The sequence below is a fragment of the Arthrobacter sp. SPT-J7 genome (genome assembly GCF_059089965.1).
In genome coordinates this window covers 168,465-367,200 of sequence record NZ_JBNHFF010000005.1, presented here as the reverse complement: position 1 = coordinate 367,200, position 198,736 = coordinate 168,465, and the positions used below count along the sequence as shown (strand labels likewise).

Sequence of the window (198,736 nt, the reverse complement as noted above, 5' to 3'; positions counted from 1 at the left end):
GGCATTGGGAAGGCGACCTGATCATCGGCGCCGGCGGCAAGTCCGCGATAGGCACGCTGGTCGAACGGGCCACCCGCTACGTCATGCTGGTCCACCTCCCCGGCGACCACTCCGCGGCAACGGTCCGCGACGGCCTGGTCCAGACCATGTCAACGCTCCCGGCCCACCTGCGCGGTTCGCTGACCTGGGACCAGGGCTCGGAAATGGCCGCCCACAAATCCTTCAGCCTCGCCACGGACATGGACGTCTACTTCTGCGACCCCGCCAGCCCGTGGCAGCGCGGCTCCAACGAGAACACCAACGGGCTGCTGCGCCAATACTTCCCCAAAGGCACCGACCTCTCCGTCCACGGACCCGAAGACCTCGAACACGTCGCCCAGGAACTCAACGCACGCCCACGCAAAACGCTCGACTGGGACTCCCCAGCCGAGCGCCTGCGTAACCTACTATTGACCACGTAACCACCAGCAGTGTTGCAACGACCCCTTGAAACCGCCCTTCACGCGAAAGGTGCCCGGCCGCCGTCGTCAGTCAGGGCCTGAAGCCGGGCGAAGCCGCCCGGTGCGCGCTAGGCCGCTTCGGCCAGCTTGGCCACAATGCTGTTCAGCGTGGCGGACGGGCGCATGACCTCTGCGGCCTTGGCCGCGTCCGGCCGGTAGTAACCGGACAGGTCCACCGGCGAACCCTGCACGGCATTGAGTTCACCGACAATGGCTTCTTCGTTCTGGGCCATCTCGGAGGCAATGCCGGCGAAGGCAGCCGCCAGCTCGGCGTCAGCGGTCTGCTTGGCCAGCTCCTGCGCCCAGTACAGGGCCAGGTAGAAGTGGCTGCCGCGGTTGTCCAGTTCGCCGGCCTTGCGCTTGGGCGACTTGTTCTGCAGCAGGAACGTCCCGGTGGCTGCGTCCAGCGTGTCCGCCAGGATCTGCGCACGGGCATTGTCGGTGCTGGTGGCCAGGTGCTCGAAGGACACCGCCAGGGCCAGGAACTCGCCCAGCGAATCCCAGCGCAGGTGGTTCTCGGCCAGCAGCTGCTGGACGTGCTTCGGGGCGGAGCCGCCGGCACCGGTCTCGAAGAGTCCACCGCCGTTGATCAGCGGCACGATGGAGAGCATCTTGGCGCTGGTGCCCAGTTCCAGGATCGGGAAGAGGTCGGTCAGGTAGTCACGGAGCACGTTGCCGGAGACCGAGATGGTGTCCTGGCCCTTGCGGATGCGCTCCACGGTGAAGGCGGTGGCCTCCACCGGAGACATGATCTCGATCTGCAGGCCCTCGGTGTCGTGGTCCTTCAGGTACTCGGTCACCTTGGCGATCAGGTTGGCGTCGTGCGCGCGGGTCTCGTCCAGCCAGAACACGGCAGGCGTCTGGCTGGCGCGGGCGCGGGTCACCGCCAGCTTCACCCAGTCGCGGATGGGCAGGTCCTTGGTCTGGCAGGCGCGCCAAATATCGCCCGGGAACACCTGGTGTTCGATCAGCACGGTTCCGGCCTCATCCACAATCTGCACGGTGCCGGCGGTCTGGATCTCGAAGGTCTTGTCATGGCTGCCGTATTCCTCGGCGGCCTGGGCCATCAGTCCGACGTTGGGGACGGTGCCCATGGTGGTCGGGTCGTAGGCGCCGTTGGCGCGGCAGTCGTCGATCACCACTTGGTAGATGCCGGCGTAGGAGCTGTCCGGCAGCACGGCCAGCGTGTCCGCTTCCTGGCCGTCCGGTCCCCACATGTGGCCGGAGGTGCGGATCATGGCCGGCATCGAAGCGTCCACGATCACATCGGAGGGGACGTGCAGGTTGGTGATGCCCTTGTCCGAGTCCACCATGGCGATGGCCGGCCCCTGGTCCAGGCCCTTGTTGATCAGCTCCTGGACGCCCTTGCGGTCCTCCGGATCCAGCGCGTCCAGCCCGTTCAGGATGGAGGCCAGCCCGTTGTTCGGGCTCAGCCCGGCGGCGGCCAGCTTGTCGCCGTAGGTCTCGAACAGCTCCGAGAAGTAGGCCTTGACCACGTGGCCGAAGATGATCGGGTCGGAAACCTTCATCATGGTGGCCTTCAGGTGCGCGGAGAACAGCACGCCTTCTTCCTTGGCGCGGGCAACCTGGGCGGCCAGGAACTCGTCCAGGGCGGCGGCGCGCATCACGGTGCCGTCGATGACCTCGCCGGCCAGCACCGGGAAGGAGTCCTTCAGCACCGTGACGGTGCCGTCCTCGGCCACCAGCTGGATCTTGATCTTGCCGTCGGCCGGCATCACCACAGACTTCTCGTTGGAGCGGAAGTCATCGGCGTCCATGGTGGCCACGTTGGTCTTGGAATCGGCGGTCCAGGCACCCATGCTGTGCGGGTTCTGGCGCGCGTAGTTCTTGACCGAGAGCGGCGCGCGGCGGTCGGAGTTGCCCTCGCGCAGCACCGGGTTGACCGCGGAGCCCTTGATCTTGTCGTAGCGGGCGCGGATGTCCTTCTCCTCGTCGGAGGACGGGTCGTCCGGGTAGTCCGGCAGGGCGTAGCCGTGCTCCTGCAGCTCCTTTATGGCCGCCTTTAGCTGCGGCACGGAAGCGCTGATGTTCGGCAGCTTGATGATGTTGGCTTCCGGCTGCTTGGCCAGTTCGCCCAGTTCGGCCAAGGCGTCACCGATCCGCTGCTCCGCGGTGAGGTAGTCGCCGAAAACGGCGATGATCCGGCCGGCGAGCGAGATGTCGCGGGTCTCCACTTCCACACCCGCCGTGGAGGCGTAGGCCTCAACGATCGGCAAGAACGAATACGTTGCCAGCATCGGCGCTTCGTCGGTGTGGGTATAGATAATCTTGGCCATGGGTGAGGCGTCTCCCTGCAAAAGTGGGTCTTCAGTGTTTACTCAACTCCTCCAATTTACCCGAGGAGGCTAAATCGGTCCCGGTCGAAGACGCGCACCCTTCATCCAGAACAGCCGCGGGCGGGCGCAGCGCGGCCCACCTCACCTGCCTGAGGCCGTGCCCCACGCCAAGCACGACGGCGGTGCCCCGCCTGCCGGAGCCGGTCTGGCTGAGGGCGGCTTCTCAGGGCGCTTTGCCTCAGGACGCTTTCTCTCCAGGGCGCGTCCCCCTCAGGGGCTGCCGGGACCGAAGACCTGCGAGCGGTGTAGGGCGCTGCCTTGATCCAGGTGGGTATCCTTCATGCCGCCGCCGGGCCGGGCGGCCTCGGCCTCCCGCGCTGCCGCGTGCCGGCTGGCTGACTCATAGGAGCGAGTACGGCGCAGCCGCGATGCCACGAAGTACGCCACCGCACCGGCCACGATGATCCCCCCAATCACCACGCCCAGCCAGATATCGCCCGTTCCAGCCGCCGCCGTGGTCTGCATCGCCAGCACAGTGTGCCTCCCTTAACGGCCGGTGCCGGACACACCGGTTTCCTTGAACCTATGTGCCCGGCACGGTGCTGACAAGCATTCTGGCTAGCTGGCGCGGATCAGCTGTTGCGGCCGGAGCCGCCGCAGACCTTCTCAGTGGAAGAAGTGGCGCGCGCCCGTGAAGTACATGGTGATGCCGGCCGCCTGGGCCGCCGCCACTACTTCCTCGTCGCGGACCGATCCGCCCGGTTGCACCACGGCGCGGACGCCGGCGTCGATCAGGATCTGCAATCCATCGGCGAACGGGAAGAACGCGTCGGAGGCAGCCACGGCGCCGCGGGCCCGCTCGGGTGCCCCGGCGTCCTGCACATTGGCCGCTCCCCCGGCAGCGTCGGCTCCGCCGCCGACCGCCACGCCCAGGGTGTTGGCCCGCTCCACGGCCAGCCGGCAGGAATCCAGCCGGTTGACTTGGCCCATGCCGATGCCCACGGCAGCACCATTGGCTGCGATCAGGATGGCGTTGGACTTCGCGGAGCGCACCGCGTGCCAGGCGAAGGCCAGATCGGCCAGCGTCGCCTCGTCGGCAGCCTCGCCGGCGGCCAGCGTCCAGGTGGCGGGATCGTCGCCGTCGGCATCGATCCGGTCCGAGGCCTGCAGCAGCATGCCGCCGGAGACCTGCTTGTACTCGACCGTGTCCCGGGCGAAGCCCTCGGGCAGGACGAGCAGCCGGATGTTCTTCTTCTGCGACAGGATCTCCACGGCTTCCGGATCGAAGCCGGGGGCCACGACAACCTCGGTGAAGATGTCCTTGACGGTGTTGGCCATTCCGGCGGTCACGGTCCGGTTTGCGGCGATGACGCCGCCGAACGCGGACACCGGGTCGGTCGCGTGCGCCTTGGCATGCGCATCGGCGATCGGGTCTGCGGCGTCCGGCGAGGCGACGGCGATGCCGCAGGGGTTGGCGTGCTTGACCACGGCAACCGCGGGCTGGGCGAAATCGAAGGCCGCCCGCACGGCGGCATCGGCGTCGACGTAGTTATTAAAGCTCATGGCCTTGCCGTGCAACTGCTCCGCCTGCGCGAGGCCGGGCTCCGCGCCTGCCTCCACATACAGCGCCGCGGCCTGGTGCGGGTTCTCGCCGTAGCGCAGCGACTCGGAACGCTCCAGCGCCAGCCCCGCGTACGGCGGGAACTTCGGCGCCTCGGCCGAGCCGGATTCGGCGGCCTCGTCATCGCCGAACTGCTCGGCGGTCCACTTGGCCACGGCGGTGTCATAGGCGGCGGTGTGCGCAAACGCCAGGGACGCCAGCCGGCGTCGGGTCTTCAGGTCGAAGCCACCGGACGCGGCAGCCTCCACCACATCGCCGTAGCCGGCGGGATCGACGACCACCGCCACACTCGGATGGTTCTTCGCCGCGGCCCGCACCATTGAGGGTCCGCCAATGTCGATCTGTTCGACGACGTCGTCCTGGCTGGCGCCGGACTTCACGGTCTGCACGAACGGGTAGAGGTTGACCACGACAAGGTCGAACGGCTCCACGTCGAGCTCCTGAAGCTGCCGGACGTGGTCGTCCAGCCGGCGGTCGGCCAGGATGCCGGCGTGAACGCGCGGGTGCAGGGTCTTAACCCGGCCGTCCAGGCATTCCGGGAAGCCGGTGATCTCGGAGACCTCGGTGACCGGCACGCCCGCGGCGGCGATTTTCTTTGCCGTCGAGCCGGTGGACACTATGCTGACCCCGGCGGAGTGCAGGCCCTGCGCCAGCTCCTCCAGCCCGGTCTTGTCGTACACCGAGATCAACGCACGGCGGATGGGAACACGGTCAAGCTGCTTCAAGCTCACGCAAATCTCCAAGTATGGATGGCTTCGGGGATGCTTTCAGTCTAGCGCCGGGCCCCTCTCCGGCCCCGAGTGTGAAGCCGGTCCCCGGTGTGGGTAACCTCATCAAGGCAGCAGAAGGAGAACAGCAGAACATGTCAGCACCGGCGGCGGAAGACGCGGCACTGCGGATCGGCCGCTTTTCAGTGGCGGTGTGGCTGGTCGGGCTTCTAATCTTTGGCGGAACGATGGCCTTTGCCGCGCCACGGCTGCTGCCGCACCTGTTCAGCGCCGCCGGCGACGCAGCTGCGCCAGCGGATGCAACGGCAGAACCGGCAGCAGAGTCCGACGCCGGTGGCGCGCCTGCCCCCGGAGCCGACGGGCGCGGCGGGGCCGACGGGACTGACGGCAGCACAGCGCTAGCGCAGGAGGACAAGACCCCGGTGCGATCCGACCGGGCCGGCAGCTATTCGGGCTCCCGAGATGCCACCATCGACTACCAGCGGCCGGCCGGCTACGACGGCCCGTTCGAGGTCGCCGTCACAAGCGGCGTCGATGTCAGCGTGGCGGTGGACGACCCGGAAAACCCGAAGTGGCCGGTCCACTTCCTTTACAACTCCGCCGACCGGAACGAACCAGCCACCGCGCTGCTGGCCCCGGCCCGGGACAAGTTCACCCTCACCATCGACGCTGAAGGCGACTGGCAGCTAGAGGTCCGGCCGGTCCCCTACGCCGAGCTGGAAGGCGGCACGGTCTCCGGCTACGGCCCGGCGCTGGTGCGCTATGAGGGCGAGGAAGTGCTGGCCGAATTCACCTACAAGGGGGAATCCAACATCGCGGTCTATACCTGGCAGGAATCGCGCCGGAACCTGGTGGTCAACAAGATCGGCAGTAGCTCCACCAGGTTCTCCTGGCAGCCGTACCCGGTGACGTATTTCCTGGTGGACACCACGGACGGCCAATGGAGCTTCCGCGTGGGACGCTGAGGGCCGCGCCTGAACTGTGCCTAAAGTAGAGCCAGATCGCTCGTCAGTTCCTTCAAAGGGAGACTCCCATGTCGTTTGCCGAAACGCTTGACCAGGCGTTCAAGGCCCGCATCCCTGTGCTGTACGTGGAGAGCCACGAAGAAGCACGCGTGCACGCCGAAGTGCTCAAGTGCGCCGCCGCCTTGCGCACGCCGCGGCCGGTGTGGACCTGGAATGCCAGCAGCGGGCTGATCTCTCCCGGCGACGGCCAGCAGTCCAACACCACCGCCCCGGCGCGGGCCCTCGACCGGGTGCTCGGCACGCACGACCCCGGCGTTTTCATCTTCTTCGACCTGCATGCCTATTTCGGCACCGAGCAGCGCCCGGCGGACCCTGAAGTGGTGCGGAAAGTCCGGGAGATCTCCGCCGCCTTCCGGCAGGGCACCGCCGGACGGGTGCTGATCATTGTCGCTCCGCTACTGCGGATTCCGCCCGAGCTGGACAAAGCCGTCACGCTGGTGGACTTTCCGCTGCCCAGCCATGGCGAGATCCAGGCCATGCTCGCCCACATGATCAACCAGAATTCCGACGGCGGACGGATCAAGGTCGCGCTCAGCGAAGCCGACCAGGAGAACATGGTGCAGGCGGCGCTGGGCCTGACTATGGCGGAAGCAGAGAACGCCTTCGCCCGCGCCATGGTCGACGACGGCGAGTTGACCGCCGATGACGTGAAGGTGGTGCTGGACGAAAAGCGCCAGACCATCCGCAAGTCCGGGCTGCTGGACTATGTGGACGTCAAGATCAGCCTCGACGAGGTGGGCGGACTGAACAACCTCAAGCGCTGGCTGGCCAAACGGCAGGGCTCCTGGCTGGATGCGGCCGCCGACTTCGGACTCCCCTCCCCCAAGGGCGTGCTGATCACAGGCGTCCCCGGCTGCGGAAAGTCCCTGACAGCCAAGGCGATGGCTTCGGGCTGGGGGCTGCCGCTGCTGCGCATGGACATCGGCCGGGTCTTCTCCGGGCTGGTCGGCTCCAGCGAGCAGAACATGCGCAACGCCATCGCCACTGCCGAAGCCATTTCCCCCGCCATCCTGTGGATTGACGAGATCGAGAAGGGCTTCGCTGGCACCAACGGCGAAGGAGACTCGGGCACCTCCGCCCGAGTCTTCGCATCCTTCCTGACCTGGATGCAAGAGAAACGCCACCCGGTGTTCGTCGTCGCCACCGCCAACAACATCGACCGGCTCCCGCCGGAGTTCATGCGCAAGGGCCGGTTCGACGAAATCTTCTTCGTCGACCTGCCCAGCGACGCCGAACGCCGGGTGATCTGGCAGATCCAGATGGCCGGCCAGAGCACCCCGGCCAACCAGCTGGGCGCCATTGCCAACGATCCAGCCGCCGTCGAGCAGCTTGCCGCCGCGTCGGAGAACTACTCTGGGGCGGAGATCGAGCAGGCCGTGATCGCCGCGCTCTTCGACGCCTACGCCGAACACCGCCACGTAGTCCTGGCCGACCTGCAGCGCGCCGTGTCCAACATGATTCCGTTGGCCATCACCCAGGCGGAGGAAGTCAGCGCCATCCGGCAATGGGCCGCCTTGCGGGCGGTCGGTGCCACCGGCAGCGAGGACCTGGACGCCGGTTCCGGGCATCCGGCTGATCCGCAGCACCCCGCAGATCCCCGGCCCGCCATAGCGTCGGGCCAGCCGGTCCGCGGCGGCCGCACCGTGGACTTCTAGACAGCACCCGACTCCGAAGGAGAATCGATGGACCAGCAACAACTCATTGTCACGGTCGGCCCCGACGGTGCGGTGGCGGCCGAAACCCGCAACATCTACGGCAGCGACTGCCTGGATTACATCACGCTGCTCGAAGACCTGCTGGAAGCGGAAACCGTCTCCAGCTCCTACACGGAGGACTACACCCGCACCGCGGTCACCGCCAGCGACTACGTACACAATGAGTCGGCAGACTAGCCCCGGTGCAGAGCAGCTAACCGGACCGGCACCGGACTCCCGAATTAACAACGGCGCCGTCCCGGCGCAGACCGACGCCGGAACCATCCGGTATGCGCGGTTCCTTCCGGCCACCGATGCCGAAGGACCCGGCCGGCGGGCTGCGCTCTGGCTGCAAGGATGCTCCATCCGCTGCCCCGGCTGCTTCAACCCCCACCTCTGGGCCGCCCGCGGCGCAGCCCTTGTCCCGACCGGCGAATTCGCCGCCGGGCTCGTTGACCAAGCGCTCGCCGCCGGATCCCAAGGGCTGACCCTGCTGGGCGGCGAACCCTTCGAACAGGCGGCGGCCAGCGCCGTCGTCGCACGGTCCTTTCGGGAGGCCGGGTTGTCGGTAATGACCTTCACCGGCTACCTGCGCCAGGACCTGCAGCGCTGGTCGGCCAACCGGGAGGACATCGCCGGCCTGCTCGCTGCCACCGACCTGCTGGCGGACGGGCCCTACCTCCAGGACCGGCCCGACCTGCAACGGCCCTGGATCGGATCCACCAACCAGGGCCTGACCGCGCTGACCGGCCGCTACCGGGCCCTGCTGAAGGACATCGGCGCCCAGCCGGACCGGATCGAAATCCGTGTTGCCCGCGACGGCACCATCGGGTTGAACGGCTGGGCCTCCGACGACCAATTGGATGCCCTGCTGGCCGACCTTGGCGCCCGCGCCGACAGACCCGGCTCGAGCCGGCCCGGCGTCGAGGAAACGGGTGCTCCCCGCGCGGCCGCCTCCCGGCCCACGGCATCCCGCCGCACTTTTGCCCCCACCACCACGCCCCGCCCGGTCCCGGCCGGCGCCCGATCAGGAGAAACCCCATGAGTGTTTCCGTGCTGCTCATCCCGGCCGCCATCGCCGCAGTTGCCGCCGTCAATGCCGCCATCGACAACAAGGCCAAGAACCACGAAACGAATAAGGCCGATGACGTTGAATCGGTGCCGCAGGTGCAGGTGCGAACACGCATGAAGGACCTGGATCTGCTGCAGGCTGCTCTGGCGGACACGCAGGCACAGGTCACCCATGCCGCGGAGAACTCGATCGAGGCCGCCTGGACGGACGCGACGGCCGAGTTCGATCGCGACGCCGAAGGCATCTGGCAGGTCCACTTCAGCGGTGAGGACGTTGACCGGCAACGCGCCGCGGAAATCGTCCAGGCCATCGACGATGCCTACGCCCGGAGGGTCCAGCAAGCGGTGGTCCGGAAGCTGCGCGAACGGGCGCACACCGCCGGCCTGGAACTCGCATCGGAAACCGTTGAAGAAGACCAAAGCGTCACCATGGTCCTGAATGTCCGCCGCTGACCACTACCCCGCCATCACCGGCCGGACAGGCAGGCCGCAGGTCCTCTGGCTGGTGGCCGGCAGCCTGTGGCTGCTGCTGCCGCTGCTCGGCGCCGGGTTCGTGGGCTGGGCTGGCTTCCTGATCATCGGCCTGCTGGCCCGCCGCGCAGCCTGGCTCTCCGCCGCCGGTCTCTATCTGGTGGTGCTCGTGGTCTCCCTGACCATGAACCCGGAAGCCGGCGGCACCGCCCGCATCCTGCTGTGGACCATCAGCTCCCTGCATGCCCTCGGCATCAATCCGGCGTGGCTGCGCAACCGCTGGGAGCTGGCCTCCCGATCCTCCGGTACTGCATGGGCCGCCCTCGTCCGCCGCGCACCAGCGGACGTTGGGACAGAAACAACGACGACGCGTCCCACCGCCCGGGCGATCTTCGGGCGTGGTTCCCGAACCGTGGCCGCGCGGCCTGCCGGCACAGCCCCGGCGCCGCGCCTCCCAGGCAAGGCGGCCGAATTCCTCAATGATCCCGGCTTCGATGCCACCAGCTACTACGCCGGCGCTACTCATTCCCCCGCCGCCCGGACTGCCCGGTCCTCGGCCGATCCCGTGGACATCAACAGCGCCCCGGCGGCAGCTCTGCAGAAGCTGAACGGAATCAGCCGGCACAAGGCACGCAAGGCCGTCCGGCTGCGCAACGAACGCGGACCGTTCCGCTCGGTAGAAGACTTCGGCGCCGCACTGGGGATCTCCCAACCCGACCTGGTGGTGTTGCGTCCGCACCTGGTCTGCAAGCTCCCGCCGGCCCAGCCGGTGTCCTTCGGAAGGTCGGTGGATTACTGATGGCAGCCCCGCAGCCGAGGCTGGGATGGAAGGTCCGCCAGAGCCTCTGGCTGCTGGTGCCGGTGGGAACCTTTGGGTTCCTTGGCTTCACTGCCTTGCTAGTGGTTGGTACCCGGGCGAAGCGCCCTTTGTGGTGGATCCTCGGCCTGGTCCACCTCCTACTCAGCGGTGTGGCCATGGCCATGCTCGAGGGTGACGGCTTTCAGGAGGAGATCGCTACCTGGCTGCTCATGACCTGCTGGCTGGCCGGCAGCAGTTTTGCCGTGGCCATCAACCCCGAGTACTTGCGCTTCAAGTGGGACAGCGACCGCGCTGTTGCCCAGCCGTCCCGCACCACCGGGCGCACCGTCCGGTCGCGCTCCGGCAGCCAACTCAACAGCCGGCGCCAGCCGCGTGACCGGGCCCGCGGAGCCAACGCCAAGCCCGCGCCACACAGCCGTGCCGGTTCCCGCAACAGTGCCAAGGCACCAAGAGCGGGGTCCTCCGGAACATCCAGCGCGGCGCAACGCCGCCCAACCACCCCTGCCGGCGCCGGGGCCGCTGTCAGCAGCCCACCCGGGCCGCAATCCGATCCGACGGGTATTGCCTCTTCGGCGCCGGCCACAGCAGCCGAAGCCATCGACGTTAATACGGCATCCGCCACCGAGCTTGAAGCCCTGCCGGGATTCTCCCGGGCGCTCGCCAAGAAAGCGGTCGAGGCCAGGGAGAAGCGCGGCGCCTTCACCTCGGAACAGGATTTCGCCGCGGCCATGGATTTGGCGCCGCACATCTTCCAGCGACTGCGCGGCCGCATCGTCTGCGGACGAGCGCCGCACGCGCCGCCGTCGTTCGGGCGGATCGTGGACTACTGATGCCTGCGGTCGCGGTCACGGTGCCGGATAGAGTGGGAATAGTTGCTCCGTTGGAAGGCCATGAATGACGCAGACCGCTTCCCTGCCCACCGGTGACCAGGTCGTCCAGGAACTGCCTTGGCGCTGGAGGGTCCAAGGCAAGATTTTCCTGCTCGGCGGACTCGGCTTCATGTTCGATGCCTGGGACGTGACGCTCAACGGCGTCCTGATCCCGCTGCTGTCCGACCACTGGGACCTCGTTCCGGCCCAGGCAGCCTGGATCGGCACAGCCAATCTGATCGGCATGGCCCTTGGCGCCTTCATCTGGGGGTCGATCGCCGACCTAATCGGCCGCAAGACGGCATTCACCGCCACGCTGCTGGTCTTCTCGGTCTTCACGGTCCTCGGCGCCTTCTCACCCGACATTGTCTGGTTCTGCGTCTTCCGATTCATCGCGGGCTTCGGCTTGGGCGGCTGCGTACCGGTGGACTACGCGCTGGTCGGGGAATTCACGCCGCGCCGCCATCGCGGCCGCGTCCTCACCGCGATGGACGGCTGGTGGCCTGTTGGCGCCGCGCTGTGCGGTTTTGTCTCGGCCATCATCATGGCCACCGTGGCCGACTGGCGCTTCACCATGCTGATCATGGTCCTGCCCGCCCTGCTGGTCTTCTGGGTCCGCAGGTCGGTGCCCGAATCCCCGCTCTACCTGGTCAGCCGCGGCCGCACGGCGGAAGCCAAACAGGTCATCAACAGCATGATCGAGCGAACCGGCGGAACCGTTGGCGAATGGCGGCTGCCCGAAGCCAGCGAAGCACCGCGCTTGTCCGCCGTCAGCGTGCTGGAGCAGTTCAGAGCCGTCTGGAAATTCAACTGGAAAATTACGACGGCGGCCTGGGCCCTGTTCTTCAGCATCCTGCTGGTCTACTACCTGGCCCTGACCTGGATGCCGATCATCCTCATCGACGCCGGATTCGCCGCAGCGCGAGCCTTCCTCACCACGGCCGGCATGGCCGCCGTCGGGCTGGTGGGCGTCATCATCGCCGCGTACTTCGTCGAGAAAACCGGGCGGAAGTGGATCCTCGCCGTTACCGGCCCGCTGTCGGCGCTGGCGCTCGTCCTCGTCGCACTCCTCATCGACGTTCCCCCGGCGGTGGTGGCCCTGCTGTTGGTCTACGGGATGGTGGTGCAGATCGCTATTCCCGTGCTGTATACCTATGTCTCTGAGCTCTACCCCACCGAGCTGCGCGGGTCGGGCTTCGGCTGGGCCTCTACGTTCTCCCGGGTTGGAGCCGGCTTCGGCCCGCTCATCTTCGCATCGGTCATGTGGCCGTATATTGGACTGGCTTGGTCGTTCTCCATCGCCGGCGTCCTGGTGGTGTTCGCCGTGCTGTGGATGGCGCGCTTCTCCCCCGAAACCAGGGGCGCCGAACTGCTCTAAATTTGATGGCCGCCTACATGGCGCCCTAACAAAACGCGCCCTTCCGCCATCAGGCGGAAGGGCGCACGTGCAGCGGAATAGTCTCTACTCCGGAAGCCCAGCGTCCGGAGTCTCCTCAACAGACATCATCGACCACGCGCCGTCGGCGTAATTGGCAGCTACCGTCAGGGTGGTTCCGTCTGAATCCCATTTCTTGGTCTCCACGGTCTTGCCGTCCTTGTCCAGGATCGTGCTGCCGTCTTCCATGTACGGAACTACGGCGCTCAGATTGCCCTTGTCGTCCTTGGCTTCTTCCAGCGCCACCACGTTCTGAGCCTTCGGCTGTCCGCCGACAATCCAGCCTCCGTCTGCGTACACGGCCTCGATGGCGTCTGCCTCGGCCATGCAGCTGTCGCAGTCGGCGGCAACTTCACGCATCAGGGCTGCATCGCCGGTCTGGATCGCGTAGTTCTTGGCATCGAAGTAGTAGTACGTGAAGGACGCCAAACCCTGTGCCGTGTCCTCGGCCATCCGGTCGTTCTTCTCCGGCGTCCGAACATTCTGCGCCGGTGCGTCAGTGGTAGCCGCTACCGGCTTGTTGCTTACTGCGGCCTTGTCCGACCCGGCCTCGCTGCCGCAGCCGACCAGCGCAACGGCTGCCATAGTCACCACGGCGCCGGACATCATCAACTTCTTCATGGTCTCCCCTGGGATAACGGAATGAGTGGGAGCCGACCTCTTCGCATCTAGCGGCGTCAGCTCCGTCACATACCCTATCGCCGGGATGCGGTCCAAAATCTGAAAAATGTGCTTCAAGTGTGGCAGATCACACCTCTTTAATTCCGCTTCAGCAACCCCTGCCCTCCGGATTCTCCAAGCAATTGTCTGCGTAGTTATTCACCACTGACCGCCAGACGCTTAGACCCACTGCAGCGCTATCTATCTGCGCTTCACCCGAGATCGCGATCCAATCCGAACCATCGATCGAGTACTCGCCTCTGTAGCTGGTCGTCAATGTAACCTGAACGTCGCCGGTCTCCGTATATCGATGACTGGTGGCCGTCTTTTCACCCAGTCGATCAGCCGGGAGCGGCCCTCCAGGTAGGTTTGTCGGTCCCAGCGAGGAGCCATCACCGTAACTCCAGGTGTAGGAGGTGGGGATCGCGCGAACAGTTACATCAAAACCATCGATTTCCTCGTTGAACGTCTGCTCGTTCGGACTTGCATAGACATTCGTTTCAGCCCCGATCAAAGTGTGGGGAACAGGCTGCACGGACAGCCCAGACGGTGCAATCGGCAACCGCCGAAAGAATTCGATCGTCACTGTGGGTAGCTCGTCGCCGGCATCTGCGGTGGGTTCCAGAGGCCTATCCGAGTACTGGCAAACCGTTCTAGTCGTATCTACCCACTGCGGCGGGCTCTGGCCGGCCGGCGCTTCAAGAATGCGCATCAGCGTACCGTCGGCGCCTACAGAACAGCTCGCATTGACTAGAATGCATTCGACCGAGATATCGGCAAGGTTGGGGATGCACACCGGTTCAAACTTCCGCTGTGGCGGCTCTGTGACCGAACCCGAACCGATAGGGAGTATATTCGGATCGTTTATTTCAGGCAGTGCTCCCGGAAGTGTTCTTTCCGACTCCAAAACGATGTCCGTCTCCTCGAAGTCACCTCCGATAGGCGGCAGGTTAGAATCCGCGGACCAAGAAGCTTGGGTTCCGCCTGTGATTAGCAGCAGGAGTGTCAAAGTAGACGTTGCACCAGACAGAAGTCGACGCCGTCCCTGCAGTCTCATTCCCTAGCGCCTTCGGGACGCGAAAGGTTGATCATCTTCCAGCCGCCGTTATTGTACTGAATTTCTGCAATCCACAAGACGGGCTCTGCAATACCGTCCGATTCACCCTTGAGAGCACCGCTGGAATAGTAAAGAAGCGGTTCTTGACTAAAGAAAACGTAAGGGGCGTATCCCCCGCGCGTTGTCTTCATATAGCGGTCTTCAATCTTGGTCACCTGGAGACCACCGCCGACGATCCATCGCCCATCGACCGTCCAGGATTTAATGTCGTCAAACACCGCATCACACAGCGCGCAGTCGGGACCTGTTATCGACCTGACCTCTTCCAAGTCACCGGTCTCGTACGCGTATGAAACCAACTCAAACCAGTACGGGATAAAAGCTTTCAGTCCTTGCTGGGATTTCAGCGATGCTTCACTTGGCATCTCGGGAACCGGAACGTTTTCTGCCGGGCCGTCTTCGGACGCTGGCTTGTATGTAGAAGTTGGCTCGGGACTTTGAGTGGCTGATGCCGAAGCTGCGGGCGCGGGGCTTACTGACGGCTCGGCGCCGGCTGGTCCGGTGCAGGCAGAGAGGGCGAGGGCTGCCGCAGTGATGAAAAGAATGGTGGTTCTGGCGCGCGTTGTAGCTATGAGTGTTGGCTGCTGGCTCACTCAGACCCCCAGGTGCTGGACGGGCTGGACGCTTAGTGCGAGTCAGTCTAGCCAGACGCATCGAAGGATGCGGAGGTTTTCCACAGGTTTGCACTAAATAGCGGGTGCCTAGGAGCAGGAAAGCCGGACCGGCGCCCCTAGGCAAGCACCGGCGTCGTTGTTCAACGGAGCCTAGGCGAAAGTGGCCAGTGTCTCCACGAGCAGCCGGCGTTCCTCCACCTTGATCCGTTCGTGCAGCGATTCCTCGGTGTCGTCGTCGAGCACGGGCACCGCCGCCTGGGCAAGGATGGGACCGGTGTCGACGCCCGAGTCCACCAGATGCACGGTTACACCAGTGATCTTGACGCCGTGGGCCATGGCATCGCGGACGCCGTGGGCGCCAGGGAAAGACGGCAGCAGGGCCGGGTGGGTGTTGACCAGGCGCCCCTCGAAGCGGGCGACGAAGTTGGCGTCGAGGATGCGCATGAAGCCGGCTAGCAGCACAACGTCCGGGTTGTAGGCCGCAACGGCTTTTTCCAGAGCACGGTTCCATTCGGGACGTGTGGCGAAGCCGGCGGGAGCCACGGTGAAGGTCTGGATCCCCGCCTCGACGGCGCGTTCCAGCCCGCGGCAGCCGGGAACGTCGCTGCCCACCGCGGCGATCTCGGCATCAAGCCGGCCGTCGCTGACGGCGTCGATGACGGCCTGAAGGTTGGTGCCGGAGCCTGAAACGAGGACCACTAAACGCATGGAATCAACTTTATGCGCCCCTCTCGCCTAGGCTTAATCCATGCAGCAAACCACGCGCCCGGAGCCGACCGAGGAACAGATCAAGTCGGCGGGGCTCTTCGTCCGCGTGCTGCTGCTGTTGCTGGCCTCCACCTTCTTAGCAACGGCCCTTCCGCTCCCTTGGAAGGCGGTGGCTCCGGCACTGGCCGCGGCAAGCATCGTGGTGGCCGTGATCGGCCTGGTCAAAGCGGTGCGCTCGGGGCTGCCCGGCTCGCTGCGGATCACCTATGTACTGGGCATCGCTGCCGGCGCGTTCTTCCTGCTGACCACACTGGCGCAGGTGCTGTTCTGGCCTTTGACCGCGGCCTTCGAAGACTGCAACCAGTTGGCGGTGACGCAGTCGGCCCGCGAGGCTTGCCTGGGCACTTATGAGGACAAGCTGCTGAACCTGACCGGCATGTTCAACCCGTAGCTCACTTCCGGCTGCGGGCCTTGGCCGGTTCGCGTTCCAGCCAAGGGGCAACGGCGTGGCCGATCATGGTGCCGAACGCGACTTCACCGGCAACCCACAGCGCGGTCCACAGCGGATCCGGCCCGATCTCGGTCAGCCGGCCGATACCCAGCGAACCATTGGACAGCCACACCAGCGCGGCGGCCGCTGCTCCGGCGACGGCCCCGATGAACAGTCCCAGAAGCAGAGTGGACGCGGAGGCTGTGAACCAGCGGGCCCGGATCTTGATGGAGAGCCACTCGTCGAAGTGGTTCTCGCCCTCGCGCAGGAACCACCAGCCGGCCAGCACGCCGGCTACCACCGGCACGGCCAGGGCGGCCAGCCCGTAGGTCAGCTCGCCGGACGGCAGCGCACCCAACACCGGCAACGCGGGCACCGGACCCACCGTGGTGGCCAGCGGCCCAATGGAACTGCCGGAGCCGATGGCAAAGCCGGCCCCGGAGGACCATGACAGCGCCCACACGACGAAGTTGGGCACGAGTCCCAGCTGCGCCACCGTCAGCACGACGCCGCCGATGATGCCGGGGCTGAGCTGTTCGTAGATTTCCACGACTTCGGCCCAGTGCAGGCCCAGGTCCACTGCCAGCAGCAGGGCGGAGAGCGCCACGGCAGCGGTCACCGCCAGCAGCCCGGCGCGGACGCCGGCCCACACGTAGGATCCGGCCCAGCGGGAATGCTGGCTGGTGCGGGCCACCCACGCGGCCGCATCGACGCCGATCAACCGCGCCCAGGACCCGGCTTCCCGGTAGGCGCCCACGATCAGCCCCGCCCCCGCCGGCAGCAGCGGAATCAGGGCCCCGGCCAGCACGGAAATTTCCACTTCGTCGGTCCGCACCAGATAGGCGGTCGCTGCGCCCACGGCAGCGTAGGTTCCGAGGGCGCCGGCCAGCGCCTGCCACAGCTGGTCCGTGTAGGAGGCCCGGGCCAGCCGCCGTCCGGCTCGCCAGGACAGGAAGAACGGGATGAGCGCGAGGCCCAGCGGCACCAGCGACAACGTTCCGCGCAGCGTTTCGGCCGAGCTGGCTCCGGTTTGGATGGTTAGTTCCAGCGGGACGCCGTGGATGAGCAGCCAGGCCTGGCCGCCGAGCCGAGCCAGCGAATCGAAAGTGCGGTCGTCGAATCCGTCGGCAAACCACACGCCCACCAGCGGCAGCAGCACCAGGATGGCCGAGAGCAGGGCGCACTGGAAGAACTCGAAGGCACCCTGCAGCCACAGGGGCATCGGCAGTCCGGCCTGACCGCCCGGTCGCGACGTGAGTTTCATTGCTTCTATGGTGCCAGCCAGGTTGCCCCTGCCGGCTGAGCGACTCGGCGCCGTGGCCATCGGCACACGGCGGTGGCGCGCCGCCGTCGTACTCTCTCAGCGCATAACGGCGGGACCGGGCTCACGCTCCCGGGTCCCCTCTGGGGTTCTCAGGCTGCCGGTTCTATGTTCTGGTTGCCGCGGAAAACATTGAACGGATCGTACTCGCGCTTGATCTTGGCCAGCCTGTTGTAGTTCTCCTCGCCGAAGGCCGCCTTGATCCGGTCTTGGCCCTCGTGGCCCATGAAGTTCAGGTACGCCCCGCCGGTGGCATAGTCGGAAATGTCCCGGCGGAATCCCCTGGCCCAATCGATGGCTGCCTCCGTTTGCGCCGGGTCCTGCCAGAGCGCGAACGGGTGGCTGACCCAGGCTGCGTCCCGCCGGACCATAGGGGTGCTCGTGTCGTCCACTGTGGCCACGGCACCTCCCCACGGCAGCAGCAACAACTGCGACGACGGGTGCGGCAAGTTGGCACCGTATTGCAGGAAAACATCAAGCGCCGGGTCCGGAAACTCGTCATGGTAGTCGGCGGTCCAATAATTGAACTGGTCCGGCTGGTCGTCGAGCATTGATTGGAACTCCGCGTAGGGCCGCGGCGCCACGACGTCAGCTGCTGGCCCCCAGCGGCGCACGGTCGAGAGCGCTGCCTCGCCGGTTTCCGGCTCCCCTGCGTGGACAAAGACGACGCCGATCGCGGGCGTGTTCTGCAAGTCGGCCGGGACGAACTCCTCCGGAGGGGCGATCACGGATGCCAGAGCAATTCCCACGCCCATGGGCGCATCCGGTGCGAAGTCGCGATAGGCACGGGCCACGTCGGGTGCGGCTTCGGCGGGCCACAGCATCAGGCCGGACAGGCTCTGCTCGCCGACCTGAAACATCCGGAAAGTCATCGAGACCGCCACGCCAAAGTTTCCGCCGCCGCCATGCAGTGCCCAGAACAAGTCCGGGTTTTCCCGCTCGCTCGCGGTGACCAGTTCTCCGGCAGCGCTTACCAGGTCCACCGAGACGAGGTTGTCGCAAGCCAGGCCCCAGCTCCGTTCCATCCACCCGGATCCGCCGCCGAGCGTGAAGCCGGCAACGCCTGTAGTAGAGACCCGACCGCCGGTGACCGCCAGTCCGTAGGGTTGGGCCGCACGATCAAATTCGCCCCAGGTCACGCCGCCGCCCACGGTGGCGGTCCGGGCCTCCGCGTCCACTGACACCGCCTTCATCGGACGGACATCGATGACCAATCCGCCATCATTCGTCGACATGCCCGCCACAGAATGCCCGCCGGACCGCACGGCCACCTGCAGGCCGTGTGTACTGGCGTATCGCAGGGCCTCCCCCACGTCGTCCGGGTTGCTGCACCGGGCAATGACGGCCGGCCGCCGGTCAATCATCGCGTTGAAAAGTTTCCGGGTCTCGTCGTAGCCAGAGTCCTCCGGCCGGATCCATTCCATGGCACTGTCCTCTCCACGTTTGGACCCCCAGCAAGAAAAACCGTACGCCGCTCACCGGCGACACGCCAGACCTCCGGGCCGCCAAGCCGAAACACCTGTTCGTCGCGTTCCGGAAACCGGAATACGTTCGTGTGCGCCGGCAGGAAAGCAACGCATCAAAAAATGGAATGGGCGGCCGGATGACCTTGAAATCATCCGGCCGCCCCGCAGGCGGATATTCGCTCAACGGAAATTCAACGCAGGAAGACTAATTCCGCGGACTCTTTCCGTGGCTCCGCCAGTCAGCAAGAACCGTGTGGCCACGGTTCCACCGGCATCATCGGTCCGTACCCCTCAAAACATCAACCCCCGCAACTGGGCCGCTGTTTCCACGGACGGCAATTGGTCCGGCGTGCTAACGCTTCCGGCGCTTGGGAATGGCTTCGCTCTCCAAGTTCGCCTTTTCGCGCTTTTCGGCACGCTTTTCTTTAATGCTTCGGCCTTGCTTTTTGGCGCTTTCGCGCGCAGGTGTTTTTCCGGACATTCTTGCTCCTCTTTCTCAAGCGGGATGTCTTGCCTACAGACCATACCTGCTTTAGGAAATAAAGCCAGCCCTTGTTAGTGGAGTGAAAATATGAGAAAGGCAGGGCACTCAGGCCAGTAGATCCGCCAGTCCCTTGGCCAACGCGCCGGCCGCTCCCAGAAAGGCAAGCACCACCACCGCGGCCCTGGCATGTTCGTCCCGCAACCGCCGGCCGATCCGCTCGCCGGCGAAGATGCCCAGGATGATCGCCAACGCAAGGACCGCCCACATCCACCAAGCCAAGTGCGGCACGCTGCCGGGGTCCACCGCCAACTTCACGCCTACAGTGATGAGGCACAGCTGCAAGAAGAACGGCTGCAGCGTTGCCGCGAACGGTCGCGGCGGCCAATGGGACAGGATGGCGTAGGCGCTCACGGTCGGACCGCCCACTCCGGCGAGCGCGTTGGTCAGTCCCGACCCCAGCCCGGCGAGCGCCTTCGGCGCCTGCCCGGATACGCTGACCTGCGCACGGCCCAGCACCACCGCGACGGCCAGCCCGGCCATCACGACTGCGCCCACCACGGTGGACAGCACGGCGGGCGGGACCTGGACCGCAAGCCAAGAGCCGAAGACCGTACCGGCGGCGGCGGGAACGGACAGCCACAGCAGCAGGTTCCAGTCAATCTGCCGCCACACCCGAGGCACAATCAGCCCGCAGGAAATCACCGCGCAGATGTTGATCATCATGATGCCCTCGTGCGGCCCCAGCAAGATGGCCAGGATCGGCGCCACCAGCAGGGCGAACCCGATGCCGGCGATGCGCTGGGCCACCGAGCCGAAAAAGATCGCGCCGGTGATCAGCGCCAGGAGTCCCATGGTCACCCGACCACCCTGCCAGAGTGGAGTTTGGCCGCCGTTCACCGACACGATCACACCTGCTCGCCTGCGCGTTGCCGGGCGCAGGCAGGGTGGACGGCGTGAGGATTGCTATCGTCGCCGAATCGTTCCTGCCGCATATGAACGGTGTCACCCATTCACTGCTGCAAGTCATCGCCCACCTGCGGCGCCGCGGCGACGACGTCCTGGTGGTGGCACCGACGTCGTCGTGGCTGGAGGACACCGCACCGGCAACGGTGGAGGGCTACCCCGTCTACCGGCTGCCGTCCATTCCGCTGCGCGGGTACCCGAATGTGCGCGTGGCGGCCGGAACCGTGGCACGCATCCGCCGGGTGCTGGCCAACTTCCAGCCGGACGTGGTCCATGTGGCCTCCCCCTTCATCTTGGGCTGGCGCGCGGTGCAGGCAGCCCAGCAGCTCGGCCTGCCCACCGTGTCCGTTTACCAGACAGAAGTCCCCGCCTACGCGGCCCGCTACGGTGCGCCTTGGCTGCAGGAACTGCTCTGGCAGCGCGTGGAGAGCATCCACAACGCGTCCACATTGACGTTGGCGCCGTCGTCGTTCGCGATGGAGCAGTTGCGCAGCCGCGGCGTCCGGGTCCACCTGTGGCGGCGCGGGGTGGACACCTCTCGGTTCCACCCGGATAAGTACGACGCCGATTGGCGGGCTTCCGTAGCGCCCAACGGCGAACGGATCATCGGTTACGTGGGCCGCCTGGCGGCGGAAAAGCAGGTGGCAGACCTGGCCGTGCTGGCCGACCTGCCCGGGACCCGGCTGGTGGTGGTCGGCTCCGGCCCGCTGAAAGAGGAACTGCAGGCGACATTGCCCGGCGCGCACTTTGCCGGTTTCCAGACCGGCGAAGAATTGGCTCGCCGTGTCGCTTCGTTCGACCTCTTTGTGCACCCGGGCGAATCGGAGACCTTCTGCCAGACCATCCAGGAGGCCATGGCCAGCGGCGTGCCCGTGGTGGCCGTGGGGCGCGGCGGCCCGCTGGACCTGGTTGACCCCTCGCGGACCGGCTGGATATACCGGCCCGGGAACCTGGACGAACTGCGCGAGTACGTCCGGGATCTAACTGGCGACGACACCAAACGCCGGGCACTGGGCGAGGCGGCTCATCGCTCCGTGCAAGGCCGCACCTGGCCGGTGCTCTGCGAGCAACTGGTGGACTATTACCGGCTTGCCGTCAGGGTCAAGCGCCGGGAGCTGAACCTGGAAGCCCGGGGCGTGCTGGGTTTCCTGGCCGGCTGAACGCTTCAGCCGGAGGCCCGGCTATTCAGCGGCCCGGCCGGTTCCACTAGGATGTGGCCATGCCCACAGAAACCGGATCCGCCTCGCCCGACTCTGCCCCGTCATCCCGTAAGGAGCAGCGGCCGCCGGGCGGCCCCTCCGTACCGGAACGGCTGGCCGAACAGCTCAAATCGCTGGGCGTTGCCCGGACCTTTGGCGAACCGCTGCAGGTGGGCGGCGAGACTGTGGTGCCGGTGGCCTGGGTCCAGTACGGTTTTGGCGGCGGCGGCGATGCCGATGGAGCCGCCGGCGGTGGCGGTGGCGGCATAGCCATGCCGCTCGGCGTCTACGCCGGGCGCGGTGACGGGCCGGCGACATTCCGGCCCAACACCGTGGCGCTGCTGGCTGTACTCATTCCCTTGGTCTGGACCGCCGGCCGGGCCGTGGCCCGGGTGGTCCGCGCCGCCAAGAAATAGGCGGCGCTCCGCAGCGGGGTCTCCACGGGACCACCGGGGGCGCTGTCGGTGGTCGAAGGAGGCGCGCCAGCGCCGAGTAGAGACCGGCCAACCACCGGGGGCACTCGATCACTAGCGGACGTTGTGGCGGAACCGTAGGCTCGGATTTACCAGCGGACAACACAGATTCGAGGACTTCCGATGAAACTGAGCCATATTCCGTTGCGCCTCTCCACCGGCGCGTTCATCCTCAACTCCGGACTGGGGAAGCAAAAGCTGGACAGGGACACCGCCGCCGCCCTGCAGGAAATGGGCAGCCACGCGTACCCGCAGTTGAAGCAGATGGACCCAGAGAAGTTCGGCAAACTGCTCGCCTACGGCGAGACCGCCTTGGGCGCGGCGCTGCTGCTGCCGTTCGTTCCCAGCAGGCTGGCGGGCTTGGGTCTTGCAGTGTTCTCCGGTTCGCTGCTAACCATGTACCTCAAGACGCCGCAGATGACGGGCGAGGACAACATCCGCCCCAGCGCCGAGGGCGTCGTCTACGCGAAGGACGTCTGGATGTTCGGCATTGCCTTGGCACTGATCCTGGATACCAAGAACAAGAAACCGAGGATGCTGCGGGCCACCTAGCCTTAACAAGCGGAGCACGACGGCGGTACCCGACGGCGCCTGCGCTACCGGCTGTCCTCCCCTGTCCCCAGCCTCCGCCGCACGTGCCGGCCGCCGCTTCCACCGTGAGATGATGGAGGTCATGGCCGCACACACTTTTCCGCTGGTTGACGTCAGCGAAATCATCAAGTTGGTGGGCGGCGCCGCCTTTGCCCGCGGCAAGATCTATGCCTCCGACGGTTCCGTGGCCGAGCTCAACTGGGACCCCTCCGTTCGGCTCCTCACCGCCAAAGTCATCGGTACCGCTGCGCTGCCGTACCGCTGTCGGATCTATCTGGAGACCGGCAAGAGCGGTCAGTTCCGTCCCGCCTCGGCCTCCTGCAGCTGCCCGGTAGGTTCCGACTGCAAGCACGTGGCCGCTGTGCTCCTTAACAGCAACAGCAAGCACCTGATCACCAACCAGGCCTTCGCCCGCGAGCCGGAACCGGAACAGGCCGGCTGGCAGGATTCGCTGGCGGGATTGATCGGCAGGACGCCGGACGGCGCCAACGCCGGCACAGGCAAACCGGCGAAGGCCAAACCGAAAAGCACGTCCGCACTGGGGCTGCAGTTCGAGCTGATGGAGCCGGGGCGCCGGAACGACCGCCAGTACAGGCCTTCGGGCCTCTCCCTGCCGGAGGTTTCAGCAACGGGGCCGAGCTGGACCCGCAAGGCGGGAAACCGGCTGCGGGTCGGGGTCCGCCCGGTGCTGCAAAACGAGACCGGCCGGTGGATCCGCAGCAAACTGCGCTGGAACACCATCAGCTACAAAACCTACGGCCTGCCGCTGGACACCGAACAGCACCGCTGGTTCAGCCAGTTCGCGCCGCTGCACCGGGCCACAGGTCTGACTTACTTCGGCGAAGACAACGACTGGCTCTTCCTCGACGAATTCAGCAGCCCGCTGCTCTGGGAGCTCTTCGCCGAAGCCAAGCGGCTGGGCATCGCGCTGGTCGGCGCCAAGGCGGACACCGTCGTCGAAATCCGGGACCGGGCCGTGATCGGCTTGGACGCACACCTCAACGGCGCAGCTCCGTCCGCCGCCGAGGCCAGCGACGACGCAGCCAGCGATCACCCGGGTAGCGCCGACTTGGTCCTCACTCCGTCACTGCGGATCGACGGCCAGGAACTTCCCGTCGAGACCGCCGGCATCGTCGGCACGCACGGCGTCTACCACTACGCCGTCGCCGGCCAGACCGTCATCACGCTGGCTCCCACCGCGCACACCGTCACCGATCAGGAAGCGAACCTGCTGCTCTCCGGCACACCGCTGACGGTGCCAGCCGCCGACGTCGAGCAGTTCATGGAGCGCTACTATCCGGCGCTCAGCCAGCGCATTGCTGTGGTTAGCAGCGACGAATCGGTAAGCTTCCCGGAGATCGTTCCCCCGGCGCTGGTGCTGACCGCTTCCTACCGCAAGGGCAACGTGCTGCAGCTCGGCTGGCACATCGAGTACGGGCACGGGGACAAGCCGCTGCGGTTTCCGGTTGACCAGGAACCGGACACCAACCACTACCGTGACCTGCCCGCCGAGCAGGACCTGCTGGAGGCCGCCGCGGCAGTGCCGGGCGTGGGCACGACAGCGGCGCGCACCCTCCGGGACATGGCCACGGTGGATTTCACCCGCTATGCGCTGCCCGCGCTGGAGCAGCTCGACGGCGTGCGCGTGGACATTGTGGGCGAAAAGCCCGACTACCAGGAGCTGACAGAAGCACCTGAGCTGACCATCAGCACCGTGGAGACGGCGGAGAGCGACTGGTTCGACCTCGGCGTCATGGTCCGCGTTGCCGGCCGCACCGTGCCGTTCGGAAACATCTTCAAGGCGCTGGCACGCGGCCAGACCCGGCTGCTGCTGGTGGACAAGTCCTACCTGTCGCTGGAGCAGCCGGTGTTCGACCGTCTCCGCCAACTGGTGGACGAGGCCCGGCAGATGCAGGACCGGGACTCCGGGGAACTGCAGATAAGCCGCTACCAGGCCTCGCTCTGGGAGGACCTGGAGGAAGTCGCCACCGAAACCGTACAGGCCCGCACCTGGCGCGAATCGGTCCAGGGCCTGCTGGCGCTGGAGACGGTGGAACAGACTCCGCTGCCGGCCAATTTAAAGGCCGAGCTCCGCCCCTACCAGGCCGAAGGTTTCAACTGGCTCGCCTTCCTCTGGCAGCACCGGCTCGGCGGCGTGCTGGCGGACGACATGGGGCTGGGCAAGACGCTGCAGGCGCTGGCCCTGCTGCTGCATGCCAAGCAGCACGGCGAGCCCGCTGTCGCCCGCCCGTTCCTGGTCGTGGCGCCCACCTCCGTGGTGTCGAACTGGGTCCACGAGAGCCAGCGCTTCGCGCCCGATCTCCGGATCGAGGGCATCACCGACACGCAGGTGCGCGGCCGCCGCCCGCTGTCCGAAATCACTGCGGAAGCCGACGTCGTGGTCACGTCCTACACGCTGTTCCGGCTGGATTTCGAGGCCTACCAGGAGACGGACTGGGCCGGGCTGATTTTGGACGAGGCACAGTTCGTGAAGAACCGTGCCACCAAGGTCCACCAGTGTGCCCGCGATCTGCGCGCGCCGTTTAAGATGGCGATCACCGGCACGCCGATGGAGAACAACCTGATGGAGCTGTGGTCCATCTTCTCCATTGTTGCGCCCGGACTGTTCCCGTCCGCCGTGCGGTTCGTTGACCAGTATCAGCGGCCGATCGAACGCAACCAGGACTCCGAGCTGCTGCAGAAACTGCGCCGCCGGATCAAGCCGCTGATGATGCGCCGCAGCAAGGAAGCGGTGGCCCGGGACCTGCCGGAGAAACAGGAGCAGGTCCTGGAGGTGGAACTCACGCCCAAGCACCGGCGGATCTACGACACGCACCTGCAGCGCGAGCGGCAGAAGGTCCTGCGGCTGGTCGAGGACATGGACAAGAACCGGTTCACCATCTTCCAGTCGCTGACCCTGCTGCGGCTGCTGAGCCTGGATCCGTCATTGGTGGATCCGAAGTACGCCTCCGTCCCGTCCAGCAAGCTCGGCGTGCTCTTCGAGCAACTCGAAGACGTCATCGGCGAAGGTCACCGGGCGCTGATTTTCAGCCAGTTCACCAGCTACCTGAAGAAGGCCGCCCAGGAGCTGGACGCCGCCGGCATCGAGTACTGCTACCTGGACGGTTCCACCCGGCGCCGCGCCGAGGTGATCGAGAAGTTCAAGAACGGCAACGCGCCGGTGTTCCTGATCAGCCTCAAGGCCGGCGGTTTCGGCCTCAACCTGACCGAGGCCGACTACTGCTTCCTGCTGGACCCGTGGTGGAACCCGGCGACCGAGGCCCAGGCCGTGGACCGCACCCACCGGATCGGCCAGACCAAGAACGTCATGGTCTACCGCATGGTGGCCCGCGGGACGATCGAGGAGAAGGTGATGGCCCTGAAGGAGCGCAAGGCCAAGCTGATCTCCTCGGTGCTCGAAGACGATGCCATGTTCTCGTCCAAGCTCACCGCCACCGACATCCGCGGCCTGTTCGGCGACTAAATCCGGCGCCGGACCGGCATGTGCGACCGAGGGCTATTGAGTCATGATTTGCAGCAAGCGCCAGCCCTCCGGCACTTGCGCTTCGAGGGCGGCTCTGGCGTCGGCGTAGGACTCGCCTTCGGCCGACAATTCTTTGGTTTCCACCGGCTGAATGATTCCCACAACTTTGACCACGGACTAAAGATATCCCTGTCCGCTCTGGGGCCGCGGCATCCTTGACCATGGTTCCGGTCACGTCCGCCGCGGTCAGCTCTGCGGACCGGCGTCGGGCTATGGTGGTAGCCGGGATTGTCCGTCGCAACGGGCCGTCTCGTCCGCGGGAGAGAGGGGGCATAGTGCTGGCACTGGTACGCCACGGGCAAACCGATTGGAATGCAGCCGGCCGGCTGCAGGGACACACCGACGTGCCGCTCAACAGCATGGGCAGGCAGCAGGCGCACGACGCCGGCACCTCGCTATCCGCGGGCGGCTGGGACGTCTTGGTGTCCTCACCTTTGGAGCGCGCCGTGGAAACCGCGCAGATCATCGGCAGCCGACTGGGCTTGCAACTGGCGGAAACGGTCCCGGAACTCGTCGAGCGCGATTACCGCGGGATCGAAGGCACCGTGCTGCGCGGCATGGACCGGCCGCAGATCGACGAACTGATGCGGCAGGCCGAACCGGAGGCAGCCGTGGCCGTCCGCGGTGTCGCCGGACTGCAGGCGCTACTCCGCACCTACCCGGAACAAAACATCATCGCGGTGGCGCACGGGACCCTCCTGCGGCTCACGTTGAACGTGCTGCACGGAACACCCCGGGACCACATCCTCAACGGTGAAATTGTTGAACTGGACCCGGACGTAGTGCTCGGCTACCGCGCGGATCCGGACCAACTGGCCGCCGCCCGCTCCTGACGACGGCGGGGCGGGCGTTCCCGGGACGGTCCGGCCCCGGCCCGGCCCCCCGGCCCGCGCCGGCCTATTCGCCGTCCAACCGCTGATGCAGAGCTGCCACAGCGTGCTGGGAGAGCCCTTCGCGCGGGGCGCACCAGTCCACCCAGCGGTGCAGGAACGCAGTGAGTTCGGCGGGGTCAACCTGCTCCAGGCCGCCTTCCGCCATCAGCGTCTCGCTGATCAAATCCAACTTGACCGGGCTCACCCGGGTGAACCGTCCGCCGTCGTAATCCCAGCTGTAGCCGAGGATCAGGTTCACCATGCCGAGTTCCGACGCTGATTCGCGTCCGGTCTCCCGCATATAGCGGCCGGCCATCTCGTCGATTTCCTCCTGCCGGAGCGCCTCGATCTCCTCTTCCAGGCTGCCGGTTTCCGGTTCAGTGCCACCGGGCTGCAGCGCGGCGCCGGGGGTGGTCCCGGCCTCGGCGTCGTCGAGCTCTGCGTAGTCCTCGTCGGAGAGCCAGTCTTCGCTCTCGTCCTCCGTCTCGTCCGCCAGCTCGATGATGGTGCGCAGCCAGGCCTGGGCCACCCAGCGGCGGGCGCCGAAGTCTTCGTCCACCATGTGTTCGGGCAGGTCCAGCGAGGCGTCCAGCCCTTCCCACGCGTCCAGCGCGGTGCCGGTCAGGTCGGCGTCGGCGTCAAGCACCAGCCCTTCTTCCTGGGCGTCCTCATTCAGGTCCCTGAGCGCCGCCGCCGGGTCGTCCACCAGCCCGGTTTCCATCACCGTCCCGCCGAAAATGTTGCCGTCCAGCAGCACCAGCAGGCCCACTTTTTCGTTGCCGGCCGTGAATTCGAACAGCATGTTGGCTTCGTCGCCGTAGGCGTCCGCGTAGCGGTGCAGCGCCGTCACCGTCACCGGGTGCTTGGCCCACTCCGGTTCGGTGAAGCCGTCCGCCACCAGCCGGTCGGCCAGCGTTTCGGCGTCGCGGCGCATCTCCGGACGGTCGATCAGGAACGCCAGCGCACGCAACATCGGCACCGCCGCGGGGCCATTGCGGTCCTCGGCCAGGTCCAGCCACGCGTAGAACAGCTCGTTGCGGCGCTGCCGGCCCGTGTCGTCCTGGGTGTCCCACAGATCCAGCAGGTAGCCGCCCAACGAGTGGGCTTCGATCGGGCTGGCCGTCTCCAGGGTGTCGGCGAAGGGCCGTTCCAGCTCTACGTACAGCTCCAGCAGCGGATCGCCGCCCGGCCCGGATTGCTTGCCGGAGCCGGGCTGCCGGTTCTTCAGCTTTTTCGGCTTGCGCTTGCGACTCACAGGACTCATGCCACGAGTCTGTCATGCCCTCGACGCGATGGTAACTGCCGGGTCTGCCGGGTGGTTAGAGCAGGGACTGGATCACCAGCCGCCATTTCTCCAGCCAGGCGGCGCTGCTTTCCGGGTCCTGCCATGACTCCTGGTTCAGGTACAGACCCTGGACCGGGACGGTGGCGCCCAGTTCCACCAGCACCGGTTTGAGCAGCAGCTCGGGCGCCAGCGCGTGGGCCGGGCCGGCGCCGAGCATCAGCGGCACAGCCACCACACCGGCAAGCCCGTCACCGGTGGCGAACTGGTCGAGGAACAGCTTCAGCACACCGGAGTAGGTGGCCTTGAAGGTGGGCGATGCCACGACGACCAGCTCGCTGCCCTGCACCGTCTTGACGGCACTGGCCACGCCCTCATCGCCCCAGCCCAGCAGGCCCGGGCCCAAGGTGACGACATCCACAACGTGGTCCGCGGGCGCACCGGTGATCTGTTCGGCCAGCTGCCCGGCGGCGGCCAGCGTCCGGGAGCCGGGTTTGGGGTTTCCTGCCACAACTGTCACGGTCATGGTCCGGACGCTACCGCGCCGGAGGGCTTGTTCGCCAGCGCCGGCCGCGGTGATTGCGGCTCGTGGCGCGCTGTACCCCACGCTGCCCTTAGGAAACGTCTGCCCCGGATGCCACACTGGCCGCATGCCGTTTTACCAGGACGCCGCTGCCACCGAGCCCCTGACGGCCATCCATCTGGTCCAGCGCACCAAGCGCCTCTTCCAGTTGGCGCAGCCGATCTACTACCAGGCGGATGCAGCTTCCGGCATCGTGCGGATTGAAGCACACGATCTCTCCGCCGGGCTCAAAAACAACTCCACGGACTTGGCTTCGGTGCCCACCTGGATGTGGGGGCTCATCGCCAGCTACGGTCGGCAGACAGCCCCGGCCCTGCTGCACGACCAGCGGATGGCAGAGTGCGCCAAGCTGCCGCCCGGGGAAGCGCTGCAGCGGTGCCGCGTCTATGACGAGGAGTTCCGCCGCGCCCTGCTGGATACCGGAGTCGCCGCGTTGCGTGCACGGCTGATGTGGGCGGCGGTGTCGATCCAGACCTACCTCGAACATGCCAGAAGCCGCGGGCTGCTGTTGGCAGCGTCCGTCGCGGCCGGTGCGCTCGCGTTCATCGCCGCCACTTGGCTCGCAGCAGTCGGTGCCGGCCCAGCGCCCTTGGCCGGAGCCGTGCTGCTGACCCTCGTGCTGTGCCTGGCGTGGACCCGGGACTGGCCGGTGCTTGCCGTGATGGTTCCGGCCTTCGCCCTGTTCTCCCCCGTGCTCGCGGCAGCCGCCGGCGGATCACTGCTGCTGTGGCTCTGCGAATCCGCTTGGTGGGCCGTTACCAAACCCTTCGCCAAGCACCCCACCCCACCACCCGTCGTCGGACCCCTGGCAAGGACACCCCCGCCATGATCCAGCTCACTTTTTTGTGGCCAGATTATGCCGAAACCGACCCTCCAAAACCTGCCCCAAAACGGCGAGATGGTTTGATTGGCACAACCAAACGGAATCGACTATGCTTGACACATGCCCCCCAACTCCCGCAAACAGCCCGATCCGGGTGTCATGATCCGTGACGCCGTGGCTCAGGTGGTGCGTTGGGCCTCCCATGCCGACACGCGCAAACAGCTGTTCGATCCGCGCGAAGCCGGGCTGACACCCACCGACGTCGCCTTGCTGGAGTACATCGACGACAAGGGCCCGGTCCGCGTTTCGGAGCTGGCCACGCAGCAAGGCGTGGACAAGTCCACCATGACTCCGCAGGTCCGCCGCCTTGAGGACAAGGGGCTGGTGGACAAGCAGGCAGATCCGGACGACGGCCGGGCCACCCTGCTGACGGCCTCAACGGCGGGTCGGCGGATGCACCGGAACATCGGCAAGGCCGGTGCCGCCGTCGTCGATGAAATCCTGGCGGATTGGACCGACGACGACCGCGAAGCTTTTGCCCGACTCTTTACCCGTTTTGCCGAGCAGCTCATGCGCGGTGAACCCTCACAACGAAATGACTCTGAAAGGAACACGACAGGCGATGTCATCAAAAGCTCTTGAGCAGGGTGGCAAATACGATCTGCTTTCGCTTTCCGCCCGGCTGTCCGCCGCCCGGCAGAGGCTGGTCAAGAAAGTACGTACCGCCGGTCTACGGTTCCCCTTGCTGACCTTGGCCGGAACCGCTACGTTCTGGTCCATCGTCTGGCTGCTGGACACTACACCGGTCCATGCCCTCTCCCCGGTCAACGCGCTGCTGCGGATCTACGGCACGGGCGTCCTGGTGGTGGCCACCATGGTCATTGTCGGCGCTTCACTCTGGCTGATTGCCAAGCGGCTGGGCTACGCGGACAGGTTCACCGGTGCACTGTTCGAGCGCGCCGACGACATTGGCCCCGTTCCGTCCGCCGCCGTCGGCCAGATTCAGGGTCTCGCTGCCCCGGCACCGGTGGCCGACTACATCTTTGCGGCGTTGCCCGCAGCTCCGGCCCGGCTCCAGCTTGAGGCAGCAGCGACCGACGACGGCGCACGGCCGGCTTCCGCACCCGCGGCACCCGCCGTACAGGTAGCGGAAGCGACGGCAGTCGCCGCCATGGTAGTGGAACCTTCCGTGGCTTCCGCCCCGGGAGACGGCATCCAGGGCGCTCCCGGCCGGCCGCTCGCCAAGGCCAATCCACTGAAAAAGGGCAAGGGCCGCAAGAAGTAGCCAGCCCCACTAGACCAATGACCGGCGCCAGCGAACGGGCGCCGGTCATTTTCTTTCTCCGCCCAGGTCACGCGCTGGACGGATCCAGCAGGGCAGCAGCCGTGATCTGGTGATCGGGATGGCCCGTTTGCAGGGCGTAGACGGCGTGGACCACGGGGCCGGCAGCCACCAGTTCCGCGCAGTGTTCTCCGAGCCGGTCCGGGATGCGTCCGCCGGCGTCCCGCGCCGCCCTGACCGTCAGGTCGAAGGCTTCGGGTGTGGACATCATGTGGTGGAGGCTGAAATCCGCGGCCGGATCGCCAACCCTCGCCGTCGTCCAATCCAGCACGGACCGGATTTCATATTCCTCGTCCAGCAGCAGATGCGCGGGGTAGAGCTCTCCATGGGTGAACACCGTGAAGTCGGGCCAGTAGCTGTCGTCGTCAAGCCAGGCCTTCCACCGGTCCATCAGCTCGTCCGCAATGTGGAACTCCGCACTGACCGCGGCCACATTGGTGCGCCATTCTTCGCGCACCTCGGCGGGAGTCAGCACCGGAATGCCCCTGGCCGCCGCTTCAGCCGCGCTGATCCGCTGTAGCTGGGCGATCAGCCGCCCCAGCGAGGCGCAGTAGGCCGGCGACTCGCGGTCGAAATGCCAGACCGCTTCGCCGCCTTCCACCGTGAGGCCCAGTTCGCCGGGAAGTTCGGGGTACGCAATCAACGAGCGGTTCCGGATCCGCCAGTCGGGCACCGCGGCGGAGATCTTGTTCTTGACCAGGTCCAGGATCTTGGCTTCGTCCGAAACCTTTGCGGACACGTCGGGCCGCCGCGGAATCCGCAGCACCCACTTCTTGCCGTCCTTGGCCGTGGCAAAGGCCACCAGATAATCCAGCCCGGCTTCATTGAACCGCACGGATTTCGGCTGGATCATCATCCCGTTCTGGGAAGCAAGATCGGCCACGTAGTCCGGCGTGAATTCGTCCGCAGTGATCATGGGCACCTTCCTTGAGCCTTGGTGCCACTGTAACCACCAAGGCATCTTGGGGCCATGGATAGCGGAACCAGGCGAAAGTACGACGGCGGCGCCCCACCCCTTCAGGGATGCGGCACCGCCGTCGGCAGTCCTTGGGTCAGTGTCAGTAACGGTCCGCGAGGTCGTCCGCTGCGACTCCCCTGCGCAGGGTGGCGCCGCGGAAGAACTCCGGCCTGCGCCTGTACGTCAGCACCATCAGCACAGCCCCGAGCAGGATCACGCCGCAGCCGAGCACGAACACCAGGCCCACTCCGCCGATGGAGGAGCCGGAGCCGTAGTCGGGATCTAGCGAGTCGACGGCTGTCTGCACAAACATCACCAGCAGAATGATCCCGCCCAGCAGCGGAGCCAGGAACTTTAGCCCAAAGTTCCGCAGCGAGGCGAAGGCGTCGGCGCGGAAGTACCAGACGCAGGCCAGCGCGGTGACGCCGTAGTAGAAGCAGATCATCATGCCCAGCGCGGTGATCGTGTCCCACAACGCGTTTTCGGACAGCACTCGGGTCACGGTGTAGAACCCGCCGGCGGCAATCGCGGCGGCGACGGTCGCGTAGCTGGGCGACTTGAAGCGCGGGCTGATCTTCCCGTAGCCCGCCGGCAGCGCCTTGTAGTGTCCCATGGCCAGCATGGTCCGGGCCGGCGAGACGAACGTGGACTGCAGCGAGGCCGCCGAACTGCTCAGCACGGCCAGCGACATCAGGATGGCGAACGGCCCCATCACCGGCCCGGCCAGTGCGGCGAAGATGCTTTCCTGATTGTCCGGGTTGCCTGCGCCGAGTCCTTCGGTGCCGACGCCGGCATAGGCCAGCACGGCCAGTGCCACGGTCATGTAGATGACGACGATCACCAGGATAGTCGCCGTTGCTGCCCTGCCCGGGGTCTTCTCCGGGTTCTTCGTCTCCTCGTTCATGGTCAGGGTGACGTCCCAGCCCCAGAAGATGAAGATGGACAGCGAAATGCCCGCGGCGAAGGCGGAGAAGGACTCCACGCCGAACGGGTTGAACCAGTCGGGCGTGATTTCCAGCGCGTCGAAGGCCGTACCACCGGACACATGGCCGAAGGCGGCTACCGCGAACCAGATCAACACCACTACTTGGAACGCCACCAGCACATACTGGAAGGTCTTGGTGGTCTCCATGCCGCGGTACGAGATCCAGCAGGCCAGGCCGATGAACACCCAGGTGGTGGCGATGTTCAGCGGGAGGTTGTTGGTCAGGTCGGCGAGCGCCTCGTTGCCGGTCAGCTGGGCGAGCATCAGGTAGAAGAAATCCACCGCTACCGCCGCCAGGTTGGACAGCACAATCACCGTGGCGGCGATCAGCCCCCAGCCTCCCATCCAGCCCACCCAGGGGCCGAAGGCGCGGGTGGCCCAGGTGAACGAGGTGCCGGAGTCCGGCATGGCGTTATTCAGTTCCCGGTAGCCCAGCGCAACCAGGAGCATCGGGATGAAGCCCACCAGGAAGATGGCCGGCAGGTGCACGCCCACTTCGGCGATGGTGGGGCCGAGCGCCCCGGTCAGCGTGTAGGCCGGGGCGATGCAGGAGACACCGATGACGACGGCGCCGAGCAAGCCTACCGACCCCGATTTCAATCCCTTGCGGCTCAATCCGCCCGTGGTTTTTCCGGCCCGTTCGATGGTGCTGGTCATGGTCATGCCTCCTTGTGGCCGTCGCCGAGAACCGGAGCATTGGACAGCCCGGGGTTGTCAGTGGGTGCTGGCGCGCTCCGGTAGCCGCGGGGCACCACCACCATCGGCACCGGCAGGGCGCGCAGTACCTTACTGGCGGTAGCACCGAGGAACAGGCGGCTCTGGGGTGCCAGCCGGCTGGAGCCGATCAGCATGACCTCCCCTTCGTCCCAGTCCAGCGCATCGATGGCGTCTTCGATCGAGCGGCCCTGCGCAACGTGGGCCGTGACGTGGCCGGCCAGCAGGGGCTCGGCATGGGCCAGCCGCTCCTTCACGTGGGTTTCGGCACGTGCCGCGGCATCCGGGTCGGACGAATCGAGGGCCACCAGTGAGAGCAGGCGCAGCTCCAGTCCGCGCCGCTGGGCCGCGTCCAGGGCAACGTGCAGCACGTCGTCGGCGCCGGCCCGGTTGCCCACCCCTACCGTGATCCGGCTGATCGGTTCGGTGCGGCGGTAGCCGCGGGGTGCCAGGGCCACCGGCACGGTCGAGGCATGCAGCAGTCCGCTGGCTACGGTTCCCACGCTGAAGCGGCGGAACACGCTGTTGCGTCCGGCGCCGATCACGATCAGCGCGGCGCCGAATTCCTCGGCCGCGGCAATCAGGCCTTCCGCGTTCGATTCGGCCGGGCGCACATGGGCGCGGGCCGTCACGTCGTCGGGAACCAGGCTCAGCCCCTCGGCCAGCCATTCCTGGATCTGGTCGGAGAGAATCGCGTCGTATCCGGATTCCGGCCTCGGGTAGGCGCCGGAGTACGGCGAGGACTCCGGCAGCACCATGACCAGGTCCAGGCTGCCGCCCTGCCGGCGCGCCAACGCCGTCGCCAGGTTGACCGCTTCGCGTCCGCTGTCGGTGGCCGTGTAGGCAACAACGTACCTGCGCACGGCCTAGCCCTTCCGTCCGGTGGTAGCGGCCAGCTCGCCGCGGGAAGCTGCTGCTTCCGCCAGGATGCGGGCCGCGGTCGCGTGCCCCATCCGCACGGCCCCGTCCACATGCTGGTAGCCCGCACCGGCCAGGTCGGAGCAGGACCAGTAAATCGGTCCCACCGGCGCCAGCTGGTCCTTGCCGTAGCGGGACAGGCCGCCCAGATCATAGCTGGCGGCGTAGGCGCCGCGGGTCCACTCTTCGGAGCCCCAGTCCGACTCGTAGTAGACCACAGGATCCAGTGCCGCCGGGCCCAGGTACTCGGCAATGGCGGAGAGGATTGCGGCCTTGCGCTCTTCCGCGCTGAGCTCGAACATGGCGTCGGCTTTTTCATCGCTGACGAAGCCGACCAGGGTGCCGCGGGAATCCCCGTGGTTGGTGTTGTCGTAGACCTCCTGCACCACAGACCCGGCGCCGAAGCAGGTGCCGGAGAGGCCATCGGCCCGCCAGAACGGGGTCTCATAGACGGCGTGGACCTTGATCACCAGGCCTAGCGACTGGTGCTGGTGCATCTGGTGCTGCCGGCGCGGCAGCGGCGGCTCGAAGGAGACCCGGGAATACAGATTCGGCGGCACGGCCATCACGGCATAGCGCGCCTCCACGGTGACCCCGTCCGCGACGGCGGTCACGCCGCCGTCGTGCCAGCGCAGCGTGCGCACCGGAGCGTCCAGCCGCACATCCTCGCCCAGCTCGGCGGCCATCCGGATGGACACCTCCTGCATGCCGCCGACCACGCGCTTGTCCAGGATGAACTCGTCGTCCACCAGGTTGCTGAACGAGCCGGCCGACGCGGCCATCAGCAGCGCCTGCAGCACGGAGAATGAATGTGCGGGCTTGGTCAGCATGCCGCCGGCCACGAACAGCCCGATGTTGTTGCACGCTTCCTCATCCGCGGACTGCTGGCGCAGCCAGTGGTGGAAGGAGATGGTGTCCAGCTCACGTGCTCGCGGATGCGCCCACGGCTGCTCGGCCCCGACCTCGCCTGCCAGTTCGTCCAGCAGGCCGATCAGCCGGTTCATTTCCGCCTCGGTGGAGGAACTGACCGGGAACATGGCGCCGGTGTAGCGCTTGGGCTCGCCGGCGGGATCCAGATAAATGCTCTGGCCCTCGCGGTAGCGGCTGTAGGTCTCCAGACCCAGCTCCCCCAGCAGCTCCAGCAAGGCCGACTGGTCCGGTGACACCCACTGGCCGCCGATCTCGAGCATCGCGCCGTCCACCACATCGGTCCAGGTGCGGCCGCCCACGCGGTCCCGTGCCTCCAGCACCGCGACGGACAGGCCTGCCCGCTTCAGATCGCGCGCCGCGGTCAGTCCGGAAGGTCCGGCACCGATCACCACGACGTCCCGCTTCAACTTGCTCACTGTCGTTCAACTCCCATTCGTACTGCTGCGGGCCGCGGCATCTTGCCGGCCTCCGCCTAAATGAACTGCATTCATTTAGCGACAACTGTAACCGGCGCCACATGATTTTGAAAAGCGATGCGTAGGATGGTTACACGGGTTGTACCGCCGCAGCCCCGAGCGGACAAGGAAGAAGGAGTTTGTCGTGACAACACGCTCGGCGCGCGACGATGCCCCTGCCCCTCCCCCGAACGGACACAGGCCGGCTGGCCGTCCCACAGAGAAGCTGCTCTCCAAGGAACTCATGACGACGGCGGCGCTCGGCTTGATCGAAGCGCGCGGCTACGAAGGACTCACCATGTCCGGCCTGGCCCGGAGCCTTGGCGTGGCACCGTCAGCGCTGTACAACCATGTGGCCTCCAAGCACGACGTCCTGCTGCTGCTCCAGGACCACCTGATGGCCCGCGTTGATGTAGCCGGCTTCGCCGAACTGGAGTGGGCGGACGCCGTGCGCCGCTGGGCCTGGTCCTACCGGGACGTGTTCACCCACCATGCCCCGCTGATTCCGGTCATCGCGGTGTTGCCGGTGACGGGTGCTCCGCACACCCTGGCCATGTATGAGGCCGTCGCCGCCGGCTTCCTGCAGGCCGGCTGGCCGGAGCCGCAGGTGGTGCCCGCGATCGTGGCCCTGGAGTCCTTTATTTTCGGTGCGGCCTTCGACGTGACGGCGCCCGCGGACATCTTCGAATCCGGCGAACTGGCCGAGGCCAACCCGGTGTTCACCTCGGCCGTGCGGTCGCAGGATCTCGGCGACAATGGCTCAGCCGCCGACGCCGCCTTCCAGTTGGGACTTGAGGCTCTGATCGCCGGCCTCCAGGCGCAACTCAAAGCCGCCCAGTCCGCCTAGTCTCGGGGTCGCGTCTCCCCGACGCCTGCGCAGTGAGGCCACGGCCGTACCCGCCCTGCCTGACATCGCCATGGGCCACTATCGCTCGCGGTCTTGGACGCTCTTCCACTTTTGCCCCCTTCTTCTCATCGACTACTCAGATAACGCCCTTTTCAGGCCCGAAAAGGGCGTTATCTGCGTAGTCGATGCGTGAGGAGCAGTGACCTAGAGCTTCGATGGTCCGCGGGCAGCATGGTGAACGGCTTCGGCTCGCTGGAGCAGTCCCACTTTTCCGCAGCAAAAAGCATTAATCCGCAGCGAAAGTGCATCGTTTATCCAAACTCTGAAGCATTCAGCTTCAACAGGCACAGGATTGCCAAAAGCCAAGCTGAAAGAGCGAATCCGGTTGCTAATTTTCTTGAGGAGCTGGCGAGGTGCCAGCCGGGCGCTGGCAAGAATGCCAGCGAATCATTCGCACAGGAGTTCTCATGCTTTCCATCATCGCCACCCTTCAGACCCTCGGCTTCACCGTCAAGAACCGCCTTCAGCGCGAGGAGACCGGCGCCACCGCCGTCGAATACGCCCTCATGGTGGGCCTCATCGCCGTTGTCCTCATCGGAGGGCTGACCGCCTTCGGCCCGCAGCTGAGCTCATTCTTCGGTGGACTCGCTGGCCAGCTGAACATCACCGGCGGCACCGCTCCGGTAACTAAGTAACTTCGGATCGACAGTATCCACTTCCTTGGTGGCTGGGACGGCGGCACTGGTCGCCACCGTCCCTGCCACCGCCCTATGAAAGAGCAACACATGAAGCGGATGAAATCGGAGCGCGGAGCGGCAGCAGTCGAATTCGCGCTCGTGCTTCCGCTCCTGCTGCTCCTGCTGTTGGGGATCGTCGAATTCGGACGGGTTTACAACGCCCAGATGCAACTGACCGCGGCCGCCAGGGACAGCGCCCGGGTGATGACGATCGGCACCCCGTCTGCTTCAGTAGCCGAGGCCCGGGCGGCGGCAATCGCTTCTGCTCCCGCACTCAGTCCGCGGATAGCCCCGGAACAGGTCACCATCAGCGTCTCCCCCAGCGCGACAGGCGTCTGCGCTCCGGGGTCGGTCGCCACGGTCACCATCCGCTACCCCCTCGTTTTTCTGTCCGGCATCTTCGGCGCCGGCATCACTTTGACCGGTAAGGGAGCCATGCAGTGCAGCGTCTAAAAGACGAACGCGGCGCTACCGCCGTCACCACCGCGATCTTCATGGTGGTCCTGCTCGGCATGGTTGCCGTGGTGGTCGACATCGGTGCCCTCTATTTTGAGCGCGCACAGCTGAAAAACGGCGCCGACGCAGGTTCCCTGGCCATTGCGCAAAACTGCGCGGCTGGGAACTGCAGTACGGATTTCACGGCACTTGCCACGTCGCTTGCCAACCAAAACGCCAATGATGGTCTGGCTGACGCAAGAGTTCAAGTTAATCCGACTGCTGGGACCGCTGCCGTCACCACCACCACCCGTTCCTCGGACGGGCACTTCCTGGCCCAACACTTCGCACCCATCCTCGGTCTGGACAGCTCCGTCTCCATTACTACCGAATCCCGTGCCCGCTGGGGCGCTCCCGTAGCCGGGAAATCAATTCTCCCCATTGCCATTTCCTACTGCCAGTTCGCCGGCATGCTCGATAAGGGCCTGCAACGGGTGGACTTCAACCCGAGCGCTGAAACATCCCGGGGGTGCTCCAGTTCATCGGTGCCCGGCAGCACCGGTGCCGCTTACACAATTCCTGGCGGCTTCGGCTGGCTCAAGCAGGATCCGGCCCGTCCGTGCCAGGCCAAGATCAACATCGGCGCAACCGGGCTTCCAGGCTTCCCTGTCGATCCGGAAATCGCCAGCGACACGGGAAACGATGTGCCCTCGTCGTGCAAGTCGAGCAACATGCTCAACAACATCGCCGGCACAGAGGTCCTGTTGCCTCTCTACGACAAGGCCGGCGGCACGGGCACGAATGCCTGGTATCGCATCATCGGTTTCGCGGCCTTCAAGGTCACCGGCTGGAACTTCAGCAGCACGTCCTACAACAATTTCAGCCCGGCGTCGGTTGCCTGCACCGGTAATTGCCGTGCCCTGATCGGCGAGTTCGTCACCTTCGTGACGCTCGACGCCGGTGAGCAAGACTTCATCTTCGGCGGTGCCCCGAATGTTTTCGGCGCCTCCCTCGTAACGCTTGTGCACTAGGAGCACCCTTCGTGAAAAGAAGAATCATTGGAGCCATCGCTGCCCTCTTGATGGCCGCCGTCGGAACCGTGATCGTGCTGTCCTACATCGGCGGTGCCGATCAGCGAGCACTGGCAGGCACGGAAAGCGTAGAGGTCCTAGTCGTGACCGAGCCGGTTCCCGCGGGCACTCCGGCTGAGCAACTCGACGCCTACGTATCGGCCGAGCTTGTCCCGGCCAAGGTAGCGGCCGCCGGGGTGGTGACTGACCTGGAGAACCTAGCCGGACAAGTAGCGACTGTGGACCTGCTGGCTGGCGAACAACTGTTGGGAGAGCGCTTTGCTCTTCCTGCTGACCTGCAGGAGCCAGGGACCGTTGCGGTGCCCAAGGGCATGCAGGAGGTGACCATCTCACTGGAACCCACGCGCGTGGTGGGCGGGCAGCTGGAAGCCGGAGATACGGTGGGCGTCTTCATCTCCATGGAAGAAGGACCCGGCAACGTTGGAGCGGTTACGCATTTGGAGCTGCACAAGGTGCTGGTCACCAGGGTCCAAGGGGTTGCGGTGGCGCCGGAAGCGTCCGATGCATCGGCAACAGTTCCGGCCAACAATGTGCTGGTCACCCTGGCGGTCATGGCCTCCGATGCCGAAAAGATCGTCTACGCCCAGGAATTCGCCCGTACCTGGCTCTCGAAGGAACCGTCCGACGCGAGCGAAAAGGGAACGCGTTTGGTGGACAAGGATGAGGTGTACAAATGAGCCGCTACATATTGGTCGGCACTGACCAGGACTTCGAGCAGCGGTTCGCTGCGGCGGCCGTCGGTTCTTTGGCCGGCCAGACCCACCTCTGGGACGGGGCCGGTCTTCCTACCGAGCCGAATGATGTCTTTTCCGTGCTGCCCAACCCACAGCTCCTGGACGCCGTGGTCCTCGGGCCGGGGCTGCCCATCGCACAGGCACTGGACCTGGCAGCCGAGTTTGAATCGCAGCGGCCCGAGGTGTCGGTGCTGCTCGTCGCAGGGGCGAGCACCGACGTCGTCCTGGCCGCAATGCGCGCCGGGGTGCGGGACGTTGTCGCTCCCGTTGCGAGTGTCCGCGACATTGCCGCGCTGCTCCACCGGGCAGTCCGCAGCGCGACCCACCGTAGGCGCAATGTACCGTCCGCCGAGGGCCAGTCCACCGACGGACGCGTCATCGCCGTCGTCTCTCCCAAAGGCGGCGCCGGCAAGACAACAGTTGCCACCAACCTCGCAGTCGGATTGGCCGCGGCCGAGCAGCAGACGGTCATCGTTGACCTTGACCTGCAATTCGGCGACGTGGCCAGCGCGCTCTGCCTTGACCCGGAGCATTCCCTGGTGGACGCGGTGCAGCCCGGCGCGCAAAAAGACAGCATGGTGCTCAAGTCCTACCTGGCCCGGCACTCAAGCGGCGTGTATGCGTTGTGCGCTCCCATGTCGCCGGCGGATGGCGATGAGATCACCGCCGAACAAGTGTCGCGGCTGCTGGACCAGCTGGCCGCCCAGTACGGGCATGTCATCATCGACACATCCCCGGGCTTGTCCGAGCACACCCTCGCTGCCTTGGACCGTGCCACCGATTACGTCTTCGTTGGCGGCATGGACGTTCCCAGCGTGCGCGGGCTCCGCAAAGAGCTGGAAATCCTGCGCCAGCTGGGCATGGAACCGCTGACCCGGCACATCGTCCTGAACGCGGCAGACCCACGCGACGGTTTGACCCAACGCGATGTGGAGTCGGCGCTCGGCTGCAAAGTCGACGACGTCATCCCCAATACACGGGCCGTCCGGATTTCGACCAACCAGGGCGTGCCGGTGCTGGCGAGCACCCCGCGTGACGCTGCCGCCCGGACGCTGCAGAAGGTCGTCAACCGCTTTGCCCCCGCCCAACCCCGCGCCCTCCAACGCAACGCCCGCCACCGCAGAGGAAAGTCATGAACTTGGCCGAACGCCTCCACGCCGTCCACGGCACTGCCCCCGCCCCCGTTCCGGCAGCCCGTGCGGCAACTGCGGACGCACCGGCCCCGGTCAAGGCTCCCGCTCCGGCGCAGGTTGAATCCGCAGTCCCGGTCGTCCTCGATGCCACCGCTGCCAAGCCTGCCGCGCCTACTAGAAACCCCCAGCCAGCGCAGCAACCGCCGGCGCAAGACGCCCTGGGCAAGATGAAGGAACGTGCCAGCGCGGTCCTGTTTGAGCGCATAGGCTCGCGGTTGCTCGATTCTTCGCTGGATGAGGACAAGCTCCACCAGATGGTGCAGCAGGAGCTGGCCAAGGTCGTTGAGGAAGAGGAAATCCCGCTCAGCCACCAGGAACGCCAGCGCCTGATCCGTGAAGTCAGCGACGATGTGCTTGGCTACGGTCCGTTGCAGCCGCTGCTGGAAAACCCGGAAATCTCCGAAATCATGGTCAACGGGCCGGACATGGTGTACGTGGAGCACGCCGGCAAACTGGCCCTGAGCGCCACCCGGTTCCAGTCTGAAGAGCAGCTGCGCCGGGTCATCGAACGCATTGTCTCCAGGGTCGGACGGCGGATCGACGAGTCCTCCCCGCTGGTCGACGCCCGGTTGGCGGACGGGTCCCGTGTCAATGCTGTTATCCCTCCGCTGGCCGTCAACGGCTCGTCCCTGACCATCCGGAAGTTCGCCGCCGACCCGTTCCAAGTCCAGGACCTCATTGGCTTCGGGACCCTGTCACCGGAGATGGCTAAGCTGCTGGACGCCTGCGTGCGGGCAAGGCTGAACATCATCGTCTCCGGCGGTACCGGTACCGGCAAGACGACCTTGCTCAATGTGCTTTCCTCCTTCATCCCAGCCGGCGAGCGCATCGTCACCATTGAAGACGCTGTGGAACTGCAGTTGCAGCAGGACCACGTGGTCAGGCTGGAAAGCCGTCCGGCCAACATCGAAGGTAAGGGCGCGATCACCATCCGCGATTTGGTCCGCAACTCTCTGCGTATGCGACCGGACCGGATCGTGATCGGTGAGGTCCGCGGCGGAGAGACCTTGGACATGCTCCAGGCGATGAACACCGGTCATGACGGCTCGCTGTCTACCGTCCACTCGAATTCTCCCCGGGATGCCATTGCCCGGCTGGAAACCTTGGTGCTGATGGCCGGCATGGATTTGCCGCTGCGGGCCATCCGGGAACAGGTTTCCTCGGCGGTGGACGTCATTGTCCAGTTGACGCGCCTGCGCGACGGCACCCGCCGGGTCACCCACGTGACCGAGGTCCAAGGCATGGAGGGCGAGATCGTCACCTTGCAGGACGCCTTCGTGTTCGACTACAGCGCCGGCGTTGATGCCAACGGCCGTTTCCTGGGCAAACCGGTTCCCACCGGGGTACGGCCGCGGTTCACCGACCGCTTCCGCGAACTGGGTATTGAACTGCCAGCCCAGATCTTCGAACCGGCGAACCAGTCGCGGACCAAGGCAGCAACCCGATGAGCCCGGTCCTGCTGGTTGCCGGCATCCTGCTCTGCTACGGAGCTTTGGCTCTGCTGGCCATGACCGTGCTCGGCACCCGCAAGGTACGGTTGGATCCCTCCCGCCGTGGTGCGGCCAAACCGGCGAGTTCGGGCCTGAGCACCTTGGCCGCGCGCATCACCGCCCTCGTGGAAGGAGTACTGGCACGTCGCCGGGAAGCCTCGGGCTTGGCTGCGGCCATCGAAGCAGCCGGACTAACGCTGGCTCCGGCCGAGCTAGTGGTCATGGTCTTGGCCGGTTCCGCGGCCGGGGCAGCGCTGGGACTGCTGCTGGCCGGACCGGTGGCGGCCCTGCTGCTGGCCGCTGCCTCCCCCGCTGGCGCCAAAGCCTTGCTGGTAGTCCGGGCCGGCCGGCGTCGGGCGGCGTTCGCCGACCAACTCGACGACTCGCTGCAGTTGCTGGCCAGCGGCTTGCGCGCCGGACACAGTCTGCTGCGCGCCGTGGACGCGGTATCCACTGAATCTCCGGCACCGACGTCCCAAGAGCTCCGCCGCGTGATTAACGAAACCCGGTTGGGTCGCGACCTTGGCGATTCCCTCCGGGACACCGCCGACCGTATGGGCAGCCAAGACTTCCACTGGGTCGCCCAAGCGATCGATATCCACCGCGAGGTCGGCGGTAACCTGGCCGAGGTTTTGGACCAGGTCAGCGGCACCATCCGGGAACGCTCCCAGATTCGGGGCCAAGTGAAGGCGCTTAGCGCCGAAGGCCGGATTTCTGCGTTGGTGCTCATGGTTTTGCCGTTCGGTTTGAGTGGCTTCCTGCTGGTGGCCAGCCCGGGTTACCTCGACAGGTTCACGCAGAGTCCGCTGGGCTTCATGCTTTTGGCGGTCGGCGCAGGCTTGCTGGTCGCGGGTGGCCTCTGGCTGCGCAAAGTCGTCAGCTTCAAGTTCTAGTGCACCCCCAGTTGAAAGAAGTCGGCCCATGCCCTTGACCATGTTGATTGCCGCAGCAGTCCTATCGTTGTCGCTCCCGCTGCTCGCCTGGTCCATTGTCGGCGGGAAAAATCCGCAACAGACCGCCATCCGGGCCAACCTCACCCGCGGCCTCTCCGGCGTCCGAGCCGGCAAACGCCAAAGCCAGAACCGTTTTGAAGCCTTGGCCCGCAGGTTCACGCCCGGCAACTTCGCCGCGCGCTTGGAACGCCAACTGGCGCTGGCCGGCCGGCCTGAAGCCTGGCCGCTGAAGCGGCTCATGATGGCCAAGATCGTTTTGGCTGGAGCCGGAATGGCAGTAGGGGTCATTTACGTGGCCGCCGCACCCACGGCGGCTGGCTTCCTGCTCGCGGCGACCATCGCCGTCGTCGCGTATTTCCTGCCGGATCTGCTGCTGCACAGCGCCGGGCAGAAGCGCCAACAGGTCATCAGCGAAGAACTGCCCGACACGTTGGACCAAATGACCATCGCGGTCGAGGCCGGGCTGGGTTTCGACGCTGCGGTGGCCAGGGTAGGCCACAATGGCTCGGGGCCGCTGGCTTCCGAACTGGTCCGCGCGCTGCAGGACATGCAGGTGGGCCGGTCGCGCCGGGAGGCCTACGAGTCCTTGGCGGGCAGGACCACATCGAAAGATCTGCAGCAGTTCGTTCGTGCCGTCATCCAGGCAGATGCCTACGGGGTATCTGTTTCTGCCGTACTCCGGACCCAGGCGGCCGAGATGCGCGTCAAGCGCCGCCAGCGTGCGGAAGAAAAAGCCATGCAGATCCCGGTCAAGGTGGTCTTTCCGCTGATGTTCTGCATTCTCCCGGTGCTTTTCATTGCGCTCCTCGGCCCTGCAGCGCTAAACATCATCGCCACGCTTGGCGGATGACCTATCCATTGCCCAGTCGTGCCGGCTCAGCAAACCCGCAGCATTAGCCAAAGAATCCGGAAGAACCGGAGTACCCGTAACAGCCAGAAAGTAGTCTCGAAAGATGCTCACCCCGCCCCAGCCACCACCGCACACTGCCTTGGGAGCTCTGGAACCGGCTGGATCTCGCCACGAGGACGCCTTGTTGTCCTCTGGCCAGCACCAGATGGCCCCATTGGTTGACCGAACGGTGATTGAGGAACTGGGCCAGGGGCTCGCAGACCACGACATTGCCCAGGCGTTGGTCCAGGACTTCGCCGAGGCCTGGCCCACACGCTTCCGGTGTCTCGAGACCGCCTTGGAAAGCCAGGACCGGGCCGATTCGCTCGACGCTGTCCTTAGTGTGAAGACCTCATCGATGATGGTGGGAGCCAGCCAGTTGGCGGGGCTGGCCAGCCAACTGGAATCCCTTGTCCGCGCCGATGACTACACGGCCGCTGTGAGGGCCCTGCCTCTGATCGAGCGCTGCGGCACCGCGACCGTGGCCGAACTCCGCAAAGCGCTCGACCACGAGGAATCGGTTACGCCCGACGCTCCGGAGCCAAACGGTACCCAATCCCCCGTACCGTAACCAACCAGCGAGGACGGTGCGGGTCTTCCTTCAGTTTTCGGCGCAGGTTGCCGACGTGGACTTCGATCGCCCGCTCGTCGGCTTCGCTGATGTAGGAATCTTCCGGGTAATAGTCGCCGCGCACCACCTTGACGAGCTCGGCCTTGGACCGGACGGTGCCGGCGCTGCGCAGCATCTCCTGGAGAACGTTAAACTCGCTTCGGGTCAGGCGCAACTCCTTCCCGTCAACTGAGGCGGTGCGCCTGTCAGAATCAAGGGCCAGCCCGTTGTGCTCAAGCAGGTTCTGGTTAGTAATCGCTATCGGAGCCACCGGAGCAGTTCCGGCGGACATCTCCAACGGATGCGGGATGCGGGGACGGCGAAGCATCGCTTGAATTCTGGCACGCAGTTCGCGCGGCCGGAATGGCTTGGTGACGTAGTCGTCGGCGCCCAGTTGCAGGGCCGTGAGGATGTCCAGCTCATCGCTCCTGCTGGTGACCATCACGACGTAGCAGTTGCTGAATTGGCGGATGCGCCGGAGCACTTCAAAACCGTCAATGTCCGGCAGCCCAATGTCCAGCGTGACCACGCTGGTAACCCGTCGTCGAACCGCTTCAATGCCTTCCCGGCCGCTGGATGCAGCGTGGACATCGAAGCCAGACTGCAGGAGGACCGCACACACCAGATTGCGGATGTCCACATCGTCTTCGATGACAACCGCCGCACCGGGATCACTCATCTGCATCTCCTCCCTCACTATCCACACGAGGCCGACGCCTTGAGGGCTCTTCGGTCTCTGCAGAAGGCCAGGTTTCTGATACTCCTAGAGGTTAATCGATTCCATTTGCATCGAGCCTATGCCGAGTAACGGTGCGAGGAAAGGGTGGCCCGCGATCCGCAGAGCTGAATTACCCCTGGCGCTAGGCCTCCCGACAGGCTGGAGGAACCGGTGATGGTTGTGTTGCCGCTGCTGCTGGCCGCCGCGGGAACGGCGGCCGGCTGGGCGGCTTTTCCGTTGGCGCAGCAAGAGGAAAGGAGCGGTCTTCCGGCCGGATGGCGATGGCCCCTGGCCGCTGCCACTGGCACCGTCTGCGCGCTGCTGGCCTTACTCCGTGAGCCAGCAGAGATACCGGCTTTCGCTCTATTAGCCGTCCTCGGGACGTTGCTGGCCGCCGTCGACCTACGGCACAAGTTGCTGCCAAACCGGATGGTCCTGCCGTTCTTCGGACTGGCTGTGGCCCTGCTGGTCATCGCAGCCATAGCTGCCCGAGAAACGCAGCCGATGCTGGGCGCCTTGTTGGGCTCGCTGGCGCTGTTCGCCTTCTACCTACTGGCAGCCCTGGTGAAGCCGGGCGGGATCGGAATGGGAGACGTCAAGCTTGCCGCAGTCGTCGGTCTCTATGCAGGCTACGACGGCCTCGCCGCGTGGGTTGCCGTCCTGTTGGGAGCTTTCCTGCTGAACGCCGCAGCCATCATTGTGCTCATGCTGGCCCGGAGGCTTAAACGGGATTCAGACATCCCCTTCGGCCCCTCGATGATCGCCACCACGCTCTTGGTGTCGCTGGCCGGTCCGCTGACCGTGTAACCGGGACCTAGAGCAGCCGGCGGGCTCCGTCGGCCGGGTGCACGGTGAACATCTCCGGTTGCCGGAAACCATCGGAAGCGAAAGCACGCAGGACCGCGTCCCGGACCGCGCCGACATCACCCTCCGGGACCAGGGCGATGGCTGAGCCGCCGAATCCTCCGCCGGTCATCCGGGCGCCCAACGCGCCGTTGTCGCGGGCGGTGTCCACGGCCAGGTCCAGTTCGGGACTGGAAATCTCGAAGTCGTCGCGCATGGAAACGTGGCTGGCGTCGAGCAGCGGGCCGATGGCGGCGGGCCCGTCCGTGCGCAGCGTCTGAACGGTCTCCACCACCCGCTGGTTCTCGGTTACGATATGCCGGGCGCGGCGGAAGGTCTCCTCGTCGAGCAACCGCCGTGCTTCGGGCAGCCGGTCGAGCGGCACGCCGCGCAGCAGCGGCACTCCCAAGGCGTCCGCTGCCCGGGTGCAGGAGGCGCGGCGGCTGGCATAGTCGCCGGTGGCATGGGCGTGCGACACCTTGGTGTCCATGACCAGGCAGACCAGACCGGCGGCGTCCAAATCCAGCGGTACCAGTTGCACTTCTTCGCTGCGGCAGTCCAAAAAGACGGCAGACCCGGCGGAACCGAACAGGGAGGCGTACTGGTCCATGATGCCGGTGGGAGCGCCGACCATCTCGTTCTCGGCCCGGCGGCCGACGCCGGCCAGCGCCCGCCTGTCCTGTCCCGCTCCGGCCTGTCCCACGCCAGCCAGCCCCGCGCCAGCCAACCCCACGGCGGCCAGTTCAGCCAGACCCACCGCCACGGCGCACTCCAGCGCGGCCGACGACGACAACCCGGCGCCGACCGGCACGTTGGAGTCCACCAGCAAATCGAATCCGGGCAGCCGCACGCCGGCCTGCTCCAGCGCCCACGCCACGCCCAGCGGATAGGCTGCCCAGCCGGTCACGCTGCCCGGACGCAGGTTATCCAGGTCGACTTCCACGGCCTCGGCCCCGGCCAGCGCGGAGGCCACCCGGACGGTGCGGTCGCCGCGCACGGCGAGCGCCGCCGTCGTTATCTTGTCGATGGCAAACGGCAGCACAAAGCCGCCGTTGTAGTCGGTGTGCTCGCCGATCAGGTTCACCCGTCCGGGCCCGGCCCACACTCCCGCGGGCGCGCGGTCGAACCGTGCGGCGAAGGCCTCGGCGGTGCGGGCGGCCAGGGCGTCGGAGCTCACTGCGGCGTCGGCCCTCACTGTCCGCTCCCGGCGGCCGCACCATTCCCGGCGTTCGCACCATTCCCGGCGTCCGCACGCTTCCCGCTGCCCGCCCCACGCAGCGCCGCAGCCACTTGCTCGGGCAGCGTGTCGTTGATGAAAGCGCCCATCGCGGCCTCGGATCCGGCCAGATACTTGAGCTTATCGGCCGCCCGGCGCGGCGAGGTCAGCTGCAGGTGCAGGTAGCCCGACTCGCGCAGCGCGGGGTCCACCGGCGCCTGGTGCCACGCGGCGATGTAGGGAGTGGGGCTGTCGTAGAGCGCGTCGAAGCGGGCCACCAGTTGCGGGTACAGCTCCGCCAACTCGTCCCGCTCCGCGCCGGTGAGCCCGGCCAGGTCCGCCACCTGCCGGTGCGGCACCAGATGCACCTCCAGCGGCCAACGCGCGGCGAACGGCACGTAGGCGCTAAAGTGCTCGCCCTCCAGCACCATCCGCGAGCCGTCGGAACGCTCCTTCGCCAGCACCGACCCGGTCAGGGTCTCCCGGCCGCCGGACGCCGCGTAGTGCTGCTGCGCGGCCGCCGCCATCACCGCCCCGCGCGGCGGCAAGTAGGAATAGGCATAGATCTGTCCGTGCGGGTGGTGCAGCGTCACGCCGATCTGCTCACCGCGGTTTTCGAAGCAGAACACCTGCGCAATCCCGTCCAGCGCGCTCAGTTCCGCGGTCCGGTGCGCCCACGCGTCAATCACCGTCCGCACGCGGCGGGGGTCCAGCCCGGCGAACGAGCCGGTGTGCGCCGAGGTGAAGGAGACCACCTCGCAGCGCCCGCCGGCCGGGTAGGTCCGGCCCCATTCCGGCTGCTCCGGCACCGCCAGCGGGTCCGGACCGAGCGAGGGAAACCTGTTCTCGAACACCGCCACGTGGTAGTCCGCGGCCGGAATCTCGGAGGCGTACTCGGGCGTGCTCGGGCACAGCGGGCAGGCGTCGGCCGGCGGCAGGTAGGTGCGGGTCTGCCGGTGCGCGGCCAGCGCCACCCACTCCCCCGTCAGCACGTCGTAGCGCAGTTCCCCGGCGGGCGGCCGCTCGGGAAGATCCCGGGTGTCCGGCGCCGCCCGCGGAACCGGCTGCGCACCGTCGTCGAAATACAGCAGCTCCCTGCCGTCCGCCAGCCGGCTACTGGTCACCGCCGTGACCGTTTCGCCTCCCGGAACGACGACGGCGCTGCCCGCCGCGGGCGCGTCTTGTTCCGTCACGCTGTCTCCCCCGTTCCGGCGGCCACCAACAGGTTGACGCCGCGTTCGGCATAGCTTGAGCGGACCTCGTCCGGGATGCCTGCATCGGTAATCAGCGTGTCCACCGCGGCCAGCGGGACGATCGGGGCGAGCGCGCGGATGCCGAACTTGGTGTGGTCGGCCAGCACCACCAGACGGTCCGCCGACTCCGCCAGCGCCGCGTTCGTATCCGCCTCGGCCAGGTTGGGTGTGCTTAGTCCGCCGTCGGGGTGGATGCCGTGCACGCCCAGGAAGCAGATGTCCACGTGCAGCGACCGGATCGCCGCGGTGGCAACGGGACCCACCAGTGCTTCCGACGGCGTGCGCTCGCCGCCGGTCAGGATCACCGTCGCCTCGCCGCAGGTGGAGCGCCGGGCCACGTCCGCCCCGGTCAGGGAATTCGTGACCACGGTCAGCCCCTCCAGCCCGGCCAGCAGGCCGGCCAGGCAATAGGTGGTGGTGCCGGCCGAGATGGCAATCGTGGCGCCCGGCCGCAGCAGGTCCCGGGCGGCCCGGCCGATTGCCAGCTTTGCCTGCCGCTGCCTGCCCAGATTGACGCTGAAGCCCGGCTCCGCCTGCTGCGTGCCGCGCAGCCTGGTGGCGCCGCCGTGCACCTTGCGCAGCACGCCTTCGCCGTCGAGCGCGTCGATGTCCCGGCGCACGGTCATCTCGGAGACCTTCAGCGCGTGGGCCACTTCGGAAACGCGCACGGTTTCGCGGACGCTGAGTTCCTGCAGCAAATAGCGCCGGCGTTCCGGTGCCAGCATGGACGGGCCTCCCACAGATCGATCAAATCCGCACTTTGTCCCTCAAAGTAGCACAGCAAGGCACAACGACGCCGGTGCCCCGCCCCCGGAAGGCGGCGCACCGGCGTCGTACTCAGCGAAAAGCCCGGCGCCTCTAGCCCGCCGCACCAAGCAGCGGGACCAGCAACGACGTCAGGAACAGCACCAGCGCTCCGCCCAGGCGGTTGGTCAGCGCCGCGAACGGCATCAGATGCATCCGGTTCGCGGCACTGAGCACCGAAACGTCGCCGCTGCCGCCGGTGTCCGCCATCACCAGGCCCGGGGTGATCGAGGCTTCGACGAAGTTGAACTTCACCAACCAGCCCAAGATCCCCGACGTCAGCCCGGCGATGACCACCGTGCAAACAGTCAGCACGATGAACATCGGATTGGACAGCGACTCCAGCACTTCGGCGATATTGATGTAGGTGATGCTGACGCCCACCAGCAGCGCCGGCACGAAGATCGCATTGAGCATGTCGCCCCATTGTGCCCCCGCTTCCTCCAGTTCAGTGGGAAACAGGCCGAACAGTTTGATGGCTGCAGCAGCCAGGATCGTCCAAGCGTAAGGGTGCAGGGCCGGCATGAACGCGGCTAGCAGGTTGCCGAGGACAAACAGCGTACCGGCGATGGCCAGGCCCTTGCCGAGGCAAACAAAAGCGGCGAAGTCCTTCTTCGGCGGGATGGACAGCTCGTCATTGCGACCCTTAATCCGCAGGAGTTGGCCGTGGCCGTTGAAGCCCACAAAGAGCTGGACGCCGCGCTTGCCGATCCCGTTGTACATGCCGGCGATGAGGATGCACACGATGTTGGCCATCACGACGGCGGACATGAGGTCGCCCATGAAGTCTCCGGCGTCGCCACCGGTGCTGGCGGCGTACATCTCGGACATCGGCAAGGCGCCGACGCCCAAGCCTCCGGCCATGATCGGCGCGGCGATCATGAGGATGCCCTCAATAAATCCGAACCCAGTCACCATGCCCAGCAGCCCCACCAGTACGAACGTGGCAACCAGGCAGCCCACCAGCGGTACGGCAAACCTCGGCCCCGCCTTCAGGAGCAGCGCCCGCGGCATGCCCAAGATGCTGCCGGCAATGATGGCGACGACGAAGAAGTCCAGAAACCCGCAACCACCGACGAAGTTTTGCACCACGGTGATCACATTTTCAGGCATGACGCCGGCGAAAATCAGGATGGCCGGGCCGAAGGTACACAAGATGGTGGGCAACCCGAAGTCCCGAACCACCGGGAACTGGTTTCCCATCCAGATGAAGAGTCCGCCGAGGATCACGGTGACGGCAAACCCGGTGATCATCGAATCGGGCAGGTTGCCGGTCAGGGCCGCGATGAGCAAAACAAGGAAGAGCGCTGCATAGTAGATCACCGGCATATCCGCGATGCGCATCCGGCGGCCGCCCGGTTGGTCAGCGGGAGGCTGGCCCAACGGGTTCGACGTATTGCGCGGCTGCTCTGCCGCGTTTTCATCAATGGTGCGGGGTGTTACTGACATCTTTGTCTCCCGGTATCTGGCATGGCTCCGCCGTGGCAGGGCCTTCTGATGATGTGAGTGGGGGGCGGTTTTCCGGCCGGTGTGCCGGTGAGCGCGCTTCAGCGGGTGGCGGCGGCGTCCAGCGCCGGCGACCGGTTGACCACTTCGCGGGCCAAGGCCACGGCGTCGGCCAGCAGCGCTTCGTCGATTCCTGTGTCATGGCCTGCCGCATGCAGATGGCGCACAAGTTCCAGGGTGTCGATGTTCCCGTGGGCGCCGGGGGCGAACGGACATCCGCCGAAGCCGCCCAGTGCGCTGTCGAAATTCGTGATTCCGACCTCTACGGCAGCCGTCGCGGTGGCGAGGGCCTGACCGTGCGCGTTGTGTAGGTGAAGGTAGTACTCAAGCTCGGGCTCATGCTCGCGGACATATCCCAGACTGGCCATCAGCCTGTCCGTCGGCGTGGTGCCCAGGGTGTCGGCCAGGCCGATGGTTGTCACTCCCATCGACTTGAAGGCACGGACCACGCGCAGCAGGTGCGCAGGATCAATTTCGCCCTCGAAGGGACAGGTGAAGGCGGTCGAAATACCGGCGATGAAGTTCACCGTTGGGTGCGCGGCGACTTCTTCACCGAGACTTGCCAATGCTTCCTCGATGCTTTGGCCCGCGTTGGCGCTGCTGTGCGCTTGGCTCGCCGAGGTCACCACCTCGACGTTTGTCACTCCGGCCGCCACGGCTCGGGCAATACCCCTGCCGTTCAGTGCCAGCGCCATGTACTGCACGCCCGGCACAGCGGGCAGTCCCGCGAAGACCTCGGCGGCGTCGGCCATCTGCGGCACCTTCTTGGGATTAACAAAGGAACCTGCCTCGATGCGGTCTATGCCGGTCGCCATCAGAGCGTCAGCGACTGCCAACTTGTCCTCGGTGGTCACGATGACGTCCTCATCCTGCAGTCCGTCACGCAGGAACACGTCGGTGATGCGGACCTTCATGCCTTCACCTCCGGGCGGGTGAAGTCCGCAATCTGCTCCGGATCAAGCCCGGCCAGGTCGCGCAAAACTTCCTCGGTGTGTTCGCCCAGCTCCGGGCCCACCCACTTGACACGTCCATCATGGCCGGGGATCTTAGGTACGACGCCGGGGAAGCGCACCTTTTCGGGTTTGTCCTCAATGACCACCTCATGCGTCTGGATCATCCCGCGGGCCAGATAATGTTTATCCTCCGCGATGCTGGGAGCATCGTAGACCGGCCCGGCGGGGACACCGGCGTCGTCCAGCAGGTCCAGCACCGCGGAGAGCGGACGAGCTCCGGTCCACGCCGAGATGGCTCCGTTGAGTTCTTCCTCGCGGGCGCCGCGGGCCTCGGTGGTCAGCAGCGATGCGTCGGCGGCCAAATCCTCGCGCCCGATGGCCTTCATGAGGCGCACGAACACGGAGTTGGAGTTTCCGCCGATCACTACTTCGAGCCCGTCTCCGCACAGGTAGGACCCGGTGGGCACCACTCCGGGCAGCGCACCGCCGGTGCGCCGGCGCACCATGCCGTAGGCGTCGTAGTCAGGCACCAGGGACTCCAGCAGGCTGAAGACGCCTTCGTAAAGTGCGACGTCCACCGTCTGCGGTCCAGTGTGTTTGATGCCCTTGGCCTTCTGCAGCATCAGCATCAGCGCGCCGATCACCCCATAGAGCCCCGCCACGGTATCGCCCATGCTGGCAGCGGCACGACCGGCCGGGCGGTCGGGTTCGCCGGTGATGTAGCGCAGGCCGGCGAAAGATTCGGCCGAACTGCCGAAACCTGCGCGGTCCTTGTACGGTCCGGTTTGCCCGTAGCCGGAGATCCGCACGACGACGATTTCCGGGTTCAGTTCGGTGAGCACGTCCGGTCCCAGCCCCCAGCGCTCGAGCGTGCCGGGCCGGAAGTTCTCGATGACTACGTCGCACTGCGCGGCGATCTTCTTCACCGCCGCTTGGCCGGCCTCAGAGCGGAGGTCGATTGTCACCGACTTCTTGTTCCGGCCCAAGGTGCGGAACAACATGGAGGTCTTTCCCCGGGTCTTGCGCCAGTCACGCAGTTCATCGCCGCCGTTGGGGCGTTCGATCTTGATCACCTCAGCGCCGAAATCGCCGAACAGCCGGGCCGCGAACGGAGCGGCAATAAAGTTCCCCAACTCCAGTACCCGGATACCCTCCAGCGGCATGGTTCCGCCGCCGATGTGCAGGTTCTCAGTCACGAATGGCCCACTTTCTCAGTCTCATGCCTTCCCATCAGATGGGAAACATCTATCACTTGGCGGGATGAGGATAGCAAGTGACCCACAGCACATCAACTCTTGGGCGAAGGCGTTTTGGTGCCGTCCGACATAGGACTCGCCGCGTCAGGGGCGAGGGCGCGGACGAGCCACCTGGCGACCGACGGCGCACCGCTCGTCCAGTCGTAGGGGCGGCGCTGAAACGGCCTTAGTCGCTTCGCGCCGCATCCAGATCGGCGGAGATGCGCGCAGCCGCCTCCGCGACTTGGCGTCCAAAGTCCTCGCCAGGCGAGCTGGACACCCGGGCGAGCGGCATAGCGAGGCAGATGCTGGCGATGGTCTGGCCGCGCAGCACCACCGGAGCGCTGACGGAACCAAGTCCCGGCGTACGTCGGCCCACCGAGTCCACCCAACCATGGGCAGCCACCGCGTCCAGGGCCTCCGGATCATTGGACAGCAAGCGACCGCTGGAGCCCGCCGGCAGGTCGAGCCGCGCACCCACGGGCAGCGTGGCCTTCAGTTCATGCTGGCTGTCAATCGAGAGCTGGCAGATACGTTGTTCGCCCCGCCTGATCCACAACTGCGCGGTCTCCCCCGTGGCATCGCGCAGTTCTGTGAGCACCGGCAGCGCGGCGCTTTCCAAGGCCGTCCGCGCAAACCGGTGACCTAGTTTGAAGTCCCCGCTCTCTGAACGCCGCAAGAACCCGAATTCCACCATCGACACCGCCAGCCTGTGGGCGGTGGACACGGACAGCCCGGTCCGGCGCGCCAGTTCGCTGGCGGACGCCGATGCCCCGTCAACGGCATCGAGGATTGAAGCTACTCGTTCCAGCATCCGGTTGTTGGAAGACTCTGCGGCGGGCATGCCAAAAGCCTAACCGGCGGATCCTCCACATTGTTTGACGCCACCGGTCCGAGTGCGAGGCACTTCCGCGGGCGGGGCGTGGTTCAGCGGCGGTGTTTCGCTGCGCAGCTGACGCAGAACTGCGCTTCCGGCCTGATCTCCAGCCGTTCACGCGGAATCGGGTTGCCGCACGATGTACACCGCCCATAGGTTCCGGCCTCCAGCCGGGCGCGGGCATCGGCAATGTTGGACAGCGCCTTTTCCGTGCTGACCAGCAGGGCCACTTCGCGGGCCCGTTCCAGCGTGGCCGTCGAACCTTCGGGGTCGTGTTCGTCGTCGGCCGGGATGTCGCGGGTCGCCGCGGTGACTTCGGCGATGTCTACGGTGAGACGTTCAACTTGCGCCCGGTCGGACGCCTCCCGCGCATCCAGCAAGGCCGCGAAATGCGCCACCTCGTCCTGGGTTAGCTGGTCGCTCATGCTGCCTCCCGTCGTCGCGCCCTCCGGCAGTAATCCGAACCGGAGTGCCCCTAGAATACGCCGTTGCCGCCGACGCGGGGCGATCCCCTGTCAAAACTCCGCGGCGGCTGCCGGGTCAGCCGTTCAGTTTGCCGGCCATCCGCTCGCGCATGGCCACGCTGGCGGTGTTCAGCCCGATGAACTGCACATCCTTTCCGTGGTGGCGGTACTTCTCGGTGATTGCGTCCAGCGCCGCAACGGTGGAGGCATCCCAAAGATGGGAAGCGTGCATGTCGATGACCACGCGGTCCGGGTCCAGCGCATAGTCGAACTGGGTGTAGAGGTCGTTGGACGACGCGAAGAACAACTCGCCGTCGACCACGTAGGTAGCCGTTTCTTCGCCGTTCAGGTCCAACACCGTCCGCTCCACCGTCACCAAATGCGACACCCGGTTGGCGAAGAGCACCATGGCGGTCAGCACACCGAGGCCCACGCCAACGGCGAGGTTGTTGGTTGCCACCGTGGCGACGACGGTGACCAGCATGACGGCGGTCTCGCTCTTCGGCATCATCTTCAAGGTCGAGGGCTTGATGCTGTGCCAATCGAAGGTTGCCCAGGACACGAAGATCATCACGGCCACCAGCGCGGCCATCGGGATCAGCGCCACAACGTCGCCCAGGACCACTACCAGGATCAGCAGGAACATGCCGGCCAGGAACGTGGAGATGCGCGTCCGGCTGCCGGAGGCTTTGACGTTGATCATGGTCTGGCCGATCATCGCGCAGCCGCCCATCCCGCCGAAGAAGCCGGTGATGATGTTGGCCGCCCCCTGCCCCCAGGACTCGCGGGTCTTGGACGAACGGGTGTCGGTGATGTCGTCTACCAGCTTGGCCGTCATCAGCGATTCGAGCAGGCCCACGAAGGCCATGGCCAAGGCATACGGGAAGATGACCTGGAGCGTTTCCAGATTCAGCGGAACGTCCGGGAGGAACAGTACAGGCAGGCTGTCCGGCAGTTCGCCCTTGTCCCCCACCGTGGGCACGGGGACGGACGCGAACACCGTGATCAGCGTCAGCACCACAATCGCCACCAGCGGCGCCGGAACCGCGGTCGTCAGGCGAGGCAGCCCGAAGACGATCACCAAGCCGAACGCGGTCAACGGATACACCAGCCACGGTACGCCCAGCAGTTCAGGTACCTGCGAGATGAAGATCAAAATCGCCAGCGCGTTGACGAAGCCGACCATCACCTGCCGCGGAATGAACCGCATCAGCTTGGCCACCCCTAGCAGCGCCAGCAGCACCTGGAACACCCCGGCCAGGATCACGGCGGCCACCAGATAGTCCAGCCCGTGGCTGTCCACCAGAGGTGCGATCACCAAGGCCACCGCACCGGTGGCCGCGGAGATCATCGCCGGGCGCCCGCCGAGGAACGCGATCGAAACCGCCATGGTGAACGACGCAAACAGTCCCACCCGAGGATCGACACCGGCAATGATGGAGAAGGCAATGGCTTCCGGGATCAAGGCCAGGGCAACTACCAGGCCGCCGAGCACTTCCGTCTTCAGCAGCCGTGGCGACTTCAGCGTCCGCAGCACGGACTGACGTTGCTCAGGAGTCAGTTCTGGTCGGGCACCGGCGGTGGTCGTGGCCATGGTGGTCTCCGTTCACGGTTCGGAAGGCAGAATGCCTCGGCATCCAGCGAAAAAATTGGGGGCGCAGCGTCGCGCGGAAGAAATCGTCGACGGCGACAATTCGCGTCGGGACGTGGACAACTCTAACCTGACGTTAGGGTAGGGTTGCAATTGGCCTCAGGAGGGGTTGACGGAATGGACAACGAACGCACTGCGGCGGGACCACGCACCATGCACATCGGTGAACTTGCCGATGCAACCGGCCTGTCGTTGCGGACCATCCGCCACTATGACGAGGTCGGCCTACTGCCGGCCAGCACACGGACCGAGGGCGGATTCCGCGTCTACCTCAGGTCCGATCTCGACCGGTTGTTAATCATTCGCTCCATGAAACCGCTGGGTTTCACGCTGGAGGAGATGGCCGAACTCCTCAAGATCGTCGATGTGTTGTCCGACGGCGCCGACCATCCCGCTGAACGCGAACTTCTGCAGGACTACATCCGCCGCGCGGATGAAAAGCGTGACAAGTTGGCCCTGAACCTCGCGCGGGCGGACGATTTCATCAGCGACCTACGCCGCCGGTAGCCACCAGCGGTACCCTCGGTTTCAGGAGGTAACGCCATGGCAGCCGAACTTCAGACCGACGTCCTGGTCATCGGGGCCGGTCCCACCGGCCTCATGCTCGCCAACTGGCTGGCCAAGCTGGGCATCGAGCACATCATCGCCGACGGCAAGTCGGGCCCCACCCGGGAATCGCGGGCGTTGGGCGTCCAAGCGCGGAGCATGGAAATTTATGACCAGCTGGATCTCGCCGAGACGGTTGTGGCCGAAGGAAGCTTGGCGGAGTCCATCATCATTGGCTTCGGTCCGCGGCCGCGCGGCCGGATCCCGCTGGGCCGAATGGGCCGTGGCATCACGCCGTTCCCGGGTGTCATGTTCTACGAACAAAGCAAGAATGAAGAGTTGCTGCTGCGGAATCTGCAGGCGCTGGGCGGCGAGGTGCTCTGGGCGCACCGTCTGGGCGAGCTGGACATCGCGGACGGCACCCCGAGTCCTGACCACCCCGTCCGGGCCAAGCTGACGGGCCCGGACGGCGAGGCCGTGGTCCGCGCCCGCTACTGTGTCGGAGCGGACGGCGCCTCGTCCACCGTACGCACCAGCCGGGGCATCGCCTTCGAGGGATCCACCAGTCCGCACACGTTCTTCGTCTGCGACGCCACCGACGTGCACGGCCTGTCCCCTGGCTCGGTCAACATCCGCGCCGGCGTCGACGACTTCCTTCTGGGTTTCCCGATGGCAGGCCCCGGCCACGAGCGGCTCATCGGGGTGGTCCCCGATCCCTCCGTTAATTCCCTGAAACCCACCAACGACGGCGGTGCGGAGGTTTCGGAGGAGGCCATCCGGGAGCGTCTGGCCCACCATTTCGACGTCGGATACGGCGGCTCGAACTGGTTCTCCACCTACCGCGTGCATCACCGGATTGCCGGGCAGTTCCGGGACGGTCCAGTGTTCCTCGCCGGCGACGCCGCGCACGTCCACTCCCCCGTGGGCGCGCAAGGCATGAACACCGGACTGCAGGACGCGCATAATCTGGCGTTCAAGTTCGCCGATGTGCTGAGCGGCCGGGCCGCGGACTCCTACCTGGACCGCTACCAGGCGGAGCGGCGGCCGGTGGCGGTGCGGCTGCTGCAAACTACGGACCGGGTGTTCGGGTTCATCACGTCGACCTCGCCCTGGGCGATCGCCGCCCGGAAGTGGGCGCTGCAGTTCCTGATCCCGGTGGTCACCCGGGTGGTGCCGCGGTCCCGGGGCGCTTCCCGCATGTTCGGCTACTTGTCGCAGACCCGGATCCACTACTGGATGAGCCCCGACGCGAAGGAAGCGGCCGGCGGCCGGCGCGGCAAGGTGGTGGGACGGCGGCTGCCCTACACCGGCAGCAACTTCGACACGCTGCGCAGCTTGCAGTGGCAGGTGCACTCATACGGTGAGCCAGGCCCCGCCGTCGTCAATCATGTGCAGTCAGCACTGGGGCTGACCGTGCACGTGCTGCCGCGCAACGGGAACACGAGGCTGGATCCGGAGCAACTGTACTTGGTGCGGCCGGATGGGTTTGTTGCGGCTCAGGCTGCGCCCAGCTACGCCGTGTCAACGTTCAGCCAGGCGCTGCGGCGCGGACGCCGCTCGGTCAAGGTCTGACCCGAATGCCGACTCCGGCGGAACAGTCGGCTAGACCTGCACGCCTTTGGGCACCACCATCATCGGGCACATTCCGTGGTGCAGCACGGCCTGGCTCACCGAGCCGAGCAACAGGCCGGGAAAGCCGCCGTGGCCGCGGGTGCCCAGCACCAGCAGTCCGGCAGTGCGGGTGGCATGGATCAGCACCTCGGCGGGTTTGGTGAGGTAAAAGTTCCAGCTGGCATCCAGCTTCGGATAGCGGCCCTGAACTTCGCCCAGCACGGCGTCCAGTTCGGCGGCGACTTCCTCGCGGAACCGCTGCGCCCCTGCCGCATTGTCCAGCCAGAGCGAGTCGCGGTAGAAGGGTGCACGAGCGGACAGTATCCGCAGCGGGCTGGCACGCCGGACGGCTAGTTCGGCGGCTGCCCACAAGGCCGGATTGGAGCTGCCCGCAGCATCAACACCAACCACCACCTGCCCGGCGTAGCTGAACTTCTCGTTGGGGTCCGGCGGATGCAACCCCTGGTCTGTTCCGCCCTGCGGCGACGGGACCAGCCACGGCACCGGCCCCACCGGCAGCGCCGCAGCCGCGTCGTCGGAGACTTCAGCTGCTGTTTTCCCTGGTGTCCACCGCTCCGGCACCACCACTGTGGGACATTCTCCGTGGGCCGCCAGGGCGGAGGAGACACTGCCCAACAGCCGGCTGGCGAAGCCGCCGCGGCCGCGTTTGCCCACCACAGCCAGCCCCGCGGATGCCGACTCGTCCACCAGCACCTCGCTCGGATCCCCGGAGACCACGTGCCCTTCGGCCCGCAGCCCCAGAGCTCCCGCGCGGTCCAGCGCCGTCTGCAGCACGCTTTCCCCGCCGCGCCGGGCGGTCGCTAGGTACTGGTGGTCCACTTGGGGATCATCAACGCCGGCGGTCGAAACCACGATGACCAGCCGCACCGGCCAGCCCCGGGACTGAGCCTCGGACAGCGCCCAGTCCAGTGCCCGGCCGCTGGTTTCCGAGCCGTCGAATCCCACCAGGACGAACTCTTCCATGCCCCCACCCTAGGGGAAGCCGGCGGCGCTGAGTAGGTGTGGCAACCCATAGGGGCGGCGGGCGTCCCGCAGGCAGCGGGGTCGGCCGATTACTCGTTGCCGTCTCTCTGATAAACGTCCGGGATGCCGTCGTGGTCGGCGTCGACCTGCTCCTCTGCCTCGATCTGCCGGTAGTGCCGGTTGCGGGCACGGAGCACCACCGAAGCGAGCAAGGCTGCCAACAGCGACGCCGCAAGAATCGCGACCTTGGCATGGTCATTCGCCGGCGTGCCCAGGCCGAAGCTGAGCTCGGCCACCAGCAGCGAGACGGTGAAGCCAATGCCCGCCAGCAGGGAGATTCCCAGCAAGTCAACCCACTTGAATGATTTGTCCAGTTCGGCCTTGGTCAGCTTGCTCATCAGCCACGTGGTCCCGACAATACCGATCGGCTTGCCCAGCACCAGACCGGCAATAATGCCGATCGCCACCGAATCGCCCAGCGCAGAGACGAAGCCTTCGACACCGCCGATAGCCACGCCGGCGGAGAAGAAAGCGAACACGGGAACCGCGCACCCGGCCGAGACCGGGCGGATCCGGTGTTCGAATGTTTCGGCGAGTCCGGGCCCCGCCTCCGGCCCTCCACTGGCGCGGCTGCGCAGCACCGGTACCGTGAAGCCGAGCACCACGCCGGCGACGGTGGCGTGGATGCCGGAGGCGTGGACCAGCGCCCACGCCACCACGCCGATCGGCAACAGGATGACCCACATGGCGATGCGGTGCTTGCCGAAGACGGCGCGGAACTTCTGCACCAGGAAGGCGTAGAGGGCAATCGGAATCAGCGACAGCAGCAGGGCGGTGGTGTTGATTTCCTCGGTGTAGACGAAGGCGATGATGGCAATCGCGATCAAATCGTCCACCACTGCCAACGTAAGCAGGAAGATCCGCAGCGCGCTGGGCAGATGCGAGCCGATGACTGCCAAGACCGCCACCGCAAAGGCGATGTCCGTCGCGGTCGGGATAGCCCAGCCACGCAAGGTCTCGGGACTGCCCCAGTTAATGGCTGCATAGATGAGCGCGGGGACAACCACTCCGCCCAGAGCGGCTGCCACCGGCACCATGGCCTTGCGCGGGCTGCGAAGATCCCCGGCAACGAACTCGCGTTTCAGCTCCAGCCCGACCAGGAAGAAGAACACCGCCAGCAAACCGTCCGCAGCCCAGGCGCCCAGACTCAACTCCAAGTGCCAGGGCTTATAGCCGACGGTGAAGTCGCGCAGGGCGAAATACCCGTCGGCCGCCGGTGAGTTTGCCCAGATCAGGGCGACGACCGCGGCGAACACCAACAGGGCGCCGCCGACCGTTTCCTTCCGCAGAATTTCGCCGATTCGCAGCGCTTCAGCATAGCTTCCGCGCCCCAAGACTTTGGGTTTGGCGGACGATTCAGGGGATTTAGCAGCCATCACGGCTCCTCATAGGGTCGACAACAGAAATTGCCGACCAGACTTCCCGGCGCACCTCTTCCACCCTATCCACCGCTTCGACGCGCATCAAACGAGGTTGTGGCGCAAGCGGTGCTAATCTGGCCGCTATGCAAGCCGGGGTCGGTTGGTTGCAGCGGGTGACATCGTCCATCCGGCACACCGTCAAACGCGTGCCGGCAACGGGCGCCTCCGCTCTCAGGCGGCTGCGGTGGGCGCCGAAGCACCCGGCGCAGTTGATCGTGCTGGGCTTCGTCGGCGCCATCGCGGCTGGCACCGGCATCTTGATGCTTCCGATAGCCAAGCGGGGAGCAGGCGGGGCCGGCTTCCTGGAGGCCCTGTTCACGGCCACGTCCTCCGTCTGCGTGACCGGGTTGGCGGTGGTCGACACTGCGGTGTTCTGGACCCCGTTCGGCCAAGTAGTCATCATGGTCCTGATCCAGTTGGGCGGCTTCGGCGTCATGTCCTTCGGCGCGCTGCTCGGCGTCCTACTGGCTGGCAGGCTGGGACTCCGAGCCCGCATTTCCGCCGCAGCGGAAACCAAAAGCGCCGGATTCGGCGATGTGCGCGCCGTGCTGCTCGGGGTCCTGCGTATTTCCCTGCTGACCGAGGCCGTGTTGGCCATCATCCTGATGTTCCGCTTCATCATCGGTTACGGCTACTCCCCCGGACGCGCCCTCTGGGAAGGCGTGTTCCATGCGGTGTCGTCTTTTAACAACGCAGGCTTCGCCTTGTACACGGACAACCTGATGGGGTTCGCCGGTGACCCGTGGGTCTGCCTGCCGATCGCTGCGGCGGTCATCATTGGCGGCATGGGTTTTCCCGTGCTGGTGGAGCTGTACCGTCACTACCGCCGCCCCATCCACTGGAGCATGAACACCAAACTGGTACTCAGCGGCACCGCCGTGCTGCTGGTGCTCGGCACGGTTTTCATCACCGCGGTGGAGTGGGGCAACCGGGCAACCCTAGGCTCCATGCCTCCCGGCGAGCGCATCATGGCAGGTTTTTTCCAGTCGGTCATCACCCGCACCGCCGGATTCAACAGCGTGGATATCGGCCAGCTCCATCCGGTGAGCTGGATGGGCATGGACATCCTGATGTTCATCGGCGGCGGCCCGGCCGGGACCGCGGGCGGGCTGAAAATCACCACCTTCGCCGTGCTGTTCTTTATTCTGTACACCGAGATCCGCGGCGGCGCCGCGGTCAATATCTTCGGCAAGCGCCTCTCCCGCTCCGTGCACCGCCAGGCCATCACGGTGGTGCTGCTGGCGATCGCCGTGGTGGTTGCCGCCACCATGGCCCTGATGTTCCTGGCCCCCTTTGGCCAGGAACGGCTGCTGTTCGAGGTGGTGTCGGCTTTCGGCACCGTCGGGCTCTCCACCGGCATCACGGCCGCCCTGCCGCCGGCCGGCCAAGGCATCCTGATCACGCTGATGTTCATCGGCCGGCTTGGTCCGGTGACACTGGCATCCGCCCTCGCCCTGCGGCAACGCCCCATCCTGTACGAATACCCTAAGGAAAGGCCGCTCATTGGCTAAGACCCATTCCCACTTCCCACGCACCAGCGAGCGCAGCCGAGAAGTGCAGACAATGGCCGTCATCGGGCTCGGCCGCTTCGGCGGAGCCGTGGCCCGTGAACTCGAAAGCCAAGGCACCCAGGTCCTGGGCATCGACAGCGACGAGGACAAGGTGCAGGCGTTCAACGGCCTGCTCACGCACGTGGTCCGTGCCGATTCGACTAAAGAAGAAGTCCTGCGCCAACTCTCGGTGCATGAATTCGACCGGGTGGTAGTGGGAATCGGCACGGACATCGAGGCCAGCATCCTGACCGCCTCCAGACTGCTGAAGTTCGAGACACCGGTCATTTGGGCCAAAGCGATCAGCGAGCCGCACGCGGAGATCCTCGAGCAGCTCGGCGTCCAGCACGTGGTCCGTCCGGAAAATGACATGGGCAGGCGTATCGCCCACCTGGTCCGCGGCGCAATGCTGGATTACGTGGAATTCGAAGACAACTTCGTGATGATACGCACCTCGCCGCCGTCCATCGCCCAGGACCGCCCGCTCGAGGTGCTGCAGCTGCGCTCGAAGTTCAACATCACCGTTGTTGCGGTCAAGCGTCGGGGCGGGGTGTGGGAGCACACAACCGGGCAGACCGTGCTGTACGACGACGACCAGATCATCGTTCAGGGCAGCAAAGACAAGGCCGAAGCCTTCAGCGCCTTGGTCTAGCCGGCCAGCAGCATGGCGAGCAGTCCGACCAGGGCAGACAACACGCCAACCGCCGTGAGGATCTTGCCCAGCAGCAGCACAATCCGGCCCGGCGGCTCCGGTTCGGACACCTGCCACCGGTCGGGCCGGCGAGCGTCGTAGTAGACCAGCACGTCCGAGCCGGCCGCCACGTCGGAGCTGGATCCAGCGGGGAATACGCCTTCCAAGAACCCGTGCCGGGTGTCGAACCAGCGCACGCCCCGGCGGCGTCCGTCGTCGAACGCCACGCCGTCTGCACTGTGCCAGCGGATCCCCGCCAGCCGCAGCACCGCGGCTACCAACAGCAACAGCACGCCCGGTACCAGCGCAGCCCACGTCAGCACTTCGGTCACCAAGCCGATGGACGTGGCAAGATCTGGCATGGACAGATCGTATGCCACCCGACGGATTCTCCGGGGAAAATTTTGCTGAACATTGCACGGTGACAGCCCGCAGTGACGACGGAGGCGCTGTCGCGGATCTCCACCGGTATCCACGGGTCTCCACGCGCTCGCTGGCGCTCGCTTGGTCGACCACCGCGCTCGCTTGGTCGACCACCGTGCGCGTTTGGCCGACCACCGTGCGGTTAGGGCAGGCCGAGGATGCCGGCGAACACGTCCAGATGGTGTTCAAAGAGGGATCCGGGTTCGGTAAAGGTGTCCCGCCCGTATTGGCCGAATACCTCGAAGCTCACGGCGCCGAAAAGCGCCGTCCAGACCAGTGCGCCGCGGGCGACCAGCTCGTCGGGAGCTGTCAGGCCCATCTCCTGTCGGATGGCCGCAAGGTCACGCTGCAGGGCTGCTTCATGCTGCACGGCTTCCTGCCGCGCCGGCTGAGGTGCGGCCCCCTCCGCTTCGGACTGCGCCGTGATCGCACCTTCCCGGTAGGCGTCGTCGATAATCCGCACCAGCGCGGTGACCACCCGGATGCCGGGACCGGTAGTGCGCTCGGCGGGAGCCTGGTACCCCGGCACCGGCGACCCGAACAACAGGGCGTAGCGGGCCGGTTCCCGCACGCCCCATTCCCGTACTGCCCTGCACAGCGCCCGGAACCTGGCCCCGGCGTCGCGCTCCCCGGCAGCCGCGACCGCCTGCTCCACGGCTTCGCCCAGTTCGTTGTAGGCCTCCACCACCAGCAAGGTGAGCAGCTCATCCCGGCTGGCCACGTAGCGATAGACCGCAGAAGACACCACGCCAAGTTCGCGGGCCACGGCGCGCAGCGATAACGCCGCGGCGCCGACCTGGCTCAACTGTTCACGCCCGATCCGGATGATGTCGTTGATGGTTTGTTCGCGGGCGCGTTCGCGCGGGGTGCCTGCCATGCCCCGATCCTGCCGGATTGGCGAGAGCACTGTCAACTTTCGAGAGCACCGCTCTTGACAAGCACAACACTCGGGTCCAAAGTAGTTACCGAGAGCACTGCTCTCGAATGGCCGAGACGCCCGTCGACGCCACCACGAACCCGACTTTCGACCAAGGACAGGAACATCACCATGAGCAACCTCTACGTCGTTACCGGAGCCGGCCCGGTTGGCACCACCGTCGCCGAGCAACTGGCCGGGCAGGGCCACCGCGTGCGGATCCTGACCCGCTCCGGCAGCGGGCCGGTCCACCCGCTGGTGGAGCGCCGGTCCGCGGACGTCTCCCGCCCCGGCGAGCTGGACGAACTTTTCGCCGGCGCTGCCGCGGTCTTCCACTGCATCCACGCCAGCGCCTACAGTGCAGCTGCGTGGCAGGCCGAACTGCCGGCGGCCGAGCAGAATGTCCTGGCCGCGGCCGGACGGGCGGGAGCGGTGGTGGTCTTTCCGGAGAGCCTCTACTCCTACAACCGGCCGGACCAGGTGATGACTGAAAACAGCCCGCGGCGGGCCAGCGGCGGCAAACGCGGCGTGCGCACGGCCCTGCTGGCCGGCCGGGCTGCGTCGGCCACGCCCACCGTGAGCGTGGTGGCCTCGGACTTCTTCGGCCCGCATGTGCTGAACGCGCACGCCGGCGAGCGCATGGTGCCGCTGGTGCTGTCCGGCAAGACCATCCGGGTGCTGGGCAAGCCGGACCAGCCGCACTCCTTCACCTACGTTCCGGATCTGGCCGCGGCGATGATTGCCGCCGCCGGCAACCGCAAGGTTTGGAACACGGTGCTGCATGCCCCGACCGTTCCGGCCGTCACGCAGCGCGGCATCGTCGAGGCTTATGCCCGGGCCGCCGGCACCCCGGCGCCCAAAGTCGGTTCTATTCCGGGCTGGCTGCTGCGCGGCATGGGCGCCTTCGCCGCCGGGATGCGCGAACTGGTGGAGATGAGCTACCAGTTCGAGCGGCCGTTTGTGATGTCCTCGGCGCAGAGCGAAGAACTGCTGGGGCTCCGGCCAACTCCACTGGACCAGGCCGCGGCGGAGACCGTGAGCTGGTGGCGCGGCCGCTTGGCGTCCCGGCAGGAAGCCGTCTCTGCCGCCTGAACCGGCCCTCTCGCCGTCGTGGTTTTAGCGGATGGAGATGGTTCGCAGGTCCAGTTGCCGCAGCACGCGGTCAACAACCTCCGGGTCCATGTCCGGTTCGCTGCGCGCCGCCACGACCTCCTGCCGGGCGGCATTCAGCGCAATCGTCTGGGCGGTGACCAGCACCTCGCGGCCGGCCTTGCGTGACTTCGGCTGCTTGTTTCCGGCAGCGTGCAGCAAATCGGTGCCCAGCCGGTGCATCCGCTGCTTGACCGCCTCGACTTTTTCCGCCGGCAGATCCTTCATCAGCTCGGAGTCGTGCAGGGCGGCAATGGCAGCCTCCTGCGCCCGGCCAGCCAAGACGCGCGCCGCTTCGTGTTCTTCGGTGCCGCCGTCCTGGGCCTTCAACACGCGCATCAGCCACGGCAGGGTCAGGCCGGGCAGCACCAACGTTGCCAGCAGCACGGCGCAGGCAACCACCAGGATCTCGTGCCGGCCCGCGAAGGCCGTGCCGTCGGGCAACGTCACCGGGATGGCCAGTGCCAGCGCCAAGGTGGCGAGCCCGCGCATGCCGCACCAGGTCAGGATCAGCACGTCCTTGGTTGAGGTCGGCGGCAGTGCGTCCTCCTTGGCGCGGGACAGCCACGCCAACCCGGCCATCCACAGGAACCGCACGGCGATCACCAGGACGCACACGGTGACGGCCAGGCCGAGCATGCCGAAGACGGCGGTGCCCTCCTCCACGACCACCTGCCGGATCTCCAGCCCCATCAGGCCAAAGGCCAAGCCGGTGGCCAGCAGTTCCACCACGTCCCAGAACGCGCGGCGGGTGACCCGCTCGGCGGCATCCTGCGGCCGGGACCGCCGTTGGATCTCCAGCGCGGTCACCACCACCGCCACCACGCCGGATGCGTGGAGTTCTTCAGCCAGGATGTAGGCGGCAAAGGGCACCACCAGCGTAATGGCACTGCGGGCCACCAGCGCAGTGACGAAATGGGTAATCATCATGGTGATCCAGCCCATCAAAATGCCGAGCGCGACGGCGATGGCGGCCCCCAGCAGGAAGTGGAGCAACAGTCCCACGCCGACGTCGCTGCCGGACAGCGACGCTCCCACAGCGGTCTGGAAGATCACGATGGCCGCGGCATCGTTGAACAGGCCCTCGCTCTGCAGCACCGTGATCAGCCGCCGCGGCATGTGGACGCGCCCGGCAACGGATTCCACCGCCACCGGGTCGGGCGGTGCCATCACGGCGCCCAGCGCAATGGCCGCCGGGATGCCGATGCTGCCGATCATCAGCCAGGCCGCACCGGCCACCACCGCCGTGGTCACCGCCACCAGGGCCACCGCCAGCAGGACGATGGTGCGCCAGCGGATCCGGAAAACCGCCCACGAGCTGCGCTGCGCGGTGGCATAGAGCAGCGGCGGCAGGAAAAGCGGGAGAATCAGCTCCGGGGTAATGTCGATTTTCGGAAACCCCGGAATGAAGGTCAACGCAACCGCCAGCAGCAGCATCAGCACCGGGTAAGGCAGCCGCAGCCTTTCGCCGAGGCCGACGGCCACCACCGTGGCAAAGAGCAGTCCGATAATGAGTGCCAGTTGGTCCACTGTCCCGCTTCCGTCGAGGTGGTGCTGAGGATGAGCCGGGTCTGTGGACGCGGTTCCGGGTGCTCCAAATCTACAGCGCCGCACCTGACGCCCGCAGGCCCCCAACCTCGGTCGGGATGGGCCCTTGTGGGCCAACCGGTGCCGGTGAGAAAGTGATTCCATGCCCGCAGATTTCGCCCCAGTGAGCCGTGAGTTCAGCCGAAACGTGCTGCTGCCCGGCGGGGATCGGTCCCGTCAGTCGAGAGCGGGCCGGTCCGCGACCGCGGGCAGGTCTAACTCGATGTACCGTCGCAGTATGGTCCCCCACTGACACATGCGCCACCGCCGTCCTCGCGGCAGCGCCTGCAATTCCCGCCCGCCCACGTTCTACCACGGCTGGCACCAGCCCGGCTGTCGGCTGGCGCCGCCCACTTCCGGAGGTTCAATGACAACCATGCCTGCACCACAGGACGCGTTCTACGCCGAGCCCGAACCCGCCCTCGCACCCGAGGCGGCGGTCGAGATTACCTCGCCCGCCGCCGTCGTGCGCCTCACCGAGCGCCCCGATGTGGTCAAGGTCAAGGGCGTTTACGCGCTGGTCAACACGTCCCTGACCCCGCACCAGGCGATGGTGGAGGACCTGCTGTTTGTCCGGCGGGTCCTTGACCAGGCGCAGATTCCCTACCTGTTGGTCCGCGGCAACGACGCCCGGCCGGTGGTGGCGGTGAACTGGGAACAGCGCGACGGGCTGCGCGCAGCCCTGCTGGCGGCCTGCGCGGACGAGCCGTTCTATTCCCTGACCATGGACGCGAAGAAGAAGACCGCCCGGCTGGTGGCGGACTGCGAGCTCGCCGAGGGCGACCAGGCGCGGGCCATCCGGCTGTACCGCCCGCGGATCGAGCCGACCGGCGGGCTGCGCTACGGCCAGGGCACCGGCGTGCAGGTGGAGCTGTGGCGCTGGGACAACGGGCTGATCCACCTGCCGATTGAAAACTCACTGACCCGGCGCACGCTGCCGGCCGCGGAGGCGGTCCGCGGCGAGGTGGAACGCTACGGGCACCGCTGGCCGACCATCGAGAACATGTTCGCCGACCATGCCACGGACATCGACTTCGAGATCGACATCGTGTTTTCCTGGGTGGACGGGAACAACCGCGAGTACCAGCGCTACCGCAACAGCTTCATGGAAAACGCGGTGGTGGGCGAAGGCGACGACGCCGAGGCGCGCTTCCGCCAGATCGACGAACTGCGGTACGCGCTGCGCTCGGTGTACATGTTCGCGCCCTGGATCCGGCGCATCTTCATCTGCACCGACTCGCCCCTGCCGGACTGGCTGGACGCGGAGCACCCGGACATACAGGTGGTGCGCAGCGCGGAGCACTTCCGCGACCCGGCCGTGCTCCCGGTCTTCAATTCGCAGGCGATCGAGGCGCAGCTGCAGCACATCGAGGGCCTGGGCGAGCACTTCCTCTATTCCAACGACGACATGTTCTTTGGCCGGCCGGTGGGCCCGGACATGTTCTTCTCCCCCGGCGGGATCACCAAGTTCGTGGAGGCCGACACCCGGATCGGGCTCGGCGACAACCATCTGGACCGCTCCGGTTTCGAGAACGCGGCCAGGGTGAATCGCAAGCTGCTGTACGACCGCTTCGGCCGGATCACCACCCGGCATCTGGAGCACTGCGCGGCGCCGCTGCGCAAATCCGTGCTGCTGGAGATGGAGGAAGAATTCGCCGACGAGTTCAAGTCCACCGCGGCCAGCCGGTTCCGAGCCAAGGACAACATCTCGGTGACCAACTCGCTGTACCACTACTACGCGTTGCTGACCGGCCGGGCAGTGACCAATCCGGGCGCCAAGGTCACCTACGTGGACACCACCATGTATTCCGGCCTGGCGAAACTGGAGAGGCTGCTGCAGAAGCGCAACCGGGACTTCTTCTGCCTCAACGACGGCAGCTTCCCGGAGGTCCCTGCCGAGGAACGCCAGCGCGTGGTCACCGACTTCTTGGCCCGCTATTTCCCGCTCCGCGCACCGTGGGAGAAGCAGCCGACTGCCTAGCAAGCCTCCCGGCTCCCGACGTCAAGCCGGCCTGATCCGGCCGGGGGGGCGTCGGTCAGTGGTGGGCCGGAATCCGGCCCGGCCGCACGGCGTCGGGAATGACGACGGCGGCGTCCTCCAGCCGCTGCCGGGTCTCCGCCGCGGTGACCTGCCGTCCGACCGGCAGCCCTCCGCGGGCCGGAACCACGGAATGGACCACCGTGTCCTCGTAGACGTGGACCATGTTGTAGGCCTGCGCGGCATCCCGGCCGCGGGTGCTGCCGGCGTCGGCGGCCAGGTCCTGGGTGTAACAGGTCGCCGAGGCGACGGACACCGGAATGCCGGCGAACGTGGCGGTGGTGGAATAGTGCAGGTGGCCGGCGACGATCCCGGTCACGTCGCTGCCGCGCAACACCTCGGCCAGTTCGGCCTGGCCGCGCAGCTCCACCAGCACCGCCAGGTCCTGCACGCTGGGCACCGGCGGGTGGTGCATGGCGAGGATGGTTCCGTGCGGTGCGGGTTCGGCCAGCTCGTCGGCCAGCCACTGCAGTTGCTCGTCCTCCAGCTGGCCGTAATGTGCGCCCGGAACGGTTGAATCCAACGTCATCACCCGCAGGCCGTTGACGTCGTACACCCGGTCCAACGGTTCGGCGCTGGCGGGCTCGTCCAGCAGCATGGTCTTCAGCCCGGAGCGGTCGTCGTGGTTGCCCATTGCCCAGATCACCTGGGCCCCGAGGTTCACCGCCGCTGGTTCTACGATTCTTCGCAGTCTGGCGTAGGCCTCCGGCTCACCCTTGTCCGCCAAGTCGCCGGTAAAGATCAGGGCTTCGGGCCGGGAACCGGAGTCTTGCAGATCCTCAAAGATCTGCGCCAGTCTGGCTTCGCTGTCCACCGCTCCGTAGAGCCGGCCGTCGCCTGCCACTAAATGCGTGTCACTGATGTGAAGTAGGAAGTGGTTGGGCCGTGGATGCTCGGCCTGACGGAGGTCCATCATCTACCTTCTGTTGCTCGCCTGACGTGTGCTGTCCGGTTCACTACAAACCATACAAACAGAAAAATGCTGAACTGTGGGTGAATTTGACGCGGCAGTTACACATATTCCGGTTATGTTTTTTCCACAATGCCGAAGTGCGCGGCGAACAAGGGAGCGAGTTTACTGATCTGGACCGGCGTCATGGCCGCCCCGCGCAGGCCTTCCAGCCCGGCCAGTTCTTGCATTTCCAAGCCCCGCAGATCAGCATGCTTCAGTTTCGCCCCGGTCAGGTCCAGCCGCCGCACCCGGCTGTCGGCAAAGGCCAACCGGTGGGCAGCAGCACCGCCGAGATCCAGTTCATCCAGAATGCAGCCGGTGAACAGCACGTCGCGCAGTTCCGCTCCACGCAGGTTCACATAGCCGAGTTTGCAATTGCGGAACTCTACCGACTCCCACTCGGACTCGTACACCTCGGCCGAACCGAACCGAGAACCGTCAACCAACACCCTCCGGAACAGCGAGCGGGGGGCACTAAACACCGGAGCGTTTAGCCGTTCGATCGCTACGTCCACGAAGCCCGCGGCCCGCAGGTCGGCACCATCCACCGAAACATCGTGAAGCGTGCATTCGGTGAACGAGACACCGGCCAGGCGCCGGCCGTCCAGCTCTGAGCCGGCGAACCGCTGGCCGGTCACGTGCCGCTCCGGTGCCAAGGCCGACGCATCGCCGTCGGTCAATTGCCCCAGGTCCGGGGCATCGATACGCGGGGTGAAATCGTCCGGTCTAGCCATCTTTGGAGCATACCCAGACCATGCAGGCAATGGACCGGCTCGAAGACCTGTGAGACGGCTGGCCCGGGCTTCCCGCGCTTCTGGCCACCATTTGCTCTGCGCCGGGCGTAGAACGGGTGCGCTCAAGGCCAAACACGTGTTCGATGGCAGCATGCAGATTCTCCTTCTGGGCGGCACCGCCTGGCTAGGACATGAAATCGCCGCCGAAGCGCTGCGCCGCGGCCACCAGGTCACCTGCCTGGCCCGCGGCACCTCCGGATCGGTTCCCGCCGGGGCACGGCTGGTCCGTGCCGACCGAGACGCCCCGGACGGTCTGCACGCCGTCGCGGAACAGCGCTGGGATGCCGTGTTCGATGTTTCCCGTCAGCCCGGCCAGGTCCGCCGGGCTGTGGCTGCACTGGCCGACACGGCCGGGCATTTCACTTTCGTGTCCTCCTGCAGTGTCTACGCCGACCATGGCAGCCCGGGTGCCGACGAAACCGCCGGGTTACTGCCGCCCCTAGAGTCGGACGTGATGACCTCGCCGGACGTCTACGGCGAGGCGAAGGTCGCCTGCGAGGACGCAACCCGGAACGCGTTCGGTTCCGACCGGTGCCTGATCGTTCGGCCGGGCCTGATCGCCGGACCCGGCGACATCACCGACCGCACCGGCTATTGGCCGCTGCGTTTCGCCCGGCCCGTGGCCGACGACGGCTCCGTCCTGGTCCCCGGTGCACCGAGGTTGGACGCCCAGGTCATCGACGCCCGGGACCTCGCCGCTTGGCTCGTCGCCGCAGCGGAACAGCAGCTGACCGGGGAGTTCAACGCCGTGGGCGACGTCCTGCCGCTGGCCGAGCATCTGGAGATTGCCCGAGGCGTCGCGGGCCATGCCGGTCCGGTCCTCGTGCTGGACCAGGAGGAGCTGGCCGCAGCCGACGTCAACCCGTGGGCTGGCCAGCGGTCCCTGCCGCTCTGGCTGCCGCTGCCCGACTTTGCCGGTTTCATGTCCCGCAGCAACGCGGCAGCCAAAGCAGCAGGCCTGGCCTTGCGTCCGCTGGCAGAGACCCTGGCTGACACCCTTGACTGGGAACTGGCCACCGGCCCCGACCGCCCACGCAACGCCGGGCTGACGCCGGACGAGGAGCGCCGGCTGCTGACCATCGCGCACGCCCGGGTGTGAGGAGAGGACGACCCTTGAGACGTCCTCGTGGCAGTTGTAGCGTGACAGGACAGCAGGCCAACGGGCCCGCCGCTTCCCTAGGAGGCTACCGTGACGATTCCCCCGCCGCCGGAACCCAGGCCAGATCCGAACGAGCCCCGGCCCAACCCGCCGTTCCCGCCGGAGCCGAACCCGGATCCCATGGCGCCGCCCGAGCCAAATCCGGATCCGTTGGGGCCGCCGGATCCCGGGCCTGGCCCGTTCCCCGATCCCGGGCCGATGGTTCCGCCGCGCGGTCCCTAGCTCACGGCAACATGCGGCAACGAGCGGGGACGCGGACGGCGGACCACCATACAATGAGCGGGTGACCGCTACCTTTCGGCCCGCATGAGTTCGCGCCTGCACAGCCTCGTCATCGAGACGCTCGGCAAGCGCATTGTCTCCGGTGAATTGACCGCCGGTGCCACCACGCATTCCGAACAGTTCGAGGCCGAGCTCGGAGTCTCGCGCTCCGTGATGCGCGAGGGCGTGCGTGTGCTGCAATCGCTGGGCCTGGTGGAGTCGGTCAAGCGGATTGGCATCCGCGTGCTGCCGCCCGAGCGCTGGAACAAGTTCGACCCGTCCGTCATCCGCTGGCGGCTGGCGGCAGAAGGCAAGGGCGTCCAGCTGCGCTCGCTCACGGAGCTGCGCTCCGCCGTCGAACCTGCTGCCGCTGAACTGGCGGCACAGCACTCCCCGGAGGAGATGTCCGCAGAGCTCATGGCCATCGCCGCCAAGATGCGCGCGGTGGGCCGGGCCGGCGATCTGCAGCAATTCCTGGAGCTGGACATCCAGTACCACGCGCTGGTCTTGGCGGCCTCCGGCAACGAGATGTTCGCGCAGATGCACTCGATGATCGCCGAAGTGCTCCGCGGCCGGACCGATTACGGGCTGATGCCCGCCCACCCGCACGAAGAAGCGCTGCAACTGCACGTGGACGTCGCCAACGCCATCCAATCCGGCCGGCCCGAAGCCGCCCGGCAAGCGATGGACCAGATCATGCGCCGGACCATCGAGGAAGTCCGCAGCGTCTGGGAAGACGAGCCCCGGCTGTTCGAAGACGCCGGGGCCTAGACCTGCCGGCCGCCCCGCCTGCTACTCCGCGTCGTTGAAGCGCAGCAGCACCTTGCCGCTCTGCGACGAGTCCCGCGCCATCCCGAACGCCTCCAACGCATCGGCCGCGGCGTATTCATGGGTCATCACCGGATCCGCATAAAGCGATCCGTCGGCCAGCGCCGCAATGACCTCGTCGATCTCGTCGTTGAAGCGGAAGGAACCCACCAGCTCCAGCTCACGGGTAATGGCCAGCGAAATCAGCGCCGGCTGCTCCCCCGACGGGAGCAGCCCCACCATCACCACGCGGCCGCCGCGGGCAGCACCGCGCACAGCCGATGCCAGGCCGTAGTGGTTGCCCGAGGACTCCAGGCACACGTCCGCCTCGACCCCAGCGATCGCCTCGGCATCGGTAGCCAGCAGCGTCCGGCTCGCGCCGACCTCGCGCGCGATCTCCAGCGGCTTCTCGTGCATATCGACGGCGACGATCTCTGCCGCGCCGGCCCGCTTCAGCACGGCAATGATCAGCGCGCCGATCGGCCCGCAGCCGATCACCAGTACCCGCTTGCCGGCTACGTCTCCGGCGCGCGAGACCGCATGCCAGGCCACGCTGGCCGGCTCCACCAGGGCGGCCCGTCGCAGCGGCAGGTTGTCCGGCAGCTCGCGCAGCATCCGGGTGGGCAAGTTGATGTAGCGCGCGAACGCTCCCTCGGTGTGCGGGAAACGGGCCGCGCTGCCCAGGTAGGTGCAGCCCGGGGACAGGTTGGGACGGTCCGAGGGGTACTTGGAGCCGTCTCCCGGACCGGGCGTTGCCGGGTGCACGGCCACCGCGGTGCCCGCTGCCGGGCCGCTGCCGTCGGCTGCAGCCGCCGCCACCGTGCCCACCACTTCATGCCCCAGAAGCATCGGCGCTTTCAGGATGGACTCGCCGGCCGCGCCGTGCTGCCAGTAGTGCAGGTCGGAGCCGCAGATCCCGCCGTACGCAATTTCCACCACTGCTTCGTCCGGCTGAGCGGGCGCCAGCGCCACCGGTTCAACCCGCAGGTCTCCGGCCGCGTGGGCCACAACGCCAAGGGACTGTGCTGGAAGGGTTGTCATCGGAACTGCCTTTCACTCTGAAAAAGTACGACGGCGGTGCGCCGCCTTGGGTGCTTCGCTTGCCGGTTAGACGACGGTGGTCATCCCGCCGTCGATGAAGACCACCTGGCCGTTGACAAAGTTGGACGCGTCGGACGCCAGCCAGATGGCCGGGCCCACGATGTCCTCCACGGTGCCCCAGCGGTGTGCGGGGGTCCGGCCCAGGATCCAGCTGTTGAACGCCTCGTCGTCGACCAGTTTCTGGGTCATTTCGGTGTGGATGTAGCCCGGGGCGATCGCGTTGATCTGCAGCCCCTCGGCCGCCCACTCGGCGGTCATCGCCCGGGTCAGGTTGCGGATGCCGCCCTTGGAAGCGGTGTAAGGGGCGATCGTCGGGCGGGCCAGGTCGGTCTGTACCGAAGCGATGTTGATGATTTTCCCCGCGCCGCGTGCAATCATGTGCCGGGCGGCCTCGCGGCCAACCAGGAACGCACTGGTCAGGTTGGTCCGCAGCACGCGTTCCCAGTCCTCCACTTCCAGGTCCAGCATCGGGACCCGGTGCTGGACGCCGGCATTGTTGACCAGCACCCACAGAGGTCCCACTTCGCGCTCGACCCAAGCTACGCCGTCGGCCGCTGCCTGCGCATCGGTGACATCAAAGGCGCGCGCAAAAATCTTGTCCTCGCCGAACTCCGCTGCCAGTTCGGCCCGGGAGCCTTCCAGCCGTTCCTCGTCCAGCCCGTTGAGCACCACGACGGCGCCGGCGGCGGCCAGCCCGCGGGCAATGGCCTTGCCGATCCCGCGGCTGGAGCCGGTCACCAGGGCCACCCGGGAGGAAATGTCGAACAGGTTCACAGTCATTGATCTCTCCAAATGCGGACGGGACGGCCGCAGCCGCCCCGTCCATGATGCTCAAGGTAGTACTAGAAATTTGTGGCGATCAGGAAGATGGCCAGCGCCAACACGAAGCCGACGACGCCCACCAGAGCCTGGCCAACGGTCCAGGTCTTCAGCGTGGTCTTAGTGTCCATCTGGAAGAACCGGCTGACCAGCCAGAAGCCCGAATCGTTCACGTGGCCGGCGAAGACCGAGCCTGCGGCCAGCGCCAGCACAATGGCGGCCAGTTCCACCGGGTTGAAATCCGGATTGCCCATCACGACCGGCTGGACCAGCGCGGCGGCGGTGGTCAGCGCCACCGTCGCGGAGCCCTGTGCAACGCGGACCACGGCCGCAATGACGAAACCAGCCACAATGATCGGCAAGCCGATCGCGTCCAAGGAGTCGGCGATCGCGTTGCCGATGCCGCTGGAGCGCAGCACACCGCCAAACATGCCACCGGCGCCGGTAATCAGGATGATCGAGCAGACCGGGCCCAGTGCGCTGTCCACCACGGTTTCAATCAGGCTGCGTTCCTTGCCCTGACGGCTGCCCAGCAGCCACATGGCCAGGAGCACGGTGATCAGCAGCGCAACCGGGGTTTCGCCCAGCATCCGCAGCACCTGCACCCAAGTGTCGTCCAGCGAGACAACCTTTGCGGTGGCCAGCATGTTCAGGCCGGTGTTCAGGAAGATCAGCACCAGCGGCAGCAGCAGCAGGAAGAAGATGGTGCCGAGCTTCGGCGCGGAGCGGAACTCGGACTCTACCGAACCCTTCGGGGCATCCAGGATGTCCGGCACGGGGATATCGAACCGGCGGCCAAGGAAGCGGCCGAACAGGTAGCCCACCACGTACCACGTGGGAATTGCCACGATGAGGCCCAGAACCAGGACCAGTCCGACGTCGGCGCCCAGCAGGCCGGTGGCGGCCACGGGACCCGGGTGCGGCGGCACGAAGATGTGCATTACGGAGAACGCCGTGGCAGCGGGGAAGGCGTAGAACAGCAGCGAGCCGCCCAGGCGGCGTGCCACGGTGAAGATGATCGGCAGCATGACTACCAGGCCGGCGTCGAAGAAGATCGGGAAGCCGAACAGCAGCGACGCCACGGACAGCGCCAGCGGCGCGCGCTTCTCACCGAAACCTTTAATCAGTGCCTGCGTCATCACCTCCGCGCCGCCGGAAACCTCCAGCATGCGGCCCAGCATGGCGCCCAAGCCAACCAGCAGGGCAACACTGGCCAGCGTCCCGCCGAAGCCGCCCAGGAGGGTCGGCATAATCTCCCCGGCGGGGATGCCGGTGGCCACGGCGGTGAGCAGGCTGACAATAATCAGCGACAGGAATGCGTGTACCCGGAACCGCATGATCAGCACCAGCAGCAGCGCGATGGCTGCCACGGCGACAAGCAAGAGGCCGGGCGTGCCCAACGTCCAGTTGAGCTCGAGTTCGGTCATCATCGTCCTTCGTTATGTCGGATGGTTATCCGTTTAGTTGTGGGTTGAGCTTTAGGCGCCGGTGGGGCCGATTGTGTCCCGCAGATAGTTCTCCACCCGCACGGCAATGTCCTCCGGCGCATCGGTGACGGACACTTCCAGCCCCGCCTCGTCGTCGGCGAGCGGCTCCAGGGTCTGGAACTGCGAATCCAGCAAGGTTGGCGGCATGTATTCGTGGTCGCGGCCGCTAATCCGTGCGGCGATCAACTCGCGGCTTCCGGTGAGGTGGATGAACCTGGTTTCGGGCGCGAAAGAGCGGATGAGGTCGCGGTAGCTGCGCTTCAACGCGGAGCAGGCAACCACTGCGGTGGTTCCCTCCGCCAGCTTGTCTGCCATGACCTGGCCAATGGCGGACAGCCACGGGTGCCGGTCCACGTCGGTGAGGGGATGCCCGGAGGCCATCTTTTCCTTGTTGGCGGCGCTGTGCAGGTCGTCGCCGTCGATGAATTCCAGACCCAGATGCTTGGCGACGGCGGCGCCCACCGTGGATTTTCCGCATCCTTGGACACCCATCACCACCAACGGGGGATACTGCAGAGACATGGTCAGAACTCCTCAGACGCATCATTACATCTGATTTGGTGACCAATCTCTCGCCAATAAATCAGATTTATCGGAAACAAAGTACCACTGGCTGGCAGGCTCCAGCAAAAGAGGAAACATCGAGGAGAGCGGTCTGCCCCCCGGATCGTAACGAATCGACCCTCGCTTGCTCCGACCCGTATCGCACACTGCATCCCGCAGCTAAATTGGTCTAGTACACGGTGTCCGGCGCGGCACCACCTGCGGCGCCGCGAAGCCCGAGGAGGCCGGAATGTCCTTATCGGATGAGGAAAAGCAGCGCCTGGACAAGCTGGGGCATGAACTCGAGAATGACGATCCCCGCCTCGCCCGCTCCCTGTCTGGTCGCAACGTCATGGTCTTCGGTCATGCCATCAGCGCCGGAACCCTGTGGGCCGTTGCCGGCGCCCTCCTGTTGTTCATCGGCATCGCGGGAAATTCATTGGTTCTGGCCATGCTGGGATTGATCGCCCTAGCGGCGGGCGCCATCCGCGGCAGCGTCGGGTTCATGTCCCGCCACCGCCGCCTCTGAGCACTCGCCTTTAAGCATCTGGGCACCCCTGATCCGCTCTGACCGCACCAGCTTGCCCGCCTGCCCGGCCGGGGGCCGGTGCCTGCCGGGCTCCGCAGATCCGCTCTAACCGCGCCAGCCATGCGCGGGACGCTGCTGAGCCGCTGGACTCGGGTCTTTTCGCCCCTTTCCCGGGATTTCCAATCCCCGGCGCAGCACGAGGGCTCAGCTGGTCCCCCGGAGAACCTCAATCCGCTAATGCGAACCACGTCACGTTCGTTACCTCGCCGTGTCACAGGAACGCTGTCATAACACACGCCATCATGTACTTTTGCTCAAGCGCATTCATCGTGGACCGTGCATCCGCACGAGAAGAATGCCGCGGTTGAGTTCGATTCAAAGGTGAAAGAGGTCTCCTGTGACACAGGTTCAAAAGGAAGCGGTCGCAGCCGAGCAGCAGCCCGGCCGCAAATCGGCAGGACATGTCATTGTCGATTCGCTGATTGCGCACGGCGTCGAACGAACCTATGTCATTCCCGGCGAGAGCTACCTGGAAGTGTTGGACGGACTCCACAACTCCACCATCGACACCATCGTCTGCCGGCACGAAGGCGGCGCAGCTTACATGGCCGAGGCTGACGGAAAAATGAACCAGCGGCCAGGCATCGCCATGGTCACCCGCGGGCCGGGCGCCGCCAATGCTCACGTCGGCCTGCACACCGCTTGGCAGGACTCCACACCCATGGTGCTGTTCGTGGGCCTGATCCCCTTCGCACATCGCGACCGCGAAGCCTTCCAGGAATTCGACATCAAGTCCTGGTTCGACACAGGAGCCAAGCGCGTCATGGTTCTGGACCACCCCGAACGCGCGTCCGAGATCGTCGCCGAAGCGATGTTTGCCGCCACCAGCGGCCGCCCGGGCCCGGTCGTCGTCGGCCTCCCGGAAGATGTCATCCGCGAAGAAATCGACGCCACGCTGCACCCGGTCATTCCCGTTGCCCAAGGCGGCATGACGGTCACCGATTGGAAGGCGCTGCAGGCTGCCCTGAAGGAAGCCGAAAAGCCGCTGTTCGTCGTCGGAGGCAATGACTGGACGCAGGAAGGCACCAGCACGCTGACCACGTGGCTCGAAGAGCACAACATTGCCGCTGCCGTTGAGTGGCGCTGCGAGGGCACTATCCCCTTCGACTCCCCCTCTTACGTCGGTCCGATCGGCTACGGCCGGCCGAAGCCCACCTACGACCTGCTCGAAGAAACGGACCTGCTGATCTTCGTCGGCACCGTTCCGGGCGACGTCATTACCGATGGCTTCCTGGTCCGCCAAGACTGGTCCAAGAAGAACTTCCTGGTCACCATCGACCCGTCGCTGCGCGGACGCTCCGGCCCGGTCTCCTACCAGATCGTGGCCAAGCCGGACGTATTTGTCCGCGACCTGGTCATGATGGACCTGCCGCTGAAGGAAGAGTGGAAAGACTTCACCCAGCGCATGCGCGGCGAGCAGGAAAAGTTCGCTGCCCTTCCGCCTGCTGAGCCCACCGACGGGCCGGCACGGATGGACACCATGATGGCCAATCTGGTCAGCGGTTTGCCGCGCGACGCCATGATCACGTTGGGCGCCGGCGAGCACACCAACTGGGCGCACCGCTACTTCCCCACCCATGACTACCCCTCCATGCTCTCGGCACGAAACGGCTCCATGGGCTACTCCGTTCCTTCGGCCATCGCGGCATCGCTGGCCTACCCCGGACGCCGCGTCGTGACCATCGCCGGCGACGGCGAGTTCCTCATGAACGGCCAGGAACTGGCGACCGCCGCCCAGTACGGCGCCACCCCCTTGGTCATCGTCATGGACAACCAGGAATACGGCACCATCCGCACCCACCAGGAACGCTGGTACCCCGAGCGCATCTCCGGCACCCAACTGAAGAACCCCGACTTCGCCCTGATGGCTCAGGCCTTCGGTGGGTTCGGCGTGAAGGTTGAACGCGATGCCGATGTGCCCGCCGCCCTTGAAGCTGCCCTGAAAGCCATTGATGAGGACAAGACCTTCGCACTGATCCACTTGGTGGTTGAGCAGCGGGTCAAGGCTTACTGATACTGAGCCCACTGATCTGAACGACTAGGCCGGTGGCCGGGACGCCATCTCCCGGCCACCGGCTTTTCTAACCGCAGGGCAACTGCGTTCAACCTCCTTGGCCGGCCCGCACCGTGCGAGGGCGCCGCATCAGTCGTAGCCGTCGGCGACTTCGTTCCGTGCGATTTTCCTTTTTGGCAATGACTCCCGCTTTCCGTCGGGCTGCAACAGCTACAGCATCTGTCGTCTTCTCGCCCTCGGCCGGTTCCCAGATCGCTCTCTCGGCGGTTTCGGAATATAGCGTTGTCCCGGGTAAGGGTGGGGAGGTGGAATTGTAGACGTGGCCAGTCGGAGTGGTGGTTTCCGTGCAGGGAAACGGCCCGTTAACGGTTCGGGCAGACCAGCCTTCCGCTTCTCTGGCGTAGTTGCAGGCCTCACAAAGACCTCGCCCATTGCTCAGCGTTGTTTTTCCGCCTTCGGACCAGGCAACAATGTGGTCGATATGTCGGATCGGCGCATCGCACCACGGTCCGGTGCACGTAGCGTCGCGGGCCATGATCATCCGGCGCATCCCGTCCGGAAACTTTCGAGCAGTCGAATCCATCCCCAGCAGTTGCCCCGTCCCCGGCGCGGTGTAGAGCCGCCGGACCCAGACGTCCTCCACCCCGCCGACCCTGAGAGCTCTCAACCTCGCGCGGCGGGTTTCCTCACGTGCTGTCTTCCATCCCGGCTCGGTTCCTGCCGGCGGCGCCTTCTGTCGGAACCTGCTGTCCGGCGGCCCTGCCGCTGTCTGTCCATCTGGCGGCCGGGCTGCGCTATGGGAGGGCGCTGCGGCAGACCCGGTATTCTCCGGCGCGTCTTGTGGAAGGCGGAGGAGGTCACGGGCGTACTGTGCGGGGACAATGCCGTAGCCGGTCAGCCAAGCTGGCTCGCTGTCGCCTTGCAGCAGCGCCCGGTCGGTCATCACCACCTGCACTTCCAGTCGCACCGGGTCTGCAGTGGACTGGCCGGTGAGGCGCTCGAACACCGTATCCGCCATCGCCTGGCCTCGGGACCTAGGGTCCCCGGCATTGCGCAGCCGATCCGCCTCCCGGCTCAGCGCAGCCATCACTGCCACGCCTTGGACCACCTGCAGCAGCGTCCTAACCGAGACCATGGTGTCCGGTTCCGGCCGTGAGGAAACGTGCCGGTCGGCTTCCGCCTTCGCCGCCCGGTTCACCACTGCATGTGGGTCCAACCGGTAGGCGATCCTCTGCGCTTCCGCCGTCAACGCCTTGTCCCCCAGACCCTGCAGGCGTTCCGGGGTTCCGGCAAGTTCCTCATCCACCTGTGCTCGGTCCTGACGGGTCAAGCACGCCGTTTCGCTGACTAGTATGAGGGCCCGCCGCTCATTCAACACCCCCGCCTTTAGCGCGTGTAGGGTGTGCGGCATCTCCTTGACCAAAACCTTGGCCATGCCCAACAGGATTCCGCCGCGGTGCGGTGACTGCCGGCGCGCCAACCCGACCTGCTTCGCAATCCCCCGCCCGCGCCGCTCCTCCGGCACCCCGGCCGCTGCTCGCTTGGCACGGATGGACTCATCCAGCCCGACCTGAACAGTTGCCTGCGCGGCCGCAGCGGCGTCTTTAAGGTTCTCCAACGCGGTGAGCTGCTCGATCCGTTCTGCATCGGAGACGTCACGGTCAAGATGCGCCAGGCAGCCGGCAAACGCGTTGACTGCAGCCGCTCCAACCGGCTCACTCCCGGCCGCCGACACGCCGCCTGCTGGGGCCGGCCGGTCCGCGGCCTGCCATTCCGGGTTGTGTTGTGCGGCCGATTCCATCACGTCAGCGTCTCCATCTTTTGCGTGCCACAGGGCACGACCTAGGAACACGAGTGCTCATGGACACGAGTCCACGGACGCCACCGAAATACGCACTTCAACATGCACTTCGGTGGCCAACGTTTGGTGCTGAACTCCAACTGATAACAGCCTATGCGCCGGGTAGGACAGTTGGCGGTGTGATCGGACGGTTGTGGACCGGGCGCTCGCCAAACCGGTCTGTGGAGGACAAAAGGGGTGGATGGCACCGGCCTGGTCGGCGAATTCTTGCTCGGTCTGCCGGGCAGAACGCTTGGGGCTACCCCGCCAAGAAAATAATCAAGAAAGCGTAACCTTTCACCTCCCCGGCGCGATTAGACAGGTGTACGGGCGCGCTGCGGGCTTCCGCCAGCCGTGCGCCAAGCAACAAATCGAGGAGAACCATGACGAATCGTTTCCGTACCCTGAGCCTGCCCGCCAAGGGAGCCGCTCTGGCTGCCGTCATCGCCGCTGGCGGAGCCGGCGCTGCCGTTGCCGCTCCCGCGCTGACAGCCGGGGAAACCGCGAGCGCCATCACCACTCCCGCCGTTCCGGCCACCCCCGGCATTCCGGCCGCTGACGGTGAGCAGGCCGTTCCGGCTGTCCCGGCCACCCCCGCCGTGCCGGGCGTCAAAGCAGGTGCCAATGTTGAGGCTGACGTGGACGCCAAGGCCGGCGTGAGCGCGGACGGCACCGACGTTGACGCGATGGCCGGTGCCGACGCCACCGCCGAGGCAGGAACCGACGAGGCTGGCGCTGCCGCCGAACTCCGCTCGGGCGCCGTGGTGACCCCGGCTGTCCCGGCAACCCCGGCTGTTCCGGGCGTCGACGGCGAGCCCACCATTCCGGCAGTCCCCGCCATCCCGGCCGTTCCGGAGCTGCCGGTGACCGCCAACCCCGACGCGCAGGCCAAGATCGACGCCCGCACCGAGGCGGCAGAAGACCGCGCCGAACTCCGCGGTGCAGCTTCGGTCAAGGTTGAGACCGGACAGTAATTTCGCTCGGTGTCGGGTGGGGTGGCTACACTGAAGCCGCTTCACCCGACGCCCGCAGTTGAAGGACCTTTAGTTTGCTTGGCATGCTCTCCGACGACGTTGTGTCTGCAGCGCAGTCAGGAAAGGCCGAGGCTTTCAGCGAGATCTACGCGGCGCTGGCTCCCGGGATCACCGGCTACCTGAAAATGCGCGGTCTGGATGACCACGAAGGCGCGGTGCAGGAGGTCTTCCTGGCCCTCTTCTCGCGGATCGGATCTGTGCGCGGCGGCTTCCAAGGACTGCGCACGCTGGCTTTCTCCATAGCGCACGCCCGCTATGTGGACGATGTCCGGCGTCGTGCCCGCCAACCGCAACTCTGGCCCTATGATCCCGACGCCGATCGGCGGGCGGTTGAATCGGCCGAAACGGTGCTACTGGAGACGCTCGGCGAGAGCGACGTGGGCCGCCAGCTCAAGGAGCTGAAGCCCGACCAGCAGGAAGTGCTGCTGCTGCGCGTGGTGGCGGATCTGTCGCTGGAACAGGTCGCCGAAATCATGGGCAGGAGCACCGGCTCTATCAAGCAATTGCAACGGCGTGCCCTGTTGAAACTGAAATCCATTGTGGAAAGGAAGGAGGCCCTACTGTGAAACACCTTAAGGTTCCCGGTGACGATGCGGTCCGCCGGTTGCTGGAGGAAGCCGAAGTGGCCCCTTCCGAGCAGCTCGAATCCTCCTTGCTGGCCCTCCGCGCTGCCGGCGAAGCTTATTCGGCGCCTGAGCCGTCTCCGGAACTGATGGTTTTCATGACGACGACGGCGACTGCCCCGGTCGTCCCGCTGCGGCGGCGGCGCAACGTCCGGGGTGCCCTGATGGTCGCGGCCGCACTGGCCGGGACCGGCCTGGGAGTCTCCGGAGTGGCCGCGGCCAACCCAGATTTTCGGGCTGCCACTGACCAGGCCGTTCAAAACGTCATTGGTTTCTTCGCGCCGTCCGGTGGCAAGGCCCAGACCCCCGACGGCTCCGAGCTAGGCCGTCCCGCCGGCGTCCCTGCCGCGCCCAGCCAGGACGAGTCGAAAAACAACAGGCCCGAGGACCGCTCCGGCTCGGCCGACGATGCGCCGGCCAACCAGGCTGCGGATTCCGCCACCGACGCAACCGAACAGCCAGCCCCGGGACGCTCTCTGGCGCCCGGGCAGCAAACCGAAACCCCGGGCGAGCACAACCACCGGTCGGCCACGGGCGGGCACAAAGGCGTGGAGCACCCTCCGGCCTCGCCACTCCGCGGTGTCCTGCCGGGAGTTCCACCGTTTGACGGCGAGCTGCCTGCTCCGACCACGCCGGACCGGTCAAACGAACACCCCGGCAAGAACTTTCCGCTGGAGGACGGCAGCCTGCCCTCGCCCGATCCGGCCCGGATCCCCGACCTGCCGGTAGCACCCGAACCGCAACGCTAACCTGCCGGCCTGACCGTATTCTGCTCTTCCGGCGCACTACGGATAATGGCAGAGTGTCGCCCAGTGGTACACCGTTCTGTCAGTTCAGGCAGGAGGATTTATGTCTTCATCGCCGCTGGTACTTGGCCCGATGCTTCGCTACGTGGATCAGACGACCGCCAGCATCTGGGTGGAAACCGGAGAAGCGGCCCGCATCGCCGTCGTTGTTGGAGATCGGTCCTGGCAAGCACGCACGTTTGCTGTGCACGGCCACCACTATGCGCTGGTCGAGGTCGACGGGCTGGAGCCCGGGAGCGCGATGCCGTACCGGCTGGAGGTCGACGGCGTTCCCGCCTGGCCGGAACCGGACTCGCTGTACCCGCCGCCGGTGATCCGCACCCTCGCGCCGGGGCGCCCAGTCAGCCTGGCGTTCGGGTCCTGCCGCACCAGCACCGAGCATGACGCCGCGGGCAACCGGAAACATGGCGTGGACGCGCTGCGGGCGTATGCGCTGCACCGAGCAACGACCGGCCAAGCCGGGGACACCGCGGGAAACAACTCCGGGTGGCCGGCCCTGATCCTCTTCCTCGGCGACCAGGTCTATGCGGATTCCACCACCGAGGCCATGCGGGATTTCATCCGGTCCCGGCGCGACATCAAGGAACCGCCGGGCGCGGAGCTCAAGGACTTTCAGGAGTACGCGCACCTGTACATGCTCGCGTGGTCGGACGGTGCCAACCGCTGGCTGCTGTCCACGGTGCCCAGCGCCATGATCTTCGACGATCATGACATTCGTGACGACTGGAACGCGTCGCTGGCCTGGAAGCGGCAAATGGAGGAAACATCCTGGTGGCACGGCCGGATCGTTTCCGGTCTGGCGTCCTACTGGGTCTACCAACACCTGGGCAACCTGTCGCCAGAACAGCGCGCCAAGGACGAACTGTGGCAGAAGGTAACCAACCACACCGGCGACGGCGGGGGCGGGGGCGACGGCGACGTTGACGGCGATTTGGAGGTGGCCGAGCAGAACGGGGCCGAACTGGACCTGACCGACGCGCTGGAGGCTTTCATGGAGCGGGCGGACCAGCATCCGGAAACCTACCGGTGGAGCTTCACACGCGATATCGGCGGAAGCAGGCTGGTAGTACTGGACTCGCGCGCGGCCCGGGAACTGGAGCCGGAGCGGCGCGCGCTGCTGGACCCGGAGGAGATGGCCTGGCTGGACGGCCAACTGCAGGGCGGGTTCAAGCACCTGCTGATCGGCACCTCGCTGCCGTTCCTGCTCCCCCAAGGCCTGCACCACATCGAGTCCTGGAACGAGGCGCTGAGCGAAGGAGCCTGGGGCCGGCTTCCGGCAGCCATCGGCGAGCAGCTTCGGCAGGCGGTGGATTTGGAGCATTGGGCGGCCTTCCAGCGCAGCTTCCGGAAGGTGGCAGAGATCGTGCAGGAGGTGGCCGACGGCGCACGCGGGCCTGCGCCGGAGACCGTCACCTTCCTCTCGGGCGACGTCCACTTCTCCTACGTGTCCGAGGTCCAGCGGTCCTCGGGCAGCCGGATCATCCAGGCCGTCTGCTCCCCCGTCCGCAACCCGCTGCCTCGGTTCCTGCGTTACTTCACGGCGGTCATGTCCTACGGCGTGGCCGCCCCGGTCGGTGCACTGGTGGCCAAGGCGGCCAATGTGCCGAAACCGCCGATGTCCTGGAAGGGTCTCAAACGGCCCTGGTTCGACAACAACCTCGCCAGCCTCGAGGACTATGGCGACGGCCTGAGGATCCGGTGGGAAACAGGGGTGGTGGACGACGGCGACCACCTGCACCCGCGGCTGAAAGAGGTGGCTGCAACGACCATCGCAGCGAGGAGCAGCGTGGACGATGAGCTGTGAGGCCGGACCAGGCAGCCGCCCCGGACACCCTGCACACCCAATTACGCTGGTGGTATGGAATCGCCGATCGACAGCTACTTGCGCACCCTGCACGCCGAGGTCTCAGAGCTCCGGGACGGCACCCCGTATCTGGTTGGTCCTGCCTCCGCGGTAGTCGATCCGGACGACTTCGGGATCTGCCTGGCCACGGTGGACGGCTACGTCTACGAAGTGGGAACCACGCGCAAGGAGTTTACGCTGCAGTCGATCTCCAAGCCGTTCAGTTATGCGCTGGCGCTGGCCGAGCTGGGGTTCGACGCCGTGGACCAGAAAGTGGATGTGGAGCCATCCGGGGATCCGTTCAACGAGATCTCCCTGGCCGAAGGCACCGGCCGGCCCGCCAACGCGATGATCAATGCCGGTGCGCTGGCCGTCACCGGCATGATTAAAGGTTCCGGCGGTCGGTCGGCGATCAAACGGATCGTCAACACCTACTCCGATTTCGCCGGTCGGAAGCTGAAGAGCAGTCCGCGGGTGTTTGAAGCCGAGCTGCGCAACAGCGACCGCAACCACGCACTCGCCTACCTGCTGAGTTCGTTCGGCATCATCGAAGACAGCCCAACCACCGCGTTGGAGAACTACCTGCGCCAGTGCTCGGTACAGGTGACCTGCCGGGACCTCTCCATCATGGCGGCGACCCTGGCCAACGGCGGCACCAACCCGGTCACCGGCAACCACGTCATGGACATCGGGCCGGTGGAGCGGGTGCTGTCCGTCATGATGACCTCGGGCATGTACGACGACGCCGGTGACTGGGTCAGCCACGTCGGGATGCCGGCAAAGTCCGGCGTCGGTGGCGGCACCTTGGCCGTGCTGCCCGGCCAGGTAGGAGTGGCTGTGTTCTCCCCGCCGCTCGACGCGCACGGCGGGTCGGTCCGGGGCATTGCCGTGAGCCGGCGGCTGTCGGAGGACATGGAGATGCACTTTGTCCGTTCGGCCCGTGCCGGACGTTCTGCGATCCGCGCAAGCTACGACATCACGACCGTTCCTTCCGGCATTCGCCGCACGGAAGAGTCAGCCGAGGTGCTGCGGGAGAACGGTCATCGGGCGCAAGTGATCGAGCTCAGCGGTGACCTGCTGTTTGCCGGTACGGAATCGATGGTCCGGGAGATCAGTTCACTTCCGGACGATGTTGAACTGGTGCTCTTGGACCTGCGCCGCGTCGATGAAATCGGCGGCGTGGCACTGCGCATGTTCGCCCGCCTGGAGGAGAACTTGGCCGCGGACAACCGTGAACTGCTGCTGATCGATCCCGAAGACACTCTCGCCGACGTCTTCACCGACACGGGTCGGCCCGTGCCGGTCTTCGATACCCGCACCGGCGCGGTTGAGTTCTCCGAAAACCGGCTCATTTCCCGCTACGGTGATCCGCTGGGCGTGCCAACGTCGGTGCCGGTGGAGCATTCGCTGGCCCTGGGCACGCTGGAGCCGGATGAGATTGTGGCGCTGGTGGAACACATGGAGCCCGCCAAGTACGACGACGGCGAGATCGTTCGGCGGGTCGGCCAACGGTTTGGCGGGGTGTACTTCATTGTCTCCGGGCGGATCAGCACCATCGTCACCGATTCCGAGGGGCGGCGGGTCAAGCTGAGCACGCTGAGCGCCGGCATGACGTTCGGCGAACTGGCGCTGGGCAGTGAAGACCGGCAAGAAACCACCGAGAAAGCGGACGGCCCGGTTGAGCTCATGGTGCTTTCCTCCGAGGCGATTGAGGAACTGGAGGAACGGGACCCACGGCTGGCAATGCGTCTGTGGAAAGCACTTACCCGGGATGCCTACACACGGGTGGACCAGTTCCTCCGGGAGACGGCTGTCCGGATTCGCGACTGACTGCCCGGCCCCAACGCCGCGGCCGGAAACCGGCGCCGGGCGGGCGGCAGCCCAGATCAACTAGAGTTGAGGGCAGTCGTATCATCCGCCACTTTTGCATCAGAACCCACACCCGCCGTGGTCTCGCCGCGCCTAGCTCCCGGCCGAGACCGCAGAAAGGAATGTGTGAACTTCTTCGAATTCCTCGTTAACCGTGCCGACGACATGCTGGAACTGGGCATCGAGCACGCGGTGCTCGTGGGCGTGTCTGTTGTGCTCGCCACCGTCATCGGCGTCAGCCTGGGCATCTTCACCTATCGGCGTGAACGGCCGCGTGAAATAGTCCTCGCGGTCACCGGTGCCTTCCTGACCGTTCCCTCGTTTGCCTTGTTCATCCTCCTCATCGGGCCGCTGGGCCTGGGCGCCCTGCCCGTGGTCGTAGCGCTGACGATGTACGGCCTGCTGCCCATTGTCCGCAATACCATCACCGGGCTGCGCGAAGTGGATCCTGCCATTGTCGAATCCGCCATGGGCATGGGCATGAGCCGTACCCAGCGGCTGCTGAGGATCGAACTGCCCTTGGCGTGGCCGGTGATCATTACCGGAATCCGCGTCACCACCTTGGTCCTGCTGGGCATCGCCGCCATCGGCGCGATCGTGCTGGGGCCAGGGTACGGAGAGCTGATCTTCACCGGCCTGGCGCGGGTCGGCACGCCCGTGGCCGTCAATTTGGTGCTGGCTGGCGCGCTTGGCGTCGTTGTCCTCGCCATCTTGTTCGATCTGCTGTTCTACGCCGTCCGCAAGCTGACTACCTCCAAAGGAATCCGATGACGATACTTGACCATCAGACCCCGCAGCCCGGCCCGGTGAAGATCCGCTTGCAGAACCTGTCCAAGAGGTTTCCCGGGCAAAAGGACAATGCGGTCGACAACCTGAGCCTGGACATTCACGAGGGCGAGATCGTGGTGCTGGTCGGCCCGTCGGGGTGCGGCAAGACCACCACCATGAAAATGATCAATCGGATCATCGAGCCCACCTCGGGCCAGATCATCCTGGACGGTGAGGACGTCACCTCCACCGACCCCGACCAGCTGCGCCGCCGCATCGGTTACGTCATCCAGCAGATCGGGCTGTTCCCGCACATGACCATCGGCGAAAACGTGGCTACGGTGCCCAAGCTCTTGGGCTGGGACAACAAACGGATTTCCGCCCGGGTGGACGAGTTGCTGGAGATGGTCAACATGCCGCCGGCGACGTACCGCAACCGCTACCCCAAGGAGCTATCCGGCGGACAGCGGCAGCGTGTCGGGGTGGCCCGTGCTTTGGGCGCAGACCCGGAAGTGCTGCTGATGGATGAACCGTTCGGGGCCATCGACCCGATCACCCGGGACCGGCTGCAAAACGAATTCCTGCGCCTGCAGTCGGAGGTTCGAAAGACGATCGTGTTCGTCACGCATGACATCGATGAGGCCATCAAAATGGGCGACCGGATCGTGATCCTGCAGGAGCGCTCACGGATCGCCCAATATGACACTCCGGAGCAAATCCTGACCGCCCCTGCCAATGATTTCGTCTCCGACTTCATCGGCAGCGGCGCCTCCTTGAAGCGGCTGAGCCTGAGCCACGTGGCCGACATCGAGCTGACCCCGTGGCCGACGGTCCGGGTGGACACGCCGGCCGAGGAGGCGCTGGAGCAACTGCGGCGCAGCGACCGCTCTGCCCTCCTGGTGCTCGACGCCGGCGGACGGCCCCGCCGCTGGGTGGGTGCGGATGACCTGCACCGGGCGGGCACGAAGGCGCTGGACGAGGTCGGTCTGGCACCGGAAGCGATGCTGGAGCCGAGGGCGACGCTGTCCGATGCGCTGAACCAATTGATCACCGCCCGCTACAGCGTGACCATCGTGGTGGATTCCCACGGGGTCTACCAGGGCGTGGTGGATATCGACCAAATCAACGAGGCCGTCCGGGCCATGCGGGGCATTGCTGTTGCTCGAGCCCGGGCCGGGCTGGACGAGGTGGCCGTAGCCGGACAGGCGGGTGACTGACGTGCCCGCAGGCGCACTACAGAACGCCGTGCCCGACCAAGACCTTGTGGTACAGACACCGGCCAGGACGCGGCACCGAAGCCTGACCGGATATCTGCTGGTGCCGGTAATCCTGGCTATGGCCTGCCTTGCCCTGTATCTGTATGTGGGTGCGCAGGAACTGGACACCATCGAGGCCCGTGCCCTGGCCCCGGCCAACTTGGCGTCCGCCGTCTGGAGGCATCTGCAGCTGACCGCTGTCTCGACGTTGTTGACGCTGGTGATAGCCGTGCCGCTGGGCATTCTCTTCACCCGTCCGGCCGCCCGGAGGATCCGCCCCTACCTGATCACCTTGCTGACCCTGGGCCAGGCGGTTCCGACCATCGCCGTGCTGGTCCTGCTGGCGGTCGCTTTTCTGTTCCTGGGCTTCCAGGCAGCGATCGTGGGGTTGGTGCTTTACGCCATCATCCCGGTGCTGCTCAACACCATGGTGGGCCTGGAGCAGGTGGACGAATCCGTCCTGGAGGCCGGCCGAGGCATGGGCATCTCCAAGTTCGGCGTCCTGCGCAGGCTTGAACTGCCTCTCGCGGTGCCCGTCATCCTGGCCGGTGTGCGCACCGCGCTGGTGATCAACGTGGGAACGGCCACCCTGGTGACCTACATCAACGCGGGCGGACTGGGCGACATCATCGTGGCCGGACTGTCCACCAACCGCGTGTTGGTCCAGATTGTCGGCGCCGCGCTCACCGCGGTGCTGGCGCTGCTGATCGACTATCTGGCGAGCCTCGCCGAAGACTTCCTGCGCCCGAAAGGGCTCTAAACCATCCCCTGCATGACGAAAGAGGAATGATGAAAGCGAAAACTCCACGGATGGCGGCGGTTGCCGCGTTGGGCGCCGGCCTGGCCTTGCTGCTCACCGCGTGCGGCGGCGGCGACACCGGCGGATCGACCAGTGACGGCGAGCTCGCGGGCGCGAAATTCGCTGCGGGCTCCAAGGAATTCACCGAATCCATCCTGTTGGCCCAGATCGCGGCCGTCGCGCTGGAGGATGCCGGCGCCACGGTAGAGGACAAGACGGGCATCTCCGGAAGTGCCACCGTGCGCGAAGCTCTGGAGTCGAGCCAAGTGGACTTCTATTGGGACTACACCGGAACCGGCTGGGTCAACGTCCTGGGCCACACCACCGAGGATGTGCCGGAAGACCTCTACGGCGCCGTCGCCAAGGAAGACGCCGAGAACGGCATCGCCTGGCTGGAACCGGCGCCGTTCGAAAACACCTACCGGATCGCCGTGAAGACGGAGTTTGCGCAGGCCGAAGGCATCACCAACATGAGCGAAGCCGCCGCCTTCATCCAGAAGAACCCGGACCAAGGTGCTGTCTGCGCCGCCAGTGAATTCATCAACCGCGACGACGGGCTCCCTGGTTTGGAGGAGGCCTACGGCTTTGAGTTCAGCAAGACGGTGGAGTTGGACCTGAACCTCATTTACACCCAGGTCGGCGAATCCTGTGCCTTTGGGGAAGTCTTCTCGACCGATGCACGGATCGTCTCGAACGAACTTACGGTGTTGGAGGATGACAAGGAGTTCTTCGTCCCTTACCAGGGCGCCATGACCCTCCGTCAGGAAACCCTGGACGAGCACCCGGCCATTGCCGAGATCATGGCACCGATCAGCGCCGCGTTGACCAATGAAGTCATCACCGAGCTCAACGGCCGCGTGGACAACGACGGCGAAGATCCCCGCGATGTCGCCGCAGACTGGCTGAAGGAGCAAGGCTTGGTGGGCTAGCTAGCCTAACCGCCGCACCCAATTAACAGCCGGCGGCCGCCAGTCTCCTGGACTGGCGGCCGCCGGCTGTCTTCATGCTCGCGTTAAGCGGCTCGGCTCTCAGGCTTCCGCGAAACGCCCCACCGTCTTCTGTGCATCGATCCCCGGCAGGGCAGCGGCAAAGATGCGGTAGTAAGCCAGTTCCTCACGGGTCCGCAGCGGCGGGTCCAGGACGCCGGCGTCGCGCTGCAGATCCGCTTCGCTGACCGAAGCTTCAAAATGTTCACGGAGCACATCGTTCATACCGGTGCCTTCGCCGAACTGCTCCTTCCGCCGCCAAAGCACCTCCTGCGGAACCATCCCGTCGAAGGCTTGACGCAACAGCCATTTGGCTGGCCGTTCCGGTCCCGTCAACTTCCATGCCGGTGGCAACGCCAAGGCCAGTTCCACCACATCCAGATCCAAGAAGGGCAGCCGCGGTTCCAGCCCATGGGCACCGGCCACCCGATCCACGCGCTGCAATCCGCCAATGGGCATGCCTTCGATCGTGTCCAGCAGCTCCTCGTGAAGCGCCTCGCCGCTGTCGTGGCGGCCGTAATGCGAGTAACCGGCGAACAATTCGTCGGCTCCCTCGCCCACCAGCACCACCTTCACGTGTTCAGCCGCCAGCCGGGACACCAGGTAGTTCGGCACCGCGCTGTGCACCAGCGTCGGGTCAAAGGATTCCAGCTTGGCAATCACCTTCGGTACCAGCCCGATAGCGTCCTCGGCGGTGTAGACCAACTCATGGTGTTCGGTCCCGGCCGCGGCCGCCATCACCCGAGCGGCCAGCAGGTCGGCGCTTCCTTCCAGCCCGACGGCGAACGTCTGCAATTTCTCCCCGCGCTCTGCGAGCTTTTGGGCCGCCACTGCGGTGACAATGCTTGAATCGACCCCGCCGGACAACAGCACGCCCACTGGCACATCGGCCGGCAGGCTCCGCTCCACCGCCCGGACCAAGGTGTCGCGCAGGGCATCGAAGACCCACTGCGGAGGATTCTCCTCCGGACGCCGGCTCTTGAGCAGCACCGGGGCGCCTGCCGGGAAAGCGGGTCCGGCAACCAGCCCCTCAACCGGCGTCCACGCGTGGCCCGGCGGGAAAGGTTCCACGAAAGGCCGCCACTCGTCGTCGAACGCCTTCATCTCGGAGGCGAACAGCACTGTCCCGTTACGGTGCGCCCAGTACAGCGGGGACAATCCGAGCATGTCCCTGGCGGCGACAAATCGCCCGTCATCACCGGCCATCACCAAGGCGAAATGGCCCCAGAGCTTTTCGAAGGCGCCGATGCCAAGTTCCTCGTACAGCTGCAGCGCAGCCTCCAGATCCGAGCTGGTCCTGAAGCGCTCGTCCCCCAGCCAATCCCGGATGCGGCGGTAGTTATAGATCTCGCCATCGCCGACCAGCCAGGTCCCGCCGTCGCGGCCGGCCAGGGGTTGCTGCCCGTGTTCCGGATCCACGATCGCCAACTGCCGGCTGCCGAGCCAGGCCTTGCCCACCCGGCGTGACCCCGACCCGTCGGGTCCGCGGTGAGCCAACCGGTCCAGCATCCGTTCACCCGCTGTCCCATCGAACTCCCCGTAGGCAGCCACTATCCCTGACATCTGCATCCCGCCTTCGCGCTTGTCCACACAATCCTGGCGCCGCACGCTGCCGGGCTCTGACCGCCCCCGGCGCTGCGACGCGGCCTTTTCCAGCATAGCCAGCCGGTCCCGCGCCCTCCCCCGCCGGTCATGTCGAGGCCACAGCCCGCCGGGCCGCGTCACAGCACGACCCGGCACACCGCCGTCGCTCCTTAGACTGGTAGGCATGACTTCAACGCTGGTGGCCAAAGACCTCTCGGGCGGCCACGGCCACCGCGCCCTGTTCGCCAATCTGAACCTGACCGTCGCTCCCGGCGATGTGGTGGGCGTGGTCGGTGCCAACGGCGCAGGCAAAACCACGCTGCTGCGCATCCTGGCCGGCGTGGATGCGCCGCTGGCAGGCTCGGTAAGCACCGCGCCGTCGGATGCGTTCATCGGCTGGCTGCCGCAGGAACACGAGCGGATTCCCGGCGAGACCATCGCCGCGTACATCGGCCGGCGCACCGGCGCGGCCGAAGCCACCGAAGCGATGGAGTCGGCCGCCGAAGCGCTAGGTTCCGGCTCCAGGCAGGCCGACGACGCCTACGCCGCCGCGCTGGACCACTGGATGGCCAGCGGCGCCGCGGATCTGGAGGACCGGATTCCGCCCGTGCTCGCCGAACTCGGGCTGGATGTTGGTCCGGACGCCGCCATGACCAGCCTGTCCGGCGGGCAAGCCGCGCGGGCGGCGCTGGCCGCCTTGCTGCTGAGCCGGTTCGATGTGGTGCTGCTGGACGAGCCCACCAATGACTTGGACCTGGCCGGGCTGGCCCGGCTGGAATCCTTCGTACAGGGCCTGCGCGGCGGCGTGGTGCTGGTGTCCCACGACCGCGAGTTCCTGGCCCGCTGCGTCACCACCGTGGTGGAGCTGGACCTGGCGCAGAACAAGGTGGCGGTGTACGACGGCGGCTACGATGCCTTCCTGGAGGAGCGTGCCGTGGCCCGCCGCCACGCCCGGGAGGCCTACGACGAGTTCGCGGAGAAGAAGGCCGATCTGGTGTCCCGTGCGCGCACCCAGCGCGAGTGGAGCTCGCAGGGCGTCCGGAACGCCATGAAGAAGAACCCGGACAATGACAAGATCCGCCGCCGGGCCAGCATGGAATCGTCCGAAAAGCAGGCGCAGAAGGTCCGCCAGATGGAGTCCCGGATCGCCCGGCTGGACGAGGTGGAGGAGCCGCGCAAGGAGTGGCAGTTGCAGTTCAGCATCGGTGCCGCCCCGCGCTCCAGCTCCGTGGTCGCCACGCTGAACCAGGCGACAGTGCGTCGGGAAGGCTTCACGCTCGGCCCGGTTTCGCTGCAGGTCAATGCCGGCGAGCGCATCGGCATCACCGGCCCCAACGGCGCGGGCAAGTCCACCCTGCTGCGCCTCTTGTTGGAACACCAGGAGCCCGACGACGGCGCTGCCGCCTTGGGTGCCAGCGTCGCCATCGGCGAGATCGACCAGGCGCGCGGCCAGCTCGCGGAGGACCGGCCGCTCGGCGCCGCCTTCGAGGAGCTGGTGCCCGACTACAGCCAGGCAGAGGTCCGCACGCTGCTGGCAAAGTTCGGGCTCAAGGCGGATCAGGTGGCCAGTACGGTTGGTGCCCTTTCCCCGGGCGAGCGCACCCGTGCCGCCCTTGCCCTGCTGCAGGCCCGTGGCGTGAACCTGCTGGTGCTCGACGAACCCACCAACCATCTGGACCTGCCCGCCATCGAGCAGCTGGAGCAAGCGCTGGACAGTTACGACGGGACCCTCCTGCTGGTCTCCCACGACCGCCGCCTGCTGGAAAACGTCCGGCTGGACACCCGTTGGGACGTCGACGCCGGCCACGTCACCGTCCGCTGACCGCACCGCCCCCATTGCGGCGCTGGGGCAGCCAAGGAAAATTCCGCCGTCGCACCCCTCGATCAGTCCGACTGACGGCACTCCTTCGATGGCTTAGCGCCCCTGAAAATTCCCCCATTGTGCACCGACAAATCGGCGCCTACCCTTTTGCCAAGGGCAGGAGCTCGCCATGGAAATCACCCTCTTTGTTATCGACGTCGTCCTCGCCTTTGCCCCTTTTGTGGTGCTGGTGTTCGGCCCCGAACGGCGGGCAGAGAGACACGTTTCACCGCGGCGCCGCTCCGCTTCCGGCCTGGCAGCTTACCGGCGCGCCAGAAGGACGGTAGCCCCGGAAGTGGTCGGGCTTTCACTCGACCCGCCCACGGCGGAGGTGGGCGGAGGAACCAAAGCGCCAGTGCGGCTGCGGCCAGCCCGGCGGCCCGTGCGACCGAGGTTCCACCGGCCTCCGAAAGGTCACTCCCGAGGAACCCATCGAACGGGAGCATAACGCCGGTCGGCACGTGGGCAGCGTTCAGGCCCATTGACCGCATCCGCACCATCGGAGTAGCTTTCCGGCACCCTTGACCGCACCCGTCCATCGGAGTATTTTATTATTCAACCGAAAGGTTGATCAAAGGAAGAGTTGAATACCGTGACTGATGGCAGCGACGAGGCACTCCTGGACCGGGCCTTCATGGCCTTGGCCGATCCGGCCCGCCGCCGCATCATTGCCCGGCTCAGCCGCGGACCGGCAACGGTCAACGAACTGGCCGAGCCCTTCGAGATGACCAAGCAGGCAGTCTCGAAGCACATCCAGGTCCTCGAGCAGGCGGAACTGGTCACCCGCACCCGGGATGCCCAGCGCCGGCCCGTCCACCTGAACGCCGCACGGCTCGAGACGCTCACGGCGTGGATCGACCAATACCGGCTGGTCCGCGAGGCGCAGTACCGCGGGCTGGATGCCGTGCTCAGCCAACTATCCAAGGACAAACCATGAGCAACGCACTCACAGTGACCGTCCCGGACGGCGTCCCGTTCATCGAAACGGAACGAGAATTCGACTATCCAGTCGCCGAGGTCTTCCGGGCCCACAAGGACCCCGAGTTGATCAAGCAGTGGCTGGGGCCGCGCCGCATGAAGATGGACATCGACCACTACGACTTCCGCTCCGGCGGCAGCTACCGCTACCTCCACACTGGCCCCGACGGCGTTCAATACGCCTTCACCGGAGTCTTCCACACGGTCCGCGAGAACGAGTTTGCTGTCCAGACATTCGAGTTCGGCGGCTATCCGGATGTTGTCAGCATCGAATTCATGACCTTCGAGGACCTCGGCAATGGACGCTGCAAGTTGACCGGCCACTCGGTCTACCCCTCGCTCGAGGCACGCGACGGCATGGCCCAGTCCGGCATGGAAGCCGGCATGACCGAGGGCTACGAGCGGCTGGACGAACTGCTCGCCGGCGTCCGGACCGGGTAAACCCGCAGGAAATTCACTGCGGCGAAGGGGTTGGAGCCTGCTGGCTCCGGCCCCTTCGCTGCGCCTTTCGCCCGGTCAGTTAACCGCACCCTTCGCCGGGCAGTCTTCCGCCACCACCATTGGCGTCGTCGAGATTAGAAAGTATGCTGAGGAATCCCTGCACCCGATACGAAAGGTGGTTACATGGCCAACGATGATGAAGGACGCAAGGAAGTCGCCAAGATCCTGAAGGACGCGGACGTTGCCGTCCTTACTACGGTCAATGCCAGCGGCCAGCTGTTCAGCCGCCCGTTGGCACTGCAGGAAGCCGAGTTCGACGGCGACCTGTGGTTCGTGACGCAGGATCCCTCGCCCAAAGCCGATGAAATCCGCGGCAACCCCCACGTCAACGTTTCCGTCAGCGGGTCAGACGGTTATTTGTCCATCTCGGGCACGGCCAGGATCGTCCGCGACCAGGCGAAAATTGACGACCTGTGGGGCCCCACGATGGAGCCGTGGTTTGAGAACGGCAAGGACGACCCGACGGTTGCGTTGATTCACGTCGAGGCGCACACAGCCGAATACTGGACGCCGGACTCCCCCAAGGTGGCCACGCTGTTCAAGCTGGCCAAGGGGATGGTCACCGGTAACAAAGCTGACGACATCGGCAAGAACGACGTCGTCGACCTTTAGTGCGGTTCCTGCCGCACGGCACCCACCACACAACTAAGGAGTCAGCAATGTCCGGAAATCTCTTGGCCCGTTCTGTGCACGACCTTACTGCCGCCGCTTGGTTCGGCGGTTCGCTGATGGGCGCAGTGGGCCTGAATGGAGCGGCCGCCACCGCCCAGGATCCGCGCGAACGCACCCGATTGTCCAGTGCCGGATGGATGAAATGGGCGCCGGTCCAGACTGCTGCCTTTGCAGCACACCTGGCTTCCGGCGTCTCCCTGCTTATGGGCAATAAAGGCCGGATGCTCAAGCAGGAAGGGGTCATGCGGGACACCGTCATCAAGTCCGCTGTCACCTTAGCCGGCGCGGCCGTCACCCTCTACGCCGGCATGCTGGGCAAGAAGGTGGAACGGCTGGCCGATGAGGGAGCCGAGGGTGCCACCGAGCCCTCCCCCGAGGCGTCGCCAGAGCTGAAGGCCGCGCAGACGCAACTCAAGGCGCTGCAGTGGACCATCCCGGCCTTCGCCGGCACGGTCATTGCACTGGGCGCCAAGCACGGTGAGATGCAGCGGCCCACCTCCTTCCTCGGGGGCCTGCTGAAGCACTGACCAAACCGGCAACACTCCGGAAGGGCCGGCCGGATCCTCCGGCCGGCCCTTCCGGCGCTAGAGGCCGGATCTCCACGCAGCCACAAGCGGCCTTGGTCCGGCGCCAAACGCAAGCGGCCCTGGTCGATCACCGGAGCGCAGCGCGGTGAGTCAACGCCGATAGGTTGCGCCTCACAGCTACGATTGGTGAAACGAAAGCATCAGACGGCAGAAGTGGGGAACGGGCATGCCGGCAGCATCATGACGGCCACCAAAGCGGCGGCTGCTTTGTCGTGGGCCGCCATCGCCGGTGTTTCGGCCGCGGGCCTCCTGGTGCTAGTGCAGGTTGTTGCTGCCTCAGTCGCCGCGCCGCCCCGTCTCAGCCTGGTGGCGGTCATTTCCGTGGCGGTACTGGTCCTGGCCTGGCACCTGCGCGTGGATACACCGCTGATGCGGCGCCAGACCACGGCCGCGATGACCGCCGTCGTGATTGTCTGTAACGATCTCACCGCGCCGCTACACCAGACCGTGGCGGTGGTGGGAGTCGGGCTGCTGGCCACCCGGGTGGTGTTCCGACGCTTCCGCTGGGCCGATCTGTATTGGTTCATCAGCCGCCTGCTCGCCGCCGCCATCCTGGTGGCGGTGTTCCAAGCTGCCCAGGCTGCCGGCTTGATCTGGCAGGCCGCCTTGCTGGCCGGCTGGCTGGCCTTCTTCCTCACGGCGATTGCGGTTGAGGGCGCCTTCACCACGTCGACGCAGCGGCGCAGCACGTTCCGCAACGGGATCGGCTGGCCGCCGGCGCTCGGCACGCTGGCCATCAACCTCCTCCTGTGCCTGGCAGGGCAGCACGCGGCCCAGCAGTTCCACCGCGACGGCGTTCAGTCGTTCTTCCTGGTCTTCGCCTCGGTCTTGGCGCTGGCCGTGACCGGCTGGCTGCGCAACGCCGACCTGCGCCGCCGCCTCTCCGGCTTGGTGCACGCCTCGCTGGAGCTGCCCTGGAGCCCCGACGGGATCGACAAGACCCTGCTCGCTGCCGCCAGTTCTTCCGTGCGGGCAGACAAGGTTGCACTCCAGGCCGAGGCTCCTAGGGACAAGGAAATCGGCGTCCGGATGCGCCGCTGGGACGACGGCGACAAGTATTTGGTGGCGTCCCGCAACGGTGGGGCTCAGTTCACCGAAGAAGACGAGCAGGTGCTGGACGCGCTGGCCCACGTGGGCAGCATCATGGTCCGGCACGACGAGCTGGTGCACGAGCTGCGACTGCAGGCGGACACCGATGCGCTAACCGGGCTGGGCAACCGCCGCACGCTGTGGCACCGGCTGACCGAGATCAACACCGGCCGCCGCCCCGGCGAGGCGATCGCCGTCGTCTATCTGGACCTGGACGAGTTCAAGTCCGTCAATGACCAGCATGGCCACGACGTGGGCGACCTGCTGCTGAGGGCCACCGCCCAGCGCATCCGCTCGGAGATCCGTCAGGCAGATGTGGCCGCGCGCATCGGCGGCGACGAGTTCGTCGTCGTGCTCCGCGACGTCGGCAGCGAGGCCGACGCGCGCTCCGCCGCCGAGCGCATCGCCGATGCGATCGCCCGCCCGCTTCCCATCCGTGGCGGTACCCTGCGGGCCCAGGCCAGCATCGGCTTGGCTTACTCCGACCGTCCGGCCAAGGACACTGAGGAGTTGCTGCGCAACGCGGACGCCTGCATGTACGGCAACAAACGGATGCAGCAGCGGCTGCGTGAGTCCGAGCGAGCCGGCTCCGGTTCCGAGACCAGCCTGACTGTGGCCGTGGAGCGCGGCATCCGCAGGCGCCGGCTGCGCGTGGCACTGCAGCCCATCGTCGCACTGGACCTGGATGCGATCGTCGGTTTCGAGACGCTGGCCCGCTACGAGGACGAGGACCTGGGCATCATCGCCCCGGACCAACTGGTAGCCGAGGCGAACCGACTGGGCCTGCTGAACGAGCTGACTCTCCAGGTGATCGACGGCGCGGCCGCGGCGATGATCCGCGTCTGCGAGATCACCAGCCTCCGCTCCGTCTCCGTCAACGTGGAGCTAGGCCAGCTCACGCCGGGCTCCCCTGTGGTGGACCGGTTGCGCCGCATGCGTGCCGAAGGACCGGAACTCAACATCATCATTGAGTTGACCGAGAACTCGCTGGGGACAATGACCGAGGAGTGCCGGACCATGCTGGCACAGCTGCGCAGCGAGGGCTTCAAGATCGCCGTGGACGACTTCGGCTCCGGCTACTCCTCGATGAATTCGCTGACCGAGTTCGCCTTCGACATCGTCAAGCTCGACCGCTCGCTGGTCAGCGGGCACGACGACAGCGCCCGGAACATCGTGGTCAGCCACCTGATCGCCATGTTCATTGCGTTGAAGGCGGATGTGGTGATCGAGGGCATCGAGACCGCCGAGGCCGTGGAATGGCTGGCCGGCTGCCCTAATCTGAACGTGCAGGGCTTCTACTTCGGCCGCCCGATGTGGCCGGACGAGCTCATTGCCCGGCTGGAAACCTCCGGCACGGCGGCCCGCCCGGCCTCGGTCATAACATCCAGCCCCGTCATGGCTGAATAACGACGGCGGAGCCCACCTCAGGAATTTGGCCTACGCCAGCTGCTCCAAAGCTTGGAGCTGCAGCACGATCCACGGACTGAAGGCCCAGGGAGCCGCTGTGGCGGCGGTCTGCAGGTCAGACGGGCGCACCCAGCGGTACTCGGCCACTTCGTCCTCCCTTGGATCGGGCTCCCCCACCGCGAGCGCGGTGTAGACCGGGCAGAACTCGTTCTCCACGATTCCCGAGGCGTCCACCGCGCGGTAGCGAAAGTCCGGCAGCACCAACTGCAGGTCTTTGAGTTCCAGCCCCAGCTCGTAGCGCACGCGGCGCCGCACGGCGTCGGCCATCTCCTCCCCGGGCGCAGGATGTCCACAGGCGGAATTGGTCCACACGCCCGGCCAGGTCAGTTTGTTCAACGCGCGCCGGGTCACCAGCACTCGGCCGTCGGCGTCGGAAATGTGGCAGGAGAATGCCAGATGCAGCGGCGTCTCCCCTGTGTGGATTGCGGCCTTGTCGGCCACACCGGACGGCTTCAACTTCTCGTCCAGCAGGACTACCTGTTCGGTTTCCTGTGTCGTCATGGTCGCCCGCCGGATCCGGGCCGCTGCAAAGAGCGCGCACAGCGGTCAATGGTCTTCATGTCCGCCATCTTACGGGCGCTGAGGAGGGACCCGAAGTCGAGCTCTCCGGCGGAGGTGAGAATACTGCGCCTAACCGATATCATCGCCGTATGACGATGCAACGGGAGCGCGCCTCGGACCGAACCGGGGACTTGGCGCCGGCCGCCGCTTTGTTCCACAGCCTTTCGGATCCCACCCGGCTGACCATCCTGCAGCACCTGACCACCGGCGAGCACAAGGTCCGCGACCTGACCGAGCATCTGGGGCTGGCCCAGTCCACCGTCAGCGCGCATCTTGCCTGCCTGAACGACTGCGGCCTGGTCACCTCGCGCCCGGTGGGACGGGCGTCGTTGTATTCGCTGACCACCGAGCCCGAACTGCTGGCGGCCTTGGCTGCCGCCGAACGTTTGCTTGAAGCGACAGGCTACGCCGTCGAACTGTGCCCCACTGCCACCGGAAGCCGGGCCGGGACGGAGGCATCTGCATGAGCGGCCATCACCATCATGCCGGACCGACCCACCGCGGCCGGTTGGCCATAGCCTTCGCCATCACGACGGCCATCCTCGCTGCCGCATTAATCGGCGCCTTCCTCACCGGAAGCCTCGCGCTGTTGGTGGACGCCGGACATATGCTGACCGACGCCGGCGGCCTCCTGATTGCCCTGATGGCCGCGTCGCTCATGGTCCGGCCGCACACGCCGCGCCGGACCTGGGGCTACCTCCGGATGGAAGTGCTGGCCGCGGGGGCGCAGGCGGCGATCTTGCTGGCCGTGGGAATCTATGCGCTGATCGAGGGTGTCCAGCGGCTGATTGTCCCGCCGGAGGTCAACGCGGACGGACTGCTGGTCTTCGGCATTATCGGCCTGCTGGGAAACATCGCGTCCATGCTGGTGCTCAGTGCCGGCCGCAATGCCAACCTCAACCTGCGGGCCGCATTCCTCGAAGTAGTCAATGATGCCCTCGGCTCGGTGGCCGTGATCGTCAGCGCCGTCGTTATCGCCACGACCGGATGGACCCAGGCCGATGCGCTGGCCGCCATGCTGATCGCGCTGCTGATAGTGCCGCGGACCCTCAAGATCCTGCGGGAAGCCGGCAGCATCCTGCTGGAAACGGTACCGAAGGGGCTCGACCTGGAGGACGTCCGCCAGCACATCCTGGAAGTGCCGCACGTGCTGGCCGTGCACGACCTGCACGCGTCGCGGATCTCCTCCAACATCCCGGTGCTTAGCGCACACGTGGTGATTGAGGATTCCTGTTTCGTGGACGGCCATGCCCCGCAGGTATTGGACCAGCTCCAGCAGTGCGTGGCCGAGCATTTCGTAGTCAGCGTGGAACACTCCACCTTCCAACTGGAGCCTGCCGGACACCTGGACCACGAGCACCCCGCCCACGACTGACAACCTGCGACTGCCGGCGACTACGGAATGGGCACTGTGCCGATCGGGCCGAACCGCTTCATCACCATGGTCGAACTGAGCCGCTGGACGCCGGGCAGGCCGCCGAGCGCGGTGTCATACAACTCTTGGTAGCCGGCCAGGTCGCGGGTCAGGACCCGCAGCATGTAGTCCGGCTCTCCGAACAGCCGCTGGGCATCCACGATGTTGGGCACCGCGGTGACCGCTTCCTCGAAGGCGGCGATGGTCTCCAGATCGGTCCGGCCCAGGGTAACAAAGAGAATCGCCTCAAAGTGGAGTCCTACCGCCTCCGGTGAAACGACGGCGCGGTAGCGCTCGATCGCTCCGGACTGTTCAAGATCCTTCAGCCGCCGGTGGCACGAGGACAGGCTGAGGCCCACCCGGCTGGCGAGGTCGGTAGCACTCATCCGACCGTCCTCTTGGAGCAGTGAAAGAATCTCCCGGCTTAATGCGTCCACGCCGGTTATTGTTCCACATCGCTTGCCAATTCGGCAGGAGAACCGCAGAACATTCCACGTGTTTCCGCGTAGCATTTACGGCTGTTGGGAAAGATTTAGGAAAGAAGAAGCTCCATGGATGTGTCACTGCTGATCCAGTTCTGGGTGGTGGCACTGTTGCTAGCTCTCACCCCGGGAGCGGACTGGGCGTATGCGATTGGCGCTGGCCTGCGGGCGCCCTCAGTGGCCCCGTCGGTTCTGGGCATGGCATTCGGCTACGCGGTGGTGGTCTGCATCATCGCCGTTGGAGCGGGCGCTTTAGTCACCCAATACCCGATGATGCTCACCGTGCTGACCATCGCGGGCTCGGCCTACTTGATCTATCTGGGCGTGAGCACACTCGCCAGCAAAGCCGGGCCAGTCACCGCCAGCAACGCCCCGCTGGGGAATGCTCCGGCCGCCCAGTTCTTCCGCGGTGCCGGCGTCAGCGGAATCAACCCCAAGGGACTGCTCCTGCTGCTGGCACTTCTGCCGCAGTTCACGTCGCCCACCGGGTGGCCGTCGGCGGCGCAAATGCTCGTCCTGGGCGGACTTCACGTGGTCAACTGCCTCTACATCTACTTCGCCGTCGCGCTGCTGGCCCGCCGGCTGCTGCGCTCCCAGCCCCGCGCCAGCAACATCGTCGCCCGGATCTCCGGCGCGATCATGGTGCTGATCGGGCTGGGCATCTTGGTGGAAAAGGCAGCCGAACTGCTCTAAAGGCGCCCGTCCGGGCGTCGCCACGACACCCACGACTAAGGCTTGTCGATCCTGCCGTACACTCGACGTCACATCGTGCTTGTCGGAAGGACCGATCGTGCCTGACCCATCCAGCCTCTCGGCGCCAACTCCAGCCCAAAGGCCCCTCGAGGGCCTGCTGGTGGCTGACTTTTCGAGGGTGCTGGCGGGTCCGCTGGCCACGATGACCCTGGCCGATCTCGGCGCGCGGGTCATTAAAGTGGAGCGGCCGGGCGCCGGGGACGACACCCGCAGTTGGAGGCCGCCGAACTCCCCCACCGGAGCCACCTACTTCGAAAGCGTGAACCGCAACAAGGAATCGATCCGCCTTGACCTGTCGCAGCCCGGGGACCGGCAGCTGGCCCGAAGACTGGCGGCGGCAGCGGACGTCGTCGTCGAAAATTTCAAGCCCGGCGGGATGGACAAGCTCGGGCTGGGCTATGAGCAGCTCTCAGCCGAGAATCCGGGACTGGTATATGCCTCAATCTCCGGCTTCGGCTCGGCCGAGGGAGCGTCGCTGCCCGGATATGACTTCATTGTCCAGGCGGTGGGCGGGCTGATGAGCATTACCGGGGACGCCGACGGCCCACCGTACAAGGCCGGAGTCGCCCTGGTGGACGTGCTCACCGCCAAGGACGCCACGATCGGCATCCTGGCCGCGCTGCAGGCCCGCTCCGCCAGCGGCCTCGGCCGCCGGCTGGAGGTCAATCTGCTCTCCAGCCTGCAGGGCGCCCTGGCCAACCAGGCCCAGGCCTACTTGGGCGCCGGCGAGATTCCCCAGCGGATGGGCAACAAGCACGCGTCTATTGTTCCGTACCAGTTGCTGGAATGCGCCGACGGTCCCCTGGCCGTGGCCTGCGGCAACGACCGGCAGTTCCGCCAACTGGCCAACATCCTGGGCGTGCCACGGCTCGCGGATCACGAGCGTTTCGCCACCAACAGCGCGCGGGTGCAACATCGCGGCGAACTCATTCCACTGCTGGAGCAAGCCCTGTCCTCGGCTCCCGCCGCGGTGTGGCAGGACAAGCTGACCGCGGCCGGAGTCCCGGCCGGACCGGTCGCCACCATCGACGAGGGGATCGCCTACGCGGAGTCGCTCGGGCTGGCTCCCACGATCGAAGTCCATGATGCCGCCGGCCGGCCGGCGGGCCGCCAAGTCCGGCATCCAATCACCTGGACGCCGGCGTTCGAGCCGCGCACGGCCGCCCCGCCCGCGCTGGGCGAGCACACCGCGTCGGTGCTGGAGTGGCTGCGTTCCCTGGACCAGTCCAGCACTGTTGAGGAGCGCTAAATCCCGGTGGCATTTTGACTTAATCCCCCTTACGTGTTGGCATGGACAGCAGGCCAACCGGTGTTATTGGATCTTCGGTGGGCCGCTCCGAATCGCTCGCGCAGGCCCCTCGCCTGCCCGCGGACACGGTGCCCGTCTCCCTCTCGGGATTGATTGTTCAGGGCCCGGCGCGCTCTCGCGCCGCCAGTGTTAGACCGCTGCGCACCATGCGCTTTTCCACCGCTACCGGTGCGCCAATACGGCCGTTCTGTGGATTCGGAGCGTCGAACCTGACGGACAGATCCACTGGATGAGGAGATGCATTTATATGCGAGTCGGAATCATTGGTGCAGGGCCCAGCGGCATGGCACAGCTGCGGGCGTTCGAATCGGCAAGGAAACTGGGAGCCGAAATCCCGGAGATTGTGTGCTTTGAGAAGCAGTCCGATTGGGGCGGACAGTGGAACAGCAGCTGGCGCACCGGCCTCGATGCCGCCGGCGAGCCCGTGCACAGCAGCATGTACCGGCACCTGTGGTCCAACGGCCCCAAGGAAGTCCTCGAGTTCTCCGACTACACCTTCGACGAGCACTTCGGCCGTCCGATTTCCTCTTTCCCGCCGCGCGAAGTCCTGTTCGACTACATTGCCGGCCGGGTCCAGAAGTCCGACGTGCGCAAGTACGTCCGGTTCAACACCGTGGCCCGCTGGGTTGACTACAACGAAGACAGCCAGGAATTCACCGTGACGGTCGAGGACCTCGCAGCGCAGCGCACCGAAACCCACGTCTTCGACAAGCTCGTGGTCTCCACCGGCCACTTCTCCTACCCCAACGTGCCCGCCTTCGACGGCATCAACAGCTTCCCCGGCGAGGTGCTCCACGCCCACGACTTCCGCGGCGCCGAGCGGTTCGCCGGCAAGGACCTGCTGCTGATCGGCAGCAGCTACTCCGCCGAGGACATCGGCATGCAGGCCCACAAGATGGGCGCCAAGTCCGTCACCTTCAGCTACCGCACTTCGCCGATGGGCTTCGACTGGCCGGAGACCGCCACCGAACGCCCGCTGGTGACCCGCTTCGAGGGCCGCACCGCGCACTTCAGCGACGGCACCACCGGCGAGTTCGACGCCGTGCTGCTTTGCACCGGCTACCTGCACAAGTACCCGTTCCTGCCCACCGAACTGTCGCTGCAGTCGCCGAACCTGCTCTACCCGGGCAACCTCTACAAGGGCGTGGTCTGGCAGCAGAACACCAACCTGTTCTATCTGGGCGCGCAGGACCAGTACTACACCTTCAACATGTTCGACGCGCAGGCATGGTTCGCCCGCGACGTGATGCTGGGCCGGATCGAACTGCCATCGCTCGAGGAACGCGACGCTGACATCCAGGCCTGGCTCGACCGCCAGTCCACGCTTGCCGACCACGACGCCGAAGCCGAGTTCCAGACCGATTACCTGCGCGAGCTGATCGCCCTGACGGACTATCCGGAGTTCGATCTGGACACCGTCTGCGCCCTGCTCAAGCAGTGGATGAAGGACAAGGAAGAGAACATCCTCGGCTACCGGGACAGCATCCACCGTTCCGTCATGACCGGCACCATGGCCACCCGGCACCACACCCGCTGGATCAACGCCATGGATGACAGCCTGCACCGCTACCTCCACGGCCCGTCAGAGGACATGGACACCGGAGCACTGGCGGCCCTGACCGGAGACGCCGAAGAAGCTGCCGCCCGGCGGTAGAGCCAACCTCGCACCGCGTACGACGGCGGGTGGCACGGGAGCGCTGTCTCCCGGCCACCCGCCGTCGTCACCATGGGAGCGCTGTCTCCCGGCCACCCGCCGCCGTCGTCACCGGTGCCCGGACAACCCGCACCCGGCCATCCGAGAGCTGCCGGTGACCGTCCGCAGGGCTACAGTGGAGCCAGCAGTCAGAATCGAGTGGCAGCCATGGCTTCCAACACGATCGCCCTGTTCTTGGCCGGCGACGTCATGACCGGCCGAGGCGTGGACCAAATCCTGCCGCACCCCGGCGCACCCAACCTCCGCGAAGGCTACATCCGCGACGCGAGGGACTATGTAGCACTGGCCGAAGCAGCCAACGGGCCCATCCCCCGCCCCGTGGACCCGGCCTGGCTTTGGGGCGATGCGCTGACAGTGATCGGCGAGTCCGGACCGGACGTGCGCGTGGTCAACTTGGAAACCAGCGTCACCGGCGACGGCACCTTCGCGCCAGGCAAGGGAATCCACTACCGGATGCTCCCGGACAACATCGGCTGCCTCATCGCCGCCGACCTGAACGTTTGCGTCCTGGCGAACAACCATGTGCTGGACTTCGGTGCCGACGGCCTGACGGAAACTCTGGACACACTGCATGCTGCCGGCCTGCGAACGGCTGGCGCCGGCCGCGACGCCGATCAGGCGTGGCAGCCCGCACAGGTGGACACCGGCCATGGCCGCGTGCTGGTGTTCTCCGCCGGGCTGGAATCCAGCGGCGTCTCCCGCGCGAATGCCGCCAGGCCCGACCGGCCCGGGCTGGCCTTTCTGCCGGATCTCTCCCGGGACACCGCCAACCGGTTCATCCACCTCGTCCACTCCGCCCAGCGTCACGGCGACCTCACGGTGGCCTCGCTGCACTGGGGCTCCAACTGGGGCTATGAGGTTCCCCGCGCGCACGTCCGCTTTGCCCACTGGTTGGTCGACGGCGGGATCGACGTAGTGCACGGCCATTCCTCCCACCATCCGCGTCCGCTCGAGATCTACCGAGGCCGCCCGATCTTCTACGGCTGCGGCGACCTGATCAACGACTACGAGGGAATAGGCGGCCACCAGGAGTTCCGCGACGACTTGCGGCTTCTCTACTTCGTTACGCTGGAGGCGCGTACCGGGGAATTGCGCGGCCTGCGCCTGCTGCCGGTACGGGCCCGGCGGATGCGTCTGGAGCGGACCACCAGGGACGACGGCGAGTGGCTCCGTCGCGTACTGGGCGACGCCAGCAGCGGTTTCGGCACCCGGATCAGCATGCTCGGCGACGGCAGCCTGTCCGTGGTGCAATAAGACGGCACAGTCCTTCCCGACGACGATAGGACCACGCCCATGGGACTGAGAAGCGCACTGTTCGCGGCGCAGTACGACTCCGCCATGCGCCGCGCCGAGGATGAAGAACTCACCACTCGCCGTGCGGCGCTGCTGAACGGACTGAGCGGAATTGTGTACGACGTCGGTGCCGGCACCGGCGCGAATCTGCCCCATCTGCCGCCGTCCTGCCAGGTGACCGCGGTGGAACCCGATCCGAACATGCGCAAGCGGCTGCAGGCCAAGGCCGGGTCAGCCGCCGGCAACATCTGCGTGGTGGCCGCCGCCGCAGAAGCGCTGCCGGCTGAAGACGCCAGCGTGGACGCCGTCGTTTTCACCCTCGTGCTCTGCAGCGTCCCCGACCAGGCCGCCGCCCTCGCCGAGGCCAAGCGGGTGCTCAGGCCGGACGGACAGCTGCTGTTTCTGGAACATGTCCGCGGCGCCGGCGCGCACGGCACGTTCCAGGACATGCTGCGGCCGGTGTGGTCTTTCGCGGCGCAGGGCTGCCAGCTCAACCGGAACACCGTCGCCGCCATCTCTGGGGCAGGGTTCGCCGTGACCGTGCAGGACGAGTTCACGGTGGGGCCGGGATGGCTTCCCGTGAACCCGATGGTGACGGGCACGGCGACGCCCGGAGGCAACAGCTAAGCAGCCTCCGGGCGCTTGATGGTGGATTACAGGCCGTCAGTACCCATAGCCGCCGGTTTTCTTGGCGTTCTCGGCCTCGGCCTCGCCGTCGACATTTTCGGAATCCGGTCCCGGCTCAGAATCCACCGGATCCGTCCGCTGTTTGTCATTGTCCGCCGACTCCGGCACACGCGGGTCTTCCAAACGGTCTTCCGCTTGGTCTTCCGACGGGCTGGCGCCGTCGTTGTTCTCCGTGGTCATTATCCGAATCCGCCCAGTTTGTCTTTGAGCCCGCCGAGCTTCTCCCCCAGGCCTCCGGGGAGCTTGCTCAGCAGGGCGTCGACGTCGATCCCCAGGCTGGAGAGCAGGCCCGAGTCCTTCTCCGTGTCCACTTTCTCCGGCAGTTCGGAATCGGCCTTGGCGGCCTGATCGTGGTTGCCCTGCTGTTTGAGGATGTCGATGATCTGCTGCTTGTCGATCTGCATGGTGTTCTCCGATCCACCTGGATTATCAGCGCACTGTCCACTTTCCTCACTCGGTCATAGTGTGGCAACCCCCAGACGTCTGCAGGCTGCCGGTGGCATACTGTTTGGACGCCACGGAGCCGTGGCGTCTCCCAGGGACAGGAGCGCAAGTTGTGGCCGGCCATTTCGAAGTGATTGATGCGCCCGACGGCGGATTCCGCGTCAGGATGCTGGACGCGGACGGGGAACTCATGGCCGAGTCCGTGACCTTTCCGTCCATCCGGGCCGCAAGGAAAGGGATCGAACTCGCCCGCGAAATCGCGGGAACCGGACGCGTGATCGACCGGTCGGGCGCCGACGAGTCATCCGAGACTTAGCCGCATGAACCCGGCTTCCACGAACTCGCACGATCAGCGGACCGCGCCGGCAAGGGCGGTCTGCGGGCTTAGGGTCGGCGGGCTAGGGCCGGGGGCTTTCCGGGCCGAAGAGGAATTCTTCCGCGTGGGCCACGGCCTTCTTAAACGAGTCGTTGCGCAGGGCCAACTGTTCGGGTCCGTCGTGCAGGCTCTCCGTGTACTCGGTGAACCCGGGGCGCAGCACCCAGATTCCGCCGGCCGGCGGAAGGTAGAAAACGGCGAAGGACCGGTGCTCGGAGTCGTCTTCCCAGACCGGAACCACTGCTGCGGCAGCGCCGGTGTCCACGTTGATCCACTGGGCCCGAGGCCGCGGCTGGCCCTCGTCAAAAACGCTGGGGTCAAGGAACGGAGCGGTTCCCGGCCCCCACCGCTCCTCGAACCGTTCATGGAACACCGGAAACAGGTGATGGTCGTAGCGGCGCCAACTGGTAGCAGGCATTAATCCTCCTTCAACGATCAAAAACTATCCATCGGCGGTAGTCCCTTGAGGATGACGGCGGCTGCTCACCCAGTCGGACTGCGTCCGGCGAGATGGGGTCGTCGAACCCCAGGTACACCGGGCGGCCGGAGGGAACCGAGGGACCGCGGTTCGGACGCCGCTGTGTCTCAGCTGGTGCGCGCTCGGCGGCCCCTGCTTCCTTCGGCTCGGCGGCGCCGGCCTCGCTGCGCTCTCCAGACTCGTGGTTATGCCGTGCCGTGATGCGCCGGGAGCTGTTCCGGTCGTAGTCCGCGCGCCGTTCGGCGTCACCCAGCACCATGTAGGCGTGGAGGATCGCCGCCGTCGTCGGTTCCTCCGCCTGGGTCTCCGTGTCACGCGGAGCCGATCCCCCGCCGTCGGGATTGAGGTCCGGATGATGGCTGCGGAGCAAAGCCCGGTAGGCGCGCCGAATGTCCCCGCTGCTGGCGTCCGGGGCAACCTGCAGAACGGCATAGAGATCGGTCTCGTTCATGATTCCCCTCCCCTCCGACCTTTCCGGCCCGAACCGGCGCGTGAAAGCGGTGCGGACAGCGGCGCGGCCGGCGGCACCGCCCTGGAGGGACGGCGCCACCGGCCCGGACCAGCATGGACTAGGCGTCGATCATCTGCTGCTTGTCTCCGCTGCTGATTTCGATCTTGCGCGGCTTGGCCTGCTCGCGGATAGGAATCCGCAGCGCCAGCACGCCAGCCTCATAGTTCGCCGTGACCTTCTCGGTGTCCAGCGTGTCGCCCAGGATCAGCTGGCGGCTGAAGGTACCGCTCGGCCGTTCGGCGGCCACCACTTCCTTGCCGTCGTCGATCTTGGACTTACGTTCCGCGGCAACCGTCAGGACGTTCCGTTCCACATCCAGGTCAATGGTGGACGGATCGACGCCGGGCAGGTCGAGTTCGACGACGAACTCCTCGCCCTCGCGCCACGCATCCATCGGCATTGCTACCGGGCGGGCCTGGTTTCCGAAGACCTGCTGGGTCAGGCGGTCCAGCTCACGGAATGGATCAGTTCTCATCAACATGACTGCCTCCTTCAGTTCTTCTAGCTCCAGCGCTCACTTAATCTATGTCTGAGCGCATAGATATTATGACTCTGCGGTATGATGTTCGCAAGTCCATTTTGGGAGGAATTTTGGTGGCCGAGAAGAACCGTCCGCAGGCGGACAAGGGGGTGTATGGCATCTCCGTGGTCAGCGATCTGGTGGGCGTGGGCGAACAAACCCTGCGGCTCTATGAGCGGCGCGGACTGGTGGAACCGGAGCGGACCGAAGGCGGCACGCGCCGATACAGCCAGGATGATGTGGACCGCCTCCGCCGGATCGGTGAGCTGGTGGAGGACGGAGTGAACCTGGCCGGCGTCGGCAAGGTGCTGGCGCTGGAAGAGGACAACGCCGCGCTGCAGCAGAAACTCGATTCCGTCGAAAAGCGGGCCGCCGACCGCTGAGGCGTTGGCGGACGCCAGCCGAGGCTGCGGCAGCTCCTGGAGCCGGCCGGTGGCGCGGGCCCATCCGGCCCATGGGGCGCCTGGCTAGAGCACCGGCCACGCATTGCCAGCTTCTTTCGTGCAGGCCTATACTCGCGCCCACAGCCCCATTCGGGGAAACCTCCGGGACCTCTGCCCTAGGGCGTCCGACCTGTCCGGACGGGGGCCGCGTTCTGGAAGAGCAGAACAGGAAGCTGCCATGACCAAGTACTTGTTCCAGGGAAAGTATGTGGGCGCGGGAATCAAAGGGCTGATGCAGGAAGGCGGGTCCAAGCGACGGGAGGCTGTGGTCCAGGCCTTGGAGTCGGTGGGAGGCTCGCTGGAATGCATCTACTACGCCTTCGGGGAGACCGACGTCGTTGGTGTCTTTGACATACCGGACCAGCCCAGCGCCGCCGCACTGTCCATGATGATCAATGCCAGCGGTGCGGTGGACTTGCGCCTCACCCCGTTGATGACACCCGAAGATTTCGACGCGGCGGTGGAAAAGACACCGTCCTACCGCGCGCCCGGACAGCAATAGCGCGGTTTTCCGAAAACTTACATCCGCCGATAAACGGGCCGTCCGGTGACACGTGCCAGCCAGCGCTGCCCGGCGGACTGCACCGCCCAGTTCAACCTCAGCGTGGCGAAGGCCCAGCGGAAGCACCGGGCAAAGGCGCCGGGGACGGTGAAGATGCGGCCCGCCGCGCCGACGCGCAGCCGCCGGTCAAACCGGACCGTCGCCCACGGTGCCAGCTGGAAGCTCAGGTCCAGGTCATCGTGTATTCCCGCCCGGTGCCGGTGGACTGCGTCCGCGCACTGCTGCCAGGCGGTGCGGCGCATGGCGAAGTTGGACCCCCACACCGGAATGCCCGCGAGGGCGGCACCGGCACCGTAGCGGTAGCCGGACGAATACGCCGCGGACGCCAGCCAAGCGACCGGGCGCGGCAGGTCGTAGAACCGGCCCGGGCCGGTGAGCGCATCCAGGCCGGGGTCTTCGCCGAACGCGGCGCTGATCCGGGCCAGCCAGTCTTCCGGCGGACGGGTATCGGCGTCGCAGCGGACAATCACGTCGCCGGCGGCCGCATCGTAGCCCGCGGCGGCAGCGGCCGGGATGCCGCGCCGCGGTTCGGTGATCACGCGGGCCCCGGCGTCGCGGGCCACTTGGGCCGAGGCATCCGAGCAGCCGTTGTCCACCACGATGATTTCGTCCGCGGGACGTGTCTGCCGTGCCAGCAGCGCCAGGCAGTCGGCGAGCGCAGCGGCGTCGTCCAGCACCGGAATCACCACGGACAGCGACGGCCCGCCGTGCGGCTGGACCCCGCCGAGCAGCCGGCCGGCGTCGGCCGGATACCACCGGTCCTGCGCCGGACCGGTCCGCTTGCCCGGCGTTGTCACCGGATCCCCGCGTACCAGATCAGCAGCATGGTGACCAGGAATCCCACCACGTAGTTCAGCCAGAGGAAGCGCTTCCAGCCAGCGTTTGCGGCGGCCGATCCGGCGTCGTCAATCCGGGCGAACCGCAGCACGTTGACCAGATACGGCAGCACCAGCAGGGCCGCCAGCGGGCCGGGCCAGTCGGTGGCCAGCATCAGCGCACCCGCGGCCGCATAGGCAGCAGCGGAGGCCAGCACCGTGCGGCGTGCGCCCAGGACGGTAGCGATCGAGCCCAGCCCGGCCTCGCGGTCCGGGACCACGTCCTGCACCGCACCGAACGCATGGCTGGCCATGCCCCAGAGGAAGTAGGCGGCCAGCAGCGCCCACAGCCCGGGCGTGAACTGGGCCCCGGCCAGCACCAGCCCGAAGACCGCGGGCGAGACGAAGTGCGTGCTGGAGGTCATCGAGTCCAGGAAGGGCCGTTCCTTGAAGCGCAGCCCCGGCGCACTGTAGGCGTACACCGCTGCCAGCGAGACCAGCAGCACCAGGTTCGACGCCAAGCTCCCGGCCAGCGCCAGCACCACCACGAACGGGACGGTGGCGATGGCGCAGGCCTGCAGGATGGCACGATGCCGCGCGCGATCTACCACGGCGCCCTCGGCCCCGCCCTTGCGCGGGTTGAGCAGGTCGGATTCGTAGTCGAACACGTCGTTGATGCCGTACATGGCCAGGTTGTACGGGACCAGGAAGAAGACGGTGCCCACCACCAGCAGCCAGTCGATCCGGCCAGCGGCCAGCAGGTACGCGGCGGCGAACGGGTAGGCGGTGTTCACCCAGGACACCGGCCGGGAGGTGATGACCAGTTCGCGGATCACCGGTGCTCCTCTCCCCCGCTGGCTTTGTCAGAACGACGACGGCGGGGCCCGCCGATGAGCAGCAGCCAGACCGCGGGCAGCAACAGGGCGGCGCCCAGCGGGTACGCGAAGTCCTCGATCGGGGCCAGCCCGATCCGCAGCCCGGCCAGCGCATGTCCGCCGTAGTCGAACAGGCCGGAGGCAATCATCACGTTGTCGAACACCGCGGTCAGCACCCACAACGCGGCAATGGTCAGGCCGGCGGCCGCTGCAGCTCCGCGGGGCACCCGCCGGGCCAGCACCGCCGCCACCACGGCGGCGAGCGCCAGGCCGAGGAAAATCCAGTTCAGCTCCACAAAGCTCATGCCGCACCTCCTGCCCGCGGGCCGCCGTCGTGCTCCACCAGATGCCTGTTGGCGTAGCGGGATGTGCGGCGGTGCCTGCCCCAGGCCAGCAGCCCGGTGAACAAGATCATGGTCTGGTAGCAGAGGAAGGCCAGGAAGAAGGCCTCCTCCAGCGGCAGCTGCGGACCGAGCATGATGCCGGTCATCAGCGGCGAGTCCCGGTGCAGGAAGATGCCCAGTGCAATCGCCCAGACGTCCCAGGCCAGGAAGTAGGTCAGCCCGACGGCCATGGTGATCGCGGCGGCCAGCGGACGGGCGAAGAAGAACAGCTTGTAGCGGGCGTCCAGCAGGGCCATGCAGCCCAGCAACGCCACCAAGACGGCAAGGTAGATCATGCGCTGCTCCCCGCGGCATCGGCGGACGGGAGCGTGCTGGGCGCCGGGCCGCCTGACCTTCCAGTGTCGGCGGACGCGAGCTTGCTGGGCGTCGCATTAGCCTCCACCGCACCGTCGGGCTCCGGCAACGCTCCCGGCCTCTTGATCCCCTGCACCGCCTTGAGCACCAGTTCGGCGCTGATCAGGCACATCGGCACGCCGATCCCCGGCCGCACCGAACTGCCCACGTAGTGCAGCCCCTCGACCTTGCGGCTCCGGTTGCCCGGCCGCAGGAACGCGCTCTGCCGCAGCGTGTGCGCGGCCCCGAGCGCGCTGCCGCGCCAGGCGTTGAAACCGTCCACGAAGTCCGCGGGTCCGTAGGTGCGGCGGACCGCAATCCGGCCGCGCAGGTTCTCGATTCCGGCCCAGGCGGCCAGCTGGTCGATGGCCGCGTCGGCCACGGACTCAACGATGGCCGAGCCTTCGCCGTCGTCGCCGCCGGATCCCCAGTCCGGGGCCGCGGGGGCGGGCACCAGGATGAACAGGTTCGCGTCCCCCGCCGGTGCCACGCCGCCGTCGGTAGCACTGGGCTTGCACACATAAATGGAGGTCTCCTGCGCCAGCGCGCGGCCGGCCTGGATCCGGCCGAAGTTGTCCTTCCAGTCCCGGGTGAACAGCAGGTTGTGGTGCGCCAGCTCCGGCAGCTTGCCGCGCACACCCAGGCAGACCAGCACCGCGCTGGGCCCCGGGTCGCGGCGCCGCCACACCGGCTCCGGGTGGCTGCGCAGCTGCGCCGGCAGCAGTTCGGTCTCCACGTGGTGCAGGTCCGCGGCGGCGACGACGGTGCGCGCCGGCGTCCGCTGCTGGGTCCCTTCGGCGTCGGTCCACACCACCGCCTCGCAGCGGGCCTTTTCGCCGGCGGGCCCGGTGATGATCCGGCGGACGGTGGCCCGGGTTTCGATCCGCACGCCGGCCTCGCGGGCCAGCCGTTCCATCGCATCCACCAGCGCGGCGAATCCGCCCAGCGGGTAGTACACGCCGTCGTCCAGGTCCAGGTGGCTCATCAGGTGGTACATCGCCGGGGCGCGGAACGGGCTGGTGCCCAGGAACACCGCCGGATAGCCGAGCACCTGCTGTTGCCGCGGCTCGGCGAACCGCTCGCGGACGTAGCGGTCCAGGCTCCAGCCCAGCAGCTTGGCCAGACGCGGCGCCCGCCGCAGCACCTGCGGGTGAGCCAGCCCGCGGAAGTCGGCGAAGTCGTCGTACAGAAAGTGGTCCTTGGCCAGCCGGTAAGTCTCCGCGGCCTCGTCCAGGTAATGCCGCAGCGGCTGCCCGGATCCCGGCTGCAGCTGTTCGAAGAGCCCTACGGCGTGCTCCCGGCCGGAGCGGACTTCGGCCACCTCCGGATGCCCCTCGAACCAGGTCCGGTAGGCCGGGTCCAGCCTCACCAGGTCCAGCTGGTCGGCGGCGCTGGTGCCCATCAGCCGGTACCAGTGGTCGACCACCTCCGGCATCAGATACCAGGACGGGCCGGTGTCGAAGCGGAAGCCGTCGCGCTCGTACCGCCCGGAGCGGCCGCCCAGCCCGGTGCGCTGCTCCAGCAGGGTGACCCGGTGCCCGGCCTTGGCCAGCAGCCCGGCCGTTGCCAACCCGGAGATGCCGCCGCCGATCACCACCACCGGTTTGTCGGCGGAGCCGCGGGACTGCGCGGCCGGCCCCATCTTCACCCGGCGCGCGGCCAGCCGGTGCTTGAAAGACGTCAGGCTCATCAGGCGGCGCTCCGTCCGCGCAGCCGCTGCCGGGCCAAAACCCGCAGCGCGATCGCGGCCTTCTGCGGTGTCCCTACCCGGACGCGGCGGGACAGCATCTCGTCTGCCGGCACCCGCTCCAACCGGTTCACCAGCGCGCTGAACAGGGCATGGGCCAGTTCCACGGCGCTGCAGGCGCCGGGCGGGAGCAACGGAATGCCCTGCCGGGCTGCTTCCAAGTCTTCGCGGATCTCAGCCACCAGCTTCAGCTTGAGCGCCTCGTCGAAGTTGCCGGCATCCGCCCGCGGGAAGTAGCTGCGGCCCAGCTGCAGGTTGTCCGCCGCGACGTCGCGCAGGAAATTCACCTTTTGGAACGCCGCCCCCAGCCGACGTGCGGCAGCGTTGAGCTCTTCGTCGCGGCCGGCCACCGCGCCGGGCATCGCCTGGAACACCCGCAGGCACATCAGGCCCACCACCTCGGCCGAGCCGTAGATGTATTCCTCCAGCGAATCGTCTGTATGCTCAGCCACGGTGATGTCCGCCCGCATGGAGGCGAAGAACGGGCGAGTCAGGTCGGTGCCGATGCCGCTGCGGCGAGTGGTCCCGGCGAACGCGTGCACCACCATGTTGGTGCTGTAGCCGGTGAGCATCGCCGTCTCGGTTTCCCGTTCAAGCCGGTCTAGCTGGTCCCGCACAGCCGCCGAGTCCAGGCCGGCCGCGGCGGCAGCACCGTCCACCGCCTCATCGGCCACGCGGACCAGGGCGTAGATGTTGGCGATATCCCGCCGCCCTTCCGGACCCAGCAGCCGGCAGGCCAGGCCAAAGGAGGTGGAATAGGCGGAGAGCACGACGCCGGCGCTGCGGCCGGCTGCGTCGGTATAGCGGAGCAGCGGGTTCAGTTCCATGGCCCCTACTTCCCTCTGGTCAGCACGTGCATGCAGACCCCTTCGAGCTCGGCCCGGGCGGCGGCGTGCAACGGCAGTCCTTTGGATTCCTGCAGCGCCTCGTCCACCAGATTGCGGGCGAGCTCTTTGGCCCGGAGGTCGGCGCCGCAGTCCTTGAGCGCGGACCGCACCCGGTCCGATTCCACCTCTCCCCTGCGGAAAGCGGCCAGCAAGTCATCGAACCCGTCGGCCTCGGCGGCAAAGGCGGTCAGCACGGTGCGCTTGCCTTCGCGCAGATCGGATTCAGCCGATTTGCCCGTGGTGTCGGGTTCGCCGAAGGTCCCCAGCACGTCGTCCACGATTTGGTAGGCGACGCCGATGCGCCGTCCGATCGCAGCCAGCGCCTCGGCCTGGTCCGGCCCGGCGCCCGCGAGCAACGCGCCCGCCTTCAGCGGCGCTTCGAAGGAGTAGCCGGCGGTCTTCAGGCTCTCCATGTCCAGTACGTCCTGCAAATCGGGCGGGCCCGTGGAGGCGGACAACAGCACGTCCTCCAGCTCGCCGGCGGCGGACGCGAAGACTGCGTCGTGCACGGTCTCGACCAACTCCTCGGCTTCGGGCAGACCGGCTGCAACGTGGCCGGTCAGCCGCAGCGCACCGGTAAGCAGCAAGTCGCCGGCGATGATCGACGCCGAGTGGCCGAAGTGCTCGGCGTCCTGCTGGGACAGTCCCTGGGCCAGAGCTTGGTCGCGGTAGTGGGCGCCGATGGTGGACTGGCCGCGGCGGACAAAGTCGCGGTCAATCACGTCGTCGTGGACCACCAACGCGGTGTGCAGCAGCTCGAACGCGGCTGCCATTTTCGCGCAGCGGCCGGCATCCTCGCCATCGAAGGCGGCGTAGGCCAGGTGCACCATTCTGGGGCGCAACCGCTTCCCGCCCTGCAGGGCAGATTCGATGTGATTCCACATCAGCGGGAAGGATCGCGAGACCTTGCCGGCCTGGGTACGGTTTCTGTGCACGAAGTCTTGCAGTTCCGCTTCGACCAGTGAGCCGAACCGTTTCCAACTGCCGTTGTTGGAAAATGGCGGGGCGGGCTTCCAGCTGGTGGCGTTGACGGTCATGTGGGCCCCTTCCCGGTGAGTTGGGGGGTTTCATGCTGCTCGCCCTCCAGCTCCGCAATGCGTTGCTCCATAGCCTGCACCACGCCGGCCAGATACGTCACCACCGCCTCCTGCTGAGCAGGTTCCATGCCCCGAACCAGCTGATCCGTCTGCCGGATCATCGGCATCAGCTTGGACATCACCTGCCCGGCGGCGTGGGGCTTCGGCTCGATCATCATGCTCCGCCGGTCCTGCGGATGCGGTACCCGCTGCGCATGATCGGCCCGCACCAAGCGGTCCACCACCGTGGTGACTGCGGCCGTGGTGATGTGCAGGGCGCCCGCCAACTGCGACGGCGTCATCGGCCCCTTCGTCATCAGGTGCTGCATGGCCTGGAAGTCCGTCTCGTTCGTCCCCATCGCACGGCGCATCTGGTACTCCACCACGTCGTTGAGCACCAGCACCTTCCGCATCAACACTGACGCGGCATGCATCTCCGGCCTTCTCGGCCCTTCACCCTCGCGCAAATCCTAACCCAACTGATCATCAGAAAGTTTAGCTACATGATGGTCTAAGGAAGTACGTTTTGTCGAGGGCATGAATCACCTGCAACCGCTTTAGGACGAGGACATCCTCAGTGATGACCGAACGCCGTGAGGCTTTGGCAGCGGTTGCTTTATCGAGCTACCGCACTCCCTGCTGCATAGACATCGGCCGGCATTGGTCGGTGCAGCTTCCACGTAATCCCAATCGGCTTGTCCCCCGAGTGCTGCACATAGTCGACTTGACCAAGACATGTGTATGGCAGGGTCATTCCGAAGTCATCCTTCGCTCGATCCCGAGTGAACAGAACGACTTGCGAACCGTGCGCTTTGCGGTCAAGGTACCGTCGGCCGACAGGACTCGTGGTGGACGTCGCGTTCTGAGACTCCCAGTGGAAGAGGTCCTCGCTCAGTGCATAATCCCGGTACATGGTTGTCGCGGAGTGCATCTTTTCGTCCTTGTTTAGCGTTACGAATAAGGCATCCGTGGCCGTGTCCGCGCTCCAAGCCACCCCCTCGCGGTGCTCCGCGTTCCTGGCTCCGAGCCTGGCAAAGCCCAACGCCGCCAACACTTCTTCGCGTCGGTAGGTGGCGTGTGAATACATTGGAATGTGCTGCAGACCCATCCCCAGCCCCTTGGGCATGCGGCGGGCAGCCTGGACCCCGAGCTTCATCAATTGGCTGATCTCGGAACAGGCATAGGTATGGGACCGCAACTGCTCGAAGGCGTCGTCGTACTTTTCGAAGCCCCCGCCGTCGCGCCAAAGAGTGAAGAACAACATGCGGGCCAGCACCTTCTCCCGCTCCCCGAGGTCCTCGTATAGCGGGGCATCCGCGGACACCAGTGATGTGTAGGTCTCGGCCCGTTCCGGGTCATCCACGTGCAGCAGAGCGGTCATCTTCTTTAGCACCAAGTGCTCCTCAAAGACGGACCGGCCCTCGCGATGGAGGACAGGCGGCACACCGCCGTCGATCAGCCCTGCCTCGCGGATTAGTGAGGTCCAGGAGTCTCCGCTCTTCCGATACACCTCGGCGAGGTCGCGGCCGGACTCGCGCAGGTAATCCTCGAGCAAAACCTCCGCATGCGAGCGGACGTCAGCTACGAGCTGCTTGCGGTTGAACCTTAGCTGGGACTTGATGTTTTCCAGCACGGTCTGCTGGGCCACCCGGTCCAGAATGATCTGACAGCCGGAGGGCAGCAGCGGGAACTCGTCCTCGATCTGTTTGACCAGGCCGGCCCTGCTGGTTCCCGTGAGTGCCCGGAGCTTGGGGTCGAAACGGAATTCGCGGCGCTGCTGGCCGATGAAGTCGAGGACTGACAGCACGGCCTTGTCCTCCGCACGCCGCAGGCCGCGGCCGAGCTGCTGGAGGAAGATTGTGGAGCTCTGCGTCGGGCGCAGCAGAAGGATGGTGTCGATTTCCGGAACGTCCAGGCCTTCGTTGAAAAGGTCGACGGCGAAAACGCAGTTGATCTCCTTGCTGCGAAGTTTGGCCAGGGCGGTGGCACGCTCATCGCTGTCGGTGGCACCTGAAACGGCTACGGAGGCTATGCCGGCCTGATTGAAGACCCTCGCCATGTAGTGCGCATGTTGAACCGAAACGCAGAAGCCGATGGCTCGCATTTCCCGTGTGCTGAGCACCTTGTCGCGTAGTTCCTTGATTACCTTGGCTGCACGGGCGTCGTTGCCCGTGTACAAGACGCTTAATGCCGCGGCATCGTAGTTGCCGCGCTTCCATTCCACTTTGCTTAGGTCGACATCGTCGGCCAGCCCAAAGTAGTGAAACGGCACGAGAAGGTCTGCGTCCAGCGCGTCCCAGAGCCGCAGTTCGCTGGCGATCCGGCCGCCGAAAAACTCGTCGGCTACGTTGACCCCGTCTCCTCGCTCAGGCGTCGCCGTCAGGCCAAGCAGTTCCAGCGGGCGAAGGTGGTCGATGATGCTCCGGTACGTTGGCGCTTCCGCGTGGTGGAACTCGTCGATGACCACGACGTCGAAATGGCCGGCTTCGAATCGATCCATCCCCTTGGCGGCGAGGGACTGGACGCTGGCGAACACATGTTTCCATCGGGTTGGCTTATGGTCACCCACGTAGAGTTCGCCAAACGAGCCGCTCTGCATGACGGCGCGGTATGTGCGTAGGGATTGCTCCAGAATTTCCTTACGGTGGGCTACGAATAGAAGCGTCAGCGGGCGGTCGGCGTCGTCGCAGAGTCTTTTGTAGTCCAATGCTGCGACGACGGTTTTGCCGGTACCGGTGGCGGCCACTATCAGGTTTCGATGGTGGCCGAGGAGTCCGCGGGACGTTTCCAACTCCTCCAACATCTCGACCTGGTGCAGATGAGGCTGGACTTCCAACCCCGTAGCACCCATCGGTTGCATGGCCGTGGTGCCCCCGTTCCGCAGCAGGGCAGCGTCCAGCCTTTCGGCGTCCTTATCCGGATCGTAGGGGACGAAGGCTCGCTGTTCCCAATAACTATTGAACGTGACCTCGAACTTATTTAGCAGCGCAGGCGTTGTCACGGCGGATAGGCGGACGTTCCATTCCAGCCCGTCTAGGAGGGCGGGCCTACTCAAATTTGAACTACCCACATAAGCCGTACCGAACCCGGTGTTGCGGTGGAAAAGCCATGCCTTGGCGTGGAGCCGAGTAGCTTGTGTTTCATAGCTGATTCGCACCTCGGCTCCGTACCGGCGGACGAGTTCGTCGACCGCGCGGCGTTCGGTGGCGCCCATGTAAGTGGTGGTGATGACGCGGATGCGAACGCCGCGTTCTGCGAGCTCATCGAGCGCCGTCTCGAGTAGACGCAGACCACTCCACTTGATGAAGGCACTGAGCAGATCGACGCTATTGGCCGATGTCATTTCAGCACGGAGCTCAGCTGCCAGGTTCGGATCGTCCTTGCCGTTGGTTAGAAGGGCAGAATCCGACAGTGGGGTGAGTGGACGACGAAGGTTACGGAGCCTCAATTTTTCCGGTGCATGAAGCGAGAAAAGCTGCTGCGGGCCATCCTTGATCGAGTCTTCTGCCTGGATGCCCTCCAGCAGCTTGTTGGCGAGTGCCAGCCGGTCCTCGGGCTTCGCTGCCGCTAGGGCATTTCTCGCGGCCTCGGCAATATGTCTTGTAAGGATCTCTGTGGCGTCGACTGCGCGGATTTGTTCGAAGTTCGCCTGATAGTGCGGCAAGTGTTCCAGCCGGCGCGCCAGAGATTCTGTGTGCAAAGCCTCATACAGACCTTCGGGCAGGGTTTCCGCCGGCTGTCCCCCAATAAATGCATTCACCAAGCCAGGGTAGATGAAGGCCCAGACAATTACTGCCCGGCCATGGCATATCGAGTCATTTGGGTCCCATCGACGACCAGTTTCGCAGGTCCGAGAGAGCCGCCTCTAGAACCGCGCTCGGAACGAAGCAGGAGGGCCGCCAGTGGAAGAATTTCTTGTCGCTTCGCCCCCCGAAGTGTCCAATCGCGGCGGCTGGCAGTGACCTGTGCTACCTCAGAAGAGCCCTGCATTCCCGCCACCCCCATCAGCCGTTACTGCGTTGTTATCCGTATCGCATCCACGCAGGTGCCCGGTTTACGAGTTAGCACTTCCAGGTGCAATAAAGTGCCCCCGGCCGACAAAGACGAGGGCACTCCGTTGCATGAGGCTTCCGCTAGCCTTCGCTAGCTACTAGAGCCGACTGATCCGCTCAACTTTGAACATCGGCACAGTGGTATTGCCGCCGATCTGCGTGTCGTAACTGAAGGATCCCAGGCTCGTCACCGTCATGCGCACAAGGTCATCGGCCACAATGTCATCCAGTTTGGGGCAGTTGCTCTCGCCATCGCCGGACGTGAGTATCGAGTTGTATTCGTAGTCCCAGTCGTAGGCCATGATCGTATGGCTGATGTCGGCACGGAAGATGCACTCCCCTGTGGCCGCATCGAACTGAGTGATCTTCCCGTAAACCACCAAGGTGTCTCCGGTGTAGTTGTCAGGCTTCTTGTTGATCTTGCTCAACTGACGGGCGGAGACTTCTGTAGCGTTGTCGATCTTCGCCTTCGCCTTGGCTTTCTTCTCGGCCGCAGCTTTCTTCTCTTCAGCCTTACGCTTCTTTTCTTCAGCCTTGCGCTTCTTTTCTTCGGCTGCCCGCTCTTTTTCAGCCTTCTCCGCGAAGGCTTGGCGTTCAGCCTCAAGTTTCTTCTCAGCCTCAGCCTGCTCGGCAGCGGCGGCAGCGGACGCGGAAGCCTCGGCAGCAGCGGCGGCAGTATCGACCGGCGCGCTGGCTGTGGTGGTATCCGCGCCACACCCGGACAGTGTCAATGCCAATGCAATGGCAGTAATGGTGAGCGCTTGGCGCACAGTGATTTCCCCCTAAAAATTGCAAGTGATGGTGAAAATCGTATTTCATTCACGAGCTTTTGCTTGCTGTTGCGACGAAATGGTTATCGTGTCCCTGGGCCAAACGAGATCTCGGCACATCACAAACGGACTCGCCGGTCACCTGATGGCAACTCCGACCAACGCCGTCGGCAGCTACACCACCATCTGATAGTGATCTTTGAGGGCTGGCTTGTCCGTAGCAGCAGGTCCGATTAGCAAGACAACACTGCCAGTCTTGCGTCCGGTGTCGGCGAAGCGGTGGGCTTGGACGATGTCGTCGAGGTTGTAGGTTCTGTCGATGACAGCTCGGAAGTGGCCGGTTTCTGCGAGGTAGACGAGGTGTTTGAGGTCGCCGGCGGAGTACTTGCTGGTGACGACGACTTGCTTGCCGCCTTTCCGGGTGCGGCTCGGTGCTCGCAGTATTGCTTTGAGGTCGGCGATGACCAGCAATAGCGATCCGCCTGGTTTGAGGGACTCATCGACTCGCTCAAAGGGAGCGTTGCCGACGCAGTCCATGATGACGTCGTAAGTCTTGCCCTCTCCGGTGAAGTCGGTCTGGGCGTAGTCGATGACCCGGTCAGCGCCGAGTAAAGCGACAAGTTCGGCGTTGGCTGCGCTGCTGACGCCGGTGACGTGTGCGCCCAGTTGTTTTGCGAGCTGTACAGCGGCTGTTCCGACGGCGCCGGACGCGCCGTTGATGAGGACGGTATCCCTCGATTTGGTGTCGGCCCGGTTGAGGAAGCTGCGTGCGGTGAGTCCACCGAAAACGAGGGTCGCTGCTTCCTCAAGGCCCATATTGCGGGGTTTGACTGTGATGTTTCCGTCTTGGCGCAGGCACGCATATTCGGCGTGGCCGCCGAAGTCGGCGCCGAGCATTCCGATGACCTCATCGCCGGGGTGGAATTTGGTGACCTCCGGGCCCACTGCCGCAACGACGCCTGCAAAGTCCATGCCCAGGACTCGATTGCGCGGCCGGAAGAGACCGAGGCCTTTCGCCGCCAGCAGCCCCAGGCCTTTGGGGACGTTGCGGCTCCTGGAACGGTAGTCGGCAGCGCTCAGGGTGCTCGCGTGGACTTTGACCAGAACATCGCGGGGACCGGGCGAGGGCTGAGGCACCTCGACCACGCTGACGACCTCCGGAGGGCCGAACTTCCGGTAGACCGCGGCCCTCATCGTGGTGCTCCGACGGGGAGTGCGGTCACCCTGCCGGACTTGCGGCTTGAGCGCCCGGAACTCTGGGCCCACCGGCGGATGAAGTACTCGGCGACCGCGAGGTTGAGCAGCCAGGCAGCACCGAGGAGCACAGCCCGGCTCAGTTCGTTGGTCGGGCCGACCAGCACGAACCACGGGATGCTCACCAGGGCCTGGGTTCCCGCAGCGATTCCGATGGCGTAGCCGCGGGCCATCCAGGCGCCGTGGGCAACAAAGTCCCGGCGCCGGATGGCGAGGACGCCCAGGAGAATGCTCGCGGCCATGGCCGTGCCGAAGACCAGCCGCAGGATGAGCAGGATGACGCCGTCGTCGGGCGGCAGATCGTAGAAGACGGCCATCCAGAGGCCGGAAAGGGCGGAGAGCAGTCCCGCCGGGATCAGGATGACCCCGGCGATCCGGTGCCAGTTGCGCCTGCCGCGTTTGCCGTGCCGCAGCGAGGGAACGAACTGGAAGGCCCCCAGCAGGCTGTAGACGATGGCGGTGGGGATGTGGATCAGCACCGGGACCGGCGAGTCGAAGAACCGTTGGTTGGCCGGCGTGACCGCAGCGCCGCCGGTCAGTTCAGCCACACGCAGCGACCCGAAGATCACCGGAATGATGCTGATGAAGATCAGCGCGGCGGGCACCAGCCAGACCGGTTTGGAGCGTCGCTTGACGATGGCGGAGGCGCCTGTGGTTTCCGTGATCATGCCAGATCCTCGAGTCATGGGTGTACGGCGTACACCTCGTAATCGATACGGTAGGTGTACGACGTACACTTGTCAAGAGAAGTTTTTAGCTCGGCAAAGGTGGTTCGGATGGTCAAGCAGGCAGAAGAGCTGCGCCGTGTGCCGCTGAACAGAGAACGGGTGCTGAGCGCCGCCGTCGTACTTGCCGATGAAGCCGGCGTGGAGCAGCTCAGCATGCGCAAACTGGCCCAGGAGCTGGGCGTGGTGCCGATGGCCCTCTACAAGCACGTTGCGAACAAGGAAGAGCTGCTGGACGGGATGGTCGACGTGATCGTCGGCGAGATCGATACAAGGACCAGCGGGTCGGGCTGGCGGAGTGACGTCCGGCAGCGAGTCCTCTCCGCTCGCGAAGTCCTCCTGCGCCATCCGTGGGCGCGCCAGGTGCTGGAGTCGCGGACCAACAAGTCGCCTGTTGTCCTCGACTACATGGACTCCGTGATCGGCATGTTCCGGGCGGGCGGGTTCTCGGTCGATCTGACGCACCACGTGATGCACGCACTGGGGAGCCGGATGTGGGGCTTCACCCAGGAGCTGTTCGACGACTCGCAGAGCGCGCCGGCGGACGTGCCGCCGGAGATGCTGCAGATGATGGCCGCGCGGTACCCCCATATTGCCGAGGTTGCGATGGCGGGAGCGCATGACGACGAGTCAGTGGTCGGCCAGGGCTGCGACGACCAGTTCGAGTTCGAGTTTGCGCTGGATCTGCTGCTGGACGGGTTTGAAAGGCTCCGCCAGCAAGGATGGACGTCGGCCCGGCGCTGAGGCGAAGGGCCGGAGGATCACTGCATTTTGGCGGCGTGCACGAAATGGCGGATCAGAAGCGCTTGCCATTCCAAGCAGTGCTACTGGCCCGTGGGCGGGCTATTGCCGTCTTAAGGGCAACCTCCTCGTCGTTGTTCGACACCCGCTTTACGGTGGTTTCACGTCAGCCCCTGCCCCCTTTATGTGAGGGCAGGTCTGGGACAAGTGAGTCCCAGTCGACGTCCGGCAGTGGCTTTCCTTCTGGCGTGCGTGTTAGCAAGTAGATCTTACGGGGCGGACGGAACTCCAGATGCCATGGATGGTTGATCGAGTCTGAGTTGACTAGCTTCCACGTTCCTTGCGCTTCCTCAGCCAAAATGGAGCCGTCGATATGGGCCATCTGGTGTTGTGCCACGCCTGAGTCACCGAACAGTTCCAAGGTCCACCCGCCCTCGGCGGGATACGAACGCGGCGTCCCTGCCCTACGTTGAGCGGCCAGTGTGCTCTCCTGAATCCATCCTGCGACCGTTGTTCCAATTAAAAGCCTGCCCCGCGCCGTAGTCCCGGCGTCCAAAGAGGCCCTCCCCTTGACGTCGCAAAAACCGTTTGGGCGCGCGTCCTGCAATTGCAATTTCGGTGTTGCCAATCCGGGCATGAAATTCAGAATTGCTCTTCCTGGTCCCTCGTTGTGCACGTTGATAGGCACCAGCAGCCAAAGGTAAAGGTCGTCCTGCTGAGGACTGTTGAACACCTGACCCGGCCGGACAGGCTGAAGATCCGACATAGCGGCGTCGTTTGTCGTGCTTGTGGCGAATCGCCATTTGCTCGGGTCGGATTCGTGGGTAGTTGTAACAATCGGAGAGCGGCCGTCAAGTCGAGTGCGCGTCGCTTCCGCAGCCATGAAGAGTGAGTGCTGGGTTTGGAGTCGCGCTTCTCTTAGGCTGCCGTTGGCTGCATAACGACGGCCGAAGCGGCAGTGGCTGCTGCCGCGGTAAAGGTTGCCCAAGTTTCAAGTTCCGCGGGGACACTCTAGCCTTCCGGGATTGCGTAGTTCCTATGCGCTCTGTGTCAACAATGTTCGCGCTTCCCCGCTATGACGCGGGGAATTCTCGCCTCGCCGAACCGACGGAAGCCAGGCTACCCTTATATCCTTTTTGGGCAGGGGGTTGCTCCCGGTTGCAGCGGAACGGGAGGGTAGGCAGCGGAGCCTCCAACGGAGCTGCCCCCCGGAGTGCTCTACTGACCCGAGTAGGCGAGACGCAAACCATTCGCTTCTCGGTTAATTTGTGTCTGGCTGTGGATGGCACTATCGGGGACACTTTGCGGATGCCTTGAAAGGTTGGGCGCGCAGCCGGCCACAGCCTTCAGTTGGCGGTCTGTCCGAATGGAGAGACCACGTGCCAAGCAGATTGTGCTTCAAGAATTGTTGAGCAAACCACAAGTAATTCTCAACTCTCGCTGAACGAGGACTGTCAGTCGTGCTTACGCGAGTTGATGCCGTGCTGTGTGTAGGATTCGTGAGGTGAACATCTCGCCCACATTCGCACTGCATGTTGTCCTTGATCTCGTCGCTTGGCGCGAAAGCAACACCTTGGAGCTCAGCCCAAAGTTTCAGCGACGCCCGGTATGGAAAGCGGCGTCGAAGAGCTACTTCATCGACTCGTTGCTTCAGGGGTTTCCTGTACCGCCAATCCACGTGCGGCTCGGCATGAGAAACAGGCAAGCTTATCGGGAGATCATTGACGGACAGCAGAGGCTGCGTGCAGTCTTTGATTTTCTGCAGGGCAAATACAGGCTCAGCAAGAATCTGGATTCACCTTGGGCTGGCATGGCATTCAAAGACCTCGACGGCAAGTCCGCTGACCGCCTCATGATGTATAAGTTTCACGCGTTTGAATATGACAATATCAACGATGCAACTGTGCTAGAAATATTCGCTCGAATTAATACGTATTCTGTAGCTCTCTCGAAACAGGAACTCCGGAACGGTAAATACTTCGGTGTCTTCAAGACGGCAATGTTCGATACCGCGCGTGACCACCTTGAATTTTGGCGACGCAGCAGGCTTTTCACTGAAGTCGGTATCGCCCGGATGCAGGAAGTAGAGTTCACTAGCGAACTCGCGATCCTGCTGATGGACGGCATCCAAGACAAGAAATCCTCCGTGGATTCGTTTTATGCGAATCTGGATGAGTACTGGGGCTTAGACCCAGTTTCTTGGACCTTTGGAAAGCAGCGCCGACCGCGAGAGTATCTGGATCGCGACGAAGTCATTGAGCGAATTGGTGTCATATTCACCGAAATAACAAATAGCTTGGGTGACCTCTTGGGTGAGTCAGAGTTCTCTCGACCACCAATTTTCTACAGCCTCTTTTCGGCGATCGCCCATCGTATCTTTGGTTTGCCTGGTGTTGGCCTCGAGACCCCGCTGCGTCCGCTCGACGATGACTCGCGAATTAGTTTGCGTGCAGCAGTTACCAGCCTTTCCGAACTGCTAAGCGACAAGCCAGCGCTCGAAGAACTCACGATGGAACAACGCCGTTTCGTTGTAGCCTCCGGGCGGCAGACCGATAATGTCGGTCCCCGCGAGGCTAGGCTCATGACGCTGTGGGACATGGCTGGTCTGGGCAAATAAAATGGCAGTGCAATTAAGCACGGCATTGACCAGGTTCAGAAACGACTGCACTAGCACGTGGAAATGGCTAGGTGCAACCGAAGCATTGTGGATGACGGCACCGCCGACCACTGACGTTCGTCGCGGATTGAAGGTCCCGCAGTTGGAGGCACTCTATGAGGCAGCATATCTACGGATCTTCACTGCATGGGAAGTCTTCCAAGAAGACGTCACCATTAGGATGATGGCGGGGGCTGGAACCACCTCTTATCGTCCCAGCCCTACTGCTGGACGGACCATTCACCCCACGCTTACTGCTGCCCGAACCGCGCTCTATAACGGCAGGGACTACTTGCTTTGGCACAACCCTGCCAGTGTTCGGAACAGGGTGAGTAATTTCGTGAGCGGGTCGCCTTTGGAGTTTGAGCTCCAAGCTTCCGAGAACTGGCTCTTAAGCGTGGGCCACATAAGGCACCGGGTGGCCCACGCCTCCGATGATGCTGGCAGAAAGTTCGAAGCTTCATCACTGACTCTTACCGGTGCGGCCTATAAGTCTCCAGGGCGGCTCTTACGGGCGCAGGACACAACGGACCCACTGAATATGACTCGCTGGATTTTGGTAATCTCGAAGGAACTTTTGGAAATTGCGGATCGATCGGTCAATTAATTTTCCAAGACCGTAACGATGCGCCAAAGTGGGGGGCGCCCGACAATCCTCCGCCAAACGCGGATTAATCGGGCGAGGGACGCTTTTGACGGCGTGACACCGGCCAGTGGTGGTGGCCGCAGGCGCACCCGCCCCACTCGACGGCCATGACTATCCGCGGACTCGCCCTCGGCCGCTTCCTACGAAACCGCGTTCCTCGGACCAGCGTTCGAGCTATTAGCTGATCGGGCCGGGTTAGACCGGGAGTGGATTGCGCATGAAGAATTTCCGGGCTGCCAGACTTGTAAGCCATGTACCGAAACTGGAGTCGACGGCCAACAAGACGCCGACCGTCCTGGATTACGTGGACTCAGTGATCGGCGTGTTCCGGGCCGGCGGATTCTCGGCGGATCTGACGCATCACATAATTCACGCTCTGGGGAGCCGTATGTGGGGCTGCACCAAGGAGATGTTCGACGGCTCGCAGAGTGGCCCCCTGTGGACGTGCGGGCGAAATGCTGTAGACGATGGCCGTCAGGTACCCTCATGTCGCCGAGGTTGCCATGGCGGGCGCTCACGAAGACGCATCAGTGGTGGGCCAAGGCTGCGACGACCAGTTCGAGTTCGAGTTTGCGCTGGACCTGCTGCCTCGAGCGCCTGCACCAGCAGGGATGGACCTCGGCCCGGCGCTAATGGGACGGACCCTTTCATAGACCGCCCCGTCCCGTTAGGTGGGAAGTGACGACATAGCCGTGCTCCGTCAACTGTCACCCTTGGCGCTCGCGCCCAGAATCCACCATCGAAAGTGCAGGCGAAAACTGATGAGGCGTCAGCACTCTGACGCCTTACAACTCCGACATGGAAACAACACGTCGACCCCGAACACCTTGGGCCAGACAATGCTCGATAGGCATGGTTCTCAATGCCTGCGTGTCTAAAGTGTGTCCGTTCAACTAGCAGTTGCATCCGAGGGTCTGCTAATACTTACTTCTATCAGGCAAGCTTCTATCAGGCAAGCAAAAGCGATTAGGCCTACTAGGCGTCGCACACCACGAACTGGAGGCGACATGACTCACCCACCACTAGACAGGCTTTCAAGAAAGCACAGCCTCGGCGTCCACATCAAAATGAACTCCGAGCGTGTTACCCGCAAGATGCTCTCCATCTCGATAAACCGGCAGGATGGGGGAATTATGGTGACGCCGCATCTGCAGAACTGGGGAGTGATCATTTCGTCGGAACTGGTGGTCCCTGAGGAAGGCGGGCTCATTCCTAACGAAGGCAACTATGTACAGACGGGTGAGGAGAACAAACCAAAGCTTCACTACCATCGGTCTGGAATGACATCTGTTCAACCACAGAAGTACAGCGGAGGTGTAGGAAGAAAGACCATTCACCTTCCTTCTCTCGATGATCTCGATGCTGTTCAGATATTCTCCGTCGCAGCACGATTGCCTGGGCTCCTGCCTTGGGACCAGAAGGAGAACCCAGGCGACATCCTGCACATCCTTGATCGGTCGGAAGTCAAATCATTGCTTCTCTCAGGCGTCATTTATGACCGCTCAAAAATTATTGCTGGCAGCATTGGTGGAGCAGAAGGATCCAAACCGGTCACTTTTGCATCCGATCACAATAACGCCGTGCTAGTCGACCTTTCGGGTTACGGACTCGAATCCGTGCTCGGCCTTTATTTTAACCCTGCGCCACAGGCACTCCCCGACTTTGCTGCAGACTTCACCCTGATAAGCTTCCATCCCGAACAAATAAGTACGCACGGAGCCGTCGCAATTCACGCAGGATCTGGTTTTCCATTTGCTAGTTTGCAGATGCCGATACCAGACATTTCCACCATTCATCAGGTAGCCTCGCTGCGTCCAGTGTCCACGCTTATTGAGCGAAAACTCTAATTGTTAACTCCCCACTGTTCGATGTGGGCTCCGGCGGCGGCAATAGCAACCAGCATTGATTGAAGACTTGAAAAGGGCTCCCTTCGACCTCACAGCGGGATGTGCGCCGGAAGGCCAGACCAGCAGGGTTGGACGTCGGCCCGGCGCTGAGGCGGCGCCGCAGGCTCACTGCATTTTGGCGGCGTGCACGAATTCGCGGATCAGTCCGCTGTCCTTGATACCGCGGCTGGATTCAACGCCGCTGGAGACATCCACGCCGTTGGGCCGGAGAGTGGCGATCAGCACGCCGACGTTGGCAGGAGTCAGCCCACCGGCCAGCAGCCAGAATCCGCGCGGCGGCTGCGCCTGGATGGCGCTCGCGTCGAAGGTCACCCCGGCGCCGGGCTCCACTGCGTCGAGCAGGATCCGCCCGCTCTCCCAGTCCGCCTTTTCATTCGCCGACAGGGCGTCGTAGGCATCGGCGGAGAAGGCGCGCAGCGTGCGGAACCCGGCGTCCTCCAGCGAGCGGATGTCGTCGCGGGTTTCCTCTCCGTGCAGCTGGACGGCGGTCACCGCTGCTGCCCGGGCGGTCTCGATGACTTCGCCGATGGGCTGGTTGCGGAACACGCCGACCGTTTCGAACGCTGCCGGCACGGCCTCGCCGAGCGAGCGAGCCAGTTTCGCGCTGACCGTGCGCGGACCGCCCGGTGCGAAAACAAATCCCACCGCGTCGGCGCCGGCGCTGATGGCGGCCGCGACCGCTTCGGGGGTCCGCAGTCCGCAGATCTTGACGTAGGTTTCAGCCATCAATCCTGCCCGTCTGTGCCATGCGTGTAAGTATGTCCCGTTCGCGGCCTGCACCGAAAATATTGCGCCGGCCCGATTTATGGCTGAGAGCCAAGCCACCGGTGGGAGGCCGCACGCTGCTGAGCCAGCAGCCGCCCGGAGCTGTGGGCGATTGTGGTGGGCCGCGGTACTACTGCCGTCAGGAGTACGGTTGCCTTAAGGCGGCGCTGGACGCCGCACCGCCGAGGAAAGGTTGGCCATGGAACCCGAGGAATTCGATCTGCTGGTGGTCGGCGGCGGAAAGGCCGGCAAATCGCTGGCCATGGACCTGGCTAAGTCCGGGCAGAAAGTGGCGATGGTCGAGCGGGCCATGATCGGCGGCAGCTGCATCAACGTGGCGTGCATCCCCACCAAGACCATCATCCATTCCGGCCGGGTCCTCGAGACGGCGCGGCGGGCAGCGGAGTTCGGAGTGGCAGGCGTGCAGGATCCGCGGATGGACCTTGATCTGCTGCGGCGCCGCAAGGAAGACGTGGTGGACACCATGGTGGCCGGCCAGGAGAAGCTGTTCACTGGCTCCGGCATGGACTTCATCCTGGGCGAGGCCAAGTTCGTGGCGCCGAAAACCGTGGAGGTTTCGCTGAACGACGGCGGCACCCGCGTGCTGCGCGGCACCGACGTCGTGATTAATTTGGGCACCGAGCCGATGCTGCCGAACATTGAGGGCTTGGCGGAGTCCAACGTGCAGACCAGCAACACGCTGCTGCACCTTGAGCAAATGCCGGAGAGCATGGTGATCCTGGGCGGCGGCTACGTTGGCTGTGAATTCGCGGACCTGCTGAATACCATCGGCGTGGAGGTCACGGTGGTGCAGCGGGCGGGCCAGCTGCTGCCGCGCGAGGACGCCGACGTTGCGGAGTCCGTGGCCAAGGACTTCACCGACGCCGGCATCACGCTGAAGCTGGGGGCGTCTGCTCAAAAGATTGAACGCGACGACGACGGCACGGTCGCCGTGACCCTGTCCACCGGGGAGACTGTCAACGCCGACGATGTGCTGGTGGCGCTCGGCCGGCAGCCGGTGACGGACGGCCTCGGGCTCGAGGACGTGGGCGTGATGCTCTCGGACAAGGGCATCATGCAGGTGGACGACCGGTTGCACACGTCGGCCGAGGGCGTCTGGGCTGCGGGCGATGCGGCGGGATCACCGCAGTTCACGCACGCTTCCTACGACGACTACCGAATCCTCAAGGCCAACTTGGCCGCTGAGCGAGGCGAGGGACAGCCGAGGTCCAGCGTGGAACGGCTGATCCCCTACACCGTCTTTACGACGCCGGAGCTGGCCCGGGTGGGCCTGACCGAACAGCAGGCGCGCGATCTCGGCCATAAGGTGCGAATCGCACGGATGCCGGTAAGCGCTATCCCGCGTGCCCGAACCGTCGGCCAGTTGGCCGGCGAATGGAAGGCTGTGCTGGACCGCGAGACCGGCAAGATCCTGGGTGCCGCGCTGCGTGGAGTGAACGCCAGCGAGGCGATCGCCGTGCTGCAGATGGCGATGATCGGCGGGCTCGACTACACCGCTGTCCGCGATGCCGTGATCACGCACCCGACGGTGTCCGAAGGCTTGAACCTTCTCTTCACCCCGGCCTGGCTGGAAGATTAAAGCCGAGACCCTCCCCCAACAGAAAGTTCCGGGAGGGCTTGCCAGCAGGGCGTCAATGGAGGAAGGTAATCAGCACCCTTAGCACCGCTGAGGTGTTACATCCGGACCCAAAACCATGTGAGGCCGATTAAGGCTTCCTCATGACAAGGAGCAAAACCATGACGCCTACGCCGGAACAGCCTGTGACCGATGACAGCATCAAGGTCCGCCAGCTCAGCCATTACCAGTTCACCTGGGTGGCCGGCGAGGCGGGTGCCCGCGGCACCTGGACCCTGCAATTGGTCCTCGACCAGGGCGCATGGGAAGAAGTGCTGACGCTGGACGCCGACGACGCAGACAATCTGCAGGACCTGCTATCCACCTCGGAGACCGTCTACTACGACGTCAGCCGCCGCACACTCATGTTCGGGACTACGAAGACAGGCCACCACTAGGCATCACGACGAAAGCGTAGAAAACCCGCCGAGCTGTGAACGGTTTCCCGTCCGTCGGTTGCGCTGACATGCTTGTTGCGTGACAACGACTTCGACGGAACCAACCCGCACTACGCTCAGCTGGAAATTGGTCCCGGCGGTACTGCTCTCGACCTCGGGGGTGCTGCTATTCGGTGTCGAGAATGATCTCTTCGGCTACAGCCTGCTCGCCGCCAGCCTGCTGACGGCCGCTATTGTCGACCGTGGGTTTGCTCGGCACCTCTCGCTGGTCGCCGCGGGAATGTTCATTATCAGCTTGGTGCCGTTGAACGCGGACCTGAGCATCTCCCATATGGTCCTGATGGGCAGCGCCCTCGCGCTGGCCGTCGTGGTGCCGTGGTTGATCTCGAGGTTCGTCTACCGCGAGGGCATCATCAAGTTTCCGGTGAACACCGGGCGCAAGTGGCCGCTGACCGCGAAACTGTACCTCATCGGCGTCGTCGCGCTGGGTTACTTCATTCTGCCGGTCTACTTGATCAGCACGGGGGTCTACCAGAATTGGCCGGATGCCTCCGATCCCGCCATTTTCTGGCGGCTCTTTCTTGGCGTGAATGCTGTTGGCATCTGGGACGAGCTGTTCTTCATCTGCACCACGTTCACGCTGCTGCGGCGCCACTTCCCCGATTGGCTGGCCAATATTCTGCAAGCCGTGGTGTTCTCGTCTTTCCTGTGGGAGATCGGGTACCAGGCCTGGGGACCGCTGCTGACCTTCCCGTTCGCGCTGCTGCAGGGCTACACCTTCAAGCTGACGAAGTCGCTCACCTACGTCGTCTCAGTGCACCTGATCTTCGACTTCGTGCTGTTCCTGGCGCTTGTCCACGCACACAACCCCGAGTGGCTGCCGATCTTCTTGTACTGAGGCAGTCAGGCATAAGGCAGAAGCTAGCGGCCGGGTCGGACAATTCGTGCACATAGAAAAGCAGCTGAGGCGATGAGGGGTGTTGCCTCATGGCCTCTGCTGCTTTGGTGGTCTTAATAGTTTGTGGCGTCTCCCGCGGCTGCAGACGACGTCGGTCGCCGGCCGTCCAGTCACAACAGCGCGGCTAAAGGACTAGGCGCCCAAGCGGTCTTGCTCATCGCCGTCCAGACCGGCCTCTTCGCGGGCTTCGAGCTCCCGCGCGACGGCGTAGTACTGGACGATGGCGTCGCGCACAGGATGCTTGCGGTCCAGCTGGCGGAAGAACCGGCTGCTGAGCGCCAGGAGTTCGTCCGTGGACAGGACGGACAGATCCGCGGGGAAGGTCGTTTGGTCCGGAGCTTCAATCACGGTGCTCATGTCGACACCTCCAGGTCGAACTGACCAAGGTGCAGGGAGCTACGGGGAGCGTGAGGCCTGGCAGGCACAAACAGCTGGTTTTTCATGGAGGTCTCATTCCATACGAGTATTCCAAGGCCAACTGCTTTAGCCACGTTTCACGCTACAGCAACAAGAACCAAAGTCAACGCGCGCCCCTGGGGCGGCAGGCGTTACCGGTCGAAATGGGCGCCCTCACCGGATGGATCGGCCGATGCCACCAGGTCTGCTGCCAGGTCGCGGAGCTTAATGTTGCGGCTGCTGGAGGCGGACCTGAGCAGGGCGAAGGCTTCCTCCTGGCTGCAGCGGTTCTGGCCCATGATGATGCCGATCGCGAGCGAAACAGTGGTCCTGGTCTCCAGCGCGGCTGCCAGGTCGGCTTCGGCATCGCGGTGGCTGGCAAGGCGCACTGCCAGCGAAAGGGCCCGTGAGGCCTGCCGGGCGTATTGCTGGGCAGACTCGATCGACTCCTCGTCGAACCTGCCGGCTTCGTCCGAATAGAGATTGAGGCCCGCGGCGTTACCGGAGCCGATGGCGATCGGCACGCCCAAGATGGACCGGACGCCCTCATTCATGATTTTGGCCCGATACTCGGGCCAGCGGGCATCTTCTGGCAGGTCGGCTACGTGGACCAGGACCTGCTCCCGGGACGCTTTGAGGCAGGGTCCGTCAGGGAAGTCGTACTGGATCTCGTCCAGCGCTTGCGCACGGTCGCTGCTGCTGGCCACTGTGCTGGCCTTCTTTTTCCGCAGCAGCGTGATGCCGCACAGCAACTCCTCGCCGGGGTGCGAAAGATTGTGCACGGCCAGGCGCACCAGAGCATTAAGGAAAACCTCTAGGTCCGTACTGTCGACCGCCGCGTCGTGGAGGAACTCCTCCACGCTCAATCCACTAGCATCATTTATTTCGCCCGGCATGGCGCTGCCCTTTCTCAGTTCCTCCCGTTAACTTAACCCAACCCGGGCGGTGCCCGCGCCATTTTCCTGCCGTTACCCGCACCACGTTCCGAACCAAAAAGGCAGCCGGATGCCCGGCACCGCCTTTGGGCGCTAATGTTTGTCGGATACCCGCCACCGAAGCAGGAGGAGCAGCATGCGCGCCTATCTCCTGCTGATGCTGGTGGTGGTTTTCTATGCCGGCAACATCCTCACCGGCAAGGCCCTGAGCGATCTGCCTCCGCTGACCATCGCCTTTGGCCGAATTGCCGTCGCGTTCCTGGTGCTGCTTCCCCTCGGGTACCGCAGCGCCTGGCGTTCCCGTCACCTGTTCGTGCGGCACTGGAAGCCGCTCCTGCTGATGACGGTCACCGGGATCGCCGGATTCAACACCTTGATCTATTCCGCGTTGCAGTTCACTTCTGCCACCAACGTCTCGGTGCTGGAAGCATCCATTCCCGCCGTCACCGTGCTGCTGAGCTTCTGGCTGCTGCGCGAACGGCTCCGGCCGCTGCAGTGGCTTGGCATTCTGCTCTCACTCTGCGGAGCGCTGTGGGTGGTGACCAACGGCCAACTGCTGCGCCTTGCGGAGATGTCCTGGAACATCGGCGACGCGATCATGGCCGTCGGCGCGGTGTCCTGGGCGGTCTACTCCTTGGCCGTGAAGAAGTACCTGCACCTGTTCCCCGCCCACGGCGCGGTGCTGGTCATGACCGGACTGTCCGTGTTGTGCCTGCTGCCGCTGGTGGCCGGCGAGTGGATGATCGTGGGCGTCCCGGAGGTCAGCTTCGGCCAGTGGTCGGGCCTGCTCTACCTGGGCGTCTTCCCCTCGGTAGTCGCCCTGCTGCTTTACAACCGCGCCGTCGCGGCCCTAGGTGCTTCGCAGGCGTCGGTGTTCCTGAATTTCGTGCCGGTGTTCACCATGCTCGGCGCGTACCTCTTGTTGGATGAATCGATCAGCGGGATGCAGATCCTCGGCGCACTGGCGGTCATCGTGGGGGTATTTTTCACCACCCGGAGCAAGCGGGCGTCCGTCCGCTATAAGGAACGGTCCGTGGTCGCAGCGGAGGAGTGATAACGATTCAGCATTTCCCCCGCGTTGTGGTCAGGTCCGGGATCCCGAGCCCGTACGATTAGTAAGGGTGCTGTCAAAGTGACGGCCGGGGTGCCGCCAGGGGGCGGCCAGAAAGCAGGAGACATTGGCGCCTCATCTAGATCGATCCGGCATGCTGCTGGATGGGCGGTACCGGCTTAAGAATCTGGTCGGCACCGGAGCCAACGCAAAGGTGTACCGGGCGGAAGATCAAGTCCTGGGGCGGGAAGTGGCGGTCAAGGTCATTCAGCGCCCCTCGATGAACGAGGAAGAGTTCCGCCACGACAACGCCGAGATCAAGCTCTTGGCCCGGCTAAATCACGGAAACCTGGTCACTCTTCTGGATGCCGGCATCGACCGGATCGAAGCCGGACATCCGCAGATTTACCTGGTCATGGAAATGATCGAAGGCGCCGACCTGAAGACCCGCTTGGCGGAAGGCGCCCTGCCGCCAAGGCATGTCGCGCAGATTGGCCATGATCTGGCAGAGGGCCTGGCCTACATCCACAACAACTCCGTGGTCCACCGGGACGTGAAGCCCGGGAACATCATGCTGTTTAACTACGACGACGGCGGGTCGCGTCTGCGCGCCAAACTCACCGACTTCGGCATCGCCGTCGTGATCTCTGAAGATGCCCATGTCTCTGGCATCTATGGCACTGCCGGCTACTTGAGCCCGGAGCAGGCGAAGGGCGAACCCATTGGGCCGGCCAGCGACATCTATTCGCTAGGTCTGGTGCTGCTGGAATGCTTGACCGGTCAGACAGCGTTCTCCGGGCCGCCGCTGGAATCTGCCGTCGCGCGGCTCTTGCGCGATCCGGTGATTCCGGCCACGCTGGGGCCGGAGTGGGAGCGGCTGCTGACCGCGATGACAGCGCGCGAGCCAGAGGCGCGGCCCACCGGCCGCGAGGTGGCGTTGATGCTGTCCGATCTGGCGCAATCGCGGCGCGGCCGGTACAAGGACGTTTCGATCATCCCGGCCGATGAGCCACAGCGGATGGAAGCGGTCCAGCGCTACAACATCCTGGACACTCCGGCGGACGGCGCCTTCGACCGCATCACGGCGCTGGCCGCCCGGCTCTTCGCCGCCCCCATCGCCATTGTCAGTGTGGTGGACCACGACCGGATCTGGTTCAAGTCGCACCACGGGCTGGACATCGAGCAGCTCGACCGAGAGCCTGGGCTCTGCGCGTCGGCGATCCTGCAGAACGGGCCGTGGATCATCAACGACGCGCCGGCAGACCCCCGGGCGATGACCAACTCGCTGGTCGCCAGCGAGTTCGGGCTGAAGTTCTACGCCGGCGTCCCGCTGAAGACCCGGGACGGCTACAACCTGGGCACGCTGTGCATCCTGGACTTCGAGCCGCGCGACTTCAGCGCCGAGGACACGCTGACACTGGAGGACCTGGCCGCGATTGTCATGAATGACTTGGAGCTGAGGTTGGAAAGCCGCCGGCACCTTGCGGAGGAGCCGCTGGCGGTCTAGTTAGCCGGATTGTCCGTGGTGTCACCGGGAAGGGCAGACAGCGACGGCGATCTGCGGTAGCGTCCCAGCATCACCGCGTGCCGCCCCGCGTGCGGCGCTGGCCATCGACCGGGAGGGCACCCATGCTGCGAGGAATGAGCACGGTCAGCTACTGGACCGCCGATCTGCCGGCGGCTGTGGCCTGGTATTCGGATCTGCTGGACACCAGGCCGTATTTCCAGCAGCCGGGCTATGCCGAATTCAGGATCGGCGACTATCAGCATGAGCTCGGCCTGATCGACACACGGCATGCTCCGGCCGGGCACGGGATAGATCCGGGCGGCGCCATCCTCTACTGGCACGTGGACGATGTTCCGGCCGTCCATCGGCGGCTGCTGGAGAAGGGCGCGAAGGAACTGGAGCCGGTCATCGAGCGGGGGCACGGTTTCATCACGGCCTCGGTGGTCGATCCGTTCGGCAACGTGCTGGGCGTCATGCAGAACCCGCACTATCTGGAGATGCTTCGCTCCCGTCCGGGATCCTGAACTCGCCAGCTTCAAGTTGACTCAGTAGTTCTTGAGCTCCGGACCGTACTCCGCCAGGGTTTGGTTGATGCGCTCGCGTGTCGCTAGAAGCTTGGGCAGGAACTCACCTTCGAGTCGTTCGAGTGAGACCCGTGCCGTGTGAACGGCCACGTTGATGCCGGCAATCACCAAACCATCTACGTTGTGCAGCGGCGCAGCTATCGTCCGGACGCCAAGTTCCACTTCCTGGTCCATGAGGCACCAGCCCCTCTCGCGGATGGCTTTCAGGTCCGCACGGAAGCCTTCCAACTGGTGCACCTGCGGCTGCGTGCCGAGTTGCTCCCGTCGCTGGAGGTAAATTTCGAGCTCCGCCCCGGGTAGGTTGGCCAACAGGACTCTTCCCAAAGCTGTGATGACTGGATCGATGCGCGTCCCGACTTGGACGTTGAAAGTCATGATGCGCTGTTGGGCCGAGGCGCGGGCGATATAGACGACGTTGTCGCCGTCGAGAACGCCCACGGAGCATGCCTCGCGCAGCTCCGCATTGAGGTCGGCGAGGTAGGGATTGACGATCCCGGGCAGCTCTCCGGAGGTCAGGTAGGAGCCGCCGAGATCCAGGACTCGCGGCCGCAGGCGGAACCGACCGTCTTCCTGTGCCACGTATCCCAGTGCCTGCAGTGTGAGCAGGAATCGACGCGCGCTCGGCTTCGAAAGCCCGGTCACTTCGGCAGCCTCGGTCAGGGTCATCGTGCGGCGGTCACTGTTGAACGCCTTGATCACCGCGAGTCCCTTGTCCAGCGATTGGACGTAGTCACCCGGCGCAATGGGGTGCACCAACCTAGTCTGGTCCACTCGGCCTGCCCTTCTTCATCTCGGCCGCTGTGTGCGGTCCCGGCGGCAGGACCCGCACACAGCGGTCAGTTACTTACGGTTTACCCTAGCTGTGCGTTTGAAGGTAGGCGGCGACAACGCGGTTGAAATCCTCCGCACGTTCCACTTGACTCCAGTGCCCGCACTGGGAGAAAAGGTGCAGGTCCGCATGCGGGATCACCTCTGCCAACTGCAGGCTGCGTCCCATTGGGATCACGTGGTCCTCGCGGCCGTGGATCAGCAGCACGGGAATCTCCAGCGCGGCCAAAACATCCATGTCCAGCGGCAGCTGTTCACGGTCCTCGTCGCGCGCCGCGATGACACGGCGGAAGCGTTCGGTGGCGCCTTCAATGGACGACGCCGCGTAGCGTGCCTCGACCAGCTCGTCGGAGACCAGTGATGCATCCACCACAAAGTCGAGGAGGGCCTGCCGGATTCCCTCCGGAGTGACTGTGGGATTCGCGTGGCTGGCTAGGGCTTTGGTACGCGGAGCTCCGCCGGTTCCCATGGATATGATGCCGGCCAGCCGCTCCGGGTAGTCAATGGCAAACTGGAATGCCACCCAGCCGCCGAGCGAGTTGCCTACCAGCCAGGTCTTGTCGATCCCCAACTTATCCAGCACGCGCACGATGTGCTTGACCCAGGCCTTGATCCCGAACGGGCTGTCCGGGGCTTCGATCGTCTGGCCGAATCCCAGCAAGTCGATGGCGATTGTGCGGTACTCCTTGGAGAGCTCGGGCAGGTTCAGCCACCAATTCGCTGCCGCCGAAACACCACTGCCGGAACCATGCAGGAAGAGGACAGGCGTTCCTTCGCCTGCCTCGTGGTAGTGGGTCAGTTCGCCCGGGGCGGTCTCCAACCACTTGTCTTCGAGGCCGAAGAACTCGTCTGTTTTGAATTTCGGGATAGTTCGAAGCTCCATGTCAATTCCTCTCCGTAGGTGCCGAAAACGCCGCGACCAAGCCCATGCCCGTCACCCAGCGGTGGACGGGTTCGTAGGCGACGGTCTCCACCGGAGCGTTCCATGCCCCGAGCCCGGCCAGCCAGGCGCGGACCTCGTGGGTTCCGTTGCCGGCGACCTTTTCCATGTGATCCGGGTCAATGGCGAGAAGCTCGTCGATGTTGCCGGACGTCATATGCTCCAGAAACCATCGGTCCCATTCATCGTTAATATCGCCTTCGTGCCCTGCGGCAATCCGCTCTGCCAGCCCTGCCTCCCGTGCCGCGTTGTATTCGACGACGGTTTCGCGGCCGTCGATCAGGAACTCCCGTGTCGCTGCGTCGGTCGACTCGTCGTAGGGCGACGCGGCCTTGACCCAGTGGGACAGTCCGCCGGAGGAAATCAGCAGGATGCGAAGATCCTCATCGAGCTCCCGCAGGGCCTTGCCGACCGCCGCACCGAATTCGTGCGCGCGTTTCATGGACGGCCGTGGAGCGGCGCCGCAATCAATCATTACCGGGAGGACAGGCACGGTCATGTCCGGCAGCAGTACCTCGTAGGGCTGGGCAATGCCGTGGTCAATCCCCATCCGTAGGGAGAAGGCCGGATCAAAGCCCTGTTCGCGAACGTTCTCAATGACCTGCCGCCCGATCCCCTCGAGGTGAGGCAGCGGACCCTTATAACCTCCATAGTCGCCGAAGCTGACGACCTCCCCCGCGCCGATGCAAAACGCCGGCATCAGATCATAGAAGAAGTTGCGCATGTGGTCAGGCCCGAAGATGACCACCAGGTCGGGGGCCAGCGCCTGTACCTTTTCCTTGACGGTCGCTGCGCCAGCCGCAAATTCGGCACCCGGCCCTTCGACGTCGAAGGATTCGTCCCAAAAGGGCGAGTGGGACATCGCGATGTATCCGACAATTTCTGCCATGGTGGACTCCTTAATTACTGATGAGCGTTGTGGACTTCAGCGGCAGTACTTTGCTGAAGCTGCGGGTCATGGTGTTGGCATCGCCGCGGGCGCACGAGGCAGCCAGGTACCGGTCCGGGCGGACCACCAGAATGTCGCGGTTCCTGTTGCCGCGCGACCAGTCGCGGAAGCCGCCTTGGACGTCGTCCAGGAGAGTGGTCTCGGACGTGGCTTTTCGCAGATGCTGGCCCGCTCTGGACCGATTCACCCTCAAGAAACGTGCACCGAGGGATCGCCAGTAGTGAAGCGATTCAGCGTTCATGTGTTCCACGGGGTCAATGTTGATTCCGATGATCGTGAACCAGTCCCCTGCAGCCGTATCCAGCTTGATCCGCCGCCCGTCCGCTGTCTCGACGTCAGGTTGAATGAACATCTTGCCGACGGCGTTCTTGGGCGAAGGGTCAAGAACGGCTCCGCGCTCGTAGTACGGCATCGGCTTGAACTTCATCTGCAGCAGGTAGTCCCTGGTGGCCGGAATCCGCTGCATGGCGCGCAGGCCGTAGCTGCGGACCTTTTCACCCAGCTTGGTTTTCGGTCCGTACACTCTCCCGAGCATGGTGGCCAGTTCCACGAGTGCCCGGGCGTGGCCACGGCGTTCCTGCCCGTAGGTCTCCAACAGGTCGTCGGAGGCTCCGTGCCTGATCACAGCCGCCAGCTTCCACGCCACGTTGGCCGCATCCCTGATACCTGAATTCATGCCCTGACCGAACCACGGCGGCTGTAGGTGCGCTGCGTCGCCGGCCAGGAATACCCTGCCGTTTCCGAAGCGGTCTGCCACCCGACTGTGGTGCGAGTACACTCGTGAGCGTTCCAGCCCGGACATGGGACCAGTCCAATTGAAGTGGGTGCGGATGAGCTGCTCCACCCGTTCGGGCTGCACCATCTCTTCATCTGTCTCGTCGTCATTGAGTCGGAATTCGAAGCGCCGGTATCCAAACGGCAGGTCAATGGAGACGAACGGGCGCGAACTGCTGATGTAGTTTCCGGAAAACGGCGCATGGTAGGACGAGTCTTTGATGTCAACCACGAGCCAACGGGCGGGCAACGTCGTTCCTTCCAGAACCGCACCGATCTGCTTGCGAACGGTGCTGCGCCCGCCGTCCGCTCCGACCACGTATTGCGCAAAGACAGTCTCTGTTGAACCGTCCGCCGCCGCGATGGTCGCCTCGACGCCGTCGTCCAACTGCTTGAGCTCGACGAGATCCCGTTCAAGCCTGAGGTCGACGTGGTCGAAGCGTTTCAGGCCCGCCCGCAGTTTCGTTTCCAGCATCGGCTGTATAAAAGAGTTGCGGCGGGGCCAGCCAAAAGGCTGCCCTGATGGTGCGATCTCGGCGAGCTTGGTCAGATTCGAATCGAACCAGATCAGCGCCTGATTTTGGATCATGTCAGCGTGCACCTCGGGGCCGAGGCCGCACGACTGAAAAACGCGCAATGATTCATCGTCAACCCCGACAGCCCGGGGGTAATCGATGACCTCCGGAGCGCGGTCGATGATGGTCGTCTTGACGCCATAGATCCCGAGCAGGTTGGCGATGGTGGCGCCGCAAGGGCCCGCTCCGACGATGAGGACTTCGGTATTCACTGGAGGATCTCCCTGGACGGTGCGTGGAGCCGCAACTGCGGCTCTACGCACGGATCTAGAATTTGGTGTTCAGCAGTTCAAGCGTGGAACGGTATTTTTCTGCGCCGGGGTAGGCGAGCCGCACCGGGTCGCCAATTTCTTCCGCGCCGGCCGGCAACGGAGCATTCGGCATGGTTCCAAACTCAAAGACGTGCTTGGCAATGGATGCCTGGCCGGCGTCACTGAACATCCAGGAAACGAGTAGTCGTGCAGCGTTCGGGTTCGGGCCTCCGTCCAAGACCGCGTAGGCCACGTCGGAGAAGTAGGCGCCGTCGTCCATGGCTACGAACTCAAGCGGGGCGCCCTGTTCTTTCTGTCGCATAAACGTGCCGTAGCCGGCGACGAAGGAAATGGCAGTCTCGCCGGTCACCGTTGATTGCAGCGCGTTTGCCACCGAGGGGAAGATCTTGGGCTTCGCCTCGGCCTTGAAGGAATCCACCCACGCTTCGTCAATCGCTCCAGCAGCAAGCGCCGAGGCCAGGACCTGTGGGGTGACACCGCTTTGCTTGGGCGTAGCCGTGGCGATTTTCCCCGCCAGATTCGAGTCGGCCAGGTCGACCCAGGTTGCCGGCACTTCTTCTGCCGAGAGTGCCTTGGTGTTGTAAGCCGTGGCATAGAGGTGCTGCGAGGGAACGCTCCAGGCTGCATCGGGACCGATGAACTGTTCATCCAGGCCGTCTGCTTCCACCGGCGTGAAGCCAGCCAGGTAGCCCTTATCGTTGTACCGTTCGGTGTCGGACACTCCGATGTGGACCAGATCGGCTTCGAATCCGCCCGCGATCTGCTCGCCTTCGAGCCGGGTGTCGAGTTCTTGGCCAAAGATATCCGAAGTAACGATCTCGATCCCCGGGTACTCCGCGCTGAAGTCATCATAGACGGCGGCGTACAAGTCTTCGGTGGGCCCGTAGATGGTTACTTTGCCTTCTGCCTTGGCGGCCTCGTAGAACTCTGCGGCGCTGGTGGCGTTCACTGCTTGGCTGGCGGATACGTTTCCGCCGCAGCCGCTGATCAGCAGCATGGATGCTACGGCAACGGCGGCAAATTTCATCTTGTTCTTCATGTCAGGGCTTCTTTTCTAGGCGTTAATTCGGACGGAGGGAGTAGGAGTGGGAGCAGCGGGACCGCCCTTGCGTTGACCCTCGACAGCAACCACCGTTCCGGCGGGAGGTTGGGCCAGGGCGAGACCTCCGACCTCGATATCGCGGGCGTAGCCGGGGCGGACACGGGCAACGACTTCGGCAACGCCGTCGCTGATGACGATTTCCACGTCGTCGCCGAGATGGGCTTTAGAGACCACGGTGCCCACGAATGCGCCGTCGACTGGCGTCCCATCATGGGGAGAGACACGTACAAGGCGGGAACGGATGGCGACCGTGATGGTGCTGCCAGCCTCCAACTGGGACGTCACGGCGGCGGTCAGCCGGTTACCATTGCCGATCTCTACCGTGGCCTGTGCTTCTCCTGAGTCGACAACGAGGGCTTCGAAGAAGTTGTCGAAACCCACAAATTCGGCAACGAAGGCCGTCTTCGGGGAAACGAAGACATCGCGGGGCGCGCCCTGTTGAACGATCTTTCCGTCCTGAAGAACCAGAACGCGGTCGGCCAGTCCGCCGGCATCCTCTTTGTCGTGCGTGACGTAAACGGCCGTGGCCCCGAGATGTTGCTGGATTCGACGGATCTCACGACGCATTTGGGCGCGCAGGTTGGTGTCCAGGCTGGATAGCGGTTCGTCGAGCAGTAGCAGCCGAGGGCGCGGGACCACGGCACGCGCCAGGGCGACCCGCTGTTGCTGGCCTCCCGAAAGCGTTCCTGGATACGCTTCCCGGTGTTCCCACAGATCGACCATGACTAGCGCTTCCCGAACACGTTCACGTGTTTCGGCCTTGGAAACCTTGGCTCGTTTCAGCGGATACGCGACGTTCTCGAAGACTGATTTGTGCGGCCAAAGCGCGAAGCTTTGGAAAACCATCCCCAGGTGACGTTCTTCCGGGGCCTTATTGATGCCGACCTTGTCATCGAAAACGGCCTCGCTGCCGAGGTAGATCGTGCCACCCTCCGGGTGCTCCAGGCCTGCGATGGCGCGCAGGAGGGTGCTCTTGCCGCAACCGGAGGGACCCAACAGGCAGATGAACTCCCCATCTTCTACCTCGAGTCCTACGTGGTCCAATACAGTCTTGGTGCCGAAGGACTTGTGCAGGTTGTTAATGACGATGCTGGTCATGCGGAAACTCCTTGTACTTCTTCGCGCTGTTGGGAGGCACTGCGGCGAATGATGGTGCGGGCTATCAGCCAGAGCAAGAATGCGGCAGCTGCCAGTCCTGCCATCGCGCAGGTAAAGATGACGTAGAGGGCAGCGGCCAGAACGGTTTCGCCGCTGTTGTAGAAGCCAAAGCTGACAGTGGCGATCATTTCGGTGTTGGCGCTGCCCAGCAGGATGGGCACGTCGAGGATCCCCGACATGGTGATGGCTACGAGGAACCAGGCCGAGATGAGGGACGGGACCAGGAGCCGCACTGTGACAGTTCCAAACGCGCGGAGGAAGTTGTCGCCGGAGATTCGTGCTGCTTCTTCCATATCGACGCCGATCTGCGCCAGAGCACCCTCCAAGGTCCTGGTGGCCAGCGGGACGGTGGCGACGGCCAGACCGATGACCAGGATCCAGACAGTTCCGTAGATGCTCTTGGTTCCCGGCGTCATCAGGACCGACCAGAGGAAGGCCAGGCCCAGAACCAGGCCAGGCATTGCAGCGGGAACCCAGGATGCCAATTGGATGTAGCGGCCGAGCCGGCCCTTCATCCGGACAAAAGCGAAACTGACAACCAACGCGAGAATGACGGTCAGGAGCCCGCCGATCGTGGACACAATAATTGTGGTCTCCAACGCCTTCATGACACTCGGGGTGTTCAAGAGGCGCTCGAAATTCTGCAGGGTGAAGTCGGACGCGCCGAGGTAGGGCCGGAAGGCGCTCAGGATGACCTGAGCCACGGGAAGGATCAGCGCAACGAGAATGAACAGGAGCACCGCCGCGACCACGGCGCCCGTCCATCTCCCCGGTTTGCGGAGGTCCGCGCCCTTGGCCCTTCCGCCCACGGAGGTGTACGTCTTGCCCCCGCCTGTCAGCTTGAGCTGCAGCAGCACCAATACCGCGAGGATGGCAACGATAACTAAGGAGGAAGCAGAGGCTGCGGGGTAATCGGCTTCGTATCCGCCGCGTAAGTAGTCATAGATCTGGGTGGCGAACACGTTGATTCCGGCCGGCAGTCCAAGGACAGCCGGGGTTTCAAAGGCCTCGAGTCCTTTGACAAAAATGAAGAGGCTGGCAGCACCAAGGGCAGGCAGCAAGGCCGGCAGTTCGATCCCTATGAACGAACGGATCCGGCTTGCGCCGCCGATCCGGGCTGCCTCCTCCAAAGCCGCATTTTGATTGCGGAAGGCTCCGAGAAGAATCATGTAAGCCAGCGCACTGGCCTTCAGCACTGTCACCAATACCAAGCCGAACCAACTACGCGTATTGAAGGTCGCCGCAAGGAAGTCGAGGCCGAGCACGTCGAAGAAGCGGTTGATCATGCCCGTCTGGCCAGCACCAAGCATCGCCCAGCTCAGCGAATACAGCACGGTCGGCATCGCGACCAAGATGACCATCACGGGGGTGATAAATCGCCGGAAGGGCACATCCATCCTTGTGGTCACCGTGGCCATAAAGACGGCTACCGCCATGGAGAGGACCGTGATCACCACCGCGTAGATGACCGTTGAGCCGAGCGCCGCGTAGGCGTTCGGGTCATTGATCAGACGCTCAAATCCCGACAGGGTCCACTTGGGGTTACCCGCCAGCGGTGACGAGCTGAAGGCCCCATAGATGAGCATGCCCAGCGGCCACACGAACAACCAGGTAAATATAAGGAGGCAGACCGCTTTGCCGATCGTGCGGGCAGCCGTAGCGGGCTGGATGCGCGTGGAAGAACGCGGCGCGGTCAGGACACTCATGGCACCCCTTTCTCTTGCTTTGGTAAGCCTGTACGCAATCCGTACAAAGGTTACGTATTTCGTACGCTTGATATTAGTGATCCCATTCACGCGGCGTCAAGAATGCGTCACATAGGGCTGTAACGTGCGCCACGGATACCAGTGCGACGGGGCGCTGGGCCGACCTCGGGCTATGTGCTTACGGATTTTTGTCCGAGGCGGTCACTATGCTGAAGACAGCTTCACGAGATGCGCGCCGCCCTCCGGCAAGAGGGCAGATGCTCCGACATGGCCGCACACCAACCCCAACCTCACGGGTGGTTCGGATGACGAAGCGGTCCGTCTCCAACTGGAGCGGGCAAGAGCGTCCGCCGTGGCGGAGTGTGGAAAAGGAACTGACGTGGCCAGCTATGAAAACCGAGCCGATGACGAACCCCAGACCAAAACGGAACGGTGCGCGGTGTTCCTGCCGGGACACAAAGTCCATTGGGTCCAGATCCGGAAGGCGCTCAAAGAGGATGTCGGAATTCCAGTGACCGTTCGTCTGGAGGTGGATGGGAAAGTGCACCTCTTCGACGCTGGGGAGGAACAACTTTGCTGGCACCACGACACCGCGGACATCGCGGAGGCGCTGGCTCTCCCCTGCGGAGACATCAAGTGGTACGAGCAGGTGAGATTACTGACAATCGAGACGATCGTGGACCAGCGGTCCTTCTCCTTGGGCTGGGTTGGCGTGGCATCGGAGTGCCGGTCTTAGCCCGAACACGCCGGCGCCGAGCGTCTAACGGCGCGCTTCCGCGTCTGTCGGGGCGGGGACGCCTCAATTGCCTGCCGCTTCGAGGTTGGCAAGATACCGGCGAAACCGCCAGGAGTCGGCAAAAAAGATCGGCTTCGCCCGGCCACGCCAGGGCCTAGGATGCGGGGGGGGGAGGGCCCAAATGGCCCCGCCGCATTAAGCCCTCCCCCGAGGCAAAACCCGGGCGCTCCGGATACCAGTCGGTTCCGCCGACCAAGGTGACTGCGAAATGGTGGAAGGACACCGGCCGCTGGGAATGCGGTTCAGCCGCGGCTGAACCGTGCGGCGGATTCAACCGGCCCGCCGACTGCGTCAGGTCGACGGCGCCCGCACGGCGTCCGTCGTCCACGCGGCAGCATCAAACGGGCGCCGGCCGATTCCGCCACGAACACGACCCACGTTGTTCCCGCGCGCAGCTCCTCCCCAACCGGTGCGAAGAGGCGACCGCATCGTGGTGCGGTTCCACCGCCCGGGCCCGTGAACCTTCTGCCGACAAGGGCCCGGCAGCGCCCCACGCCAGGTGGTGCTGCTGCCGGGCCCTGAAGGCGTTGTTAATTATCAGAGCGTGCGGCCCGGCTACTTGGTCTTCTCGGCGGCGCCCTTTTCCGTCTTCTCTCCGCCGGAGGCCAGTTCGCCGGCGCTGTTCTCCAGGTGGGCCCGCATGAACCACTGGAAGAGTTCCAGTTCGGCGGTCTGGCCGATCAGCAGGTCCTCGGTGACCGGGTCGATTTCACCGACGGTCTCGATGGCCTCGCGGTGCGCGCCGACCACTCCGTTGTAGACCACGTCCAGTGCGGCGAGATGCTCGGCGGTGCCGGCACGGTGGATGTCGTAGTCGTCCCAGCTGCGTTCCTTAACCAGGGCACCGGGCAGCCCGTTCGGGGAGACGCCCAGGGTGGCAATCCGCTCGGCGACGGCGTCGATCATTGCGCGGACCTTTTCGATCTGCGGATCGAGCATTTCGTGGACTCCGATGAAGTCCCGGCCCACCACATTCCAGTGGGCGTGCTTGAGGGTCAACTGCAGGTCATTGAGCGCGTGGAGCCGCTGCTGCAGGATTTTTGCGACCTTTCGGCCGTCTTCCAGCTTGAGGCCGGGAACTGTGTAGCTTGCCTTGGATCCGGTCGTTTCCGCCATGAGAAACCTCCTTGCTCGGCGATGCCGCTTGTCGGCATCCTGCTGTTTTCCAACCTAGCTGCGAACCTTGTAAACGTCCCGCTGGGCGACGTTTCGTCAGCCAAGGGCGAAATTCAGCAGGCTTACTAATCGCGAGCGCCGCCACCCACGAGCACTCGGCTGACAATCGCCGCGAGCAGCACCACCACAGCGCAAATTCCTGCGGCGATCGCGGTGCCCTGGTCGACCAGTCCGCCGTCGAGCCGACCGACGGCGATCCAGGCCAGGCCCCAACTGGTGGCCAGCGCCGGGGCAAACCGGCCTCTGCTGTACACCGCGGTGCCAACACCGACTGCCGTTGCCAGAGCGAGCACGACCGAAGACAGCAAGGTCACCGGAAGACCTAAGCCGTCCACGCCCGACGCTGCGAAGACGGCCCCGGCATTGGCCACCGTGGCCACGGTTACCCAGCCCAGGTAGAGGCCGAAGGTTCCGTCGACAATGAATGCATCCAGTCTCCCGTCCGGCAACGTGTCGACCAGCAGCACCAGGACGCGCGCCAGCACGGCCAGCAGCATGACGATGACGGCCAGGCTGATGATCAACAGTCCGGCCTGCACCACCCAGATCCACGCGGCGTTCAACAGCATGGAGGCCACCGCCCAGGGGCGCAGCTCAGCCTGCCGGCCGGACCGCCGCTGGGCCGGCAGCAATTGCCAGACCGCGTACGCGAGCAGTCCGAGGTAGATGACGGACCAGATCCGGAAAGCCGGCGCGGCCGGAGCCAGCGGCGTGGAGTCTTCGTTCAGCCAGCCGTCTGCCGCCTGCTGGATCGGGGTTCCGATCACTACGCCGCTGCCCATGAAGGCGGCAACAATTGCCAACAAGGAGCTGACCAGCACCAGTATCGGGACGGCCAGCCCGGTCCGGATCTCCGTTCGTTGCTGCATGCTTCCTCCGGCCCTCGTCGGTGTTCCCGCTGCCAGGAAAAGTCCACCGTGGAATATCGTTTAGGTTCCTAGCCGGCCACGAACGATGCTCACGGTGGAGTGAGCCGGGTTTCCGTCCACTGGCTCGTCGGAGACATCCACAATGGGGAACTTGGACAGGTCCAGGCCTTCGGGGATCGGGAATCTGCCGCTGTCCGAGTCCATCACGCCGAGGCTGACCAACCCTGACAGATCGGGAGCTATCAGCCACACTTCCTGATATCCCCGGGCCTCGTTGGCGCTCAGGCTGATGTCCAGTTCCCTGATGCCGTTAGTCTCCACCACCCGCGCCGTACCGGTGGCGGTGTACTGCTTCAACGGCTCCAGATTTGTTTGCGCCAAAATATCTGCGCTGCGGTTGATGCTCCAGGACACACCGATGACTGCCAGGAGCACCACGGCGGCCGCGGCGGCCAACCAGGCGGGCAGATTCCGGATCCGCGCGCGTCTCCGGGAGGGCAGGCTGCGGACAGTTGCTGAACCGCCGGCCCCGCGCAGCGGATCTTCCGCGAGGTCCGGAGAAAGCCCCAGTTCACGGTGGATGGCCTGCCAGACGTGCGGCCCCGGTGCCTGAAGTTCCGGATCGGGGTCGGCTTTCGCTGCGGTCACGGCGCGGCGGAACGCCTGGTACTCCTCGGCACACTGGACGCAGGTTCGGAGGTGGTCCCGGTCTGATTGGTCGCCCATGGTGTTGTCCAGCGCGAGCAAGCTGATCAACTCCGGATCAAGGTGCTGCATGGTCAACCTCCAATCGGCGTCTCAAGTGCTGCAAACTGCGATGAATGTGACTCTTGACGGTACCAAGCGGCAGATCGAGCCGGCGTGAAATCTGCTCGTGCGTCAGATCTTCATAGAAAGCCAGGCGCATGATGGAACCCTTGGGTTCCCCGAGCCGCTCCAACTCTCCGTCCAGCACCAACCTGTCTGCCAGCGTTTCCGGGGAATGCGCGTCTTCGGCATAAACGGGGTCAGGCAGCACCGCCGAAACAGCACGGACTTTGCGGTCCTCTCGGGCAGAGGACGACTGCGCATCGGCGATCACTCGGCGGGTGATCCCCACAATCCAGGCCGGCAGTCTGCCCAGCGTCGGGTCAAAGCCTTCCCGCAGGCGCCAGGCCCGGATGAAGACTTCCTGTGTGACGTCGTCCGCGGCCGCCTGATCCCGCAAGGCTCGGGAAGCCAAAGTGCGCACCAGGGGCGCCAAGTGACGGTAGGCGTCGGCGATGGCCGACTCCTCGCCGGCGGCGAAGGCGACATCGATGCTGCTATCCCAAGCGTCGAAAGGAGGAGGTGCCAAGCCTGCGTCCTTCCGGTCGTCGGGAGGGGAACCTACCCCGCAGACTGGTGCTGAAGGGCCGGAAAAGTCAGTCAGGAACCGCTGTGACAACCACATTGTGGCTGTAATCCTGCCGTGCGTCCAGCCACTGGCCGCCGCACGTGACCAGCTTTAGCTGCGGTTTTCCGTCCCGACGGAACACGGCCGCCGCATCGAATTCGTCCTTATTCATCAGTTCCACTTTCGTGACCCGGTATGTGAGGGCCCTGGCGTCCGCGCGTTCCACGGAGATGCGCGTGTTCGACGGCAGCTGCCTGAGTTCGGCAAAGGGAGCCAACCCAGACAGCGTGTCAACGTGAGCCGCTATCACCGCGGTTCCGGTCGGATCCCCCGGTGCCGGACCGTGGCGGTACCAGCCGGCCTGGTCAACGGAATCAGGAATTTCCATCGCATTGCCGGCAGCAATACCGACCGCGACCACGCTGACATCAATCGAGGTGCCGGCCACCACCAGCCGGGTGGGCGGAGTTTTCTTGCGTGCCGTCGCGGGCAGTGCCCGGTGAACAGGGACGGCCGCCGGGTCCGGAATCACCGAAGCCTCGGGCACGGCGGAGGACGCCGGCGCTTTGCCGTCCGGTGGAGTCCCTGCGTTCGCCTGGCCTTCGGCCGCGGCCGCGCTGTGCGAAACCGCCGGTGTGGGCGGGACTCCTTGGGCGGACTGCGGGGCAGCGCATCCGGCAGCCCAGATCATGACCGCGCTGAGCAGCAACCCGGCGCGGGCCGCCGTCGTCGTTCTCATGGACATGATTCCTACTGGGAAGGGTGCGTGAGTGCGGGAAGCAGGAGGCGTGCTTCCCCCGCTTCCGGCCCGGGCCTGAAGCGGGGGAAGCCGGTGGCGCCCCGGGCAAGGAACCACCGGCTTCGGAAACCCGCTGCAGCTAATCGTTGGCGCGAACCGTCAGCTTGCGGCGGGTGAATGCGCCGGCGCCGAGGAGCAACAGGAGAGCCCCTCCGGCGACTGCGGCGCTGGTGTAGTCCGGGCTTGTTTCGGCCGCAGCTCCGGACCGGCCTCCCGGTACCGCGCCCGGAGCCGAATTCAGCCCTTCAATGTTTTGCACGGCCAGCGCGAGGTTGCCGTCCTTGAGGCTGCCCCAGGCGTAGACGATCGTCTGGGTGCCTTCCATGACCGTCACGTCGGCCGGGCCGATCACCGGCTCGGTGGTTCCAGCGGCAGCGACCGAGGCCGAGATGGTTCCCGGGTCAAGCGTGAGGGTCTGTTCGTCCGGATTCGACAGATCCTTAATCACCGCCGAACCGCCGGCCAAGACGTCCACGGCGGGTGCGGCAGCGACGTGGCGCACCGTGAGCTTGCCCTTCCCTGCCTCAATCCTGGAGACGTCGTTAGTGAACAGGTTGGCGGTGGGCTTCCCGTCGGCGTCCAGGTTGGCGACCGCCGTGTAGTTGCCGCCCGACTTCAACTGGACGTCCACGGGACCAATAGCCGGGTTGTCCGCGTTTTGGGCGTCCGAGGCTGTAATGGCGAGGGTGTAATCGCCCGCGGGCAGCGCCAGCGGCCCGGCCAGGTTGCCGGGGGCAAAGTCATCGAGTGTCCGCTCACCGTTGACCCAAACATCGACGGTCAGGCCCGGCACGCCGTGCAGGACCGAGAGCTGGGCGTCCTGGTCGGCTGCCTGGGCCGGAGCTGCCGCTCCGAGCGCCAGAAACCCCAAGGCGGAAACTGTCATGATGCTCTTGCGCATGTGATCTCCTTCAACGGCCCGGCTGCACCAGGCTGTGGCTGCTTACACCCCTACTACTGGCCGGGCCGCGCGTTTAGATGCACGCTCATGGAGATTTTTTTGGCGGGGCTTCAAGACGCCGGCCCCAGAACCTTGTAGGTGGCGCAGATGAAGGACCTGTTGCGCGCCACCTCCGTGAGTTCCAGGTCAAACTTGCGCGGGAACAGCGGGCGGCCGGAGCCCACCGTGGCTGGCGCGATCGAGAGGACCAGCTCGTCCAGCAGTCCCGCCTCGGCGAACTGGCCGGCGAGGTCCCCACCGCCCACCACATAGATGTTCTTGCCGGCGGCCGCGGCCGCTAGGGCGGCATGGACAGGCTGAATGTCTCCCTGCGCAAAGCGGATGTCCGCGCCCTCGACACCGGGCAATTGGGCATGCGAGAGGACCCAGACGGGTACCTGGAACGACCATGGTTCCTGCGACGCCAAAAGGTGTTCGCGGACCCACTCATATGTTGTCCGGCCCATCACCACCGCCCCGACTCCGCTGATGAAATCGTCGTAGCTGTTCGGGCCGGCACCGTCGATGTCCTGCTTGAACAGCCAGTCCAGCGAGTCGTTTTCATCCGCGAGGTACCCGTCCAGGGTGGTGGCGGTGAAGAAGATGGTGCGGGTCATGGGGGTTCCTCCCGAAACGGTGACGAGTCGAGCAGCTCCGGCAGCCGGCCCGCGGTCCTGACCGGTCTGACAACAGTGTGCCGGAAGGGTGCTCCCCTGCCCATGGTCGGCGACCGTTCGGGCATGGGGAGGGCACCGCCGTCGTGCTTTTGCCGCGCGCGACGGGCCGCGGGAGACGCTAAGTTTTAGCTATGGCTACAGATGAACGAGTGAACGCAGACTCAAGGGGTCGCAACGAGACTTTCGAAGAAAAGTTGGACCGCAACTGGAATGAACTGCTGCAGGAATTGCGGGTCATGCAGACCGGCGCGCAGATCATCACGGCGTTCCTGATGACGCTTCCGTTCCAGAGCAGCTTCGAAGACCTGGCCCCGTATCAGGTGGGCCTGTACATCGGGCTGCTGGTGCTGGCGGCGCTGATGACCGGCCTGATCCTCACCCCGGTGGCAATCCACCGGCGACTGTTCGGACTGCACCTCAAGGACGCCACGGTGGCGCACGGGCACCGGATCGTGAAGATCGCAGTGATGGGCATTGGGCTGCTGGCCACCGGCTGCGTGGCGTTCATTGTGGATGTCATCGCCGGGGATGCGCTTGCCCTGGCGATCGGTGGCGGGGTACTGCTGGTGATGGTCTTCCTGCTGTGGATCCTGCCGCGCGTGCTGCAGCACGGGCTGAACAACGGCGGAGCAGGCACCGACAGCTGACGTCCGGCGCGCGCGGCGCTTCTGCAGCCCGGGCGCCCGGCGCGCGGGACGGAGCGGAGCGCGCCCCGGCGCTTCTGCCGTCGGCGCGCGCCCGGCCGTTCCGGCCTAAAGCGGGGCTCCCCCTTACGGCTGTTGAACCCGTGACAGGCTTCCGCCCGAGTGGAAGCATGGCCGCATGAGCATTCCATCAGAACCGGCTCCTCCGGCCGGAGCCCGCACTGATGAGCGTGGGCCGGAAGGCAAGACGTTCTTCGGCCAGCCGCGGATGCTGGCCAACCTGTTCAGCGTGGAACTGTGGGAGCGCTTCTCCTTCTACGGCATGCAGGTGGTGGTGCTGCTCTACATGTACTTCGAGGTGGCCGACGGCGGGCTGGGCATCGACGAGGCCACCGCCACCGGCATCATCGGTGCCTACGGCGGCACGGTGTACCTGTCCACGATCGCCGGCGCCTGGGTAGCGGACCGGCTGCTGGGCTCTGAACGGACGCTGTTCTACAGCGCCATCATGATCATGCTGGGGCACATCTCGCTGGCGCTGATTCCGGGGATCCCGGGGCTGGCGGTCGGCCTGATCCTGGTGGCCTTCGGGTCCGGCGGGCTGAAGGCCAACGCCACCTCGCTGGTGGGTTCGCTGTACGCGCTCGACGACGACCGCCGGGATGCGGGCTTCTCCATCTTCTACATGGGTGTGAACATCGGCGCGCTGTTCGGGCCGCTGCTGACCGGCCTGACCCGGGACACTTTGGGCTTCCACTTCGCGTTCGGGCTGGCCGCGATCGGCATGGCGATCGGGCTCACCCAGTATGCGCTGACCCGCAAGAACCTGCCGGAGGAATCGCACCAGATCGCCGACCCGCTGCCCCGGAGCAAGGTGCCGGTGGTGGCCGGCACCATCGCGGTGGTGCTGGTCCTGATTGTGGTGGCGGTGCTGACCGGAGTGGTGAACGCCGGAAACCTGGCCACGGTGGTGGCATTGATAGCGGTGGCCGCGGCGATTTCCTACTTTGTGGTGATCCTGTCCAGCAAGCACATCAATGAAACAGAACGACGGCGGGTGCTCTCCTTCATCCCGATGTTCATCGCCAGCGCGGCGTTCTTTTCCATGTTCCAGCAGCAGTTCACCGTCGTGACGCTGTACTCCGACCAGCGGCTGGACCGCACCATTTTCGCCTGGGAGATGCCGATCGAGTGGGTGCAGTCGATTAACCCGGTCTTCATCATCCTGCTGGCCCCAATCTTCGCCGCGGTGTGGACCCGGCTGGGTCCGCGGCAGCCAATCACACCGGTGAAGTTCGCCGTCGGGCTGGCCATCATGGGGCTGGCCATCCTGGCGTTCATCCCGCTGGCCGGCGGCGGCCCGAACACCACTCCCCTGCTGGCGATGGTGGGGATCCTGCTAATGTTCACGCTCGCCGAGCTGTTCATCTCCCCGGTGGGCCTGTCGCTGTCCACCAAACTGGCCCCGCACATTTTCCGCACCCAGATGGTGGCGCTGAACTACCTTTCGGTGTCGCTGGGCACGGCGCTGTCCGGTGTGCTGGCCGGCTTCTACAATCCGCAGAACGAAGTCCCCTACTTCGGCGCGATCGGCCTGGTGGCGCTGGTGCTGGCGGTGGCGCTGTTCCTGGCCGCGAAGCCGATCAAGAGCCTGATGGGCGGGGTGCACTGAGCGTGGCGGCGGCGGATTCCATGTGTGCCCGTCCGGGCGGCGGGCGTGGTTGGCGGGCTGGCTCTCGTGACAGCGTGGCGGCGCCGTGGTGACGCCACAGCGGGTGCTGGTCACCGGTGCCACCGGATATATTGGCGGCCGGCTGGTGCCGCGGCTGCTGGCGCGCGGGTACGAGGTCCGCGTGCTGGTCCGCTCACCCGGCAAGCTGGCGGCGGTGCCGTGGCACGACGACGTGGACATTGTGGCCGGGGACCTGGCCGATGAGGACGATGTCCGGCGGGCCTGCGCGGATGTTCAGACCTTCTTCTATCTGGTGCACTCGATGGCCTCCGGGACCGACTTCGAAGAGCGCGAGCTGGCCATGGCGCGCACCGTCGCTGCCGCCGCCGCGGCTGCCGGAGTGCAACTGATCGTCTATCTGGGCGGTCTGCATCCCGAGAATGTTGAACTCTCCCGCCACATGCGCTCGCGCGCCGCCGTGGGCCGAGCGCTGCTGGAAGGCCAGGTGCCCGCGGCAGTCTTCCAGGCCGGCGTCGTGATTGGCTCCGGTTCCGCGTCCTTCGAGATGATCCGGCACCTGTCCGAAAACCTGCCGCTGATGCCCGCGCCCAGTTGGGTACGGCGCACCGTGGAGCCGATAGCCATCCGCGATGTGCTGCACTATCTGGAACGCGCGCCGGAGCTCCCGGCCGGGCTGAACCGCACGTTCGACATTGGCTCACGGGAGCGGCTGACCTATGCGGGACTGATGTACGGGTACGCGCGTGAAGCAGGACTGGCGCGGCGGCTGATCTACGCTTTGCCGATCCCTGCTCCCGCGCTCGCCGGCTGGTGGGTGGCGCTGACCACGCCGATCCCGCATGCCATGGCGGTGCCCCTGGTCCAGTCCCTGCAGCATGATGCCGTGTCAGCCGAGCACGACATTGACCGCTACATCCCCCCGCCCGACGGAGGACTGACGGGTTACCGCCGTGCGGTGAAGCTGGCGCTGGGGAAGATGGCCACCGGCGAGGTGGAAACCAGTTGGACCAACGCGTCGAACGCCCCGCCATCGGACCCGTTGCCCAGCGACCCTGAGTGGGCGGGCCGCACGGTGTTCGTGGACAAGCGGGAACGCGGGTCCAAGGTTCCCGCCGAGGACGTCTGGCAGGTGATCCAAGGGATCGGCGGAGCGAACGGCTGGTATTCGTGGCCCGCGGCATGGGCGATCCGCGGCGTGCTGGACAAACTGGTGGGCGGCGCCGGACTCACCCGCGGCCGCCGGCATGCCGGCCGGCTCGGCGTCGGCGATGCCGTGGACTGGTGGCGGGTGGAAGCCATCGAAGATGGAACCGAGCGCCGGCTGCTCCGGCTGCACGCGGAAATGAAGGTGCCCGGGCAGGCCTGGCTGGAACTCTCGGTGGCCGCCAAAGACGGCGGCAGCGTGTACCGCCAGCGCGCCATCTACTTCCCCAGCGGACTCTCCGGCAAGCTCTACTGGTGGCTGGTCCTGCCGTTCCACGGCCTGATTTTCCCGTCCATGGCGCGCAACATCATCCGCCGGGCAGCCATGCCCGGGCAAACTGCTGACGCCGCGGCCAACGTCCGCTAAATTGACGGAGTATGAACCCCGACGACGGCCCATTTGAACGCTACCGGCGCCCCGAGTGGCTCGACGACGCCACGGTGGAGGCCTTGGGCAAGCTCTCCGAGGCGTTGGAAGTAATCGAGCAGGCCCGCGGGTTCCTCTACGCGTTCCACCGGCTCACCGGCGAGGCCGACTTTGCCCTGGGCGAGGCCGTGGAGTTGCTGCGCAAAGCCGGACACCACGAACTGGCCGAGCAGATCGACGAGGAGATGGTGGGCCGGAACGTCATTGAGGGGCACTGGACCTTCCAGATCATCGACGAATACGACGAGATCTACTACGGCCCCTTCAAGGAGCTGGAGCGGCAGGCTCGCGAGAAGCTGGCCGGCGGCCGCAAGCACCTGTTCGAAGCCGAGATGAAGGAAGACCGGCGCACCCACGGGCTAAAGAACCATGAGGCAAAAGCCCCCAGCCTGCGCGACCTCGACCCCTGACCGGCGGCCGGCTTCCGGGCGGCAGTACGCGTTGTGAAGAGGCCCGACACCGCCAAAAGGGGATGATCGGAGCCCTCCCTCGCTCGTGGGTCCGCCAATTCATTGGCTTGGTGGAAATCGGGGCAATCATCAGTAAGCATGCCATCCGACTCGAGAATTATTCGAAGCATGCGGCCTTTTTGGTCGCCCCGTAAAGGGCCGGGCGAGAAGTCGCTGAGCCCCCGAATCCTTTGCGGGCGTCGCGGACGTACGCGACGACGCGGAAATATCTTTTCCGGGCGTGGCGAATTCCGGCAGGTTCTGCCCGCCGCCTCACGCAGCCTGCCCGCTGCATGCGTGCAGACAGCCCTTAACGGCCTCGTTGAGCGCCCCTCCGGGCGGCATTTTCCTAATCGATCACGAAATATGGATTTCCTTGATTAATTCAGTCAATTTCTTGAGGTTGATCTGCTTATCCTCGATTTCCCGCGGCTTTTGCTCAATTTTCAACAACCTGCTGAAAATTGTCTAACTCCCTTTGATCCGGCGCCGATACCGCTGATAGAGAAGGTCAAAGACCGGTTGAAACCGGGCGTCAAAAGCCGCCCGCTATGCCACTGGGGCCTGCTCCCGAAGGTTTTGAAGGACCACCCCTTCCTGGACTGGCAATGCGGGGCTTGATCACTGACCGGATCGGGCCACTCCCCGCGTTCCCGCCCACTGACCCTCGGCCACGTCATTCCTCTTCACATATTGGAGTACCTCTTGAATTTCACCTCGCCCAAACGCAACCGGGCCGCTCTGGCGGTCGCCTCGTTCGCCACCCTGGCCTCGCTCGCACTGACCGGCTGCGGTTCCGCTGCCGGTACGGCTGCGGGACCGGGCGCCGCCCCTGCGGTGCCCAGCATCCAACTGGCGGGGTACTCAGACCCGACGAACCAGGCGATTACCGCCTCGCAGGCGAAGGCCGCCCAGAGCGCGGCGGCAGCGAAGAAGGCGGCAGCCGCGAAGGCGTCGGCAGATGCAGCGGCAAAGACCAAGACGGTCGCAGATAAAACGGCCGCTGACGCAAAGACCGCGGCCTCCAAAGCGACGAAGGCCAAGACGGCCGCGGACGAGAAGCTGAAGAAGGCCCAGACCGCCGCCAAGAAGGCCTCGGCCAAGTCCAAGGCCGCAGCAGAGAAGGCAGTCAAGGCGGCCAAGGTCGCCTCCGAAAAGGCCGTGAAGGCAGCCAAGGCGGCTGCAGCGAAGGTGGAAGCAACCAAGGCGGCTGCGGACAAGGCAGCCAAGGCCAAGGCAGCAGCGGACAAGGCAGCCGCAGCCCAGAAGGCCGCCGCCGAGAAGGCAGCGTCGGAGGCCGCGACCGCAGCTGCTAAGGCTGCCACCCTAAAGGCTGCCGAGGACAAGGCCGCCGCCGACAAGGCCGCCGCCGAGGCCAAGGCTATTGCTCAAAAGGCCGCCGCGGACAAGGCCGCCGCAGTGAAGGCCGCCGCCGAAGCCAAGGCAGAACAGGCCGCAGCAGACAAGGCAGCTGCCGAGGCCAAGGCAGCAGCGGACAAGGCTGCCGCCGATCTTGCCGCTGCCGACAAGGCCACCGCGGAGGCCAAGGCCGCCGCTGAAAAAGCCGCCGCCGACAAAGCCGCCGCCGACAATGCTGCCGCCGAAGCCAAGGCCGCCGCCGAGAAGGCCGCCGCAGACCTTGCCGCTGCCGAGCAGACCGCCAAGGATGCCGTCGCCTACCGCGGCGCGGTGACCGCCCTGTTCAAGGCGGAGAAGACCGTCGCCGATGCGGAGGCAGCTGACGCCGATGCGAAGGTAGTCGTAGCCACCAAGGAGGCTATCCTCAACGTCGCCAAGGCAGACGCCGCGCCGGCGCAGTCCGCCAAGGACGCTGCCGATGCCGCCGTGGCCGATGCCCAGGCCGCTTACGACGCCGCGGTCGCAACCCACGAAGCCGCTCAGAAAGCCACCGGCGCCGCCCAGACCAAGCTCGCCGGGGCCGACGCCCTGATCAATACCCTGAGCGACCGCATCAGCGCCAACGTGACCAAGAAGGCAGGACTGCAGGGGCAGACCGCAGGCCTGCAGAGCAACCTCACCGCGGCCGGTGCCAGCCTGGCTGACGCCAGCGCCGATCTGGTTGACGTCCAGGCCGTCCTGACCGGCGCACAGGCGGCCGCCACTGCCGCTGCCAACACCCAGGCCGCCGCCGAGCTGGCCCTGGCAAATGCCAAGGCAGCCCTTGAAGCGGCCACCCCGACCGCCGAAGAACTCAAGGCAGTCACCGAGGCGAAGGCTGTCCTCGACGCCGCCCAGGCAGCTTCGACCGCATCGGCCAATGCCCTGGCCCAGGCGACGGAGGACCTGAATAAGGCCAAGGACGAGGCCAGGACCCTGACCGCGGCCAAGGCCGCTAAGCAGGCCGAGGTCGACACCGCAGCGGCGGCTGTCGGCACCACGGCGCAGGCCTTGACCGACGCCCAAGCGGTAGCTGTCATAGCCGATGCCGACGTCGTAACCAAGGCAGGCGTGAAGGCCGCTGCTACGACGGCCTACGACGCCGCGCAGACCGCCAAAGCCAACGCGAAGACGGCCTACGACGCCGCGGTTCTAGCAGAGGCAGACGAGTCTGTCATCGACGGTCTAGCGGCCGATCTGCAGAAGGCCTCGGATAACTTGGTGACGGCTTCGAGTGACCTGCAGGCTGCGACGACCGCCCACAGCAACGCTGTGACGGCCGCCAGTGATGCCCGCGCGGACGTCACGGCAAAGCAGACCGCCGCGAACGACGCGGTCGCCCTCAAGGAAACGCGCGAAGGCGAGCTGGCGGCACTTGCGACCCAGCTGACCGGCGGCCAGGACAAGGTCACTGCTTTGACCTCCGCACAGCAGGCCGCCAACACGACCGCCGCCGCTGACGCCTTGGCCCTCTCCAACGCCAGGGCTGCGCACAAACTAGCGGTTGACGCAGCCGACCTCGACCCGGCCCTCGAGACGGCTGTTAAGGAAGCACAGGCAGCGCTGGCCACGGCCAAGGCGGCTGTAGAGGCTGCGGCTGAGGACCTCGCCGAGGCCCAGGGCGACGTCGCGTCGGCCGAGGACGCCGTCGAGGACGCCTCGGACGCCCGTGACGCGGCCCAGGCCGCACTGAAGGCCAACCAGGATGCCATCACCGGCGCCCAGAACGACATCGATCGTGACACGGCCGCCCAGGCAGACGTCCAGGCAAGCCGCCCCGGGCTGGCCACCGAACTGGGGAACCTGCAGCTGGCGGAGCAGGGCGCCCTAACCCTGGTCGGCGCCAAGGACGCGGACCTGCAGACCGCCGAGGGCGCACAGGACGCGGCCGCACTGGTTCTGGCGCCGTTCGCCCAGGCCCGGGACGCCGCCGGTGCCGCATACGCGTCCGCCATCGCCTCCGCCAACGCGGCTTCCGCCGCGCTGACGAAGGCGAACACTGATCTGGTTGCAGCCAACGATTTGGTGGACACGCTAGCCAAGAAGCTGGGCCTCTAACACCGCCAGCTTCAGCCACAGAAGCGCCCCGGCCGCCTGGCCCGGGGCGCTTCTGCCTGCTCCCAGCAGTTATGCGTCAGCAGCTTCCCCAACAATTCACCAGCGATGAAGCTGTTACGTGACCGGCTGAAAACCAAGGACTTTGGCAACTCAGTTCGTGGGCTGGAAGACGCGCGTGATCACCTTCAACGTGAACCTCGACCCGCCGCTGGCCGCCGTTCGGCACCGTGCCCGTTGTCGCTGCGGCGCGGGGCCGCAACCTGAACCGCGGTGGCCTGGTGGCTTGGACATGACGCCACCCTAGTGGCGTGTACAGTGGGCGCCGCATTGGCTGAAGAAGGGCGAGCATTCCTCATGCTTGCGCGGAGAGACGCCTACAGTTCCGCCCCTCGAGCGGACCAGCGCCAGTTTTGCTTACCATCCGGGAGCAATGTGGCGCATCCTGTACGCACATCTTCCGAGGCGTGCTTGCGGAACGGGCTTTCGGAATGAGGCCTGCAGGATAGGACGGGTTAGCAGGGTCAGACGGGCCGGGGCTACGCGGGCCAGGAGCAGAGCTGACGGGCTAGCCCTCCGGGTACACAACCGCCAGCGGCAGCTGGCCGCAGCCCAGCACGACGAGCTTGAGTCCGGTGTATCGGTCGCCGCGGGGCAGAACTGTCCGAGGTGCGGCGGGGCGAGGAGGGACTGCCCCGCCGCCGGCGGACGCCTCCGCTGTGCCCGCCCCGGCCAGCGCGACAGGCACAACCTGCTCATCCGGCACGGACTGCACGTCCGGCGCGGCCTGCCCCTCCGGCACGGCTTTCCCGTCCCGGCCAGCATCCTCGCCCGGCACGGGCTGCACGGCCCCCGGCGCCAGCAGTGTTCCGGCCGCCAGTTGTGCGTCGGCAGAGACCACCACGCGGCCGACATGGTTGACCAGGGCTGCGGCGGGGTGCACTTTCTTCAACGCCGGCAGCAGCAGTGGTTCCAGTGATTCGACAAAGACATCTGCGCCTGCCACGCCGACTTTTCGTCCCCCGGCTGCCACCGGGACCGTCATCGTCACGGTGTATTCGTCGGTGCAGAGGAAGTCCACATAGGGTCCGGTCACGTGCGGCAGGCCGGTCTCCATCGGCTTGGTGAACCACTCGCGCCGCATGTAGGCGTCCGACGCCGAGGCCAGGGCCGGCAGCACTAGCCGCTCCATGGTTTCGCCCTGCCACCACGCCATGTGCCAGGCCGCGTCGGCCACCACCTGGTCGGCGGCTACAAAGCCGGCGCCCACCACGGGCCACTCTCCGCGCTGCACCAGTGCTGCGGCCAGCGGCTGCATGGTGGTGGTGACCCGCTTGCCACTTGGTGGCCTCAGCGGATCGGCAAAGAGGCCGGCCAAAACCGGCACCCAGCCGGCCACCTCGGCCAGGATCTCATCGAAGAAGCCGGTGACATCGGCGAGCGGCTCCGCGTGACGTCCTGCAGCCAGTTCGGCCAGTGAGCTCATCCCGTTCTCCTTTGAGCGGTAGCGGACGTGGGTTGGTCGGCAGGCCGGTCGGTCAGCCTGGCATGTTCATCGATCAGTGCAGCGAGGCCGGTTTGGATCTGGGCCGTCACTGTTTCGCGGGCTGCCGCAGCATCAGCTGCGGCGACCGCGTCGGCGATACGCTCGCAGAATGTCACCATCGCTGCGTCGAACTCGTCGTCCTCATGCAGCAGCGACATCAGCGATCCAAAGTCTTTGTAGAGCCGGACGAACTCCCGGGTCAACCGTGCCGACTGACTTAAGGCCGCCAGCTCCAAGAGGAATTCGCCGACCACGGCACCGCCCAGTCCCGACGGGTGGGAACCGTGCAGGATCCGTCGCAGCGCCTCGGCGTCGTCGGCATCGGCAAATTCCGCTGCCAGTTCGGCCGCAGTCGCGGCAATGGCCCGGTAGTGGATGGCCAGATCGCGCAGCTCCACCCGGCTCATGCGGCCCAGCCGTCCGCGGACCAGCTCCGCACGCCGGCCCGTGGGGACGGTGATGAAGGTTCCGCCCTCGCGGCCCCGTCGAGTCGCCACCAGGCCCCGGGAACGCAGCCCCACCAGTGCTTCCCGGGCGGTCACGGTTGCCACACCCATTGACGAAGCCAGCTCGGCCTCGCTGGGTAGCCGGTCGCCGTCGGCTAATACGCCGGCGGCAATCCCCTCCACGATCCGGTCCTCGACGCGCTGCGCTTTGCCGCCCTCGCCGAACGGCGCGAAGACCGCGGCGAGCAGGCGCTGGCGGGGTGGGGAGTCCTTGGGCATGCGGTAAATCCTTCCAGACGGACCGTCCGCTCATCGGTCTGACGTGGCGAGGCCTGCCGCTCCGAAGGGTCCGTAACAGAAACTTACCCGATGTGACCGGCTTTACATTTATCCTCTGCTTTCATAGGTTAACGCAAGACGATGTAACCGGCACCACATCAGCCTCTTGAAAGGATCCAGCCGTGCAAGCCACAGCCACCTCCGCCACCACCGTCCCGGACGGCACGGCGGACACCGCTATCCCGGCCATCTCCCTGCGGCGGGTCGTGAAGAGCTTCGGCGACTTCACCGCCGTTCAGGGACTCGACCTGGACATCCAGCAAGGCGAATTCTTCTCGCTGCTGGGCCCCTCAGGGTCCGGCAAGACCACCGTCCTGAGGATGATCGCCGGCTTCGAGCTGCCGACCTCCGGCCGGATCGATCTGGCTGGACGAGAGGTCACGCGCAAGGCGCCCTTCGAACGCGACGTCAACACAGTGTTCCAGGACTACGCGCTCTTTCCGCACCTCAGCGTGGCGCAGAACGTGGAATACGGGCTCAAGCTGCGCAAGACACCGCGGACCGAGCGCCGCAAGCTGGTGGCCGAGGCGCTGGAGATGATCCGCCTGCCGCAGGTGGCCGACCGGCTTCCCTCGCAACTCTCCGGCGGCCAGCGTCAGCGCGTAGCCCTGGCCCGTGCCTTGGTCCTGCGCCCGCAGGTACTGCTGCTGGACGAACCGCTCGGTGCCCTGGACAAGCAGCTCCGCGAACAGATGCAGGTGGAGCTAAAACAGATCCAGCGCACCGTGGGCATCACGTTCGTCTTCGTCACCCACGACCAGGAAGAGGCGCTCACGCTCTCGGACCGGGTGGCCGTGTTCAACGACGGCGTGGTGGAGCAGGTCGGCACGCCGGAGGATCTGTACGAACGCCCCGGGAGCCGGTTTGTTGCGTCCTTCCTGGGCAACACCAACCTGGTGGAGGGCGCCCTCGCCAAGCAGCTCACCGGGTCCGAGGCACTGCTGAGCATCCGGCCGGAACGGATCCACGTCCGCCAGCTGGAGGAGCCGGTGGATACCGACGGTCTCTCCACCGTGGAAGCGGAAATCGAGGAGATCATCTACACCGGTCCCGCCACCCGTTACGTGGCGCGCACCGCCGGCGGGCAGAGCCTGATTGTCCAGGAGCAGAACGATTCCCGCGCCTCCGGCGCCCAGCGCGGCGACCGGGTCCGGCTCCAGTGGTCCACCCGCTTCAACTACACCGTCTAGACCTGCACCACCCGCACCAACTACGCACCTGAAGGAAAGGCACTCCATGAAGATCACCAAGGCACTGCCGCTCGCGGCACTCGCCTCGCTCTCGCTGGTCCTGGCCGGCTGCGGCGGTTCAGCTCCCGCTTCGTCCGCCGGAGGCATCGAAGTACCGGACATTCCCGCGGCCACCGAGGTGGGCGCGTCGGAAGGCGAAGTCAACATCATCGCCTGGGCCGGCTTCGTCGAAGACGGCTCCACCAACCCCGACGCCGACTGGGTCACCGAGTTCGAGAAAGAAACCCAGTGCAAGGTCAACCGCAAGGTTGGCGCCACCAGCGACGAGATGGTCCAGCTGATGCGCACCGGTGAATACGATCTGGTCTCCGCCTCCGGCGACGCCTCGCTGCGCCTGATTGCCGGCGGCGATGTGGCCCCGATCAACACGGACCTGATCCCGAACTTCGGCCACATTGTGGACGGCCTGAAGGGCCAGATCTACGACACGCTGAACGGCAAGAGCTACGGCGTCCCGATCGGCCGCGGCGCCAACGTCCTGATGTACAACACCGAAGACGTGCCGGAGGCACCGGGCTCGTGGGAAGCCACCTGGGACCCGAACAGCGAGTACGCCGGCAAGATCATGGCCTACGATTCGCCGATCTTCATTGCCGACGCCGCGGTGTACCTGATGGCCACGCAGCCGGACCTCGGCATCACCAACCCGTACGCGCTGGACCAGGACCAGCTGGCCGCCGCGGTCGAGCTGCTTAAGTCGCAGAACAAGATTGCCGGCGAGTACTGGAACGACGCGCTGAAGGCGGTCTCCTCGATCTCCTCCGGCACCGCCTCGCTGGGCACCGGCTGGCAGGTCATCGTCAACATTGCCCAGGCCGACGGCGGCAAGGTCGACTCCGTGCTGCCGAAGGAAGGCGCCACCGGCTGGTCCGATACCTGGATGCTCTCCGCGAAGTCCAAGAACCCCAACTGCGCCTACCAGTGGATGGACTGGGCGTCCTCCGCCGAAGTGAACGCCAAGATCGCGCAGAACTTCGGCATGGCTCCGGCCAACGCGCTGGCGTGCGAAGGCTCCAAGAAGAACGAGGAGCACTGCGCCACGTACCACGCCACGGACGAGGACTACTACAAGCAGGTGTGGATGTGGACCACGCCGGTAGAGCAGTGCATTGACGGCCGCACCGACGTCACCTGCACCAACTACCAGGAGTGGACCAAGGCCTGGACCGAGGTCAAGGGCTAGTCCTCCCCCAGCAGCCCACGCAGAGGCAGGGGCACGGCGCGCGGTGAGCACCGCCGTCGTACCCCTGCCCTGGAGGCTTTCTCCCCGCACGACGGCGGTGCCCCGCCGACCGTGCGCACCACACCTTGATCAGCGCCGCACCTGATGAACACCGCATCTGAAGGAGGAACGGCGGCCAGTCCGCCGGAAACCGCCATGGCAGCACCCACGATCGAACCGGAGGCCGAAGCTGGCAGCGTCCCGGCGCCCGGCAGCACGCGCAGCGGAATGGGCGACAGGCTCTCCCGGCTGCTCTATGCGCGGCCCAAACTGCGGCTGACCGCACTCCTCACCCTGCCGCTGGCCTGGCTGGGCGTGCTGTACATCGGATCCCTGATCCTGCTGTTCATCACCGCGTTCTGGACCACGGACACCTTCACCTCGAAGGTGATTCCCGGGTTCACGCTGGAAAACTTCATTGAGATCCTCACCGTGCCGGCCTACCAGCTGACTGCACTGCGGACCATCGGCATCGCGCTGGCCGTGACCGTGCTGTGCGCGGTGCTGGCGCTGCCGCTCGGTTTCTACATGGCCAAAGTGGCCTCGCCGCGGATGCGGGCCGTGCTGGCCATTGGCATCACGCTGCCGCTGTGGGCCGGGTACCTGGTGAAGGTCTTCTCCTGGCGCATCACGTTCATGAGCGGCGGCCCGCTGGACTGGTTGCTGGCGCCGCTGGGCATGACCGGGCCGGGCTATGGCACCACGGCGCTAGTCATCACGCTGGCCTACCTGTGGTTCCCCTATATGGCCGTCCCGGTGTACTCGGCCTTCCGCCAGATTCCGGACAACCTGTTCGACGCTTCCTCCGACCTGGGCGCGAAGGCTTGGTCCACGGTCCGTACGGTGGCCATCCCGCTGTTGAAGCCGGCGTTCATTGCCGGATCCATCTTCACGTTTTCGCTGAGCCTGGGCGACTACATTGCCGCGCAGTTCGTGGGCGGGAAGACGCAGGTGATCGGAACCGTGATCGCCTCCAACATCAACCTCAATCCGCCGCTGGCCGCCGCGTTCGGCACCGTGCCCATTGTGGTGGTTGTCCTGTATCTCTTCCTGGCCCGCAAGTCCGGCGCCCTCAAGCAGCTTTAGGAACTTCACCGATGAGACTCTCCTCCTCCGCCAAGGTCGCCCTGCGGCTTTTCGCCGGTCTGGTGATGGCCGCCATCTACCTGCCGTTGCTGCTGGTGATCCTCAATTCCTTCAACGCCACAACTTCCGGCGCCTTCCCGATCACGGAGTTCACCACCCGATGGTGGGAAGCCGCCTTCCACAACGAGGGCGTGCGCGAGGCGCTCTGGACCTCGCTGCGGGTGGCCGCGGTCGCCACCGTGATCGCCCTGCTGCTGGGCAGCATGATCGCGTTTGCGCTCTCCCGCTACGACTTCTTCGGAAAGAACACCGTCAACCTGCTGGTGGTGCTGCCCATCGCGCTGCCCGGCATCGTCACCGGCGTCGCCCTGAACAACACCTTCAAGACCGTGTTGGAGCCGCTGGGCATCGGGCTGGGCCTGTTCTCGGTGATCGTGGGGCATGCGACGTTCTGCATTGTGATGGTGTTCAACAACGTCCAGGCCCGGCTGGGCCGGATGAACAAGGGCCTGGAAGAGGCGGCCATGGATATGGGCGCCAACGTGGTCAAGACCTTCTTCCACGTCACGTTCCCGGGTTTCCGCTCGGCGTTCGTAGCCGGCGGCCTGCTCGCCTTTGCGCTGAGTTTCGACGAGATTGTGGTGACCACGTTTACTGCTCCGCCCGGCACCGAGACACTGCCGATCTGGATCTTCAATAACATGGCCCGGCCCAACCAGGCGCCGGTGGTCAACGTGATCGCCGCCGTGCTGATCATCGTGTCGATGATTCCGGTCTACCTGAGCCAGCGGATGACCGGCGACGACAAGAAGTAGGTAAGGATGCGGCCGGCCCTTTGCCGGCCGCGGCGGCGCGGGTTCCCGATGACGGGGGCCCGCGCCGTCGTCGTTCAGCTTCCGGCGGCGGATTCTGCTTCCACTGATTCGGCCAGGCCCAGTTCGTCCTCGCCGAGATCCGCGAAGTAGGACTCAAGCGTGGCCCGGTCCACCTCAGCCAGCGTGGCCGGGTTCCACGAGGGGTTGCGGTCCTTGTCGATCACTTGGGCGCGCACGCCTTCGGCGAAGTCCGGGGCGGCGACCAGCCGAACGCCCAGCCGGTAGTCCTGGTCCAGCACTTCCTCGAGCGTCTCCATCTTGCCGGCACGGCGCAGCGCTTCAAGGGTGAGCTTCACCGCCGTGGGCGACTTTGCCGCGATTTCCTCTGCGGCGGCCTGCGCGGCCGGCTCCGCAGAGTTCTGCAGGGCGGCGAGGATTTGCTCGGCGTCGTCGTACGCGTAACACTCGTCGATCCAGTTGCGCTGCTTGGCCAGCTCCGACGCCGGAACATCCGTGTGGGAGAAGGCCGCCAGGACTTCCTTGGCCGGGGCGTCGGCGAGCGCGGCGGCCAAGGCCGTGAGCTCGGCGCTGTCCACGAAGTAGTCGGCCAGGCCCAGGGCGATCGCATCGGCCCCGGTGCCGGTGCCCGCGGTGAGTGCCAAGTGGGTGCCCAGCTCCCCCGGCGCCCTGGAGTACAAGAAGCAGCCCCCGACGTCGGGAATGAAGCCGATGCGGGTCTCCGGCATGCCGACCTTGGTCCGCTCCGTCACCACCCGGTGCGAGGCATGCGCGGAGATGCCGATGCCACCGCCGAGCACCACGCCGTCCATGAACGTCACAATCGGCTTGGGGTACCGGGAGATCATCGAGTTCATCCGGTACTCGTCTTCCCAGAAGATCTCGTCGCCGCCGTCCTTCATATGCCGGTAGATGGCCACGATGTCCCCGCCGGCGCACAGCCCCCGTTCGCCGGCGCCGGAGATCAGGACGGTCTCCACGGCGTCATCCTCCGCCCACTCCCGGAGCGCCGCGGTGACCGCAGTGATCATGGAGTCGTTCAGGGCATTGATGGACTTCGGGCGGTTCAGGACAATGTGCCCTAGCCGGCCGGTACGCTGCAACAGAATCTCTTGAGTACTCATCGCAGCACAGCCTACCGCGGCATGCCTGCGCTTGGCAGGGCGCCGGTAGGCCGAATCGCAGGTCGACCGACGGAACGACGGCGTCCCACCCGGCGTGCTAAGGCCGGATCCGGCTCAGGTGCCGGGCGGGCGATTCCCCTGCTCCGGGCTCCCGTTACCCGGCGGGGCGGACCCTGGCCACGGGGGTGTTCCCGGCCCTGCCCCCGGAGTTCCCGGCGCTGCCCCCGGCGTTCCCGGCACTGCTCCTGGTGTTTCCGGCGCTGGCGGCGCTTTCGGCGGGCGATTCCCCTGCTCCGGGTTCCCGTTACCCGGCGGGGCGGACCCTGGCCACGGGGGTGTTCCCGGCGCTGCCCCCGGAGTTCCCGGGGCTGGCGGTGCTGTACCCGGCCCGCCAACTCCTGGTCCCGTGCCCGGTGCTCCCGGCGACGTCCCCGGCTCGGGCGTCCAATTTCCCGCAGCCGCTCCCGGTGCTCCGGGCATCCCCGTCCCGGCGGGCGGCGCTGAGGCCGGGGGTTCGTCCGCGCCCTGGTCGAGGCGGAAGGGCGGATACTCGTCGCGCATCAGCAGCACGTAGGCTGCGACCCGATACCACCAGCGGTTCAGCCCCATAATGAAGGCAAACAATTCGTAGCGGTAGCGGGCGGTGAACAGCAGGATCACGGCGGTGATCAGGATGAGCACGCCCAGCAGGGACAAGCCCCACGAGGACACGGATACGTCATCGCCCCAGCTGCGGCTCCAGAGGAGTCCGCTGCCGCTGGTGAAGATGCCCAGGATCAGCAGGTGCGGGATCGCCAATAGCCACCACTTCACCAGCACGAGCCCGTGCGAGAGACGCTGCGGATAGGCCACGTCCAGATCGGCGGGATAATCTGCGGTAGCCAGAGTGAACGGCGGATACCGATCGGTGCCCAGCGCCGAGTATCCATAGAAACCCACCCGCCAAGACCAGCGCAGCACACCGACGTTGAAGACGAACCAGGACCGCGGGTAGCGGCCGGTGAACAGGATGACGATTCCGGCCGCGATGGTACTGATGACCAGTGCGAACCACAGCAGCGCCAGGACAATGTAGTGCGGGATCGCCAGCAACCATTTGACCAGCCACAACCCCCGCGAGAGCCGGCTGTCCAGGTAACCCGCCAGTCGAACGGGGTACACCCAGATTGGCCTCATCTCACTCCCTGCGTTTGCGGCCAAGGCCGCGCCCGGCCCCTCGCCGGGGCGGGAACGGCCGGGGTCGATGTTCCGGCCCAGCCCGGCGGAACCGAACAACAGCAAAGGAATTCCGATGACCAGCGCGATAATTCCGGGGATCAGCAAGCCCGTCCCGATCGGACCCAGCAAGTCGGAGCGTGCCCCGGCCTGCATCTCTACCCAGACGGGACGGCTGGCGTCGGCATTCATCACGACCAACGACCACTGTCCGGGCTGCACCTTCCACGCGATCGTCTGGGAACCGGGCCCACTGGCCGACACGGCCCAGAAGTCCTGCTCCGCCGGTGCGGCAGGGGCCCGGTTGCCGGGCGTTGTCCGGTCGAAGTTGTCCCGCCAAGACATCTGCCCTTCCCCAGTCCGGGACCAATTCGCACTACTGAGCGAGGTAACGGGTACATCCCGCAGGTAAGTCTCGACGTCGGAGGCCTTGCCGATCCCCACGAAGACTTCCTCCTCAGGGACGGCAGCTTCGGCGCGCACCCGCACACTGGCAAGGTCGCCGACCGGTGGCATCCCCTCGGACCAGGGATCGATCACCACTGCGGGACTGGTTAGCGCGTACCCGGTGCTCTGGTATCTCTCAGTGCCGCCGGTCAGGTAGCCGCCGTCGTGTTGTGCGGCGTTGGCGCCCAGCACGATGGTTCCGGCGATGGTCATCCCGATCCCGATCATGCTCAGCAATACGCCGAGGATCAAGAGCACCCAGTTACCGGGCTTCATGCGGGCGGGCGGCGGACCGGGAGGTGGTGGGTACGGTGGGGCTGGTTGGGCGGTCATGGCGATCCTTTCGCACCGCGCCGATACCGTGCTCGGCGCGGCCGCCTAGGGCTGGACGGACTGAATCTTGGCGGCCAGATCGGCTCCCCACTGACGCGCCCGGGCCTCCTCCTCCGGCATCAATTGGCTAGGCAGGGCCGCAGTGTTCGACACCCAAATGAAAGGTCCCGCGCTGTTCACGGGCCGGGACAGCCACACCATTGCCAAGGCTTTGCACCGGCACGGATTCGAACTGGTGGCCGAGCCGGAGATTTTCCTGGTCGCCTCAAGGATGGGAAGGACGTCCACCGCCAGGCCTTCTTCTTCCAACACACTGGCGATTCGCTGCGCGATATCCCTGGTGGAACCGCGGGCGCTGGCATGCCCGATCAAGACCTGCACCGCCGCACCACCCCCCTTGGTGTGCTTCCCCATTCCGTCGGCGGCGGGCCCCCACCGGCCCCGTACGGCTGCAGGCACCATGCTACTCAGCCGCCCGGTACGTGGATAGGGCCCGGTGTGCTGTAGCAGCAGCAGATGTTGTGACCGCTGGCTGACGACGGCGGTGCTTACCTTTCGACCAACGCCCGGCTGACAATCCCCGGTTCCGGATTGGTCAGCACCTTGCGGCCCAGCAGCACGGTGGGGACGGTTTCGTTCCCGTGGTTGTGTTCGCGCACGAACGCAGCGCCTTCCGGATCCCGCCAGATGTTCACCCAGTGGGCACCGCGGCCGCTGCGGCCCAGCGCGACCTTCAGCCGCAGGCAATAGACGCAGCCGGGCCGCCAGAAGATGACCACACCGCCGTCGTCGTGCTTTTCTTTGAGCGAAGCCCACGGCTCCTGCCGGCCGCCGAAGAACGGACTGACCGCCCACGCGGCGGCCAGCAGCAGCACGGCAAAAACGATGTCCGCCAACCGGCTGCCGTCCCGCCCGGGTAAGACCAGCAGCGCCACCGCCGCAGCAGCGCAAGCAACCGCCCCCAACCAGCGCTCGAAGCGTTTCATGGCCCTAGACTACCCGCTGCTGCAAGCGCTCTTTCCGCCGCGCCGGTCGACCTTTCTGGGTGCGGCGCCAAGGTTTCTCCCAGCCTTTGCCATGCCGGCGCCCATGTGGGCAGGCTAACGTCGCACACTGGCCACCGAGATGGGAGATCAGTGTGACTAAGAAATGGTTGTTGAGCCTGGCTGTTGCCGGCTCCATCGCCGTCCTCACCGCCTGCGGGGCACCCGCGGACGGCGGCGCCAGCCCGGCAGCGTCGGCGGAGTCCAGTGCCGGCGCCGAGGGACAGGCGCAGATGCCCCAGCCGGACCTGAAGGGCATCCCGGATGTGGTGGCCGAGGTAAACGGAACCAAGATCACCAAGGACAAATTCACCGCCGCCTACGAGGGCCAGTTCCAGCAGATGGCCATGCAGTCGCAAATGACCGGGCAGAAAGTGGATCAGGACGCGCTGAAGAAACAGACCGCCGAAGCCATGGTCGGCACCCAGTTGCTGCTCCAGGAAGCGGACCACCGCGGCATCAAGGCAACGCAGAAGGATGTGGACGCCGAACTGGAGAAGTTGGCCAAATCCAACCAGTTCAAGACCGTGGACGAACTCATGGCCGCGCTCAAGAAACAGGGTATGGACCAGAACGAGGTCAATGCCGAGATCCAGACCCAGGTCAAGGTGAATAAGCTGATCGCCGAGGAAACCGGCGACACCAAGCCCTCCGAAAAAGAGCTGAAGGCCGCCTACGAGCAGGCCAAGAAACAGCAGGAGGCGATGGGCGAACAGTCCGGCCAGAAGGCCAAGGTCCCCTCACTGGAGGAAATGCGCCCGAATCTGGAGCAGCAGGTGAAGGCTCAGAAGGAAACTGAAGCCACCCAGGCTCTGGTCACCGATCTGCGGAAGAAGGCGGACGTCAAGATCCACCTCTGATTCTCCCCACCTCAAAAGTACGACGGCGGTGCCTGCCCCCTTGGGTGGGCACCCTCGCCGCACTCAGTTCCGCGACTTAAGCTGCCACTTAGACTGTGGCATTTAAATCTTGCTGAACACCGACACCGAAGCCAAAAGGCCGCCGCGCTCCCTATAGCCGGTCCGCTGTCTGGCTTGCCGTCAGGGCCGGCTGTCGGACCGCCGCGTAGAGCAGCATGTCCCGGCGCTCGCCACCGATGACTTGGTAGCTGCGCAGCAGTCCTTCGCAGCTGAAGCCGGCCGCTTCGGCTGTCCGGAACGACGCCTTATTCCACGGCTCAATGTAGAGCTCCAGCCGGTGCAGCTCAGGAATGGTCCAGCCGAAGGCTGCCAGCGCCGCCAAGGCGTCGGCCGCCCGGCCCTGTCCTCGGTTCACCGGCGCCAGCAGGTATCCGGCGGTGGCCCGGCCCTCCGGCAGGTACGTCAGCCAGAGCCCGATCTGCCCCAGTGCCCGGTCCGTCTGCGCATCCGCCACGGCGAACGAGTACCCCGCGCCGGAAGTAAACCGCCCGTTCTGGCGCAAAATCCATTCCACCGCCTCGTCCTGCGGACAAGGCGACGGGATGGAACTGATCAGCGGGATATACGGGTCCTCGGCCAACTCCATGGCCAGGTGTGCGTCCTCGCTGCGGAACTGGCGCAGCACCACACCACCATGCGCCGGCGGAACCTCTGGCCAAGCAAGCGGCAGACGTGCATCCATGAGTTCGATTCTGCCAGTTGCCACCGGCTTGGCCAGCGGTCCCCCTTCTCAACCAGGAGGAGCCTGGTGTTATTTGTTGGCCGCCGTGGGCGCCTGCATCTGCGATTCGACCTGGTGCGGACCTCCTGCGGAGGGCCTGACGTCGAAGTCGAAAATGGAGGTGGGCAGGTACACGGTGGAGCACGAGTTCGGGATGTCCACGACGCCGGACAGCCGGCCCTCGATCGGCGCGGCACCGAGCAGCAAGTAGGCCTGCTCCGGGCTGTAGCCGAACTTGGTGAGGTAGTCGATGGCGTGCAGGCAGGCCCGCTGATAGGACAAGTGTGAATCCAGGTACTTCTGCTCACCGTCCAGCGTCACCGAGGTTCCGGAGAACGCGAGCCATTCGCTGAACCGCGGATCCACGATGCCCGGCATGAAGATGGCATTTTCGCTGACTCCGTAGGTGTCCATGCCACCCTTGATCACATCGACCCGCAGGTCCAGGAAGCCGCCCATTTCGATGGCACCGCAGAAAGTGATCTCGCCGTCGCCCTGGGAGAAGTGCAGGTCGCCCATCGACAGGTTCGCGCCGTCCACGAAGACCGGGTAGAAGACCCGGGTGCCCTTCGAGAAATTCTTGATGTCCTGGTTTCCGCCGTTCTCGCGTGGAGGAGCGGTACGGGCCGCTTCACCGGCTACCCGGTCGAAATCGGATTCGGGCACGCCGCCGAGGACAGCGTCCTGAGGCAGCGGAGGCAACGCCAGTGGTGGCACCCGGTCCGGGTCCGTCGCGATGAGGTCGCCCTCGCGCTGATTCCACTTGGCCAGCAAATCCGCGGACGGGGCCGTACCCATCAGTCCGGGGTGGATCAGCCCGGTGAAGGATACTTCCGGAACGTGGCGGGAGGAGGCCACCTGGCCGGTAAAGTCCCAGATCGCTTTGTAGGCATCCGGGAACTGCTCGGTCAGGAATCCGCCGCCGTTGTTCCGCGAAAAGATGCCGGTGTAACCCCAGCCTTGTCCAGCCAACGGCCCCGAGTCCTCCTGCGGGATGGGCCCCACGTCCAGAATGTCCACCACCAACAGGTCGCCTGGCTGAGCCCCTTCGACGGCGAACGGTCCGCTGAGTTTGTGCACGGTCGGCAGCGGGGCGTTGAGAATGTCCTCCGCCGAATCATCGTTGACGATCGCACCGTCAAACCATTCACGGCAGTGCACACGAAAAGAGTCGCCCGGCCTGACCGTAGCCACTGGCGGGATCTCCGGGTGCCACCGGTTGTGGCCGACTTTCTCCTGATCCTCGAATTTCTTTGACGAATCAAGGGGGAATATAACCTCGGGCATTGTTCTCTCCTTTGGATGATCGGAAAAACATGTTCCTTAGGGTCTGGGAAGCTTTTGGTGCAGCGGGTTCGAGGTGTACGCCGGCCGGCTCCTTCCCTTGCCCGGCAGCGCGGTGACAACCGGCGGCTCGTGTGCACTGCGCTTGGAGTCATCGATCAGCCGGAATTCCGCCGAACCGGCACGGGAAAGGTGCGGCGCGCTCATTTTTCGAGGTGACGTGGCACCGCAGGACGGGCAGCGTGTCGAATCAGGCGCTTCACCCATTCCACAGATCAGCTCGAAAACCGAGCATTCGGGGCACCGGTATTCGTAGATAGGCATCAGCAGCGGTTTCCTTCCTACGGCGGTTCCCCTGAGCTGGCAAGTAGCTAGGCAGTGGAGGCGGTGGCTGTGTCTCCGGTGGTAGTCGTATGAGGAAGTCCCCTGCTGGCCAAGAAGAAGGCCACGGCCAGGCAAATTGCTCCCGCGACTGCCATGATCAGGGCACTGCCCCCTCCCGTCGCATACCTGTTCAGCAGCAGGAGGAACGCCGGGATGGTGCCGGTCAGGAAACTGACGAGGATGGTGAACCAGCCGGTTGCCAGGGTTAGCCCGTCCTTGTGCAGTCCAAGCACCAGGAAGAACATGAACCACAGCACCGCCCAAATGAGCCAGATGGAGCCGAAGACCGGATCATGGACCGACGTGAACTGAATAACTCCAATAATGACGGCGCAGATAGCGACGAACAGTGAGAACCAGCCCAGCCCCTCGCCGGGCCAACCGGTGACCTGGAGAATTCCAACGTATAGGTAGGTAAAGCCGAATAGATACAGCCCAGCCGCTCCGAAAATCACCGCTGGATCGTTATTTGCCTGCAGGATAATAAGCGTCGGGAAGATTACCTGCATGGCACCGACAAAAAAGTTGAGGATGGCAGCCGATTTTCCCGGAATTAGCCCCACCAGCATTAGGCCGTTAATGAACAAAACGGCCCCAACATACAATAAACCGACACTGCCCATGTTCGCTCCATCACGATACTGGTGATGATTGAGGTGTGGAACTTCAGAGTGTGATGTGGAACCCGGGTGAGGAGGCCAAACACCACGCACCGTAATCGGCGCCCGGATAGCACATGTAGGATGTGCGGCTCAGCATAGTAGGCGGATTTCTGGAGTGTCAACGACGCGGCGTTTAACCTCTTTCGACGGGTTATGGCAGCTCCAGAGCCGGTCCGATCTTGGGCAGCGAGGCCAGTAACTCGCGGGTGTTCGGGTGCGCGGAAGCCGGCCTCCGCCGTCGTCATCACTCACCGCCGGACACAAAAGGGCATGTTCTGTCATGCGGCGCCATGGAAACTACGACGGCGACACACAACTTCCGCTGTTAGTGGGAAAGCGGCCAGTATCGAGGGCATTCCCCCACGAAGACACAAGGACAAGGACAGCCGTCATGCCCAAGCCACTTTGGGAATGGCCCGGCCAGCTGGGAGGAAGCCGAGGCAGCCCTTGTCGCTGGTGCCGCAGCAGCTTCGGACCCTGCCTCGGTCTGAGTGCAGACGGCGGGTGTTCCCACAAAAAATGTTGTGTGCAAAGGTCGTTTTGCACACAACATTTTTTCATTGGACACCACCGTCGTCCGTCAGGGTCACGTGGTTTCGGCGAGGACTTCCTTAATCCCATCGACGAACTCGTCCAGGTCGCCGGGATTGCGGGAGGTAATGAGCGTCCAGCCATGTTCACGGTCGATCACCACGGGCTCGTCGTCCCATCGACCACCGGAGTTCATGATGTCCGCCTTGAGCGAGATGTACGAGGTCAGCGTCTTGCCTCGGGTGCGATCGGTTTCCACCAACAGCCACGGCCCATGGCAGATGGCGGCGATCGGACGGCCGGATTCGGAGAAGGACCGCACGATTCCCTGCGCGTCAGGGTCCAGGCGCAGCGCGTCCGCATTCAGCGTGCCGCCGGGCAGTACCAGCAGGTCGTAGTCGCCGTCGGAAACATCGGGCAAGGGCTTGTCCACCGGGATTTTCTCGCCGCGCTCCCAGTCCCCGACCATGGTTTCCACCTCGCCGGCTTCGGGCGCCGCGATGAGGACATCGACTCCGGCTGCCCGGAGTTTTTCCACCGGAACTTTCAATTCGTCCTGCTCGACGCCGCGATTGCTGACCGCAACCAGGACTTTTTTGCCTGCAATTTCGGGCATTGTTTTCCGTCCTTCCTACAGGGATGTTCGGACTCTTCCCACCTTGCCACCGCTGGGAACCGTAGCCAAGGGCCCTGGCCGCAGCCCGGCCCGGCACTGGCCCTCGGTGCAGTGCGGCCTCTTGACGTAGCGGGACCGTGAGGATGCACTTGAAATCAGCGAACCGCCGCTATCCCTGCGCCGGTTCAGTAAGGAGACGCCGTGAAGCTTCCACATCCCCGGGGTCCGGTCAGCGAGACCCTGCTGAACGTACTGCCACGCGATGATGCGTCGGAGGCCCTCCCCCAGCTGCTGACCGCGGCTGGGCACGCCGTGGCCTCAACTGAGGATGTGCTGTACGACGACGATCTGCAGTTGGCGCTGTTCTGCCTGTACGAACTGCATTACGGCGGGCTGGACGGCGTGGACGACCGGTGGGAATGGGACGTGCAGTTGCTGCAGGTCCGGGCTCTGATCGAGCAGAGTGTAGAGGCCCGGCTGCGCGCCTCGGTGGCCGTGAACGCCCCGGCGAAGCTGACGCCGCAGGCCGTGGCGGACCGGCTCTTCGAACTGGCCGCGGACGACGACGGGCCCAGCGTCTCCGCCTTCCTGGCGCGGGAAGCCACGCTGGAGCAGGCCAAGGAATTCGTGGTGCTCCGTTCGGTGTACCAGCTTAAGGAGGCCGACCCGCATACCTGGGCCATCCCGCGGCTGCGCGGCCGGGCCAAGTCGGCGATGGTGGAAATCCAGGCAGATGAATACGGCGGCGGCAAGCCCGGCCGGATCCACGCGGAGCTTTTCGCCCGCACCATGCAGGGCCTGGGGCTCGATCCGTCCTTCGGAACCTACGTGGACAGCATTCCGGCCATCACCCTGGCCTCGGTCAACACCATGTCCCTCTTCGGACTGCAGCGGCGCCTGCGCGGCGCAATCTGCGGCCACCTGGCCATCTACGAGATGACATCGTCGATTCCCAACGGCAAGTACGCCCGCGGTTTCCGCCGGCTCGGATTCGGCGACGACGTGACCGAGTACTTCGATGAACATGTAGAAGCCGATGCGGTGCACGAACAGATTGCCGGGCGGGATCTGGCCGGCGGACTGATAGCCGAGGACCCGGCGCTGGCCGGGGATGTCTTCTTCGGCGCCGGCAGCGCGCTCTATCTGGACGGACTCGCGGGCGGCTGGCAGCTGGAGGCCTGGACCGCCGGCCGCTCCGCGCTGCGTCAGCCGCTCGAGCCAAGCCGGGAGGTGGCGGTCGCCGCCGGTGCATCGGCGTGAGGATCGAGTACGTCCTGCCGCTGAAGTGGCAGGACGGCGCCGGCGACGCCGAACTGACCACCTATCTGGAGTCGCTGCCGGAGTGGGTGGACCTCACGGTGGTGGACGGCTCGCCGGATCCCGTTTTCGCCGAACATCACCGGCTCTGGCGGCAGCGTGCGCAGCATCTGCGCCCGGACGGGCCGGCCACGCCCAACGGGAAGGTGCAGGGGGTGCTCACCGGGCTGCGGCACGCCCGGCACGAATTTGTCATCATTGCCGACGACGACGTCCGCTACACCCCGGAGTCGCTGGCCTCGGTGGCGGCAATGCTGGAGCATGCCGAACTGGTGCGGCCGCAGAACTACTACGAGGAGCTGCCTTGGCACGCTCGCTGGGACACAGCCCGGTCGCTACTGAACCGGGCCTTCGCCTCCGACTATCCCGGCACGCTGGCGGTCCGCCGCTCGGCCCTGCAGCGGACACAGGGGTACCGCGGCGACGTCTTGTTCGAGAACCTGGAACTCATCCGGACCGTCCAAGCCGCCGGTGGCCGCCAGATCAGGGCCGACGGGGTGTATGTCCGCCGGTTGCCGCCGACGCTGCGGCACTTCGTGGGCCAACGGGTCCGGCAGGCCTACGATTCGCAAACCCAGCCGGCCCGGCTGGCCGTTGAACTGCTGCTGCTGCCGCTGACGCTGGTCTTGGTCCGCCGCCCCGCGGCCTGCACCGCGCTGGCTGCCACCGCCGTCGTACTGGCCGAAGCAGGGCGGCAGCGTGCCGGCGGTCCGCAGGTGTTCAGCCCCTCGGCTGCATGGTGGGCTCCGTTCTGGCTACTGGAGCGCGCGGTCACGTCGTGGATGGCGCTGGCGTGGCGCTGTGCGGGCGGCGTGCCGTATGCCGGCAAGCGCCTGCGGACCGCAGCGAGCAGCCCGGCGGCACTACGGCGGCAGCTGAGCCACCTTGAAGTAGGAGAAGAAGCAAAATGACGAGCAAGGAACCGACCGAGATCGTGGTCTGCCCCGACGGACCGCTGCTGGTGCGCGGCGACTTTGACCTGGTGGACGGCGACGGCGAGCCGGTGGCCAGGTCGCGGGAAACCGTGGCGCTGTGCCGCTGCGGCGGGTCAGGCATCAAACCCTACTGCGACGGCACACACAAATTGCTGGCGGCGAGGCGGAAGGCTGCGCAGTAGCGCGGGCGTAGGACATCCTGATGGGTGAAGACCGTTTTGTCGGCGGGCGGGACCTGACCGCATGGGGCACACGGGCGGGCAGGTTTGCGGCGCGCGTGATGGACCGCATCAGCCGGATCCTGGGTCCGCGGGCCGTGTTGATCCTGACCCTGGCCGTGGGGCTCTTGGTCGCTGTCCTGCTCGCGGTGGCGTCAGCGGAAATCTATGAGGCGGTGACCGAGGGCGACGGCGTGGCCCAACTGGACCATCCGATGCTGGCAGCGGCGGAAGGCTTGCGGACGCCCTGGCTCAATTCATCGCTGACGGCCTTCACGAACATCGGCGGACCCATCGGGATGCCCATCCTGGCGTGCCTGGCCTTGGCCGTGCTGACCATCCGTCGGCGTTCCTGGACTCCGGCCATCCTGATCGTCACCGCCGCGGGCGGGTCGCTGTTGATGACCATCGTCGCCAAGCAGTTCATTGGACGTGCCCGTCCGTCACTGGCCGACGCCGTGCCGCCGTATGAACATTCGGCTTCGTTTCCCAGCGGGCACTCGCTCAACGCGATCGTGGTCGCCGGGGTGGTGGCCTACCTGCTCATCCTGCGCCAAACGACCCGGCGGTCGAAGATCCTGACCGCCGCTGCCGCAGGCTTGTTCTCGGTGGCGATGGGATTGAGCCGGGTCTTCCTAGGGCACCACTGGTTCACCGATGTCCTGGTCGCTTGGACACTGGGGATAGCCTGGCTGGCCTTGGTCATCACTGCCCACCGGCTCTATCTGACGGTCTGGTACCGTTCCCCCGCCACCGCCGCACAATCCGCTCCTGGCGACCGAGGCCCCGACCCTCCGTGAGGGGGCTTGCCCTAGCAGGGAAGCGTTTAGAGCGCGCTGGCCAAGGTTAGTCCGGCCGCGGCGGCGGGCACCGTAGCGACCAGGGTTCCCAGTGCGTTGATGAGCGCCATGCCCGGACGCCGGTCCTGGATCAGGCGAACGGTTTCCACATTGGCCGTGCTAAACGTGGTGTAGCCGCCGAGGAAGCCTGTCCCTGCTATTACTTGGGCCTCTGCCGGCAGGGCACCGCCCAGCACCAACCCGGCGAGAAGACCCAACAGGAACGACCCGCTGATGTTGATGGAAATGGTTGCCCACGGAAGGACTGTGCGGAATCTGGACCGGATCGTCCCGTCGATGACAAACCGGGAAACGGCGCCGGCTCCCCCAGCCAGCCCCAGCAGAAGAACGATCATTCAGCGTCCTCCCCCGCGGCCTGAGGCGGCATGGCGCCTGCCCGGGCTGTGCGCGCTGTCCGGCGCCGGTGGTGTGCGGCACCGACCAGAACGCCTGACCATGCGGCCACGAGACCACCAATCAACCCCGCAAGAATGTAGGCAACGCCACCGGCAATGTCGCCCGCGCCGAACAAGAGATTAACATCCAGCGCGAGCGTGCTGTAGGTAGTGAAAGCGCCCAAAAACCCTGTCCCCAGCAGCAGCCGCAGCACCCGGCGGCCGCCGCGGTCGCTCCCCCTCCGGACGAGCTCCTCCAGCAGCAGGCCCAGCGCGAAGGCACCGCACAAGTTCACGGTCAGCGTTGGCAGCGGCCACCCGTTCGGAGCAGGCAGCGCATGGTTTACACCGTATCGAGCCAGCGCACCCAGGACACCGCCGGCAAAAACGAGGCCAATGTAGCCGGGGCGCAAATACACCGGCCGCTCCGCGCGCGGTGTTCCCACGACCTCCGGACCCGGAACCGCAAGTTCTTCGCGCCGCCCGCCACTCGTATTCCGTGCCATCAGCGTTGCTCCGAGAACAGTTGGGGGTCCAAGGGGACAACCAAGACGGGCCGGTGTTGATGATACGCCAGATGCACGGCCACGGAACCGGCCATGATCTCCTCCAGACGGTGGGCCAGCCCTGGTTCGCGGGTTCCGATAACGATCATCATCGCGTCCAAACTATCGGCGGTCTCTGCCAAGACCCGTGCGGGCTCGCCGGGCAGATACCGAAAGGACCAGGCGACGCCGCTTCCTTGCAATGCTTGTGCAAGATGGGCTTGGATTTCTGCGGCCGTTTTTGCAATGTAGTCGTAGTCCCCGTCGGGGTCGATCGGCAGTAAAACGGGCGTTTCGTCGTCCCTGACGTCTTCGTAGGTGCTGGTGTCGACGTAGGCGCAGACCAGATCCACGCCGAGCCGGGCGGCCAGTTCCGCGGCGCGGACAACGACAGTTGCGGGCTGTCCGGGAATAACGCCGACCAGAATCGGTCCGCTGTGCGGCCCGCGATTTTCAGGCCGGCTGTCCTGGGAACTCGATGCCGTCAACACTTCACCTACCTGTGGTCAAGGTAGGAACCATCAGCCAAGAGGCATTTCGAGCGAGGAAAGCTCCGGCGGGATCCATCACCGGACACCAATTATACCGATTGCGCCCGTGGCCGAGGCGACCTAGCTGGGTTTGACGAGGACGCCGGCAAGACGGTCAAGTGCACCCGGGACGAGCGAGAAGTACGCCCACACGCCTCGCTTTTCCCGGTGCAGGATGCCTGCCTCGACCAGCACCTTTAAATGGTGCGACACCGTTGGCTGGCCCAAACCCAGCGGTTCGGTCAGGTCGCAGACGCAGGCTTCCGCTCCATCGCTGGCGGAGATCATGGAGACCAACCGCAAGCGGTTCGGGTCTGCCAGAGCTTTGAACTGGCCCGCCAAGGCGGCGGCCCGGTCCGCGCCCATCGGCAGCACACCGCTGGGCGTGCAGCAGGAACCCGGATCTTCGTCGCGGCCGGTTTGCACTGGATCGCGGTCGCGACCGGTCTGCCCAGGACCGGGCACGAGGTCGGTAACGGACGTCATGCCATCCATTATGCAGGGAGATTGACACTCGTCGATATCTACGCCCATACTCTGTATCGACCAACATCGATACCTGCCCGGCGCCCCAACACCGCCACGCCCCCAGCCCAGAGGAGCCTTGTGAGCCCGACCGTTGCAGCACCGGATACCAGCCAGGTTGCGGCCCGCATGTCCACCCTCGACCGTTTCCTTCCGGTCTGGATCATCGCGGCCATGGTCGCCGGACTACTGCTCGGCCGCTTCGTCCCCGGCATCGGACCGGCACTGGATTCTGTGCAGATCGCCGATGTCTCGCTGCCCATCGCCGTCGGGCTGTTGGTGATGATGTATCCGGTGCTGGCCAAGGTCCGCTACGACGAAACCCACCGGGTGGTCGGCGACAAAAAGCTGATGGTCTCCTCGCTGGTGATCAACTGGCTGGCCGCGCCCGCGTTCATGTTCGCGCTGGCGTGGATCTTCCTGCCGGACCTGCCGGAATACCGGACCGGCTTGATCATTGTGGGGCTGGCCCGCTGCATCGCCATGGTGATGATTTGGAATGACCTGGCCTGCGGAGACCGCGAGGCCGCGGCCGTGCTGGTGGCGATCAACTCCGTGTTCCAGGTGGTGGCGTTCGGCGCGCTGGGCTGGTTCTACCTGCAGCTGCTGCCGTCCTGGCTGGGCCTGCCGACCACCAGCGCCGAGTTCTCCTTCTGGGCGATCACCGCCTCCGTGCTGGTGTTCCTCGGCATTCCGCTGCTGGCCGGGTTCCTGACCCGCACGCTGGGCGAAAAGGCCAAGGGGCGCCAGTGGTACGAGGGCAGGTTCCTGCCGAAACTGGGGCCGTGGGCGCTGTACGGCCTGCTGTTCACCATCGTGTTGCTGTTCGCGCTGCAGGGCGACGAAATCACCTCCCGACCGCTGGACGTGGCCCGGATTGCGCTGCCGCTGCTGATCTACTTTGTGGTGGTGTTCGGCGCCGGCATGGTGGTGGGCAAGCTGCTCAACATGGGCTACGAGCGCACCACCACGCTGGCCTTCACGGCGGCCGGCAACAACTTCGAACTGGCCATCGCGGTGGCGATTGGCACCTACGGGGTGACCTCCGGGCAGGCGCTGGCCGGCGTCGTCGGTCCGTTGATTGAAGTTCCGGTGCTGGTGGCCCTTGTCTACGTGGCGCTCTGGGCACGACGGCGGTTCTTCGCCTCGCCTGCCGAGGCGCCGCCTGCCGCTCTGCTCCGCTGAGCCGACGGCCCGCGCCGCCACTGGGCTGGCACTGCAACCCCGCCGGTTCGGCAACCCGCCGGCCCGGAGCCGCCACCCCTGATTCCCGTCCCCAGGAGCATCCCGCATATGACCGCCGAAACTATTCAGAAGCCCTCCGTCCTGTTCGTCTGCGTGCACAACGCCGGCCGGTCGCAGATGGCCGCCGCCTACCTTAGCCATCTGGCCCAGGGCGCCATCGAAGTCCGCTCCGCCGGATCGCAGCCGGCCGACCAGGTGAACCCCGCCGCGGTCGAGGCGATGCGCGAGGAGGGCATCGACATTTCCGCCGAATTACCCAAGATCCTCACCACCGAAGCCGTCAAGGACTCGGACGTAGTGGTGACCATGGGCTGCGGCGACGAATGCCCGTATTTCCCCGGCAAGCGCTACGAAGACTGGGTGCTGGAGGACCCTGCCGGCAAGGGCGTGGAATCGGTCCGGCCGATCCGCGACGAGATCAAGGGCCGCATCCAGCAGCTGATTTCCGAGCTGCTGCCCGCCGCGCGCCCCGACGCCAGCTAAGCCCGACCCGCTTTCCTCTTCCGGAGAGCCGGCTCCGCCCAGATTTCCCCACCGGTTTGCTTCACGGCCGCTCGGGTGGGGCTTCACCCTCCGGTGCTCAGCGCTAGGCTGGAAGTTCCGAATGTGAGGAGAGTTCCATGGCTTCTGTTGCCCCTGCCCTGCTGACCAGCGCCGGACTGATCGGCGGCTTCCAGACCGCCCGCGCCACCAAAAACCGGCCGCTGGGAGGAGCCGTCCTGTCCGCGGCCGGCGCCTGTGCCTACGCACTCTGGAAGCGCGACGTCGGTGCCGGCCGGGCTGCGGCGCTCACCGGCGGATATCTGGCCGCTTTCGGGCTGTCCCACCCGCTGGCCAAGAAGATTGGTGCCTGGCCGTCGGTCTATACAGTGACGGCGGCGACGGCGGTGGCGTCCTTGGTCTTTGGCCGCAAGCCCTGACCTAGTCCTCAGCGCGGTCCCAAAAGAGCCGGCCGTCGTCGTTCCTCGCGCCGGCCGACGGTTCATGCGGTGATTCCTTGCCGCCCGGCAGCAGATGCACAACGTCAATATTGTGCAGGACCACCAGCACGTCGGAGATGAGCCGGCGATGGCAGCGCCACCACACGCTTTCGCTGCACATGATCGCCACGTCGGCGGCCTCGGCGTCCGCCAGCAGGCGAGCCAGGCCGCCGGCGAATTCCGGCGTGCGGGTATAGGCGGCATAGGCGCGGAAGGCGGCGACGCGCCACCAACTATCGGGCTCCGGCTCCCCTGCCGGAATCCGCCGTCGCCCGCCCAAGGCTTCTTCCCAGCGGTAGCCGAGGCCTGCGTCGCGAAGCCATCCAGCGAGCGCATCGCTGCCCATTTCCGGGTGCTTGCGGCTGCCCGGGAAGCGGCGCACGTCCACGACTTGCTGCACGCCAGAACCGGTCAGCAGGTCGGCCAACTCGCCGGGCGTGCTGGTGCCGTGGCCAAAGGTGAACAGCCGGCGTGCACCGTTCTGAACCATCTACGCTACCGGTGCTAACGCGGCTGCGAGCCGTTCTTGCGGATCTTGCGGTTCCGGTATCGCAACTGGATGATGCGGGCGGCGCCGGCAGCAGCAACGACAAGGCCGCCGGCCACCGCTCCGACAAACAGCGCGAGCCCCAGTGCCACTTGGCCCTCGAAGCCGAAGTAACGCAGCATCACTTGGTCCTGGTTCTGCGCCACGAAGATGATCAGCAGCACCAGCAGAATCAGCGCAACGACAGTGGCCGTCCAGATCATTCCCAGACGTGTGCTGCGCTTATCATCCACTGGCTGTTCTGGACGGACACTGCCCGTTCCACCGCTACTCGGCCCACCTGCGTCGGAGGCTGCGGAACCGGAGCCCCCAGCCCCGACGTCGTCAGGCCCCGTGCCCTGCGGATTGGAAGTCATTACTGTCCCGCCTTTCACCGTTGCCGCCTTTTCCCACAGCGTAGACGAACAGTCCGCCGGGCAACACCGGGCTCAGGCGGCACATGCGTTACGTTCCGCATCTTCATCGGCTGGTTTTCGTTCAATCACTCTGCCAGGTTGCTACGCAGGAGCTTGAAAAAACGCTTCTGGTACTCCGGCCAATCGTCGCTGGCCAGCACTCGCTCGATGCTGTGCCGGACCCACTCGCCGTCCCAGTAGCCCAGCTTCACCAGTTGCGGCAGCAGGACGGACAACCTGCGGTCCTCGGGGTTGGCCTCGTCGAACTGCATGGCGCTGGCGCCCTTGACTCCGGGCACGTGGAACAGCTCTTTCAGCGTCACGTCTACCAGTCCGGGCCGCTCCCGCAGGAACTTCAGGAAGTTGATGCGCTGCACCTGCGTCTCGCTCAGCAGGAGCAGCATTGCCCCGCGCTGGACCGGTGCCGGGACCAGCCCGTCGCGGACCCAGTCAAACATCGCTTCAATACCGCGGTTGCGGTCCCAGCCCTTCGGGTTCCGTTCGTACCGGGCGGACCAGGATTCGACGAACAGCTCCAGCTGGCCGGGAAACAGCGCCGGCGGCGCATCGCGGGCCACCGTGCGATCGGTGTAGGACAGGTCGGCCGAACGCTCAGCGCCGATACACGCCATGTGCGCGATGTCCGCCGCCGCCCAGTGGTCAGGCTGCAACTCGCCCTGCCACCACCCGTCGGCAGAGCGTGCGCCGGACGGCTCAGCCGACACCACCAGCCGGAGCTTCCGGACCAGTGACTTCTGCCGCCGCTTCTCGCCGTCGTCCATCGCTGCCACGTAAGCGAGCGTCCCGGCCCGATCGCCGGCCGCCAGCAAGTCAAACAGCGGATTGTCGACCGCCGACGTCGGCAAAGTATCACTCATGCAGCTAATCTAGCCGCGTTGACTTCCCGCAGGGTCATCGTTGGTTCCGCTTCAAGGGCAGGCTCCGCAGGCTACCGAACCTAGCCCCGCCGCCCGACCGCATAGGCTGGCAAGCATGGACTCCCCTATCCAGAGCTACCTGCGCACATTGCACGCCGAGCTCGCCGGGCTCAAGGACGGCAAGCCCTACGGCGGTATTCCCGCGATGGCGGGGGTGGACCCCGACAAGTTCGCCATTTGCCTGGCCACGGTGGACGGTTATGTCTATGAGGTCGGCGACTCCGGCGAAGAGTTCACCATCCAGTCCATTTCCAAGCCCTTCACCTACGGGCTGGCACTGTCCGATCTGGGCCTGGAGGCCGTGGACCGGAAGGTGGACGTGGAGCCGTCGGGCAACGCGTTCAACGAAATTTCGCTGGCCCCCGGCACCGGCCGCCCGGCCAACGCCATGATCAACGCCGGAGCCTTGACCGCCACGTCGCTGATCAAGGGCAGCGGCGGCAAGACCGGCTTCCGCCGCATCCTGGAACACTACTCGGCCTTCGCCGGCCGGGAGCTGTCGGTCAGCGAGCGCATTTACCAGTCGGAGGCGCGGCACGGTTACCGCAACCGGGCACTGGCACATCTACTGCGCTCCTTCGAGATCATCGAACAGGAGCCGGACCCGGTGGCGGAGGACTACTTCCGGCAGTGCTCGGTGCTGGTTACCTGCCGGGACCTGTCCGTCATGGCCGCCACCCTGGCCAACGGCGGCACCAATCCGCTGACCGGCAAACAGGTGCTGGATCTGGAGGTGGAGGAACGGGTCCTCTCCGTGATGGCCACCTGCGGCATGTACGACGACGCCGGGGCGTGGCTCTCCGACGTGGGGATGCCGGCCAAATCAGGGGTCGGCGGCGGGCTGCTCGCGGTGTTGCCGGGCCAGCTGGGTCTGGCCGTCTACTCACCGCCGCTGAACGATCACGGCAGCAGCGTCCGCGGGGTGGAGGCCAGCCGGCGGATCTCGCACGACATGGGGCTGCACTTCGTCCGGGCGGCTCGCACCGGCCGCAATGCCATCCGCGCCAGCTATGACATCGCCGACGCCCCGTCCGGCATCCGCCGCACCGAAGAGGCCGCAGATGTGCTGCGGGACAACGCACACCGCGCCCGGGTGATCGAGCTGAACGGCGATCTGCTGTTCGCCGGCACGGAATCCATGGTGCGCGAGGTCAGCGACCTGGACGAGTCGGTGGAACTGATCATCCTGGACATGCGCCGGGTGGATGAAATCGCCCCGGTCGCCCTGGACATGCTCGAGCAGCTCCGCACGTCGCTGGCCCAGGCCGGACGCGGCTTGGTGCTGATCGACGGCGAAGGCGCCCTGGCGCAGCGGTTCGAAGAAGACGGGCGGGCGGTGCCGTCGTTCGCCACCCGCACCGCCGCCGTCGAATTCGCCGAAAACCAGTTGATCGCCAGTTACGGTGACGAGCTCTGCCAGCCAGCCACCGTGGACGTGACCGACTCGCCCGCGCTCAGCCCGCTCGCCGCCGAGGATGCCGCTGCGCTGGCCGACCTGATGGAAGAGCACAGCTACGACGACGGCGACGTCATCCGCCGCATCCGCCAACGCTTCGGCGGCGTCTACTTCATCCTGTCCGGCAGCGTCGTCACCACGTCGCCCGGCCCGGAGAACAGCCGGGTCAAGCTCACCACCTTGAGCGCCGGCATGACGTTCGGCGAAATGGCGCTGGGCAGCGCGGACCGGCAGGAAACGACCGTGCGCGCCGCCGGAAAGGTACGGGTCAAGCTACTCCCGGCCGAAGCGATCAGCCGGCTGGAGAGCGAAAACCCGCGCCTCGCCGTCGAGCTGTGGAAAGCATTAACCCGCGACGCGTACGCCCATGTAGACCGCTACATGCGCGAGACCGCCGTGCGGATCCGCGATTGAAACTAGAACGGGTACTGGGCGTGTCCGCTTTGCTGAATGGTGATCCAGCGCTCCTCGGTAAACGAATTGATGCCGGCCTGGCCGCCGAATTTGCCGTAGCCCGACTCCTGGATGCCGCCGAACGGGGCCATCGGCTCGTCCTGCACCGGTTGGTCGTTGACGTGGCTGATGCCGGTCTTGAGCCGCTGCGCCACCTCAAAGCCCTCGGCCAGGTTCTCGGTGATCACGCCAGAGGTCAGCCCGTAATTCGTGTCGTTGGCCAGCTGTACCGCCTGCTCCGGGCCGTCCACCTCCATCACCGTGGTGGCTGAACCAAAGATCTCCTCGTCGTAGATCCGCATCTCCTCGGTGATGCCGGACAGTACCGTCGCCGGCACCACGGCTTGGCCGGCCTTCTCCCCGCCGGCCAGCACCTGCGCACCCTTGGAAACGGCGTCGTCGATCAGTGCGTACTGCCGGTCCGCCGAGCTTTGGTTGACCTGCGGTCCAATGACCGTGGCCTGGTTCATCGGGTCGCCGGTGGGAAGCTTGGCCACCTTTTCCGCAAAACGGCTAGAGAATTCATCCGAGATGCTGCGGTCCACGATCACCCGGTCGATGGACATGCAGATCTGTCCGGCGTTCATGAACGCGCCGAAGGCCGCGGCTTGGACGGCGTAGTCGATGTCTGCGTCTTTCAGCACCACCAGCGAGTTCTTGCCGCCGAGCTCGAGCACCGCCGGCTTCAGGTTCTGTGCCGCCAGCGTGCCGATGATCCGTCCGACTTTGGTGGAACCGGTGAAATTTACGTTCCGGACGCGCGGGTCGGAGATCAAGGTACTGACGACGTCGTTGGCGTCCGCGCGGTCGTTCGTGATCACGTTGAGCACCCCCGGCGGTAGGCCGGCATCCAGCATGGCATCCGCGAGGAACAGTCCGCAGGCCAGCGGCGCGTCCTCGCTGGGTTTGAGCACCACCGTATTGCCCACGGCCAGCGGGATGGCTATGGCACGGATGCCCAGGATGAACGGAGCGTTCCACGGCGACAGCGCCGCCACCACACCATAGGGCTGGCGGACCGAGAGCGAGAGCTTGCCCGGCAGATCGGTGGCGAGCACATCGCCCCGCGGAGCAGTGGTGGCTGCCGCGGCGGAGCGCAGGATGTTGGCGGCCAGCTGGATGTTGAAGCCGGCCCAGACCGCTACTCCACCGACTTCGCCGGCCATCAGCTCGATGCCCTGCTGCAGCCGCTCCTCCAACAGATCGGCAGCTTTCAGGAAGATTTTCGCTCGTTGGGTCGGAGGCGTGGCGGCCCAGGAGTCGAAGGCCGACGACGCCGCGTTGACGGCCCGCGTCACATCCTCCGGACCAGCGGCGGCGACGGTGGCGTAAGAGTCTCCTGTGTAGGGACTGATGTCCTCGGTGGTTTTGCCGGAAACCGCAGGCACGTGCTCGCCGTTGATGATCAGATCACGGGTGATGGGCATGGCGCTTCATTCCTCTCCGAAGTGGCTGGGCCACGCCGCCGGCCGCAAGCCGAAGCGCCGGCCGTTACGCGGCCCGGTTAATCCGGAGCCTACTCCCGCCGTCGGGCTCCGACAATGGGTTGTTTTGCGCGCTGTGGAAACCCATTGAGCGGGCTCATTTGGTGATGATCTTCACTCGGAAGGCCCGAAAATGGGCTTAAAAACGGAGTGAGCGACGGAGGTCTGTTCCCAAAGTTGTAGCAAGCAGCCTTTGTAGGGTGGGCGATAAACGGGCCGAGGGACGTTGCGCTTGTCCGGCTTTCAGGTTATCCACAGGTAAATTTCAGGGCTTGGACAGTTATCGAACTGTTATGTAACGTAATGATCACGTCGGCGATCAAGCCGCCGTCCTCGGAAGGTATTGCTGAGCTCTGCCAACCTTTCCGGGTTTGTTCGTTAGACATCTGGCAGAGGCGGGGGACCCACTTTCCGGGCCCCTTAGGGGCCCTTGGGGTTAAGTCGCGTGGAGTGCATGCCGCACTACCGCACGACCGGGTGACTCCCATCCGAATCCGACAGCTCACCTCGTAAGCATTGGGAGAGGTTACTTCTTGCTGCTCAAAAACAACCGTGCACGCCACCGCGCCACCCCCGTCCGCAACACCACTGTGGCCGGCCTGACCAACGCTGTTTCATCCCACGCCGGCACCGTCGGCCGCAGCGCCGCCGTTGTCACGGCTGCCGGAGGCCTGATGCTGGGCGTCGGCATGCCGGCCAACGCTGCCGCCAATGTCACTGTCCCGACCTACGGTGCAGCCGATGTTGCTGACGCCGTTGCCGCCCCGGCCAACACCAGCACCGAAGCTGCTTCCGACGCCGCCACCCACACCGTGGTCTCCGGCGACACCGTAGGCACGATCGCCGCCCAGTACGGCAAGAACGTGCAGGATGTCTTGGCCATCAACGGGCTGAACGCTTACACGATCATCTACCCGGGCGACCAGATCGCGCTGACCGGTTCCGCGCAGGGCACCCAGTCCGGCGGCCAGGTTGCTCTGGGCTCCGGCGCAGGCGCCAGCGTGGCTGCCGCAGCCACCCAGGCTGCACCGGCAGACACCGCCACCGTTTCGCTGGCCAGCACCGACATCGAGCTCGCTTCCAGCAACCAGAGCATCGTGGACATCGCCATGCAGGGTCTGGGCACGCCTTACGTCTGGGGCGGCACCTCCACCTCCGGCTGGGATTGCTCCGGCTTCACCCAGTGGGTTTACGCCCAGGTAGGCGTCGATCTCCCCCGCACCAGCCAAATGCAGGGCGGCGCCCTGACGCCGACCAGCAACCCGAAGGCCGGCGACCTGGTCGTGCAGAACGGTGGAGCCCACATCGGCATCTACCTCGGCGACGGCAAGATGATCAGCGCGCTCAACCCGAGCCAGGGCACCCTGGTTCACGACGTGAGCGCCATGCCGGTCACCGGCTACTACACCATCTAGTAGCACCACAGTTTCCTGGGCCGGCTATTCCCCCCAACGGCTGGCCCAGGACCACAGGGAGCCCCGTCGGCCACGCGCCGACGGGGCCTCTCCTCTTTAAATAGGGGCGTCTCCTCGTCAACTGCCGGGTTTTCCTCTTTAACCGGCCGGCTCCTCTTTTTGGGCCCCGTGTTTTTTCCGGCGAAGCTTCTCCTTATTAACAACGGGTCCTCTTTAACAACGAGACCTTGCCTCCGTGACGGGTAACCGCTGCCTTAACCGGCGAAGCTTCTCCCTTTGGGGCGGGGCTTCTCCTCTTTACGCGCTTTGCGGTGCGCGGACCAACTCTGCCCCGAGGCTTGGCTTCGGGAACTGCAGCGCACTCCCCCGCCCCACTCCAGGGCGACTCTGCCCGGGCACCGTCGTCGTGATTTGCCAGAGCATGAGGCGGAGCGGGAATAGGCCCTGCTGACCGAGGGTTAGACTACTATTCCGCCGTTTTCGCCGGCGCTCTTGGCCCTTCGGCGGCCGACCACAACAGCACGCACTCCCACCCGAGGATTCTCCCGTGAGTAATGAACCGTCGACGAATAGTGCCTCGGCGCGGCCCGGGCAGGCCCAGGGCGGCGGCTTGACGGCAGATGAATCACGCCGCAACCGCAAGGTGATCGGCATCCTGCTGGTTTCCGCTTTTGTGGTGATCCTGAACGAGACCATCATGTCCGTGGCCTTGACCGACCTGATGGAAGACCTGCACATCAGCGCCCGCGCGGCCCAATGGCTGACCACCGCGTTCATGCTGACCATGGCGGTGGTCATCCCGGTCACCGGCTTCCTACTTCAGCGTTTCACCACGCGGCAGGTTTTCACCGCGGCGATGCTGCTGTTCTCGTCGGGCACACTGCTGGCCGCCCTGGCTCCCGGCTTCGAGGTACTGCTGGTGGCGCGGGTGGTGCAGGCGTCGGGCACGGCCATCATGATGCCGCTGCTGATGACCACGCTGATGAACCTGGTGCCAGCGGAGGACCGCGGGAAAACCATGGGCAACGTCTCGATTGTCATTTCGGTGGCACCGGCGATCGGCCCAACCATCTCCGGCCTCATCCTGCATGCGCTGTCCTGGCGGTGGATGTTTTGGCTGGTGCTGCCGATCGCGCTGACCATGCTGCTGGTCGGCAACCGGAAGATCCAGAACGTCAGCGAGCCCAGGCAGGTTCCGCTGGACGTGCCGTCCGTGGTGCTCTCCGCCATTGGCTTCGGCGGGCTGATTTACGGCCTCAGCCAGGTGGGTTCCGGAGGAACAACGACGGCGGAGCCCACTTCGGGTGCCGCGATGTGGGTCGCGTTTGCGGCCGGCGGAGTGGCGCTGCTGGTGTTCCTGCTGCGCCAGGTGCGGCTGCAGCGCTCGGACAAGGCGCTGCTGGACCTGCGGCCCTTCCGCGTCGTCAACTTCTCCATGTCCGTGGGGCTGATGGCCGTGAGCATGGCGGCGCTGTTCGGCACCATCATTTTGCTCCCTATATATATGCAGCAGGTTTTGGGGCTGGAACCGCTGAAGATCGGCCTGATGCTGCTGCCGGGCGGGTTGCTGATGGGCCTGCTGGCCCCGCCCGTCGGCCGACTGTACGACAAGTTCGGACCGACGGTGCTGTTGGTGCCGGGAACAGTACTGGTCAGCGCCGTGCTCTGGTATTTGTCCACGGTCACCGAGAACACCGCGCCGATGACTCTGCTGGCCGCGCACCTCGTACTCAGCCTGGGCCTGGCGCTGCTGTTCACGCCGTTGTTCACAGCCGGTTTGGGCTCAGTCCGGCGGCCACTGTACTCGCATGGAAGCGCGATCATCGGCACCGTGCAGCAGGTGGCGGGTGCGGCCGGCACCGCCATGTTCGTTACCGTGATGTCCATGCAGACCGCTGCGCTTGCCGCCGGCGGCGCGGAAACGACGAAGGCGGTGGCCGGGGGCGTGCGTGCTGCCTTCCTGGCGGGAGCGATCATCTCCGTGGTGGCCGTGATTGCCGCGTTCTTCATCCGGAAGCCGGTCGAAGAACCGGCCGAGGTTGCCCGGAAAGGTGCGCCGGTCGCGCACTGAGGCTGGTTGGGTGCGCCGCCGCGTTCGCTAAGCCTGCTGGGGCTGCGCCACCGCGCACAACCTGGTTGGGTGCGCCACCGCGCACAAAGTCTGGTTGGGTGCGCACCGCGCACAAAGTCTGGTTGGGCGCGCCACCGCGCACTAAGTCTGCTGGGGCTGCGCCCGCCGCACCTTCATGAGGTGGTTGCTCACCTACACTGTTGTGGGAGTGGCGCCACGAAACGGTTCTTCACGCTTGCTAGGCACCCGTTTTGGTCACCCATCGCCGGCACTCGCCCTCCACAGGTTCCTGCTGCGGGCACTCCACCTCCACAAGTACCTATGTCGGCCACCTTATCCACCTATGAGTTCCTGGTTCTGCTCGCCTGTACGCGCGCTGCATAGGCTGGATCTATGGCGATCGAGGCGCTGGATGAGGCTCCGGGAGCAGACCAGGATGAGTCCGCTCTGCTGGACCGGCTGCGCGCCGAAATTACTGGGTTGAACGGCCGGCTTCGGAACGGCGGGCTGACGCGCAGCACAAAGTCCGTAGCCCGGACGGCAGAACAGGTTGAAGAGCTGGCCAATACCGTATCCCAAACCCAGCTCATCCTGGCCCGCATCATCAAGGCCCAGAACATCGCTGCCGTCGGAGAAACGGACACGCCCCACGACCCCGACGAACCGAATCGTCGCAAGCACGGCGCGTACAAGTCGAACGAGGACTACCTCCGGGCGAAGCTGGGCATTGCCCGGCAGGAAGCGGCGCGTCGGTTCCAGCTAGCGGAGGCCACCGAAGCCAAGCCGGTGGCCGAGGGCACGCCTGTTCCCCCGCCGCGGTTGCCGGTGCTCGCCCGCGCGTTGGATGAGGGGATGGTTTCCGGCCAAGCCGCCGATTTGATCCGCAAGGCCATCGATGACCTGCGCCGCACCGCCGATCCGGAGCAGCTACGCAAGATGGAAGAGGCACTGGTCAAGCATGCTTCCGATTACGACGTCGATTCACTGCGGCTCCTGATTAGGCAGTGGGAGGGCGGACTCAACCCCGCCGGGGCCGATCCCGGTCCGGCCGATCTGAAATCACGGCAGGGCTTGTTTTACCGGGGCCGGCGCAACGGACTGCACTGCTACGAGATCAACGCCACCGATGAGCAAAACGAGGTCCTGGCCACGATCTACAACACGGCCACCAACCCTAGATTGCGGGACGGGACAGCCACAGCCGGGACGGTAGGTTACGACGCCGCCGACGCGGTCAACGCCCTCAGTAACGAGACTGCGGCCGACGTCATCGACAAGAGCCAGACGGCCCCTGCAGCCGAGGAATCCGCCCCCAATGCCGGTCCCACTGACACATGCGGCACTGCGGACCGGGATCACGGACACGATACGGGTCCTGATGCTTCAGCCGATTCGGTGCCTACAGACGGGCGCACCCGGCAGCAAAAACAACTGGACGGGCTTATCGGTGCCTGCAAGGTCGCGCTGACCACGGATCTGCTGCCGGCAGCCGGCGGACGCCGTCCCCAGCTGCTGGCCACCATCGACTACAAAGACCTGGCCTCCGACCTCGGCCGCCCCGGAACCAGCACTTTCTCCGGACCGCTGAGCGCGAAGACCATCCGCCGGATAGCCTGCGATGCGGACATCATCCCGGTGGTCCTCGCCGGCATGGGCGTGATCCTCGACGTCGGCCAATCGCAGCGGCTGTTTCCGAAGTACATGCGGCTGGCAATCATCGCCAGGGACGGCGGCTGCGCCTTCCCCGGCTGCAGCGCCCCGTCGCCCTGGACGGAAGTGCACCACATCCAGTGGTTTGAAAAGGGCGGCCCAACATCCACCGACAACGGCGTAATGCTGTGCAGCCACCACCACCTCATCCACGAAGGAGACTGGCGGATCAAGGTCATCAACGGCGTCCCCTGGTTCTTCCCGCCGCCCGCCATTGATCCGGCACAAAAACCACTACGCAACCACGTCTGGCTCAAGGACGCCCAACTGCCCGAACGACTACCCGAGACGGCCCTGCCTGGCACCAAGTCCGGGCAGCCCGCGTACCCACCTCGGGGAGACTTGGGTGGTCCTGACGCGGGCGTTCGAGGAACACCCGTCGACCATCCAGATTCACTTAGGCGGGCGATGCAAGCAGAACTTGATATCGGCTTGGACTCCGTCGCAGAAGGTGACGGCCCAGGCGGACGTTCCAGCCCATTTCGCGGGTGGCCGGAGCAGCCGCAAACTCCCCCGTTCTAAGGGCGCTGGGCCAACCGGCAATGAGGTGCCGTCGGAACCTTCGACCCGCACGATGACTAGGTGCGGGCAGATGGAACTTTAGCCAGCGCTGTAGTCGTCGCAGGCCTTTTGCATGGAGGCGACGGTTTCGGCCGGAATCTGGTCGCCGGATTCGGCGATTTGCGACATCGGGCCGGTGATCTCGGCGGGAACGCCGGCGGCGTCTGCGGCCGAAACCAGTCCGCCGAGCAACTGCTTCTCCTCCGCACCGACCTTACCGTCGCGGATCGGAGCGCACGCCTGCTTGACCGCTTCTCCGACAGCGGCGTTGGCCAAATCGGACGCGGCTTGGCTGACGGCTTCGGAAGCAGCGTTGGCAGCCTGGTCGGCTGCGTCGGAGGCGGCCTGTTCGATCTGTCCACAACCGGTGGCGACCAGGGCCACGAGCGGGAGCATCAGCAGAGCAGAGTATCGACGAATCACCCCGCAACTTTACTATGAGGCACTCGCTTTCCCTCATTCAGGGGGATGCTGCTCTGAGCGCCGCCCTGATGTAGGGCACTGGTGTTGCAGCGCTCAGTTCTGGACGTCGGCTGTGTATTTGCCGGCAGCGATAAGCAGGAAACCGCCAACGGCGACGGCGACGGTCCCAGTCACAAGACCTGCAGCCACCGCTGCCACTCCGGAAACCATCATCCAGCGACCCAAACTGCGCCGTTTCGATGACGGCTGCGGCTGTTCCGGCCACGGTGGGGTCTGCTGGCCGACGATCGGCAGCGACAGGGTGATTACCGCTCCGGTGTCGCCCGGCGGTTCCGTCTCGCTTGGATGCCGGGTCCCAGTTGGCCATGGCCTTCCCGGCATCGACAGCATCCGGGCCAACACCGGATTTTCGATGGCGAGATGCCGTTCAATTCTGGCTAGCTCACGCTGTTCTGCGTCAGAAAGTTTCATCGTTGGTGCCGGCCCGTTCTGTCAAGGACGCGGGCACCTGCGTGTGGTTGTTCATGGGAATCTCCCGGTGGGGCAACTGCTAAGGGCCTTTAGAGTATGAAAATCAAAGCCGGCACAACAGTCGGTTTCAAACTGTTACGCCGAGAGCCAGTGCAGCTTGGAATCCGAGGCCGGTTCCGCCCGCTGGCACCGGGGTAAATGCCAAGGTCGCCGGTCCCGATGAGCCGGCGGGGCTGCTTGGCCCGCACCCCAGCCGAGCTTCCCGGAACCAGCCGTGCTCCGCCGTCGTCAGGGGTAGTCAGGTGGCTGGGCCGTGGCTACGCTGACTCAGAGGCACAACCTCACGGAGGAATCCAGATGGGCTTTGACCAGTATCACGAACCCGCCCAAGAACTCTCCGCCGAGACGCGGACGTTCGCGCGGATGTGCGCGAATCTGACCGAGGAAGCCGAGGCGATCGGCTGGTACGAGCAACGAATGTCGCTGGAAAAGGATCCGGAGTCGGTCGCCATCATGGAGGACTCCCTGGCCGAGGAGTTCAAGCATTTCAGCATGGACTTGGAGTTCCTGCTGCGGCGCAAGCCGAAGTGGCGCCAAATTGCCCGCGGCACATTGTTCCAAGACGGCGACATCGTGGCCAACGGCGGCGCCGCCGAGGTTGCGGCCGCGTCCGGATCTAGCCCTGAAGTGCCGGTCAGCGACTCCGCGCGCGGGCCGAATCGCCCGGATTCGTCGCTGGGGATCGGCAGCCTCAGGGAGGACTTCGCATGACCGCTAACCACCTGCTGCGCGAGCACGCCCCAATTTCCGACGGCGGCTGGAAGCTGTTGGACCAGGAAGCCAGGGAGCGGCTTACCGTGGCCCTGGGGGCGCGCAAGATGGTCGACTTTGCCGGGCCGTTCGGCTGGGAGTATTCCGCCACGAATTTGGGCCGCACGGAACGGGTGACCGGGCCGGCACCTGCGGACGGCGTGGCAGTGAGACGGCGCGGGGTGCTCCCTTTGGTGGAGGTCCGGGCACCGTTTAAGGTTTCCCGTGTGGAACTGCTGGATCATGATCGAGGTGCGGCGGATGTGGACCTCACCGATCTGGACGAGGCTGCCCTCCAAATCGCCATTGTGGAAAACTCAGCCGTCTTCCACGGTTGGAAGCAGGTGGGTATCACCGGCGTTACCAGCGCCACGCCGCACGCACCCATACCTCGCGTGCCAGACTTCAACGACT

General features: G+C 65.5%; 197 protein-coding genes and 3 riboswitches (1 of these 200 running past the window's edge). Of the genes, 98 read left to right on the top strand and 99 right to left on the bottom strand.

Annotated elements, in window-relative coordinates:
- The coding region (locus tag AC5RWX_RS11355; RefSeq protein ID WP_494097446.1) for an IS30 family transposase at window positions 1-461 on the top strand (461 nt) is incomplete at its 5' end.
- 107 nt (window positions 462-568) lie between these two features.
- Here AC5RWX_RS11355 and AC5RWX_RS11350 read toward each other — a convergent pair.
- The 3 genes from AC5RWX_RS11350 to purH all read right to left on the bottom strand — a co-directional run bounded on the left by AC5RWX_RS11350 (window position 569) and on the right by purH (window position 5,149).
- Entirely contained in the window at window positions 569-2,797 is a 2,229-nt protein-coding gene (locus AC5RWX_RS11350) for an NADP-dependent isocitrate dehydrogenase (RefSeq protein WP_493942113.1), read from the bottom strand.
- Between the two features lie 270 nt (window positions 2,798-3,067).
- Window positions 3,068-3,331, bottom strand: a complete 264-nt coding sequence (locus tag AC5RWX_RS11345; RefSeq protein WP_493945185.1) for a hypothetical protein — start codon at window positions 3,329-3,331, stop codon at window positions 3,068-3,070.
- Between the two features lie 132 nt (window positions 3,332-3,463).
- Window positions 3,464-5,149, bottom strand: coding sequence for a bifunctional phosphoribosylaminoimidazolecarboxamide formyltransferase/IMP cyclohydrolase (gene purH / locus AC5RWX_RS11340; RefSeq protein ID WP_494097445.1), 1,686 nt, complete (start codon window positions 5,147-5,149; stop codon window positions 3,464-3,466).
- A 131-nt stretch (window positions 5,150-5,280) separates the two neighbouring features.
- On the opposite strand from purH, the gene AC5RWX_RS11335 reads away from it, so the two are divergent.
- From AC5RWX_RS11335 to AC5RWX_RS11300, 8 genes are all read left to right on the top strand, one after another.
- Window positions 5,281-6,111 (top strand): hypothetical protein, encoded by an 831-nt coding sequence (locus AC5RWX_RS11335; RefSeq protein ID WP_494097444.1) that lies wholly within the window; start codon window positions 5,281-5,283, stop codon window positions 6,109-6,111.
- A gap of 68 nt (window positions 6,112-6,179) precedes the next feature.
- Window positions 6,180-7,826 carry an AAA family ATPase gene (locus tag AC5RWX_RS11330; RefSeq protein ID WP_494097443.1) on the top strand — a complete coding sequence of 549 codons (1,647 nt, stop codon included), beginning with the start codon at window positions 6,180-6,182 and terminating at the stop codon, window positions 7,824-7,826.
- 27 nt (window positions 7,827-7,853) lie between these two features.
- Window positions 7,854-8,063, top strand: a complete 210-nt coding sequence (locus tag AC5RWX_RS11325) for a DUF2997 domain-containing protein (protein ID WP_493957126.1) — start codon at window positions 7,854-7,856, stop codon at window positions 8,061-8,063.
- A complete protein-coding gene (locus tag AC5RWX_RS11320; RefSeq protein WP_494097442.1) occupies window positions 8,047-8,910 on the top strand; it encodes a 4Fe-4S single cluster domain-containing protein in 864 nt (287 codons plus the stop codon). The genes AC5RWX_RS11325 and AC5RWX_RS11320 overlap by 17 nt, the downstream gene beginning before the upstream one ends.
- Window positions 8,907-9,389 (top strand): hypothetical protein, encoded by a 483-nt coding sequence (locus AC5RWX_RS11315; RefSeq protein ID WP_494097441.1) that lies wholly within the window; start codon window positions 8,907-8,909, stop codon window positions 9,387-9,389. Before AC5RWX_RS11320 ends, AC5RWX_RS11315 begins: the two co-directional genes overlap by 4 nt.
- Window positions 9,376-10,206, top strand: coding sequence for a ComEA family DNA-binding protein (locus AC5RWX_RS11310; RefSeq protein WP_494097440.1), 831 nt, complete (start codon window positions 9,376-9,378; stop codon window positions 10,204-10,206). Before AC5RWX_RS11315 ends, AC5RWX_RS11310 begins: the two co-directional genes overlap by 14 nt.
- Entirely contained in the window at window positions 10,206-11,057 is an 852-nt protein-coding gene (locus AC5RWX_RS11305; protein WP_494097439.1) for a ComEA family DNA-binding protein, read from the top strand. Before AC5RWX_RS11310 ends, AC5RWX_RS11305 begins: the two co-directional genes overlap by 1 nt.
- A 64-nt stretch (window positions 11,058-11,121) precedes the next feature.
- Window positions 11,122-12,474: an MFS transporter gene (locus tag AC5RWX_RS11300; RefSeq protein WP_494097438.1), complete on the top strand. Its 1,353-nt coding sequence runs from the start codon at window positions 11,122-11,124 to the stop codon at window positions 12,472-12,474.
- Between the two features lie 84 nt (window positions 12,475-12,558).
- Here the strand turns inward: AC5RWX_RS11300 and AC5RWX_RS11295 are convergent, their stop codons facing one another.
- From AC5RWX_RS11295 to purN, 4 genes are all read right to left on the bottom strand, one after another.
- Entirely contained in the window at window positions 12,559-13,152 is a 594-nt protein-coding gene (locus AC5RWX_RS11295; RefSeq protein WP_494097437.1) for a DUF6318 family protein, read from the bottom strand.
- Between the two features lie 148 nt (window positions 13,153-13,300).
- Window positions 13,301-13,987, bottom strand: a complete 687-nt coding sequence (locus AC5RWX_RS11290) for a hypothetical protein (protein ID WP_494097436.1) — start codon at window positions 13,985-13,987, stop codon at window positions 13,301-13,303.
- A 257-nt stretch (window positions 13,988-14,244) separates the two neighbouring features.
- Window positions 14,245-14,901, bottom strand: coding sequence for a DUF6318 family protein (locus AC5RWX_RS11285; RefSeq protein ID WP_494097435.1), 657 nt, complete (start codon window positions 14,899-14,901; stop codon window positions 14,245-14,247).
- Between the two features lie 171 nt (window positions 14,902-15,072).
- The gene (gene purN, locus AC5RWX_RS11280; RefSeq protein ID WP_494097434.1) at window positions 15,073-15,630 is read right to left on the bottom strand and encodes a phosphoribosylglycinamide formyltransferase; all 558 of its coding nucleotides are present in this window, start codon (window positions 15,628-15,630) and stop codon (window positions 15,073-15,075) included.
- Window positions 15,631-15,670: 40 nt separating this feature from the next.
- Between purN and AC5RWX_RS11275 the strand changes: the two genes are divergently transcribed.
- The gene (locus tag AC5RWX_RS11275; protein ID WP_493941183.1) at window positions 15,671-16,081 is read left to right on the top strand and encodes a hypothetical protein; all 411 of its coding nucleotides are present in this window, start codon (window positions 15,671-15,673) and stop codon (window positions 16,079-16,081) included.
- Window position 16,082: 1 nt separating this feature from the next.
- On the opposite strand, the gene AC5RWX_RS11270 is transcribed toward AC5RWX_RS11275, so the two are convergent.
- The 4 genes from AC5RWX_RS11270 to AC5RWX_RS11255 form a co-directional block, all read right to left on the bottom strand.
- Window positions 16,083-17,384, bottom strand: coding sequence for a cell division protein PerM (locus AC5RWX_RS11270; RefSeq protein WP_494063547.1), 1,302 nt, complete (start codon window positions 17,382-17,384; stop codon window positions 16,083-16,085).
- 149 nt (window positions 17,385-17,533) lie between these two features.
- Window positions 17,534-18,865 (bottom strand): FAD-binding oxidoreductase, encoded by a 1,332-nt coding sequence (locus tag AC5RWX_RS11265; protein ID WP_494097433.1) that lies wholly within the window; start codon window positions 18,863-18,865, stop codon window positions 17,534-17,536.
- A 394-nt stretch (window positions 18,866-19,259) separates the two neighbouring features.
- Complete coding sequence (locus AC5RWX_RS11260; RefSeq protein WP_493941186.1) at window positions 19,260-19,388, bottom strand: hypothetical protein; 129 nt, start codon at window positions 19,386-19,388, stop codon at window positions 19,260-19,262.
- Window positions 19,389-19,496: 108 nt separating this feature from the next.
- Window positions 19,497-20,243, bottom strand: a complete 747-nt coding sequence (locus tag AC5RWX_RS11255) for a sulfite exporter TauE/SafE family protein (protein WP_493945223.1) — start codon at window positions 20,241-20,243, stop codon at window positions 19,497-19,499.
- A gap of 101 nt (window positions 20,244-20,344) precedes the next feature.
- On the opposite strand from AC5RWX_RS11255, the gene AC5RWX_RS11250 reads away from it, so the two are divergent.
- The 4 genes from AC5RWX_RS11250 (at window position 20,345) to AC5RWX_RS11235 (ending at window position 26,101) form a co-directional block, all read left to right on the top strand.
- Window positions 20,345-21,514, top strand: a complete 1,170-nt coding sequence (locus AC5RWX_RS11250) for a glycosyltransferase family 4 protein (RefSeq protein WP_493945200.1) — start codon at window positions 20,345-20,347, stop codon at window positions 21,512-21,514.
- 59 nt (window positions 21,515-21,573) lie between these two features.
- On the top strand, window positions 21,574-21,969 hold the full coding sequence (locus AC5RWX_RS11245) for a hypothetical protein (RefSeq protein WP_493941188.1): 396 nt from the start codon (window positions 21,574-21,576) through the stop codon (window positions 21,967-21,969).
- A gap of 180 nt (window positions 21,970-22,149) precedes the next feature.
- Window positions 22,150-22,578 (top strand): hypothetical protein, encoded by a 429-nt coding sequence (locus tag AC5RWX_RS11240; RefSeq protein ID WP_493945201.1) that lies wholly within the window; start codon window positions 22,150-22,152, stop codon window positions 22,576-22,578.
- Between the two features lie 121 nt (window positions 22,579-22,699).
- Window positions 22,700-26,101, top strand: a complete 3,402-nt coding sequence (locus tag AC5RWX_RS11235; protein WP_493945202.1) for a DEAD/DEAH box helicase — start codon at window positions 22,700-22,702, stop codon at window positions 26,099-26,101.
- 33 nt (window positions 26,102-26,134) lie between these two features.
- Here AC5RWX_RS11235 and AC5RWX_RS11230 read toward each other — a convergent pair whose 3' ends face one another.
- Window positions 26,135-26,275 carry a hypothetical protein gene (locus AC5RWX_RS11230; RefSeq protein ID WP_493945203.1) on the bottom strand — a complete coding sequence of 47 codons (141 nt, stop codon included), beginning with the start codon at window positions 26,273-26,275 and terminating at the stop codon, window positions 26,135-26,137.
- 161 nt (window positions 26,276-26,436) lie between these two features.
- On the opposite strand from AC5RWX_RS11230, the gene AC5RWX_RS11225 reads away from it, so the two are divergent.
- Window positions 26,437-26,994, top strand: coding sequence for a histidine phosphatase family protein (locus tag AC5RWX_RS11225; protein WP_493957116.1), 558 nt, complete (start codon window positions 26,437-26,439; stop codon window positions 26,992-26,994).
- 64 nt (window positions 26,995-27,058) lie between these two features.
- On the opposite strand, the gene AC5RWX_RS11220 is transcribed toward AC5RWX_RS11225, so the two are convergent.
- Window positions 27,059-28,297 (bottom strand): hypothetical protein, encoded by a 1,239-nt coding sequence (locus AC5RWX_RS11220; protein WP_493945205.1) that lies wholly within the window; start codon window positions 28,295-28,297, stop codon window positions 27,059-27,061.
- Between the two features lie 55 nt (window positions 28,298-28,352).
- A complete protein-coding gene (locus AC5RWX_RS11215; RefSeq protein ID WP_493945206.1) occupies window positions 28,353-28,841 on the bottom strand; it encodes an NADPH-dependent FMN reductase in 489 nt (162 codons plus the stop codon).
- 124 nt (window positions 28,842-28,965) lie between these two features.
- Here AC5RWX_RS11215 and AC5RWX_RS11210 point away from each other — a divergent pair, with 124 nt between their 5' ends.
- From AC5RWX_RS11210 to AC5RWX_RS11200, 3 genes are all read left to right on the top strand, one after another.
- Complete coding sequence (locus tag AC5RWX_RS11210; RefSeq protein WP_493945207.1) at window positions 28,966-29,727, top strand: DUF1353 domain-containing protein; 762 nt, start codon at window positions 28,966-28,968, stop codon at window positions 29,725-29,727.
- 114 nt (window positions 29,728-29,841) lie between these two features.
- Window positions 29,842-30,363: a MarR family winged helix-turn-helix transcriptional regulator gene (locus tag AC5RWX_RS11205; protein WP_494097432.1), complete on the top strand. Its 522-nt coding sequence runs from the start codon at window positions 29,842-29,844 to the stop codon at window positions 30,361-30,363.
- On the top strand, window positions 30,344-31,006 hold the full coding sequence (locus AC5RWX_RS11200) for a hypothetical protein (RefSeq protein ID WP_493957115.1): 663 nt from the start codon (window positions 30,344-30,346) through the stop codon (window positions 31,004-31,006). Before AC5RWX_RS11205 ends, AC5RWX_RS11200 begins: the two co-directional genes overlap by 20 nt.
- 67 nt (window positions 31,007-31,073) lie before the next feature.
- Here AC5RWX_RS11200 and AC5RWX_RS11195 read toward each other — a convergent pair whose 3' ends face one another.
- From AC5RWX_RS11195 to AC5RWX_RS11180, 4 genes are all read right to left on the bottom strand, one after another.
- Window positions 31,074-31,979: a macrolide 2'-phosphotransferase gene (locus tag AC5RWX_RS11195; protein ID WP_493945210.1), complete on the bottom strand. Its 906-nt coding sequence runs from the start codon at window positions 31,977-31,979 to the stop codon at window positions 31,074-31,076.
- Window positions 31,980-32,121: 142 nt separating this feature from the next.
- Entirely contained in the window at window positions 32,122-33,663 is a 1,542-nt protein-coding gene (locus AC5RWX_RS11190; RefSeq protein WP_493957114.1) for an APC family permease, read from the bottom strand.
- Window positions 33,664-33,665: 2 nt separating this feature from the next.
- On the bottom strand, window positions 33,666-34,583 hold the full coding sequence (locus tag AC5RWX_RS11185) for a universal stress protein (protein ID WP_493945212.1): 918 nt from the start codon (window positions 34,581-34,583) through the stop codon (window positions 33,666-33,668).
- A gap of 3 nt (window positions 34,584-34,586) precedes the next feature.
- Window positions 34,587-35,984, bottom strand: a complete 1,398-nt coding sequence (locus tag AC5RWX_RS11180) for a flavin monoamine oxidase family protein (protein WP_493957113.1) — start codon at window positions 35,982-35,984, stop codon at window positions 34,587-34,589.
- Between the two features lie 184 nt (window positions 35,985-36,168).
- Between AC5RWX_RS11180 and AC5RWX_RS11175 the strand changes: the two genes are divergently transcribed.
- The 10 genes from AC5RWX_RS11175 (at window position 36,169) to AC5RWX_RS11130 (ending at window position 44,963) form a co-directional block, all read left to right on the top strand.
- The gene (locus tag AC5RWX_RS11175; RefSeq protein WP_493957112.1) at window positions 36,169-36,870 is read left to right on the top strand and encodes a TetR/AcrR family transcriptional regulator C-terminal domain-containing protein; all 702 of its coding nucleotides are present in this window, start codon (window positions 36,169-36,171) and stop codon (window positions 36,868-36,870) included.
- A 467-nt stretch (window positions 36,871-37,337) separates the two neighbouring features.
- On the top strand, window positions 37,338-37,565 hold the full coding sequence (locus AC5RWX_RS11170) for a Flp family type IVb pilin (protein ID WP_493957111.1): 228 nt from the start codon (window positions 37,338-37,340) through the stop codon (window positions 37,563-37,565).
- A gap of 90 nt (window positions 37,566-37,655) precedes the next feature.
- A complete protein-coding gene (locus AC5RWX_RS11165; RefSeq protein ID WP_493941204.1) occupies window positions 37,656-38,060 on the top strand; it encodes a TadE/TadG family type IV pilus assembly protein in 405 nt (134 codons plus the stop codon).
- Window positions 38,048-39,073 carry a pilus assembly protein TadG-related protein gene (locus AC5RWX_RS11160; RefSeq protein ID WP_493957110.1) on the top strand — a complete coding sequence of 342 codons (1,026 nt, stop codon included), beginning with the start codon at window positions 38,048-38,050 and terminating at the stop codon, window positions 39,071-39,073. Before AC5RWX_RS11165 ends, AC5RWX_RS11160 begins: the two co-directional genes overlap by 13 nt.
- An 11-nt stretch (window positions 39,074-39,084) precedes the next feature.
- On the top strand, window positions 39,085-39,810 hold the full coding sequence (gene cpaB / locus AC5RWX_RS11155; RefSeq protein ID WP_494097431.1) for a Flp pilus assembly protein CpaB: 726 nt from the start codon (window positions 39,085-39,087) through the stop codon (window positions 39,808-39,810).
- Complete coding sequence (locus AC5RWX_RS11150; RefSeq protein ID WP_493941207.1) at window positions 39,807-41,003, top strand: CpaE/TadZ family protein; 1,197 nt, start codon at window positions 39,807-39,809, stop codon at window positions 41,001-41,003. The genes cpaB and AC5RWX_RS11150 overlap by 4 nt, the downstream gene beginning before the upstream one ends.
- Window positions 41,000-42,508, top strand: a complete 1,509-nt coding sequence (locus AC5RWX_RS11145; RefSeq protein ID WP_493941208.1) for a TadA family conjugal transfer-associated ATPase — start codon at window positions 41,000-41,002, stop codon at window positions 42,506-42,508. The genes AC5RWX_RS11150 and AC5RWX_RS11145 overlap by 4 nt, the downstream gene beginning before the upstream one ends.
- Entirely contained in the window at window positions 42,505-43,443 is a 939-nt protein-coding gene (locus AC5RWX_RS11140) for a type II secretion system F family protein (RefSeq protein ID WP_493957109.1), read from the top strand. Before AC5RWX_RS11145 ends, AC5RWX_RS11140 begins: the two co-directional genes overlap by 4 nt.
- A gap of 28 nt (window positions 43,444-43,471) precedes the next feature.
- Complete coding sequence (locus AC5RWX_RS11135; protein WP_493941210.1) at window positions 43,472-44,353, top strand: type II secretion system F family protein; 882 nt, start codon at window positions 43,472-43,474, stop codon at window positions 44,351-44,353.
- Between the two features lie 103 nt (window positions 44,354-44,456).
- On the top strand, window positions 44,457-44,963 hold the full coding sequence (locus AC5RWX_RS11130) for an Hpt domain-containing protein (protein ID WP_493957108.1): 507 nt from the start codon (window positions 44,457-44,459) through the stop codon (window positions 44,961-44,963).
- On the opposite strand, the gene AC5RWX_RS11125 is transcribed toward AC5RWX_RS11130, so the two are convergent.
- On the bottom strand, window positions 44,914-45,681 hold the full coding sequence (locus AC5RWX_RS11125) for a response regulator transcription factor (RefSeq protein WP_493941212.1): 768 nt from the start codon (window positions 45,679-45,681) through the stop codon (window positions 44,914-44,916). The genes AC5RWX_RS11130 and AC5RWX_RS11125 overlap by 50 nt on opposite strands.
- Window positions 45,682-45,894: 213 nt before the next feature.
- On the opposite strand from AC5RWX_RS11125, the gene AC5RWX_RS11120 reads away from it, so the two are divergent.
- Entirely contained in the window at window positions 45,895-46,527 is a 633-nt protein-coding gene (locus AC5RWX_RS11120) for a prepilin peptidase (protein ID WP_493945219.1), read from the top strand.
- Between the two features lie 7 nt (window positions 46,528-46,534).
- Here the strand turns inward: AC5RWX_RS11120 and galK are convergent, their stop codons facing one another.
- From galK to AC5RWX_RS11075, 9 genes are all read right to left on the bottom strand, one after another.
- Window positions 46,535-47,758, bottom strand: a complete 1,224-nt coding sequence (galK, locus tag AC5RWX_RS11115) for a galactokinase (RefSeq protein ID WP_493957107.1) — start codon at window positions 47,756-47,758, stop codon at window positions 46,535-46,537.
- Window positions 47,755-48,972 (bottom strand): galactose-1-phosphate uridylyltransferase, encoded by a 1,218-nt coding sequence (gene galT, locus AC5RWX_RS11110; RefSeq protein ID WP_493945221.1) that lies wholly within the window; start codon window positions 48,970-48,972, stop codon window positions 47,755-47,757. Before galT ends, galK begins: the two co-directional genes overlap by 4 nt.
- On the bottom strand, window positions 48,969-49,757 hold the full coding sequence (locus AC5RWX_RS11105) for a DeoR/GlpR family DNA-binding transcription regulator (protein ID WP_493957106.1): 789 nt from the start codon (window positions 49,755-49,757) through the stop codon (window positions 48,969-48,971). Before AC5RWX_RS11105 ends, galT begins: the two co-directional genes overlap by 4 nt.
- 133 nt (window positions 49,758-49,890) lie before the next feature.
- The gene (locus AC5RWX_RS11100) at window positions 49,891-51,285 is read right to left on the bottom strand and encodes a 2-hydroxycarboxylate transporter family protein (protein WP_494097430.1); all 1,395 of its coding nucleotides are present in this window, start codon (window positions 51,283-51,285) and stop codon (window positions 49,891-49,893) included.
- A gap of 98 nt (window positions 51,286-51,383) precedes the next feature.
- Window positions 51,384-52,256 (bottom strand): hydroxymethylglutaryl-CoA lyase, encoded by an 873-nt coding sequence (locus tag AC5RWX_RS11095; protein ID WP_493942198.1) that lies wholly within the window; start codon window positions 52,254-52,256, stop codon window positions 51,384-51,386.
- The gene (locus AC5RWX_RS11090; protein WP_493942199.1) at window positions 52,253-53,491 is read right to left on the bottom strand and encodes a CaiB/BaiF CoA transferase family protein; all 1,239 of its coding nucleotides are present in this window, start codon (window positions 53,489-53,491) and stop codon (window positions 52,253-52,255) included. The genes AC5RWX_RS11095 and AC5RWX_RS11090 overlap by 4 nt, the downstream gene beginning before the upstream one ends.
- A gap of 226 nt (window positions 53,492-53,717) precedes the next feature.
- A complete protein-coding gene (locus AC5RWX_RS11085; protein ID WP_493942200.1) occupies window positions 53,718-54,374 on the bottom strand; it encodes an IclR family transcriptional regulator in 657 nt (218 codons plus the stop codon).
- Between the two features lie 83 nt (window positions 54,375-54,457).
- A complete protein-coding gene (locus tag AC5RWX_RS11080; RefSeq protein ID WP_493944691.1) occupies window positions 54,458-54,832 on the bottom strand; it encodes a TraR/DksA family transcriptional regulator in 375 nt (124 codons plus the stop codon).
- Between the two features lie 115 nt (window positions 54,833-54,947).
- On the bottom strand, window positions 54,948-56,465 hold the full coding sequence (locus AC5RWX_RS11075) for a SulP family inorganic anion transporter (protein ID WP_493944692.1): 1,518 nt from the start codon (window positions 56,463-56,465) through the stop codon (window positions 54,948-54,950).
- A gap of 174 nt (window positions 56,466-56,639) precedes the next feature.
- Between AC5RWX_RS11075 and AC5RWX_RS11070 the strand changes: the two genes are divergently transcribed.
- Complete coding sequence (locus AC5RWX_RS11070; RefSeq protein ID WP_493942768.1) at window positions 56,640-57,029, top strand: MerR family transcriptional regulator; 390 nt, start codon at window positions 56,640-56,642, stop codon at window positions 57,027-57,029.
- 36 nt (window positions 57,030-57,065) lie between these two features.
- Window positions 57,066-58,640, top strand: a complete 1,575-nt coding sequence (locus tag AC5RWX_RS11065) for an FAD-dependent monooxygenase (RefSeq protein WP_493944693.1) — start codon at window positions 57,066-57,068, stop codon at window positions 58,638-58,640.
- Window positions 58,641-58,670: 30 nt separating this feature from the next.
- On the opposite strand, the gene AC5RWX_RS11060 is transcribed toward AC5RWX_RS11065, so the two are convergent.
- Both AC5RWX_RS11060 and nhaA read right to left on the bottom strand, forming a co-directional pair.
- Window positions 58,671-59,663 carry a universal stress protein gene (locus AC5RWX_RS11060; protein WP_494097429.1) on the bottom strand — a complete coding sequence of 331 codons (993 nt, stop codon included), beginning with the start codon at window positions 59,661-59,663 and terminating at the stop codon, window positions 58,671-58,673.
- A gap of 89 nt (window positions 59,664-59,752) precedes the next feature.
- Window positions 59,753-61,099, bottom strand: coding sequence for a Na+/H+ antiporter NhaA (gene nhaA, locus AC5RWX_RS11055; RefSeq protein ID WP_493942214.1), 1,347 nt, complete (start codon window positions 61,097-61,099; stop codon window positions 59,753-59,755).
- 191 nt (window positions 61,100-61,290) lie between these two features.
- Here nhaA and AC5RWX_RS11050 point away from each other — a divergent pair, with 191 nt between their 5' ends.
- A complete protein-coding gene (locus AC5RWX_RS11050) occupies window positions 61,291-62,655 on the top strand; it encodes a TrkH family potassium uptake protein (RefSeq protein ID WP_494014813.1) in 1,365 nt (454 codons plus the stop codon).
- 52 nt (window positions 62,656-62,707) lie between these two features.
- Window positions 62,708-63,346, top strand: coding sequence for a potassium channel family protein (locus tag AC5RWX_RS11045; protein WP_493944918.1), 639 nt, complete (start codon window positions 62,708-62,710; stop codon window positions 63,344-63,346).
- On the opposite strand, the gene AC5RWX_RS11040 is transcribed toward AC5RWX_RS11045, so the two are convergent.
- Together AC5RWX_RS11040 and AC5RWX_RS11035 are read right to left on the bottom strand one after the other, a co-directional pair.
- Window positions 63,343-63,747 (bottom strand): hypothetical protein, encoded by a 405-nt coding sequence (locus tag AC5RWX_RS11040; RefSeq protein ID WP_493944695.1) that lies wholly within the window; start codon window positions 63,745-63,747, stop codon window positions 63,343-63,345. The genes AC5RWX_RS11045 and AC5RWX_RS11040 overlap by 4 nt on opposite strands.
- Before the next feature lie 203 nt (window positions 63,748-63,950).
- Window positions 63,951-64,685, bottom strand: a complete 735-nt coding sequence (locus tag AC5RWX_RS11035; protein ID WP_493944696.1) for a TetR/AcrR family transcriptional regulator — start codon at window positions 64,683-64,685, stop codon at window positions 63,951-63,953.
- 171 nt (window positions 64,686-64,856) lie between these two features.
- On the opposite strand from AC5RWX_RS11035, the gene AC5RWX_RS11030 reads away from it, so the two are divergent.
- Entirely contained in the window at window positions 64,857-65,816 is a 960-nt protein-coding gene (locus tag AC5RWX_RS11030; protein WP_493944697.1) for an NAD-dependent epimerase/dehydratase family protein, read from the top strand.
- A gap of 24 nt (window positions 65,817-65,840) precedes the next feature.
- Here AC5RWX_RS11030 and AC5RWX_RS11025 read toward each other — a convergent pair whose 3' ends face one another.
- Window positions 65,841-67,403, bottom strand: coding sequence for a cation:proton antiporter (locus AC5RWX_RS11025; protein ID WP_493944698.1), 1,563 nt, complete (start codon window positions 67,401-67,403; stop codon window positions 65,841-65,843).
- A 433-nt stretch (window positions 67,404-67,836) separates the two neighbouring features.
- Here AC5RWX_RS11025 and AC5RWX_RS11020 point away from each other — a divergent pair, with 433 nt between their 5' ends.
- Window positions 67,837-69,441, top strand: a complete 1,605-nt coding sequence (locus AC5RWX_RS11020) for a stealth conserved region 3 domain-containing protein (protein ID WP_493957105.1) — start codon at window positions 67,837-67,839, stop codon at window positions 69,439-69,441.
- Window positions 69,442-69,496: 55 nt separating this feature from the next.
- Here the strand turns inward: AC5RWX_RS11020 and AC5RWX_RS11015 are convergent, their stop codons facing one another.
- Window positions 69,497-70,411 (bottom strand): phosphodiesterase, encoded by a 915-nt coding sequence (locus AC5RWX_RS11015; protein WP_493944919.1) that lies wholly within the window; start codon window positions 70,409-70,411, stop codon window positions 69,497-69,499.
- A 113-nt stretch (window positions 70,412-70,524) separates the two neighbouring features.
- Complete coding sequence (locus tag AC5RWX_RS11010) at window positions 70,525-71,184, bottom strand: pentapeptide repeat-containing protein (RefSeq protein ID WP_494097428.1); 660 nt, start codon at window positions 71,182-71,184, stop codon at window positions 70,525-70,527.
- A 151-nt stretch (window positions 71,185-71,335) separates the two neighbouring features.
- Between AC5RWX_RS11010 and AC5RWX_RS11005 the strand changes: the two genes are divergently transcribed.
- Together AC5RWX_RS11005 and AC5RWX_RS11000 are read left to right on the top strand one after the other, a co-directional pair.
- A complete protein-coding gene (locus AC5RWX_RS11005; RefSeq protein WP_493957104.1) occupies window positions 71,336-72,343 on the top strand; it encodes an NAD-dependent epimerase/dehydratase family protein in 1,008 nt (335 codons plus the stop codon).
- 366 nt (window positions 72,344-72,709) lie between these two features.
- A complete protein-coding gene (locus AC5RWX_RS11000; RefSeq protein WP_493942094.1) occupies window positions 72,710-73,435 on the top strand; it encodes a FadR/GntR family transcriptional regulator in 726 nt (241 codons plus the stop codon).
- A 21-nt stretch (window positions 73,436-73,456) separates the two neighbouring features.
- Here the strand turns inward: AC5RWX_RS11000 and AC5RWX_RS10995 are convergent, their stop codons facing one another.
- The 4 genes from AC5RWX_RS10995 to AC5RWX_RS10980 form a co-directional block, all read right to left on the bottom strand.
- Window positions 73,457-74,512, bottom strand: coding sequence for an L-idonate 5-dehydrogenase (locus AC5RWX_RS10995; protein WP_493957103.1), 1,056 nt, complete (start codon window positions 74,510-74,512; stop codon window positions 73,457-73,459).
- Window positions 74,513-74,578: 66 nt separating this feature from the next.
- Window positions 74,579-75,352: an SDR family oxidoreductase gene (locus tag AC5RWX_RS10990; protein ID WP_493942096.1), complete on the bottom strand. Its 774-nt coding sequence runs from the start codon at window positions 75,350-75,352 to the stop codon at window positions 74,579-74,581.
- A gap of 62 nt (window positions 75,353-75,414) precedes the next feature.
- Window positions 75,415-76,821, bottom strand: a complete 1,407-nt coding sequence (locus AC5RWX_RS10985; RefSeq protein ID WP_493957102.1) for a GntP family permease — start codon at window positions 76,819-76,821, stop codon at window positions 75,415-75,417.
- Between the two features lie 48 nt (window positions 76,822-76,869).
- Window positions 76,870-77,400 (bottom strand): gluconokinase, encoded by a 531-nt coding sequence (locus AC5RWX_RS10980; protein ID WP_493957101.1) that lies wholly within the window; start codon window positions 77,398-77,400, stop codon window positions 76,870-76,872.
- 271 nt (window positions 77,401-77,671) lie between these two features.
- On the opposite strand from AC5RWX_RS10980, the gene AC5RWX_RS10975 reads away from it, so the two are divergent.
- On the top strand, window positions 77,672-77,950 hold the full coding sequence (locus AC5RWX_RS10975) for a DUF3040 domain-containing protein (RefSeq protein ID WP_493942099.1): 279 nt from the start codon (window positions 77,672-77,674) through the stop codon (window positions 77,948-77,950).
- A gap of 397 nt (window positions 77,951-78,347) precedes the next feature.
- Complete coding sequence (locus tag AC5RWX_RS10970) at window positions 78,348-80,024, top strand: thiamine pyrophosphate-dependent enzyme (RefSeq protein WP_493944706.1); 1,677 nt, start codon at window positions 78,348-78,350, stop codon at window positions 80,022-80,024.
- 88 nt (window positions 80,025-80,112) lie between these two features.
- On the opposite strand, the gene AC5RWX_RS10965 is transcribed toward AC5RWX_RS10970, so the two are convergent.
- Window positions 80,113-81,825 carry an HNH endonuclease gene (locus tag AC5RWX_RS10965; protein ID WP_493957334.1) on the bottom strand — a complete coding sequence of 571 codons (1,713 nt, stop codon included), beginning with the start codon at window positions 81,823-81,825 and terminating at the stop codon, window positions 80,113-80,115.
- Window positions 81,826-82,247: 422 nt separating this feature from the next.
- Between AC5RWX_RS10965 and AC5RWX_RS10960 the strand changes: the two genes are divergently transcribed.
- The 9 genes from AC5RWX_RS10960 (at window position 82,248) to AC5RWX_RS10920 (ending at window position 91,791) form a co-directional block, all read left to right on the top strand.
- Window positions 82,248-82,838 carry a hypothetical protein gene (locus tag AC5RWX_RS10960; protein ID WP_493942766.1) on the top strand — a complete coding sequence of 197 codons (591 nt, stop codon included), beginning with the start codon at window positions 82,248-82,250 and terminating at the stop codon, window positions 82,836-82,838.
- A gap of 83 nt (window positions 82,839-82,921) precedes the next feature.
- A complete protein-coding gene (locus AC5RWX_RS10955) occupies window positions 82,922-83,464 on the top strand; it encodes an RNA polymerase sigma factor (protein WP_493957100.1) in 543 nt (180 codons plus the stop codon).
- Complete coding sequence (locus tag AC5RWX_RS10950; protein ID WP_493942623.1) at window positions 83,461-84,270, top strand: hypothetical protein; 810 nt, start codon at window positions 83,461-83,463, stop codon at window positions 84,268-84,270. Before AC5RWX_RS10955 ends, AC5RWX_RS10950 begins: the two co-directional genes overlap by 4 nt.
- A 100-nt stretch (window positions 84,271-84,370) precedes the next feature.
- A complete protein-coding gene (locus tag AC5RWX_RS10945) occupies window positions 84,371-86,131 on the top strand; it encodes an alkaline phosphatase D family protein (protein ID WP_493957099.1) in 1,761 nt (586 codons plus the stop codon).
- A 54-nt stretch (window positions 86,132-86,185) separates the two neighbouring features.
- Entirely contained in the window at window positions 86,186-88,000 is a 1,815-nt protein-coding gene (gene glsA, locus AC5RWX_RS10940) for a glutaminase A (protein ID WP_493957098.1), read from the top strand.
- Window positions 88,001-88,165: 165 nt separating this feature from the next.
- Complete coding sequence (locus tag AC5RWX_RS10935) at window positions 88,166-88,810, top strand: ABC transporter permease (protein WP_493942082.1); 645 nt, start codon at window positions 88,166-88,168, stop codon at window positions 88,808-88,810.
- Window positions 88,807-90,024: an ABC transporter ATP-binding protein gene (locus AC5RWX_RS10930; RefSeq protein ID WP_493957097.1), complete on the top strand. Its 1,218-nt coding sequence runs from the start codon at window positions 88,807-88,809 to the stop codon at window positions 90,022-90,024. The genes AC5RWX_RS10935 and AC5RWX_RS10930 overlap by 4 nt, the downstream gene beginning before the upstream one ends.
- Window positions 90,017-90,823: an ABC transporter permease gene (locus AC5RWX_RS10925; RefSeq protein ID WP_493957096.1), complete on the top strand. Its 807-nt coding sequence runs from the start codon at window positions 90,017-90,019 to the stop codon at window positions 90,821-90,823. The genes AC5RWX_RS10930 and AC5RWX_RS10925 overlap by 8 nt, the downstream gene beginning before the upstream one ends.
- 50 nt (window positions 90,824-90,873) lie before the next feature.
- Window positions 90,874-91,791 (top strand): glycine betaine ABC transporter substrate-binding protein, encoded by a 918-nt coding sequence (locus AC5RWX_RS10920; protein ID WP_493957095.1) that lies wholly within the window; start codon window positions 90,874-90,876, stop codon window positions 91,789-91,791.
- A 99-nt stretch (window positions 91,792-91,890) separates the two neighbouring features.
- Here AC5RWX_RS10920 and asnB read toward each other — a convergent pair whose 3' ends face one another.
- Window positions 91,891-93,438, bottom strand: coding sequence for an asparagine synthase (glutamine-hydrolyzing) (gene asnB / locus AC5RWX_RS10915; protein WP_493957094.1), 1,548 nt, complete (start codon window positions 93,436-93,438; stop codon window positions 91,891-91,893).
- Between the two features lie 178 nt (window positions 93,439-93,616).
- On the opposite strand from asnB, the gene abc-f reads away from it, so the two are divergent.
- From abc-f to AC5RWX_RS10885, 6 genes are all read left to right on the top strand, one after another.
- Window positions 93,617-95,254, top strand: coding sequence for a ribosomal protection-like ABC-F family protein (gene abc-f, locus AC5RWX_RS10910; protein ID WP_493957093.1), 1,638 nt, complete (start codon window positions 93,617-93,619; stop codon window positions 95,252-95,254).
- Window positions 95,255-95,927: 673 nt separating this feature from the next.
- Window positions 95,928-96,230 carry an ArsR/SmtB family transcription factor gene (locus tag AC5RWX_RS10905; protein ID WP_493942148.1) on the top strand — a complete coding sequence of 101 codons (303 nt, stop codon included), beginning with the start codon at window positions 95,928-95,930 and terminating at the stop codon, window positions 96,228-96,230.
- Window positions 96,227-96,712, top strand: coding sequence for an SRPBCC family protein (locus AC5RWX_RS10900; RefSeq protein ID WP_493942143.1), 486 nt, complete (start codon window positions 96,227-96,229; stop codon window positions 96,710-96,712). Before AC5RWX_RS10905 ends, AC5RWX_RS10900 begins: the two co-directional genes overlap by 4 nt.
- Window positions 96,713-96,895: 183 nt before the next feature.
- A complete protein-coding gene (locus tag AC5RWX_RS10895; protein ID WP_493957092.1) occupies window positions 96,896-97,384 on the top strand; it encodes a pyridoxamine 5'-phosphate oxidase family protein in 489 nt (162 codons plus the stop codon).
- Window positions 97,385-97,431: 47 nt separating this feature from the next.
- A complete protein-coding gene (locus tag AC5RWX_RS10890; protein WP_493942145.1) occupies window positions 97,432-97,971 on the top strand; it encodes a hypothetical protein in 540 nt (179 codons plus the stop codon).
- A gap of 186 nt (window positions 97,972-98,157) precedes the next feature.
- Window positions 98,158-100,527, top strand: a complete 2,370-nt coding sequence (locus AC5RWX_RS10885) for a putative bifunctional diguanylate cyclase/phosphodiesterase (RefSeq protein WP_493957091.1) — start codon at window positions 98,158-98,160, stop codon at window positions 100,525-100,527.
- Between the two features lie 30 nt (window positions 100,528-100,557).
- On the opposite strand, the gene idi is transcribed toward AC5RWX_RS10885, so the two are convergent.
- The gene (idi, locus tag AC5RWX_RS10880; protein WP_493957090.1) at window positions 100,558-101,088 is read right to left on the bottom strand and encodes an isopentenyl-diphosphate Delta-isomerase; all 531 of its coding nucleotides are present in this window, start codon (window positions 101,086-101,088) and stop codon (window positions 100,558-100,560) included.
- 149 nt (window positions 101,089-101,237) lie between these two features.
- Between idi and AC5RWX_RS10875 the strand changes: the two genes are divergently transcribed.
- Both AC5RWX_RS10875 and AC5RWX_RS10870 read left to right on the top strand, forming a co-directional pair.
- Window positions 101,238-101,615 carry an ArsR/SmtB family transcription factor gene (locus AC5RWX_RS10875; protein ID WP_493957089.1) on the top strand — a complete coding sequence of 126 codons (378 nt, stop codon included), beginning with the start codon at window positions 101,238-101,240 and terminating at the stop codon, window positions 101,613-101,615.
- The gene (locus AC5RWX_RS10870) at window positions 101,612-102,523 is read left to right on the top strand and encodes a cation diffusion facilitator family transporter (RefSeq protein ID WP_493957088.1); all 912 of its coding nucleotides are present in this window, start codon (window positions 101,612-101,614) and stop codon (window positions 102,521-102,523) included. Before AC5RWX_RS10875 ends, AC5RWX_RS10870 begins: the two co-directional genes overlap by 4 nt.
- Window positions 102,524-102,543: 20 nt before the next feature.
- On the opposite strand, the gene AC5RWX_RS10865 is transcribed toward AC5RWX_RS10870, so the two are convergent.
- The gene (locus AC5RWX_RS10865) at window positions 102,544-102,999 is read right to left on the bottom strand and encodes an Lrp/AsnC family transcriptional regulator (protein WP_493941836.1); all 456 of its coding nucleotides are present in this window, start codon (window positions 102,997-102,999) and stop codon (window positions 102,544-102,546) included.
- A 114-nt stretch (window positions 103,000-103,113) separates the two neighbouring features.
- Between AC5RWX_RS10865 and AC5RWX_RS10860 the strand changes: the two genes are divergently transcribed.
- The 5 genes from AC5RWX_RS10860 to AC5RWX_RS10840 all read left to right on the top strand — a co-directional run bounded on the left by AC5RWX_RS10860 (window position 103,114) and on the right by AC5RWX_RS10840 (window position 108,740).
- Complete coding sequence (locus tag AC5RWX_RS10860; RefSeq protein WP_494078020.1) at window positions 103,114-103,737, top strand: LysE family translocator; 624 nt, start codon at window positions 103,114-103,116, stop codon at window positions 103,735-103,737.
- A 97-nt stretch (window positions 103,738-103,834) separates the two neighbouring features.
- Complete coding sequence (locus AC5RWX_RS10855; protein ID WP_494078021.1) at window positions 103,835-105,046, top strand: CaiB/BaiF CoA transferase family protein; 1,212 nt, start codon at window positions 103,835-103,837, stop codon at window positions 105,044-105,046.
- Between the two features lie 307 nt (window positions 105,047-105,353).
- Window positions 105,354-106,760: a trimethylamine monooxygenase gene (locus AC5RWX_RS10850; RefSeq protein ID WP_494078022.1), complete on the top strand. Its 1,407-nt coding sequence runs from the start codon at window positions 105,354-105,356 to the stop codon at window positions 106,758-106,760.
- A gap of 207 nt (window positions 106,761-106,967) precedes the next feature.
- On the top strand, window positions 106,968-108,074 hold the full coding sequence (locus AC5RWX_RS10845; RefSeq protein WP_494078023.1) for a CapA family protein: 1,107 nt from the start codon (window positions 106,968-106,970) through the stop codon (window positions 108,072-108,074).
- Window positions 108,075-108,113: 39 nt separating this feature from the next.
- A complete protein-coding gene (locus AC5RWX_RS10840; protein ID WP_494097427.1) occupies window positions 108,114-108,740 on the top strand; it encodes a class I SAM-dependent methyltransferase in 627 nt (208 codons plus the stop codon).
- A gap of 36 nt (window positions 108,741-108,776) precedes the next feature.
- Here AC5RWX_RS10840 and AC5RWX_RS10835 read toward each other — a convergent pair whose 3' ends face one another.
- On the bottom strand, window positions 108,777-108,980 hold the full coding sequence (locus tag AC5RWX_RS10835) for a hypothetical protein (protein ID WP_494078025.1): 204 nt from the start codon (window positions 108,978-108,980) through the stop codon (window positions 108,777-108,779).
- Complete coding sequence (locus tag AC5RWX_RS10830; protein WP_494078026.1) at window positions 108,980-109,204, bottom strand: hypothetical protein; 225 nt, start codon at window positions 109,202-109,204, stop codon at window positions 108,980-108,982. Before AC5RWX_RS10830 ends, AC5RWX_RS10835 begins: the two co-directional genes overlap by 1 nt.
- A gap of 152 nt (window positions 109,205-109,356) precedes the next feature.
- On the opposite strand from AC5RWX_RS10830, the gene AC5RWX_RS10825 reads away from it, so the two are divergent.
- Window positions 109,357-109,560: a YegP family protein gene (locus AC5RWX_RS10825; RefSeq protein ID WP_493941843.1), complete on the top strand. Its 204-nt coding sequence runs from the start codon at window positions 109,357-109,359 to the stop codon at window positions 109,558-109,560.
- An 82-nt stretch (window positions 109,561-109,642) separates the two neighbouring features.
- Here AC5RWX_RS10825 and AC5RWX_RS10820 read toward each other — a convergent pair whose 3' ends face one another.
- From AC5RWX_RS10820 to AC5RWX_RS10810, 3 genes are all read right to left on the bottom strand, one after another.
- Window positions 109,643-110,038 carry a hypothetical protein gene (locus tag AC5RWX_RS10820; RefSeq protein ID WP_493941844.1) on the bottom strand — a complete coding sequence of 132 codons (396 nt, stop codon included), beginning with the start codon at window positions 110,036-110,038 and terminating at the stop codon, window positions 109,643-109,645.
- 10 nt (window positions 110,039-110,048) lie between these two features.
- Complete coding sequence (locus AC5RWX_RS10815) at window positions 110,049-110,549, bottom strand: J domain-containing protein (RefSeq protein ID WP_494078027.1); 501 nt, start codon at window positions 110,547-110,549, stop codon at window positions 110,049-110,051.
- Window positions 110,550-110,667: 118 nt separating this feature from the next.
- Window positions 110,668-111,090 (bottom strand): Hsp20/alpha crystallin family protein, encoded by a 423-nt coding sequence (locus AC5RWX_RS10810; protein WP_493941846.1) that lies wholly within the window; start codon window positions 111,088-111,090, stop codon window positions 110,668-110,670.
- A gap of 113 nt (window positions 111,091-111,203) precedes the next feature.
- On the opposite strand from AC5RWX_RS10810, the gene AC5RWX_RS10805 reads away from it, so the two are divergent.
- Window positions 111,204-111,512: a MerR family transcriptional regulator gene (locus AC5RWX_RS10805; RefSeq protein WP_494078028.1), complete on the top strand. Its 309-nt coding sequence runs from the start codon at window positions 111,204-111,206 to the stop codon at window positions 111,510-111,512.
- Window positions 111,513-111,750: 238 nt separating this feature from the next.
- Window positions 111,751-112,074, top strand: coding sequence for a GYD domain-containing protein (locus tag AC5RWX_RS10800; RefSeq protein ID WP_494063253.1), 324 nt, complete (start codon window positions 111,751-111,753; stop codon window positions 112,072-112,074).
- Window positions 112,075-112,091: 17 nt separating this feature from the next.
- Here the strand turns inward: AC5RWX_RS10800 and AC5RWX_RS10795 are convergent, their stop codons facing one another.
- From AC5RWX_RS10795 to AC5RWX_RS10740, 12 genes are all read right to left on the bottom strand, one after another.
- Window positions 112,092-112,931 (bottom strand): glycosyltransferase family 2 protein, encoded by an 840-nt coding sequence (locus AC5RWX_RS10795; RefSeq protein ID WP_494078029.1) that lies wholly within the window; start codon window positions 112,929-112,931, stop codon window positions 112,092-112,094.
- On the bottom strand, window positions 112,928-113,785 hold the full coding sequence (locus AC5RWX_RS10790) for a prenyltransferase (protein WP_494078030.1): 858 nt from the start codon (window positions 113,783-113,785) through the stop codon (window positions 112,928-112,930). Before AC5RWX_RS10790 ends, AC5RWX_RS10795 begins: the two co-directional genes overlap by 4 nt.
- A complete protein-coding gene (locus tag AC5RWX_RS10785) occupies window positions 113,782-114,129 on the bottom strand; it encodes a lycopene cyclase domain-containing protein (protein ID WP_494078031.1) in 348 nt (115 codons plus the stop codon). Before AC5RWX_RS10785 ends, AC5RWX_RS10790 begins: the two co-directional genes overlap by 4 nt.
- Window positions 114,126-114,503, bottom strand: a complete 378-nt coding sequence (locus AC5RWX_RS10780; RefSeq protein WP_494078032.1) for a lycopene cyclase domain-containing protein — start codon at window positions 114,501-114,503, stop codon at window positions 114,126-114,128. The genes AC5RWX_RS10785 and AC5RWX_RS10780 overlap by 4 nt, the downstream gene beginning before the upstream one ends.
- Complete coding sequence (gene crtI / locus AC5RWX_RS10775) at window positions 114,500-116,203, bottom strand: phytoene desaturase family protein (RefSeq protein WP_494097452.1); 1,704 nt, start codon at window positions 116,201-116,203, stop codon at window positions 114,500-114,502. The genes AC5RWX_RS10780 and crtI overlap by 4 nt, the downstream gene beginning before the upstream one ends.
- 47 nt (window positions 116,204-116,250) lie before the next feature.
- A complete protein-coding gene (locus AC5RWX_RS10770) occupies window positions 116,251-117,135 on the bottom strand; it encodes a phytoene/squalene synthase family protein (protein ID WP_494097426.1) in 885 nt (294 codons plus the stop codon).
- Window positions 117,136-117,140: 5 nt separating this feature from the next.
- Entirely contained in the window at window positions 117,141-118,232 is a 1,092-nt protein-coding gene (locus AC5RWX_RS10765; RefSeq protein ID WP_494078034.1) for a polyprenyl synthetase family protein, read from the bottom strand.
- Window positions 118,229-118,705 (bottom strand): MarR family winged helix-turn-helix transcriptional regulator, encoded by a 477-nt coding sequence (locus AC5RWX_RS10760; RefSeq protein WP_494078035.1) that lies wholly within the window; start codon window positions 118,703-118,705, stop codon window positions 118,229-118,231. Before AC5RWX_RS10760 ends, AC5RWX_RS10765 begins: the two co-directional genes overlap by 4 nt.
- Before the next feature lie 182 nt (window positions 118,706-118,887).
- Window positions 118,888-121,995 carry a DEAD/DEAH box helicase gene (locus tag AC5RWX_RS10755; protein ID WP_494078126.1) on the bottom strand — a complete coding sequence of 1,036 codons (3,108 nt, stop codon included), beginning with the start codon at window positions 121,993-121,995 and terminating at the stop codon, window positions 118,888-118,890.
- 426 nt (window positions 121,996-122,421) lie between these two features.
- Complete coding sequence (locus AC5RWX_RS10750; RefSeq protein ID WP_494078036.1) at window positions 122,422-123,093, bottom strand: hypothetical protein; 672 nt, start codon at window positions 123,091-123,093, stop codon at window positions 122,422-122,424.
- Window positions 123,094-123,267: 174 nt separating this feature from the next.
- Complete coding sequence (locus AC5RWX_RS10745; RefSeq protein WP_494097425.1) at window positions 123,268-124,287, bottom strand: NAD(P)-dependent alcohol dehydrogenase; 1,020 nt, start codon at window positions 124,285-124,287, stop codon at window positions 123,268-123,270.
- Entirely contained in the window at window positions 124,284-125,015 is a 732-nt protein-coding gene (locus tag AC5RWX_RS10740; RefSeq protein ID WP_494078038.1) for a DUF2306 domain-containing protein, read from the bottom strand. The genes AC5RWX_RS10745 and AC5RWX_RS10740 overlap by 4 nt, the downstream gene beginning before the upstream one ends.
- A 108-nt stretch (window positions 125,016-125,123) precedes the next feature.
- Between AC5RWX_RS10740 and AC5RWX_RS10735 the strand changes: the two genes are divergently transcribed.
- Window positions 125,124-125,816, top strand: coding sequence for a TetR/AcrR family transcriptional regulator (locus AC5RWX_RS10735; protein WP_494078039.1), 693 nt, complete (start codon window positions 125,124-125,126; stop codon window positions 125,814-125,816).
- A gap of 163 nt (window positions 125,817-125,979) precedes the next feature.
- Here the strand turns inward: AC5RWX_RS10735 and AC5RWX_RS10730 are convergent, their stop codons facing one another.
- Window positions 125,980-126,579 carry a hypothetical protein gene (locus AC5RWX_RS10730; protein WP_494078040.1) on the bottom strand — a complete coding sequence of 200 codons (600 nt, stop codon included), beginning with the start codon at window positions 126,577-126,579 and terminating at the stop codon, window positions 125,980-125,982.
- A 738-nt stretch (window positions 126,580-127,317) separates the two neighbouring features.
- Here AC5RWX_RS10730 and AC5RWX_RS10725 point away from each other — a divergent pair.
- From AC5RWX_RS10725 to AC5RWX_RS10715, 3 genes are all read left to right on the top strand, one after another.
- The gene (locus AC5RWX_RS10725; RefSeq protein ID WP_494078041.1) at window positions 127,318-128,430 is read left to right on the top strand and encodes a GmrSD restriction endonuclease domain-containing protein; all 1,113 of its coding nucleotides are present in this window, start codon (window positions 127,318-127,320) and stop codon (window positions 128,428-128,430) included.
- A 1,152-nt stretch (window positions 128,431-129,582) separates the two neighbouring features.
- The gene (locus AC5RWX_RS10720; RefSeq protein ID WP_494078042.1) at window positions 129,583-129,768 is read left to right on the top strand and encodes a hypothetical protein; all 186 of its coding nucleotides are present in this window, start codon (window positions 129,583-129,585) and stop codon (window positions 129,766-129,768) included.
- A gap of 354 nt (window positions 129,769-130,122) precedes the next feature.
- The gene (locus tag AC5RWX_RS10715; protein WP_494078043.1) at window positions 130,123-130,962 is read left to right on the top strand and encodes a hypothetical protein; all 840 of its coding nucleotides are present in this window, start codon (window positions 130,123-130,125) and stop codon (window positions 130,960-130,962) included.
- Window positions 130,963-131,127: 165 nt separating this feature from the next.
- Here AC5RWX_RS10715 and AC5RWX_RS10710 read toward each other — a convergent pair whose 3' ends face one another.
- Entirely contained in the window at window positions 131,128-131,748 is a 621-nt protein-coding gene (locus tag AC5RWX_RS10710; protein WP_494078044.1) for a phosphoribosylanthranilate isomerase, read from the bottom strand.
- A gap of 238 nt (window positions 131,749-131,986) precedes the next feature.
- Here AC5RWX_RS10710 and AC5RWX_RS10705 point away from each other — a divergent pair, with 238 nt between their 5' ends.
- The 3 genes from AC5RWX_RS10705 (at window position 131,987) to AC5RWX_RS10695 (ending at window position 134,719) form a co-directional block, all read left to right on the top strand.
- On the top strand, window positions 131,987-133,387 hold the full coding sequence (locus AC5RWX_RS10705) for a dihydrolipoyl dehydrogenase family protein (RefSeq protein WP_494097424.1): 1,401 nt from the start codon (window positions 131,987-131,989) through the stop codon (window positions 133,385-133,387).
- Window positions 133,388-133,545: 158 nt separating this feature from the next.
- On the top strand, window positions 133,546-133,821 hold the full coding sequence (locus AC5RWX_RS10700) for a hypothetical protein (protein ID WP_493942221.1): 276 nt from the start codon (window positions 133,546-133,548) through the stop codon (window positions 133,819-133,821).
- Between the two features lie 79 nt (window positions 133,822-133,900).
- Complete coding sequence (locus AC5RWX_RS10695; RefSeq protein WP_494078046.1) at window positions 133,901-134,719, top strand: CPBP family glutamic-type intramembrane protease; 819 nt, start codon at window positions 133,901-133,903, stop codon at window positions 134,717-134,719.
- Between the two features lie 192 nt (window positions 134,720-134,911).
- Here AC5RWX_RS10695 and AC5RWX_RS10690 read toward each other — a convergent pair whose 3' ends face one another.
- Together AC5RWX_RS10690 and AC5RWX_RS10685 are read right to left on the bottom strand one after the other, a co-directional pair.
- A complete protein-coding gene (locus AC5RWX_RS10690; RefSeq protein WP_493942219.1) occupies window positions 134,912-135,136 on the bottom strand; it encodes a hypothetical protein in 225 nt (74 codons plus the stop codon).
- A gap of 191 nt (window positions 135,137-135,327) precedes the next feature.
- Complete coding sequence (locus tag AC5RWX_RS10685) at window positions 135,328-136,035, bottom strand: GAF and ANTAR domain-containing protein (RefSeq protein WP_493942218.1); 708 nt, start codon at window positions 136,033-136,035, stop codon at window positions 135,328-135,330.
- A gap of 211 nt (window positions 136,036-136,246) precedes the next feature.
- Between AC5RWX_RS10685 and AC5RWX_RS10680 the strand changes: the two genes are divergently transcribed.
- The 3 genes from AC5RWX_RS10680 (at window position 136,247) to AC5RWX_RS10670 (ending at window position 139,192) form a co-directional block, all read left to right on the top strand.
- Window positions 136,247-137,164 carry a DMT family transporter gene (locus tag AC5RWX_RS10680; protein ID WP_493942744.1) on the top strand — a complete coding sequence of 306 codons (918 nt, stop codon included), beginning with the start codon at window positions 136,247-136,249 and terminating at the stop codon, window positions 137,162-137,164.
- A 151-nt stretch (window positions 137,165-137,315) separates the two neighbouring features.
- Window positions 137,316-138,668: a GAF domain-containing serine/threonine-protein kinase gene (locus AC5RWX_RS10675; RefSeq protein ID WP_494097423.1), complete on the top strand. Its 1,353-nt coding sequence runs from the start codon at window positions 137,316-137,318 to the stop codon at window positions 138,666-138,668.
- 134 nt (window positions 138,669-138,802) lie between these two features.
- Entirely contained in the window at window positions 138,803-139,192 is a 390-nt protein-coding gene (locus tag AC5RWX_RS10670; RefSeq protein ID WP_494097422.1) for a VOC family protein, read from the top strand.
- Window positions 139,193-139,213: 21 nt separating this feature from the next.
- Here AC5RWX_RS10670 and AC5RWX_RS10665 read toward each other — a convergent pair whose 3' ends face one another.
- The 7 genes from AC5RWX_RS10665 to AC5RWX_RS10635 form a co-directional block, all read right to left on the bottom strand.
- Window positions 139,214-140,005, bottom strand: a complete 792-nt coding sequence (locus AC5RWX_RS10665; protein WP_494097421.1) for an IclR family transcriptional regulator domain-containing protein — start codon at window positions 140,003-140,005, stop codon at window positions 139,214-139,216.
- A gap of 103 nt (window positions 140,006-140,108) precedes the next feature.
- Window positions 140,109-140,963, bottom strand: coding sequence for an alpha/beta fold hydrolase (locus AC5RWX_RS10660; protein WP_494097420.1), 855 nt, complete (start codon window positions 140,961-140,963; stop codon window positions 140,109-140,111).
- A gap of 1 nt (window position 140,964) precedes the next feature.
- Window positions 140,965-141,909 carry a DODA-type extradiol aromatic ring-opening family dioxygenase gene (locus tag AC5RWX_RS10655; protein ID WP_494097419.1) on the bottom strand — a complete coding sequence of 315 codons (945 nt, stop codon included), beginning with the start codon at window positions 141,907-141,909 and terminating at the stop codon, window positions 140,965-140,967.
- 10 nt (window positions 141,910-141,919) lie between these two features.
- Window positions 141,920-143,530: a bifunctional 3-(3-hydroxy-phenyl)propionate/3-hydroxycinnamic acid hydroxylase gene (locus tag AC5RWX_RS10650; protein WP_494097418.1), complete on the bottom strand. Its 1,611-nt coding sequence runs from the start codon at window positions 143,528-143,530 to the stop codon at window positions 141,920-141,922.
- A 55-nt stretch (window positions 143,531-143,585) separates the two neighbouring features.
- Window positions 143,586-144,629: an ABC transporter substrate-binding protein gene (locus tag AC5RWX_RS10645; RefSeq protein ID WP_494097417.1), complete on the bottom strand. Its 1,044-nt coding sequence runs from the start codon at window positions 144,627-144,629 to the stop codon at window positions 143,586-143,588.
- A 15-nt stretch (window positions 144,630-144,644) separates the two neighbouring features.
- On the bottom strand, window positions 144,645-145,790 hold the full coding sequence (locus AC5RWX_RS10640) for an ABC transporter ATP-binding protein (protein WP_494097416.1): 1,146 nt from the start codon (window positions 145,788-145,790) through the stop codon (window positions 144,645-144,647).
- Window positions 145,787-147,556: an ABC transporter permease gene (locus tag AC5RWX_RS10635; RefSeq protein WP_494097415.1), complete on the bottom strand. Its 1,770-nt coding sequence runs from the start codon at window positions 147,554-147,556 to the stop codon at window positions 145,787-145,789. Before AC5RWX_RS10635 ends, AC5RWX_RS10640 begins: the two co-directional genes overlap by 4 nt.
- 219 nt (window positions 147,557-147,775) lie before the next feature.
- Window positions 147,776-147,906: riboswitch (SAM riboswitch) on the top strand.
- Window positions 147,907-147,935: 29 nt separating this feature from the next.
- Between AC5RWX_RS10635 and AC5RWX_RS10630 the strand changes: the two genes are divergently transcribed.
- On the top strand, window positions 147,936-148,292 hold the full coding sequence (locus AC5RWX_RS10630; RefSeq protein WP_494097414.1) for a hypothetical protein: 357 nt from the start codon (window positions 147,936-147,938) through the stop codon (window positions 148,290-148,292).
- A gap of 615 nt (window positions 148,293-148,907) precedes the next feature.
- On the opposite strand, the gene AC5RWX_RS10625 is transcribed toward AC5RWX_RS10630, so the two are convergent.
- From AC5RWX_RS10625 to AC5RWX_RS10595, 7 genes are all read right to left on the bottom strand, one after another.
- The gene (locus AC5RWX_RS10625) at window positions 148,908-149,468 is read right to left on the bottom strand and encodes a Dps family protein (protein ID WP_493944775.1); all 561 of its coding nucleotides are present in this window, start codon (window positions 149,466-149,468) and stop codon (window positions 148,908-148,910) included.
- A 125-nt stretch (window positions 149,469-149,593) separates the two neighbouring features.
- Window positions 149,594-150,397: a TspO-related membrane protein gene (locus tag AC5RWX_RS10620; protein ID WP_494097413.1), complete on the bottom strand. Its 804-nt coding sequence runs from the start codon at window positions 150,395-150,397 to the stop codon at window positions 149,594-149,596.
- Between the two features lie 60 nt (window positions 150,398-150,457).
- Window positions 150,458-151,174 carry an anti-sigma factor gene (locus AC5RWX_RS10615; protein WP_493942345.1) on the bottom strand — a complete coding sequence of 239 codons (717 nt, stop codon included), beginning with the start codon at window positions 151,172-151,174 and terminating at the stop codon, window positions 150,458-150,460.
- Complete coding sequence (locus AC5RWX_RS10610; RefSeq protein WP_494097412.1) at window positions 151,161-151,733, bottom strand: RNA polymerase sigma factor; 573 nt, start codon at window positions 151,731-151,733, stop codon at window positions 151,161-151,163. Before AC5RWX_RS10610 ends, AC5RWX_RS10615 begins: the two co-directional genes overlap by 14 nt.
- 67 nt (window positions 151,734-151,800) lie before the next feature.
- Window positions 151,801-152,517 (bottom strand): class F sortase, encoded by a 717-nt coding sequence (locus AC5RWX_RS10605; protein WP_494097411.1) that lies wholly within the window; start codon window positions 152,515-152,517, stop codon window positions 151,801-151,803.
- A 133-nt stretch (window positions 152,518-152,650) separates the two neighbouring features.
- Window positions 152,651-153,472 (bottom strand): DUF4397 domain-containing protein, encoded by an 822-nt coding sequence (locus AC5RWX_RS10600; RefSeq protein WP_494063216.1) that lies wholly within the window; start codon window positions 153,470-153,472, stop codon window positions 152,651-152,653.
- A 110-nt stretch (window positions 153,473-153,582) separates the two neighbouring features.
- Window positions 153,583-154,128: a dihydrofolate reductase family protein gene (locus tag AC5RWX_RS10595; protein ID WP_494097410.1), complete on the bottom strand. Its 546-nt coding sequence runs from the start codon at window positions 154,126-154,128 to the stop codon at window positions 153,583-153,585.
- 191 nt (window positions 154,129-154,319) lie between these two features.
- Here AC5RWX_RS10595 and AC5RWX_RS10590 point away from each other — a divergent pair, with 191 nt between their 5' ends.
- The 5 genes from AC5RWX_RS10590 (at window position 154,320) to AC5RWX_RS10570 (ending at window position 162,060) form a co-directional block, all read left to right on the top strand.
- Window positions 154,320-154,835, top strand: a complete 516-nt coding sequence (locus tag AC5RWX_RS10590; protein WP_494097409.1) for a DUF6328 family protein — start codon at window positions 154,320-154,322, stop codon at window positions 154,833-154,835.
- Between the two features lie 175 nt (window positions 154,836-155,010).
- Window positions 155,011-156,504 (top strand): peptide MFS transporter, encoded by a 1,494-nt coding sequence (locus AC5RWX_RS10585; RefSeq protein WP_494097408.1) that lies wholly within the window; start codon window positions 155,011-155,013, stop codon window positions 156,502-156,504.
- 85 nt (window positions 156,505-156,589) lie between these two features.
- Window positions 156,590-158,095: an SDR family oxidoreductase gene (locus AC5RWX_RS10580; RefSeq protein WP_494097407.1), complete on the top strand. Its 1,506-nt coding sequence runs from the start codon at window positions 156,590-156,592 to the stop codon at window positions 158,093-158,095.
- An 11-nt stretch (window positions 158,096-158,106) separates the two neighbouring features.
- Window positions 158,107-158,565 carry a hypothetical protein gene (locus tag AC5RWX_RS10575; RefSeq protein ID WP_494097406.1) on the top strand — a complete coding sequence of 153 codons (459 nt, stop codon included), beginning with the start codon at window positions 158,107-158,109 and terminating at the stop codon, window positions 158,563-158,565.
- 744 nt (window positions 158,566-159,309) lie between these two features.
- Window positions 159,310-162,060, top strand: coding sequence for a coiled-coil domain-containing protein (locus AC5RWX_RS10570; RefSeq protein ID WP_494097405.1), 2,751 nt, complete (start codon window positions 159,310-159,312; stop codon window positions 162,058-162,060).
- A gap of 565 nt (window positions 162,061-162,625) precedes the next feature.
- On the opposite strand, the gene AC5RWX_RS10565 is transcribed toward AC5RWX_RS10570, so the two are convergent.
- Window positions 162,626-163,543: a cache domain-containing protein gene (locus AC5RWX_RS10565; protein WP_494097404.1), complete on the bottom strand. Its 918-nt coding sequence runs from the start codon at window positions 163,541-163,543 to the stop codon at window positions 162,626-162,628.
- Window positions 163,540-164,328 carry a winged helix-turn-helix domain-containing protein gene (locus tag AC5RWX_RS10560; protein ID WP_494097403.1) on the bottom strand — a complete coding sequence of 263 codons (789 nt, stop codon included), beginning with the start codon at window positions 164,326-164,328 and terminating at the stop codon, window positions 163,540-163,542. Before AC5RWX_RS10560 ends, AC5RWX_RS10565 begins: the two co-directional genes overlap by 4 nt.
- 182 nt (window positions 164,329-164,510) lie before the next feature.
- Here AC5RWX_RS10560 and AC5RWX_RS10555 point away from each other — a divergent pair, with 182 nt between their 5' ends.
- The 4 genes from AC5RWX_RS10555 (at window position 164,511) to AC5RWX_RS10540 (ending at window position 168,761) form a co-directional block, all read left to right on the top strand.
- On the top strand, window positions 164,511-165,578 hold the full coding sequence (locus AC5RWX_RS10555) for an ABC transporter ATP-binding protein (protein ID WP_494097402.1): 1,068 nt from the start codon (window positions 164,511-164,513) through the stop codon (window positions 165,576-165,578).
- A gap of 46 nt (window positions 165,579-165,624) precedes the next feature.
- Window positions 165,625-166,821 (top strand): extracellular solute-binding protein, encoded by a 1,197-nt coding sequence (locus AC5RWX_RS10550; RefSeq protein ID WP_494097401.1) that lies wholly within the window; start codon window positions 165,625-165,627, stop codon window positions 166,819-166,821.
- A gap of 195 nt (window positions 166,822-167,016) precedes the next feature.
- Window positions 167,017-167,946, top strand: a complete 930-nt coding sequence (locus AC5RWX_RS10545) for an ABC transporter permease (RefSeq protein WP_494097400.1) — start codon at window positions 167,017-167,019, stop codon at window positions 167,944-167,946.
- Between the two features lie 11 nt (window positions 167,947-167,957).
- Window positions 167,958-168,761 carry an ABC transporter permease gene (locus tag AC5RWX_RS10540; RefSeq protein WP_493951015.1) on the top strand — a complete coding sequence of 268 codons (804 nt, stop codon included), beginning with the start codon at window positions 167,958-167,960 and terminating at the stop codon, window positions 168,759-168,761.
- A 74-nt stretch (window positions 168,762-168,835) separates the two neighbouring features.
- On the opposite strand, the gene AC5RWX_RS10535 is transcribed toward AC5RWX_RS10540, so the two are convergent.
- From AC5RWX_RS10535 to AC5RWX_RS10520, 4 genes are all read right to left on the bottom strand, one after another.
- Window positions 168,836-169,903, bottom strand: coding sequence for an enoyl-CoA hydratase/isomerase family protein (locus tag AC5RWX_RS10535; protein ID WP_494097399.1), 1,068 nt, complete (start codon window positions 169,901-169,903; stop codon window positions 168,836-168,838).
- Window positions 169,904-170,017: 114 nt separating this feature from the next.
- Complete coding sequence (locus AC5RWX_RS10530; RefSeq protein WP_494097398.1) at window positions 170,018-171,898, bottom strand: DUF4389 domain-containing protein; 1,881 nt, start codon at window positions 171,896-171,898, stop codon at window positions 170,018-170,020.
- A 45-nt stretch (window positions 171,899-171,943) separates the two neighbouring features.
- The gene (locus tag AC5RWX_RS10525; RefSeq protein ID WP_494097397.1) at window positions 171,944-172,279 is read right to left on the bottom strand and encodes a hypothetical protein; all 336 of its coding nucleotides are present in this window, start codon (window positions 172,277-172,279) and stop codon (window positions 171,944-171,946) included.
- Window positions 172,280-172,446: 167 nt separating this feature from the next.
- Window positions 172,447-172,884, bottom strand: a complete 438-nt coding sequence (locus AC5RWX_RS10520; RefSeq protein ID WP_494097396.1) for a glutaredoxin domain-containing protein — start codon at window positions 172,882-172,884, stop codon at window positions 172,447-172,449.
- A 152-nt stretch (window positions 172,885-173,036) separates the two neighbouring features.
- Between AC5RWX_RS10520 and AC5RWX_RS10515 the strand changes: the two genes are divergently transcribed.
- On the top strand, window positions 173,037-173,801 hold the full coding sequence (locus tag AC5RWX_RS10515; RefSeq protein WP_494097395.1) for a SurA N-terminal domain-containing protein: 765 nt from the start codon (window positions 173,037-173,039) through the stop codon (window positions 173,799-173,801).
- A 151-nt stretch (window positions 173,802-173,952) separates the two neighbouring features.
- Here the strand turns inward: AC5RWX_RS10515 and AC5RWX_RS10510 are convergent, their stop codons facing one another.
- From AC5RWX_RS10510 to AC5RWX_RS10490, 5 genes are all read right to left on the bottom strand, one after another.
- A complete protein-coding gene (locus tag AC5RWX_RS10510) occupies window positions 173,953-174,543 on the bottom strand; it encodes a GNAT family N-acetyltransferase (RefSeq protein ID WP_493957040.1) in 591 nt (196 codons plus the stop codon).
- A 69-nt stretch (window positions 174,544-174,612) separates the two neighbouring features.
- Window positions 174,613-175,869 carry a formamidase gene (gene fmdA / locus AC5RWX_RS10505; protein WP_494078067.1) on the bottom strand — a complete coding sequence of 419 codons (1,257 nt, stop codon included), beginning with the start codon at window positions 175,867-175,869 and terminating at the stop codon, window positions 174,613-174,615.
- A 36-nt stretch (window positions 175,870-175,905) separates the two neighbouring features.
- Window positions 175,906-176,190 (bottom strand): FmdB family zinc ribbon protein, encoded by a 285-nt coding sequence (locus AC5RWX_RS10500; protein ID WP_493940950.1) that lies wholly within the window; start codon window positions 176,188-176,190, stop codon window positions 175,906-175,908.
- Window positions 176,191-176,237: 47 nt separating this feature from the next.
- Window positions 176,238-176,873 carry an AmiS/UreI family transporter gene (locus AC5RWX_RS10495; RefSeq protein ID WP_493940949.1) on the bottom strand — a complete coding sequence of 212 codons (636 nt, stop codon included), beginning with the start codon at window positions 176,871-176,873 and terminating at the stop codon, window positions 176,238-176,240.
- A 625-nt stretch (window positions 176,874-177,498) separates the two neighbouring features.
- Entirely contained in the window at window positions 177,499-178,059 is a 561-nt protein-coding gene (locus tag AC5RWX_RS10490; RefSeq protein ID WP_494097394.1) for a type 1 glutamine amidotransferase domain-containing protein, read from the bottom strand.
- Between the two features lie 201 nt (window positions 178,060-178,260).
- Between AC5RWX_RS10490 and AC5RWX_RS10485 the strand changes: the two genes are divergently transcribed.
- Genes AC5RWX_RS10485 through AC5RWX_RS10470 form a run of 4 tightly spaced genes read left to right on the top strand, consistent with a single transcriptional unit; the run spans window position 178,261 to window position 181,329 of the window.
- Window positions 178,261-179,319 carry an iron-containing redox enzyme family protein gene (locus tag AC5RWX_RS10485; RefSeq protein WP_494097393.1) on the top strand — a complete coding sequence of 353 codons (1,059 nt, stop codon included), beginning with the start codon at window positions 178,261-178,263 and terminating at the stop codon, window positions 179,317-179,319.
- Entirely contained in the window at window positions 179,316-180,287 is a 972-nt protein-coding gene (locus AC5RWX_RS10480) for a glycosyltransferase family 2 protein (protein ID WP_494097392.1), read from the top strand. The genes AC5RWX_RS10485 and AC5RWX_RS10480 overlap by 4 nt, the downstream gene beginning before the upstream one ends.
- Window positions 180,284-180,493, top strand: coding sequence for a CDGSH iron-sulfur domain-containing protein (locus AC5RWX_RS10475; RefSeq protein ID WP_493940945.1), 210 nt, complete (start codon window positions 180,284-180,286; stop codon window positions 180,491-180,493). The genes AC5RWX_RS10480 and AC5RWX_RS10475 overlap by 4 nt, the downstream gene beginning before the upstream one ends.
- Window positions 180,494-180,513: 20 nt before the next feature.
- Window positions 180,514-181,329, top strand: a complete 816-nt coding sequence (locus AC5RWX_RS10470) for a phosphatase PAP2 family protein (protein WP_494097391.1) — start codon at window positions 180,514-180,516, stop codon at window positions 181,327-181,329.
- A 26-nt stretch (window positions 181,330-181,355) separates the two neighbouring features.
- Here AC5RWX_RS10470 and crcB read toward each other — a convergent pair whose 3' ends face one another.
- From crcB to AC5RWX_RS10450, 4 genes are all read right to left on the bottom strand, one after another.
- Entirely contained in the window at window positions 181,356-181,724 is a 369-nt protein-coding gene (gene crcB / locus AC5RWX_RS10465) for a fluoride efflux transporter CrcB (protein WP_494097390.1), read from the bottom strand.
- A complete protein-coding gene (locus AC5RWX_RS10460) occupies window positions 181,721-182,269 on the bottom strand; it encodes a fluoride efflux transporter FluC (RefSeq protein WP_494097389.1) in 549 nt (182 codons plus the stop codon). The genes crcB and AC5RWX_RS10460 overlap by 4 nt, the downstream gene beginning before the upstream one ends.
- Window positions 182,269-182,796 (bottom strand): universal stress protein, encoded by a 528-nt coding sequence (locus AC5RWX_RS10455; RefSeq protein ID WP_494097388.1) that lies wholly within the window; start codon window positions 182,794-182,796, stop codon window positions 182,269-182,271. Before AC5RWX_RS10455 ends, AC5RWX_RS10460 begins: the two co-directional genes overlap by 1 nt.
- Window positions 182,797-182,813: 17 nt before the next feature.
- Window positions 182,814-182,888: riboswitch (Fluoride riboswitch) on the bottom strand.
- Window positions 182,889-182,919: 31 nt separating this feature from the next.
- Window positions 182,920-183,204 (bottom strand): ArsR/SmtB family transcription factor, encoded by a 285-nt coding sequence (locus tag AC5RWX_RS10450; RefSeq protein WP_494097451.1) that lies wholly within the window; start codon window positions 183,202-183,204, stop codon window positions 182,920-182,922.
- A gap of 288 nt (window positions 183,205-183,492) precedes the next feature.
- On the opposite strand from AC5RWX_RS10450, the gene arsB reads away from it, so the two are divergent.
- The 3 genes from arsB (at window position 183,493) to AC5RWX_RS10435 (ending at window position 185,528) form a co-directional block, all read left to right on the top strand.
- Window positions 183,493-184,548: an ACR3 family arsenite efflux transporter gene (arsB, locus tag AC5RWX_RS10445; RefSeq protein ID WP_494097450.1), complete on the top strand. Its 1,056-nt coding sequence runs from the start codon at window positions 183,493-183,495 to the stop codon at window positions 184,546-184,548.
- A gap of 108 nt (window positions 184,549-184,656) precedes the next feature.
- Window positions 184,657-185,091: an arsenate reductase ArsC gene (locus AC5RWX_RS10440; protein WP_494097387.1), complete on the top strand. Its 435-nt coding sequence runs from the start codon at window positions 184,657-184,659 to the stop codon at window positions 185,089-185,091.
- 137 nt (window positions 185,092-185,228) lie between these two features.
- Window positions 185,229-185,528: a hypothetical protein gene (locus tag AC5RWX_RS10435; RefSeq protein ID WP_493957035.1), complete on the top strand. Its 300-nt coding sequence runs from the start codon at window positions 185,229-185,231 to the stop codon at window positions 185,526-185,528.
- A 1-nt stretch (window position 185,529) separates the two neighbouring features.
- Here the strand turns inward: AC5RWX_RS10435 and AC5RWX_RS10430 are convergent, their stop codons facing one another.
- The 3 genes from AC5RWX_RS10430 to AC5RWX_RS10420 all read right to left on the bottom strand — a co-directional run bounded on the left by AC5RWX_RS10430 (window position 185,530) and on the right by AC5RWX_RS10420 (window position 187,408).
- Complete coding sequence (locus tag AC5RWX_RS10430) at window positions 185,530-186,078, bottom strand: DUF488 domain-containing protein (RefSeq protein ID WP_494097386.1); 549 nt, start codon at window positions 186,076-186,078, stop codon at window positions 185,530-185,532.
- A 14-nt stretch (window positions 186,079-186,092) separates the two neighbouring features.
- Window positions 186,093-186,368 carry a lipopolysaccharide assembly protein LapA domain-containing protein gene (locus AC5RWX_RS10425; protein ID WP_493940937.1) on the bottom strand — a complete coding sequence of 92 codons (276 nt, stop codon included), beginning with the start codon at window positions 186,366-186,368 and terminating at the stop codon, window positions 186,093-186,095.
- A 248-nt stretch (window positions 186,369-186,616) separates the two neighbouring features.
- Window positions 186,617-187,408, bottom strand: coding sequence for a MerR family transcriptional regulator (locus AC5RWX_RS10420; protein ID WP_494097385.1), 792 nt, complete (start codon window positions 187,406-187,408; stop codon window positions 186,617-186,619).
- Window positions 187,409-187,523: 115 nt separating this feature from the next.
- Here AC5RWX_RS10420 and glsA (AC5RWX_RS10415) point away from each other — a divergent pair, with 115 nt between their 5' ends.
- Complete coding sequence (gene glsA / locus AC5RWX_RS10415; RefSeq protein ID WP_494097384.1) at window positions 187,524-189,338, top strand: glutaminase A; 1,815 nt, start codon at window positions 187,524-187,526, stop codon at window positions 189,336-189,338.
- A 2-nt stretch (window positions 189,339-189,340) separates the two neighbouring features.
- Here the strand turns inward: glsA (AC5RWX_RS10415) and AC5RWX_RS10410 are convergent, their stop codons facing one another.
- Window positions 189,341-190,804, bottom strand: coding sequence for an aldehyde dehydrogenase family protein (locus AC5RWX_RS10410; protein ID WP_494078082.1), 1,464 nt, complete (start codon window positions 190,802-190,804; stop codon window positions 189,341-189,343).
- A 401-nt stretch (window positions 190,805-191,205) separates the two neighbouring features.
- A riboswitch (cyclic di-AMP (ydaO/yuaA leader) is annotated at window positions 191,206-191,390 on the top strand.
- 4 nt (window positions 191,391-191,394) lie between these two features.
- On the opposite strand from AC5RWX_RS10410, the gene AC5RWX_RS10405 reads away from it, so the two are divergent.
- From AC5RWX_RS10405 to AC5RWX_RS10395, 3 genes are all read left to right on the top strand, one after another.
- On the top strand, window positions 191,395-192,276 hold the full coding sequence (locus AC5RWX_RS10405; RefSeq protein WP_493957029.1) for an NlpC/P60 family protein: 882 nt from the start codon (window positions 191,395-191,397) through the stop codon (window positions 192,274-192,276).
- A 547-nt stretch (window positions 192,277-192,823) separates the two neighbouring features.
- Complete coding sequence (locus AC5RWX_RS10400; RefSeq protein WP_494097383.1) at window positions 192,824-194,347, top strand: MDR family MFS transporter; 1,524 nt, start codon at window positions 192,824-192,826, stop codon at window positions 194,345-194,347.
- Between the two features lie 393 nt (window positions 194,348-194,740).
- Window positions 194,741-196,579, top strand: a complete 1,839-nt coding sequence (locus AC5RWX_RS10395) for an HNH endonuclease signature motif containing protein (protein WP_494097382.1) — start codon at window positions 194,741-194,743, stop codon at window positions 196,577-196,579.
- A 78-nt stretch (window positions 196,580-196,657) separates the two neighbouring features.
- Here the strand turns inward: AC5RWX_RS10395 and AC5RWX_RS10390 are convergent, their stop codons facing one another.
- Window positions 196,658-197,014 (bottom strand): hypothetical protein, encoded by a 357-nt coding sequence (locus AC5RWX_RS10390; protein WP_494097381.1) that lies wholly within the window; start codon window positions 197,012-197,014, stop codon window positions 196,658-196,660.
- Window positions 197,015-197,134: 120 nt separating this feature from the next.
- Window positions 197,135-197,512 carry a DUF3040 domain-containing protein gene (locus AC5RWX_RS10385; protein ID WP_494097380.1) on the bottom strand — a complete coding sequence of 126 codons (378 nt, stop codon included), beginning with the start codon at window positions 197,510-197,512 and terminating at the stop codon, window positions 197,135-197,137.
- A 357-nt stretch (window positions 197,513-197,869) separates the two neighbouring features.
- Here AC5RWX_RS10385 and AC5RWX_RS10380 point away from each other — a divergent pair, with 357 nt between their 5' ends.
- A complete protein-coding gene (locus tag AC5RWX_RS10380; RefSeq protein WP_493941799.1) occupies window positions 197,870-198,283 on the top strand; it encodes a ferritin family protein in 414 nt (137 codons plus the stop codon).
- A protein-coding gene (locus AC5RWX_RS10375; protein WP_493941800.1) for a family 1 encapsulin nanocompartment shell protein crosses the window boundary here: on the top strand, window positions 198,280-198,736 show its 5' portion. Its footprint extends 365 nt past the window's final position; only the first 457 of its 822 coding nucleotides appear in the window; the start codon lies at window positions 198,280-198,282; the stop codon falls past the right edge of the window. Before AC5RWX_RS10380 ends, AC5RWX_RS10375 begins: the two co-directional genes overlap by 4 nt.

What these genes read in the sequence shown, in the direction of transcription:
- AC5RWX_RS11350 (WP_493942113.1), bottom strand. Translation starts at nt 2,797, where the DNA reads ATGGCCAAGATTATCTATACCCACACCGACGAAGCGCCGATGCTGGCA.
- AC5RWX_RS11335 (WP_494097444.1), top strand. Translation starts at nt 5,281, where the DNA reads ATGTCAGCACCGGCGGCGGAAGACGCGGCACTGCGGATCGGCCGCTTT.
- AC5RWX_RS11330 (WP_494097443.1), top strand. Translation starts at nt 6,180, where the DNA reads ATGTCGTTTGCCGAAACGCTTGACCAGGCGTTCAAGGCCCGCATCCCT.
- AC5RWX_RS11325 (WP_493957126.1), top strand. Translation starts at nt 7,854, where the DNA reads ATGGACCAGCAACAACTCATTGTCACGGTCGGCCCCGACGGTGCGGTG.
- AC5RWX_RS11320 (WP_494097442.1), top strand. Translation starts at nt 8,047, where the DNA reads ATGAGTCGGCAGACTAGCCCCGGTGCAGAGCAGCTAACCGGACCGGCA.
- AC5RWX_RS11315 (WP_494097441.1), top strand. Translation starts at nt 8,907, where the DNA reads ATGAGTGTTTCCGTGCTGCTCATCCCGGCCGCCATCGCCGCAGTTGCC.
- AC5RWX_RS11310 (WP_494097440.1), top strand. Translation starts at nt 9,376, where the DNA reads ATGTCCGCCGCTGACCACTACCCCGCCATCACCGGCCGGACAGGCAGG.
- AC5RWX_RS11305 (WP_494097439.1), top strand. Translation starts at nt 10,206, where the DNA reads ATGGCAGCCCCGCAGCCGAGGCTGGGATGGAAGGTCCGCCAGAGCCTC.
- AC5RWX_RS11300 (WP_494097438.1), top strand. Translation starts at nt 11,122, where the DNA reads ATGACGCAGACCGCTTCCCTGCCCACCGGTGACCAGGTCGTCCAGGAA.
- AC5RWX_RS11295 (WP_494097437.1), bottom strand. Translation starts at nt 13,152, where the DNA reads ATGAAGAAGTTGATGATGTCCGGCGCCGTGGTGACTATGGCAGCCGTT.
- purN (WP_494097434.1), bottom strand. Translation starts at nt 15,630, where the DNA reads ATGCGTTTAGTGGTCCTCGTTTCAGGCTCCGGCACCAACCTTCAGGCC.
- AC5RWX_RS11275 (WP_493941183.1), top strand. Translation starts at nt 15,671, where the DNA reads ATGCAGCAAACCACGCGCCCGGAGCCGACCGAGGAACAGATCAAGTCG.
- AC5RWX_RS11270 (WP_494063547.1), bottom strand. Translation starts at nt 17,384, where the DNA reads ATGAAACTCACGTCGCGACCGGGCGGTCAGGCCGGACTGCCGATGCCC.
- AC5RWX_RS11265 (WP_494097433.1), bottom strand. Translation starts at nt 18,865, where the DNA reads ATGGAATGGATCCGGCCGGAGGACTCTGGCTACGACGAGACCCGGAAA.
- AC5RWX_RS11260 (WP_493941186.1), bottom strand. Translation starts at nt 19,388, where the DNA reads ATGTCCGGAAAAACACCTGCGCGCGAAAGCGCCAAAAAGCAAGGCCGA.
- AC5RWX_RS11255 (WP_493945223.1), bottom strand. Translation starts at nt 20,243, where the DNA reads ATGGGACTCCTGGCGCTGATCACCGGCGCGATCTTTTTCGGCTCGGTG.
- AC5RWX_RS11245 (WP_493941188.1), top strand. Translation starts at nt 21,574, where the DNA reads ATGCCCACAGAAACCGGATCCGCCTCGCCCGACTCTGCCCCGTCATCC.
- AC5RWX_RS11240 (WP_493945201.1), top strand. Translation starts at nt 22,150, where the DNA reads ATGAAACTGAGCCATATTCCGTTGCGCCTCTCCACCGGCGCGTTCATC.
- AC5RWX_RS11235 (WP_493945202.1), top strand. Translation starts at nt 22,700, where the DNA reads ATGGCCGCACACACTTTTCCGCTGGTTGACGTCAGCGAAATCATCAAG.
- AC5RWX_RS11220 (WP_493945205.1), bottom strand. Translation starts at nt 28,297, where the DNA reads ATGAGTCCTGTGAGTCGCAAGCGCAAGCCGAAAAAGCTGAAGAACCGG.
- AC5RWX_RS11215 (WP_493945206.1), bottom strand. Translation starts at nt 28,841, where the DNA reads ATGACCGTGACAGTTGTGGCAGGAAACCCCAAACCCGGCTCCCGGACG.
- AC5RWX_RS11210 (WP_493945207.1), top strand. Translation starts at nt 28,966, where the DNA reads ATGCCGTTTTACCAGGACGCCGCTGCCACCGAGCCCCTGACGGCCATC.
- AC5RWX_RS11205 (WP_494097432.1), top strand. Translation starts at nt 29,842, where the DNA reads ATGCCCCCCAACTCCCGCAAACAGCCCGATCCGGGTGTCATGATCCGT.
- AC5RWX_RS11200 (WP_493957115.1), top strand. Translation starts at nt 30,344, where the DNA reads ATGTCATCAAAAGCTCTTGAGCAGGGTGGCAAATACGATCTGCTTTCG.
- AC5RWX_RS11195 (WP_493945210.1), bottom strand. Translation starts at nt 31,979, where the DNA reads ATGATCACTGCGGACGAATTCACGCCGGACTACGTGGCCGATCTTGCT.
- AC5RWX_RS11190 (WP_493957114.1), bottom strand. Translation starts at nt 33,663, where the DNA reads ATGACCAGCACCATCGAACGGGCCGGAAAAACCACGGGCGGATTGAGC.
- AC5RWX_RS11170 (WP_493957111.1), top strand. Translation starts at nt 37,338, where the DNA reads ATGCTTTCCATCATCGCCACCCTTCAGACCCTCGGCTTCACCGTCAAG.
- AC5RWX_RS11165 (WP_493941204.1), top strand. Translation starts at nt 37,656, where the DNA reads ATGAAGCGGATGAAATCGGAGCGCGGAGCGGCAGCAGTCGAATTCGCG.
- AC5RWX_RS11150 (WP_493941207.1), top strand. Translation starts at nt 39,807, where the DNA reads ATGAGCCGCTACATATTGGTCGGCACTGACCAGGACTTCGAGCAGCGG.
- AC5RWX_RS11145 (WP_493941208.1), top strand. Translation starts at nt 41,000, where the DNA reads ATGAACTTGGCCGAACGCCTCCACGCCGTCCACGGCACTGCCCCCGCC.
- AC5RWX_RS11140 (WP_493957109.1), top strand. Translation starts at nt 42,505, where the DNA reads ATGAGCCCGGTCCTGCTGGTTGCCGGCATCCTGCTCTGCTACGGAGCT.
- AC5RWX_RS11135 (WP_493941210.1), top strand. Translation starts at nt 43,472, where the DNA reads ATGCCCTTGACCATGTTGATTGCCGCAGCAGTCCTATCGTTGTCGCTC.
- AC5RWX_RS11130 (WP_493957108.1), top strand. Translation starts at nt 44,457, where the DNA reads ATGCTCACCCCGCCCCAGCCACCACCGCACACTGCCTTGGGAGCTCTG.
- AC5RWX_RS11125 (WP_493941212.1), bottom strand. Translation starts at nt 45,681, where the DNA reads ATGAGTGATCCCGGTGCGGCGGTTGTCATCGAAGACGATGTGGACATC.
- AC5RWX_RS11120 (WP_493945219.1), top strand. Translation starts at nt 45,895, where the DNA reads ATGGTTGTGTTGCCGCTGCTGCTGGCCGCCGCGGGAACGGCGGCCGGC.
- AC5RWX_RS11105 (WP_493957106.1), bottom strand. Translation starts at nt 49,757, where the DNA reads ATGCTGGCACCGGAACGCCGGCGCTATTTGCTGCAGGAACTCAGCGTC.
- AC5RWX_RS11100 (WP_494097430.1), bottom strand. Translation starts at nt 51,285, where the DNA reads ATGTCAGTAACACCCCGCACCATTGATGAAAACGCGGCAGAGCAGCCG.
- AC5RWX_RS11095 (WP_493942198.1), bottom strand. Translation starts at nt 52,256, where the DNA reads ATGAAGGTCCGCATCACCGACGTGTTCCTGCGTGACGGACTGCAGGAT.
- AC5RWX_RS11085 (WP_493942200.1), bottom strand. Translation starts at nt 54,374, where the DNA reads ATGCCCGCCGCAGAGTCTTCCAACAACCGGATGCTGGAACGAGTAGCT.
- AC5RWX_RS11080 (WP_493944691.1), bottom strand. Translation starts at nt 54,832, where the DNA reads ATGAGCGACCAGCTAACCCAGGACGAGGTGGCGCATTTCGCGGCCTTG.
- AC5RWX_RS11075 (WP_493944692.1), bottom strand. Translation starts at nt 56,465, where the DNA reads ATGGCCACGACCACCGCCGGTGCCCGACCAGAACTGACTCCTGAGCAA.
- AC5RWX_RS11070 (WP_493942768.1), top strand. Translation starts at nt 56,640, where the DNA reads ATGGACAACGAACGCACTGCGGCGGGACCACGCACCATGCACATCGGT.
- AC5RWX_RS11065 (WP_493944693.1), top strand. Translation starts at nt 57,066, where the DNA reads ATGGCAGCCGAACTTCAGACCGACGTCCTGGTCATCGGGGCCGGTCCC.
- AC5RWX_RS11060 (WP_494097429.1), bottom strand. Translation starts at nt 59,663, where the DNA reads ATGGAAGAGTTCGTCCTGGTGGGATTCGACGGCTCGGAAACCAGCGGC.
- nhaA (WP_493942214.1), bottom strand. Translation starts at nt 61,099, where the DNA reads ATGGCTGCTAAATCCCCTGAATCGTCCGCCAAACCCAAAGTCTTGGGG.
- AC5RWX_RS11045 (WP_493944918.1), top strand. Translation starts at nt 62,708, where the DNA reads ATGGCCGTCATCGGGCTCGGCCGCTTCGGCGGAGCCGTGGCCCGTGAA.
- AC5RWX_RS11040 (WP_493944695.1), bottom strand. Translation starts at nt 63,747, where the DNA reads ATGCCAGATCTTGCCACGTCCATCGGCTTGGTGACCGAAGTGCTGACG.
- AC5RWX_RS11035 (WP_493944696.1), bottom strand. Translation starts at nt 64,685, where the DNA reads ATGGCAGGCACCCCGCGCGAACGCGCCCGCGAACAAACCATCAACGAC.
- AC5RWX_RS11030 (WP_493944697.1), top strand. Translation starts at nt 64,857, where the DNA reads ATGAGCAACCTCTACGTCGTTACCGGAGCCGGCCCGGTTGGCACCACC.
- AC5RWX_RS11020 (WP_493957105.1), top strand. Translation starts at nt 67,837, where the DNA reads ATGCCTGCACCACAGGACGCGTTCTACGCCGAGCCCGAACCCGCCCTC.
- AC5RWX_RS11015 (WP_493944919.1), bottom strand. Translation starts at nt 70,411, where the DNA reads ATGGACCTCCGTCAGGCCGAGCATCCACGGCCCAACCACTTCCTACTT.
- AC5RWX_RS11010 (WP_494097428.1), bottom strand. Translation starts at nt 71,184, where the DNA reads ATGGCTAGACCGGACGATTTCACCCCGCGTATCGATGCCCCGGACCTG.
- AC5RWX_RS11005 (WP_493957104.1), top strand. Translation starts at nt 71,336, where the DNA reads ATGCAGATTCTCCTTCTGGGCGGCACCGCCTGGCTAGGACATGAAATC.
- AC5RWX_RS11000 (WP_493942094.1), top strand. Translation starts at nt 72,710, where the DNA reads ATGAGTTCGCGCCTGCACAGCCTCGTCATCGAGACGCTCGGCAAGCGC.
- AC5RWX_RS10995 (WP_493957103.1), bottom strand. Translation starts at nt 74,512, where the DNA reads ATGACAACCCTTCCAGCACAGTCCCTTGGCGTTGTGGCCCACGCGGCC.
- AC5RWX_RS10990 (WP_493942096.1), bottom strand. Translation starts at nt 75,352, where the DNA reads ATGACTGTGAACCTGTTCGACATTTCCTCCCGGGTGGCCCTGGTGACC.
- AC5RWX_RS10985 (WP_493957102.1), bottom strand. Translation starts at nt 76,821, where the DNA reads ATGATGACCGAACTCGAGCTCAACTGGACGTTGGGCACGCCCGGCCTC.
- AC5RWX_RS10980 (WP_493957101.1), bottom strand. Translation starts at nt 77,400, where the DNA reads ATGTCTCTGCAGTATCCCCCGTTGGTGGTGATGGGTGTCCAAGGATGC.
- AC5RWX_RS10975 (WP_493942099.1), top strand. Translation starts at nt 77,672, where the DNA reads ATGTCCTTATCGGATGAGGAAAAGCAGCGCCTGGACAAGCTGGGGCAT.
- AC5RWX_RS10965 (WP_493957334.1), bottom strand. Translation starts at nt 81,825, where the DNA reads ATGGAATCGGCCGCACAACACAACCCGGAATGGCAGGCCGCGGACCGG.
- AC5RWX_RS10960 (WP_493942766.1), top strand. Translation starts at nt 82,248, where the DNA reads ATGACGAATCGTTTCCGTACCCTGAGCCTGCCCGCCAAGGGAGCCGCT.
- AC5RWX_RS10955 (WP_493957100.1), top strand. Translation starts at nt 82,922, where the DNA reads ATGCTCTCCGACGACGTTGTGTCTGCAGCGCAGTCAGGAAAGGCCGAG.
- AC5RWX_RS10945 (WP_493957099.1), top strand. Translation starts at nt 84,371, where the DNA reads ATGTCTTCATCGCCGCTGGTACTTGGCCCGATGCTTCGCTACGTGGAT.
- glsA (WP_493957098.1), top strand. Translation starts at nt 86,186, where the DNA reads ATGGAATCGCCGATCGACAGCTACTTGCGCACCCTGCACGCCGAGGTC.
- AC5RWX_RS10930 (WP_493957097.1), top strand. Translation starts at nt 88,807, where the DNA reads ATGACGATACTTGACCATCAGACCCCGCAGCCCGGCCCGGTGAAGATC.
- AC5RWX_RS10920 (WP_493957095.1), top strand. Translation starts at nt 90,874, where the DNA reads ATGGCGGCGGTTGCCGCGTTGGGCGCCGGCCTGGCCTTGCTGCTCACC.
- abc-f (WP_493957093.1), top strand. Translation starts at nt 93,617, where the DNA reads ATGACTTCAACGCTGGTGGCCAAAGACCTCTCGGGCGGCCACGGCCAC.
- AC5RWX_RS10905 (WP_493942148.1), top strand. Translation starts at nt 95,928, where the DNA reads ATGGCCTTGGCCGATCCGGCCCGCCGCCGCATCATTGCCCGGCTCAGC.
- AC5RWX_RS10900 (WP_493942143.1), top strand. Translation starts at nt 96,227, where the DNA reads ATGAGCAACGCACTCACAGTGACCGTCCCGGACGGCGTCCCGTTCATC.
- AC5RWX_RS10895 (WP_493957092.1), top strand. Translation starts at nt 96,896, where the DNA reads ATGGCCAACGATGATGAAGGACGCAAGGAAGTCGCCAAGATCCTGAAG.
- AC5RWX_RS10890 (WP_493942145.1), top strand. Translation starts at nt 97,432, where the DNA reads ATGTCCGGAAATCTCTTGGCCCGTTCTGTGCACGACCTTACTGCCGCC.
- idi (WP_493957090.1), bottom strand. Translation starts at nt 101,088, where the DNA reads ATGACGACACAGGAAACCGAACAGGTAGTCCTGCTGGACGAGAAGTTG.
- AC5RWX_RS10875 (WP_493957089.1), top strand. Translation starts at nt 101,238, where the DNA reads ATGACGATGCAACGGGAGCGCGCCTCGGACCGAACCGGGGACTTGGCG.
- AC5RWX_RS10870 (WP_493957088.1), top strand. Translation starts at nt 101,612, where the DNA reads ATGAGCGGCCATCACCATCATGCCGGACCGACCCACCGCGGCCGGTTG.
- AC5RWX_RS10860 (WP_494078020.1), top strand. Translation starts at nt 103,114, where the DNA reads ATGGATGTGTCACTGCTGATCCAGTTCTGGGTGGTGGCACTGTTGCTA.
- AC5RWX_RS10850 (WP_494078022.1), top strand. Translation starts at nt 105,354, where the DNA reads ATGCGAGTCGGAATCATTGGTGCAGGGCCCAGCGGCATGGCACAGCTG.
- AC5RWX_RS10845 (WP_494078023.1), top strand. Translation starts at nt 106,968, where the DNA reads ATGGCTTCCAACACGATCGCCCTGTTCTTGGCCGGCGACGTCATGACC.
- AC5RWX_RS10840 (WP_494097427.1), top strand. Translation starts at nt 108,114, where the DNA reads ATGGGACTGAGAAGCGCACTGTTCGCGGCGCAGTACGACTCCGCCATG.
- AC5RWX_RS10835 (WP_494078025.1), bottom strand. Translation starts at nt 108,980, where the DNA reads ATGACCACGGAGAACAACGACGGCGCCAGCCCGTCGGAAGACCAAGCG.
- AC5RWX_RS10830 (WP_494078026.1), bottom strand. Translation starts at nt 109,204, where the DNA reads ATGCAGATCGACAAGCAGCAGATCATCGACATCCTCAAACAGCAGGGC.
- AC5RWX_RS10820 (WP_493941844.1), bottom strand. Translation starts at nt 110,038, where the DNA reads ATGCCTGCTACCAGTTGGCGCCGCTACGACCATCACCTGTTTCCGGTG.
- AC5RWX_RS10815 (WP_494078027.1), bottom strand. Translation starts at nt 110,549, where the DNA reads ATGAACGAGACCGATCTCTATGCCGTTCTGCAGGTTGCCCCGGACGCC.
- AC5RWX_RS10810 (WP_493941846.1), bottom strand. Translation starts at nt 111,090, where the DNA reads ATGTTGATGAGAACTGATCCATTCCGTGAGCTGGACCGCCTGACCCAG.
- AC5RWX_RS10800 (WP_494063253.1), top strand. Translation starts at nt 111,751, where the DNA reads ATGACCAAGTACTTGTTCCAGGGAAAGTATGTGGGCGCGGGAATCAAA.
- AC5RWX_RS10785 (WP_494078031.1), bottom strand. Translation starts at nt 114,129, where the DNA reads ATGAGCTTTGTGGAGCTGAACTGGATTTTCCTCGGCCTGGCGCTCGCC.
- AC5RWX_RS10780 (WP_494078032.1), bottom strand. Translation starts at nt 114,503, where the DNA reads ATGATCTACCTTGCCGTCTTGGTGGCGTTGCTGGGCTGCATGGCCCTG.
- crtI (WP_494097452.1), bottom strand. Translation starts at nt 116,203, where the DNA reads ATGGGGCCGGCCGCGCAGTCCCGCGGCTCCGCCGACAAACCGGTGGTG.
- AC5RWX_RS10770 (WP_494097426.1), bottom strand. Translation starts at nt 117,135, where the DNA reads ATGGAACTGAACCCGCTGCTCCGCTATACCGACGCAGCCGGCCGCAGC.
- AC5RWX_RS10765 (WP_494078034.1), bottom strand. Translation starts at nt 118,232, where the DNA reads ATGACCGTCAACGCCACCAGCTGGAAGCCCGCCCCGCCATTTTCCAAC.
- AC5RWX_RS10760 (WP_494078035.1), bottom strand. Translation starts at nt 118,705, where the DNA reads ATGCATGCCGCGTCAGTGTTGATGCGGAAGGTGCTGGTGCTCAACGAC.
- AC5RWX_RS10745 (WP_494097425.1), bottom strand. Translation starts at nt 124,287, where the DNA reads ATGAGGGCCGCGGTCTACCGGAAGTTCGGCCCTCCGGAGGTCGTCAGC.
- AC5RWX_RS10740 (WP_494078038.1), bottom strand. Translation starts at nt 125,015, where the DNA reads ATGATCACGGAAACCACAGGCGCCTCCGCCATCGTCAAGCGACGCTCC.
- AC5RWX_RS10735 (WP_494078039.1), top strand. Translation starts at nt 125,124, where the DNA reads ATGGTCAAGCAGGCAGAAGAGCTGCGCCGTGTGCCGCTGAACAGAGAA.
- AC5RWX_RS10730 (WP_494078040.1), bottom strand. Translation starts at nt 126,579, where the DNA reads ATGTCGGATCTTCAGCCTGTCCGGCCGGGTCAGGTGTTCAACAGTCCT.
- AC5RWX_RS10720 (WP_494078042.1), top strand. Translation starts at nt 129,583, where the DNA reads ATGGCCGTCAGGTACCCTCATGTCGCCGAGGTTGCCATGGCGGGCGCT.
- AC5RWX_RS10715 (WP_494078043.1), top strand. Translation starts at nt 130,123, where the DNA reads ATGACTCACCCACCACTAGACAGGCTTTCAAGAAAGCACAGCCTCGGC.
- AC5RWX_RS10710 (WP_494078044.1), bottom strand. Translation starts at nt 131,748, where the DNA reads ATGGCTGAAACCTACGTCAAGATCTGCGGACTGCGGACCCCCGAAGCG.
- AC5RWX_RS10705 (WP_494097424.1), top strand. Translation starts at nt 131,987, where the DNA reads ATGGAACCCGAGGAATTCGATCTGCTGGTGGTCGGCGGCGGAAAGGCC.
- AC5RWX_RS10700 (WP_493942221.1), top strand. Translation starts at nt 133,546, where the DNA reads ATGACGCCTACGCCGGAACAGCCTGTGACCGATGACAGCATCAAGGTC.
- AC5RWX_RS10690 (WP_493942219.1), bottom strand. Translation starts at nt 135,136, where the DNA reads ATGAGCACCGTGATTGAAGCTCCGGACCAAACGACCTTCCCCGCGGAT.
- AC5RWX_RS10680 (WP_493942744.1), top strand. Translation starts at nt 136,247, where the DNA reads ATGCGCGCCTATCTCCTGCTGATGCTGGTGGTGGTTTTCTATGCCGGC.
- AC5RWX_RS10675 (WP_494097423.1), top strand. Translation starts at nt 137,316, where the DNA reads ATGCTGCTGGATGGGCGGTACCGGCTTAAGAATCTGGTCGGCACCGGA.
- AC5RWX_RS10670 (WP_494097422.1), top strand. Translation starts at nt 138,803, where the DNA reads ATGAGCACGGTCAGCTACTGGACCGCCGATCTGCCGGCGGCTGTGGCC.
- AC5RWX_RS10660 (WP_494097420.1), bottom strand. Translation starts at nt 140,963, where the DNA reads ATGGAGCTTCGAACTATCCCGAAATTCAAAACAGACGAGTTCTTCGGC.
- AC5RWX_RS10655 (WP_494097419.1), bottom strand. Translation starts at nt 141,909, where the DNA reads ATGGCAGAAATTGTCGGATACATCGCGATGTCCCACTCGCCCTTTTGG.
- AC5RWX_RS10645 (WP_494097417.1), bottom strand. Translation starts at nt 144,629, where the DNA reads ATGAAGAACAAGATGAAATTTGCCGCCGTTGCCGTAGCATCCATGCTG.
- AC5RWX_RS10640 (WP_494097416.1), bottom strand. Translation starts at nt 145,790, where the DNA reads ATGACCAGCATCGTCATTAACAACCTGCACAAGTCCTTCGGCACCAAG.
- AC5RWX_RS10635 (WP_494097415.1), bottom strand. Translation starts at nt 147,556, where the DNA reads ATGAGTGTCCTGACCGCGCCGCGTTCTTCCACGCGCATCCAGCCCGCT.
- AC5RWX_RS10625 (WP_493944775.1), bottom strand. Translation starts at nt 149,468, where the DNA reads ATGGCGGAAACGACCGGATCCAAGGCAAGCTACACAGTTCCCGGCCTC.
- AC5RWX_RS10620 (WP_494097413.1), bottom strand. Translation starts at nt 150,397, where the DNA reads ATGCAGCAACGAACGGAGATCCGGACCGGGCTGGCCGTCCCGATACTG.
- AC5RWX_RS10615 (WP_493942345.1), bottom strand. Translation starts at nt 151,174, where the DNA reads ATGCAGCACCTTGATCCGGAGTTGATCAGCTTGCTCGCGCTGGACAAC.
- AC5RWX_RS10605 (WP_494097411.1), bottom strand. Translation starts at nt 152,517, where the DNA reads ATGTCCATGAGAACGACGACGGCGGCCCGCGCCGGGTTGCTGCTCAGC.
- AC5RWX_RS10600 (WP_494063216.1), bottom strand. Translation starts at nt 153,472, where the DNA reads ATGCGCAAGAGCATCATGACAGTTTCCGCCTTGGGGTTTCTGGCGCTC.
- AC5RWX_RS10595 (WP_494097410.1), bottom strand. Translation starts at nt 154,128, where the DNA reads ATGACCCGCACCATCTTCTTCACCGCCACCACCCTGGACGGGTACCTC.
- AC5RWX_RS10590 (WP_494097409.1), top strand. Translation starts at nt 154,320, where the DNA reads ATGGCTACAGATGAACGAGTGAACGCAGACTCAAGGGGTCGCAACGAG.
- AC5RWX_RS10585 (WP_494097408.1), top strand. Translation starts at nt 155,011, where the DNA reads ATGAGCATTCCATCAGAACCGGCTCCTCCGGCCGGAGCCCGCACTGAT.
- AC5RWX_RS10575 (WP_494097406.1), top strand. Translation starts at nt 158,107, where the DNA reads ATGAACCCCGACGACGGCCCATTTGAACGCTACCGGCGCCCCGAGTGG.
- AC5RWX_RS10565 (WP_494097404.1), bottom strand. Translation starts at nt 163,543, where the DNA reads ATGAGCTCACTGGCCGAACTGGCTGCAGGACGTCACGCGGAGCCGCTC.
- AC5RWX_RS10560 (WP_494097403.1), bottom strand. Translation starts at nt 164,328, where the DNA reads ATGCCCAAGGACTCCCCACCCCGCCAGCGCCTGCTCGCCGCGGTCTTC.
- AC5RWX_RS10550 (WP_494097401.1), top strand. Translation starts at nt 165,625, where the DNA reads ATGAAGATCACCAAGGCACTGCCGCTCGCGGCACTCGCCTCGCTCTCG.
- AC5RWX_RS10545 (WP_494097400.1), top strand. Translation starts at nt 167,017, where the DNA reads ATGGCAGCACCCACGATCGAACCGGAGGCCGAAGCTGGCAGCGTCCCG.
- AC5RWX_RS10540 (WP_493951015.1), top strand. Translation starts at nt 167,958, where the DNA reads ATGAGACTCTCCTCCTCCGCCAAGGTCGCCCTGCGGCTTTTCGCCGGT.
- AC5RWX_RS10535 (WP_494097399.1), bottom strand. Translation starts at nt 169,903, where the DNA reads ATGAGTACTCAAGAGATTCTGTTGCAGCGTACCGGCCGGCTAGGGCAC.
- AC5RWX_RS10530 (WP_494097398.1), bottom strand. Translation starts at nt 171,898, where the DNA reads ATGACCGCCCAACCAGCCCCACCGTACCCACCACCTCCCGGTCCGCCG.
- AC5RWX_RS10520 (WP_494097396.1), bottom strand. Translation starts at nt 172,884, where the DNA reads ATGAAACGCTTCGAGCGCTGGTTGGGGGCGGTTGCTTGCGCTGCTGCG.
- AC5RWX_RS10510 (WP_493957040.1), bottom strand. Translation starts at nt 174,543, where the DNA reads ATGGATGCACGTCTGCCGCTTGCTTGGCCAGAGGTTCCGCCGGCGCAT.
- fmdA (WP_494078067.1), bottom strand. Translation starts at nt 175,869, where the DNA reads ATGCCCGAGGTTATATTCCCCCTTGATTCGTCAAAGAAATTCGAGGAT.
- AC5RWX_RS10500 (WP_493940950.1), bottom strand. Translation starts at nt 176,190, where the DNA reads ATGCCTATCTACGAATACCGGTGCCCCGAATGCTCGGTTTTCGAGCTG.
- AC5RWX_RS10495 (WP_493940949.1), bottom strand. Translation starts at nt 176,873, where the DNA reads ATGGGCAGTGTCGGTTTATTGTATGTTGGGGCCGTTTTGTTCATTAAC.
- AC5RWX_RS10490 (WP_494097394.1), bottom strand. Translation starts at nt 178,059, where the DNA reads ATGCCCGAAATTGCAGGCAAAAAAGTCCTGGTTGCGGTCAGCAATCGC.
- AC5RWX_RS10475 (WP_493940945.1), top strand. Translation starts at nt 180,284, where the DNA reads ATGACGAGCAAGGAACCGACCGAGATCGTGGTCTGCCCCGACGGACCG.
- AC5RWX_RS10470 (WP_494097391.1), top strand. Translation starts at nt 180,514, where the DNA reads ATGGGTGAAGACCGTTTTGTCGGCGGGCGGGACCTGACCGCATGGGGC.
- crcB (WP_494097390.1), bottom strand. Translation starts at nt 181,724, where the DNA reads ATGATCGTTCTTCTGCTGGGGCTGGCTGGGGGAGCCGGCGCCGTTTCC.
- AC5RWX_RS10460 (WP_494097389.1), bottom strand. Translation starts at nt 182,269, where the DNA reads ATGGCACGGAATACGAGTGGCGGGCGGCGCGAAGAACTTGCGGTTCCG.
- AC5RWX_RS10450 (WP_494097451.1), bottom strand. Translation starts at nt 183,204, where the DNA reads ATGGGCGCGGACCGGGCCGCCGCCTTGGCGGGCCAGTTCAAAGCTCTG.
- arsB (WP_494097450.1), top strand. Translation starts at nt 183,493, where the DNA reads ATGTCCACCCTCGACCGTTTCCTTCCGGTCTGGATCATCGCGGCCATG.
- AC5RWX_RS10440 (WP_494097387.1), top strand. Translation starts at nt 184,657, where the DNA reads ATGACCGCCGAAACTATTCAGAAGCCCTCCGTCCTGTTCGTCTGCGTG.
- AC5RWX_RS10435 (WP_493957035.1), top strand. Translation starts at nt 185,229, where the DNA reads ATGGCTTCTGTTGCCCCTGCCCTGCTGACCAGCGCCGGACTGATCGGC.
- AC5RWX_RS10430 (WP_494097386.1), bottom strand. Translation starts at nt 186,078, where the DNA reads ATGGTTCAGAACGGTGCACGCCGGCTGTTCACCTTTGGCCACGGCACC.
- AC5RWX_RS10420 (WP_494097385.1), bottom strand. Translation starts at nt 187,408, where the DNA reads ATGAGTGATACTTTGCCGACGTCGGCGGTCGACAATCCGCTGTTTGAC.
- glsA (WP_494097384.1), top strand. Translation starts at nt 187,524, where the DNA reads ATGGACTCCCCTATCCAGAGCTACCTGCGCACATTGCACGCCGAGCTC.
- AC5RWX_RS10410 (WP_494078082.1), bottom strand. Translation starts at nt 190,804, where the DNA reads ATGCCCATCACCCGTGATCTGATCATCAACGGCGAGCACGTGCCTGCG.
- AC5RWX_RS10395 (WP_494097382.1), top strand. Translation starts at nt 194,741, where the DNA reads ATGGCGATCGAGGCGCTGGATGAGGCTCCGGGAGCAGACCAGGATGAG.
- AC5RWX_RS10390 (WP_494097381.1), bottom strand. Translation starts at nt 197,014, where the DNA reads ATGCTCCCGCTCGTGGCCCTGGTCGCCACCGGTTGTGGACAGATCGAA.
- AC5RWX_RS10385 (WP_494097380.1), bottom strand. Translation starts at nt 197,512, where the DNA reads ATGAAACTTTCTGACGCAGAACAGCGTGAGCTAGCCAGAATTGAACGG.
- AC5RWX_RS10380 (WP_493941799.1), top strand. Translation starts at nt 197,870, where the DNA reads ATGGGCTTTGACCAGTATCACGAACCCGCCCAAGAACTCTCCGCCGAG.